The sequence below is a fragment of the Burkholderia aenigmatica genome, assembly GCF_902499175.1.
Classification (GTDB): Bacteria; Pseudomonadota; Gammaproteobacteria; order Burkholderiales; family Burkholderiaceae; genus Burkholderia; species Burkholderia aenigmatica.
Genome location: NZ_CABVQC010000005.1, coordinates 1 through 199600, shown reverse-complemented (window position 1 = coordinate 199600; position 199600 = coordinate 1). Strand labels below are relative to the sequence as shown.

Genomic DNA, 199600 nt, shown 5'->3' with positions numbered 1-199600 from the left:
AGCCTGCCGTCGGCGCCGCGCTTCGGGCCGGCCCGGCGCGGGGCGGCACGCTCCGCCGCGTCTTGAGCGGGCGGCGCGGCATCCTCCGCGTCGAACGGATCGGCGGAATCGGCAACTGCAGCGGGGGAACGGCGTGGTGACACAGGCATCGGATCGTCTGGGTGCTTCGCAAGGCAAGTACAATAGCGGCTTTCACGTCGTCCGAACGAACGACGCCGGCCAGGCCGCGCATCCCGTCATCATAGCGGCTCGCGCGCCCCATTTACGCGTTTCCGCCCTGCCGGCGACGCCCGCCGGCCGCTTCGAACCAGCCCGCATGTTCACGCTTTCCGATTTCGATTTCAATCTGCCGCCCGAGCTGATTGCACAAACCGCGCTGCCCGATCGCACCGCGAGCCGCCTGCTCGAGGTGGACGGCACCGTCGCGCCCGCGCGCCTCGTCGACCGCCATTTCACCGAGCTGCCGTCGTGCATCGCTGCCGGCGACCTGCTCGTCTTCAACGATACCAAGGTGTTGAAGGCGCGTTTCTTCGGCCAGAAGGCCAGCGGCGGCAAGATCGAAGTGCTGATCGAGCGCGTGACGGGCACGCATACGGCGCTGGCGCAGATCCGCGCGAGCAAGTCGCCGGGCGCCGGCACGACGCTGCGGCTCGCCGATGCGTTCGACGTGACGGTCGGCGAGCGCGTCGAGCCGTTCTTCACGCTGAACTTCCCCGCGCCGTGCCTCGACCTGATCGAGCAGTTCGGCCGCCTGCCGCTGCCGCCCTATATCGAGCACGATCCGGACGCGACCGACGAGACGCGCTACCAGACCGTCTACGCGAGCAATCCGGGCGCGGTCGCCGCGCCGACGGCCGGGCTGCACTTCGACCAGCCGATGCTCGACCGGCTCGACGCGATGGGCGTCGAACGCGCGACGTTGACGCTGCACGTCGGCGCCGGCACGTTTCAGCCGGTGCGCGTCGACAACATCGCCGAGCACAAGATGCACAGCGAGTGGTACGACCTGCCGCAGTCGCTCGTCGACCGGATCGCCGCGACCCGCGCACGCGGCGGCAATGTGATCGCGGTCGGCACGACGTCGATGCGCGCGCTCGAAGCCGCGGCGCGCGCGGCCGACGAAGCGGGCCGCCCGCTCGCGCCCACGCAGGCCGAGACCGACATCTTCATCACGCCCGGCTATCGTTTCCGCGTGGTCGACCGGCTGGTCACGAACTTCCACCTGCCGAAATCGACGCTGCTGATGCTGGTGTCCGCGTTCGCGGGCGTCGAGACGATCCGCGCCGCGTACCGGCACGCGATCGACGAGCGCTACCGCTTCTTCAGCTACGGCGACGCGATGCTGCTCACGCGCCGCGACACGCCGGAGGCGCCGCGCGCGTAAGCGCGGCATGCGCGACGGCCCGCGCACCGCGCGGCCGCCGTGCCCCGTTTTCCCGCTGCGCGCGCTACGATGGCGCGCACCCGATTTTTCACCGCCGCCGGTATTCCGGCGGCGCTTCCAACATGCGCCGGACTTGCGATCCAGAGTTAGCGCTTTAGCGGTTACTCTGGTCCCATGCAAAGCATTTCCGGTAGCAAGGAGAATGACGCGATGACCGAAGGTTCATCCCACGATACGCACGCTGCCGTGCAGGACCGCCCGGCGAACGGGCTTGAATTCGAACTGCTGACGACCGACGGCCACGCGCGCCGCGGCCGCGTGAAGCTCAACCACGGCGTGGTCGAGACGCCGATCTTCATGCCGGTCGGCACCTACGGCACCGTGAAGGCGATCCAGCCGCGCGAGCTGCACGAGATCAAGGCCCAGATCATCCTCGGCAACACGTTCCACCTGTGGCTGCGCCCGGGCCTCGACACGATTGACGCGCACGGCGGCCTGCACGGCTTCATGGGCTGGAACAAGCCGATCCTGACCGACTCGGGCGGCTTCCAGGTGTTCTCGCTCGGCGACCTGCGCAAGATCACCGAGGACGGCGTCACGTTCGCGTCGCCGATCAACGGCGACAAGCTGTTCCTGTCGCCGGAAGTATCGATGCAGATCCAGAAGGTGCTGAACTCGGACGTCGTGATGCAGTTCGACGAATGCACGCCGTATGCGACCAACGGCGTGCCGACCACGCACAAGGAAGCGGCCGACTCGATGCGGATGTCGCTGCGCTGGGCGAAGCGCTCGCTCGACGAGTTCGACCGGCTTGGCAACCCGAACGCCCTCTTCGGGATCGTCCAGGGCGGGATGTTCGAGGACCTGCGCGACGAATCGCTCGCGGGGCTCGCCGAGCTCGGCTTCCACGGCCTCGCGATCGGCGGGCTGTCGGTCGGCGAGCCGAAGGAAGACATGATGCGCGTGCTGCGGCACGTGGGCCCGAAGCTGCCGGCCAACAAGCCGCACTACCTGATGGGCGTCGGCACGCCGGAGGACCTGGTCGAAGGCGTCTCGAACGGCATCGACATGTTCGACTGCGTGATGCCGACCCGCAACGCGCGCAACGGCTGGCTCTTCACGCGCTTCGGCGACGTGAAGATCCGCAACGCGACGCACAAGAACTCGCTGAAGCCGCTCGACGCGAGCTGCACGTGCTACACGTGCCAGAACTTCTCGCGCGGCTACCTGCATCACCTGCATCGTGTGGGCGAGATCCTCGGCGCGCAGCTCAACACGATCCACAACCTGCACTACTACCTGCAACTGATGAGCGAGATCCGCGACGCGATCGAAACCCATACGTTCGACGCGTTCCGCCAGCGCTTCGCGGAGGATCGCGCGAGAGGGGTCGACTGACGGGCCGGCGGCCCGCACCGCGGCTCGTCACATGGGACGCGTACTAAATAACGCGTCCCGACTGTCGAACCCGACCGCCAAATATTACAATTACCTTTCCAAACAAGTCGCAACGGTATCGGTTCGCGCTTTAACAGCTTGATCCGAAAGCGCATTTGCCGATCCGTTTGCGCATGGGGCCGGTGGTAGAATAACCGGCTTATTTTTCGATCTTCCCTTACGGAGAGACCAACGTGCCGTTCATTTCCAACGCGTTCGCACAAGGTGCCGGTGGCGCCGAATCGAGCCTGATGAGCTTCCTGCCGCTCATCCTGATGTTTGCCGTGCTCTACTTCATCATGATCCGTCCGCAGATGAAGCGTCAGAAGGAGCATCGCAACATGCTCGCGGCCATGGCCAAGGGCGACGAAGTCGTCACGAGCGGCGGCCTCGTGGGCAAGGTGACGAAGGTCACCGAAGGCTACATCGGCGTCGAAATCGCCGAAGGCACCGAAATCACCGTGCAGAAGGCTGCCGTCACGACCATTCTGCCGAAGGGCACGATCAAGTCGCTGTAAGGCTTTCACCGAGCGTCCGGCTCCCCGCGCCGTGCCCGCCTGAGAGAGCGGGCCGCCGCGGCGCCGGACGCGACGCTTTCACGCCAACCACCCGTTCGGCTCCCTCATGAATCGTTATCCACTCTGGAAATATGTCGTGATGGTCGTGGCGCTCGCCATCGGCCTTCTGTACACATTGCCCAACTTCTTCGGCGAAGCGCCGGCGGTGCAGGTGTCGAGCGGCAAGGCCACGGTCAAGCTCGACTCGACCACGCTGACCCAGGTCGAATCGGCGCTCGCCTCCGCGCAGATCACGCCGGACGACGTCACCTTCGAGAACACGGCGACCAACGCGAACATCCGCGTGCGCCTGAAGGACACCGATACGCAGCTGCGCGTCAAGGACCTGCTGCAGAAGTCGCTGAACGCCGACCCGAACGATCCGCAGTACGTCGTCGCCCTGAACCTGCAGAGCGCGTCGCCGCGCTGGCTGACCGCCCTGCACGCGCTGCCGATGTATCTCGGCCTCGACCTGCGCGGCGGCGTCCACTTCCTGCTCCAGGTCGACATGACGGGCGCGCTGACGAAGAAGCTCGATTCCGACGCATCCGACGCGCGCACGCTGCTGCGCGACAAGAACATCCGCGACGGCGGCGTCAGCCGCGTCGACCAGTCGGTGGTCGTCAATTTCAGCGATGCGCAGACGGCGGAAGACGCCCGCAAGGTGCTCGCGCTGTCGATCACCGAACTGCAATGGGCGACCCAGCCCGGCGGTGGCGGCACGCAAGTCGTCGGCACGTTTACGCCGGCCGTGCAGAAGTCCGTCGAGGACGCCGCGCTCAAGCAGAACCTGACGACGCTCCACAACCGCGTGAACGAACTCGGCGTGTCCGAGCCGATCCTGCAGCAGCAAGGCAGTGACCGCATCGTCGTCGAACTGCCGGGCGTGCAGGACACCGCGAAGGCGAAGGACATCATCGGCCGTACCGCGACGCTCGAAGCACGCCTCGCCGACCCGATCAACACGCACCCGAACCCGAACGATCCGGTGCCGCCGGGCGAAGAACTGTTCACGCAGGGCATCCAGGCGCCCGTGCTGCTGAAGAAGGACGTGATCTTCACCGGCGACCGCATCATCGATGCATCGGCCGGCTTCGACGAACACCAGCGTCCGTCCGTCAACATCCGCCTCGACTCGGCCGGTGGCCGCGCGGTGCGCACGGTGTCGCGCGACAACATCGGCAAGCCGATGGCAATGGTGCTGTTCGAGAAGGGCAAGGGCGAAGTGCTGACGGTCGCGACGATCCAGTCCGAACTCGGCGACCGCTTCCAGATCACGGGCCAGCCGACGCCGCAGGCCGCGGCCGACCTCGCGCTGCTGCTGCGCGCCGGTTCGCTCGCAGCGCCGATGGACATCATCGAGGAACGCACGATCGGCCCGAGCCTCGGCGCCGACAACATCAAGATGGGCGTCCACTCGGTGATCTGGGGCTTCTGCGCGATCGCCGTGTTCATGATCGCGTACTACATGCTGTTCGGCGTGGTGTCGGTGATCGGCCTGTCGGTGAACCTGCTGCTGCTCGTCGCCGTGCTGTCGCTGATGCAGGCGACGCTGACGCTGCCCGGTATCGCCGCTATCGCGCTCGCGCTCGGTATGGCGATCGACTCGAACGTGCTGATCAACGAGCGCGTGCGTGAAGAACTGCGCGCCGGCCAGCCGCCGCAGCTCGCGATCCAGGCCGGCTACGCGCACGCATGGGCGACGATTCTCGACTCGAACGTCACGACGCTGATCGCCGGCCTCGCGCTGCTCGCATTCGGCTCGGGCCCGGTTCGCGCGTTCGCGATCGTGCACTGCCTCGGTATCCTGACGTCGATGTTCTCCGCGGTGTTCTTCTCGCGCGGGATCGTCAACCTCTGGTACGGCGGCCGCAAGAAGCTGAAGTCGCTCGCGATCGGCCAGGTGTGGAAGCCGGAAGGCGCCGCTGCCGGCGCGTCGTTCACCGACGCCGACGAATCGACCGACACCGCACGCGCCGCGAAGCTCGCCGCCCCCGCGAAGAGCAACGCGCCGCGCGCCGGCAAGCCGCAGCTGCGCAATCGCGCGCAGCAAGGCGTGTCGCCGAAGAAACCGGGCTCGACCCAATAAGGCCCCGGAGAAGACCATGGAATTTTTCCGCATCCGTAAAGACATTCCGTTCATGCGGCACGCGCTGGTGTTCAACGTGATCTCGCTGGTCACGTTCCTCGCCGCCGTGTTCTTCCTGTTCCACCGCGGGCTGCACCTGTCCGTCGAATTCACCGGCGGGACGGTGATCGAGGTGCAGTACCAGCAGGCCGCGGAACTCGAACCCGTGCGCGCGACGCTCGGCAAGCTCGGCTACGCCGACGCGCAGGTGCAGAATTTCGGCACGTCGCGCAACGTGCTGATCCGCCTGCAGCTGAAGGAAGGCCTCACGTCCGCGCAGCAGAGCGACCAGGTGATGGGCGCGCTGAAGGCGCAGAGCCCGGACGTCACGCTGCAACGCGTCGAGTTCGTCGGCCCGCAGGTCGGCCGGGAGCTCGCGACCGACGGCCTGCTCGCGCTCGCGTGCGTCGTGATCGGCATCGTGATCTACCTGTCGTTCCGCTTCGAGTGGAAGTACGCAGTGGCCGGCATCATCGCCAACCTGCACGACGTCGTGATCATTCTCGGCTTCTTCGCGTTCTTCCAGTGGGAGTTCTCGCTGGCGGTGCTCGCGGCGATCCTCGCGGTGCTCGGCTACTCGGTCAACGAGTCGGTCGTCATCTTCGACCGGATCCGCGAAACGTTCCGCCGCGAACGCAAGATGAGCGTGCAGGAAGTGATCAACCACGCGATCACGACCACGATGTCGCGCACGATCATCACGCACACGTCGACCGAAATGATGGTGCTGTCGATGTTCTTCTTCGGCGGCCCGACGCTGCACTACTTCGCACTCGCGCTGACGGTCGGCATCATGTTCGGCATCTACTCGTCGGTGTTCGTCGCGGGTTCGCTCGCGATGTGGCTCGGCATCAAGCGCGAGGACCTGGTCAAGGAAAAGAAGACCGCGCACGATCCGGACGATCCGAACGCAGGCGCGCAGGTTTAAGCGCCACGCTGCTTAGGCACAGACGACAAGCCGGCCCGATTGGGCCGGCTTTTTTCATGGTTGCGCCACTGCCGTGCATCGCGCCGCACGCTCGCCCTGCCCCGTCTCGCGCGTCGGCTACAATCGTGACCATCCCGCCGCGCCGCCCACCGGCCGCGCGTCGGCGGGACAGCACCTTCGCCCTCCGTTCAAACGTGCGGTCCCGATGATGCCTCCCACGCGTGTCGTTGTTCGCCTTGCCGTTTGCGCAGCCGTCACGGCCGCGCTCCTGCCCTGCGTGTCGTCCGTCGGTGCGCAACAGGCGGCGGCCGCGCCGCCCGCATCCGCACCCGCACCCGGCGCCGTCTCGCCCGCCGCCGCCCAGCCGCCTTCGCCCTGCCCGCCCGACTGGGAGCCGCAGATCTGCGAGCTCAAGGCGGCCGTGGAAGTGCTGAAGCGGCAGCACCTGACCGACGTCGACATCGGCGCGCTGCTGGACGCAACGACCCACGCAGGAATCAAGACGCTGCCGTACGCACGGTTCTTCGACGCGAAGGAGGAGCAGGAGCGCCGCGACGACGAACGACGCGCGCGCGACGGCACGCCCGGCATCGGCATCGTGTTCGAGACGCGGCCCGACGGGCTGCACATCGTCGACGTGATTCCCGACGCGCCCGCAGAACAGGCCGGCGTGCGCCCCGACGATCTCGTCGTCGCGATGAACGATACGAGCGTCGTCGGCATCGACCCCGCCGACCTGGCCAAGCTCTCGAGGGGCGACGCGGGCGTGCCGCTGAAGCTCACGGTTCAGCGCGGCCCGTCGCACGCGACGCTGAGCTTCACGCCCGTGCGAAAGATCCTCAAACCCCATCCGGCGACCGCGAAGCGGCTCGACGGCGACATCCTGTACACGCGGCTGTCGAGCTTCCCGGAACCGGCGGTCGGTGACTACATCGACACGGTGCAGGCCGCGCGCCGCGCTGGCGCGCCGGTGAAAGGCCTGATTCTCGACCTGCGCATCAACGGCGGCGGCGCAATCAATGCGGCGATCGGCATCATCGCTCTGTTCGCGGGCCGCGACCGCACCGCGATGGTGACGGTCGAGCGCGGCGACGCCAACCGCCGCCGCTACACGACCAACTGGCCCGACTACGAACTACCGGTCATGCGCGGGCAGGATCCGCTCGCGCCGCTGCAGGCCGACGACTGGTGGCGCACCGTGCCGCTCGTCGTGCTCGTCGACGGACAGAGCGCATCGGCCGCCGAAGCGACCGCAGCGGCGTTGAAGGATCTCGGCCGCGCGAAGCTGCTCGGCATGCCGACCTACGGCAAGGGCCTCGCGCAGACGGGCGTCGACCTGATCGACGGCACGCGCCTGAATTTCACGTATGCGCGCAACCTGCGGCCGAACGGCTGCCCGATGGACGGCTACGGCGTCGTGCCGGACTGGCTCGTGCCGCCGCGCCGCGACTCGGACGTCGACGGCGTGCTGCTGTGGTACCGGGAAGCCGACCTCCCCCGTGCGCCGTATGCGGACCGGCTGGCGCCCGATCCGTTCGCGAAGGGGCGCAAGGAACGGCAGAAGCTGCGCGAGCAGCGTGCGCTCGCGAAGATCGACACGGCGAAGAGCGCGGCGCTGCCGCAGCGCGTGTTCGGCACGGCAACCGACTGGCAACTCAGGCAGGCGCTCGCCGCACTCGCCGGGCGCCCTGTGCAGACCGTCGAAACCAAGCCGCAACTGATGCCGGCGCAGCCCGTGTGCGAGCGCGTCGGCAACTGACGCGCGCCGCCCGACCGGTTACCGGAATCCGAACCGCCGGCGCAGCACGACGAGCGCCACGAGGCTCAACACGGCCGCGAACATCAGGTAGAAGCTCGGCGCGGTCTTCATCCCGGTCGCCTTGATCAGCCACGCGATGATGAACGGCCCGAAGCCGCCGAAGATCGTCACCGCGACGTTATACGCAAGCGACATCCCGGTCGTGCGCGTCTGCACCGGAAACACTTCGGACAACAAACCCGGCAGCGCCGCGAAGTAACCCGTCATCAGGAAGGCCAGCAGCACCTGCAGCGCGATCAGCGTGCCGAAGCCCGGATGCGCGACCAGGTACGCGAACGCCGGATAGATCAGCACGAGGATGCCGATGGCCGGCGTGATCATCACGCGCACGCGGCCGTAAGTGTCCGACCAGTGGCCGACGAGCGGCGCGAACGCCATCTGGATCACGCCGACGACGAGGATCGCCGCGAACGCGGCCGACGGCGCGAGGCCGAGCTGCTTCACGCCGTAGGTCGGCATGAACAGCACGAGATAGGTTGCGACGGTGCCGAGCACGACCACGCCCATCGCGGCGACGAGGCGCGCCTTGTGCGACGCGAACGTGTCGCGCAGCGGGTTCGCGGTGCCTTCCGCCGCGAGGAACTCGGGCGTCTCGTCGACCTTCGTGCGGATGTAGTACGCGACCGGCCCGAGCAGCAGGCCGAAGAAGAACGGCACGCGCCAGCCCCACGACGCCATCTGCGCAGCCGACAGCTGCGCGTTCAGCACGGTGCCGAAGCCGGCGGCAAGCAGCGTCGTGAGCCCCTGGCTCGCGACCTGCCAGCTCGCGAAGAAGCCGCGCCGGCCCGGCACGTGCTCGGCGAGGAATGCGGTCGCGCTGCCGAACTCGCCGCCGGCCGAGAAACCCTGCATCAGCCGCGCGGCGACGAGGATCACCGGCGCCGCGACGCCGATCGTCTCATAGGTAGGCAGCACCGCGATGATCAGCGTGCCGCCCATCATCAGCAGGATCGACAGCGTGAGCGCGGCCTTGCGGCCCTCGCGATCGGCATACGCGCCGAGCACGATCGCGCCGAGCGGGCGCATGAAGAACGACACGCCGAACGTGCCGAGCGTGAGCAGCAGCGACACGGTGTCGTTGCCGGCCGGGAAGAACAGCTTCGAGATCGTCACCGCGAAGAAGCCGTAGACGACGAGATCGAACCACTCGAGCGCGTTGCCGATCGACGCGGCGACCACCGCGCGCCACACGCGCGGCGACGAGGCAATGGAACGGGACTGCGTGACGGCATGCATCGGCGATCTCCTTGTCGTTGTACGTTCTGTTCGATGCACTCGCGCGCGCCGTCGGCCTGCCCGGCGCCGCGCACGGCGCTCGGGCGATTATAGGCGCGCAAAAAAATACCGCCGCGCCCCCTGACGGGAACGCGGCGGTGTACTCGCGGCGGGCCAGCGCGGCGGCCGGCCCGGCCGGAAGCGTTACTGCTGCTTGACGGCTTCGGCCGTGATCAGCAGCTTCGTCTTCATCTTGAAGCCGTACTGCTTGCCGTAGTCGAGGCCGAAATCGTCGCGGCTGAATTCGCCGACGGCGTCGACACCGCACACTTCACGCTTGAGCATCGGGTGCGGCATGCACTTGAACGAATCGATCTTCAGCGTCACCGGCTTCGTAACGCCATGCATCGTCAGGTTGCCGACCACCGACACCGGCTTGTCGCCGTCGAACTTGATCGTGCCCTTGTAGTTCGCCTGCGGGAACTTGGTGACGTCGAAGAACTCGGCCGTCTGCAGGTGCTCGTCGAGCTTCGCGCTGCCGGTGTGGATCGACGCGATGTCGGTCGTCACGTCGACCGTACCCGTCTTCGCCGCGCGGTCGAGCGTCACGGTGCCGCTCGACTTGTCGAACTTGCCGCGCCAGACCGACAGGCCGCCGAAGTGGTCGGCCTCGAAGCTCGGGTACGTGTGGCTCGGATCGAACTGGTACGTTGCGCTATCGGCAAACGCCGAGAACGACAGCGACGCGGCCAGCGCGCCCGCGGCGATGATCAGTTGCTTTTTCAAACTCTTTCTCCTTGGAACGGCGCCGCGCCCTCGCGCGGCATTCAGGTGGGGCGACAGCCCGCCGCTTACTTGGTGGCGACGAGATGGAACTTGATCTGCACTTCGTCCGCGACGACCGACGTGTCCTTCCACTCGCCGGTACCGACGTTGAACGCCGAACGCTTGATCGGCAGCACGCCGTCGAACGTCTGCGTCGCGCCGCTTTGCGTGACCGTGACGGGCACCGTGACGTTCTCGGACTTGCCCTTGATCGTCAGCTTGCCGGTCACGTTGTACTTGTTGCCGCCCGCCGGCGCGATCGCCGACGACACGAACGTCGCCTGCGGATACCCCTTCGCGTCGAACCAGTCCTTGCCGGCGACCTGGTCGTTGTACATCTTGTCGCCGAGGTCATAGCTCGCGACGTCGATCGTCATCTGGGCGCTGCCCTGCGCGGCTTTCGCCGGATCGAACTTCACCTGCGCGGAAAATTTCTTGAACGCGCCTTCGGTCGGCACGTTCATCTGCTTCGACACGGCAGACACCTTGCTCTTCGCGAGGTCGACATCGGCGAGCGCCGCGCCCGACGCGAGAAGTGACACCGCGGCGAAGGCGGTCAGCATGGAGCGGGAGAAAGACACTTTCATGGGATCCTTCATTTGGCAAAGGGGAGCATCCGCGACAGCAGGCCGTCGCGGTCCAACAACTGGTGCTTGAGCGCCGCGAGCACGTGCAGCGAGACGAGCGCAAGCAGAATGTAATTCAAGGACACGTGCAGCGTCTTGAAGGTTTCCTTGAGCACCGGATCGGGGTCGATCAGCCGCGGCAGCGGCACGATGCCGAGGTAGACGACCGGGATGTTCGACGCCGAGCTGTACAGGTAGCCCGTCACCGGAATCACGATCATCAGCACGTACAGCAGGATGTGCACGCCGTGCGACGCCGCACGCTGCCACGCCGGCGTATCGCCCGGCAGCGCCGGCGGCACGTGAGTCGCACGCCACAGCACGCGCGCGACGGCCAGCGCGAATACCGTCACGCCGATCCACTTGTGCCACGAGAAGTACTTCAGCTTGGTCGGCGTGAAGCCGGGGATGTCGGTCATCACCCAGCCCAGCGCGAACGCGCAGACGATCAGCAGCGCGATCAGCCAGTGCAGTGCGATCGCAGTCTGCGTATAGCGTACCGGCGTGGCCGGCAGCGATTTCGATGCCATCTTGGATTCCTCAGTTCAGCGAACAGCCGCGCCGGCAATTTGTCCGACGCTTGTCAAGGGCGCCATGCTACCGCAACCTTTTGACGCGCGCGGACTCTGAAGACAGGCGCGCCAGCCGGCTGACGGTTTCCTGTCATGTTACCGATCAGTCACCGAACACATGATCGTTGACACACCGAAAAAGGCCTTTTGGTAAGATTGGCGCGGGTTCCGGCCCCGTCGACGCGTCTCCCCAGCCGTCGCACAACTGCCTTTTCCATGCAACGAAACGACCTGATTGCCTGTCACGAGTGCGACGCACTGTTGCACAAACCGCGCCTGAGCGGACGTGAATCCGCGCGCTGTCCGCGCTGCGATGCACTGCTCTATCGCAACAGCGCCGCGCAGATCGAGCGGATCTGCGCGCTCGCGCTCGCGGCGCTGATCACGTTCACGATCGCGCAGGCGTTCCCGATCCTCGAAATGGACGTGAACGGCAACCGTGTGCAGACCACGCTGATCGGCGCGATCGATTCGCTGTGGCGCCAGGACATGGCGATCGTCGGCGTGATGGTGTTCTGCTCGACCGTGCTGTTCCCGCTCGTCGAGATGGCCGCGCTGCTGTACCTGCTGCTGCCGATCCGCCGCGGCGTCGTGCCGCCCGGTTTCAACCTGGTGCTGCGCGCGATCGAGCTCGTGCGGCCGTGGGGGATGATCGAGGTGTTCATGCTCGGGATCCTCGTCACGATCGTGAAGATGGTGAGTCTCGCAAGAGTCGTTCCCGAAGCCGCGCTGTTCGCGTTCGCCGCGCTCACGCTGATGATCGCCGTCGTGCTGATGTTCGATCCGCGCACGCTGTGGGACATCGCCGACGACCTGCGCGCCGGGCGCTCGCCCGTGCAGCCCGACGATGCCGCCCCGCTGCCGGAAGCCGCCCGCCGATGACGATCCCGACCGCCGCCCGCGAGGGCTACGCCAGCTGCCACGTGTGCGGCCTCGTGCAGACGCTCGACCATCCGCACGCACACTGCGCACGCTGCGGCAGCGCGCTCCATTTCCGCACGCCGAACAGCCTGATGCGCACGTGGGCGCTGCTGCTCGCGGCCGCGATCCTGTACATTCCCGCGAACCTGCTGCCGATCATGCGCACGGCGTCGATCGTCGGCTCGCAGGAAGACACGATCATGAGCGGCGTCATCTATTTCTGGATCTCGGGCGACTGGCCGCTCGCCGTCGTCGTGTTCGTCGCGAGCATCCTCGTGCCGATGCTCAAGCTCGGCGTGCTGCTGATCCTCGTGATCAGCGCGCAGCGCCGCACCGCCTGGCGGCCGCTGCAGCGCACGCGCCTGTTCCGGATCGTCGAGCGCATCGGCCGCTGGTCGATGCTCGACATCTTCGTCGTGACGCTGACCGTCGCGCTCGTCCATTTTCGTTCGCTCGCCATCATCACGGCCGGCCCCGGCGCGCTCGCGTTCGGTTCCGTCGTGATCCTGACGATGCTCGCGTCGATGCAGTTCGATCCCCGCCTGATCTGGGATCCAGTCGAAACCTCAGGGAATCACCATGAATAGTCCACAAGGCCCGCAGCACGACGCGCCCCGGCCGCCCGATCCGACGATCTCGACGAAAAGCGGCTGGCTGCCGTCGCTCGTCTGGCTCGTGCCGCTGATCGCCGCGCTGATCGGCATCGGCCTCGTGATCAAGTCCGTGCGCGAGCGCGGCCCGGAAATCACGATCAGCTTCCACAGCGCCGAAGGGCTCGAGCCCGGCAAGACCCAGGTCAAGTACAAGGACGTCGAGATCGGCATGGTCAAGACGATCAAGCTGTCGAAAGACCTGTCGCGCGTGCTCGTCCAGGTGCAACTGAAGAAGGAAGCCGAGGATTTCGCGGTCAAGGACTCGCGCTTCTGGATCGTGCGGCCGCGCATCGGCGCGACCGGCGTGTCGGGGCTCGGCACGCTGCTGTCCGGCGCGTACATCGGCGTCGACGCCGGGCGCTCGCAGGATACCCAGAGCGACTTCACGGGTCTCGAAACGCCGCCGGCCGTCACCGGCGACCAGAAGGGCACGCAATACGTGCTGCGTGGCGATTCGCTGGGCTCGGTCGACATCGGTTCGCCGGTCTACTACCGGCGCGTGCAGGTCGGCCAGGTGGTCGGCTTCTCGCTCGACAAGGACGGCACCGGCGTCACGTTCCACGTGTTCGTCAACGCGCCGTACAACCAGTACGTCGGCGTGAACTCACGCTGGTGGCAGGCAAGCGGCGTCGACCTGCGGCTCGATTCGAGCGGCCTGAAGCTGAACACGCAGTCGCTCGCCACCGTGATCCTCGGCGGCATCGCGTTCCAGACGCCGCCGAACCAGGGCTCCGGCACGACCGCGGCGAACAACTCGACCTTCCGGCTCGGCTCCGACGAAGCCGACGCGATGCGCGATCCGGACGGCCAGCCGCTGCAGGTCGTGATGAACTTCAACCAGTCGCTGCGCGGGCTCGGCGTCGGCGCGCCGGTCGACTTCCGCGGCATCGTGCTGGGCGAAGTCACCAATATCGGCATCGACTTCGATCCGAAGACGAAGAACTTCCTGATGCCGGTGACGATGAACATCTATCCGGAGCGCCTCGGCCGCCGCTTCCGCGAGACGATCGAGAGCAAGGGCGAACCGGCCCGTCGCGAGATCGTCGAGCGGCTCGTCCGGCACGGGCTGCGCGGCCAGCTGCGCACCGGCAACCTGCTGACGAGCCAGCTGTACGTCGCGCTCGATTTCTTCCCGAAGGCACCGGCCGTGCAGATCGACACGGCACGCCAGCCGCTCGAGCTGCCGACCGTGCCGAACACGCTCGACGAGCTGCAGCTGCAGGTCGCCGACATCGCGAAGAAGCTCGACAAGGTGCCGTTCGACCAGATCGGCGCGAACCTGAACAGCGCGCTGTCGAACGCCGACAAGCTGTTCAAGCAGCTCGACACGCAGGTCGCGCCGGAAGCGCGCGACACGCTGTCGGCCGCGAAGCAGACCTTCTCGACCGCCGAAGCGACGCTGCAGCAGGATTCGCCGCTGCAATCCGACGTGCGCGGCGCGCTGAAAGAACTCACGCGCACGCTGCAGTCGCTGAACGCGCTCTCCGACTATCTGGAGCGCCACCCCGAATCGCTGCTCAAGGGCAAGCCAGGAGATCAACAATGACGACACGCGTGAACGGTTTCGCGAGCGGCGCGGCGGCGGCTGTCGCCGCCCTCGCGCTCGCCGCGTGCAGCTCGCCGCCCGCGCGGTTCTACACGCTCAGCCCGGCCGACGCCGCAGCGCCGCTGCGCACCGCGCCGGCCAACCCGGCGTTCCTGATCGAAGTACCGTCCGTCGGCGTGCCCGAGCAGATCGCGAAGAACCAGCTGGTCGTGCAGAAGAACGCCGCGCAGGTCGACGTGCTCGAGCAGGAACGCTGGGCGTCGCCGCCCGCCGACGAGATCCGCCGCGCGCTGTCGGACGATCTCGCCGCGCAGCTCGGCACGATCGACGTCGCGAATTCCGCCCACCCGCCCGGCGTGCCCGTGTATCGCGTCAGCGTGAACGTGCAGCGCTTCGAATCGTGGCCCGGCAAGCGCGCGGCGGTCGACGCCGTGTGGAGCGTGCGCTCGCTCGCCACGCAGGCCGTGATGACCTGCCGCACGAGCGTCGCGGAACCGGTCGCCGACGGCTACGACGCGCTCGTCGCCGGCCACCGGCGCGCGCTCGACGTGATTGCCGCGCAAGCCGCGGCCGGCGTGCGCACGATGGCCGCGCGCCGCGGCGTGCCGGCTGCGACGGCGCCCGCGGCCGGCAGCAAGACGGCCGCCGCGCCGGTCGTGCCGTGTCCGGCCAACCCGACACCGGGCGGCGACGCCGGCGCGACAGGCAAGTCCGGCACGTAAGCGTTCGGCGCGCAGGCGAGCGTTGGAAGCAGCGTTGGTCGGCTTCGTCCGGCCCGGTACGTCCGGTAGCGCGCGCCGACCGCCGCCTGCGTCACATCACGCGGATCGCGCCGAACGGCGACTTTGCATTGTTTGTCAAAGTCGGCCGGAACCGGCGTCATACCATACGGTCGGCTTGCGTTTTCCGGCCCGATTGACGATCCTACGCACTTTCCGGCTCGCGCCGCTCGTCGTGCGCGCCAGCCAGCGGCGCCGGGCCGCGTTCGGCCCGCTCGCCGTGCCTCCCGGCGCCCGCACGCGTTCGGCGTGCACCGCAGCGGGGCAGCCGCATCGCGGGTCGCCGCGCATCGCCCGGCAACCGGCCCCGTCTCACCCGTTCTCCCCGGCGCCGCGCCGTTTCCCCGGCCGGCATCCCGAACCCGCCCGCCGAGGGCTTTCGCTATTCCGTTTATGTTTCGTTCCCTGACGACCCTGATCAAGAAGTGGCGCGCGTCGCGCAATGCCGGTCACCAGCTCGATGCGCTGCTCGCGCACGCCGACGCCGATGCGTCGTACGCCGAGCGCAGCGAATGGCTGATCGAGCTCGCGCACTGGCTGCGCCGCATCGGCACGATGCAGGACGCGCCGGCCGATCGCGCCGCCGATGCGCGCGCGTATCCGGCCCATGCGCGGCTGCGCTACCTGTTCCACGTGCTCGATCGCAATCCCGCGTGGAAAACGCACGCCGCGCGCATCCTGCGCGGCATCCTGCGCGAGTGCGACGGCATCTCGCTCCTGTGCGACGCCGGCATGCCCGTGCACTCGGGCTTCTTCGGCGCGCTGTTCGAGCGGATCGACTCGTCGCTGATCCCGCCCGCGCCGAACCGCCGCGAGCTGTCGGCGCTGTTCACGCTGATGTTCCCGACGCCGGAAGACGCGCAATGGATCGACGCGCTGCCCGACGATCTGCTCGCCCGCCTCGCCGAACTGATCTCGTTCGACATCACCGACGAGGAGCGCCACGAGCCGGGTTCGTTCTCGCGCGACCTGCTGGCCGCGCTGCACAACCTCACCTGTCAGATCAGTTCGACAGGCCTGTCGCAGACGGTGCGCAGCCGGCTCTCCGACGACGATGCGCGCAAGCCGCTCGAAACGCAGCCGTTCTACCGCCTCACGCGCGCGATGCTCGCGGTCGAGACCGCGCACGCGGCCGTCGAGGACGGCGGCGACCCGAGCAAGCTGCTGCACGAGGTGAACTACCTGCGCGTGCTGCTCGACGAATGCCGGATCGCCGTCGACGAGGTGTTCTCGCACCTGTACCGCAACGGCGTGTCGGTCGACATCGTGTTCCAGGTCGAGCGGATGCGCATGCGCATCCTGCGCGCCGAGATGCTGCTCAACGCGTGGATGGCGCGCGACGACCTGCACGGGATGGCGCACCTGACGGCCGAGCTCATCGACGCGAACCACAACAGCCAGAGCGTGTCGCACCTCGTGCGCAGCAACTTCTCGCTGTTCGCGCGCAAGCTCGTCGAGACCAACGCGGACACCGGCGAGCACTACATCTCGCGCGGCCGCGCCGAGTACCTGAAGATGCTGCGGATGGCCGCGGGCGGCGGTCTCGTCACCGTCGTGACCGTGTGCGTGAAGTTCGCGATCACGGGCGCACACCTGCAGTCGATGCTCGAAGGGCTGCTCGCGGGCGTCAACTACGCGGCCAGCTTCATGCTGATGCACTTCCTGCACTTCACGCTCGCGACCAAGCAGCCCGCGATGACCGCGCCGACGCTCGCGCGCGAGCTCGACGACACCGGCCACGAGGAAGGCGTGAAGGCGTTCGTGGCGTCGGTGATCGCGCTGATCCGCACGCAGGCCGCCGCGATTTCCGGCAACGTGCTCGTCGTGCTGCCCGTGTGCCTGCTGGTGCAGCTGTTCGCGGGCAACCTGCTGCACGCGAACCTGATCTCGCCGGAAAAAGCCCATGCGACGCTGCGCTCGTTCTCGCTGCTCGGCCCGACGCCGCTCTACGCGGCGCTGACGGGCGTGCTGCTGTGGGCGTCGAGCCTGCTCGCGGGCTGGGCCGACAACTGGTTCGTGCTGCACCGGGTCGGCGACGCGCTCACGTACAACCGCCGGCTGCGCATCACGCTCGGCGCGGCCGGCGCGGCGAAGCTCGCGCACTTCTGCCGGTCGAACGTGGCCGGCGTGGTCGCGAACGTCGGCCTCGGCCTGATGCTCGGCCTGATTCCGGCGATCGTCACCGTATTCATGTTCCCGTTCGAGGTACGGCACGTGACGCTGTCGGCCGGTTCGATCGGGATCGCGCTCGGCGTGCTGGGCAAGGACGCGCTCGGCACGCCCGAGCTGTGGTGGGCCGGCGCCGGCGTGCTCAGCATGGCGATCCTCAACGTGCTCGTGAGCTTCGCGCTCGCGTTCACGATGGCCGTGCGCTCGCGCAGCCTGCGCCGAACCAAGGTGCGCGCGCTCGTCGCCGCGATCGTCCGCACGGTACTGTCGAACCCGCTCGCGCTGTTCTGGCCGGGCAACAGCCCGGCCGCCCGCGCCGGCCAGCCGGACTCGCACTGAGCCCGCGACGCGATGGCGGTGCCCGCCCGGGCACCGCCGCACCGGCCTCCGGGCGCGCTCGCGCGGCGCCGGGCCCGCGCCGCGTACAATAGTGGACTTTTGCACGTCCTCACCCGCCTTATGTCCTCGCCCACCCTGTACGAATTCTTCGCCCCCTGCCCGCGCGGCCTCGAAGCGGCGCTCGCCGCCGAGCTGGCCGAAATCGCCGGCCGCCATCTGAACGGCGCGCCGTTCACCGCGGGCGCGCAGGTGCCGGGCGGCGTCCACTTCAGCGGCGGCTGGGCCGCCGGCATGGCCGCGAACCTCCATTCGCGGATCGCGAGCCGGGTTCTGCTGAAGATTGCGCACCGCGCATACCGCAACGAGCAGGACGTCTACGCGCTCGCGCTCGAGCAGCCGTGGGAGCGCTGGTTCGCGGCGACGCAGACGCTGCGCGTCGACATCACGGCGATCAAGTCGCCGCTGAAGAGCCTCGAATTCGCGACGTTGCGCGTGAAGGACGCGATCTGCGACCGGATGCGCGACAAGACCGGCGCGCGCCCGAGCATCGACACGGGTGCGCCGGACGTGCGCGTGTTTGCCTTCCTGACGGCGGGCGAGTGCACGCTGTACCTCGACACGTCGGGCGAACCGCTGTTCAAGCGCGGCTGGCGTCTCGACAAAGGTGCGGCGCCGCTGCGCGAGAACCTCGCGGCCGGCATCCTGCGCCTGACGGGCTGGACGCCCGGCACGGCGCTGTACGACCCGATGTGCGGCAGCGGCACGTTCCTCGCGGAAGCCGCGCAGATCGCACTCGGCGTGGCGCCCGGCGTCGAGCGCCGGTTCGGCTTCGAGAAACTCAAGCAGTACGACATCACCGCGTGGCAGGGGCTGAAGGTCCCGGCACTGGACGCGAAGCGCGCGGCGCGCGGCAAACGCAGCGAAGCGCTTGGCGTGTACGGCAGCGACATCTCCGGCGACATGCTCGAGAAGGCGCGCGCGAACCTCGAGCGCGCGGGCGTGCCGTCGGTATGGCTCAAGCAGGTCGACGCGCGCGGGATGACGCCGCCGTGCGACGGCCCGGGCATCATCCTCGCGAACCCGCCGTACGGCGAGCGGATCGAGGTGCGTGGCCGCAGCGCGCGCGGCGAGGTACGCGAGACGGGCCGCAATCGCGGCAACGACGACGCATTCCGCCGCACCCACACCGATGCGCCGGACAGCGAGTTCTTCAACGCGCTCGGTGATGCGCTGAAGCAACGCTTCACGGGCTGGCAGGCGTTCCTGCTGACGTCCGACCGTTCGCTGCCGGGCCAGCTGCGGCTGCGCGAATCGGCGAAGACGCCGCTGTTCAACGGCGCGCTCGAATGCCGGCTGTTCCGCTTCGACCTGATCGCCGGCAGCGTGAAGGCGCGCCCGGCCACGCCGGAAGGCGACGCGTAACCTGTCTGCATCATGATCGCAGCGGGGCCGCCGGTGCGGCCCCGCTGCGACACCCGGAACGCCGCCGTTACCGCACCCGCGGCAACGGCGGCGTTTCGTTTCAGTGCTTCGAATGCTCCCAGCGCCCCGTCGTGAACGGCAGCGCCTGCCCCGTCTCGAGCAGCGTCTTGAGGCTCGACAGCACGACCGGCCATCCGCCGCGAATCCCGCGATCCATCTCCGAGCCTGGCACCAGCCCGTCGTGCGTGACGGTCAGCTTCACGACGCCCTCGTGCGGCTCGACGACGTAGGTCACGCGCGATTCCCCGCTCTCCCCCGACGGCGCGCGCCACGTGACGACCAGCCGGCGCGGCGGATCGTTCTCGACCACTTCGCCGACGATGTCGACCCGCGACGGATCGTCGTAGTCCTGATGTTCCCAGCGCGAACCCGGCCGCCAGTCGGGCGATGCGTTGCGGTGCCGCACCCAGTAGTCCTTCGTCAGCTCGGCGTTGGTCAGCGCATCGAACACGCGCTCGGGCGTCGACGCAATGAACGTCACGTACACAAAGGCGGGATTACTCATCGTTGCCTCCAGAATCGCCGGCCGCTTCCAGCCCGCGCTTGAGATCCGCCAGCGCCTGCAGGCGCTGACGCTCGAACTTGCCGATCCAGCGTTCCGCGATGTCGTGGATCGGCACCGGATTCAGGTAATGCAGCTTCTCCCTGCCGCGCCACGTGGTCGCGACGAGATTCGCGGCCTCGAGCAGCGCGAGATGCTTGCTCACGGCCTGCCGGCTCATCGCGAGCCCGTCGCATAGCTCGGACAGGGTCTGTCCGTTTTTCGCATGCAGCAGGTCGAGCAACTGGCGGCGCGTGGCATCGGCCAGCGCCTTGAAAACGAGATCCATGCCGCTCCCGGGTCAATGCGCTTATTATGCAACCAAACAGTTGCATGTCAAGGGTGACAACTCTACTGACAAGACGGTGTCAGCAGGGCGCGATCACACTGCAATCCCGGCGCAATGCATCGCCGGTTTCCACACCGAACCCGAACAACCACGCAACAAGGAGCACGTCATGACGTCCGCAACTGCCACCGCCACCCTGGAGCGCGCGATCGCATGGTTCGACATTCCGTCCCTCGATTTCGACCGGGCGATCCGCTTTTACGAAACCGTGCTGCAAACGACGCTGCAGCGCGAAGTCATCGGCGGCGTGCCGATGGCCACGTTCGATCACGAGGCATCGAGCACGGGCGGCAGCATCGTGTTCGATCCGCAGCAGATGAAGCCGAGCGCGAACGGCGTACTCGTCTACCTGAACGCCGGCGAATCGGTCGTCGCGGCGCTCGAACGCGCGAAGCGCGCGGGCGGCGTCGTGCAGGGCTCGGTCGTCGAGCTGCCGAACAACTACGGCTACGTCGGCTACCTTATCGACACGGAAGGCAACCGCGTCGGCCTGCACGCGCCGAAATGCCACTGAGCGCACCGGCCGTCGGGCTCGCGCGGCGCTATCATCGCGAAGTCCCCACCGCCGTTGGAGTCGAGGTGCCGTCATGACGCGCCGTGCCGACCGCCTGTTCCAGATCGCCGAGCTGCTGCGCGGGCGTCGTCTCACGACCGCGCAGCAGCTGGCCGACTGGCTGTCGGTGTCGCCGCGCACGGTCTATCGCGACGTGCGCGACCTGCAACTGTCAGGGGTGCCGATCGAAGGCGAAGCCGGCATCGGCTACCGGCTGAACCGCAACGCGAGCCTGCCGCCGCTCACGTTCACGGCCGAGGAACTCGCGGCGCTCGCCACCGCCGCACGCATGCTCGAAACCTGGGGCGGTGCGCGCTTCGCGAGCGGCGCGCGCTCGGCGCTCGCGAAGATCGCGTCGGCGATGCCGGCCGACAAGCGCACGACGCTCGACCGCCTGCCCGTGTTCGCGCCGTCGTTCCACATCGACGAGACGTTTTGCGCGAAGGTCGACGCGATCCACCAGGCCATCGACACGCGCCATGTCGTCAGCTTCGGCTACCGCGACCGGCTCGGCGCGCATTCGCAACGCCGCGTGTGGCCGCTCGGGCTCGTCTACTGGGGCGGGCGCTGGACGATCGGCGCGTGGTGCGAGCTGCGCGACGATTTCCGCACCTTCGACATCGCGCGGATGGGCGACATCACCGTGCACGAGCAGTTTCCGGACATGGAAGGGCGGCGGATCGCCGACTACATGCGGATCGCGGAAGCGCCAATGCGCTGACGCGGCACGACGGCGGGCGCCGCCGCCGTTCATGTTCCGCGCCGCCACGCGTTGCCCGGCCAACCTCCGTTCCCTACCCGCCGAATACCACCGTCCGCTTCGGCCGCTCGTCGACGTGCAGCGAGAACACGTCGGGCCGCGCGTAATGCCCGACCACGTCGAAGTCGTAGCGCGCCCGCACGAGTTCGTCGGTATCGATGCGCGCGGTCAGGAGCCCGGCTTCGCCGATCAGCGGCTCCGTCAGCAAGTCGCCGAGCGGCCCGACGATCACGCTGCCGCCGCGGATCAGCGGCCGCTCCGGATCCCAGCCCGGCACGTCGATCCCGAGCGCGCGCGGCGACGGCTGCACCTGGCAAGCGCTGACGACGAAGCAGCGCCCTTCGTGCGCGATATGCCGCATCGAGCTCTGCCAGACATCGCGCTCGTCGACGGTCGGTGCGCACCAGATCTGCACACCCTTCGCGTACATCGCGCAGCGCAGGAGCGGCATGTGGTTCTCCCAGCAGATCGCGGCGCCCGCGCGGCCCGCGGCCGTCTCGACGACGGGCAAGGTCGAGCCGTCGCCCTGCCCCCAGATCAGCCGTTCGGTGCCGGTCGGCATCAGCTTGCGGTGCTTCGCGACGAGCCCGTCGCGCGGGTCGAAGAACAGCGCCGTGCAGTACAGCGTGCTGCCGCCGCGCTCGATCACGCCGACCACGAGGCTCGCACCGGTGCGCTGCGACAGCGCGGCCAGCTCGTCGGTTTCAGGCCCCGGCACGTCGATCGCCTGCGCGGCATAGCGCGCATACGCGTCGCGGCCTTCGGGCAGCCGGTAACCGAGCCGCGTGCCGAAGATCTCGCCTTTCGGATAGCCGCCGAGTACGGCCTCGGGCAGTACGACGAGCGACGCGCCACTGTCGCGGATCGCAGTTTCGTAGCCGAGGATCGTATCGAGCGTGGCGCGCATGCCGGCGGGCGATGCGCCGATCTGCAGCGCGGCGATGACTGACGTGGACATGAAGGCGTCTCCGGTGAATGGGGTAACGCCATCTTTATCGATATGATGTCATCGATCAAATCGATAGAACGATAAGTGTCATGAATGCGGATGATATCGCCAGCCTCGACCTGAACCTGCTGAAAGTGTTCGAGGCGCTGTACGAGGAAGGCGGCGCGAGCCGCGCGGCGCTGCGGCTCGGCCTCACGCAGTCGGCGGTGAGCGCGGCGCTGGCGCGGCTGCGCGTGATCTATGCCGATCCGCTGTTCGCGCGCACCGGCCGCGGCCTCGCGCCGACGCCGCGCGCGGACGAACTGAAGCCGATCCTGTCCGACGCGCTCGACCGCTGCCGCGAAAGCCTCGCGATCGCGGCCGACGGCGGCGACCGCGTCGGCCGCACGATCTCGATCGGGCTGTCGGACGACTTCGAGATCGCGCTCGGCCGCGCACTGATCGACGCCGTCGCGCGGGAAGCTGCCGGCATCCGGCTGATCTTCCGGCAGACGCACAGCGGCATCGCCGGCGACGCGCTGCTGCGTCACGGCGTCGACCTCGCGATCGCGTCGGGCGGCTTCTCTGCGAACGGGCTCAGCCGACGCGCGGTCGCGACGGGCGGCTATGCGTGCCTGATCGACCCGGCCGCCCGCGAGCGGCCGCCGCGCACGCTGACGCTCGCCGATTTCCTGCGGCGCGATCACCTGCTCGTGTCGTCGGGCGGCGTGATCGGGATCGTCGACGAGGCGCTGGCCACGCTCGGCCACAAGCGGCGCGTCGCGGCGTCGACCACGCATTTCGCCGCGCTGCCGTACCTGCTCGCCGGCTCCGACGCAGTCGCGACGATTCCCGCGCACGCGGCGCGCGCGATCGCGCAATCGACACCGCTGCGCGCGCTCGCATGCCCGGTCGACTTGCCGCACTACCCGGTGGAAATCGGCTGGCGCACGAGCACGCAGCGCGACCCGGCGATCGTGCGCGTGCGCGACACGATCGCCGCGTGCGTCGCGAACCTCGTCGCGCCATGAACAAGGCACGGCCGGCTTGCACCGGTCGGGCCTGTCCAATGTCCGGTCACGCTGCCCGTGAATCGAAGCAGGCAGCCGCGTTGCCGGCGCGTGCGCTAGTCGACCGCCTTCACCATGTCCTCGATGACCTTCTTCGCATCGCCGAACACCATCATCGTCTTGTCCATGTAGAACAGGTCGTTGTCGAGGCCCGCGTAGCCGGCCGCCATCGAGCGCTTGTTGACGATCACCGTGCGCGCCTTGTACGCCTCGATGATCGGCATCCCCGCGATCGGCGATTGCGGATCGTTCTTCGCGGCCGGGTTCACCACGTCGTTCGCGCCGAGCACGAGCACGACGTCGACCTGGCCGAATTCGCCGTTGATGTCGTCCATCTCGTGCACGATCTCGTACGGCACCTCCGCTTCCGCGAGCAGCACGTTCATGTGCCCCGGCATCCGCCCCGCGACCGGATGGATCGCGTACTTCACGTCGATGCCCTTCTCGACCAGCTTGTCGGTCAGCTCCTTCAGCGCGTGCTGCGCACGGGCCACGGCCAGCCCGTAGCCCGGCACGATCACGACCGTTTCCGCGTTGCCGAGCATGAACGATGCGTCTTCGGCCGAGCCCGACTTCACCGGCCGCTGTTCTTTCGCACCCGCGGCACCACCGGCCGCTGCCTCGCCGCCGAAACCGCCCAGGATCACGTTGAAGAACGAGCGGTTCATCGCTTGGCACATGATGTACGACAGGATCGCGCCCGACGAGCCCACGAGCGACCCGGCGATGATCAGCATCGCGTTGTTCAGCGAGAAGCCGATGCCGGCCGCCGCCCATCCGGAGTAGGAGTTCAGCATCGACACGACCACCGGCATGTCCGCGCCGCCGATCGGGATGATGATCAGCACGCCAAGCGCGAACGCGATCGCCGTCATGATGATGAACGGCAGCCACGACTGCGTGATGAAGAACAGGATGCCGAAGCCGAGCATCGCGAGCGCGAGCATCAGGTTGAGCAGGTGCTGGCCCGCATACACGACCGGCGCCCCCTGGAACAGCCGGAACGTGTACTTGCCCGACAGCTTGCCGAACGCGATCACCGAACCGGAGAACGTGATCGCGCCGACGAACGTGCCGATGAACAGCTCGACGCGATTGCCGTACGGGATGAAGTTCGACGACACCGCATCCTGCGGCACGAGCCCGAACGCTTCCGGCTCCGACACCACCGCGTACGCAATGCACACGGCCGCAAGCCCGATCAGCGAGTGCATCGCCGCGACGAGTTCCGGCATCTTCGTCATCTCGACGCGCGCGGCGACGAACGCCCCCACGCCGCCGCCGACGATCAGCGCGCCGAGCACCAGCGCGATGCCGAGCGGCAGGTTCGCGCCGAGCCACGCGGCCTGCTTGACGATCAGCGCGATCGTCGTGAGGATCGCGATGGCCATCCCGGCCATCCCGAACAGGTTGCCGCGCCGCGCGCTCTTCGGGTTCGACAGGCCCTTCAGCGCCTGGATGAAGCACACCGACGCGACGAGGTACAGCAGCGTGACGACGTTCATGCTCATCGCGCGCCCTCCTTGCCGCCCTCGGCCTGCTTCGGCGCCTTCTTGCGGAACATCTCGAGCATGCGCCGCGTCACGAGGAAGCCGCCGAACACGTTGACGGCCGCGAGCGCGACCGCGAGCGTGCCGAACACCTTGCCGGTCGTGCCGACGGTGAGCGCCGCCGCCAGCATCGCGCCGACGATCACGATCGCCGAGATCGCATTGGTCACGGCCATCAGCGGCGTATGCAGCGCCGGCGTGACGTTCCACACCACGTGGTAGCCGACGTACACCGCCAGCACGAAGATGATCACGTTGATCACCGTGTGATTGATGACTTCCATGGTCGCCTCCTCCCCGGTTACTTGCGCGCGACTTCGCCATCGCGGCACAACAGCGTCGCGGCGACGATGTCGTCGGTCAGGTCGATGTTGAGCGTGCCTTCCTTCGTGACGATCAGCTTCATGAAGTCGAGCAGGTTGCGCGCATACAGCGCCGACGCGTCCGCTGCGAGCATCGACGCGAGATTCGTGTAGCCGGCGATCGTCACGCCGTCGTGCACGATCACCTGGTCGGCGACCGTCAGCGGGCAATTGCCGCTCTTGCGCCCGTCGAATTCCGGGCCACGGCCGGCCGCGAGATCGACGAGCACCGAGCCCGGCTTCATCGACTGCACGGTTTCGACCGAGATCAACGTCGGTGCCGGGCGCCCGGGAATCAACGCGGTAGTGATCACGATGTCGGCCTGCTTCGCGCGCTCGTGCACGAGCGCGGCCTGGCGGCCGAGCCACGACGGCGGCATCGGACGCGCGTAGCCGCCCACGCCCTGCGCCGCGTCGCGCTCTTCGTCGGTTTCGTACGGGACGTCGAGGAATTTCGCGCCGAGCGACTCGATCTGCTCCTTCACGGCCGGCCGCACGTCGGACGCCTCGATCACCGCGCCGAGGCGCTTCGCGGTCGCAATCGCCTGCAGGCCCGCGACGCCCGCGCCGAGGATCAGCACACGCGCGGCCTTCACGGTGCCCGCAGCCGTCATCAGCATCGGAAAGAAGCGCGGATACAACGCCGCGGCCACCAGCACGGCCTTGTAGCCCGCGATGTTCGCCTGCGACGACAGCACGTCGAGACTCTGCGCACGCGTCGTGCGCGGCGCGGCTTCGAGCGCGAAGCCCGTCACGCCGGCCGCGGCGAGCTTCGCCGCCTGCTCGCCGTTGAACGGCTCGAGCATGCCGACCAGCACGGCGCCGCGCTTGAGCAGCGGCAGTTCGGCGTCGGTGGGCGCCTGGACCTTCAGCACGATGTCGACATCGAAAGCAGCCGACTGGCCGGTCAGTTCGGCACCGGCGGCCGCATAGGCTGCGTCGGGATAACTCGCGGCAATGCCGGCCCCTTTCGCGAGACTGACCCGATGCCCGGCCGCCGCGTATTTCTTCACGGTTTCCGGTGTCGCAGCCACACGCGCCTCGTTCGCCCGCGTTTCGGCAGGCACGCCAATATGCATCGCCGGTCCCTCCAGTCATTGTCAGTATTTCGTTTGTTGCGATTTTTACTGCACAACGAGCCGGGCAGGCTGACGACCGGCTCACGAGCGACGACACTCACTCTTCACTTTAGGCGAAAGCGATGGCCGTACCAGCAGGCTCCACGATCGTGCGAGGGGCCGCGCCAGCCCGGGCCGGCGTCGCCGCGTATCGGCTGGACAGACGAATTGCCAGGGTCGGATTCGTTTAGCGCAGCGACCGGCAGCGTTCGGGCGCAACCGGTAAAATGCCGAACCATGAAACCCGAAATCTGGACCCCGCATGTGACGGTCGCGGCGCTCGTCGAGCACGCCGGCCGTTTTCTCATGATCGAGGAAGAAACCTCGTCGGGCCTGCGCATCAACCAGCCGGCAGGCCATCTCGAAGCCGGCGAAACGCTGGCCGACGCCGTGATCCGAGAGACGCTCGAGGAAACCGCGCACCCGTTCACGCCCGACGCGCTCGTCGGCGTCTATCTCGCGCACTACGACCGTCCCGGCACCGCCGGCGCAACCTATCTGCGCTTCACGTTCTGCGGCGCGGCCGGCGAGCCGATCGCGGGCCATTCGCTCGACGACGGCATCGTCCGCACGCTGTGGATGACCGCCGACGAACTGCGCGCGTGCAGCGAGCGCCATCGCTCGCCCGCGGTGATGCGCTGCATCGACGATTACCTCGCCGGGCGGCGCATTCCGCTCGATTTCGTGCACACGCATTCGGTCGCGCCGCGCCCCGAAGCATTCGAACGTCAGGCGGTCAACAAATGAGCAAGCGCCGTGTAGTAGTGGGCATGTCGGGCGGCGTCGATTCGTCGGTGACCGCGTGGCTGCTGAAGGAACAGGGTTACGACGTAGTCGGCCTGTTCATGAAGAACTGGGAAGACGACGACGACGGCGAATACTGCTCGACGCGCCAGGACTGGATCGACGTCGTGTCGGTGGCCGACCTGATCGGCATCGACGTGGAAGCGGTCAACTTCGCGGCCGAATACAAGGACCGCGTGTTCGCCGAGTTCCTGCGCGAATACTCGGCCGGCCGCACGCCGAACCCCGACGTGCTGTGCAATGCCGAGATCAAGTTCAAGGCGTTCCTCGATCACGCGATGTCGCTCGACGCGGAAATGATCGCGACCGGCCACTATGCGCGCGTGCGCGAGCGCGACGGGCGGTTCGAACTGCTGAAGGCTTTCGATCATACGAAAGACCAGTCGTACTTCCTGCACCGGCTGAACCAGGCGCAACTGTCGAAGACGATGTTCCCGCTCGGCGAGATCCCGAAGACGAAGGTGCGCGAGATCGCCGCTCAGATCGGGCTGCCGAACGCGAAGAAGAAGGATTCGACCGGCATCTGCTTCATCGGCGAACGGCCGTTCCGCGATTTCCTGAACCGCTATCTGCCGACGAAACCCGGCCCGATGAAGACGCCGGACGGCAAGGTCGTCGGCGAGCACATCGGCCTCGCGTTCTACACGTTCGGCCAGCGCAAGGGCATCGGCCTCGGCGGCAGCAAGACCGGCAACGGCGACCCGTGGTTCGTCGCCGCGAAGGACATCGCGTCGAACACGCTGTACGTCGTGCAGGGGCACGATCATCCGTGGCTGCTGGCGCACCAGCTCGTCGCCGGCAACGTGAGCTGGGTCGCCGGCGAGCCGCCGGCCGACGGCTTCGCGTGCGGCGCGAAGACGCGCTACCGGCAGGCCGACGCGGCGTGCGCATTCGGCGCCGCCACGCCCGGCCCGGCAGGCGAAGCGCGCTTCTCACTCGCGTTCGACGACGCGCAGTGGGCCGTCACGCCCGGCCAGTCGGCCGTGCTGTACGACGGTGAAATCTGCCTCGGCGGCGGGATCATCGAATCCGCGCTGTCCGGCAACACGCAGGCAAACGACGCGCCCGCCCTCGCGCTCGCCCGTTGACGCGCCGCCGCTGGCGCCGCGCAAGCGGCCGCCGGCCGGAAGCGGCCGCGCCGCTCACCGCATGTTCCGCACCGACGCGTCGTAGCGCTCACGCGCCGCGTCCAGCTCGGGAAAATGGCGCTCGGCCCAGCGGTCGAGCGCCACGAGCGTCTCCACGAGCGACCCCGCCACCGCCGTCAACCGGTATTCGACGTGTGCGCGCCGCGCAGCCACCACGATGCGTTCGATCAGCCCGTTGCGCTCCAGCTCGCGCAGCGTCTGCGTCAGCACCTTCTGGGAAATCCCGCCGATACGCCGCAGCAGCTCGCCGTTGCGCAGCGGCCGCTCGGCCAGCGCGGGCAGGATCAGCAGCGACCACTTGCCGGCGATCAGCGCCAGCGCGTCGCGCGCCGAGCAGTCCGCCGCATAGACGTCGCCGGGAAATGCCATGGTTACCTCCGGGTGCGTGATTGCGCGGCCCCGTCGCCGCCGGCCATCATCGTCGCACACTCCCGGAGCCCGCCATGCATGTGCTGATCGTCGTCGCCCATCCCGAACCGCAGTCGTTCAACGCCACCCTCGCCGGCGCGGCGGCCGACGCGTGGCGCGCGGGCGGCCATACCGCGACGATCGTGGACCTGTACGCCGACGCGTTCGACCCGTGCGAAGCGCCGCGCCATTATGCGGACCGGCTCGAAACCGCCCGCTTCGACACGCAGCGCGAGCAGCGCCATCACTGGGAACGCGGCACGCTCGCGCCCGAGATCGCGCATCAGGTCGGCCTGCTGAGGCAGGCCGACGCGCTGATCCTGCAGTTCCCGCTGTGGTGGTTCGGCGCGCCCGCGATCCTGAAGGGCTGGATGGATCGCGTGTTCGTCTACGGCGGCCTCTACAGCAGCCGGCAGCGCCACGATCGCGGCGTGCTGCATGGGCGGCGCGCACTGCTGAGCGTCACGACCGGCTCATCGGCCGCCGCCTGCGCGCCCGACGGCCGCGAAGGCGACACCCGTCTGCTGCTGTGGCCGATCATGTACGCGCTGCGCTACGTCGGCTTCGACGTGCTCGAACCGCACCTGATCCACGACGTCCGCGGCGGCCTCGCGGGCGACGCCGCTCAGCGGCAGGACGCGCACCTCGCGCACAGTTTCGCCGGCTACCGTGCGCGGCTGCGCGACTGGCATGCGTGGCCGCGGGTGCCGTTCAATCGCGACGAAGACTTCGACGACGACGCCAGGCTGAAGCCCGGCAGCCCGGCGTACAGCCCGTTCATCCGCCCGACCGGCGCGGGCAGCTAGGCCCCGTCTTGGCAACGCGGGCTTCACGACACCCGTAGTAGACTCTCGACCATCGTGGGCGCCGGCGGCGGCGGGTACGGCACGGGCAGCATGCCCGCCGGGCCCGCGCGATGCCTCGGGCGCCGACCTGCCGGCCGTCGCGCGATCCTGGCGACGTGACGGCGATCCAGACAATTACGATGGAGTCCCCATGTTTTCCCGACGCTATATCGCGATGTGGTGCGCGGTCCTGCTGTTCGTGGCCGTCGCGGCGCTCGCCGCCCGGCACACGATCGCGTGGCTGTGGCTCGTGATCCCGGCCGCCCTCGTCGCGCTCGGCCTGTACGACCTGAAGCAGGACCGCCACGCCATCCTGCGCAACTACCCGCTCTGGGGCCACTTCCGCTTCCTGTTCGAATTCATCCGACCTGAAATCCGCCAGTACTTCGTCGAGGACGACACCGACGAGAAGCCGTTCTCGCGTGCACAGCGCAGCCTCGTCTACCAGCGCGCGAAGAACGTCGCCGACAATCGCCCGTACGGCACCGAACTGAACGTCAGGGCCGTCGCGCACGAATGGATCAGCCATTCGCTCGCGCCGACCAAGCTGCCGAACCATGATTTCCGCGTCCGCGTCGGCGCGAATCGCGCGCAACCGTACGACATTTCGATCTTCAACATCTCGGCGATGAGCTTCGGCTCGCTGTCCGCGAACGCGATCCGCTCGCTGAACCTCGGCGCTAAAAAAGGCGGTTTCGCGCACGATACGGGCGAAGGCTCGCTGTCGAAGTACCACCGCGAAAACGGCGGCGACATCATCTGGGAAATCGCGTCCGGCTACTTCGGCTGCCGCAACGACGACGGCACCTTCAACCCCGACAAGTTCGCGAAGCAGGCCGCCGATCCGCAGGTCAAGATGATCGAAGTGAAGTTGTCGCAGGGCGCGAAGCCGGGCCACGGCGGCGTGCTGCCGGCCGCGAAGATCACGCCCGAGATCGCCGAGACGCGCGGCGTGCCGATGGGCAAGGACTGCATCTCGCCGGCGACGCACTCGGAGTTCTCGACGCCGCGCGGGCTGCTCGAATTCGTCGAACGGCTGCGCACGCTGTCGGGCGGCAAGCCGACCGGCTTCAAGCTGTGCGTCGGCCACCCGTGGGAATTCTTCGGGATCGCGAAGGCGATGCTCGAAACCGGCATCGTGCCGGACTTCATCGTCGTCGACGGCGCGGAAGGCGGCACCGGCGCGGCACCGCTCGAATTCACCGACCACGTCGGCGTGCCGCTGCAGGAAGGGCTGCTGCTGGTCCACAACACGCTCGTCGGGATCGGCGTGCGCGACCGCGTGAAGCTCGGCGCGAGCGGCAAGATCATCACCGCGTTCGACGTCGCGCGCACGCTCGCGATCGGTGCGGACTGGGTGAACTCGGCACGCGGCTTCATGTTCGCGGTCGGCTGCATCCAGGCGCAGACCTGCCACACGGGCCGCTGCCCGACCGGCGTCGCGACGCAGGACCCGGTGCGCCAGCGCGCGCTCGTCGTGCCGGACAAGGCCGACCGCGTATACAACTTCCACCGCAATACGCTGCACGCGCTGCAGGAACTCGTGCAGGCGGCCGGCCTCGCGCATCCGTCGGAGCTGCGCGCGCATCACATCGTGCAGCGCATCGCGCCGCACGAGGTCCGGCTGATGTCGCAGTTGCTGAAGTACCTGAAGCCCGGCGCGCTGCTCGACGGCAACACCTGCGGCTTTACGCTGTACGACAAGTGGTGGCCGATTGCGCGCAGCGATTCGTTCACGCTCGGCGAGGCCGTGTACGCGTCGATCGAATGACGCGGGCGACCGCCCCCGCCGCGGGGCGGCCCGGCAAAAAGAAAAGCGCCCCGCGGGGCGCTTTTCTTTTGTCTGCCGAATGCGTGTATGCGGCTTAGTTCTGCGGCAGCGTGTCGGCGAACGACGGCCGTTGCAGCAGCTTCACGAAGTGCTTGTCGAGGTTCGGGTGGCGATCGCGCCAGTTGAGCTCCGGCATCCGGAAGTCGAGATAGCCGAGCGCGCAGCCGAGTGCGATATCGGCGAGCGTGTAATGATTACCGACGCACCACGTCTTGCCGCCGAGCCCCTGCGACATCGCGACGAGACCGTCGTCGATCTTGCGTTGCTGGCGCGCGATCCAGCTCGCGCTGCGCTGCGCCTCGTCGCGCATCGTATGTTCGATACGAATCGCGACCGACGCGTCGATCACGCCGTCGCCCAGCGCTTCCCAGCAGCGCACCTCGACGCGCTCGCGGCCCGACGGCGGAATCAGCTTGCCGACCGGCGACAGCGTATCGACGTATTCGCAGATCACGCGGGAATCGAACACCGCGGCACCATCCTCCATCACGAGGCACGGGACCTTGCCGAGCGGATTCGATACATGAATATCCGTCTCCGGCGCCCACACGTTCTCGAGCTCCAGCTTGTAGTCGATCTTCTTTTCAGCCAGCACGATCCGCGCCTTGCGGACGTACGGGCTGCTGAGCGAACCGATTAATTTCATCATCTGCCTTTTTTTGGGAACCGCCGGGAGTATACGTTGTCGCCGATCATAACCGGCGAGCGTTGCGCGATAGAAAATCGCCCGGCCGGCCTGTGGATGGTTTGCAACAACCGCCACGCGGGCTTTCCAGCGGGCTTCCCGCCCCTCTTTCACGCGCGGCGTCCCGCGGCGCTACAATCGCACGAATGAACGCGCCCCTCGATACCGCCATCGCCGTCGACGTCTACCGCCAGCGCCGTGAACGCGTGCTTGCCGCACTGCGTGCCGCCGGCGGCGGCGTCGCCATCGTCCCCACCGCGCCCGAAGTGCCGCGCAACCGCGATACGGACTATCCGTACCGGTTCGACAGCTACTTCCATTACCTGACGGGCTTCAGCGAGCCGGATGCCGTGCTCGTGCTGAACGCGGCCGCGCCGCACGGCACGCCGGAGTCGATCCTGTTCTGCCGCGGCAAGAATGCCGATCGCGAGATCTGGGAAGGCTTCCATTACGGGCCCGAAGCCGCGCGCGACGCGTTCGGCTTCGACGCGGCATTCGCGGTCGACGTGATCGACACCGAGATGCCGCGCCTGCTCGCCGACTCGGGCACCGTGCACTACCGGTTCGGCGCATCCGCCGACTTCGACCGCCAGCTCACAGGCTGGGTCGACGCGGTGCGCGCGCGGGCGCGCACGGGCGTCGCCGCGCCGGACGCGATGCTCGACCTCACGCCGCTGCTCGACGACATGCGGCTCGTGAAGGACGAGCACGAGCTCGCGATCATGATGCGCGCCGCGCACATCTCCGCGCTCGCACATCGCCGCGCGATGCAGGCGTGCCGGCCCGGCATCCGCGAATACGAACTCGAAGCCGAGCTGCTGTACGTGTTCCGCAAGCACGGTGCGCAGTCGCCCGCGTACGGCTCGATCGTCGCGGCCGGCGCGAACGCGTGCGTGCTGCACTACCCGGCCGGCAACGCAGCCGCGAAAGATGGCGACCTGATCCTGATCGACGCCGCGTGCGAACTCGACGGCTACGCGTCGGACATCACGCGCACGTTCCCGGCCAACGGGCGCTTCTCGCCCGCGCAGCGCACGCTGTACGACATCGTGCTCGCCGCGCAGCAGGCGGCGATCGATGCGACGCGCGCCGGCGTGCCCTTCGAGGCGCCGCACGACGCGGCCGTGCGCGTGCTCGCGCAGGGGCTGCTCGATACCGGCATCATCCCGAAAGCGCGCTTCTCGAACGTCGACGACGTGATCGCCGAGCGTGCGTACACGCGCTTCTACATGCACCGCACCGGCCACTGGATCGGCATGGACGTGCACGATTGCGGCGACTACCGTGAGCGGCTCGCCGAGCGCGACGGCAACGGCGCGCTGCCGTGGCGCACGCTGAAGGCCGGCATGACGCTGACGGTCGAACCCGGCCTGTACGTGCGCGCCGCCGACGACGTGCCGCCCGAGTACTGGAACATTGGCATCCGCATCGAGGACGACGCCATCGTGCGCGAGCACGGCTGCGAGCTGATCACGCGCGGCGTGCCCGTCGCGGCGGACGAAATCGAAGCGCTGATGCGCGCGGGCGCATGACCGGCTGCCGCCGACCGTTACTTCCGTTTCACGAATCAAGATGACGACCGCTTCCTCCCCGGCCACGCCGGACTACGACCTCGCCATCGTCGGCGCGGGCCCCGTCGGGCTCGCGCTCGCCGGCTGGCTCGCGCGCCGCAGCGCCACGCAGCACGCTTCGATCGTGCTGATCGATGCGCGCGAACCGGCCGCGAGCGCGAGCGATCCGCGCGCGATCGCCGTGTCGCACGGCAGCCGCGTGCTGCTCGACACGCTCGCATGGCCCGCCGACGCGACGCCGATCGAACATATCCACGTGTCGCAGCGCGGCCATTTCGGCCGCACGCTGATCGACCGCGACGAGCACGACGTCGCCGCGCTCGGCTATGTCGTGCGCTACGGCTCGCTCATGCAGGCACTCGCGGGCGCCGTACGCGGCACGCGCGTCGACTGGCTCACGTCGACCACCGCGCGCGCACCGCAGCAGGATGCCGACGGCGTCACGCTGACGCTCGACGGCCCGCAAGGCGAGCGCACGCTGCGCGCGCGCGTCGTCATCAATGCCGAAGGCGGGCTGTTCCACGAACAGCAGGCCGATACGACCAAGCATCGCCGCGACTACGGGCAGACCGCGCTCGTCGGCACGGTCACGGTCTCGGCACCGCGCCCGAACGTCGCATGGGAACGCTTCACGCACGAAGGCCCGCTCGCGCTGCTGCCACTCGGCGGGCCGCGCCAGGCCGAGTACGCGCTCGTCTGGTGCTGCACGCCCGACGAAGCGGCGCGCCGCGCCGCGCTGCCCGACGACGCGTTCCTGCGCGAACTCGGCGGCGCGTTCGGCGAACGCATGGGCGAGTTCGTCGCGATCGCGGGCCGCGCATCGTTCCCGCTCGGCCTGAACGCTGCGCAAACGCTTGTCAGCGGCCGCGTCGCGATCGTCGGCAATGCCGCGCAAACCCTGCACCCCGTCGCGGGCCAGGGGCTCAACCTCGGGCTGCGCGATGCGCATACGCTCGTCGACACGCTGTCCGCGCAAGGCTTCGAAGCGACCGCGCTCGCCACCTTCAATGCGCGCCGCGCACTCGACCGGCGTTTCACGATCGGCGCGACCGACACGCTGGCGCGCCTGTTCACGATCGACTCGGGCCCGCTCCCGCTGCTGCGCGGCGCCGCACTCACCGCGCTCGAGTTCGTGCCGCCGCTCAAGAAGCTGATCGCGCGCCAGATGATGTTCGGCCAGCGCAACTGACGCGCGGCGCGCACAGTCGCGCCACTCAAACCGGGTCAAATCGGCGGGACATGGGAATACGGTAAAATGCGCGTTTCCGTCTGCCCTTTCCCTGCCCGCGCCCGCCGCGGGCGGTGCCATTGCGATGCCTGTTATCGGCCCTCACGTATTGCGTAACAACCTGTTCGTCGCCCCGATGGCCGGCGTGACGGATCGTCCGTTCCGCCAGCTCTGCAAGCGGCTGGGGGCCGGTTACGCCGTGTCCGAGATGGTCGCGTCCAACGCGCAGCTGTGGAAAAGCGCGAAGACGATGCGGCGCGCGAACCACGAAGGCGAAGTCGAGCCGATCGCGGTCCAGATCGCCGGCGCCGATCCGGCAATGATGGCCGAAGCGGCCCGCTACAACGTCGACAACGGCGCGCAGATCATCGACATCAACATGGGCTGCCCGGCGAAGAAGGTCTGCAACGTCGCGGCCGGCTCCGCGCTGCTGCAGAACGAGCCGCTCGTGCAGCGCATCGTCGAGGCGGTCGTCGCGGCGGTCGGCACCGGGCCCGATGCGGTGCCCGTCACGCTGAAGATCCGCACGGGCTGGGATCGCGATCACAAGAACGCGATCACGGTCGCGCGCCTGGCCGAAGCCGCCGGCATTTCGATGCTGACCGTGCACGGCCGCACGCGCGCCGACCTGTACCGCGGCGACGCCGAATACGAAACCATCGCGGCCGTGAAGGCGGCGGTGCGGATTCCGGTGGTCGCGAACGGCGACATCACGTCGCCCGCGAAGGCGAAGGCCGTACTCGACGCAACCGGTGCCGATGCCCTGATGATCGGTCGTGCCGCGCAAGGTCGGCCGTGGCTGTTCCGCGAAATCGATCATTTCCTGCAAACCGGCGAGCTGCTGCCCCCGCCGCGGATCGACGAGATCCAGCACGTGATGAACGAACACCTGGAAGACCACTACGCTTTCTATGGTGAATTCACGGGCGTCCGTACTGCGCGCAAGCACATCGGCTGGTACACTCGCGGCCTTTCCGGTGCCAACGGGTTCCGGCACAGGATGAACACGCTCGATTCCACCCGCGAGCAGCTCGCCGCCGTCAATGCATTCTTCGAGGCGCAAAAGGCGCTGTCGGACCACCTCGTCTACGTCGATGACGAAGAGGAAAACGGCCAGGGCGAGTCGGACGACCATAACCAGTTAGCAGCATGAGCAAGCACAACATCGAACAATGTGTCCGCGAGAGCCTGGACGTGTATTTCCGGGATCTAGACGGCTCCAATCCGCACGACGTCTATGAAATGGTGATGTCCTGCGTCGAAAAGCCGATGCTCGAGGTCGTGCTCGTACAGGCCGGCGGCAACCAGTCGCTCGCCGCGGAGTACCTCGGCATCAATCGCAATACGCTGCGCAAGAAGCTGCAGCAGCACGGCCTGCTGTAGGCGGCCGTCCCGTCCCCGTTTCCCTGGCTATTGGTGGTTCCATCATGATCAAGCAAGCGCTCATTTCCGTTTCCGACAAGACCGGCATCGTCGACTTCGCGAAGTCGCTGTCCGACCTCGGCGTCAAGCTGCTGTCGACCGGCGGCACCGCGAAACTGCTCGCCGACGCGGGCCTGCCCGTTACCGAAGTGGCCGATTACACGGGCTTCCCGGAAATGCTCGATGGGCGCGTGAAGACGCTCCACCCGAAGGTGCACGGCGGCATCCTGGCCCGCCGCGACCTGCCCGAGCACATGCAGGCGCTGGAGCAGCACGGCATCCCGACGATCGACCTGCTGGTCGTGAACCTGTATCCGTTCGTCGCGACGATCGCGAAGGACGACTGCACGCTCGCCGACGCGATCGAGAACATCGACATCGGCGGCCCGACGATGCTGCGCTCGGCCGCGAAGAACCACCGCGACGTGACGGTCGTCGTCGATCCGGCCGATTACTCGGTCGTGCTCGATGAAATGAAGGCGAACGGCAACACGGTCGGCTACCCGACCAACTTCCGCCTCGCGACGAAGGTGTTCGCGCACACCGCGCAATACGACGGCGCGATCACGAACTACCTGACGAGCCTGACCGACGAGCTGAAGCACGCATCGCGCAGCGCGTACCCGGCGACGCTGAACATGGCGTTCGACAAGGTGCAGGACCTGCGCTACGGCGAGAACCCGCACCAGAGCGCGGCGTTCTACCGCGACCTCACGACGCCGGCCGGCGCGCTCGCGAACTACCGCCAGCTGCAGGGCAAGGAACTGTCGTACAACAACATCGCGGATTCGGACGCGGCGTGGGAATGCGTGAAGACGTTCGACGCACCGGCCTGCGTGATCATCAAGCATGCGAACCCGTGCGGCGTCGCGGTCGGCAACGATTCGGCCGACGCGTACGCAAAGGCGTTCCAGACCGACCCGACCTCGGCGTTCGGCGGCATCATCGCGTTCAACCGCGAAGTCGACGAAACGGCGGCCCAGGCTGTCGCGAAGCAGTTCGTCGAAGTGCTGATCGCCCCGTCGTTCTCCGACGTCGCGAAGCAAGTGTTCGCCGCGAAGCAGAACGTGCGCCTGCTCGAAATCGCACTGGGTGACGGCCACAACGCATTCGACCTGAAGCGCGTGGGTGGCGGCCTGCTCGTGCAGTCGCTCGACTCGAAGAACGTGCAGCCGCACGAACTGCGTGTCGTCACGAAGCGCCACCCGACGCCGAAGGAAATGGACGACCTGCTGTTCGCATGGCGTGTCGCGAAGTACGTGAAGTCGAACGCGATCGTGTTCTGCGGCAACGGCATGACGCTTGGCGTCGGTGCAGGCCAGATGAGCCGCGTCGATTCCGCGCGCATCGCGAGCATCAAGGCGCAGAACGCTGGCCTGACGCTGGCCGGCTCGGCCGTGGCATCGGATGCGTTCTTCCCGTTCCGCGACGGCCTCGACGTCGTCGTGGCAGCCGGCGCGACCTGCGTGATCCAGCCGGGCGGCTCGATGCGCGATGACGAAGTGATCGCCGCAGCCGACGAGCACAACATCGCGATGATCCTGACGGGCGTGCGCCACTTCCGTCACTGATCGCCTGCGGCCCGCGCGGCCGCTGCTCGACAACCCGGCGGCATCGCACCCGCCGGGTTTTTTATTGCGCGGCGCCCTCGTACGCAACCGTGCGGCCAGCGCACCGCACCATTCGTTGTAGTATCGCTGCATCAGGCTTCTCTCCTTACCCATGCGAATTCTCGGCATCGACCCCGGCCTGCGCGTCACCGGCTTCGGCGTCATCGACGTCAGCGGCCACCGGCTCGCCTATGTCGCGAGCGGCGTGATCCGCACGCCGACCGCCGACCTGGCCACCCGGCTCGGCACGATCTTCCAGGGCGTCTCGACCATCGTGCGCGAGCACGCCCCCGACCAGTCCGCGATCGAAAAAGTGTTCGTCAACGTGAACCCGCAGTCGACGCTGCTGCTCGGCCAGGCGCGCGGCGCCGCGATCTGCGGCCTCGTCGCGGGCGGCCTGCCGGTGGCCGAATACACCGCGCTGCAGTTGAAGCAGGCCGTGGTCGGCTACGGCCGCGCGACCAAGACGCAGATGCAGGAAATGGTCACGCGGCTGCTCAACCTCTCCGGACAACCGGGCTCCGACGCGGCCGACGCGCTCGGCATGGCGATCTGCCACGCCCACGGCGGCAACACGCTCAGCACGCTCGGCGGCCTCGCGCCGGCGCTCGCGAAGAAAGGGCTGCGCGTGCGACGCGGGCGGCTGGTCGGCTAACGCTGGCGCACGCCATCGCCCGGCGTACCGGGCGACCGCTTTCGACCGCGCCGGCCATTCCAGCCTCGCACAACGCATACGCGGCACGTATCGCTTCGGCCAGACGGCCGATCCCGTCGGCATAGCGCCGCACGTGCGCTACACTCGCGCTTTCTTCCTCGCACCAAGCCATCCATGATCGGTCGCATCGCCGGCATCCTGCTCGAAAAGAACCCGCCTCACCTGCTCGTCGACTGCAACGGCGTCGGCTATGAAATCGACGTGCCGATGAGCACCTTCTACAACCTGCCGCAAACGGGCGAGCGCATCGTGCTGCTCACGCAGCAGATCATCCGCGAGGACGCGCACCTGCTGTACGGCTTCCTGACGCCGCAGGAGCGCACGACCTTCCGCGAGCTGCTGAAGATCACCGGCATCGGCGCGCGCATGGCGCTCGCCGTGCTGTCCGGCATGAGCGTGCAGGAACTCGCGCAGGCCGTGACGATGCAGGACGCCGCACGCCTCACGCGCCTGCCCGGCATCGGCAAGAAGACGGCCGAGCGCCTGCTGCTCGAACTGAAGGGCAAGCTCGGCGCCGATCTCGGTGCGCTCGCCGGCGCCGCGTCGCCGTCCGACCATGCGACCGACATCCTCAACGCGCTGCTCGCGCTCGGCTATTCCGAAAAGGAAGGCCTCGCCGCGATCAAGAACGTGCCGGCCGGCACCGGTGTATCGGAAGGCATCAAGCTCGCACTGAAGGCGCTGTCGAAGGTGTAACGCCCGCATGACGCGCCGCCAATCGGTGCGTCGAAGCCAGTGTCGCGCGGCTGCGCGACGCTCGCCAGTCGGCCGTTCGGCCAGGTGGGCGGGACAGCGGCGCGCGGTACAATGGCCGCATGATTGAAACCGACAAACTCGCCACCGAGCAGCGGATCATCGCCGCCACGCCCGCCTCGTCGCACGAGGAGGTGTTCGAACGTGCGCTGCGGCCGCGCCAGCTCGACGACTACGTCGGCCAGGAAAAGGTGCGCGGCCAGCTCGAGATCTTCATTGAAGCCGCCAAGCGCCGCTCCGAGCCGCTCGACCACGTGCTGCTGTTCGGGCCGCCGGGCCTCGGCAAGACGACGCTCGCGCACATCATCGCGCGGGAGATGGGCGTGAACCTGCGCCAGACGTCGGGCCCCGTGCTTGAGCGCGCGGGCGATCTCGCCGCGCTGCTGACCAACCTCGAAGCGAACGACGTGCTGTTCATCGACGAGATCCACCGGCTGTCGCCGGTCGTCGAGGAAATCCTGTATCCGGCACTTGAGGATTACCAGATCGACATCATGATCGGCGAAGGCCCGGCCGCGCGCAGTGTGAAGCTCGACCTGCAGCCGTTCACGCTGGTCGGCGCGACCACCCGCGCCGGGATGCTGACCAACCCGCTGCGCGATCGCTTCGGTATCGTCGCGCGCCTCGAGTTCTACGACGCCGAGCAACTGTCGCGCATCGTGCGGCGCTCGGCGTCGCTGCTGAACGCGCAGATCGATCCGAACGGCGCACTCGAAATCGCGAAGCGCTCGCGCGGCACGCCGCGGATTGCAAACCGGCTGCTGCGCCGCGTGCGCGACTTCGCGGAAGTGAAGGCCGACGGCCAGATCACCGCGGCCGTCGCCGATGCCGCGCTCGCGATGCTCGACGTCGATCCGGTCGGCTTCGACCTGATGGACCGCAAGCTGCTCGAGGCGATCCTGTACAAGTTCGACGGCGGCCCGGTCGGCATCGACAACCTCGCCGCAGCGATCGGCGAAGAGCGCGACACGATCGAGGACGTACTCGAGCCGTACCTGATCCAGCAGGGCTTCCTGCAGCGCACGCCGCGCGGGCGCGTCGCGACGCTGCTCACCTATCGCCACTTCGGGCTTTCCGTGCCGGACACCGGCCGCACCGAACGCGGCGAGTGGGATACCCCCGACGGGAAGTAACCCGTCGCCCGAGCCGCACCCACCATGACGACGCCGCCCACCCGCCACCCCGCCGCACCCGCACCTGGCCCGCGCTGGGCCGAGCCGATCCGCAAGCGGCTCGTGGCCGGCGTCACGCACCTGACGGCGGGCGGCGGCGGCCCGTCGCTCGACCTCTCTTCGCCGCCGGGAGACCCGGGGCTGTTCGGCCCCGACGCCGTCTGCTGGCGCGTGCATGCCGACTTCACGTCGATGATGACAGGCGGCATCGCCGCGCTACTGCTGCAGGCGCTCCATCCGCTCGCGCTCGCGGGTGTCTGGGATCACTCGTCGTTTCGCACCGACATCCTGGGCCGCTTGCGGCGCACCGCCACATTCATCACCGGTACGACGTTCGGCAGCCGCGCGGACGCACTCGCGCTGATCGAGCGCGTGAAATCGATCCACGCGCACATCTCGGGCACCGCGCCGGACGGCCGGCCGTACCGCGCCGACGATCCGGCGTTGCTGACCTGGGTGCATGTCGCGGAAGTGTCGAGTTTCCTCGCTGCGCATCTGCGCTACGTCAATCCGGCGCTGCCGGGCGAGTTGCAGGATCGCTACTACGCCGAAACGGCATTGATCGCCGAACTGCTCGGCGCGCACGAGGTGCCCCGTTCGCGCGCCGATGTGGCCGCCTATCTCGCGCGCATGCAGCCCGAGCTCGAGGCCGGGCCGCGCACCTTCGACGTGATGTCCATCCTGCTGAACGTGCCGGTTGCGAGGCCCGCGCTGCGGCCGGCGGCGTCGCTGGTGATGCATGCCGGGATCGACCTGCTGCCGCCGTGGGCGCAGCGCATGCTCGGCGTGGCCGCGTTCGCGCCGCTGCGCCGCGCAGTGGTCCGGCCCGGCATACGGGTCGTCGCACCCGTGCTGCGCTGGGCGCTCGTGAACGGCGCGTCAAAGCGCGCGCGCCGGCGCGCCACAGCGACACCGCCCGACGGCAAGCCGCCTGCCTGACGATTCGCTTCCTCTTATCATTTCAATTTACTGTCAAATACCTGTGACAAGCTGACGGGCTTGCACCCGCGCACGGTCGCACGTGCCGTACGTCCCGCCTGTCCGTGACCCGCGCGGTGTCCCGCCAACCCGACCGACACCCGATGCCCGCGATGCCACGCCTGCCGATCCGTTTCGCCCTTGCCGCCAGCCTGTCCACCGTCTTCGCCCTCACCGCCTGCGGAGGCGACGATGTCACTGCCGTCGCGCGCTCGGACGCGCAAACGCCGTCCGGCGGCACCCCGACCGCGCCCGCTCCCACGCCGCCCGCCACCGTCACGCCGCAACCGGGCAAGTGGAAGGCCGCTCGCGCGGGCGACCTGATCGACGTGACGCTTGGCGACCTCCATCCGACGCAGGGCGCGATCGGCTACGACCAGATCTACTACAAGCTCGGCCGCTACGAATTACAGCCCGACAAGAAGTTCGACGACTTCTGCGCAGACGAAGGCCTCGGCGGCGTCGCTTCGAGCGGCTACACGGCCAGGTCGGCGCTGCGCGAACCCGCGAGCTACACGTGCACGACGACCGACGGGAACGCCCGCGACCGCTCGGTACTGAACCCGGTCGTGATCGGCCCGAACGGCGATGCGCTGTACCTGACCGACGGCCACCACGGCCTGTCGACCTACTACGAGACGCCCGACGGCGGCCCGGCGCTGCACGTGCACGTCGTCGTCAAGGACAACCTCAGCGACTACTCGGGCGACGCGTTCTGGCAGCAGATGCAGAGTCGCGGCTATCTGCGCCTCAAGAACGGCGAAGGCAAGCCGATCACGGCCGCGCAACTGCCGACCGGGCTCGGCCTGAAACTCGGGATGACGAACGACCGCTACCGCTCGCTCGTCTATTTCACGCGCGACATCGGCTACAGCAAGCCCGCGCAAGCCACCGACTACCTCGAGTTCTACTGGGCCGACTGGCTGCGCGCGCAACCGGGCACGTTCTCACTCGCCGGCTATGATCTGACGCGCGCCGGCGCAACCGATCCCGATCCGGCGAAGGCCGACACGGGCTACCTGAACGCGGTCTGGAATGCGTCGACGCGGATGGTCGCGGCCACCGATCCGGTGATCGACGGCAAGACGGGCGCCGACCTCGGGCGCGCGGACGCGATCAACGGCGGGAAGAAGTACAACAAGGGGGAATTCGACAAGCTGCGCCAGCCGATCGCGGCGGACAAGCCCGGCAAGATCGCGTACGCGCTCGACTACAAAACGCGCCACGCGCTGCCGCAGTAAACCGTAAGCGGCAGCACCACACAGGAAAGGAGCCCCGGCCGGCGATGCCGGACGGGGCCTGCTGGCTCAGAGCACTTTGCGGTACCCGTCGTCGTCGCTTGCCGCGTCCAGGTGCGACACGTCGGCCCACTGCACGACTTGCGCACGGCCATCCACGTAATCGACGACGTTGATGCTCGTGTTGAGCAGCTGATAATTGCGCGGCGCCGACAGTTCGATGCCGTTCGCAAACCGGTACACGCAATCGAGCACGCCGCCGTGCGCAACGCACGCGATCCGGCCGCCCGGATGCTCGGCGACGATCGGTTCGAGCGCATGCAGCACGCGGTGATAGAACTCGCGCTGCGACTCGCCGCCCTCCGGCGCGAAACCGGGGTCGCGCGTCTGCCAGGCCGCGTAGGCGTCGGGGAACAGCGTCTCGATCTCGGCGCTGTCATGCCCCTGGAACTGGCCGTACGAGCGTTCGCGCAGCCCTTCCCGCAGCCGCGGCGACAGCCCGAGCGCATCGGCGAACGGCTGCGCGGTCTGCTGCGCGCGCATCAGGTCGCTCGAATAGATCGCATCGAGCCGTGCGCCGTCGCGCGCCTCGCGCGCGATCCGCACGGCGAGCCGCTGCGCCTGCTCGAGGCCCGTTTCGGCCAGCGGAATGTCGATATGACCCTGGATGCGCTTGATGCGATTCCAGGCCGTCTCGCCATGGCGGATGAAAAGAATCTGCGTGGTGGCCATCGCGGCGCGTCTCCGGGGAAGAATCAGGGCCGCACTTGCAGCCAGAACGTCACGGGGCCGTCGTTGACGAGCGACACCTGCATGTCGGCGCCGAACTCGCCCGTCTCGACGACCGGATGGCGCGCACGCGCGGCCGCGACGAAATAGTCGAACAGCCGCGCGCCCTCGTCGGGCGGCGCGGCCGGCGTGAAGCTCGGCCGCAGCCCGCTGTTGGTATCGGCCGCCAGCGTGAACTGCGACACGAGCAGCAGGCCGCCTGCGCGGCCCTCGCCGTCGATATTCGACACCGGCAGGTTCATCTTGCCGGCCGCGTCGCTGAACACGCGGTAGCCGAGCATCTTCGCCAGCAGCTTGTCGGCTGCCGCGTCGGTGTCGCCGCGCTCCGCGCAGACCAGCGCGAGCAGGCCCGCGCCGATCTCGCCCGTCGTGCGATCGCCGACGCGCACGTCGGCGCGCTTCACGCGCTGGATCAGCGCGATCATGCGGTCAGCGTGACACGTGCGAAACGGCGCTTGCCGACCTGCACGACGAACTCGCCGGCTTCGACCTTCAGGCCCTTGTCCGACACGGTCGCGCCGTCGATCTTCACGCCGCCCTGCTCGATGTTGCGCAGCGCCTCGCTCGTCGACGGCACGAGGCCGGCCTGCTTCAGCAGTTGACCGATCGAGAGCGGCGCGCCCGCGAGCGTGACCGACGGGATATCGTCCGGCACGCCGCCCTTCGCACGGTGGTTGAAATCCTCGAGCGCACGCTCGGCGTCGGCCTGCGAGTGGAAGCGCGCGACGATTTCCTGCGCGAGCAGCACCTTGAAGTCGCGCGGGTTGCGGCCACCTTCGATCTCGCGCTTGAAGCCGCCGATTTCGTCCATCGGGCGGAACGACAGCAGTTCGAAGTAACGCCACATCAGCGTGTCCGAGATGCTCATCAGCTTGCCGAACATGTCGTTCGGATGCTCGCTGATGCCGACGTAGTTGCCCTTCGACTTCGACATTTTCTCGACGCCGTCGAGGCCTTCGAGCAGCGGCATCGTGAGAATGCACTGCTGTTCCTGGCCGTATTGCTTCTGCAACTCGCGGCCGACCAGCAGGTTGAACTTCTGGTCGGTACCGCCGAGCTCGAGGTCGGCGTTCAGCGCGACCGAGTCGTAGCCCTGCATCAGCGGGTACAGGAATTCGTGGATCGAGATCGGCACGCCGCCCTGGAAGCGCTTCGTGAAATCCTCGCGCTCGAGGATCCGCGCAACCGTGTAGCGCGACGCGAGTTTGATCATCCCGTCCGCGCCGAGCGGCATCGACCATTCGCTGTTGTAGCGGATCTCGGTCTTGTCGCGATCGAGCACGAGCGCGGCCTGCTCGAAGTAGGTCTTCGCGTTCGATTCGATCTGCTCGCGCGTGAGCGGCGGGCGCGTCGCGTTGCGGCCCGACGGGTCGCCGATCAGCGACGTGAAATCGCCGATCAGGAAGATCACCGTGTGGCCGAGGTCCTGCAGCTGACGCATCTTGTTCAGCACGACCGTATGGCCGATGTGGATGTCAGGCGCAGTCGGGTCGAGGCCGAGCTTGATGCGAAGCGGCGTGCCCGTGGCCGCGCTGCGCGCGAGCTTCTGCGCGAACTCTTCCTCGACCAGCAGCTCGTCGACGCCGCGCTTCGTGACGGCGAGCGCATGCCGGACTTCGTCGGTGATCGGGAAAACAGGCTTGGAACTGGGTTCGGTGCTCATCGGTGCCAGGAAGAATGTCGCAAAAGCAGGGATTTTCCCATAACTTGCGCGCGCATCGCTTAACGGCGCGTCATGTTGCGCGGATAATCGGGCGCAAGGCGCGCGGCACCGGCCCGCGCCGCACGATCCAGGAGAACCCAACGTGCCGCAACGACAGCCGCCAAACGCCCATCCGGCCGACGGCATCTACTTCGGGCTGATGTCGGGAACCAGCATGGACGGCGTCGATGGCGTCGCCGCGCGTTTCGAGGCCGGCAAGCCGCCGGTCGTGCTCGCGGAAGCGTTCGTCGGCTTCGCACAATCGCTGCGCGACGCGCTGTTCGCGCTGCAGCAGCCGGGCGACGATGAAATCGACCGCGAAGCGCTCGCGGCGAACGCGCTGGTCACGCGCTACGCGGTGTGCTGCCACGAATTGCAGCGCACCGCCGGGCTGTCGCGCGACGAGATCCGTGCGATCGGCGTGCACGGCCAGACCGTGCGCCATCGCCCCGAGCGTGGCTATACGCGGCAGATCAACAACCCCGCCCTGCTCGCCGAACTGACCCAGGTCGACGTGATCGCCGATTTCCGCAGCCGCGACGTCGCAGCAGGCGGCCACGGCGCGCCGCTCGCGCCGGCCTTCCATGCGACGGTATTCGGCGCGCCGGGCGAGACGCGCGTCGTCTGCAATCTCGGCGGGATCAGCAACATCACGATCCTGCCCGGCGAAGGCGGCGACGTGCGCGGCTTCGACTGCGGCCCCGCGAATGCTTTGCTCGACGAATGGGCGACCCGCCATCTCGGCAAGCCGTACGACGACGGCGGCAAGTTCGCCGCGCGCGGCACCGTCCACGCGCCGCTGCTCGACGCGCTGCTCGACGAGCCGTATTTCACTGCGCCGCCGCCGAAAAGCACCGGACGCGACCTGTTCAATCCGGCGTGGCTCGACGCGAAGCTCGCCGCGTTCGCACAACTCGCGCCGCAGGACGTCCAGACGACCCTCACCGCGCTGACGGCCGTGTCGGTCGCACGCGAGATCGCGCAGCACGCAGCGGGCTGCAAGGCCGTGTTCGTCTGCGGCGGCGGCGCACGCAATCCGGTGCTGCTCGACGCGCTCCGGCACGCGCTGCACGAGGCCGGCGTGCCGGCCACGGTCGATACGACGGCCGCGCTCGGCGTGCCGCCTCAACAGGTCGAGGCGCTCGCGTTCGCGTGGCTCTCGTACCGCTTCACCGCGCGCCAGCCCGGCAATCTCGCGACAGTCACGGGTGCAGCCGGCAACCGCGTGCTGGGCGCGCTCTATCCGCGTTGACGCGACACCCGCCACAACGCGGGCGTTGCATCGCCATTGCACACGGACGTAAAAAAAACGGGGCATGAAGCCCCGTTTTTCATTCCGGCGAACCGGACACGATCGATCGTGCGCTCAGACCGAGAACGACGAGCCGCACCCGCAGGTGGTGCTCGCGTTCGGGTTCTTGATCACGAACTGGGCGCCGTTGAGGTCGTCCTTGTAGTCGATCTCGGCGCCGACCAGGTACTGGTAGCTCATCGAGTCGATCAGGAGCTGGACGCCGTTCTTGTTCATCACGGTGTCGTCCTCGTTGACTTCCTCGTCGAACGTGAAGCCATACTGGAAGCCGGAGCAGCCGCCGCCCTGCACGAACACGCGCAGCTTCAGGTCGGGATTGCCCTCTTCGTCGATCAGTTGCTTGACCTTGTCGGCTGCGGCGTCGGTGAAGACGAACGGAACCGGCATTTCGGCCGTCGTTGCTGCGGATTCGGTAACAGCGTTCATTGCGAACTCTCCAAAAAGCTTTAGCCGCTATTGTAGCGGCCGATCAGAAGATCGTGCTGAAGTCCATGAAATCAATAGGTTCTTGTCGATTTCATCAAACACGCCCGCGCGGGCCGCGGCAGCACGCGCCTGGAAGCGGACATAAAAAAACCGCCAGCGCGAAAGCTGGCGGTTTTTCGGGCAGACGCCGCCCGAGAGCGGCGAAGCCATGAAGCGGAATTAACGCTTCGAGAACTGCTTGGCGCGGCGTGCCTTGCGCAGACCGACCTTCTTACGCTCGACTTCACGTGCATCGCGCGTGACGAAGCCTGCGCTCGACAGCGACGGCTTCAGCGTCGCATCGTAGTCGATCAGTGCACGGGTGATGCCGTGGCGCACTGCACCTGCCTGACCCGTTTCGCCGCCGCCGTTGACGTTGACCTTGATGTCGAACGTTTGGCCGTGGTTCGTGAGTTCCAGCGGTTGACGCACGATCATCAGCGACGTTTCGCGCGAGAAGTAGTCAGCGATGGGCTTGCCATTGACGATGATGTCGCCCTTGCCAGCCTTGATGAAGACACGTGCGACTGCGCTCTTGCGGCGGCCCGTACCGTAGTTCCAGTTACCGATCATGTGGGCTCCCCTTAGATCTCGAGCGCCTTCGGCTGTTGAGCCGAATGCGGATGCGTAGCTTCAGCGTAGACCTTCAGCTTCTTGATCATCGCGTAGCCGAGCGGGCCCTTCGGCAGCATGCCCTTGACCGCCTTCTCGAGCGCGCGGCCCGGGAAGCGTTCTTGCATCTTGCCGAACGTCGTTTCATAGATGCCGCCCGGGTAACCCGAGTGACGGTAGTACTTCTTGTCCAGAGTCTTGTTGCCCGTGACTTTCAACTTGCTTGCGTTGATGATGATGATGAAATCACCAGTGTCGACGTGCGGGGTGAACTCAGGCTTGTGCTTGCCGCGCAGACGGCGTGCCACTTCGCTGGCAACACGGCCGAGAACCTTATCCGTCGCGTCAATCACGTACCATTCGCGCGTCACCTCATGGGCTTTTGCGGAAAACGTCTTCATGATCGATCCAAAAAAAATGCTTTGCCCGATGTGTTCTTCCTGCTTGTCTGTGTGCGCTTCAAGGCGCGGTGCAGGCTCTCCCTGTTCTTTTTCCGTGGGCATGAATGCGGAAAAGCCCTGAATTATAAAGGAAATACGGCAACGCGGTCAAAGGGAATCCACGTCCCGTGTCCACGGCGGCCGAAATGGGCCAAAATCCGGTCGTGCCCCGACACGCCAGGCGAACCGAGCGCCCGGGGAGGCACCCATCGACGCGCGGCACATGACCTTGCCGCGCCAGACCGGCCGAATCTGGAAAACAACAAACAAGCATGATGAATCAACGACTTACGCCATTCCTTGCGGCCGCGCTGCTGGCCGCCTCGGCGCCTGCCGTCGCCGCCCGCGCCGACTGCGAAGCCAAGCTCGACGCGCTCGATACGCGCATTACCGAAGCCCGCGCGGCCCATGCCGAGGATCGCGTCGTCCGCCTGCGCGCGGTGCGCGAACGCGTCCGCCACTTCTGCGCACGCGGCCACGGCCATGCGTCGGCCGTCCACGCGCCTGCCCCTGACGCACGCTCGCGCGGCGTGCCGTCCGGCGGCGCGACGTCGCAGTCGGCCGCAAAGCAGCCGGTGTGACGATGCCAGCGCGCGCAAGCCGCGCGCCGATGTTTGCATGGGACGAAAAAAAGCCCGAACGGCTGGTTCGGGCTTAATCCACCATAGGAGGAGGGTGGAGGAGACATTCGGAGGTTGCCGCAGCGCGACAACCAATGAGGCTCATTATACGAACGCGTTGCCGACTTCACAAGAAAATTTGCATTACGAAATCAAACACCATAATGTGAAATTTAAGGCGGCGTGTTTGAAAAATTGGTTTTCTCTTTGAAATCAATCACCTGATCCTGGCCGGCAGGATCAGGATCTCCCCTCATCTAGAGCAAAACCCCTAAAAACGGAGGGGCGTTGGCCGCCTGGCGCGCCGCGCGCACGGCGCCGGCGTTGCGCGTCGTGCAGCGCATCAGCCGACCGTTGCGCAGCGGGCTACAATGCCGGATCGAATCCGAATCAGGCAACGCTGGAGTGCAAGCATGGAATGCAAAGTAAGCTGGATGGGTCAGGACGGCATGGCGTTCTCCGCCGAGACCGGCAGCGGCCATCTCGTCGCGATGGATGGCGCGCCCGAAGGCGGCGGCCACAATCTCGCCCCGCGCCCGATGGAAATGGTGCTGCTCGGCACCGGCGGCTGCACGGCCTATGACGTCGTGCTGATCCTGAAGAAGAGCCGCCAGGAGGTCAGCGGCTGCTCGGTCACGCTGAAGGCCGAGCGTGCGAGCGAAGACCCGAAAGTGTTCACGAAGGTGCACTTCCACTTCACCGTCACCGGCCGCAACCTGAACCCGGCCACGGTCGAACGCGCGATCAACCTGTCGCACGACAAGTATTGCTCCGCGTCGATCATGATCGCGAAGACGGCCGAACTCACGCACTCGTTCGACATCGTCGCCGCCTGAACGCACGGCGAGCGCGCATGAAAAAAGGGCCGGCGCTCCGTGGGGAGCACCGGCCCTTTCGCATTCGAACGGCAAAGCAGGCCGATAAGCCGGATTCTGTGCACGCTGCGTGCCGAAGCACGCAACGCGTGGCAGCCATTCCTCTAGGCGCGCCATTGCTGACGCGCTCAAGCTTCCTACCCGCAGACGAGACGGGGGCCCCGTCCTGCATCCGAAAATGCGCGCCTGCCTACTTGGAATTGCTCCGGGTGGAGGTTACCGTGCCGGCGAACGTCGCCGTCGCCGCGGTGCGCTCTTACCGCACCGTTTCACCCTTACCTGATCCCGGCTTGCGCCGGGCCATCGGCGGTTTGCTTTCTGTTGCCCTGTTCCGCGTGTTGCCACGGATGGCCGTTAGCCATCACCCTGCCCTGTGGAGTCCGGACTTTCCTCGCCCCCGCGCGCCCGAAGGCGGCGAGGCCGCGACTGCCTGGCCTGCTTTGCGACGCGCATTCTAGCACTGCGCGCCGCCTTCGGCATTGCGCGAACGGCGACCGCTGCGAAACACGGCCGGATCGTCGTAGAACGCGGCCTCGGCATTCGCATCGCACCAGTCCGGCACACCGAGCACCGGGAACGGCGCGAAATCGCGGCTCGTCAGCGCGCGCGCCGCGAGTTCGGCGGCGACACGCGCATCGACATGCGCGATGCGTTGCGCGTCGGGCCAAGAGAAATAGTCGGCGCTCACTTCGACGATCCACGTGTGCGCGGTGCAGGACTTGTACGGCGCGACGAGCTGCTCGAGCAGCGCATGGCCGACGAGCCGCGCCTCGCAGCGCGTGCCCCACGCATCGCGCGAGGCGACCAGCAGCCGCGGCCAGTCGAACCCGCGCAACGCGTCGGCGAGCGCGCGGTCGGCCGTCACGAACAGCGCGGCATTCTCGTCGAACAACGTGAGCGCATCGCGCAGCGTGCCGCGCACGGGGCCGACACCGCCCGCGGCGTCGATCGCCGCGGCCTGGCGTGCATTCAGCGCGGCCTTGATGCGCGGATACGCGAACCAGACGAGCGCGTTGAAGAAGTCGTGCAGATTGAGGCGAGTCGGGACGCCGCCCGTCTCCGCGATATGGGTCTCGTACGCCACGCCGGGCGGCAACGCGGCCTGCGGCACGAACCGCAGCAGCCGGCCGCGGCCGGTGACGCGCGGGCCATCGGGCCCGGTGTCGCGCAACGCGCCGTTCAGCGCGTCGAGCAGCGCGGCCTCGCCCGCCCGTACAGCTGCCTGTGCAACCCGGCCGCGCCCGGCATAGGGCGCGAGCCATGGCACGGACCAGTCGATCCGCGCAAAATCCGCCGCCCCGCTGCCGGCCGTGTGGCCGGGTTCGCGCGGCAGCGCGACCGTCACGCCAGTTTCCAGCCGATCGTCTCGCCGCCGCGCAGCGGCACGACGGGCGTATCGCCCGCGAAGATCTCGCGCGGCAGCTCCCACGCCTCGCGACGCAGCGTGACCGTCTCGGCGCTGCGCGGCAGCCCGTAGAAATCGGCGCCGAAGAAGCTCGCGAAGCCTTCCAGCTTGTCGAGCGCGCCAGCGTGGTCGAACGCTTCCGCATACAGTTCGAGCGCGTGCAGCGCCGTGTAGCAGCCCGCGCAGCCGCACGCGGTTTCCTTCGCGTCGCGCGCATGCGGCGCGCTGTCGGTACCGAGGAAGAAGCGCGGGTTGCCCGACGTCGCGGCCTCGACCAGCGCGACGCGATGCGTCTCGCGCTTCAGCACCGGCAGGCAGTAGTAATGCGGGCGAATCCCGCCGACGAACAGCGCGTTGCGGTTGTACAGCAGGTGATGCGCGGTGATCGTCGCGCCGAGCAGGCCGGGCGCCGCGTCGGCGTCGCGCACGTAGTCGGCTGCGTCCTTGGTCGTGATGTGTTCGAACACGACCTTCAGGCCCGGGAAATCGCGGCGCAGCGGCGTCATCACGCGGTCGATGAAGACCTTCTCACGATCGAACAGGTCGATCGACGCATCGGTCACCTCGCCGTGCACGAGCAGCGGCATGCCAGTTTCCTGCATCGCCTCGAGCGTCTTCGCGCACTTCGCGAGATCGGTGACGCCGTGGTCGGAATTCGTCGTCGCGCCGGCCGGATACAGCTTCACGCCGTGCACGAAGCCGCTTTCGCGCGCGCGACGGATCTCGTCAGGCGGCGTGTTGTCGGTCAGGTACAGCGTCATCAGCGGTTCGAACGTCATCCCGGCCGGCAGCGCGGCGAGAATGCGCTCGCGATACGCCTGCGCCTGCGCGGTGGTCGTCACCGGCGGCTTCAGGTTCGGCATGACGATTGCGCGGCCGAACTGGCGCGCGGTGTGCGGCAGCACGGCGGCCAGCATGTCGCCGTCTCGCAGGTGCAGGTGCCAGTCGTCGGGACGGGCGAGCGAGAGCGTCGCCGGGGAGGAAGCGTTCGAGGCAGTCATAGGAGGCGTCGTGAGGAACGTGCTTGCCGTCGGCGGGGCCGGAACACGCATGCCGCGGGCCGACTGACGGCAAACCGCAACACGGGACCTTTGGCCAGCGGAATCCGCTTTTTACCGCTCAGGGCTCGGTGATATGCTAGAAGCCGCATTGTACCGGGGTTCGCCCGGTTCGTTACCCCCCGCCTCAGCCTGCTGCCCCAAGTAAAATGTGCCAACTCTTAGGAATGAACTGCGCCGCGCCGACGGACGTCACATTCTCCTTCACAGGTTTCGCGGCCCGGGGCGGGCTCACCGATCACCATGCCGACGGTTGGGGCATCGCGTTCTTCGAAGATAAAGCCTGCCGCCTGTTCATCGATCACCAGGCATCGGCCACGTCGCCGATCGCCGAAATGGTGAAGCGCTACCCGATCAAGTCCAAGAACACGATCGCGCACATCCGCAAGGCTACGCAAGGCCACATCCTGCTCGAGAACAGCCATCCGTTCATGCGCGAGCTGTGGGGCCGGCACTGGATCTTCGCGCATAACGGCGACCTGCAGGACTACGCACCGGACATGGAAGGCAGCGTCTACCACCCGGTCGGCACGACCGACAGCGAGCAGGCGTTCTGCGTGCTGATGCAGGGGCTGCGCGAAGCGTTCCCCGGTGCGCAGCCGCCGTTGCCCGAGCTGTTCGAGCGCGTCGGCGAGCTGACGCGCGGCATCACCGATCACGGCGTGTTCAACTTCCTGATGTCGAACGGCCAGGCGTTGTTCGCACACTGCTCGACGCGGCTGCATTACCTCGTGCGGCGCTGGCCGTTCTCGACCGCGCACCTCGTCGACGAAGACCTGTCGATCGACTTCGCGAAATACACGACGCCCGAGGATCGCGTCGCCGTGATCGCGACGCAGCCGCTCACCGACAACGAAGTCTGGACCGCGTTCGAGCCGGGCGAGCTGATCATGTTCCAGTGCGGCGACGTCGCCGCGCGGATGCGGATCCCGGTGCCCGAGCGCGTGCTCGAGAAGCTGCGCAATCCGGCGCTCGACGCATCGGCGTCGGCGCCGCGCGACACACGCGAGGCGCTCGCCACCGCCGCGGACGTCGATTCCGACGACGCAATCGACTTCTGAGCCCGGCGCACCCGCGCCCGCTCCTCTCCCCTGCCAGCCGCCGCTCCGCAAGACGGTCGCCCGCCATGCGCGATTGCGGCGGGCTGTTTTGCACACACGGTCCGTGACGCTTCGGGCCCCATCGCTCGCCCGTGCCAACTCCGTTCATCCGGCCCACATTCCGGTATATCGAAGCAACGTCACGCAATATTCTCTTGATTTAATTCATCTCCAATAAAAAATCATCAACAAGAGAAAAGAATAAATCACCTCACCAGAGAGCACATAATCTGCAAACCGCATTTTAACGGACTAACCTGATGCAAACCGTGCGCCGCCCCACCGACACGGCGATCGCGACGTCACACACTAAAAATCGACCAAATCCTTATCCACAAGGGCCCTCAGTTCGATTCATCACACAAACAAAAAATACCCAGCAAAAACCGCATTAATGCCGCATTTGTAAGCTTCCCGACAATCGACCCTCCTCCCGGTCAATAGACTCCGCTCATCCTCGGTGTAACGAATCGCGATTGGCACGGACACGGCCACAGCCGCCGCACACCCATTCACGCCATTCCCCACCGCGGATTGCGATTTCACTGCACCGCGGTGAAAACCACATCAAAACAAGAGAGAGGGGCTTGTCGTGAATCATTCATTTCGATCGATATGGAGCGAGACCACCGGCTGCTGGGTCGCGGCTGCGGAAACGGCACGGGCGCGCGGCAAGCGTTCGGGCCGCCCGTCGGGCACGAGCCGCCGCGCCGCGCACGCGGCACCGCACCGGACATCGCTTCGCGTCGCGGCAGTCGGCGCCGCGCTGGCCGCGCTATCGGCCGGCTCCGCGTACGCGTCGACGTGCGGCAGCGGCGCGGCCGTCGCGAGCAACGGCACCTGCGCGCTCGACAGCTTCAGCCCGACCGTCAACGACAACCTCGTCGGCGCCACGACCGTGTCGGGCGGCGACCGGGTCAGCCTGACGGGCGCGTGGACCGGTGCAACCGGCGACATGGGCTACACGCAGATGCCGCTCGGCAGCACGTCCGTCGTGTCGGGCAACCCGAATCAAGCGCTGCTGTCGATCGGCGGCAAGACACAAAGCGTCAGCACGCCCGACTCGATCACCGGTGGCCAGACCTCGATCGCGACCTACGATTCGGGCACGTTTTCCGCATCGAGTGCGGGCTCGACCGACGTGTCGGTCTATCACGACGTGAACGGCAACCAGTACGTGAACACGCGAATCGGCACCGTCGAACGCTCCGGCGGAACGCTCGACGTGTCGATCGGCAATCCGGCAGGCTCGCCCACGGCAGCCGGTAACGCGATCACGATGGCGCCGAAGCAGACGGACCTGTTCGTCGCGGACGGCACCGGCTCGGCGCAAAGCGTCATCAACTGGAATTCGCGCAACCAGATCTGGCTGGGTACCGGCGACTATCTCGCGAACGGCGGCCCCGTCGGTCATGTCCTGCTCGAGGTGCCGACGTATGCGGGCAGCTTCACCGCGTTCGACGGCAGCGCATGGACCGTCACCGACGCGGCGTCGCTCGCCGCGTACAACAACTTCCTCGTGCACTCGGTGAGTAGCGGCGCGCTCGGCTCGCAGGCCGCCTACGACAGCGCGTTCAACCAGGCCGTCACGTTCACCACGCAATCGTTCGGGTACGCGAACAACGTGTCGCCGGGCGACGAGAATGCGCTGCCGATGAACTACCTGACGGCGCTGCACGGCACCGGCGCGAACGCGACGCTGCATATCGGCAAGGATGGGCAGATCGACTTCCGCGGCACCAACACGATCGACTCGAGCTCGGCGGTCCTCGCGGAAAATGGCGCGCACTTCGTCAACGACGGCGGCCTGTCCGGCGACTTCACGCTCGTGCGCCTGCTGACCGGTGCGAGCGGCGTCAACAACGGCGTGATCTCGTCCGGCTACGCCGCCGGCGACAACTTCAACACAGGCAGCGCCGCACCGCCCGCCAACTTCGGCTTCAATGCGTACACCGAGGGCAACGGCGTCTACGCGAACGGCGCCGGCACGACCTTCGTCAACCACGGCGTGATGAACGTCGGCGCGTGGACCTACAACACCACGCGACCGAACCTGCAGAACTATGCGGTGGCCGCGACCGACGGTGCGACCGCATCGAACGCGGGCACGATCAACGTCGGCGTCAACGCGACGACGCTCGACAGCCAGGTGATCGGCGGCCTCGTTGCCGGCGGCAGCTTCACGAACGAAGCCGGCGGCACGATCTACCTCGGCCGGGCGGCCCAGTACGATGCCGGCGCGCCGGAAGCCGCGAACGACGTCGCGCTGTCCGCGCACGCGTACGGCATCCTGCTCGGCGCATCGGGTACCGCGAGCAACCTCGGCACGATCGTGATCGGCTCGCAGACACAGAACGGCGCCGCACTGGCGAGCATCGGCTCGTCGTCCGGCACGCTGAACAACGCGGGCGCGATCGTCGTCAACGGCGCGGCGTCCGGCACGCCGCTCGCCAACGTCGGCATGCTCGCGGCCAACACGGCCGCGACCGTGACCAATACCGGCACCATCACGCTGAATGGCGTCAACGGCATCGGCATCATGGTCGTCGGGACCGGCACGACCGCGACGGCTGCAACCTCGACCGGCACGATCAACGTGGCCGGCGGCCTCGATCCTGCCTCGGGCACACGCAACTACGGCGTGTGGGCCGAAGGGCCGCGCGCGAAGGCCACGCTCGACGGCGCGCTCAACCTGACGGGCACCGGCGCGATCGGCGTGCATGCGCGTTCGGGCGCGACGATCGACGTCGGCGCCAATGCGGTGCCCGCCTTCATGTCGGGCACGAACCAGATCGGCTTCTACGCCTATGGCGCGGGCTCGCAGATCAACGTCGCCGCGCAGCACCTCCGCGTCGACACCGACGATTCGACGCTGTTCCGGGTCGCGGGCGGTGCGGCCTACACGGGCGCGTCGACGGCCGGCGCGCTGACGACCGACGTCAACGGCCAGCGCGCACGCGGCGTGCTCGCAACCGACGCCGGCACCGTGCTGTCGACCGGCAACGCGATCTACAACGTCAACGGCGCGAACGGCATCGCGATTGCAGTCGAAGGCGGCGCGCAAGGCACGATCGACGCGGGCGCGACGATCAACCTGAACGCGGCCGGCGCGATCGCCGGCGTCGTCGACGGCCAGGCGCACGACCTCACCGGCGCCAATGCCGGCGCACCGGTCGCGACGACGCTCACCAACAGCGCCGCCGTCACGTCATCGACTGCCGGCGTGACGGGCTTCGTCGCGCAACGCCTCGGCACGCTCGAGAACCGCAACACGGTACTGCTGACTGGCGCCGGCTCGACGGGCGTCGTGATCGGCACGCTCGGCACGGTGAACAACGCGTCGACGATCCGCGTCTCCGACGGCACCGGCGCGCTCGTCCAGGGTGCGTCGGCGACGCTCGCCAACGCGGGTTCGATCGAAGCCGACGACGGCATCGCGGGCGTGCACCTGACGGGCGCCGGCGCATCGGTCGCGCTGTCGGGCGCCGGCACCGTGATCGCGAACGGCAGCGCCGACGGCGTGCTGATCGACTCGAGCGTGACGGGCGGCGGGCTCGCGGCCGGCGCGACGTCGATCGCGGTCGGCGGCTCGGGCAAGGGGATCGACAACCAGGGGACGAACGCGACGGTCGCGTTGTCCGGCACGCAGATCGGCACGACCGGCGGCGGTGCCGACGGCCTGTCGTCGACCGGCGCCGGCGCACGCATCGCGACCGATGCGGCGACCGTCGTCCGGACCACTGGCGACAACGCGCGCGGCTTCTTCGTGTCGGGCGCCGATTCGACGCTGACGGCCAACGGTACGACCGTCGCGACGACCGGCGCGGGTTCGGCCGCGATCGTGACGAGCGACGGCGCGACCGCACTGCTGTCGGGCGCGAAGATCACCGCAGCCGGCACGGCGGCCGACGGCCTCGTCGCGCAGAACGGCGGCCGTATCGGCGATACCGGCTCGTCGATCGCCAGCGCCGCCGGCAACGGCGCAACCGCCGACAGCGGCGGCGTGCTCGCGTTGACCGGCACGACACTCAAGGGCGCGACGGCCGGTGTGCTGGCGTCGGATACGCTCGCCAACGGCGCGACGAGCTCGGTGCTCGTCGACGGCGGCAGCGTCACGTCCGCCACCGGGCCGGCCTTCGCCGTGCGCGGCGGCACGGCCGACATCGCCGTGCGCAACGGCACGGTCGTGACGGCCGGCAACGGCACGCTGCTCGACCTGTCGAACGGCAGCCACGCCAGCTTCACCGCGTCGGCCGTGAACCTGACCGGCAACGTCGTCTCCGACGCATCGAGCATCGGCAACGTGTTCCTCGCGAACGGCACGACGCTGACCGGCACGATCGATCCGGTCGCATTGACCGTCGACAGCAGCAGCACCTGGCGCATGACGGGCAGCTCCGTGCTGAGCAGCCTGAACAACGCGGGCCTGGTCGCGTTCGCCGCACCGACCGGTTCGCCGACGCTCGCGGGCAGCTACAAGACGCTGACGACCGGCAGCTACGTCGGCAACGGCGGCACGATCGCGCTCAACACGTTCCTCGGTGCCGACGCATCGCCGACCGACCGGGTGATCGTGAACGGCGGCGCCGCGAGCGGCACGACGGGCCTGAAGATCGCCAACACGGCCGGCACCGGCGCGCAGACGATGGGCGACGGGATTCCGGTGGTCGTCACGGCCAACGGCGGCACGACCACCGCATCGGCGTTCCAGCTTGCGGGGCCCGTGCAGGCGGGCGCGTACGAATACCGGCTGTATCGCGGCGGGCAAGGCGACGCGAACGGCTGGTACCTGCGGTCGCAGCTCGATCCGTCGGACCCCGGCGACCCGATCCACCCGTCCGGTGGCGGCGACGGTAACAGCAACGGGAATGGCAACGGCGGCACGCTCGCGTATCGCCCCGGCGTCGCCGGCTACGCGCTCACGCCGCTGTTGAACGCCGACTACGGCTTCTCGACACTCGGCAAGCTGCACGAGCGTGTCGGCGACATCTACAACCTCGGCAAGCAGCAGCCTGGCAATCGCGACGGCGTGTGGGGGCGCATCGGCGGCCAGAGCCTAGACGCGAACGCAGGCCGCTTCGCGGCCGACGCGCGCACGTTCTTCGCGCAGTTCGGCAAGGACTGGACGCTCGACCAGGCGCCGAACGGCGGCGGCAGCACGCACGCGGGCGTGACGGCCAGCATCGGCGTGTCGAACGCGAGCTTCAGCGACATGGCGCGCGCCGACACGGCCAACCTGTCGACGTCGACGGGCTCGGTCGAGATGCACGCGCAGAGCGTCGGCGGCTACTGGACGAAGTACCTGTCCGACGGCACGTACTTCGACAGCGTCGGGCAGGTCACGCACTACGGCAACCGCTATCGCGACAGCTACGGCAACGAGGCGTCGCAGAACGGCTTCGGTGTTGCACTGTCGCAGGAAGTCGGCAAGCCGTTCGCGATCGGCGCGCTGCCGGTCGCGGTCGAACCGCAGGCGCAGCTGATGGTCCAGTACCTGAAGCTGAACGGGTTCAACGACAACGTCTCGGCGGTTTCGGGCACGACGACGAACGCGCTGCGCGGCCGCGTCGGCGTGCGCATCTTCCGGCCGAACCTCCAGTCGGATTCGGGCGGCGGTGCCGCGACGCCGTACTTCACGGCCGACGTGCTGCACGACTTCCTGTCGCCGGGCCAGACCGTCGTCGGCGGCACGCCGTTCGCGACGCATCTCGGCCGCACGTGGTACGAGCTCGGCGTCGGCGTGACCGCCGGCTTCGGCAAGTCGGGCGAGCTGTATGCGAACGCGAAGATCGCGCGCAACATCGGCGGCGACTACCGGCGCGGCATCGTCGGGCAGGTCGGCTACCGCTACAGCTGGTAACGCCCGCTGGCGGCGGACGAAAAAAAACCGCCCGGCGCGAGGCCGGGCGGTTTTCGCAGCGACGCACATGCAGCGTCGACGAGCGCGAACGCTCAGTGCAGGATCTTCGCGAGGAAGTCCTTCGCGCGTTCCGATTTCGGATTCGAGAAGAAATCGTCCTTGCGGTCGTCCTCGACGATCGCACCCTTGTCCATGAAGATCACACGATGGGCCACCTTCTTCGCGAAGCCCATCTCGTGCGTGACGACCATCATCGTCATCCCTTCCTGCGCGAGTTCGACCATCACGTCGAGCACTTCGTTGATCATCTCGGGGTCGAGTGCGGACGTCGGCTCGTCGAACAGCATCGCGATCGGATCCATCGACAGCGCGCGCGCGATCGCGACCCGCTGCTGCTGGCCGCCCGACAGCTGGCCCGGGAACTTGTGCGCATGCGCCTTCAGGCCGACGCGATCGAGCAGCTTCATGCCCTTCTCGTTCGCCTCGTCCTTGCCGCGGCCGAGCACCTTGACCTGCGCGAGCGTCAGGTTCTCGGTGATCGACAGGTGCGGGAACAGCTCGAAATGCTGGAACACCATCCCGACCTTCGAGCGCAGCTTCGACAGGTTCGTCTTCTTGTCGCCAACCGACTGGCCGTTCACGAGGATCTCGCCCTGCTGGAACGGCTCGAGGCCGTTCACGGTCTTGATCAGCGTGGATTTACCCGAACCGGACGGGCCGCACACGACGACCACTTCGCCTTTCTTGACCTCGGTCGTGCAGTCGGTGAGGACCTGAAACTGGCCGTACCACTTCGAAACGTTCTTGATGGAAATCATCTTGTGACCTTTTTCTGGAGACCCTTGACGAGAGCAGACGCCAACGAGCAAATCACGAAATAGCATGCGCCGGCGAACAGGACCATCTCGACGGTCGTGCCGTCGCGATCGCCGATGTTGGCCGCCGTGCGGAAGAAGTCCGCGAGGCTGATCACGTACACGAGCGACGTATCCTGGAACAGGACGATCGCCTGCGTGAGCAGCAGCGGCACCATCGCGCGGAACGCCTGCGGCAGGATCACGAGGCGCATCGCCTGCGCGTAGTTCATGCCGAGCGCGAATGCGGCGTTCGCCTGGCCGCGCGGCACCGCCTGGATGCCGGCGCGGATGATCTCGGAATAATACGCGGCTTCGAACAGCGAGAACGCGACCATCGCCGATGCGAGACGGATGTCGATCGTCGGCGACAACCCGAGCACGCCCTGCAGCAGCTGCGGCACGATCAGGAAGAACCACAGCAGCACCATCACGAGCGGAATCGAGCGGAACACCGTCACGTAGCCCTGCGCGAACCACGCGAGCGGCTTGACGCCCGACAGCCGCATCAGCGCCAGCAGCGTGCCCCAGACGATCCCGACCACGATCGCGATCAGCGTGATCTGCAACGTGACGATCGCCCCCGTCCACAGCGTCGGCAGCGCGCCGGGAATACTACTCCAGTCGAACTGATGCATCACTTGCCTCCGATATAGCCGGGCAGCCGCGTGCGGCCTTCGATCCAGCGCATGAACGCCATCACGACGAGGTTGATGATCACGTACGCGAGCGTGACCGCGATGAACGATTCATACGTCTGCGCGGTGTAGTCGACGAGCTGGCGCGCCTGCGCGGACAGGTCGAGCAGGCCGATGGTCGACGCGACGGCGGAGTTCTTGAAGATGTTCAGGAATTCCGACGTGAGCGGCGGCACGATGATCCGGTACGCAACGGGCAGCAGCACGTAGCGGTACGTCTGCCATTGCGTGAAGCCCATCGCGAGGCCGGCGGCGCGCTGGCCCTTCGGCAGCGCGTTGATCCCGGCGCGCACCTGTTCGCACACGCGCGCGCCCGTGAACAGGCCGAGACAGATGATCGACGCGGTAAAGAACTGCGTGGTGGGCGGCAACTGCTTGATCCAGGTGCCGATCGACGCGGGCAGCAGCTCGGGTATCACGAGATACCAGACGAAGAACTGCACGATCAGCGGAATGTTCCGGAAGATCGACACGTACAGGGTGCCGATCGCGGACAGCCACTTGTTCGGCACGGTACGCAGCACGCCGAACAGCGAACCGACGATCAGCGCGATGACCCAGGCGACGAGCGACACTTCGATCGTCACCCAGAAGCCGGACATCAGCCATCCGAAATAAGTCGTCGGCTCGCCGGTCGACACGGGGCTCAGGAAGATGCCCCAGTTCCAGTGGTAAGACATGGGCAAGACTCCAGCAAAAAGAGACGGAAGAAGCGGGGCCTCTTCCGTCTCATTAGCGTCATTTCTGCATCAACGGCCGTGCGGTCAGTCGAGCGCCTTGTCGTTCGGGTTCGCGTACAGCTTCTTCATCGAATCGGACAGCGGGAAGTTCAGGTTCAGCCCCTTCGGCGGGATCGGGTTCTCGAACCACTTCGCGTAGATCTTCGCGGCTTCGCCCGACTTCTCGACTTGCGAGATCGCGTCGTCGACGACCTTCTTGAAGTCCGCATCGCCCTTGCGCATCATGCAGCCGTACGCTTCTTCCGATTGCGGCGTGCCGACGATCACCCAGTCGCCCGGCTTCTTCGCCTTCGCACGCTCGCCCGCGAGCAGCGCGTCATCCATCATGAACGCGACCGCGCGGCCCGATTCCAGCGTATTGAACGAATCGCCGTGATCCTTCGCGCTGATGATGTTCATGCCCATCTGCTTTTCGTTGTTCATCTTGCGCAGCAGGCGCTCGGACGTCGTGCCGGCGGTGGTCACGACCGTCTTGCCCTTCAGGTCGGCGAAATCCTTGATGCCCGAATCGTTCTTCGTCATCAGGCGCGTGCCGATCACGAAGATCGTGTCGGAGAACGCGGCCTGCTGCTGGCGTTCGGCGTTGTTGGTCGTCGAGCCGCACTCGATGTCGACCGTGCCGTTCTGCACCAGCGGAATGCGGTTCTGCGACGTGACCGGGATGTTCTTCACCTGCAGGTTCGGCAGGTTCAGCTTCTTCTTCACCGCGTCGACCACCTTCATCTGGAATTCGCGCGAATAGCCGACCACCTGCTGCTTTTCGTCATAGTAGGAGAACGGGATCGACGACTCGCGGTGCCCCAGCGCGATCACGCCCGTGTCCTTGATCTTCTTCAGCGTGCCCGTCTCCTGAGCATGCGCGCCACCTGCGAACGCGCAAAGCGCCGCGAACATCAGGACTGCCTTTTGGTATTTCATTTTGGTCATCTCCTTGGCTAAAACCCGCGCCAGTGTATCAAAGTAATATTTTTGAAAGTACTGGTTGTTTACCGCACTACGAATCGTGCTGCGCGAAGCCTTCCTCCCGGCTTCGGCCCTCTTCCGGCGGCCGAATGCGCGCGCGGGCGGTACCGGATTCGGCACCGCCCGCGAGGGTTCATGCACGCAACCGGATGGATTGCGTCATGGATTGATCGTAGTCAACCGATCTGAAATCGGCAACCGCCGATCAGGGGTACAGGCCACGCATTTCGCGTGCCATCAGGATGCGCTTGCACGCAACGATGAACGCCGCCGTACGCACCGACACCTTGTGCTCTTCCGCGACTGCCCACACGCCGGAGAACGCTTCGCGCATCACGCGCTCGAGACGGTGGTTGATCTCGTCTTCCGTCCAGAAGAAGCTCGAGAAATCCTGCACCCATTCGAAGTACGACACGGTCACGCCGCCCGCGTTCGCGATCACGTCCGGGATCACGAGCACACCGTTCGCGGTCAGGATGTCGTCCGCCGCCGTCGTCGTCGGGCCGTTCGCGCCTTCGACGATGATCTTCGTGCGGATCTTCGCTGCATTCTTCTCGGTGATCTGGTTTTCCAGTGCCGCCGGGATCAGGATGTCGGTTTCGACCGTCCAGAACTCGTCGTTCGGCATCGGCTCCGAACCTTCGAAGCCCGCGACGCCGCCCGTGCGTGCGACGTGGTCGAGCAGCTTGTTCGAATCGAGGCCGGCCGGCTGGTAGATCGTGCCGGTGTGATCCTGCACCGCGATCACCTTCGAACCCGCTTCCTGGAACAGCTTCGCCGCGATGCCGCCGACGTTGCCGAAGCCCTGCACCGCGATGCGCGCGCCTTCGATTTCCAGGCCCTTCTTCTTCGCCGCTTCGGAGCCGACGACGAACACGCCGCGGCCCGTTGCTTCCTTGCGGCCGAGCGAACCGCCGAGCGCGATCGGCTTGCCGGTCACGACGCCGGTCGACGTCTGGCCCTGGTTCATCGAGTACGTGTCCATCATCCACGCCATCACCTGTTCGTTGGTGTTGACGTCCGGTGCCGGAATGTCGGTGTTCGGTCCGATGATGATGCCGATTTCGCTGGTGTAGCGGCGCGTCACGCGCTCGAGCTCACCACGCGACAGCTTGCGCGGGTCGACGCGGATACCGCCCTTCGCGCCGCCGTACGGCACGTTCACGGCCGCGTTCTTCACCGACATCCATGCGGACAGCGCCATCACTTCCGACAGCGTCACGTCCTGGTGGTAACGCACACCGCCCTTGCCCGGGCCGCGCGACACGTTGTGCTGCACGCGATAGCCTTCGAAGTGCGCGACGGTACCGTTGTCGAGCTCGATGGGGCAGTCGACGATCAGGATGCGCTTCGGACGCTTCAGCGTTTCGAGCCAGCGCGACAGCGAACCGAGGTACGGCGCGACGCGATCGACCTGCTGAAGGTAGTTGCCCCACGGGCCGAGATCGTCGGCGTGCAGGTAGGACGGGATGGACTGCTGTTGCGAAGACATGGATGCTCCAACGTTCAACGAAGTGCGCACATTGTCGAAAAACCCGTTTTTTTTATCCAATGCCGTTTGCTTATTCGATTATGCGTTTCTTGCATGATCGCGATTTTTCGCAAATCTGCGGTCGATTTGCGCAAGAACGCACGCGATCGCTCGTGCATCGCGTGCGTGAAAAATCGTGTTTCCTGGATGCGTGATGGCCGCCGGACAGCCGTCCGACAGGCGCCGCAAGCTCGACGACAGCCGGCCGACGGTTAACCGCCCACGGTTAACCCGCGGTTTCGCGCAGTTCGTCGCGCACGACGTCCCACAGCGCACGCACGAGCTTCTGCCGCGGATCGTCGCCCTGCAGCGCGAGCTTGTCGCAGTACAGGCGGATCTCCATCGTCAGCGTGAACGGGTACGCGCCGCCACGCACCGACCGGTCGAGCCGGATCAGGCGGCCACCGGCGACCGCATCCTCGACCGCGCTGTGCGGCAGGAACGCGATGCCGTGGCCCGCGAGCGCCATCGCCTTCAGCCCTTCGGCCATGTCGGTTTCATAGACGCGATCGAGGAACAGCGGCGTCGACGCATTCGCGACGATCACCTCCGTCATCCGGCCGAGATACGCGTTCGGCGTATATGACAGGTACGGCACGCGCGCGTCTGCCGTGCCGGGTAGCGTATAGCGCGGCCGCCCCGCGCGGCCCGGCGCCGAGAACGGGCTGATCGGCTCGCTGCCGAGGATCAGCATGTCGTAGCGCGCCGGGTCGAGCGCGACCGGATGGCTCGGGTGGTGGTAGCCCATCACGAGATCGCAGCCGCCCTCGACGAGCGACAGCACCGCGTCGTGCACGTTCAGCGCGCGCAGCCGCGTGTGGACCTGACCCATCTTCGCCTCGATCCGCTGCAGCCAGCGCGGGAAATACGTGAGCGACAGCGTGTGCGGCACCGCGAACTCGATCGTCGGCACCGGCGCGCCGACGTGGCCGCGCAGCAGCGTGCGCGCCTCGTGCGCCTGCGACAGCATCGTCAGCGCCTGTTCGTAGAAGATCTGCCCGGCCTGCGTGAGCCGCGTCGGATAGACCGAACGATCGATCAGTTCGGTCGCGAGCCATGCCTCGAGCGCCTGGATGCGCCGCGAAAACGCCGGCTGCGACACGTGCCGCAGTTCGGCGGACCGGCTAAAGCTGCGCGTCTCCGCGAGCGAGACGAAGTCTTCGAGCCATTTCAGTTCCATGCAGGCGGGCGCGGCGGGCGGCGGTCGGGAAGAAGCCTGCATTCTACCGGCGGGCGGCCCCGGCCGGCGGTGCAGCGAACGGCGCGGCGCCCCGCCGCCAACGGGCGCCGGCACTGTGTCCGCATGCGGCGGCGCCCGCGGGCCACGCTCAGCCGGGATCGTCCCGCGCCGATGGTAAAATGCCGGATTCTCCTTCCCCTCGCTCGACCCGGCCCCAAGGCCCGCCCGATCATGTCCGACACTCGTCCCGATACGCTTTTCGCCCTCACCGCGCTTTCGCCCATCGACGGCCGCTACGCCAGCAAGACCGAAGCGCTGCGCGACTGGCTCTCCGAAGCCGCCTTCATGCGCCACCGCGTCACCGTCGAGGTGCACTGGCTGATCGCGCTGTCGCGCGCCGGCTTCGCGGAAGTCCCGCGCTTCTCCGATGCGTCCGAACAGTTCCTGCTGCAGCTCGCCGAGCGCTTCACCGCGCACGACGCCGCCCGCATCAAGGACATCGAGCGCGTGACGAACCACGACGTGAAGGCCGTCGAATACTGGCTGAAGGAATCGGTGAAGGGCCAGGAAGAACTCGAAAAGGCCAGCGAATTCATCCACTTCGCGTGCACGTCGGAAGACATCAACAACACGTCGCACGGCATGATGCTCGCCGGCGCGCGTGAGCACGTGATCCTGCCGGCGCTGCGCACGGTCTACCAGCGCCTCGTCGCACTCGCGCACGCGCACGCCGAACAGCCGATGCTGTCGCGCACGCACGGCCAGCCGGCCAGCCCGACGACGCTCGGCAAGGAACTCGCGAACGTCGCGGCCCGCCTCGCCCGCGCGATCACGCGCATCGAGAAGGTCGAGATCCTCGGCAAGATGAACGGCGCGGTCGGCAACTTCAACGCGCATCTCTCCGCATATCCGGAATTCGACTGGGAAGCGTTCTCGCGCGACGTGATCGAGAACCGCCTGAAGCTCACGTTCAATCCGTACACGATCCAGATCGAGCCGCACGACTACATGGCCGAGCTGTTCGACGCGGTCGCGCGCGCGAACACGATCCTGCTCGACCTCGACCGCGACGTGTGGGGCTACATCTCGGTCGGCTACTTCAAGCAGAAGACGAAGGCCGGTGAAATCGGCTCGTCGACGATGCCGCACAAGGTCAACCCGATCGACTTCGAGAACTCGGAAGGCAACCTCGGCCTCGCGAACGCGACGCTGCGCCACCTCGCCGACAAGCTGCCGGTGTCGCGCTGGCAGCGCGACCTGACCGACTCGACGGTGCTGCGCAACATGGGCGTCGCGCTCGGCTACTCGCTGCTCGCGTACGACTCGCTGATCCGCGGCCTCGACAAGCTCGAAGTGAACCCGCAGCGCCTGAACGAAGACCTCGACAACTGCTGGGAAGTGCTCGCCGAGCCGGTGCAGACGGTGATGCGCCGCTACGGCATCGAGAACCCGTACGAGCAGTTGAAGGAACTGACGCGCGGCAAGGGCATCACGCGCGAAGCGCTGCAGGAATTCGTCGGCACGCTCGCGATCCCGCAGGACGCGAAGGATCTTCTGCTCGCGATGACGCCTGCGTCGTACATCGGCAAGGCCGTCGAACTGGCGAAGCGGATCGCGTAAGCACTGCCGTCTCCGCAGATAAAAAAGCCCGATGCGAGCAATCGCATCGGGCTTTTTGCTGTTCGGCCGATCAGAATGAGATCATCTTGCCCGGATTGAGCGCGCTCATCACGCTCATCGCCGCCTTCGCGGCCGGAATCGCGATCGGCGACAGCTGGCGGCCGAGCGGGATCGCGCGATGGTCGATGCCGGTCAGCATCGAGAAGTCGTCGTTGCGGCCGACGAAATCGTCGCAGATCGCCTTGCCGATCCGCACCGTCTGCGCGACGCCGTGGCCGCTCCAGCCCTGCACCATGTACATCGGCACGCGGCCGTCGGTCTTGCGGCTGTCGGTCGCGCCGTTCAGCGTGAAGTCGCTGACGCCGCTCCAGCAGTAGTCGAGCGCAAACTGGCCGTCGTGCTGCGGGAACACCGTGTTCAGCCGCGTCAGCAGATACGCGTTCACGTCCGGCTGCGCCCAGCAGGTGCCGGTGCCCTGCCCGCCGAACAACAGGCGGTTGCCGCGTACCGGCCGGTAGTAGTCGATCTGGAACTGCGTGTCGTACACGGGCATGCCGGCCGGCATCAAGGTCGCGACGTCGACGTCGAGCGGCGCCGTCACGCTCACGTAGGTAAAGAACGGCACGGTCGTCGCGGCGCCGTCGTCGAGCAGCCGGAACGTCGTGTTGTGCAGCGCGAGCACGACGCCCTTGCGTGCGGTGATCGTGCCGCCCGGCGTCGTCGCGACGACACCCTCCGGCGTTTCGACGAGTTCGAGCACCTCGGTGCCCTCGAACAGCGCGCCGCCGTTCAGCCGGAAGCCGTGCACGAGGCCGCGCACCAGCGCGAGCGGATGGATCTGTCCGCCGATCGCGTCGATCGCCGCGCCGTGGTAGAGCCCCGAGCGCACGTATTCGTCATGCAGCTGATGGCGGCCGACCAGCGTCACGCCCGCGTCGCCGAGATGGCGGCGCGCATCCGCGCCGTCGAGCAGCGCGCTCATGTGGCCCGGGTGGACCGCGGCCGTCACGTGGCCACGCTTGCGGTCGAGCTCGAGCGCGTAGCGTGCGCCGATCGCATCGATCAGGTCCATCGATTCGGTCGATGCGAAGCGCCACAGCCGCTTTGCGTCGTCGTGCGACAGGTGATCGATCATGTCGGCGGCTTCCCAGCGCGCGAGGCCGGGCGTGAGCTGCCCGCCGTTGCGGCCCGATGCGGCCGAGCCGACGTGGTGCTTGTCGACGAGGATGGTATCGACACCCGCTTCCGCGAGATGCAGCGCAGCCGATGCGCCGAGCAGGCCTGCGCCGATCACGAGCACGTCGCAGACCACGTCGTGCGCGAGCGGCGCGCTGTTCGCGTGGCGCGACAGCGACGCTTCGTACCAGTTCGCCGGGCGCTCGCCGTCGTAGCGGGCCGGGTCGCACCAGTTCCAGTTGTCTTTTTCGATGTTCAGTTGCGTTTGTTCGAAACGCGATTCGCCTTGGATCAGGGGTTGATTGTTGAAAGTCATGATTGCACTTGCATGGTCTTGGGCCGCCTGTCGAAGAGCCTTCTGGCTTCGCGGGTGGGGCAGCCGGTTCCACATGGGTGTCAACGAGATAAAGGGGCGCGATGGCCCGTGTTGACGGCGGACACGCTCGTGCCGCCTGGATCCCGGACTGTGCGAAAGCACGTATTGAAAGGTGCCGGGACACCCAATTTCTACACCGCAGAAATAATTCTACAGTGTAGAATAAGCTTTCGTCAAGTTTACAGCCGGTGCCACGTCGGCCCGTCAGCCCGCATCGATGAAAGACAAACCCGCCCAGGGCCCGCGCGGCCTCGACAAGGACGCGATCGTCGCGGCCGCGCTCGCACTGCTCGAAGACGTCGGCGAAGCCGCATTCAGCGTGCGCAAGCTCGCGCAGTCGGTCGGCTGCGATCCGATGAGCGTGCTGTATCACTTCAAGTCGAAGGAAGGCCTGAGCCGTGCGATCGCGAACGCGCTGTCGCGCTCGCTCGTGCCGGTCGATACCGCCCTGCCGTGGCGCGAACGGCTGCGCGACCTCGCACGCCAGTACCGCGCGCTCGCGCTGCGCTACCCGGCCGCGTTCGCGCTGCTGCAGCGGCACATGAGTACCGGGCCGGCCGATCTCGCGCACATCGAGGCCGTGCATCGCGCGCTGGCCGACGCCGGCATCCCGCGCGCAGCGCTGCCGTCGGTGTGCGTCGGCTGGTATGCGAGCGTGATCGGGCTGGCCGCCGCCGAAGCCGGCGGCCTCACGCGCGCCGCGAACGACGTCGAGCTCGCGGAGATGGAAGCGCTGTCCGACGCCGCGCATCCGCTCGTCAAGGCGGCCGCCCCGCTCTATGCGCAGCTCGATCCGGCAGCCGTGCACGACACGATGCTGGACGTGCTGCTCGACGGCATCGCGAAGCAGGCACGCGCGGCCTGACCCGCCTACGGCCCGCGGGCCGCCCACGAAAAAGGCGCCCCGAAGGGCGCCTTTTTCATGACGATTGCCGCGAACCGCGCTCAGTGCTGCTGCGCGATGCCGATCTTCAGCATGACCTGATCGATGATCTGTTCGGGCGTCAGCTCGATGCTGACCTCGATCGCTTCGTCCGGGCCCGGCTCCTCGAGCGTATCGAGCTGGCTCTTCAGCAGCGCCGGATCGAAGAAATGGCCGGTGCGGCTCTTCAGGCGCTCGTGCAACACCTCGAACGAACCCTTCAGATACACGAACCGCACGTCGGTGTCGGTGCCGCGCAGCACGTCGCGGTACGACCGCTTCAGCGACGAACACGTGAACACGGCCGTCTCACCGGCGCGCTGCTTTTCCTCGATGGCCTCGCGGATCGTGCGCAGCCACGGCCAGCGGTCGTCGTCGGTCAGCGGAATGCCGTGGTGCATCTTTTCCTTGTTCGCCGCGCTGTGAAACGCGTCGCCATCGGTATAGCTGCACGACAGGCGTTCCGCCAGCATTTCGCCGATTCGCGACTTGCCCGCGCCCGACACGCCCATTGCGATCAGAATCATTGACTACCCCTTGTTACAGAACCATGCTCAGCAGCAGTGTAAAGCCGAGGCCCAGCACCGAGATGATCGTTTCGAGCAACGACCAGGTCTTGAACGTCTGACCGACCGTCATCCCGAAGTATTCCTTGATCAGCCAGAAACCGCCGTCGTTCACGTGCGAGAAGATCAGCGAGCCCGAGCCCGTGGCCAGCACCAGCAATTCCGGGCTGACCGTCGTGCCGGCCGCCGCCGCGATCGGCGCGACGATGCCGCAGGCCGTCGTCATCGCAACCGTCGCCGAACCCGTCGCGAGACGCATCAGCGCCGCGACGAACCAGCCGAGCAGCAGCGGCGACAGGTGCGCGTGCTTCGCGGTCTCGACGATCTGCTGCGAGATCCCGCTGTCGCGCAGGACGCCGCCGAAGCCACCGCCCGCGCCGACGATCAGCGTGATGCCGGCGATCGGTGCCAGGCACTCGCCGCAGAACTTCTGGATCTGGTCGCGGTTGAAGCCCTGCAGCTTGCCGAACGTGAAGAAGCTCACGAGCACGGCGATCAGCAGCGCGACGTCCGAGTTGCCGGCAAAGCGCAGCAGGTTGTTCGGCAGCGACTTCGGCGTGAACAGCAGGTCGGCCCAGCTGCCGACGAGCATCAGCACGACGGGCAGCAGGATCGTGAACAGCGTGATGCCGAAGCTCGGCAGTTCGCGCTTGCGGCCGTCCGTGTGCGTATCGACGAACTGCGCGGCGAGCGGATTGTTCTCCGGCAGCTTCACGAACTTCGAGATCGTCAGCGCGAACAGCGGGCCCGCGATGATCGCGGTCGGCACGCCGACGATCAGGCCGAACGCGATCGTCTTGCCGATGTCGGCGCCGTATTGCTGGACGGCGAGCAGCGCGGCCGGGTGCGGCGGGATCAGGCCGTGCACGACGGACAGGCCGGCCACCATCGGCAAGCCGACGACGAGCAGCGACTTGCCGGTGCGCTTCGCGACGTTGAACGCGATCGGGATCAGCAGCACGAAGCCGACTTCGAAGAACACCGGCAGGCCGACGATGATCGCGACGAACATCATCGCCCAGTGGATGTTCTTTTCACCGAACCAGTCGATCAGCGTGGTCGCGATCCGTTCGGCGCCGCCCGATTCGGCCATCATCTTGCCGAGCATCGTGCCGAGGCCGACGACGATCGCAATGTGGCCGAGCGTGCCACCGGTGCCCGCCTCGAACGACTTGACGATCTTGTCCATCGGCATGCCGACGACGAGACCGAGGCCGAGCGAAACGATGATCAGCACCAGGAACGGGTAGATCTTGAAGCGCGCGATCATCAGGATCAGCGCGGCGATCGCGATCAGCGTGAATACGAGCAGCATGCTGCCTTGGACAGCCCCCATGTGGCACTCCTCCTAGAATTGTTCGAACCGGGCGAGTTGTTGCGAGTATGCCCGGCTATGCAGGTCTCCGAAACACGGGGGGTACCCACCCCGTCAGGACGCTGAATTTTACTGATCTTTGCGGCTCGCGGATAGAACCGGTTCCATCAGCAAAAACCCTCGGTAAAACAAGCACTAAGCGCTCGTCGTCCGAGGGTTAAACCGTCATTTCGTACAATTCTTAACGGGGGAGCTGGCTCGCGGCTTGCGCGAGGCGCGTGACTTCGGCCCAGTCCTGCGCGGCGAGCGCGGCTTTCGGCGTGAGCCACGAACCGCCAACGCACACGACGTTCGGCAGTTTCAGGAAATTCGGCGCGGTGTCGACCGTGATGCCGCCGGTCGGGCAGAACTTCAGCGCCGGGAACGGACCGTGGAACGCCTGCAGCATCGGCACGCCGCCGGCTTGCTGCGCGGGGAAGAACTTCACGATCTCGTAGCCGAATTCGAGCGCCTGGATGATGTCGCTCGGCGTCATCACGCCCGGCAGCAGCGGCAGGCCCGCGTCGAGCGATGCGAGGTGCAGTTCCTTGGTCAGCCCCGGCGACACGCCGAACTTCGCACCCGCGCGCTTCGCCTGCGCGCAATGCTCGGGCTTCGTGATCGTGCCGACGCCGACGACGATGTCGTCCGCGAGCTGGCTCGCGCGCTGGATCGCCTCCAGGCCGGCCGGCGTGCGCAGCGTGATCTCGAGCACCTTCACGCCGCCCGCGTGCAACGCGCGCGACACGTGTTCGCCCTGCTCGACCGAGTCGAATGCGAGCACCGGGATGACCGGGCCCAGCTTCACGATTTCAGCAATCGTCTTCATTGATGTGGCTCCTTGAAATTCATGCGGCGACGTGGGTGGCCGTTTCGCCGACCAGCGTACCGAAAACCGATGCGCCCTGCTCTGCCGGCGCGGCAGCCGCGCGGAACACGCCGAACAGTTCACGCCCGAATCCGACCTCGTTCTCGGCCTGGTGCAGCGGCTGCGCAACCGGGCGCGCCTGCCACTCGGCCGCATCGATCTCGATGTCGAGCACGCCGGCTTCCGCGTCGATCACGAGCGTGTCGCCCGTCTTCACCTTGCCCAGCGGGCCAGCCAGCAGCGCTTCCGGCGACACGTGGATCACGGCCGGCACCTTGCCCGACGCGCCCGACATGCGGCCGTCGGTGACGAGCGCGACGTGGAAGCCCTGATCCTGCAGCACGCCGAGCAGCGGCGTCAAACGGTGCAGCTCGGGCATCCCGTTCGCACGCGCGCCCTGGAAGCGCACCACCGCGACGAAATCGCGCTTCAGCTCGCCGCGATCGAACGCTTCCTGCACGGCTTCCTGCGAATCGAACACGATCGCGGGCGCGGTCACCTTGCGGTGCTCGGGCGCGACCGCCGAAATCTTGATCACGCCGCGGCCGAGCCGGCCCTGCATCAGGCGCAGGCCACCGTCCGGCTGGAACGGCTCGCGAATGCCGCGCAGCACCTTCGTGTCGTGGCTCTCGGCCGCGCCGTCGACCCACGTGAGCTTGCCGTCGATCAGCTTCGGCTCCTTCGTGTAGTGCGACAGGCCACGGCCGGCGACCGTCGTCACGTCCTCGTGCAGCAGCCCGCCTTCGAGCATGTTGCGCACCAGGAACGCGATGCCGCCCGCCGCGTGGAAATGGTTCACGTCGGCCTTGCCGTTCGGGTAGATCTTCGCGAGCAGCGGCACGACGGCCGACAGTTCGTCGAAATCGTTCCAGTCGATCAGGATGCCGGCCGCGCGCGCGATCGCGACGAGGTGAAGCGTGTGGTTGGTCGAGCCGCCGGTCGCGAGCAGTGCGACGATCCCGTTGACGATCGCCTTCTCGTCGATCACATGGCCGATCGGCGTGTACTGGCCGCGCTCGACGGTCAGGTCGAGCACGCGGCGCGCGGCCTCGGCCGTGAGCGCGGTGCGCAGCGGCGTGTGCGGGTGGACGAATGCCGAGCCCGGCAGGTGCAGCCCCATCAGCTCCATCAGCATCTGGTTGCTGTTCGCGGTGCCGTAGAACGTGCAGGTACCGTGGCCGTGATAGGCGGCCGATTCGGCTTCGAGCAGCGCGTCGCGGCCGACCTGGCCGGTCGCGAACTGCTGGCGGATCTTCGCCTTGTCGTCGTTCGACAGGCCGCTCGTCATCGGGCCGGCCGGTACGAAGATCGTCGGCAGGTGGCCGAACTGCAGCGCGCCGATCAGCAGGCCCGGCACGATCTTGTCGCAGATGCCGAGGCACAGCGCCGCGTCGAACATGTTGTGCGTGAGCGCGATGGCCGTGCCCATCGCGATCGCCTCGCGCGAGAACAGCGACAGCTCCATCCCCGGATTGCCCTGCGTGACGCCGTCGCACATCGCCGGCACGCCGCCCGCGAACTGCGCGACACCGCCGTTCTCGCGGGCGGCCGCCTTGATGATGTCGGGGAAATCCTTGTACGGCGCGTGCGCGGACAGCATCTCGTTGTACGAGGAAACGATGCCGATGTTCGGTTCGCGGATCGCCTTGATCGCGAACTTGTCGTTACCCTCGAGGCCTGCGAAGCCGTGCGCGAGGTTCGCGCACGACAGCGCGCCACGCGCCGGGAACTTGCCCTGCGCGCCGTCGATGCGCTGCAGATAGGCGGAACGGGTCGATTGGCTGCGGGCGATCACGCGTTCGGTGACCTTCGCCAGGGTGGGGTGCAGCGACGTCATGCTGGGCGCTCCTGTATGCCGGCCGACACCGGCGTTGGAATCGTGGGGACGGTCGAACACGTCGACAGAACGAAATCAGTCTAGTAGAAAAACTACATGCACGCAATGCAGATTAGTCGCCCCGCAACCCTTATTCCCGCTACCAGCAAGGCGACACCTAGTGAAAACCCTAACCCGCCTCAACAAAATCACCCGGCCGGTGCTAGTATTTTCTTGTAGATTTTCTACAATTCGATTGCGATACACTCGCTCATCCGAACCCGATTTCTGCCTGCCGTCCCATGCTGCCCCGCATTGAAGCGATCCGCGCCGAGTTGCGCCCGTCCGAGCGCAAGCTCGCCGACTACATCCTCGCCGCGCCGCGCGAGGTGCTCGACCTCGCGATGACCGAGCTGTCGACGCGCGCGGGCGTCAGCCAGCCGACGATCGCGCGCTTCTGCCAGGCGCTCGGCTGCAGCGGCTTTCGCGAATTCAAGATCCGGCTCGCGCAGAGCGTCGCGCCGGGCGTGTCGTCGGTCTATCGCGACGTCGAGCCCGACGAACCGGCGCCCGGCATCATCGGCAAGGTGTTCGACCGCACGATCGGCGCACTGATCGAGGTGCGCAACAGCCTGTCCGCGGGCAGCGTCGCCGATGCGATCGCGCTGCTGTCGAACGCATCCCGGATCGAGTTCTACGGCGCCGGCGGCTCGGGCATCGCCGCGCAGGACATCCAGCACAAGTTCTTCCGGCTCGGCGTGCCGAGCGTCGCGTACTCGGATCCGCACACGTTCTCGATGTCGTCGGCGCTGCTCGGGCCGCACGACGTCGTCGTCGCGATCTCGAACACCGGCCGCACGCGCGACATCGTCGACGCCGCGCGCTCCGCGCTCGCGTGCGGCGCGAAAGTCGTCGCGATCACGCAGAGCCATTCGCCGCTCGCGAAGCTCGCGACGGTGAGTCTCGCGTCGAACGTGGCGGAGGAAACGGACGTGTTCTCGCCGATGACGTCGCGGATGTCGCATCTCGCGATCGGCGATATCCTCGCGGTCGGCGTCGCGCTGTCGCGCGGCCCCGCGCTGATGGAACGGGTCGGCCGTGCGAAGGAGGCGATCACGCGCCGCCGGATCGACGACGGCGCGAAGGATTGAGCGCGCGCCACGCATACCGCGCGTAAACGACCAACGGCGCCCCGTGGGGCGCCGTTGCGCATCGGGCGGCGCCGGCAACCTCGCCGGCCATGCCGCTCAGAACGGCTTGATCACGACCAGCGCGACCGCCGCGAGCATGCCGAGCACCGGCAGCTCGTTGAACACGCGATACCACTTGTCGGTGCGGCGGTTCTCGCCGCGCTCGAACACCTTCAGCAGATGCCCGCAATACGCGTGGTAGACGATCAGCAGCAGCACGACCGTCACCTTCGCGTGGATCCAGCCCTGCCCCTGCCCGATGCCGATCGACAGCCAGAGCCACAACCCGCAGGCCAGCGCCGGCACCGCGATCATCGTCATGAAGCGGAACAGCTTGCGTGCCATCAGCAGCAGGCGCCGCACCGCGGCCGGATCGGTTTCCATGGCCAGGTTCACGTAGATGCGCGGCAGGTAGAACAGCCCCGCGAACCACGCGGCGATCAGAACGATATGGAACGTCTTGACCCAGAGCATTGCCATCGGTTGCGCGCCTCGCTGGTTACTGCCGGCCTTCGCCGTGCCCGAGCACGACGTACTTCAGCGACGTCAGCCCTTCCAGGCCGACGGGGCCGCGTGCGTGCAGCTTGTCGTTCGAGATGCCGATTTCCGCGCCGAGGCCGAATTCGAAGCCGTCCGCGAAACGGGTCGACGCGTTGACCATCACGCTCGCCGAATCGACCTCGCGCAGGAACCGCATCGCGCGGTCGTGATCCTCGGTGACGATCGCATCCGTGTGGTGCGAGCCGTAATGGTTGATGTGCTCGATCGCGGCATCGAGGCCGTCGACGACCTTGATCGCGAGCACCGGCGCGAGATACTCGGTATGCCAGTCTTCCTCGGTCGCATCGACGAGCGGGCCGACGCCCGCATCGGCGAGCACCGTGCGCGCGGCCGCATCGACGCGCAGTTCGACCTGCTTGTCGCGATACAGCTTGCCGAGCGGCGGCAGCAGCTTCGCCGCCACGCCGCTCGACACGAGCAGCGTCTCCATCGTGTTGCAGGTGCCGTAGCGGTGCGTCTTCGCGTTGTCGCAGACGGTCAGCGCCTTGGCGAGATCGGCGCGATCGTCGACGTACACGTGGCAGATGCCGTCGAGATGCTTGATCATCGGCACCCGGGCCTCGTTGATCAGGCGCTCGATCAGGCTCTTGCCGCCGCGCGGCACGATCACGTCGACGTATTCGGTCATCGTGATCAGCTTGCCGACTGCCGCGCGATCGGCCGTCGCGACGACCTGCACTGCGTCCTGCGGCAAGCCGGCTGCTTCGAGCCCTTCGCCGATCAGCTTCGCGAGCGCCGCGTTCGATTCGAGCGCTTCGGAGCCGCCGCGCAGGATCGTCGCGTTGCCCGACTTCAGGCACAGGGCAGCCGCGTCGATCGTCACGTTCGGGCGCGATTCGTAGATGATGCCGATCACGCCGAGCGGCACACGCATCTGGCCGACCTGGATGCCGCTCGGGCGATACTTGAGGTTGCTGATCTCGCCGATCGGATCGGCCAGCGACGCCACCTGGCGCAAGCCTTCGACCATCGTCTTCAGCGCCTTGTCCGACAGCGTCAGGCGATCGACGAACGCCGCATCGAGCCCCTTTTCACGGGCACGTTCGACATCGCGCGCATTCGCATCCTTCAGCGCCTGCGCGTCGCGTTCGATCGCGCGCGCCACGGCGTCGAGCGCCGCGTTCTTCGCGGCTGTGCTGGCGCGCGCCATCGCGCGGGAAGCGTGCCGGGCGCGACGGCCCAGGTCGGTCATGTACTGATCGATATCCATCGTGTGACTCGAGAAGCGCGCCGCGCTGGGCGGCATGAATTCGTGGGGAAGCGTGAGCGGACGCGGCTGGAGAGCCGCGCCAGCGATCAAAACATTGTAAGCGGGTTGCGCAGCGCGCGCTGAAGGCCCGAACGGGACTTAGCGTCGCACGTGGCCCGCGGTCGGCGGCCGCTCGCCGCGGGCACCGGCCACCGTCATCGCGAGCTGGAACAGCCCGTCCCACGGATCGGGCGGCGGTTCGTCCTGCGTGCGGCGACCCGGCGCGACGGCCGTGAGCCCCTTGACCTGCCGGTCGAGCTTCGCGGCAAACGCGAGCGCCTTCTCGAGCACGGCTTCCGACACGCGGTTCAGCGCGGGGCCGATCAGCCGCTCACGCGGCCCCCACACGCGGTTCTCGCGCAGCAGTGTCGCGAGCGGCTTGCCGGCCGTCGTGCCGCGCTTGATCCGCAGCAGCGTGCGCAACTCCTCGACGACGGCCCACATCACGAGCACGATCGCCTCGCCCTCGCCCTTCAGCCCGTCGATCATTCGCGCGAGCCGCGCGGCGTCGCCGGCGAGCATTGCTTCGTTCAGCTTGAAGACGTCGTAACGCGCGACGTTCAGCACCGCGTCGTGCACCTGCTCGAACGACAGCGCGCCCTGCGGATACAGCAGCCCGAGCTTCTGGATTTCCTGGTGCGCGGCAAGCAGGTTGCCTTCGACGCGCTCGGCGATGAACTGCAGCGCGCGCCGCCCGTCCTCGCCGGGCGCGGCGCGCTGGCCCTGCATGGCAAGACGCTGGCCGATCCAGTTCGGCAGCTGCGCACGGTCGACCGGATCGATCTTCAACGCGACGCCGCCGTTCTGCAGCGCAGTAAACCACGCGGATTTCTGCGTGGCCGCGTCGAGGCGCGGCAACGTGACGAGCATCAGCGCGTCGGGGTTCGGCGTGGCCGCGAGCGTCTTCAGCGCATCGGCGCCTTCCTTGCCGGGCTTGCCCGACGGAATGCGCAGCTCGATCAGTTGGCGCTCGCCGAACAGCGACATCGCCTGGGTAGCGCCGAGCAGCACGCTCCAGTCGAAACCGCGCTCGACCGTATGCACCGAACGCTCGGTGAAGCCGGCCGCGCGCGCGGCCGCACGAATGCGGTCGCACGCTTCCTGCGCGAGCAGCGGCTCGTCGCCGTAGACGGTATAGAGCCCGGCCAACCCCTTCGCGAGGTGCGGCTCCAGCGCATCAAGTCGCAGTTGCATCGGTACGTACGCCGTCGATCAGAGCGGCGGCGGCGGCAGCGGCGCCCGCGGCGCGACGCCCGGCACCACATCTTCCGGCGCCGGCGTCAGCGAGTGGACGATCGCGAGACGTCGCATCAGCTGGTCGACCGCGTCGTTCTGCATGTCGCCGTACAGGAGTTCCGATTCCTGCGCCTTCGCGTTCGTGTACTGATCGCTGTACGTCATCGCGCGGTTCAGCGCGATCGCACTCATCGGAATCAGCACCGTGCCGTCCTTGCTCGTCAGTTGGTAGCGCAACGTATAAAAGAGCGCGTATTCCTGTGCCGAACCGTACTTGTTGAGCGTCAGCGTATTCAGGCTACGCGATTCCCACATGGTCAGCACGGCATCGGCGTCGCCCGCCGACTGGACGATCTTCGTGTCGCTGCCGGCCTCGACGAGACGCACGAGGCGCGCCTCGACGGGCGGCGGCGCGCCGGCGATCAGCAGGCGCTTGAACGCGTAGTCCTGCTGGCCGCGCAACTGGAAGCCGCATGCCGACAGCGCAACCGCGCTGCCGACAGCGAGCATCAAAAACGATCTGCGGATCACCTTCGCTCCTTCTGGGTACGTCCGACGGCCAGCGGCCGTCAGACGACGATGTTCACGAGGCGGCCCGGCACGACGACGATCTTCTTCGCCGGCTTGCCGTCGCTGAACTTCGCGAACGCGTCGTCGGCCACCGCCGCGGCTTCGATCGCCTCGCGGCTCGCGTCCTTCGCCACCTTCAGCGCGCCGCGCACCTTGCCGTTCACCTGCAGCACGAGTTCGATCTCGGCCTGCTCGAGCGCGGCCTCGTCGACCTTCGGCCACGGTGCGTCGAGCAGCGGGCCGAATTCGTCCGCATAGCCCAGCGCCTTCCACAGCTCGAACGTGACGTGCGGCACGACCGGGTACAGCACGCGCAGCAGCACGCCGTACGTTTCACGCAGCACGCCGGGCGTCGCGCCCTTCGCGCCGTCGATCGCGTTCAGCATCTTCATCGCGGCCGACACGACCGTGTTGTACTGCAGACGCTGGTAGTCGAAATCGGCCTGCTTCAGCACGCTGTAGATCTCCCGGCGCAGCACCTTGTCGGCTTCGCCGAGTGCGACCGCATCGAAGCCCGCGCGCGCGGCGAGCGCTTCGCGGTTCGTTGCGCCGAAGCTCCACACGCGACGCAGGAAGCGGCTCGCGCCCTCGACACCCGCACCCGACCACTCGAGCTGCTGCTCGGGCGGCGCGGCGAACATCGTGAACAGGCGCGCGGTATCGGCGCCATACTGGTCGATCAACAGTTGCGGATCGACGCCATTGTTCTTCGACTTCGACATCTTCTCGATGCCGCCGAGCACGACCGGCTGGCCGTCCGCGTTCAGCGTCGCGCCGACCGGGCGCCCCTTGTCGTCGTGCGTGACCGTCACGTCGAGCGGGTTGTACCAGGTCTTCTTGCCCGATGCGTCCTCGCGGTAGTACGTCTCGTTCAGCACCATCCCCTGCGTGAGCAGGTTCTTCGCCGGCTCGCCGAACTTCACGAGGCCGAGGTCGCGCATCACCTTGGTCCAGAAGCGCGAATACAGCAGGTGCAGGATCGCGTGCTCGATACCGCCGATGTACTGATCCATCGGCATCCAGTAGTCGGTGCGCGCGTCGACCATCGTCTCGGCGTCCGGCGCCGTGTAGCGCGAGAAGTACCACGACGAATCGACGAACGTGTCCATCGTGTCGGTTTCGCGCTTCGCGGCCGCGCCGCACTTCGGGCACGCGCAGTTCAGGAACGCTTCCGACTTCGCGAGCGGGTTGCCCGAGCCGTCCGGCACGAGGTCTTCCGGCAGCACGACGGGCAGATCCTGCTCCGGCACCGGCACGTCGCCGCACGACGGGCAGTGGATGATCGGGATCGGGGTGCCCCAGTAGCGCTGGCGCGACACGCCCCAGTCGCGCAGGCGCCACGTGACCTGCTTGTCGCCGAAGCCGCCGGCGTTCAGGTCGGCCGCGACCGCGTCGACGGCTTCCGCGTAGTGCAGGCCGTCGTACTTGCCGCTGTTCACGCAGACCGCGGTTTCCTTGTCGCCGTACCACTCCTGCCATGCGTCGAGCGAGTACTGCTGGCCTTCGGCCGAGATCACCTGCTTGATCGGCAGGTCGTATTTCTTCGCGAACGCGAAATCGCGTTCGTCGTGGCCCGGCACGCCCATCACCGCGCCTTCGCCATAGCTCATCAGCACGTAGTTGCCGATCCACACCTCGACCGGCTCGCCGGTCAGCGGATGCATGACCGAGAAGCCCGTCGCGACGCCCTTCTTCTCCATCGTCGCGACGTCGGCCTCGGCGACACCGCCGCGCTTGCATTCGTCGATGAACGCGAGCAGCTCGGGCTTGTCCTGGGCGAGGCGCGTGGCGAGCGGATGCTCGGCCGCGATCGCGCAGAACGTGACGCCCATGATCGTGTCGGCGCGCGTCGTGAACACGCGCAGCAGCGTCTTCTCGCCGTCGAGTTCGTACGGGAAGCCGAAGTTCACGCCGAAGCTCTTGCCGATCCAGTTCTGCTGCATGATCTTCACGCGCTCCGGCCAGCCGAGGCCGTCGAGGTCGTTCAGCAGCTCATCCGCGTACTGCGTGATGCGCAGGTAGTACATCGGGATCTCGCGCTTCTCGACGAGCGCGCCCGAGCGCCAGCCGCGGCCGTCGATCACCTGCTCGTTCGCGAGCACGGTCTGGTCGACCGGGTCCCAGTTCACGGTGCCCGTCTTCTTGTACGCGATGCCCTTCTCGAGCATCTTCAGGAACAGCCACTGGTTCCACTTGTAGTAGTCGGGCTTGCACGTCGCGATTTCGCGCGACCAGTCGATCGCGAGACCCATCGACTGCATCTGGCCCTTCATGTAGTCGATGTTGTCGTAAGTCCACTTCGCGGGCGGCACGCCGTTCGCCATCGCGGCGTTCTCGGCCGGCATCCCGAACGCGTCCCAGCCCATCGGCATCAGCGTGTTGTAGCCGTTCATCCGCAGATAGCGGTACATCACGTCGTTGATCGTGTAGTTCCGCACGTGACCCATGTGCAGCTTGCCGGACGGGTACGGCAGCATCGACACGCAGTAGAACTTCGGCTTCTGCGAATCTTCCTGCGTCTTGTAGGCATCGGCTGCGCGCCAGTCGCCCTGGGCGGCGGCTTCGACGTCGGCGGGTACGTATCTCTCGTGCATGGTGTGGTTCGGACTAGGCTTTAAGCGGCGCGACGGCTCGCGCGCGGATGTGGATCGAAAGTCGTGCTGGCCCGGCGGACTGGCAGGTTCGCTGTTGCCGGACCTGTTCACGGTTTCCGGGAATTTTCCGGGTAACCCGCGGCATGCCCGGGTAGCCTGGAAAATTCCGGGTTACCTGAAAAAAGCCTGCCAACCGGGAAAAACGTTGATTATACCGCCCGCGCCGGCCCATTCGACCGGTCTTGCGGCGTGCGGCCCGATCCCGCGGCAGGGATGGGCCCGCCGGATCCGCTCAGCGGTTGGCCGGCACGGCAGGCGCTGCCGCCGAACCGCCCGCCTGCGGCGGCACGTCGGTCACGAAGCCGATCCGCGTGAGGCCGGCGGCCTGCGCGGCGCCCATCACCTGCGCGATCGTGTCGTAGCGGGTCGCGCGCGACGCGCGCAGCCGCAACTCGGGCGGCGCGCCACCCGCGGCGGCGGCGCGAAAGCGCGCGGGCAGCGCGTCGAGCGCCACGGGCGTGTCGTCCCAGTACAGCTTGCCCGCATCGTCGATCGACAAGGTGACGGATTGCGGCGTATCGCGCGCGACGCTGGCCGCCACCTTCGGCAGGTCGAGCCGGATCGCGTGCGTCATCAGCGGCGCCGTGATGATGAAGATGACGAGCAGCACCAGCATCACGTCGATCAGCGGAGTCATGTTGATCTCCGCCATCGGCGCGGACGTCTTGTGGTGCTCGAGTCCGCCGAATGCCATGGTCGCTCCTCCCCCGGAATGGGCGCGTCAGGCTTCCTGCGCGCACACGAACACGTGCAGGTCGCGCGCGAAGCCGTCGAGCTCCTCGGCGAGCTGCCGCACGAGCCGCCCGAGGATGTTGTAGGCCAGCACCGCGGGAATCGCGACGACGAGCCCGAACGCGGTCATGATCAGCGCCTCGCCGACCGGCCCCGCGACGTTCTCGATCTGCGCCTGCCCGCTGGCGGCGATGCTGCCGAGCGCGTGGTAGATGCCCCACACAGTGCCGAGCAGCCCGACGAACGGTGCGGTGCTGCCGATCGACGCGAGCAGCACCTGGCCGAATTCGAGACGCCGCTGCGAGCGCAGCATCGCGTGCCGCAACGCACGCAGCACGCGCTCGCTGCGCTCGACGCGCGCGGCCAGTGCGGCCGGATCGTGGTCGTCGGCCGCATCGCGCGCGGCTTCGGCCAGCGGCACGAACACGCGCTCGCGATCGGCGCCGGCGAGCGCGGCAATGCCCGCGTCGAGCGACGACGCGCGCCAGAACGCGGCGAGCGCGCGCGGCCCCTGCCGCTTCGCACGGACCAGCAGCCAGGCTTTCGTGAGGAGGAAGCACCAGCTGGCGACGGACATCGCCAGCAGCACATAGGCGACGGCGTGCGTGATCGCATCGCCGCTTTCGAGGTAGTGGACAACGCCGGTGGGTATCGCCATCGGAGTTTCCCCGTGGGGTCAGCGCAGGCCGAGCACGTCCTGCATGTCGAACAGGCCGGCGCCGCGCGCCGACAGGAAGTGGACCGCGCGCAGCGCGCCTTGCGCGTACGACACGCGGCTCGACGACTTGTGCGTGATCTCGATGCGCTCGCCGATCCCGGCGAACAGCACGGTGTGGTCGCCGACGATGTCGCCGCCGCGCACCGCGGCGAAGCCGATCGACGACGGGTCGCGTTCGCCCGTCACGCCGTGACGGCCGTACACCGCGCAATCGTCGAGCGAGCGGCCGAGCGCGCCGGCGACGGCTTCGCCCATCATCAGCGCGGTGCCGGACGGCGCATCGACCTTGTGCCGGTGATGCGCCTCGATGATCTCGATGTCGTAGCCGTGCGAGAAATGCTTCGCCGCGAATTCGAGCAGCTTCAGCGTGACGTTCACGCCGACGCTCATGTTCGCCGCGAACACGATGCCGATCTTACCCGCCGCGGCCTGCAACTCGGCCTTCTGCTCGGCGGTGAAGCCGGTCGTGCCGATCACGAGCTTCACGTCGTGGCGCAGCGCGGCCTCGATATGGGCCATCGTGCCTTCCGGACGCGTGAAGTCGATCAGGTAGTCGGCCTGCGCGAACACGGCGTCGAGATCGGCGGTCAGCTTGACCCCGGTGTCCTTGCCAAGGAACGCGCCGGCGTCCTGGCCGAGGAACAGCGAGTCGGCACGGTCGAGCGCGCCGACCAGCTGCGCGTCGGAATCGTTGAGAACGGCTTCGATCAGCATCCGGCCCATTCGGCCCGATGCGCCGGCAATCGCAATCTTCATGGCTTTCTACACGACAGGTCTAAAGACGGGCGGCGCATGCCGCCCTGTTTTCACACGCGGACTTACTGCGCCGGCGCGGTGAGCGGCTGGTTCTGCAGCGTGTCGGAGCCTTGCGGGCCGACCGGCGGCGACGCCTCGTTCGACACGTTCGGCTGCGGCGGACGATGGAACTGGAACTGCGGCTGGATCGCCGGAACCGCGCCCGGCGGCTGGCCGCCCGGCACCGGCGCACCGCCGGCAGCCTGCGTGGACGGCGTGAACCGCCGCGCGGCCGTACCCTGACCCGACACCTGGTTGGTCGCACGGTTCGCCGCGCGGGCGGCCTGCGCGTTCGCATCCTGGTCGACCACCGCGCCCGACGCCGGCACGGCGGCCGGGCTGGCGACAGCCTCCGGCGCCGCCGCGCTCGCCGCTTGCGCGGCGCTCGCGGCGGCGGCGGCCTCGGCGGCCTTCTTCGCCGCTGCGGCCGCTTTCGCCTTCTTGCCGCCACGGTCGCCGTCGATATCGGCCAGCAGGTCGAGTTCCGAAGGCAGGTTGTCCGCCCCCGTCCAGCCCGCCAGGCGATCGCCCGAGAACGTCACGACCAGATCGCGCTGCTGGACGACTGCCGTCGAGCCGCGCTTGAAGTAGAAGAGGTAATCCCAGCGGTCGGCGTGGAACATGTCGGCCAGCAGCGGGGTGCCGAGCAGCGCGCGCACCTGCTCGCGCGACATGCCGACCTGCAGCTGCGCGGCCTTCTCCTGCGACACGAAGTTGCCTTGCACGACGGTGATCCGGTAGGGGGTGATGCTCTGCGCGATGCGCTGCGTCACGCTGTCGTACGACGAACAACCAGCCAGCGCGGCAACGGCGGCGGCAGCGATGATGACACTCCGCATGCGGCTCCTCTGAAAGTGCGAAAGAGATTCTGGAATCATTTCCCTCACCGTGCAGGCCCGCATCGCAGGCCGCGCGTGTTTCTGGAACGGCGAAAAGCCGGTAACATTGAAGCCCTGCATTGTACTCTAGGGATGCCTAGCCATGACCAATCCGACGGATCTCAAGAATATCGGGCTAAAGGCCACCCTACCGCGCCTCAAGATTCTCGAGATCTTCCAGCAGAGCCCCGTGCGCCATCTGACGGCAGAAGACGTCTACCGGAACCTGCTCAACGAGCAGCTCGACATCGGGCTCGCCACCGTCTACCGCGTGCTGACGCAGTTCGAGCAGGCCGGCCTGCTGACGCGCAGCAACTTCGAATCCGGCAAGGCCGTGTTCGAACTGAACGAAGGCTCGCACCACGATCACCTCGTGTGCCTCGATTGCGGCCGTGTCGAGGAGTTCTTCGACGCCGAGATCGAAGGCCGCCAGCAGGCCATCGCCAAGGAGCGCGGTTTCAAGCTCCAGGAGCACTCGCTCGCGATGTACGGTTCCTGCACCACCGAGAACTGCCCGCATCGCAAGCACTGAGTCGCGCGACCCTCGCACGCAGCACGGCCCGGCCGGCATCTCGCCGCCCGGGCCGTGTTCTTTTCGGGATAGCACCCGGATCGGGATGGCGTCGGCGTACCGCCGTGCGAGCCGTGCGGCCCAGGCTTTCGAAATCCCTTCGACGTGCCCGCGCCTGACGCTGTGCTTGCGTCAGGCCGCGCAGGCCGGCTCGAACTCGAGCGCCCACGCGCGCTCGAGCGGGATCTCGTCGCAGTTCGGCTGCGGGCCGCCGCGATCGACGATCACGAAATCGCTGACCGCGTCGAGCGCAAGCAGCGGATGGTGCCAGACACCCTTCGCATAGTTCACGCCCTGCCAGCCTTCCGCGAGGAACGCGCGCATCGCGTCGGGCCGGAAATCGCCGGCCGGCGCGACGACGATCGCGTAGCGCGACACGGCCGCGAGCGGGATGAATGCCTGGCTGCCGTGCGGATGGCGCTCCATCAGCGTGATGGCGACCGGCAGCGTCCGCGGCTGCGCGCGGAACACGCTGACGAGCGGGCGGCCGCCGTCCGCGCACACGTCGATCGTCGCGAGATCGTGGAAGCGCTCGGTCGTGCCGCCGTTGATCGGGAAATGCCGTGCGCCTTCGAGCGCGATCACGTCGCCGAACGGCGCGAACGCTTCGCGGGTCAGGCGCTCGACGCGCAGCAGGTGGGATCCGCTCATGCCGTTGCCCTCCTTCAAACCGGCTCGCCCCACAGACGCAGGCGCGACACGCCGCCGTCCGGGAAGATGTTGAAACGCACATGCGTGACGGGGCCGAGCGCCGCGAGCGGGTCGAACGTGTGGACGTGATCCATCCGCAGCTTCTGCTCGCCGAGCAGTTCGGCCCAGAACATCGCCTGCGTGACGAGCGAGTCGTCGGTGCCGCCCGTGACATGCGCGGCCTGCAGCGAGCAGCGGTCGGGGAAGTTGCCCTTGAAGAACGCGGTATCGACCTCGACGCGCCGGATGATGCCCGGCCGCGCAAGCGCGACGATCGCCCAGTCGTTGCCCGGCTCGCGGCGGCGCCGCGTTTCCCAGCCGTCGCCCATGTTCACGCCGCGCCCCGGCATCAGCATCTGCGAGGCCGGGCCGAAGTGCTGGTTGTTCGCGGCCACCAGGTAGCCGCCGTTCTCGATCGCCGCGAGATCGACGAGCTCGCCGGCCGGCACCTGGCGCCAGTCGCGCTGCGGCTGGCCGTAGACGCGCAGCCGCGCGAGCCCGCCGTCCGGATACAGGTTCACGCGCAGGTGCGTATAGGGCCGCGCATCGTCGACGCTCACGTAGTGATGCGAATTGCCCTGCAGCGTCGTCGCCGGGACGATCGGGCGCCATTCGGCGTCATCGGGCGGCGTGTCGCCTTCGGCCACGCACGCGTCGATCGACGCGGCCGGCGGGAAGTTGCCGGTGAAGTGGCTCGTATCGAGGTCGACGCCGTGGATCACGCCCGGCCGCGCGAGCCGCACCACGCAGAAGTCGTGGCCGGTCGTGCGCTTGCGGCGCGTCTCCCAGCCGTCCATCCACTTGCCGTGGTCGTCATACTTGCCGGGAATGAACACGGCCGGCTCGGGATTCAGCATGCGCTCCTTCGGCGCGAAGAATTCGTCGCTGGCAAAGAGCGCCTGCGCCCCGAGGCGCGGGTCGGCGAGGTTCATGTAACGCCGCGTAAAGGCCGGCGCGTTCGGATCGAGGATGGGGGCTGCCATGTCGTCTCCTGGGGTGCGATGAAGTGCCGGCGCATCGAGGCGCCGGCCACCTGAATTCCGGTTGCGCGGGACGACCTGGGGAAGCCGCCGCGCGCGGGGTTGCGCTCAGAGCGCGTGAGCCTGATCGCCGGCGACCGGCGCCGCGCGATCTTCCTCTTCGGCCGGCACGTAGCGCAGCTCGCGGTTCAGCACGCGCTTCGCGCGGGCCCGATCGATGTCGTTCTCCCACACCGCGACGACCACCGTCGCGACGCAGTTGCCGATCAGGTTGGTCACCGCGCGGGCGATGCCGACGAACCAGTCGACCGGCAGGATCAGCACGAGGCCGAGCACCGGAATCGCGGGGATCGCCGACAGCGTTGCCGCGAGGATCACGATCGCCGAGCCCGGGATCCCGTGCGCGCCCTTCGACGTGACGAGCGACACGAGCAGCACGACGATCAGGTCATGCGTCGACAGCGGCGTGTTGGTGGCCTGCGCGATGAACAGCACGGCGAGCGTCAGGTAGATCGAGAAGCCGTCGAGGTTGAACGAGTAGCCGGTGGGAATCACGAGGCCGACCGTCGAATCCTTCACGCCCATGTATTCGAGCTTGCGCATCACCTGCGGCAGCACCGCGTCCGACGACGCCGTGCCGAGCACGATAGACAGCTCTTCGCGCAGGTAGCGGATCAGCTTGAACACCGAGAAGCCCGCGAGCCGCATCACCGTGCCGAGCACGACCGTGACGAACACGAAGCAGCTCAGGTAGAACACCGCGACGAGATAGCCGAGCTGCTTGAGCGACGCGACGCCGTACTTGCCGGTCGTGAACGCGATCGCGCCAAGCACGCCGAGCGGCGCGAGCTTGATGATGAAGCCGATGATGCGGAAGAACACGTGCGACAGTTCCTCGATCAGCGAGTTGACGCGCTGCGCCTTGTCGCCGAGCAGCGACAGCGCGGAGCCGAACAGCACCGCGAACACCAGGATCTGCAGGATGTCGCCCTTCGCGAACGCGTCGATCGCGGTCTCGGGGATGATCTTCATCAGGTAGCCGGCCGTGTCCTTCAGGCTTTCGGCGTTCTTCGCGTACGACGCGAGCGACGACGCGTCGAGCGAGCGCAGGTCGATGTTCATCCCGACGCCCGGACGCGTGAGCCACGCGAGGATGAGGCCGATGCCGAGCGCGAGCGTCGTCATGATCTCGAAGTAGACGACGGCCTTCAGGCCGACCCGGCCGACCTTTTTCAGGTCGCCCGCGTTGGCCATCCCGCTGACCACGACGCAGAACACGATCGGCCCGATCACCATCTTGATGAGCTTCAGGAAGCCGTCGCCGAGCGGTCGCAACGACTCGGCGAAATGCGGGAAGAACGCGCCGAGCGCGATCCCTAGAACAAGTGCGACGACTACCCGGCCAAACAGCGAATTGAGGAATTTCGACACGGCGCTCTCCCGATCCAACGGTTGCAGTTTCGTCTGTTCATACTGGTAAGACCAGTGATGTTATGGTGGATAGTAGGAAGCCGATATAGTGGCGTCAAGGACGGACAAAATAGGGATTTCCCGCCCCCTCCCGCCCGGTTTCGATGCACCTGACAGGGGCAGATCGTGGCTTTCCCGTAGGCCGGCCATGCACCGCCTGCGTGCGGATTACAATGCCGGTCAGACCGGCCAAAGTTCACATCATGAAAAACGTTCCGCACACCGTGACCGACGCCGCCATCGCGACGATCCGCGACCGGATCGAGGCAGGCGTGTATCCGGTCGGCAGCCTGCTGCCGGCCCAGCGCCAGCTCTCCGAAGAGCTGGAGATCAGCCGCGCGTCGCTGCGCGAGGCGCTGTCGACGCTCGAGGCGCTCGGGATGCTGCGCATCCGCGCCGGCAAGGGCGTGTACGTCGAAAGCGCGCAGGCCACGGCCGCGCACGCATGGCGGTTCGCGGAGCAGTCGTCGCCACCCGACACGTACCAGATGCGCTATGCGCTCGAAGGGTTCGCCGCGCGGATGGCCGCGCACGTCGTCAGCGATGGCGACATCGCGTGGTTCGAGGACAACCTCGCCGACCTGCACGTCGCGCTCACCGAAAACGCGCTCGACGAAGCGTCGCAGCTCGACTTCGACTTCCACATGCGGATCATCCACCTGGCCGGCAACGCGGCGATCGAATCGGTGCTGCGCAGCAGCGCGGACATCATGAAGGAAAGCCAGCGCATGCCGTTCTACCGGCGCGAACTGCTGCTGTCGACGTGGCACGAGCACCGTGCGATCGTCGACGCGCTGATCGCGCGCGACGCGGCTGCCGCCGGCACCGCGATCGAAACGCACATCGCGAACGCCGCGCAGCGCGCGGGCATCTTCTTCCCGACACCGCGTACATGACGGCCCGGGCGGGCGCCCGTCGCGCGCGCCGCCCGGCCGTACCGGTCACCCTCCCGACGGATCGCGATACGCGAGCGCACGCTCGATGAACGCGCGCGCCGCGACGCTGCGGTACGCGCCCTTGCGCGTGAGCAGCGCAGCCGTGCGCGCGGGCAGCGGCGGATCGATCTCGAGCGCGCACAGGTCGGCGCTCTCGCGCGCGACTGCGTCGGGCAGCACCGTCGCGAGCCGGCCGCACCGCACGAGCTCCAGCACCGCGCTGACCGTATTCGTCTCGATCGCGATCTTCGGCCGCGCGCCATGCTCGATGAAATACCGGTCGATGCTTTCGCGCGTCGCGAACGCGCGGCTCAGCAGCACCAGCGGCTCGCCGCCGAGCTCGGCCGGCGTCAGTGCGCGACGGCGCCGCGCGAGACGATGCGTGCGGCCCGTCACGAGCGCGAGCGGCTCGTCCCACAGCGGCAGCGCATCGATGTCCGGCGCACGTGGCGGCATGAACGCGAAGCCCGCGTCGAGCCGGTCGTCGGCGAGCAGCGCCTCGATGCGCTCCTGCGGCATCGCGTCGATCGTCAGTGCGACGTTCGGATAGTCGGCATGGAACGCGTCGATCAGCGAGCCGCTCAGGTAGGCCGCGAAGGTCGGCATCATCGCGAGCCGCAACGACCCGCTGCCGAGATCGGCGACGTCGTGCAGCGCGCGCTGCCCCGTCTCGAGCTCGTGCAGCGCGGCGCGCGCGTGGCGCGCATAGACCTCGCCGAACTCGGTGAGCTGCACCGTGCGGCCCGAGCGGTCGAACAACTGCACGCCGAGCGTTTCCTCGAGCTGGCGGATCTGCTGCGACAGCGTCGGTTGCGAGACGTGCAGCGCGTCGGCCGCGCGCGTGAAACTGCGCTGCTCGGCGACGGCCAGGAAATAGCGGATGTGGCGGAGGAGCATGGCGGCCGACGTATTGGTTTTACCAATGAAGCGCATAACGATCCAGTCTTGGACGCTATGGTTCGATTCCCGCATCATACGCACATCCGTTCCCGTGCATCGCGTCTGGCGCCGCACCGGATCGGCCCGCCCGGGCCCGCCCTGCCTCCGCCCGCCGCACGACGATCCGCCGCCCGCCCGATCCGGGCCCGGCCGCGATCCGCCCGGCGCGCATCGGTTCACCGCCGATCCGTTGACGCCGGCCCCGATTTCCGTCACCCCGCGCAGCCGACGGCCCCGTGCCGCCGGACGGCGCCGCTGTTTTTCGCGACCATGGAACCGCATCACGACACCCATCCTCCTCTCACCCGCGGCATGACGCTGCTGTTCGCCTGCGCGTGCGGCATCGTCATCGGCAACATCTACTACGCGCAGCCGCTGCTCGCCGCGATCGCACGCAGCTTCGGGCGTGCGCCGACCGAGCTCGGCTATCTCGTCACGCTGACGCAGCTCGGCTATGCGGCGAGCCTGCTGCTGATCGTCCCGCTCGGCGACGCGGTCAACCGTCATACGCTGATCGTGCGGCTGCTGATGCTCAACGTCGTCGCGCTGGTCGCGGTCACGTTCAGCACCAACTTCACGATGTTCGTCGTCGCGAACGTCGCAGTCGGCTTCGTCACCTGTTCGACACAGCTGCTCGTGCCGTTCGCCGCATCGCTCGCCGACGCGCGCTCGCGCGGCCGCGCGGTCGGCACCGTGATGAGCGGGCTGCTGCTCGGCATCCTGCTCGCACGCGTCGCGGCCGGCGCGATCGCCGACGGGTTCGGCTGGCGCGCGGTGTACGGCATCGCCGCGGTGATGGTGGCGGTGCTAGCCGCCGTGCTCGCCGTGAAGCTGCCGAAGGATCGCCGCGACGCGCGCCTCGACTATGCGGCGCTGATGAAGTCGCTCGTCGCGCTGGTGCGCGCGCAACCGCTGATCGCGCTGCGCTCCACCTACGGCGCGCTCGTGTTCGCGTGCTTCAGCCTGCTGTGGACGGGCCTCACGTTCCTGCTGAGCCAGCCGCCGTACAGCTATTCCGAAGGGCAGATCGGCCTGTTCGGGATCGTCGGCGCGGTGGGCGCGCTCGCGGCGACGTCGGCCGGCCGGCTGGTCGATCGCGGCCACGGCAATGCGGCGACGGGGCTGTTCGCGGCGGCCGTGCTCGCGTCGTTCGCGCTGATCGCCACCGGCGCGCACTCGCTCGCGGCGCTGATCGCGGGCATCCTGCTGCTCGACGTCGGCGTGCAAGGCATCCACATCTCGAATCAGAGCGTGATCTATGCGCTGGCCGGCAACGCGCGCAGCCGCGTGACGACGATCTACCTGACGAGCTACTTCATCGGCGGTGCGTTCGGGTCGTTCGCGGCGAGCGTCGCGTACGGCATCGACGGCTGGCGCGGCGTGTGCGTCGCGGGAGCGGCGCTCGCGGGCGTGCTGATCGCCTTGTGGCTCGCGTCGCAGCGCGTCGGCGTGCGGCAGGTCACGCAGTGATGCGGTAGCGCGTTTGCGCAGCACGACGAAAAAAGGCACGCCGCGCGAAGCGCGGACGTGCCTTCTTTACGAGGGTGGTCGATACCGTCCGACGCGCGCCAGCGCGTGACCGCTAAGCGGCCTCGTCCGCGAAATCGATCAGCACCTTCATCGCGCGCTGCCGGTCGCCGGCCAGTTCGAATGCGAGGTTCGCGTCGCGCATCGGGAACACGCGCGTGACGGCCGGCCGCAAGTCGACGCGCCCCGCGTTGATCAACTGCACCGCGAGCGCGAATTCCGCGTGGAAGCGGAACGATCCGCAGATCGACAACTCCTTCGCGACCACGACGTTCTGCGGCAGGCTGACATCGCCGCCGAGCCCGAGCTGCACGACGACCCCGCGCGGACGCATCACGTCCAGCCCGTCGCGCAGCGCGCGCGCATTGCCCGAACACTCGATCATCACGTCGAACGTGCCCTTGTCGGCGCCGTAACGCTCGACCCATCCGGTATCGACCGCCGCATTGATCGTGCGGTCGGCGCCGAGCGCGCTCGCCACTTCGAGCGGCGCCTCGACGACGTCGGTCGCGACGATCTCCGCCGCGCCATGCACGCGCGCCGCCGCGACCGCCAGCACGCCGATCGGCCCGCAGCCCGACACGAGCACGCGCTTGCCGATTAGCGGGCCCGCGCGCGACACCGCATGCAGCCCGACCGCGAACGGTTCGGCAAGCGCCGCGAGCGACAGCGGCACGTGATCGGCGACCTTCACGCACTGCACGGCATCGCACACGAGCGCGTTGCGGAACGCGCCCTGCACGTGCGGCATCCGCATCGCGCTGCCGTAGAAGCGCATGTCGAGACACTGGTTCGGCAGCCCCTCGAGGCAGTAGCGGCACGCGCCGCACGGCCGGCTCGGATTGACCGCGACGCGATCGCCGACCTTCACCGACGTGACGTCCGGCGCGACTTCCGCGACCGTGCCGGCCACCTCGTGGCCGAGCACCATCGGCTGCTGCAGCCGGATTGCACCGAAGCCGCCGTGCCGGAAGTAATGAAGATCGGAGCCGCAGATGCCGCCCATCGCGACATCGACGCGCACCTGGCCCGGGCCGATCTCGCCCGGATCCTGCTCTTCCACCCGCAGGTCGTTCGGCCCGTGGATCACGACGCACATGCAACGCATACGCATGACAGCCTCCTCAGGCGACCGGCGTGACCAGCGGCGCGCCGGCGAAGTGCGCGGCGAGGTTGTCGCGCACGAGCCAGCCCATCGACTGGCGCGTCTCGATCGTACCGCTCGCATGGTGCGGCTGCAGCAGCACGTTCGGCAACGCGAGGAAACGCGGGTCGATGTGCGGCTCGTTCCAGAACACGTCGAGCGCGGCACCGGCGATCGCGCCGCGCTCGAGCGCGTCGAGCAGCGCCGGTTCGTCGACGGTCGTGCCGCGCGACACGTTCACCAGATAGCCTTGCGGCCCGAGTGCGTCGAGCACGGCGGCGTCGACAAGGTGGCGCGTCGTCGGCCCGCCCGCGAGCGTGACGATCAGCAGGTCGCACCAGCCGGCCAGCTCCGCAAGGTCGCCGAAGAAACGGTGCGGGCTGTCCTCGCGCGGCGCGACGTCGAAGTAGCCGAGTTCGACATCGAAGCCCGACAGCCGGCGCGCGAGCGTCGAGCCGATCCGGCCGAAGCCGACCACGCCGACGCGCTTGCCGTAAAGCCGCGTGACGAGCGGCATGTCGCCGTCGCGCCATGCGCCGGAACGCACGTACGCGTCGCCGGCGCCGATGCGGCGCATCATCGCGAGCGCGAGCCCGACGCCGAGGTCGGCCACGTCGCCGGTCAGCACGTCGGGCGTGTTCGTCACGCGGATGCCACGTGCGCGCGCGGCGGCGAGATCGATCGCATCGGTGCCGACGCCATAGCAGGAGATGATCTCGAGCTTCGGCAGCGCCGCGATCAGCTCGGCATTCGCGCCGAGATCGCCGCGCGTCGCGATCGCGCGCACGCCGGCGCCGTGTTCGGCGAGGAACGCCGCGCGGTCGGTGGCTTCCCACAGCCGGTGAACGTTATAGCCGGCCAACCATGCGTCGTCCCACGGCTGGTAAGGGCCCGTCATCAGCAGTTCGGGCCGCTGGGTCGATTCGTGCGCCATCTGCGCTTGCTCCTGTCGAGGTAAGTTGAATGCGAAAGCGTGCCGGGCCGCGTCAGCCGCCCGGCGCGTTCATGCGTGCCGCGCGAGCGCATCGGCGTCCGGTGCCGGCGCCGTCTGTGCCGCGTCGAGCGGATCGTCGAGATCGCGGTTCAGCGTTTCCGGCATCCGCGATGTCGTGAACAGCGTGATCAGCGTCAGCAGCACCAGATAGGCGGCGATCGGCACCCAGGCACGCACGCCGGCCGTGTGGTCGCCGCCGTGCAGCGCGATCACGGTCGCGATGATCGTCGCGCCGACGAGCGGCGCGATCCCGCCTGCGAGCACGGCCGACACTTCACGCGAGAACGACACGCCCATGTAGCGATGGCGCGCGCCGAACAGTTCGGGCAGCAGCGCGGCCTGCGCGCCGAGCATCCCCCAGTTCGCGAAGCCCTGCGCGACCGAGATCGCGATCACGCTCGCGACCACGTTCCCCTGGCTGAAGATCCACCACACCGGGAACGCGAGCGCGAGTTGCAGCCACGCGAACGTGCGATACACGCGCACACGGCCGAAGCGGTCGCTGAGCCGGCCGGCCAGCGGCACCGTGCACGCGCCGACGGTCGCCGCGCACACCAGCGCCAGCGCGCCGATCGGCCCCTTCATCCCGATCACGCCGGCGAGATAGCTGACGGCGAGTGCCTGGTAAATCGACGAGCCGCCGTTCTCGGCCATCCGCAGACCGATACCGATCAGCAGCGAGCGCTTCGAATGCTGCACGGCGCTCTTCAGCGGATTCGCCAGGACCTGCGCGCGCTTCTCGAGCCGCACGAAGGTCGGCGACTCGTGCAGCCGCACACGCATGTAGATCCCGACCGCGACGATCACCGCGCTGAACAGGAACGGCACGCGCCAGCCCCAGCCGTCGGTGACGCGATCGATGTTCGCGAGCAGCAGGAAATAGACCGCCGCCGCGAGCACCGTGCCGAGCTGGATGCCGAGGAACGGCAGCGACGCATAGAAGCCGCGCTTGCCCGGCGGCGCATATTCGGTCATCAGGACGGCAGCGCCGGCCTGTTCCGCACCGGCACCGAGGCCCTGCAGGATGCGCAGCAGGATCAGCAGCGCGGGCGCCCAGTAGCCGGCCGTCGCGAAGGTCGGCAGCACGCCGATCAGCGTGCTCGCGATGCCCATCAGCAGCACCGTCGCGGTCAGTACGAACTTGCGGCCGATCCGGTCGCCGAGCACGCCGAACACGACGCCGCCGAGCGGGCGCACCGCGAAGCCGACGAAGTAGGTGCCGAAGCTCGCGATCAGCCGCATCTCGGCGGTCTGCGCGGGAAAGAACAGCGGCCCGAACACCAGTGCCGACGCGAGCGTGTACAACGCGAAATCGTAGTATTCGAGCGCGCTGCCGAGCGAGCAGGTCCATGCCGCGCGGTTGAGCTGCTTCGTGTCGACGCCGCGGCGCTCGACGGTGTCGCCCGGCGTGCCGGACCCTGCATCGTGCCGCGCGGGCGGCGGGGAAATGCGATCCATCGTTGTCTCCTGTCTCCTGCCTTCCGTTCCGGAACCCGGCGCCATCGCGCCGGGACATCGGCCCGCTCGTATGGCGGGCTCTTCTGGGAATTCGGATGCCGGCGCGAGCCGGCGCAACGGTACTGCGCACACGGCGCAAGCACCGTCGCTCAAACGGCGCTGGTCAGCCCGCCGTCGACGAACAGCGTCTGGCCGTTCACGAAATCGGATGCCGCCGACGCGAGGAAGATCGCCGCGCCGCACAGCTCGTCGACGCGCCCCCAGCGGCCGGCCGGCGTGCGCTTGCACAGCCAGTCCGAGAACGCCGCGTCGTCGACCAGCGCGCGATTCAGTTCGGTTTCGAAATAGCCGGGTGCAAGGCCGTTCGCCTGAATGCCGTGGCGCGCCCAGTCGGCGCACATCCCCTTCGTCAGCATCCGCACCGCGCCCTTGGTCGCCGCATACGGCGCGATCGTCGGCCGCGCGAGCTCGCTCTGCACCGAGCAGATGTTGATGATCTTCCCGCGGCCGCGCGCGATCATGTGCCGCGCGACGGCCTGCGCAACGTTGAACACGCCGTCGAGGTTCACGCGCATCAGCGCATGCCAGTCGTCGGGTTCGAATGCGTCGAGCGGCGCGCGGCGCTGGATGCCCGCGTTGTTCACGAGGATGTCGATCGCGCCGATGCGCGCCTCGAAATCGTCGATCGCCGCGCGTACCTGCGCGTGCTCGGCGACGTCGAACACCGCGTAGTCGGCCGTGAAGCCTTCTTCGCGCAGGTGCCGGACGAGCGTCGCGGCCTTCTCCTCATTGCGATCGTTGATGACGATCGCCGCCCCTGCTTCGGCCAGCCCACGGGCGAGCGTCAGCCCGATCCCGCGACCGGAACCCGTGATCAGTGCGCGGCGGCCGTCGAGGCGGAACCGGTCAAGCGCGTTGGTCATGCGTGTCTCCTCGTGCCAGTCGAGCCGGCGGCCCATCGCGGCCGGTCTCGCGTTGACGGTATCTTCGGCCGCCGGCCGGGCGCCGCGCCAATGGTCTTTTTTGATCCGGTTATCATGAAACTTGATTACCGCCCTCTCCTACCCGCCGCCCATGGAACTCAAGCAATTGCGCGCCTTCGTCACGCTCGCGGAAGAGCTGCATTTCGGGCGCGCCGCGCAGCGCCTGTTCATCGTGCAGCCCGCGCTGAGCATGCAGATCAAGGCGCTCGAGGAAGAACTCGGCGCGCGCCTGTTCGAGCGCGACCGGCACAAGGTCGAACTGAGCGATACGGGGCGCGTGTTCCTGCCCGAGGCGCGCGCCACGCTGCAGCAGGCCGCGCGTGCGGAACAGATGGCGCGGCTGTCGAGCCGCGGCGAGATCGGCACGCTGCGGATCGCGTTCGTGTCGTCGGTGCTGCCCGTACTGCTGCCGGCCGTGCTGCGCACGATGCGCGAGCGCTATCCGCTGATCGCGCTCGAACTGAAGGACCTGCCGACACCCGACCAGATCGCCGCGCTGCGCGACCGGCGGATCGATTTCGGGATGATCCGGCTGCCGGCCGCGTATGCGGGCATCGACACGCGTGTGGTGCTCGAGGAAGGCTTCGTCGTCGCGCTCCCGCTCGACCATCCGCTCGCCGCGCACGATGCAATCTCGCCGGCCGCGCTGCGCGGCCAGCCCGCGTTCGTGCTCGCGCGCCGCTACGCGCCGGGCTTTCACGACGACATGCTGCTCGCGCTGAGCCGCGCGGGCACGACGCTCGAGATCGCGCAGGAGTTCGGGGAATTCACGACGATGCTCGCGCTCGTCGCGGCGGGGATGGGAATCGGGCTGATTCCGGCGGAAGCCGCCAGCGCGCTGCCGCCGAACGTGCTCTCGCGGCCGCTTGACCTGGCCGGGCACCGCACCGGCATCGGCCTCGCATGGACCGATCTCGACAGCCCGCTGAAGCGCGCGTTCGTCGCCGCGCTCGAGCAGGTGACGGCCGCTTCAAGCAATAACGGCGGGCAATAACGACAGGCAATAAAAAAGCCCGGCCGGAAAACCGGGCCGGGCTCGTTCGCTACGCAGGCCGCCTTGCGGCGGCCGCGCAACGTGCGGGATTACTTCGCGTTCGCGAATGCGACAGCCGTATCCAGCATGCGGTTCGAGAAACCCCACTCGTTGTCGTACCAGCTCGACACCTTGACGAGGCGGCCCGACACCTTGGTCAGCGTTGCGTCGAACGTCGACGAAGCCGGGTTGTGGTTGAAGTCGATCGACACCAGCGGTGCGTCGTTGTAGCCGAGGATGCCCTTCAGCGCGCCTTCCGATGCTTCCTTCATGATCGCGTTGACTTCCTCGACCGTCGTGTCGCGCTTCGCGATGAACGACAGGTCGACGACCGACACGTTGATCGTCGGGACGCGGATCGCGTAACCGTCGAGCTTGCCGTTCAGTTCCGGCAGCACGAGGCCGACGGCCGAAGCAGCGCCCGTCTTCGTCGGGATCTGGCTATGCGTGGCCGAACGCGCGCGGCGCAGGTCTTCGTGGTAGACGTCCGTCAGCACCTGGTCGTTCGTGTACGCGTGGATCGTCGTCATCAGGCCGGTTTCGAGGCCGATCTTGTCGTTCAGCGGCTTGACGAGCGGCGCGAGGCAGTTCGTCGTGCACGATGCGTTCGAGATGACGGTGTGCTCGGCCTTCAGCACGTTGTGGTTCACGCCGTAGACGATCGTGGCGTCGACGTCCTTGCCGCCCGGCGCCGAGATGATCACCTTCTTCGCGCCGCCCTTCAGGTGCGCGCTCGCCTTTTCCTTCGTCGTGAAGAAGCCCGTGCATTCCATCACGACGTCGACGCCCAGCTCGCCCCACGGCAGTTCGGCCGGGTTGCGGTTCGCCAGCACGCGGATCTTGTCGCCGTTCACGACGAGGTAATCGCCGTCGACCGACACTTCACCGGGGAACTTGCCGTGCGCGGTGTCGTACTGGGTCAGGTGCGCGTTGGTCTTCGCATCGCCCAGATCATTGATCGCGACGATCTCGATGTCGTGCTTCTTGCCGTTCTCGTAGAACGCGCGCAGCGTGTTGCGGCCGATACGGCCGTAGCCGTTGATTGCGACGCGAATCGTCATGGTCTATCTCCTGATGGCTGAAAAAATTCGTTTCGTGCAGCTTCACGGTGCGACGCGCGCGAGGGGTGGCGCGCGTCGCGTATGTCTTTAGGCCAGCACGGCCTTGGCCGTCTCGACGACGTGCTCGACGGTGAAGCCGAAGTGCTTGAACAGCACGCCGGCCGGCGCCGATTCACCGAACGTGTCGATCCCGACGACGCCGCCTTCCAGGCCGACGTACTTGTGCCAGAAGGCGGTCACGCCGGCTTCGATCGCGACGCGGCGCACGCCGTGCGGCAGCACGCGTTCGCGGTATTCGGCGTCCTGGCGGTCGAACACGTTGGTCGACGGAATCGACACGACGCGGGCCGCGATGCCCTGCTGCGCGAGCGGTGCGACGGCCTTCATCGCGAGTTCGACTTCCGAGCCCGTCGCGATCAGGATGATCTTGCGCGCGACGATCTCTTCGTCCCAGTCCTTCAGCACGTAGCCGCCCTTCTCGATGTTCGCGATCTGCGCATCGGTACGCGGGTTGAAGGCGAGATTCTGGCGGCTGAAGATCAGGCTCGACGGACGGTCGGCTGCGATCGCGTGGGTCCACGCGACGGCCGTCTCGACCGTGTCGGCCGGACGCCACACGTCGTGGTTCGGGATCAGGCGCAGGCTCGACACGTGCTCGATCGACTGGTGCGTCGGGCCGTCTTCGCCGAGGCCGATCGAATCGTGCGTGAACACGAAGATCGACGGCACCTTCATCAGCGCAGCCACGCGCAGCGCGTTGCGGCTGTAGTCGGAGAACGTCAGGAACGTGCCGCCGAACGGCTTGTGGCCGCCGTGCAGCGCGAGGCCGTTGATCGCGGCGCTCATGCCGAATTCGCGCACGCCGTAGTTGATGTGGTTGCCCAGCTGGACGCCCGGGCCTTCCGGATTCGCACGGACGGCCTTCGACGCCTTCCAGTTGGTCAGGTTCGAGCCGGTCAGGTCGGCCGAGCCGCCGAGGAGCTCGGGCAGCGCGGCAGCCAGGCCTTCGATCGCCTGCTGCGACGCCTTGCGGGTCGCCACCGTCTCGCCGCGCTCGTTCGCGCCGGCGATGATCGCCGCAGCCTTCTGCGCCCAGTCGGCCGGCAGCTGGTTGGCCATCCGGCGCTCGAATTCAGCGGCTTCTGCCGGGAACTTGGCGCGATAGGCAGCGAACGTCGCATCCCATTCGGTTTCCGCGCGCTTGCCGGCTTCCTTCGCATCCCATGCCGCATAGACTTCCTGCGGAATCACGAACGGTGCCCACGTCCAGCCGAGTGCTTCGCGCGTCTTCGCGATTTCTTCCGCGCCGAGCGCCGCGCCATGCACGTCGTGGCCGCCGGCCTTGGTCGCCGCGCCCTGGCCGATCACCGTCTTGCAGCAGATCAGCGTCGGCTTGTCCGACAGCTTCGCCTTCGCGATGGCCGCGTCGACCGCGTCGACGTCATGGCCGTTCACGTTCGGGATCACGTTCCAGCCGTAGGCTTCGAAACGCTTCGGGGTATCGTCGTGGAACCAGTTCACGACGTCGCCGTCGATCGAAATGCCGTTGTCGTCGTACAGCGCGATCAGCTTGTTCAGCTTCAGCGTGCCGGCGAGCGAGCAGGCTTCGTGCGAGATGCCTTCCATCAGGCAGCCGTCGCCGAGGAACACGTACGTGTGGTGATCGACGATCTTCGCGCCGTCACGGTTGAACTCGTCGGCCATCAGCGCTTCGCCGAGCGCCATGCCGACCGCGTTCGCGAGACCCTGGCCGAGCGGGCCGGTGGTCGTCTCGACGCCCGGCGTGATGCCGTATTCCGGGTGGCCCGGCGTCTTCGAGTGCAGCTGGCGGAAGTTCTTCAGCTCTTCCATCGGCAGGTCGTAGCCGGTCAGGTGCAGCAGCGAGTACAGCAGCATCGAGCCATGGCCGTTCGACAGCACGAAGCGGTCGCGGTCCGCCCAGTGCGGGTTCGTCGGGTTGTGCTTCAGATGGCGCGACCAGAGCGCGACGCCGATTTCGGCCATGCCCATCGGCATGCCGGGGTGGCCGGAGTTCGCTTGCTGGACGGCGTCCATCGCGAGCGCACGGATCGCGTTGGCCATCAGGGTGGTGGAGGCGGGAGACGAAGTCGTCATGTCGAGTCCGGAGAACGAGTCGAGGAAACGGGGGCACGGCGGCATCCGGAAGCTCGAGCGTCAATCGTTCCCGGCGCGCGGTGCGGCGCCTGACGGACGCGAAGCGGACGGAGCCTACGGACGGGGCTGCAAAGCTCGTCATTTTAACAGATGGGCTGACATTTCCCTTGTCTATGCACAGTGTTCCGGCACGGTTTTCCGTCAAACTGCCCGCCTCCTATAATTCAGACGTCGGAACTGCCAGCCCTGAGCCGCCCGCCCGTGAGCACGACACTTCTCTTCCACCCTACGCCCGACGCCGCCTACGGCTTCCCGAACGCCCGGCGGCTCGCGCGCGTCGCGTCCCCGCACCAGCAGATCGAAGTCTGGGAAACCCCGCAGCTCGGCCGCCTGTTTACGCTGGACGGCCGGCCGATGACGTCGGTCGGCGACGAGTACGTCTATCACGAGTGCATGACGCACCCGGCCGCGCTCGCGCACCCGTCGCCGCGCCGGGCGCTCGTGCTCGGCGGCGGCGACGGCGGCGCGGCGCGCCAGTTGCTCAAGCATGCGTGCATCGAGCGGATCGTGATCGCGGAACTCGACGACGAGGTGGTCGGGATGGCGCGCCGCTATCTCGACGACGTGCACCAGGGCGCGCTCGACGATCCGCGCGTCGAGGTCGTGATCGGCGACGCCGCGCATTTCGTCGAGTCGACCGTCGAGCATTTCGATCTCGTCGTGTTCGACCTCACCCCGCCCGATTCGCCGGCGGCCGGCCTCTATACGCGCGCATTCTACGCACGGCTGAAGCGGATCCTGACGCCGTGCGGCGCGATCTCGATGCACCTCGGCTCGCCGGTGTTCCACGCGGCGCGCATCGCCGCGCTGCTCGACGACCTGCGCGCGTGCTTCGCGGTCGTCGATCCGTTGTCCGCGCACGTGCCGCTGTACGGCTCGCAGTGGCTGATGGCGATCGCGAGCGACACGCTCGACGCGGCCGCGCTGTTCGCCCACGACATCGACGAACGGCTCGCCGCCCGTCGCGTCCAGGGCTTGCGCTACTACGACGCGCGGCTGCATGCGTCCCTGTTTGCCCTGCCGTGCGCGCTGCGCGATACACTGGGCGTTCGCCGCTGAACGTCCGGGCGACCGCCTCGCTGCCGTTTTCCATCGCACCTTCGCAGGATTCGTGATGCATCGCACCAGGGCGGAACGCCCCGGACGCCGCGCCGCCCCCTGAACGAACGTCGACGCATGGAATCAGAGCACGTGCCGAAGCGCCCCCACAGGAGATTTTCATGACCGATCCACGTCCGGCCAACGTGCCTTGGTTGACGCCCTACCTGGCCGTACGCAACGCGCGCGCGGCCATCGATTTCTTCCAGGCCGCATTCGGCTTCGAGTTGCGCGACGTGCACGACGAGGACGGCGCGATCATGCACGTCGAGATGGCCTACCGCGGCCAGCTGATCGTGATGTTCGCGCCCGAGGGCGCGTTCGGCTCGACCGCGCTCACGCCGAAGAGCGCGAACGCCATCGCGCCGCAATCGTTCTATCTGTATGTCGACGACGTCGACGCCACCTGGCAGCGCGCGCTCGACGCGGGCGCGAAATCGCTGAGTGCGCCGCAGGATCAGTTCTGGGGCGACCGGTTCGCGCAGATCGAGGATCTCGACGGCTACCGATGGGCGCTCGGGCGCCGTCTCGACGCATGACCCACACTGCTACACGCATGAACGAAGCCACCACCACCGCGGCCGTGCCGCGCTTTTTCGTCGACGCGGCACTGCGCGCCGACGCCACGCTCGCGTTGCCGGCCGATGTCGCGCGCCACGCGCAGGTGCTGCGCCTGCAGCCCGGCGACATGCTCGCGCTGTTCGACGGCACCGGCGGCCAGTACCGCGCGCGGCTCGTCGAGATCGACAAGCGCAGCGCGCTCGCGCAGATCGACACGTTCGACCCGGCCGAAGCCGAGCCGCCCTATCGCGTGACGCTCGCGCAAGGCATCGCCGGCGGCGACAAGATGGACTGGGTGATCGAGAAGGCCGTCGAGCTCGGCGTAACGGCGGTCGTGCCGCTGTCGACCGCGCGCGGCGTCGTGAAGCTCACCGGCGAGCGCGCGGACAAGCGCGTCGCGCACTGGCGCGGCGTCGTGCGCGCGTCGTGCGAGCAATGCGGGCGCAACCGCGTGCCCGACGTCGCTCAGGTCGTCGGCTTCCACGCGTGGCTCGATACGCTGCCGGCCGCACCGGCCGACGGCGAGCTGCGGCTGCTGCTGTCGCCGCGCGCGAGCCTCCCGTTCGCGTCTTTGCCCGACGCGCCGCCGGCCGCAACCGTCACGCTGCTGATCGGGCCGGAAGGCGGGCTGTCGCCCGACGAGGAAAACGCAGCGCGCGCACGCGGGTTCACCGCGCTGTCGCTTGGGCCGCGCGTGCTGCGCACCGAGACGGCCGGCGCGGCCGTGCTCGCCGCGCTCGCCGCGCGCTGGGGCGGGTGGTGATGGCAAGGCGCGGCCGGGCACGCGCCGCGGCATGCCGTCGACGCACCGCGCCGACCCTCACCGCGCCGCGCTCAACGGCTCGATGTCGATGACGGGAGAAGCCTGGAGCGCCGACGCCAGCGCGTCGAGGTTGTCCGCGTCGAGCGCGAGCGCCGGCGCGAAGAACCGCAGCCTCGGGGCCGGCGGCGTCGCCCGGATCGCCTTGATCAGCGGGCCGCGATAGCGCAGGTTCATCATCATCTGGGCCGTCTGCACGATGGTGATCGGCCGGCCGTCATGCTGAAACGTGGCGGCATCCACCGTGTCGTTCCAGCCCTGGATGAAGCCGCCGGCGTCGATCCGCGTGTTCAGGTCGATCCAGCGCTGCTTCTTCGCATCCGCGCCGTCGTCCGATGCCTTCAGCGCCTCGGATGCACGGCTCACGTCGGCATCGTGCTTCGCCCGCCATGCCATGTAGCCGAGCGCGAACACCATGTTGTCCGGCAGGATGTCGTCGTCCTGCACCACGTCGAACAGGCGCCGCGGCGCCTGGTTCGCGACGAACGCCGGCGTCAGGATCCACACGCTCCCGTTGCGCAACGCGCCGGTCGTCCTGCCGAGCGCGGCGTCGCCGCTGTCGACCGCGATGCGCGTCAACAGACCGGCCTCGACCAGTTCGTCCAGTTGCGTCGCCAGTGCCGGCGACGCGTGAATCGCGCCGGCCACCGCTGCATACTGGCCGGGCGTCGAGCGCGTGCGCAGATCGGCAAGCAGCCGCTCGACGGCGACATGCGCCGCCGGCGAAGCCGTCATCGGAGCCGGTTCGGCCGCGCCGGCGTCCGCAACGACCGCGCCGCCGATCAAAACAACGGCTGCGGCAACCCGCAGCCCTCGCGTGAAGATCCTCATCAATCGCTCCCGTTTGCAGGCCCGGTGCGCCGGCGACCCGCGCCGACCGCCGGGATGCCATCGCTCACTGATCGGCTTCGCCGCCCGATTTGCTGATCGGATCGAGCAACGCGTCGACCAGCGGCGACAGCACGTCACCCGGGGAACCCGTGAGCCAGCCCGTTTCGTTCGTGCCGTAGAGGTCGAGCTGCCCTGTCACCGTGCGGCTCATCGGCGCATCGTCATAGACTTTCGCGATGCCCGTGAAATACGCCGTGATGAAGGTCGTCAGGGCCTTGTTGGTTTTCAGGCGCGGATTGCCGAGCTTCTCTTTCAGCGCGTTCACGCCGGGCTCGACGTCCACGACGCGGCACGAAAAATCGACCGTCGCGATCGACTGACCCTCGACGTATTCGTTGGGCTTCTGCGTCGAACCGGTGGCCTTGCATTCGGAACGGGCCAGCCCCTGCTGATACGACGTGATCGACGCGCTGACCGGCCCGCGCAATGCGGAACGGGACTTGGGCGGCATTCTCGCCAGCAAGCCGGTGACCAGGCGCTCGTGCATCGTGTCGCCGAGCTTCGAGACGGCCGCCACGTCGAGCGCGTCCTTGCCGTCGAAGCGCGTGCGCATCGCATCGTTGAACTGCGCCGCCTTCGCGACGTCGCCATTGACGAAGGCACCGAGATACAGGTCGGTGGTCTGCTCGGGCGTCAGCACCGCCGCGTGCGCGGCACCGGCCACGACGAGCATGGACAGCACGGCCGCGCGGGTGGCACGGAACAACGGAAGACGCGCGCCGCGGCGCGCATGAAGGGAAAGGTTCATCGGTCGGGTCATGAAGGGTTCGTATCGCTCGTGCCGGCGTGGCGGCCTCATTGCTGGCTGGCAGCGACCGCCGCGACAACGGGGCCGGACAGCGCGTCGACGACGGGCTTCAGCAGGCTCTCGGGGCTGTCGGTCGTCCAGCCCTTGCGGTCCGAACCGACCATCTCCACCTGCCCCGTGATGCGCCGGGTGACCCGTGCGTCGTTGAACGCGCGCGCCACGCCGATGAACCCCGTCCTGGCCGCCGCGAAGCGCTGCTGATCGGTCTTCGCGTCCTTGCCGGCCGTCATGACCGCGTCGCTCGGTGGCGTGACGTCGGCCACCTTGCATTCGAAACTGACCGTGGCGAGTTCCTGCCCCTTCCCGCCTGCACGCGGCGTGCGCTTCGCACCGGTGGCCTTGCACTGCGAGCGCCGCAACGCGCCCGTGTACGCGACCAGCATCGAGTCGAGCGACGGCGCCAGCGCCTCGCGCCCGGCATCCGACATCGACGCCATCACCTGCCCAAGCATCTGTTCGCGCATCTCGCTGTACATGTCGGCCGGCAGCAGCATGTTCTTGGCATCCTTCGGATCGGCGGTCGCGCTTACCGTGGCGTTGAATTGCTCGACCTTGGCCGCGTCGTTGTTGACGATCGCGCCCAGATAAATGTCGAGGGTCTGTTCGGGGGTGAGCGACGCGGCCTGCGCGGCCAGCGGGATGCCGAGCGACAGGGCGCACGCGGCCAGCGCGTGCACAAGCGGGCGGCGCACACGCGCGCGCGCCGCGAATCGGGTAGCGATCATGGGAAAACGGCCCTCTCTCGAATGATTGGTGTTGTGCGCCCGGCGCGGTGGCCGCGGCCGGGCTGACCGATTGTCGCGGAAAAAGGTGTGCGATGAAAGGTTTTTGTCGGGCCAGATGCTGTGCGCGCGACACGCGCGGACGCAAAAAAGCCCGCTCGAAGCGGGCTTTTTTTGACAGGGTTTCGCCGGATCGGCCGCTGGCCGACGCGCGCTTACGCGAACGAGTAGAACACGCGGAACGCGACCTTGCGCTCGGCCCAGAATTCGGCCGCCTCGCGGAACACGTCGAGCAGCGTCTCGCGCCCTTCCTTGTCGAACTTCTGTGCGATCGGCAGCCCCTCGAGGACGATCACGAAACCGGGCTGCGTGCCGGCCTTCGCGACGAGGTCGGTCAGGGAGTCGTACAGCGCGTCGTAGTTCTTCCCGAAATGCTTCGGGAACAGGAACGACGTCGCGATCGTTTCCATCACTTCCTGCTTCGACTGCGCGGCGCCGCAATACGCATACAGGAAATGCTGGCCGAGCCGGCCGGCTTCGTCGGCGAGATCCTGCACGCGGAACGCGCGGATCGACTGCACGAGATTGGGTCGCACGGTCGTGAAAAGGCTCATAGGCTCCTCGTTCGATGAAAGCCCGGGCTCGGCTTCCTGTTGCTCCGGCGTGCCGCCAGCCTGCGCCGCCGCGTGCAGTTGGATCACGCGCTGAAACAGATTGCCGTCGCCGGCTGCGAACAGTTCCGCCGCCGCCGTTTCGTGCGCGTAGATGGAGTCGCTCATGCCATTCGTCCCGAAGTCATTCAACAATACGTTTAAAACTGTTGTAGTGGTCGCCCGTGTAATAACAGTTGTCGATCCGGCGCAATGGCCCGCCACAGACGATCCGGCGCGCGCCGCGATTGCGGGCACGCGGCGTCGGTACCGTGTACTCATGGTAGTAGCCGCGCTTCGCTTTTGGCAGGATCCGCTCGCGGTTGCCAAACACGACGCCGTCTTTCTCGTACGGATAGGGGCCGCCGGCTCCGATCAGGCCCAGCGTGGTCACGGCCTCGCGCGGAAGACTGGCGGTCGGAATCGTATCGAGCCCGCTCGCCACCACATCGGCCGGTACGGCCTGCCGTGCGTAAGCGGCGGAAACCAGACTGCCCGTCGGCGTGCCGACGATACCCATCGCGAACATCGCGAAGACGGACGCGAGCGCGCCGTTGCGGAGCCACTTGCGTGCCATGAACCAGGGTTCCCGCTGTTAAATCAAGTAGTTGACGACCAACAAAGGCGTTAGCGTAGCGTTATTGGCCGCGCGAATCAATGTCCGTTTGGGAATCGAAAGCGTCGTGATATCCAGAATTGCGCATTTTTTACCGAAATTACACTACATTTACCTTACTTGAGATAAAATGCGACCGGCATCTCTGGCGTGGCGAGACTCTGCCTCCTTGCCGTGCCTGCTACGTTGAGTGGAGAGAGGTGCTGATGTTGCTTGAGGGAAGCGCGTTTGCGCCCTACCCGCGGCGTGCCCATTGCGGGCACGCCTCTTTTTTGCTTTTGTTTACAATTTCGCCCGACGCGCCACGCCGGTTCGACCGGCCTGGCGCGCTCGTTTTGGCTCAGCGCGTGGCGTTCACGTCGGCGACCAGCAGCGCCGCCATGTTGACGATGCGGCGAACGGTCGCCGATTCGGTCAGCACGTGCACCGGCTGCGCAGCGCCCAGCAGGATCGGCCCGATCGCGATGTTGTTGCCCGCGGCCGTCTTCAGCAGGTTGTACGCGATGTTCGCGGCGTCGATGTTCGGCAGGATCAGCAGGTTCGCTTCGCCTTCCAGCGTCGACTCCGGCAGGATTTCCTTGCGCAGCGCCGCGTCGAGCGCGACGTCGCCGTGCATCTCGCCGTCGACCTTCAGCTCCGGTGCACGTTCCTGCAGGATCGCGAGCGTATCGCGCATCTTCTTCGCCGAAGGTGCGTTGCTCGTGCCGAAATTCGAGTGCGACAGCAGCGCGACCTTCGGCTCGATGCCGAAGCGGCGCACTTCTTCCGCAGCCATGATCGTGATCTCGGCCAGCTCTTCCGGGGTCGGATCGACGTTCACGTGCGTGTCGACCAGGAAAATCTGGCGGCCCGGCAGCACGAGGCCGTTCATCGCCGCGTACACGCTGCAGCCCGGGCGCTTGCCGATCACCTGGTCGATGAAGTGCAGGTGACGGTGCGTGGTGCTGATCGTGCCGCAGATCATCCCGTCCGCTTCGCCCTTCTTCACCAGCATCGAGCCGATCAGCGTCGTGCGGCGGCGCATCTCGACGCGCGCGAGCTGCTCGCTGATGCCCTTGCGCGCCATCATCTTGTAGTACGTCTGCCAGAAGTCGCGGTAGCGCTCGTCGTGCTCGGTGTTGACGACCGTGAAATCCGTGCCCGGCGTCAGGCGCAGGCCGTAGCGCTGGATACGGTGCTCGATCACCGACGGGCGGCCGATCAGGATCGGCTTCGCGAGTTTTTCGTCGACGATGATCTGAACGGCGCGCAACACGCGCTCTTCTTCGCCTTCCGCGAACACAACGCGCTTCTTCTCTTCCGGCGCGGCGCGCGCGATCTGGAAGATCGGCTTCATCGTCGTGCCGCTGTGATACACGAACTGCTGCAGATGGACGCGATACGCCTCCATGTCCTCGATCGCGCGCGTCGCGACGCCGCCGTCCATCGCGGCCTGCGCGACGGCCGGTGCGATCTTCACGATCAGGCGCGGATCGAACGGCTTCGGAATCAGGTATTCGGGCCCAAACGACAGGTCCTGGATACCGTACGCGGTCGCGACGATGTCGCTCTGCTCGTGCTGCGCGAGCTCGGCGATCGCGTTGACGGCCGCGATCTCCATTTCACGCGTGATCGTCGTCGCGCCGACGTCGAGCGCGCCGCGGAAGATGAACGGGAAGCACAGGACATTGTTGACCTGGTTCGGGTAATCGGTGCGGCCCGTGGCCAGCACCGCGTCCGGACGCACTTCGAGCGCGAGTTCCGGCAGGATTTCCGGCGTCGGGTTCGCGAGCGCGAGGATCAGCGGGCGCTCCGCCATACCCTTCACCATCTCCTGCTTCAGCACGCCGGCGGCCGACAGGCCGAGGAAGATGTCCGCGCCGTCGATCACTTCGGCCAGCGTCCGCGCTTCGGTTTCACGGGCGAAACGCTCCTTGTCCGGATCCATCAGCTCGGTGCGGCCCTTGTAGACCACGCCGGCCAGGTCGGTCACCGTGATGTTCTCGAGCGGCAGGCCGATGTCGACCAGCAGGTCGAGACACGCGAGCGCGGCCGCCCCTGCGCCGGACGCGACGAGCTTGACCTTCTTGATGTCCTTGTTGACGACCTTCAGCCCGTTCGTGACGGCCGCGGCCACGACGATCGCGGTGCCGTGCTGGTCGTCGTGGAACACCGGGATCTTCATCCGCTTGCGCGCTTCGCGCTCGACGATGAAGCAGTCAGGCGCCTTGATGTCTTCCAGGTTGATCCCGCCGAAGGTCGGCTCCAGCGCGGCGATCACGTCGACGAGCTTGTGCGGGTCCGACTCGTTCAGCTCGATGTCGAACACGTCGATGCCCGCGAACTTCTTGAACAGCACGGCCTTGCCTTCCATCACCGGCTTCGACGCGAGCGGCCCGATGTTGCCGAGACCGAGCACCGCCGTGCCGTTCGTGACGACGCCGACCAGGTTGCTGCGCGCGGTGAAGCGTGCCGCGTTCAGCGGATTCTCGACGATCTCCTCGCACGCGTACGCCACACCCGGCGAGTACGCGAGCGCGAGGTCGCGCTGGTTGATCATTTGCTTGGTCGGGGCGATCGCGATTTTCCCGGGGGTCGGGAATTCGTGATAGTCGAGCGCGGCTTCGCGGAGCTTGGCTTTGGAGGAGGCTTGGGTAGACATGTGTCTCTTGGCGGGCGGATTAGAATGACTCTTCGACGGCATTGTAGCGCCAATCATCGGCCGCCAAACCGGCGATTCAGGTGCAACAGCCGCGACAAAAATGGTCTGAACGGTGCAGGAACGCCGCCGTTCGCCTCGTACAATGCCGTTCCTTCAATCGTTTCGGATCCGCCCGCCGTGCCAGCCGCCCTCTCCGAGTTTTCGCTGATCGAACGCTTCTTCACGCGCCGCGCCGCGCAGGGCGCACGTGCGTCGACGCTCGGCATCGGCGACGATTGCGCATTGATCACGCCCCGATCCGGGAAATTGCTGGCCATTTCGACGGACATGCTGGTGGAGGGCCGCCACTTCTTCCCCGACGTCGCGCCCGACGCGCTCGGCCACAAGACGCTCGCGGTCAACCTGTCCGACCTCGCCGCCATGGGCGCCGAACCGCGTGCCTTCACGCTCGCGTGCGCGCTGCCGCGTGCCGACGCGGCGTGGCTGGAAGCGTTCAGCAACGGGCTGTTCGCGCTCGCCGAACGGTACGGCTGCGAGCTGATCGGCGGCGACACGACGAGCGGCCCGCTGAACCTGTGCGTGACCGTATTCGGCGAAGTCGCGCCCGACGCGGCGCTGCGTCGCGACGCCGCGCGCGACGGCGACGACGTCTGGGTGTCCGGCGCGCTCGGCGATGCGCGCGCGGGGCTCGGCGTCGCCCGCGGCGAATGGACGGCCGGCGCGAACGAAGCGGCCACATTCCGGCAGGCGCTCGAGCGCCCGGAACCGCGCATCGCGCTCGGCCTCGCGCTCGCGGGCGTCGCGCACGCGGCGCTCGACATCTCGGACGGCCTCGCCGGCGACCTGCAGCACATCCTGACGCGCTCGAACGTGCTTGCCGAGATCGACGCCGACGCGGTGCCGCGCTCGGCCGCGCTCGCGACGCTGCCGCCCGACGTACAGCGACGCTGCACGCTCGCCGGCGGCGACGACTACGAGCTGTGCTTTACCGCGCCCGCCGCGGCCCGCGCAGCGGTCGAGGCGGCCGGCGCGAAGGCCGGCGTGGCGGTCACGCGAATCGGTACAATACGCGGCTTGTCCGCGCCGTCGGAGCGGCCCGCGATCGCGTGGCGCGACGCCGCCGGCGCGCCCCTGGCTCTCACGTTGCACGGTTTCGACCACTTCCATGCAGACTGACCCGACGCCCGCACCGCAGGCGACCGAGCCCGGCGCCGCGCCGCGCCCGACCGCGCGCTTCATGCTGTCGCATCCGGCGCATATCGTGTCGCTCGGCTTCGGCAGCGGGCTTGCGCCGCTCATGCCCGGCACGTTCGGCTCGCTGTTCGGCTGGCTCACGTTCGTCGTGCTCAACCGCTACCTGACGGTGCCCGAATGGTGGGCGCTGATCGCGGTCGGCTTCGTGGCCGGCACGTGGCTCACCGGTTTCACCGCGAAGAAGATGGGGTCGTCCGATCCGGGCGCCGTCGTCTGGGACGAGATCGTCGCGATCTGGCTCGTGATGCTGTTCGTCACGCCCGCGACCTTCGTCGGCCAGCTGTGGGCGTTCGTCGCGTTCCGCTTCTTCGACATGCTCAAGCCGCCGCCGATCCGCTATTTCGACCGCCGCCTGAAAGGCGGGATCGGCATCATGGTCGACGACCTGGTTGCCGCGTTCATGACGCTGCTCGTGATCGCCCTGTGGCGCTCCGTCGTCGGCTGACCGATTTCCCGACTCCCGTTTCCCGACGCGCATGCCAACCGATTCCGTCGTCCACCAGCTTGCGATCCGCGCAGGCAACAAGCTGCGTGACGAGCACCTGACGCTCGCCACCGCCGAATCCTGCACCGGCGGCATGATCGCCGCGGCGATCACCGACATCTCCGGCAGCAGCCAGTGGTTCGAGCGCGGCTTCGTCACGTACTCGAACCAGGCCAAGATCGAGATGATCGGCGTGCCGCCCGACCTGATCGACAAGCACGGCGCCGTCAGCGAGCCCGTCGCGCGCGCGATGGCCGAAGGCGCGCTGCGCAACAGCCGCGCGCAGGTCGCGCTGTCCGTCACCGGCATCGCGGGCCCGGCCGGCGGCAGCGAGAAGAAGCCGGTCGGCACCGTGTCGTTCGGCTGGAGCAACCGGCTGCATACCGACGTCGAGACGCTCGTGTTCAAGGGCGACCGCGAACAGATCCGCACGCAGGCGGCCGCGCATGCGCTGCGCGGGCTGCTGAAGCTGCTCGACGAGCGCGAGGGCTGATCGATCGACGGGCGCCCGCGGCGCCCTCGTCGTCGCTTGCTGCTTACTGGATCGCGTCGGGCTTCACGACGATCCAGTTCTTGTCCGCCGTCACCGGCAGGCCGAGCGACTTCTGCTGCGCGGCCGATTCATCCGACCACGCGCGGATCTGCGCCATCTGCTTGTCCTTCTTGTTCACCCACACGCGCACGCCGCCGCGCGCGATGTCGGTCGCGTTCAGCAGCATGTAGCCGTCGGACGTCGGCGTGTCGCCCGCGACGAGCACCGGCTTCTTCCACTGGTCGATCCAGCCGACGATCGAGCCGAGCTTGCCTTCGTACCAGGTCATCGGGTTCATCAGGAACGGCGTGATCACCAGGCTGCGGTTCGCGGCCTCGTCGTACTTGCCGGCCTTGATCTGCAGCCGCGATGTGGTCAGCGCGCCGGTCGCCGGGTTGCGCAGCAGCGTCGTCACGCCGATCACGTTCTGCGGCTTCACGTTGTAGCCGTACTTCGGGTCGGACAGCACGAGCCGCGCGAGCTCCTCGTGCGCGGCCGTCATCACGTAGACCTCGATGCCGTTCTCGCGCAGCGCGTTGTACAGCTCCTGCATCCCGCGGAAGAAGCGCGGCGGGTTCACCGTGCCGTCGACTACCTTGTCGCCCTGCCAGTAGCGGATCGGGATCGGCTTGCCGTCGGCGAGCATCGCGTCGACGTGGCGCTTCAGGTCGGCCAGCGACTGCCCGGCGAACGCCTGCGCGATCCACGGGTAGCAGACCAGGTCGTCGATCTCGCACAGCCGGTAGTAATAGCTCGTCAGCGATTCCTGGTAGTCGGCGGAATCCTTGAACGGGATCAGCTTCAGCGACGGGTCGAGCGTGTCGCGCGTCAGCACGCCGCGGTGCTCGAGGTACGGCAGCAGCGACTCCTCGAGGTCGTAGCGGTAGGTCGTGTTGTCGGCGTCGAACACCGCGTAGTCGCCGCGGTGCGCATGCGCGGCGATCATCTCGTTCAGCGCCTTCGCGCTGTCGGCCGGCCAGTGCGAGAGATCCGCCGCATGGGCGAAGCTCATGCACAGCGATGCGGCAAGCGCGCTCAGAAGACGTCGGGACAGCTTGGGCATGGCGTCGCTCCTTTCTTGACATTTTGGTTACGGATCGATGACAAGCGGGAGCATCGCGCGACTAAATTGCGGGCATGCGGTACGGAAGCGACGGGAAGTTGTCCGCGTGCGCCAGTGCGGGGCGGGCGGAAAGGCGGGAACAGCGAGGGAAACGGCCCGGGCCCGCGCGCGCGGGCCGGCCGGAACCGGCCGCCCGGGAAGGCGGCCGGTGCGACATCAACGATGCGCGTTGATCGTGTCGCGGGTCTTCTGCGCGGCGAGCGCCGCCGCTTCGGCGAAATCCTCGCCGTTGCTCGCGTACAGGATCGCGCGCGACGAGTTGATCATCATGCCGGTGCCGTCGGCCGTGCGGCCCGCGTTGACGGTCGCCTGCACGTCGCCGCCCTGCGCGCCGATGCCGGGAATCAGGAGCGGCATGTCGCCGACGATCCCGCGCACGATCTCGATTTCCTTCGGGAACGTCGCGCCGACCACGAGGCCGAGCTGGCCGTTCTTCGCGTTCCACTTGTTCGCCGCGAGATCGGCGACGACCTGGTACAGCGGCCGGCCGTTCGTGTCGAGGAACTGCAGGTCAGAACCGCCCGGGTTCGACGTGCGGCACAGCACGATCACGCCCTTGCCTTCGTGCTCGAAGTACGGCTCGACCGAGTCGTAACCCATGTACGGGTTCACCGTGACGGCGTCCGCGCGATAGCGCTCGAACGCTTCGCGCGCGTACTGCTCGGCCGTGCTGCCGATGTCGCCGCGCTTCGCGTCGAGGATCACGGGCAGGCCCGGGTGCTGGAGGTGAATGTGCGCGATCAGGCGCTCGAGCTGGTCTTCCGCGCGATGCGCGGCGAAGTAGGCGATCTGCGGCTTGAACGCGCTCGCGTATTGCGCGGTCGCGTCGACGATCTGCCGGCAGAATTCGAAGATCGCGTCGGGCTGGCCGTCGAACTGCACGGGAAAGCGCGACGGCTCGGGATCGAGGCCGACGCACAGCAGCGAATGGGTGCGCTGCCACGCGGCGCGCAGCGATTCGATGAAAGTAAGCGGGGAAGACATGGCGGATACTCGCGGCAAACCGTTGGTAGACCGCGTATTTTACCCGCGTCGCCGGCGCCCTTCGCGCGAAGCGGCGTCGCTACGCGCATCGGCACGCTCGACGGTGAACGAAAAACGCCGCGTGAGCCGCTCGCCCGGCGCGAGCAGCGTCATCCCGTGCGCGGCCGCGCCGCCCGGCAGGTTCACCGCATTGATCGGATGATCGACCGGCTCGAAGCAGAAGAAATCCTCGCCGGGCGGCGTATAGAGCACGTACGCGTCGGCGTCGGCCGCCACTGTCAGCGACAGTCCGCGGCGCGGCCAGCTCACCGTCGCGTGGCCGCCCCAGCCGGTGAACGCATGATTGACGAGCGCGGCCGGCAGCGGATACGCGACGCCGAACTGCCAGGCCGGCGGCACGCTCACGTGCCGCACCGGCAGGAAATCGGCGCCCGACAGCCACAGCCCGCCGGCCGCCGCGGCCAGCTCGGTCACGGCATCGCGTACCAGGAACGGATGCACGCCGAGCCCGAACGGCAGCCGCGCGCGCCCCGCATTCTCGATCGTCAGCGCGATCGACAGCGTCGCATCGTCGAGCTCGAACGACTGGATCGCGCGGAACGCATAGGGCGCGCCGGCGGTGCGATCGAGCGACAGCTGCAGCAACGTGCCGGTCGCATCGTCCACCTGCCACGGCGCGAGCCAGCCGTCGCCGTGGATCGGCAGCGGCTCGTCGCGTCGGTTGCGCGGCACCGCGACGCTGCGTCCGTCGCATTCGAACCGCGCGCCGCCGATCCGGTTCGAGTACGGCAGCAGCGGATAGCACGCGAGCTCGTTCGGATCGGTCGCCGCCTCCGGCTGCTCGCAGCGGCGAAACACCGGCATCAGCGCGCCGTTGTCGCCGCGCCAGTCGAAGCGCGCGATGCCGCCGCCCAGATGCGGCAGCACGTCGAGCCGCAGCGACGCGTTCGACAGCGTGACGGCCGCCGCATGCGCGGCGCCGACGCCCTGCGCGAAGGCAGCCGTCTGCGGGCCGGGGCTGACCGGCTGCGCGGCGGCGGCGAGGCGCGCACGGCGCGACTGGCTGGTGGACGACGATGCGCGCGAGGACGTGGCGGTCATGATGAACTCCTTTCCTTCGTCGAAGAATCGATGCGGGTCGTGCGAACGGTCAGGCCCAGCCGCCGTCGACGATCACGTCCTGCGCGGTGATCATCCGGCTGTCGTCGGCCGCGAGGAACAGCGCCATCCGCGCGAGATCGGCGGGCAACAGCTCGGCATCGAGGCACTGGCCGGCCTTGATCGCCGCGCGGCCTGCGTCGTCGAGCCACAACCGGCGCTGCTTGTCGGTCATCACCCAGCCGGGCACCAGCGAGTTCACGCGGATGCCGAACGGGCCGAGGTCGCGCGCGAGCCCGCGCGTGAGCCCCTGCACGGCGGCCTTCGCCATCGTGTACACGGGATAGCCGCCGTTCTTCAGCATCCAGCTGATCGAGCCGAGATTGACGATCGCGCCGCCCCCCTGCTGCTTCATGTCGTCGATCACCGCCTGCGCGGCGAAGAACTGGTGACGCAGGTTCACCGCGATGCCCGCGTCGAACGACTCGGGCGTCACGTCGCCGATCGCATGGCGCGCGTCGTTCGCCGCGTTGTTCACGAGCACCGCGATCGCGCCGATGCGCGCGCGGATCGCGTCGATCGCATGGCGCAGCGCGTCGATGTCGGTCAGGTCGCACTGGATGAACAGCGGCGCGTGACGCACGTTCGGCACGTGCGCGAGGCGTTCCGCCAACGCGGCACCGGCCGCCGCGTCGAGATCGACGAACGCGACGCGCGCGCCCTGCTCGGCGAAGTGTTCGACGAACGACGCACCGATGCCGGTCGCGCCGCCCGTGATCAGCACCGCGCGATCCTCGAGGCTCGGATAGCGCGCATGGCGCGCGTGGTTCGGGTTCTGCGCGGAAGTGTCGAGTGTCATGCGAATCGTCTCCGTGAAAGCGGTCAGTCGCGGACGCCGCGGTTCTTCAGCTGGTCGAGCAGCACGGCCGCGAGCAGGATCGCGCCGCGCACGAGGTACTGGTAGAACGCGTCGATGTTCAGCAGGTTCATCACGTTCTCGACGGTGCCCATGATCAGCACGCCGATCACGACGCCCGAGATCGTCGCGCGGCCGCCCATCAGCGACACGCCGCCGAGCACGCACGCGGAAATCACGTTCAGCTCGAAGCCCTGCGCGGCATTCGGCTGGCCCGACGTGATGCGCGACGCGAGGATCACGCCGGCGAGCGCCGTCACCGCGCCCTGGATCAGGAAGATGTACACGCGCGTGCGTTCGACGTTGATCCCCGCGAGCCGCGATGCTTCCGGGTTGCCGCCGATCGCGAGCGTGTTGCGGCCGTACACCGTCTGGTTCAGCAGCACGCCGAACGCGATGAAGCACAGCAGCGTGACCCAGATCGGCAGCGACACGCCGAACAGCGACAGCCCGCCGAGCGCGATGAAGGTATCCGACGACACGCCGACCGCCTGCCCCTTCGACACGATGAAGCCGAGCCCGCGCACGATCTCCATTGTCGCGAGCGTCGTGATCAGCGCATTGATGCGCAGGTACGCGATCACCGCGCCATTCACGAAGCCGATCGCGGCGCCGGCCGCGACCGCCGCAATGATCGCGACGAACGTGTTGTCGGTCGCGTTCAGCACCATCGCGCACAGCACGCCCGAGAACGCAACGGTCGAGCCGATCGACAGGTCGAAGTCGCGCGATGCGAGACAGAACATCATCGTGCACGCGACCATGCCGATCTGCGAGATCGACAGCGCGAGGCCGAGCATGTTGTCGATCGAGAAGAAGTGATCGACGGTCAGCGACATCGTGATGAACATCACCGCGAAGATCGCGATCAGGCTGTATTCGGTCAGATGCTGCCACCACTTCCGGCGGTCGCTCTGCTGCGGCACCAGCGCGTCGGCCGACGGCTTCACGGCGGCGCTGCCAAGGTTTTCGTTGACTTGCATGATGGTGTCTCCTGCTCCTGCATCGCACGGCCCGCGCCGCGCGTGTCCGATTCGATTGTCGTGTTCCGTGTCAGGCCGCCTCGACGGCGCTCGTCTGCGGCAGCGCCAGGCTCAGCACCGCGTGCTCGTTCGCCTGGTCGCGCGGCAGCTCGCCCGCGATCCGGCCTTCGCGCATCACGACGATGCGGTCGGACACGCCGAGCACTTCCGGCAACTCCGACGACACCATCACGATCGCGCAGCCTCGTTCCGCGAGCCGGTAGATCACGTCGTAGATCTCGTGCTTCGCGCCGACGTCGATGCCGCGTGTCGGTTCGTCGAGAATCACGACCTTCAGGTCGGGCTCCGCGAGCCAGCGCGACAGGATCGCCTTCTGCTGGTTGCCGCCCGACAGGAAGCGGATCTTCTGCCGCCGGTTCGGCGTCTTGATCTTCAGCCGTTGAATGAAGCGGTCGGCCGTTTCGCTTTCGGCCTTGCGGTTGATGAAGAGCCCCGCACGCAGCGAATGGCGGCGGCAGCTGATGTTGATGTTCTCCGCGACCGACGCGATCGCGATGATCCCCTCTTCCTTGCGGTCCTCGGGGCACAACACGATGCCGTGGCGAATCGCGTCGCCGGTGCGCTTCACGTCGATGCGCGCACCGTCGAGCGTCAGCACGCCCGCGCGCCGGTGATCCGCGCCGTACACGAGCCGCATCAGCTCGCTGCGGCCCGCTCCGACGAGCCCGAAGAAGCCGACGATCTCGCCTGCGCGCACCGAGAAGCTGGCGGGTTCGCGCAGTGCATGGCCGTCGACACCTTCGGCGGAGAACCGCACGTCACCGAGCGTGCGCGGCGCGTAATGATAGATATCCGAAATCTCGCGCCCGACCATCTCGGCGACGAGCCGTTCGCGCGGCACGTCGGCCAGCGATTCGTGCGACGCGATCTTGCGCCCGTCGCGGAAGATCGTGCACGCATCGCACAGCCGGTAGATCTCGTCCATCCGGTGCGAGATGTAGATCAGCGCGCGGCCCTGCGCGCGCAGGTCGTCGACGAGCTTGAACAGCACCTCGGTCTCGCGATGCGACAGCGAACTCGTCGGCTCGTCGAGCGCAATCACGCGCGCATTGCGCATCAGCGCCTTGCAGATCTCGACCATCTGCCGCTGCGCGATCGACAGCCGCCCGAGTTTCGCGTCGGGATCGAGGTCGACGCCCATCGCGGCGAGCCGCTCGCGCACGTAGCGCTTCGCCTCGCGCTTGCGCACCCAGCCGAACGCATTCGGCAGACGGCCGAGCAGCAGGTTTTCCGCGACCGTCAGGTCGGGCACGTACTGCAGCTCCTGGTGGATCACCGCGATGCCGGCCGCGATCGACGCGGCCGCATTCGCGAACTGCACGGGCTGGCCGTCGACCAGCACGCTGCCCGCATCGGGCTGGTATTCGCCGCCGAGAATCTTCAGCAGCGTCGACTTGCCCGCGCCGTTCTCGCCCATCAGGCCATGCACCTCGCCCGCATGCACGTCGAACGAGATGCCGTCGAGTGCGCGCACGCCGGGAAAGACCTTGCCGATATTGTCAAAACGCAGTGCCGCTGACACGTCGTCTCCCCACTTCCGGATCGATCGACCGCCGGCCGCCGCATCGCCGCGGCAGCCGGCGGGCCGCTTACTTCGACGCGAGCCCCATCTCCTCGCGCACCTTCGACACGTTGTCGCGCGTCGCGAGCATGCCCGTCGTCAGCGTCAGCGCAGGTGGCGCCTTGCCCTGCGTGATCCACGTGTACATCAGGTCCGAGGTTTCCTCGCCGTGGCGCTTCGGGCTGATGATCACGGTGCCGTAAAAGCCCGTCGGCTGCGGCTTCTTGAACTCGTTCAGCGCCGAATCGGAACCGCCGATGCCGATACCGATCATGTTGTCCGCCTTGAAGCCGCGCCCTTCGGCCGCGCGCACCGCGCCGAGCACGGCCTCGTCGTTCAGGCCGTACGCAACCCAGTGCTTGAACTGCGGGTTCTTCGTGAGTGCGATGTTTGCCGCGTTGAACGCGTTTTCCGTGTCGGTCTTCGCCTGCGGCGCCGCGATCACGTTCGCCTTCGGGAAGCCGGCGGCCACCAGCGCGTCGGTCGCGCCGCTCGTGCGGTCGTGCGCGGTCGGCAACTGCTCGTAGGTGATGTCGATCGCGCCGACGTCCTTCATGTCCCAGCCGCGTTTCTTGATCTCGGCCGCGATGCCGTCGCCGACCTGCTTGCCGATGTTGTACGCGGAGATCCCCATGTGCGGGACCGACTCGATCGGCTTGCCCGCGCCGTCGACGAGGCGGTCGTCGACCGTCATCATCTTCAGGTTGTGCGACTTCGCCTTCGCGACGATGCCCGGCCCGAGCTTCACGTCCGGCGTGCAGATGATGAAGCCCTGCGCCTTCTGCGCGGACAGGTTGTCGATCGCGCTCATCACCTTTTCGCCGGACGGCGCACCGATCTTCACGAGCGTGAAGCCCTTGTCCTTCGCCGCCATTTCGGCGAACTTCCACTCGTCCTGGAACCACGGCTCTTCCGGCTGCTTCACGAGGAAACCGATCTTGACCGGATCGGCCGCGTGCACGACGGGGCTCCCGATCACCACGGCGGCCGCGGCAGCCAGCGTTACGAACGTTCTGCGTTTCATCTCCAGTGTCTCCTTGTCTTCATCGAACAGGATGCAGCCGCTTGTTGGTTTCGACGCAGCGTGCGCGCGGCCGTCGCACGTGCGGTCTTTCGAATCGTTGCGTCAGTCGTGATACAGCGCCGCGCGCCCGCCATCGACGGTGATGCACGCGGCATTGATGAACGGCGCCTCGTCGGACGCCAGGAACACGGCCGTCATCGCGACCTCCTCCGGCCGGCCGATCCGCTTCATCGGCTGCAGCGCGAGCGTTTCTGCGCGCGCAGCGGCCGGATCGGGCTGCGCGCCCCACCAGTCGCGCGTGAGCTGCGTCTCGATGTAGCCCGGTGCGATCGCATTCACGCGCACGTTGCGCGCCGCGTATTCGATGCCGAGCGCACGCGTGAGGCCCAGCACGCCGTGCTTCGCGACCGGGTACGGAAAGCAGCCCGGGATGATCCTGAACGCGTGCGTCGACGCGATGTTCACGATGCTGCCGCGACCGCGTTCGACCATCCCCTCCAGCGCCGCGCGGCAGCCGTGCCACACGCCGTCGAGGTCGACCGCGAAGCAGCGGCGCCAGTCGTCGTCGGTCATCGTCAGCGGATCGGCGAACACGTTGATGCCCGCGTTGTTCACCAGCACGTCGAGCGGGCCGAACGCCGCCTCGGTCTGCGCCAGCGCATCGCGTACCGCATCCTGCCGCGCGACGTCCGCCAGCAGCGGCAGCACGCGCGCGCCGGCAATGTCGTGCGCAATCCCGGCCGCCGTGCGCTGCGCCTGCGGGAAGTCGAGATCGACGAGCGCGACGGCCGCGCCCTCGCGAACGAACGCGCGGGCGATCGCGGCGCCGATGCCCCGGCCCGCGCCCGTCACCATCGCGACCTTGCCCGCGAGGCGGTTCATCATGCGGCTCCGCCGCGCGCGACGCGCAACCCGGCCTGGAACGCGCGCGCGTTTGCCGCGGTCGCGTCGGCCGACTGGCCGGGGCGGTACAAGGCCGAGCCGAGCCCGAAACCGTTCGCGCCGGCACTGAGGAACGGCTCCATGTTGTCGGGCGAGATGCCGCCGACCGGAATCAGCGGCACCGCGCGGTCGATCACCGCGCGCCATGCCTTCACGACCGGCACGCCGAGTTGCTCGGCCGGGAACATCTTCAGCACGTCGGCGCCATTCGTAAGCGCCGCGAACGCTTCGGTCGGCGTCGCGACGCCCGGGGCGCTCGCCAGGCCGCGCTCGCGTGCGCGGCGGATCACGGCCGCGTCGCTGTGCGGCATCACGATCAGCGCGCCGCCCGCGTCCTGCACGCGGTCGACATACTCGGCGCGCAGCACGGTACCCGCGCCGACGATCGCGTCGTCGGGCAACGCACGGCGCAGCGCCGCGATGCTGTCGAACGGATCCGGCGAGTTGAGCGGCACCTCGACGATCCGGAAGCCGGCTTCGTAGAGCGCATGGCCGTGGTCGGCCGCTTCGGCGGGCGTGATCCCGCGCATGATCGCGATCAGCGGGCACGCGTCGAACGCGCGCATCAGCGCGGTGTGGGGCGCGTACGGCGCGGGCAAGGTCAGGTCGGACGGCATCGAAGGTTCCTCTGCAAACGGTTCATTGGTCAGCGCAGACGGGCTCGCCATCCGCGCGCACGAGCCCGGCGCGCGATGCGATCCGCCACAGGCCACGCTCGGTCGCATGCGCGACGACGCGTGCGTGCGGGTGGCCGAATTCCTGGAGCGCATCGACGTAGCGCGCACACAGACCGTCGTCGCCGATCAGCAGCAGCGGCTGGTCCGCGAGCGCGATGCCGCGCTCCGCGAGCATTGCGTCGAGCGCGTTGAGCTCATGGCCGATCAGCAGGCCGGACAGGTAGTCGCCTTGCGCATCGGGCGCGAGCCGGTCGGTCAGGCCGAGCGTGCGCGTACTGAAGATCGTCGCGAGCAGCCCGGTGTGCCGCGCACCGCGCGCGACCGAGACGCCGCGCACGAATGCGGCGCGATCGGGCGACGCACCGGCGCGCATCGTGCGGCCGAGGATCGTGTGGTCGCGCAGCACCGCGAACAGCTCGCCCGTCATGAAAGTCTGGAAGCGCTCGATCAGCCCGTCCCTCACCCACGCCCATTTCGCATGCGTTCCCGGCAAGCCGATCAGTACCCCTGAACGATCGGTGCCAAGCATGGGATCGCCCGCGAGTGCACCGAATATCTGCGTTTCTTCGCCGCGCATCACGTCGGGCAAGTCGCCCGTGGCGATGACGCCCGGCACGATCGAGATCGTCGTGCCGCGCGCCGCCGTCACCGTGATGAGGCCCGCGACGAGCGCGTCGGCGCCGGCCGGCACGGCGACGTACGGCGCCTCGCGCCAGCCCTGTGCGCTGCCGACCATCCCGGCGGCGAGCACCGGCAGGCCGGGGGTGCGATCGAGCCAGTCGCCGCACGCTTCCTCGAACACCGCGTCGAACGCGCGCGCGCCGCCGCCGGGCACATGCATCACGCCCGCCGCACGGCTGCGCGTGTCGATGAGCGCGCCGTGCGCGTCGTACAGGTAAGCGCGCAGCGACGTCGTACCCCAGTCGAGCGCGATCAGCGACGGGGTGGCGGAGCTGGCATCCGGAACGGGCCGGGTCGAAGTCGTCATCGTTTGATCCTGCGGGTACCCTGCGGCGGGCTCCAGCCCAGTTCCGCGGAAATGGCTCGCGCTTCGCGCTGCACGAGCGGAATCAGTTCGTCCATCCGGTCGTGCGGCATGTACGGAATCGTGCTCGCCACCGACACGGCCGCGACGATCGCGCCCGATGCATCGCGGATCGGCGCGGCCACGCAGCGGATCGACGCCTCGTTCTCCTCGAGATCGAACGTGTAGCCGCCGGCTGCGTAATGCGCCATGCGCTGCAGGAACGCGCTCGTCTCGGGCCGGTTGTCCGGCTTGAAATTGACGCCCGCGAGTGCACGCCGGGCGGCTTCGAACAGCGAGCGCCACGTGTCGGGATCGGTGTCGAGCATCATCGCCTTGCCGATGCCGGTCGACGCGAGCGGCATCCGGTGGCCGACGCGCGAGCGCATCTCGAGGCCGCGCGTGCCGGGAATCTTGTCGATGTACAGCACGTCGTCGCCGTCGCGCACGCCGAGATGGATCGTGTCGAGCGTCGCTTCCGCGAGCGCTTCGAGGTGCGGGCGCGCGACCGCGGTGAGCGGCATCTGCTCGAGCGCGATCGTGCCGAGCTCGATCAGCTTCGGGCCGAGCAGGTAGCCGCCCTGCACCTGGCGCAGGTAGCGCGCCTGCACGAGGCTGCTGACGAGGCGGTGCGTAGTGCTGCGCGTCGTGCCGAGCGCGGCGCCGATCGCGCGCATGTCGCGCGCGCCGTTCGCAATCGCCTCGAGAATCGCAAGACCGCGCAGCAGCGTCTGCGTACCGGCCTGCTGGGCAGCAAGATCGAGCGGCGTGCTGGTCGCGCCGATGCTGTCGGTCAGCGACGCATCGTCCGGCGGCGCGCGCCGGGCGTCGAGGGCAAGTGAGTCGGGCATCTTGGTCATGGGGAGCGGGCTTCTTCAACGGAACCGGTGAAGCCGTTCGTACGATGCCGGAACGGCGTCCGGCATCGCGGCGAGGCGGCGGTCGATGCACCGAGTAAAGCGCCCGGCGAACTTCATGGAAGGTGTCTCCGTGTGCGACGGGCGCCGCGCGATGCGTGGGTCCGAAGCTGTCGATGTGCTTCGGATTGTAGGAGCGCACGCACTCGTCTCCAATATTTGAATGCGTTGCCCAGATAATGAGAATTCGGCGCGAATCCGCCATGTACACGACGTAACGGAGGCGCCATGTGCACGGGGGCGGAACCCGCCGTGCCGCAGGTTCCGCCCCCGTTTGCTCACCGCGCGCCGCGCTTACTGCTGGCTCGTGCTGCGTGCCTGCATGTAGCGCTGGACGTCCGCGAACGACACGCGGCCGTTGCCGCCCGAGTCGATCTGGCGGAAGTGGTTCGCGACATAGCCGAGGCCGGCCGCGCGTGCCTGCGACTCGGTGATCGAACCCGTGTTCTGCGTGTCGGCCGCGCTGAACTGCCGCGCGAGCTTGCGCACCACCTGCGCATGCAGCGCGGCGCCCGTCGTCTGCGTGCCGGCGGTCGGCCTGCGCGCGGCCGGCGGCACGTACGGATCGCCGAGCTGCGCCTGGCGCGCACGCACCGGTGCGGCGGCGTCGCTCGCCTGCGCGAACGCGGATATGGATGCTGCGGCGCCGACACAGGCGAGCGCCACGGCAACGACGATGAAACGATTCTTCATATCAGGCTCCAGTCTGGAATGAGGTCGTCGACGGCAGGCGCGGCGCCGCTGCGGACGCACGTCGCCTGCCCTGCGCATCGCATCAGTGCGCGGCCGCGTTGTAGAAGGTCACGAGGTCGGCTTTCTCCTGCGGACGCGACGTGTCGTCGAGATAGACCATGTGTCCGCCCTGATAGTCCTTGATCGTCAGGTTCGGTTGCGTCCCGAGCCGCGCGAGGTCGAGCTCGGTCTGGTAGAACGGCGTCGCGATGTCGTGGTACCCGTTCAGCGACAGCACCTTCAGCTGCGGATTCAGCGACAGCGCCGCGGCGAGATCGGGGATCGTGTCAGGCATCGCGAGGCCGTCGTGCGTCCAGTCCCACGTGTTGATCGCGTTGCTGCTCAACGAATACGCCGACTGCGCGGTGTACTTCAGCTCGTTCGGCAGGTACTTGCCGATCGTGTCGGTGAACGGCTGCGTGATGTACGTGCTCGACGGGTCGCCGCCGGACGCGAGCGGGCTCGACACCGGCACGTTCACGCGCGCGTCGTAGCGGCCGATCAGCGTGCCCGGGATCAGCGACAGCTGGAAGCTGTTGTCGAAGAAGGTCGGGATCACGTTGAAGTCCGCATTCCACTGCGACTGCTTCACGCCGGTCGAATTCACCATCGTCGTGACGAGGGTCGGCGGCGGCGGCGTATGGCTCGCCAGGTACGCGTTCACGGCAGGCGCATAGCTGCCGGCCGTCAGCAGGCGCATCTGGTCCGCATACGACGGCAGGCTCGACGGGTTCGGGTTGTCGAGCTGGTAGTACGCGCCGACGGTGCCATACGACGGCACGAAGCCCGCGCAACTCACCGGGCTCGACCCGTTGTTCGAGTTGCCGATGTAGTCGCTCGCCATGTCGCAGTTCACGTTGTAGTTCAGGATCGACGACTGCAGCACGATGCCGTCGAGCTTCACGCCGGCCGTCTCGAGCAGGTTCGCGAGCACGTCGGTTCGCGGCGTGCCGTACGACTCGCCGAACAGGTATTTCGGCGAATCGTTGCGCTGGTTCACGGCGATGTAGCGCGTCACGAAATCGCGGAACGCGCCGCCGTCCTGGTCGACGCCCCAGAACGTCTGGTTCGTGTTCGGCGCGACCGCTTCGGAGAAGCCGGTGCCGATCGCATCGACGAACACGAGGTCGGTCGTGTCGAGCAGGCTTTCCTGGTTGTCGACGAACGGGAACGTCGACGTGTTCGCGTTCGGGTCGCCCGTCTGGATCCGGCGCGGGCCGAACGAGCCGAGATGCAGCCACACCGATGCCGAGCCGGGGCCGCCGTTGTACAGGAACGTGACGGGCCGCTTCGCCGCGGGCTGGTTGTCGGCCGTATAGGCGACGTAGAAGAACGATGCTTCGGGCGCGCCGGTCTGCGGATTGCGCGCGACGAGGTGGCCGGCCGTAGCCGTGTAGCGAATCGTCTTGCCGTTGAGTGTGATCTGGTGATGCGTGACGGCGGCCTTTTCAACCGCGGCGGAGGCGTCGAGCGACGCGTTCGCGCTCGACGAATAACTGTTCGGATCGTTGTACGCCCTGTCCACCTGACTGGCGGGATCGGCTGAATTGTCGGCGCTGGCAGCAGCGGACGAGGTCACGTCGTCGTTGCAGGCCGTCAGAATCAGCGAAGAAAACACCACTCCCAACAACAGCTTCGCTTTGCTCGCTGGCATCGTTGCGTTCCTTCTCTCGGATGTTTTTTGTGTCGAGCAGCCGGATAAGCCGCCCCCCGCCTCGAATGCGGCCGATAAGCCGAGGCGCTGGCCAATATACGCGAGCCCGTCAGCTTTGAAAAATTTTGAAATATTTGGCGGACGACCGGTGCGGCGCACACCTTTCAGGATTACTTCGGTTAGCGAAACGTTGCATTTCACACACCTTTCACGGGCTTTCGCGTTTAGCCTGGAAGACTAAAAATTCCTGAATTTCGTGCCATATCGACCAACAAAATCGCATGGCGTCCGAGATTGCTCAGCAAAACGAAATAGACGAATTCGTCTAAAGGATGTGACCCGAAATGCGCGCGACACGATTGCGCTGCGGCGCACCAACGACCCACGCGCGGCGCACGGACGGCGAAACGGTCAATGCGATGGCGCGAGCGCGCCGTTCACTCCGATTGCGGCAGCGCGGCCGCGCCCATCCGGCGGGCAATGACTGCCGCACGCTGCGCCTGATACGCCGAGCCGCGGTGTGCGTCGAACCAGCGCGGCTTCGGCAGCATCACCGCGAGGCGCGCCGACTGCCACGCGCCGAGCCGGCTCGCGGGAATTCGGTAGTAATAGCGTGCGGCCGCCTCGGCGCCGTACACGCCGCGGCCCCACTCGACGGAATTCAGGTAGATCTCGAAGATCCGCTCCTTGTCGAGCACCGTTTCGAGCATCCACGTGATGATGAGCTCCTGCCCCTTGCGGATGTAGCTCTTCTCGCGCGACAGGAACAGGTTGCGCGCGAGCTGCTGCGTGATCGTCGAGCCGCCCGCGACGATCCGGCCGCGCGCCTTGTTCTTCTCCCACGCCTGCAGGATCGCGTCGACGTCGTAGCCGTTGTTGGTCGCGAAGGTCGAGTCTTCCGACGCGATCAGTGCACGCTTCAGGTTGCGCGAGATCTGGTCGTACGGCACCCACTGGTGCTGGATCTGCGCCGGTGGCTTGTCGCGCGACAGCCACCACGCGTCGGTACGCATGAACGCGGTCGAGCCCGGGTTCACGAACGACCACAACGCGATCTGCGCGAGATAGAACAGTTGCGTCGCAAGCCATGCACCCGCAAACACCGATCCCGCATAGACGATCCAGCGGGCCGGGCTCACCGTCCGCGTGTGCTGCGTGTCGCTCACCGCTACCACGTGCCGCGCTCCGTTCAGCTCGCCGCGAGCGCCTGGCGCAGCGCGGCCAGCACCGGTGCGCCGTCCGGCCGCACACCGCGCCAGATGAAGAACGATTCGGCCGCCTGCTCGACGAGCATCCCGAGCCCGTCGGCCGTGCGTGCGCCGAGCGATGCAGCATGCTGCATGAACACCGTCGGCTGCGCGCCGTACATCATGTCGTACGCGAGCGTGCCCGCGCCGAATGCGGCCGCGTCGCACGCCGGCAGGGCGGCATCGAGGCTGCCGGCCGTCGCGTTGATCACCACGTCGTACGGCTCCGCACGCACCACGTCGGGGCCGCCGCCCGCGAGCGTGCAGCCCGCATCGTGCGCGGCCTGCATGAACTGGCCGACGAGCGCCTCGGCCTTGCTCGCGGTACGGTTCACGATCGTGATCGACAGCGGCGCACGGTCGAGCAGCGGCAGCACGACACCGCGTGCCGCGCCGCCCGCGCCGAGCAGCAGGATGCGTGCGCCTGCCAGCGACACGCCGAGATTCGCTTCGATGTCGCGCACGAGGCCGACGCCGTCGGTGTTGTCACCGTGGATGCGGCCGTCGGCGTCGATGCGCAGCGTATTCACCGCGCCCGCCGCTGCCGCACGCGGCGACAGCGTGTCGGCGAGTGCATGCGCTTCGAGCTTGAACGGCACCGTCACGTTCGCGCCGCGCCCGCCTTCGGCGACGAATGCCCGCACAGCCGCCTCGAAACCGTCGACGGGCGCAAGCCGGTGCGCGTATTCGACCGGCTCACCCGTCTGCGCGGCGAACTGCGTGTGGATGAACGGCGACTTGCTGTGCGCCACCGGGTTGCCGAATACGACATAGCGGTCGGCGCCGCTCGTCGACACAGCTGCCGTCATGATGCGCGCCCCTCTTCGCCGGCGTTGCCGCCCGCGGCTTCGCCGCCTTCACCGGCCGCCGCGCCGTCCGCTTCCGCCAGCGCTTCCGCCTCGGTTTCGGCCGTCGCGTCTTCGGCGTCGATCAGCGTGTCGTCGCCGCCTTCGGCGTCATCCTCTTCCTCGGCCGCGTCGCCACTCGTCACGGTCGGCGCGTCAAGCACGTTCAGCAGCCGCACCGATGCCTCGATCGTCAGCTCGTCGAGCGACATCACGTCGAGCAGCACGCGCGTGCCGCGCGCATGCACGCCGAGCCCCGGCACGTGCAGCAGCAGCGGAATTTCCTCGAGGCGCACGAGATCGCCCTTCACGACGCTCGCGACGACGTGCTTCTTCTGCTCCTGCGCGAGCCAGCGCAGGCACCAGAAATACTCCATCCGCCGCTGGTAGTCGGCGTAGGCCGTATAGGTGTCGTCGAAGCCCTGCACGACTGCGTACAGGTCGGCGTCCTTCGGCTTGAACGGCGCGGCGAGCTTCGCGGTGACGCCATGCTGAACGCACGCGAGCAGTTGCCACTGGTTCACGAGGTCGACGTAGCGGCGCAGCGGCGACGTGCTCCACGCGTACTGCGCCACCCCGAGGCCTTCGTGCGGCGCGGCCGTCGTCTGCATCCGCGTGCGCTTCGGGCCCGGCGCGCCGAAGCCGCGCTGCGAGCGGTAGATCCCCGGCACCGTGTGGTCGTGCAGGAACGCGCCCCAGGTCGAGTTCGCGAGAATCGCGAGCTCCGACACGATCAGGTCGAGCGGCGACCCGCGACGGCGCGGCGTGATCGACACATGCTCGCCTTCGACGTAGAAGTTGTAGTCGGTGTTGCGCTGCACTTCGCGCTTCAGACCGTAGCCCGCGCGCGCGACCTGGCGCTTCTCGAACAGCGCCTGCGCGAGCGGCCACAGCACGGCGATGTCGTCCTTGTGCGGATAGTCGCCGGTGCCTGCCGCGAGCGTCTCTTCGTTGACGAGCTCGTCGAGGTGGTTGTGCCGCAGGTTGCTCTTCACGAACACGAGCTCGGCGCGCGTCTCGTTCGCGACGATCTCCTGGGTTTCGCGGTTGACGATGATGTACAGCGACAGCGCCGGGCGGTAATCGCCCTCTTTCAGCGTGAACACGTCGACGACGTCGTCCGGCAGCATCGTGATCTTGTCGCCCGGCATATAGACGGTCGACAGGCGCGTGCGCGCGATCGCATCGACCGCGTCGCCGCGCACGATGCCGAGCGCCGGCGCCGCGATGTGCACGCCGATCCGCACACGACCGTCGGACAGGTGCTCGACCGAGAACGCGTCGTCGATTTCGGTCGTCGTGATGTCGTCGATCGAGAACGCCTGCACGTCCGCGCGCGGCAGGTCGTCCGGCAGCGCGCCGACCGTGACGGCCGGGAAGCCCGTGCCGTGCGGGAAGAACTCCGCGAGGAAGCGCGCCTCGTGCAGCGCACGCGGCGACGCGATGCCGCCGCAGTCGAGCATCAGCCGCGCCGGCGACACGCCGCGCGCACCGGCTGCCGCTTCCATCGCCTTGTATTCGATCGCGTTCTTGTCCGGCCGCGTCAGCAGCCCGAGCACCTTGCCCACGAACGCGTCCGGCAGCTTGCCGGCTTTCAGTTCCTCTTCATACTGCACCTGGACGAGCGCCTGCTGGCGCTTGCGCTCGAGCGACGCGAGCGCCATCTTGAGCTGCTCTTCCGGCGCGCGCTGGTACTGGCCGCGCCCCTTGCGGCGGAAGTAGACGGGCGAGCCGTGCAGTCGCAGCACCAGCGCCGCACGCTCCACCGGGCCGTACGTCGCGCCGAAGTATTCGGCGGCCAGCGCCGTATACGCGAACTCGTCGGCCGGCGCGCATTCCCACAGGAAATCCAGGTCGATCTGCTGCGCGGCCGTGTCGGCCTCCTGCATCAGTTCGCTTGCGGCCGGCTTGTCGAATTCGATCAGCACGTCTTTCGCGCGCACCTTCGCCCGCCGCCCGCCGGGCAACTCGACCTGAAACGCGTCGCCCTGGCGCGACAGCACGCTGCCCGCCTTGAAACTGCCCGATTCCTCGAAGAAAACGTTCACTCAGTACTCTCGTTCAGACTGCCGGGCGCCGCGTCGGCGGCGCCGCATGATGATGGGAATTCGATCGGCACATGGCCGGTTTAAGACGTCTTTCCGTCGCAAAAAGCGAGAACGTCGTCGACATAGTCGGCAAATTCGCTGATCCCGTGATCGCTGCCTTCGATCACGCGCGTATTCGCGCCCGGGTAATGCGCGAGCATCTCGCGGTAATCGAGCACTTCGTCACCGGTCGCCGCGAACAGATAGTAGCGTTCGGCACGCGTGATCGCCGGCACACGCAACGCATCGAGTTCATGCAGATGACGACGCTCGACGACGATCGTGCCGCCGCCGTGGTACAGCGGCTGTTCGCCCAGATGCTGCTCGAGATCGCGCTGCGGCACGATGGCCGGATTCAGCAGCACGGCCTTCCAGCCGTGCTTTTCGGCCAGCCAGGTGGCGTAATAGCCGCCGAGCGAGCTGCCAACGACGGTCACGTCGCGCGCGCCGGCCACCTCGGCTTCCGCGACCGCGATCGCTTCGAGCGGCGACACCGACAGCGACGGGCACCGCCACTCGTCGGTGCGGCCGAGCTCGGCCATGCGCGCGGCGAGCTGGCGCGACTTCTGCGATTCCGGCGACGACCGGAAGCCATGCAGATACAGGATCACGTGCGGCTCCCGAGCGCATCGAGCAGCTTCTGGTGCACGCCGCCGAAGCCGCCGTTGCTCATCACGAGCACGTGGTCGCCCGGGCGGGCGGCTGCGACGACGGACTTCACCAGCAGGTGCAGATCGTCGAACGCGTGCGCCTTGTCGCCGAGCGGCGCCAGCGCCTCGGCCAGGTTCCAGCCGAGCGCGTCGCGCCCGGTCGGCGCGCCGTAGCCGAACACGAGATCGGCGTCTGCCAGACTCGCCGGCAGTTGCGACTTCATCACGCCGAGCTTCATCGTGTTCGAGCGCGGCTCGAGCACGGCGAGGATGCGGGCATTCTGGCGGCCGATGCGCGCACGAAGGCCGGCGATCGTGGTATCGATCGCGGTCGGATGGTGCGCGAAGTCGTCGTAGACGGTCACGCCGTCGACGCTGCCGCGCACTTCCATGCGGCGCTTCACGTTGCGGAACGATGCGAGGGAGGCGGCGGCCTGCGCGGGCGGCACGCCGACATGGCGCGCCGCAGCGATCGCCGCGAGCGCGTTCATCCGGTTGTGATCGCCCTGCACCTGCCACGCGACTTCGCCGACGCGTTCCGCGTGCGAATACACCGCGAAGCGCTCGTCGACCGGCACGCCGTCCTCGGCCGGCAGCGCCTGCCAGCCGCCGTCGACGCCAAAGCGCTCGACCTCGCTCCAGCAGCCGCGCGCCAGCACGCGCTCGAGCGCGTCCGAGCGGCCATTCGTGACGATCCGGCCGACACCGGGCACGGTACGCACGAGATGATGGAATTGCGTCTCGATCGCGGCGAGATCCGGGAAGATGTCGGCGTGATCGAATTCAAGGTTGTTCAGCACCGCGGTGCGCGGCCGGTAATGGACGAACTTCGAGCGCTTGTCGAAGAACGCCGTATCGTATTCGTCGGCCTCGATCACGAAGAAGCTCGAATCGGTGAGCCGCGCCGACACGCCGAAGTTCAGCGGCACGCCGCCGATCAGGAAACCCGGATTCAGGCCCGAGTCTTCCAGCAGCCACGCGAGCATCGACGACGTGGTCGTTTTGCCGTGCGTGCCCGCGACCGCGAGCACCCACTTGCCGGCAAGCACGTGCTCGCCGAGCCACTGCGGGCCCGACACGTACGGCAGGCCGCGATCGAGGATCGCCTCCATCAGCGGATTGCCGCGCGTGACGACGTTGCCGATCACGAACAGGTCCGGTTTCAGGTCGATCTGCTCGGCGCCGTAGCCCTCGATCAGCGTGATGCCCTGCGCCTCGAGCTGCGTGCTCATCGGCGGATAGACGCCCGCGTCGCAACCCGTCACCGTGTGGCCCGCCTCGCGCGCGAGTACGGCGAGACCGCCCATGAAGGTGCCGCAGATGCCAAGAATGTGGATGTGCATAGATGAATGCTTTCGCGCCGCCGGGCGCCGTCGATTCGGAAAGGATGTGTGTGCGGCGCACCGGACGGGCCGTGCGGCCGGCGCCCGGCCAACGGCCTTTGCCGCGACACAAAGAACACTATTGTAACTGACGGCCTGCCGTGCCCGGCGGCCCGAACGCTGCGCGCGAACGGCGCCGGCACGCCGGGCGGCAGGCCGCCGCACCCGCGCTCGGGCCCTGCGGCGATCGAGTATGATTGCCGGATCATGTCTCGCAAAACCCTTCTCGACCCGCGGCGCGTCCGCGAGGAAATCGCCCAATCCGCCGCCCGCCTGATCGCGGAGGACGGCCTGGACTATGCCGGCGCGAAACGCAAGGCCGCGCGCCAGTTGCTGGGCGACACGCGCGTTGCCGGCGAATGGCTGCCGGATAACGACCAGATCGAGGAAGAACTGCGCGAGTACCTCGCCCTGTTCCAGAGCGACACGCAGCCGGACGAACTGCGCCGCCTGCGCGAAGTCGCGCTCGACTGGATGCGCCGGCTCGCCGAGTTCCATCCTTATGTGACGGGTGCCGTGCTGAACGGCACCGCGAACGCGCATTCGGATATTCATTTGCAGGCATTCACCGACAACCCGAAGGACGTCGCGATCTACCTGCTGAACCAGAACGTCCAGTACGACGTATCCGAGACGCGGCACTTCGCGGGCCGCGCCGATGTCGAGACGCTCAGTTTCCTGTGGCGCCCGCGACGCGACGTCGATGCAATCGGCGTCCACCTCGCGCTCTATGCGAGCGACGACCTGCGCGGCGCGGTCAAGGCCGACGCGCGCGGCCGGGTCGCCCGGGCGGATGCCGCCGCGCTGCGCGCGCTCGTCGAAGCAGGCAAGGCCCCTTCCGAACCGGAATGATTCAACGATGATGATGAAACGCATGTTGGCGCTCGCGGTCGTCGCGGCCGCCGCCGTTGCCGGCGGGCTCACCGCCGGCCATTGGTTCCGCGGCACCGCCGATGACGGCGTCGCCGTCGCCGCGCCCGCCGCGCACGGCAGCCCGGTCGAACAGTTGTGGGCGGCGTCACTGACGGGCACCGACGGCAAGCCGGCCACGCTGTCCGCCTTCAAGGGGCAGAAGGTCGTCATCAATTTCTGGGCGTCGTGGTGCGGCCCGTGCGTCGAGGAGATGCCGGAGCTCGTCGCGCTGTCGCATCAGTACAAACAGAAGGGCATCCGTTTCATCGGGATCGGCGTCGATTCCGAACAGAACGTGAAGAACTTTCTGCAGAAGGTGAAGGTCGACTATCCGGTCTTCGTCAGCGGATATGCGGGCGCCGATCTGGCCCGTAATTTCGGAAATACCGCCGGCGCGTTGCCGTTTACGATCGTCATCGACGAAACCGGCAAAATTCGCGAGACAAAATTGGGACAAATCCAACCGGCCGAGTTGAAAAAGACGCTCGACGCGCTGTAACCTGCCCGAACGGCGGCCCGCACGTTGGCGGCGATTTGCCCGTGGATCGCCGCAATTTCGCGTGAATTCGCCGATACTTTGCATGCGTGCCGGTAATTCTTGCAGGTCCGGCGCGCTCGGCCGTTCGGCAAAACTAGACAAATTTCTCTAAATAGCGCTAAAGTTCGCGCAATTCCGCAGAAATAGAAGCGACCATGACACGATTGCTGGTGCTGCACGGCCCCAACCTGAACCTTCTCGGCACCCGGGAACCGGAGGTGTACGGCCGCGTCACGCTCGCACAGATCGATCAGGCGCTTGCCGCGCGCGCCCGGGAAGCCGGCGCCGAGCTGTCGTCGTTCCAGAGCAACCATGAAGGTGCGCTGGTCGACCGCATCCAGGCCGCGCGGGAGGAACAGACCGATTTCATCCTGATCAATCCGGCCGCGTATACGCACACGAGCGTCGCGATCCGGGACGCGATCGCCGGCGTTGGCATCCCGTTCGTCGAGATTCACCTGTCGAACGTGCACCGCCGCGAAGCGTTCAGGCACCACTCCTACTTTTCCGACCAGGCCGAAGGCGTGATCTGCGGGCTCGGCTGGAAAGGTTATCTGTACGCGCTCGAGTACGCGCTGGACAAGCTGCAAGGCACGTCGCGCGGCTGATTTCGCGATCTAGATTCAGCGCCGGCTCCTAACCGGCGCTTTCACGTATTGAAAGGGGAATTCCCGATGGATCTTCGTAAGCTGAAAACTCTGATCGACCTCGTTTCCGAATCCGGCATCTCCGAGCTGGAAGTCACGGAAGGCGAAGGCAAGGTGCGCATCGTCAAGAACGCGCCGCCGGTCTACGTGCAGCCGACGGCTGGGTATGCCCCGCAAGTCAGCGCGCCCGCTCCGGTCGCGCTGCCGACCGAAGGCGCTGCCGCGCCGGTCGCAGGCGGCGCTGCCGCACCGGCGGTCCCGCAGGGCCACGTCGTGACGTCGCCGATGGTCGGCACGTTCTATCGCGCGCCGTCGCCGGGCTCGGACCCGTTCGTCCAGGTGGGCGACACGGTCAAGGAAGGCCAGACGATCTGCATCATCGAAGCGATGAAGCTGCTCAACGAGATCGAGTCGGACAAGGCCGGCGTGATCAAGGAAATCCTCGTCGAGAACGGCCAGGCCGTCGAATACGGCCAGCCGCTTTTCGTGATCGGCTAAGTCCGCCGCGCGGCCTGCGGGCCGCGCGCCGCCGATGCTCGCCAGGCGCCGTTCGCGCGCCCCTCGAAGAGACGAATACTCGCTATGTTTGAAAAAATCCTCATTGCCAACCGCGGTGAAATCGCGCTGCGCATCCAGCGTGCGTGCCGCGAGCTCGGCGTCAAGACGGTGGTCGTCTACTCGGAAGCCGACAAGGAAGCCAAGTACGTGCGCCTCGCGGACGAAGCCGTCTGTATCGGCCCGGCCCCGTCGAACCTGAGCTACCTGAACATGCCGGCGCTGATCAGCGCCGCGGAAGTCACCGACGCCGAGGCGATCCACCCCGGCTACGGCTTCCTGTCGGAGAACGCCGATTTCGCGGAACGCGTCGAGCAATCGGGCTTCACGTTCATCGGCCCGCGCCCGGAAACGATCCGCATGATGGGTGACAAGGTCACCGCGAAGCAGACGATGATCAAGACCGGCGTGCCGTGCGTGCCGGGCTCGGAAGGCGCGTTGCCGGACGATCCGAAGGAGATCGTCAAGATTGCGCGCGCGATCGGTTATCCCGTCATCATCAAGGCGGCAGGCGGCGGTGGCGGGCGCGGGATGCGCGTCGTGCACACCGAAGCCGCGCTCGTCAACGCGGTCAACATGACCCGCGAGGAAGCCGGCCGTGCGTTCGGCAACCCGCAGGTGTACATGGAGAAGTTCCTCGAGAACCCGCGCCACATCGAAATCCAGGTGCTGTCGGACGCGTACAAGAACGCGATCTGGCTCGGCGAGCGCGATTGCTCGATGCAGCGCCGCCACCAGAAGGTGATCGAGGAAGCGCCGGCACCCGGCATTCCGCGCCGCCTGATCGACCGCATCGGCGACCGCTGCGCGGACGCGTGCAAGAAGATGGGCTATCTCGGCGCGGGTACGTTCGAATTCCTGTACGAAAACGGCGAGTTCTACTTCATCGAGATGAACACGCGCGTGCAGGTCGAGCACCCGGTATCGGAGCTGATCACGGGCGTCGACATCGTGCAGGAACAGATCCGCATCGCGGCCGGCGAGAAGCTCACGCTGCGCCAGCGCGACATCCAGTTCCGCGGACATGCGATCGAATGCCGGATCAACGCAGAAGATCCGTTCAAGTTCACGCCGTCGCCGGGCCGGATCACGTCGTGGCATACGCCGGGTGGTCCTGGCGTGCGCGTCGATTCGCACGCCTACAATGGCTATTTCGTGCCGCCGAACTATGATTCGATGATCGGCAAGCTGATCACCTACGGCGCGACGCGCGAGCAGGCGATCAGCCGGATGCGCATCGCGCTGTCCGAAATGGTGGTCGAAGGCATCCAGACCAACATCCCGCTGCACCGCGAGCTGATGATCGATTCGAAGTTCGTCGAAGGCGGCACCAGCATCCACTACCTCGAAAACCGGCTCGCCCAGAAGCAGCAGGTCGCACCGGAAGAAGCGTAAGCATGAGCTACCGCGAACTCGTCGTCGAACTGGCCCGTGAGCATGCGGAGGCGCTGTCCGACGCGCTGCTCGAACTCGGCGCGCTGTCGGTGTCCGTCGAAGACGCCGACGCCGACACGCCCGACGAACAGCCGCTCTTCGGCGAGCCGGGCCTCGTACCCGATCGCACCGCGTGGCAGCACTCGCGCGTGGTCGCGCTGCTGTCGGCCGACCATGAGCCGGCCGTGCTGCTCGCGGCGGCCGCAAACGAGATCGGCGTCGCCGAGACGCCGACGTTCATCGTCCGCGAAGTCGAGGAACAGGACTGGGTGCGGCTCACGCAATCGCAGTTCGAGCCGATCCCGATCGGCGAGCGGATCTGGGTCGTGCCGTCGTGGCACGATGCCCCCGATCCCGATGCGCTCGTCCTCGAGCTCGACCCCGGCCTCGCGTTCGGCACCGGCAGCCACCCGACCACGCGCCTGTGCATGGAGTGGCTCGAACAGTCGGTGAAGCCCGGCCAGTCGGTGCTCGACTACGGCTGCGGCTCGGGCATTCTCGCGATCCTCGCGAAGAAATGCGGGGCGAACCCCGTGATCGGCATCGACATCGATCCGCAGGCGGTCGAATCGGCGCGGCAGAACAGCGAACGCAACCGTGCGGACGTCACGTACGGGCTGCCCGATGCATGCCCGGACGGCGAATTCGACATCGTCGTCGCGAACATCCTGTCGAATCCGTTGAAGCTGATGGCGTCGATGCTCGCATCGAAGGTCAAGCCGGGCGGGCGCATCGCGCTGTCGGGCGTGCTCGCGCGCCAGGCGGACGAAGTCGCGGCCGTCTATGCACGCTACGCCGACATCTCGGTCTGGCGTGAACACGAAGGTTGGGTATGCCTCGCCGGAACCCGGCGCGAAAGCCATTAGAATAGCGCTGTCCTTCACTCTGGCCAGCAGGCCGCCCGGCTCGACATGCTTCTTGCGACGCGCTGCCCTCATTGCGAAACCGTCTTCCGGCTGCAGCAGGAACAGCTCTCGCTGCATCAAGGGCTCGTGCGCTGCGGGCATTGCCACGAAGTCTTCAACGCATCCGAGTCGCTCGTTCCCGAGCATGCGCAGCAGACCGGGCCGGTCCTGACTGAACCGGCTGCCGCGCCGGATGACGGCGACGCGCACCATCCGGCCCCGCCTGCCCGGCTGTTCGCGGCCGATGCGCCGGCCGGGTCGCCTTCCGACACCGATTACAAGCCGGAAGGCTGGGACATGTGGGCGCCGTGGCTCGATGCCGGCGTCGACCCGTCGCTGCAGCACAGCGTGCAGACCGTGCGCACCGAGCCGCTGATCCCGCTCGCACTTCCGTCCATCGAAGCCGGCGTCGTTCACCTGTCGGGTACGCCCGCACCGTTCGCGCCCTCCCCGGCTGAACTGGACACCTCCACTGCCGTCGCGCAAGCGGCCGAATCGCTGCCGGCGCAGACGCAAACGCAAACGCAAACGCCGCAGGATACCGAACCATCCGCCGCGCCCGTCGAACGCGACCCGCGTGAGCCCCGCTTCGTCGCCCACCGTCCGGCGGACGCAGATACCGCTCGCGATACAGCAGAGCCCGTCGGTACCGCGCACTTCGCCGTGCCGGACGACGAACACGCGCCGCGCGAACCGCGTTTTGCGTTCACACCGGCGCCGGCCGTCGCCACAACTGGATCCGAGCCCGACACCAGCACCACACGGCACGACGAGACACCCGCCACGGCCGCCAACGCACCAGCCGCACCGTTCCCCGCTGCGCTGACCGACGACGATCGTCCGCACTTCGCCGTCACGCGCGAGACGCGCGCACCGCAGCGGCGCAGCATGCTCGGCGGTTTTTTCGGCGGCCTCGTCGCCGCTGCGCTGACCGTGCTGCTCGTTGCGCAACTCGCGTGGTGGCAGCGCGAAACGCTGATGATCTACTGGCCCGTCACGCAGGGCTGGTTCCGGCAGGCCTGCGCGCCGCTCGGCTGCACGGTCGCACCGCCGCGCGCGATCGACGGCCTGCGGCTCGACGCCACCGACCTGCGCCAGCTCGACGGCCCGCGTGAGCTCGAGCTGAAAGTGCCGCTGACGAACCGCTACCGCGTCGCACTCGCGTACCCGTCGCTCGAGCTGACGCTGCTCGACGATACCAACCACGTCACCGTGCGCCGCGTGCTCGCGCCGCGCGACTACGTGCGCCCGGGTACGCCGATCGACGCCGGGTTGCCGCCCGGCACGACGCAGACGATGGTCGTCCGCCTCGAAACGAACGGCACGCCCGCCTCGAATTTCCGCGTCCAGATCTTCTATCCGTGACGCGCCGCGGCGCGCACATGCGCGCCCGTCTCAACCCGCGCGCCCGAGCGGCGCGCTATTTCGGAGCACGAACATGAGCAAAGTTACGCTGGGTGGCAACCCGATCGATCTCGCCGGCACGTTCCCGGCCGTCGGCGCACAAGGCGCCGATTTCAAGCTGGTCGGCAAGGATCTCGCCGACGTGTCGCTCGCCAGCTTCGCCGGCAAGCGCAAGGTGCTGAACATCGTCCCGAGCCTCGACACGCCGACCTGCGCGACGTCGACCCGCAAGTTCAACGAAGCCGCATCGTCGCTCGACAACACGGTGGTCGTCGTCGTGTCCGCCGACCTGCCGTTCGCCGCCACGCGCTTCTGCACGACCGAAGGCCTCGAGAACGTCGTGACGGCTTCGACGTTCCGCACCGGCCGCGCGTTCGCGAACGCGTACGGCGTCGACGTGACGAGCGGCCCGCTGAACGGCCTGACCGCACGTGCAGTCGTCGTGCTCGACGCGCAGGACAAGGTGATCCACGCGGAACTCGTCGGCGAAATCAAGGACGAGCCGAACTACGATGCTGCGCTCGCCGCACTGAAGTAAGCTTTCTTTCGCTTTTCCCTGCCGCGCCGCGCCTTTCGCGCGGCGCTGTCGCGCAGGGTCCCTCATTTCTACAGGAACGCACACCTTGGCTACGTTGATTTGCGGCTCGATCGCCTACGATTCCATCATGACTTTCGAAGGGCGGTTCCGCGAGCACATCCTGCCCGACCAGGTGCACCTCATCAACCTGAGCTTCCTCGTGCCGACGATGCGCCGCGAATTCGGTGGCTGCGCGGGCAACATCGCGTACGCGCTGCACCTGCTCGGCGGCGATGCGCGCATCATGGGGACGATAGGCGCGCTCGACGCTCAGCCGTATCTCGACCGGCTCGACCAGCTCGGCCTGCGCCGCGACCACGTTCGCGTGCTGCCCGACACGTATACGGCGCAGGCGATGATCACGACCGATCTCGACAACAACCAGATCACGGCGTTCCACCCGGGCGCGATGATGCAGTCGCACCTGAACCACGCAGGCGATGCGCCGGGCATCAAGCTCGCGATCGTCGGCCCGGACGGCTTCGACGGGATGGTGCAGCACGTGGAAGAGCTCGCCAAGGCCGGTGTGCCGTTCGTGTTCGATCCGGGCCAGGGCCTGCCGCTGTTCGACGGTGCGACGCTGCGCCGCAACATTGAACTTGCGACCTATGTAGCGGTCAACGACTACGAGGCCAAGCTGGTGAGCGACAAGACGGGATGGTCCGAAGATGAAATCGCCAGCCGGGTCGACGCCCTCGTCATTACGCGTGGCGAGCACGGCGCGACCATCCGCCACAAGCAGGGCACGGAGCAGATTCCTGTTGTGCCGGCCGAGCGGATCGCCGATCCGACCGGCTGTGGCGATGCCTTCCGGGGTGGCTTGCTGTACGGCATCGAACATGGCCTCGACTGGGCAACCACGGGCCGCCTCGCGAGCCTGATGGGCTCGATCAAGATCGCCCACCAGGGGCCCCAGACTTACGTACTGACGCGCGCCGAGATCGACGCGCGCTTCGAGGCTGCATTCGGTTACAGTCTCAAATGAATATTGTGGGAGAGCAAAGATGTTGACGAAAAAGACCCTCACGCTCGCGGCCATGCTGACGGCCTCGCTGACGCTCACCGGCTGCTTCACCGCACCGGGCTCGGCGGATGTCTATAGCGTCGGCCAGGCGCAGCGCGAACAGACGGTCCGCATGGGCACGGTGGAAAGCGTCCGTGCGGTGCGCATCCAGTCCGACGGCGGCGGCAGCGCAATCGGCACGCTCGGCGGCGGCGCGCTCGGTGCAGTCGCAGGCAGCGCGATCGGCGGCGGCAAGGGATCGATCCTGACCGCGATCGCCGGCGGCCTCGTCGGCGCGGTCGCAGGCAACGCGGTCGGCGAAAACCTCAGCACGGCGAACGGTGTCGAAATCACCGTGCGCCTCGACAACGGCGATCTGCGCTCGATCACGCAAGCGGCAAGCGGCGAAGCGTTCCGCGCCGGCGAGCGCGTGCGACTGCTGTCGAGCGGCGGCGTCACGCGCGTCACGCACTAACCGGGTACCTCAGCACGCGGCGCAAGCCGCGGTCGAACGCATGTGCGAAGCTGCACATGCGTTTTTTTTCGTCCGTACTCGCCGTGGGCCGGCATACGGGCACCCGGCATACGGGCCCCCGGCGTACGGCCCTCGGCACATCGGCAAAGACGGACGAAAAAAATCCCGCCACCTGAGCCAGATGGCGGGACTGATTGAGTAGCGCTACTCAACCCACGGACACCACGTGAGTGTCCGGGTCAGCCTCGATTACGGACGGCTGCCGGTCGGGAACGGCCATGCCGCTGCCGGGTTGAGCGCGGTCTTCACGCCCGATGCCGGCGCAACCGATGCGGTCGACGCGGTCGTTGCCGGTGCAGCCTTCTTCACGACGGCCTTCTTCGGCGCAGCAGCCTTCTTCGGAGCAGCAGCCTTCTTGGCCGGAGCCGGAGCAGCAGCAGCCGTCTTCGCCGGAGCAGCAGCCTTCTTCGCCGGAGCAGCGGCCTTCTTCGCAGGGGCAGCCTTCTTCGCAGCAGGCGCAGCCTTCTTCGCGGCAGCCTTCTTCGCAGCAGGCGCAGCCTTCTTGGCAGCAGCCTTCTTCGCCGGCGCGGCCTTCTTCGCAGCAGCCTTCTTCGCCGGTGCGGCCTTCTTCGCAGCGACCTTCTTCACTGCGACTTTCTTCGCAGCAACCTTCTTCACTGCGGCCTTCTTCGCCGGTGCTGCCTTCTTCGCAGCAACCTTCTTCACTGCGACTTTCTTCGCAGCAACCTTCTTCACTGCGGCCTTCTTCGCCGGCGCTGCCTTCTTCGCAGCAACCTTCTTCACTGCGGCCTTCTTGGCCGGTGCTGCCTTCTTCGCGGCAACCTTCTTCACCGCGACCTTCTTCGCAGCAACCTTCTTCACTGCAGCGGCCTTCTTCGCCGGAGCAGCAGCCTTCTTCGCAACGGTCTTCTTGGCAGCAACCTTCTTAGCAGCCGGTTTCTTCTTGGCGGTAGCCATGTTGTTCTCCTTCAGGTTCAGATGAGAGTCAGTTCAAACTACACCCTTCGTCAAAACCCGCTTCCCGCGGACGCTGTTCAGGACGTGCGCTTCGAAGCGGGCTATTCATCGGCGTACGCGGATACCACGCGCTTACGCTAATGAATACGGTATGGCGCGCGTGACCACCCGGCCTCGCGCGCCAAATCAAGTCGGTAGCCGGCGCGCCTCGCGCCGCTACCCCTAATCGCTTGATCAAGCGGACCGCCACACGGCTGTCCGCTTTTTCCGGAGGGAAGTTTGCCCATCCCACTGAAGGGTTCGCAAAGTGCCTGTCGTATCGTTGGGCCGTTAAGGCACCGGGCATGCTTTGCATCAGGCGTTCTTGCTCCTAAACCTTGGGCCGGGGCCGAGAGGCCGCCGGCTGCTCACATCATGTGACGGGTTCGCTGCTGCGGGTTATTCCCAGGACAGCGCGCCGCCCGTCTGATACTCGATCACACGCGTCTCGAAGAAGTTGCGTTCCTTCTTCAGGTCGATCATCTCGCTCATCCACGGGAACGGGTTTTCCTCGTTCGGGTACAGCGGGTCGAGGCCGATCTGCTGGCAACGGCGGTTGCTGATGAAGCGCAGATAGCTCTTGAACATCGACGCGTTCAAACCCAGCACGCCGCGCGGCATCGTGTCCTCGGCGTAGCGGTATTCGAGTTCGACAGCCTGTTTGAACAGCTCGCGGATCTCGGCGCGGAATTCGGCGGTCCAGAGATGCGGATTCTCGAGCTTGATCTGGTTGATCAGGTCGATACCGAAGTTGCAGTGCATCGACTCGTCGCGCAGGATGTACTGATATTGCTCTGCAGCACCCGTCATCTTGTTCTGGCGGCCGAGTGCGAGGATCTGCGTGAACCCGACATAGAAGAACAGGCCTTCCATGATGCAGGCGAACACGATCAGCGACTTCAGCAGCTTCTGATCCGCTTCGAGCGTGCCGGTCTTGAAGGCCGGATCCGTCAGCGTGTGGATGAACGGGATCAGGAATTCGTCCTTCGCGCGGATCGACGTGACCTCGTGGTACGCGTTGAAGATCTCGCCTTCATCGAGACCGAGCGATTCGACAATGTATTGGTACGCGTGCGTGTGGATCGCCTCTTCGAACGCCTGGCGCAGCAGGAACTGCCGGCACTCGGGCGCCGTGATGTGGCGGTACGTGCCGAGCACGATGTTGTTCGCCGCGAGCGAATCGGCCGTCACGAAGAAGCCGAGGTTGCGCTTCACGATGCGGCGCTCGTCCTCGGTCAGACCGTTCGGGTCCTTCCACAGAGCGATGTCGCGGGACATGTTGATTTCCTGCGGCATCCAGTGGTTCGCGCAACCGGCCAGATACTTTTCCCACGCCCACTTGTACTTGAACGGCACCAGCTGATTGACGTCAGTCTGGCCGTTGATGATGCGCTTGTCGGCGACATTGACCCGCGCTTCCGAACCGCCGGCGGGAACAGCCGATGCTTGCGGCGGCACCGCAAGATCGCCTTCGAAAATGTCGCGGACCTGATGGGCGGCAGGCGTTGCAGCCTGCAGTCCGACAGCCGTTCCTGCGGAGGGGCGCATCGCGTTTTGCTGCGCTCCGCTCGCGGGAGTTACGGCAGTCTTCTCTTCATCCCAGTTGAGCATAAATTCTCACCATCAATTTAGAACGGTTTGTACCATCTTTTCCTGAGCGATAAAAGGGTTCGCTCACGAAAAATCCTTTTTTCGATTCGCGCTGCGACCTCGATACAACACTTTGAGCAACGCATCGTCGTTCATGCAGCGCGCGACGTGAGTCAAGCATGGTTCGCGAGGTGCGCTCGACGCATCGAACGCTGATCGAAACGCGACGTCGTCGGGGATGTTTCGATCGCTTGTCACTGCCTGCAACGCAGGTGCCGCGTTACAGATTCCTTATCATTTTTTTAGTTGAGAGCGGCGCACACTTCAACCTCGATCGGTTGCCGTGTGCGCCGCGCTGACCGTCTTCTCAGGTCAGGCGCACTGCGTTACTGGCACGCTTCGCATTCGTCGAAGCCGGGATCGCCCGGACGCATCGTGCACACCGGACCATCTGCCTCGACCGGCGCGAGTGCCGGTGCCGCGTCGACTGCGCCCGACGACGATGCTGCGCCGCCTGCCGCACCGAAGCCGCCGGCCGCGCCTTGCGCGCCGCCGCTGCTCGAACCGCCGCTCGTCGGCACTGCGTTCAGCGCGCCGTGTGCGACCGTCGACTTCTCGACGTGCGTCGCCGCCATCGTGCGGAGGTAGTAGGTCGTCTTCAGGCCGCGCAGCCATGCGAGCTTGTAGACCTCGTCGAGCTTCTTGCCCGACGCGCCGCCCATGTAGATGTTCAGCGACTGCGCCTGGTCGATCCACTTCTGGCGACGCGACGCCGCTTCGACCAGCCACGTCGGGTCGACTTCGAACGCGGTCGCGTAGATCGCGCGCAGGTCGGCCGGGATGCGGTCGATGCGCGACAGCATGCCGTCGAAGTACTTCAGGTCGGCGACCATCACTTCGTCCCACAGGCCGCGTTCCTTCAGGTCGCGCACCAGGTACTCGTTCACCACCGTGAATTCGCCCGACAGGTTCGACTTCACGTACAGGTTCTGGAAGGTCGGCTCGATACACGCCGACACGCCGATGATGTTCGAGATCGTCGCCGTCGGCGCGATCGCGACGCAGTTCGAGTTGCGCATGCCGTGCGAGGCGATCCGCGAACGCAGCGACGTCCAGTCGAGCGATTCGGACGTGTCGACTTCGACGTAGCCGCCACGTGCTTCCGTCAGCAGCTTCAGCGTGTCCTGCGGGAGGATGCCGCGATCCCACAGCGAGCCGCGGTAGCTCGAGTAGCGGCCGCGCTCTTCGGCCAGCTCGGTCGACGCGTAGTACGCGTAGTAGCAGACCGCTTCCATCGAACGATCGGCGAACTCGACGGCCGCTTCCGACGCGTACGGCGTGCGCAGCAGGTGCAGGCAGTCCTGGAAGCCCATGATGCCCATGCCGACCGGACGGTGCTTCAGGTTCGAGTTACGCGCCTTCGGCACCGCGTAGTAGTTGATGTCGATCACGTTGTCGAGCATGCGCATCGCGACGCTGATCGTGCGCTTCAGCTTCTCGTGGTCGAGCGCGTAGCTGCCGTCGGCCTGCTTCACCAGGTGGGCGACCAGGTTCACCGAGCCGAGGTTGCACACCGCGATTTCGGTGTCGCTCGTGTTCAGCGTGATTTCCGTGCACAGGTTCGACGAGTGGACGACGCCGACGTGCTGCTGCGGCGAGCGCACGTTGCACGGATCCTTGAACGTGATCCACGGGTGGCCCGTCTCGAACAGCATGCCGAGCATCTTGCGCCAGAGTTGCTGCGCCGGGATCTTCTTGAACAGCTTGATCTCGCCGCGCGCGACCTTGTCTTCGTAAGCCGTGTAAGCCGCCTCGAATTCCGCGCCGAACTTGTCGTGCAGGTCCGGGCAGGTCGACGGCGAGAACAGCGTCCAGTCGGTGCCTTCCATCACGCGCTTCATGAACAGGTCGGGAATCCAGTTCGCCGTGTTCATGTCGTGCGTACGGCGGCGGTCGTCGCCCGTGTTCTTGCGCAGCTCGAGGAACTCCTCGATGTCGAGGTGCCACGATTCGAGGTACGCGCAGACCGCGCCCTTGCGCTTGCCGCCCTGGTTGACCGCGACGGCCGTGTCGTTGACGACCTTCAGGAACGGGACCACGCCTTGCGACTTGCCGTTCGTGCCCTTGATATGCGAGCCGAGTGCACGCACGCGCGTCCAGTCGTTGCCCAGGCCGCCGGCGAACTTCGACAGCAGCGCGTTTTCCTTCAGCGCTTCATAGATGCCGTCGAGATCGTCCGCGACCGTCGTCAGGTAGCACGACGACAGCTGCGAGCGGTGCGTGCCCGAGTTGAACAGCGTCGGCGTCGAGCTCATGAAGTCGAAGCTGGACAGCACGTTGTAGAACTCGATCGCGCGCGTTTCGCGGTCGATCTCGTTCAGCGACAGGCCCATCGCGACGCGCATGAAGAATGCCTGCGGCATTTCGATGCGGCTGCCGTCGACGTGCAGGAAGTAGCGGTCGTACAGCGTCTGCAGGCCGAGGTAGCCGAACTGCAGGTCGCGGTTCGCGTCGAGCGCTGCGCCGAGGCGCGTCAGGTCGAACTGCAGCAGCTTGTCGTCGAGCAGGCCGGCGTCGACGCCGCGCTTCAGGAACTGCGGGAAGTATTCCGCGTAACGGGTCGACATCTCGGCCTGGACCACTTCCTCGCCGAGGATCTCGCGACGGATCGTGTGCAGCAGGATGCGGGACGTGACCTGGCTGTATGCCGGATCCTTTTCGATCATCGTGCGCGCAGCCAGGATCGCCGAGTCGTAGACCTGGCTCATCGGCACGCCGTCGTACAGGTTCTTCACCGTTTCGGCGACGATCGGGTCAGGGTTAACCGCGGTGCCAAGGCCGTCGCAGGCCGACACGATCAGTGCGCGCAGCGCGTTCAGGTCGAGCGGACGCGTGACGCCGTTGTCGACGACGTTGATGCCGGTGCTCGCCTCGCCGACTGCTGCCGCTGCTTCCTCGCCCGCGTTCTGGCGCTCAAGGTGACGCTTCTCGCGATACAGCACGTACGCACGCGCGACGTTGTGCTCGCCGCCGCGCATCAGCGCGAGTTCGACCTGGTCCTGGATGTCTTCGATATGGAACGTACCGCCGTTCGGGCGGCTGCGCACGAGCGCGCGCACGACGTTGTGCGTCAGTTGCTCGACCTGCTCGCGCACGCGCGCCGATGCCGCACCCTGCCCGCCATTGACGGCCAGGAAAGCCTTGGTCACCGCGATCGCGATCTTCGAAGGTTCGAACGACACGACGCTGCCGTTGCGGCGGATCACCTTGTAGTCGGCGAACGTGGCCTGCGGCGCGAGCGCCTTCGCGCCCTGTTCGGTCCCGCCGAGCGGACGGCTCGAGGCGCTCTCGTACTGGGACGTCGCGTTGTCGGTGGTTTGCATGTGCAAAGCTCCTGGTGTTGGATGGTGCGGAGAGAACCGCGGATTAAAACGAACGCTGCGCAACGCGGTGCGCGAGCGGTAAGAGGCGAGCGATGCGTCGGGGAAGCCGGTTCGGTCGATGCGCGACAACCGATCCGGTCGTGTGCTTCGTCATGTGTACCCTGCCCCGTCGAAGTTCGCTGCGCTGATCGCGACGCCCGGACCGCCCGGCCTGACGCGCCGCCCTGAGAACCCTGTCCGCCGGCGTTGCCCGCCGGCCGGTGCCGCTCGGGTTTCCCCTGCGACACACACTAGATCTAGTGCAGAACTGCTCAACTGGCACCAAGTATAGTGGACATTCGGAGGACGTCCAAACGGATAATTTGCGATGGAGGTCTTGACATCGCTCACGCGCAGACACGACAAGGCATTGGTCGGAGAAAAAACTTTCTCCGCTCAAAAAACCCCGCGATCAGTGCTGACGGAAAGGAAAGTATTCGGCGGAAAAACCGGCATCGCTCGCGAAGCGTTGCCAATCGAAATGCGGGCCCGGGTCGGTCTTGCGGCCCGGCGCGACGTCCGAGTGTCCCGCGAATGCATCGACCGGATAGCGTGCGGCGAGCGCGCGGGAGAGCGCGGCGAGCATCGCGTACTGCGCGTCGTCGAACGGCACGTCGTCCGCGCCTTCGAGCTCGATGCCGATCGAGAAGTCGTTGCAGCGCGGCCGGCCGAAGAACTCGGACGAGCCCGCGTGCCACGCGCGCTCGTCGCACGACACGAACTGCACGAGCTCGCCGCTGCGGCGGATCAGGAAGTGTGCAGACACGCGCACGTCGAGCAGGTGGCGCTGGTAATAGGGGTGCGCATCGCAGTCGAGGCGATTGAGGAACAGCGCCTCGATCGCATCGCCGCCGAATTCGCCGGGCGGCAGGCTGATGTTGTGGACGACCACGAGCGTCGGCACCGCGCCCGCGGGCCGCACCTCGAAGTTCGGCGACGGTGCATGGCGCGCTTCGCGCACCCAGCCGTTCGCGTCGACCGACAGCAGCGGCGCGTCGCTCATCGTGCGTCGTGACCGCTCGTACGCGCAGCGTGGCGCTGCGCGTGCTCGGCGCTGCAGAAGTATTCGCCGCCCGCGGTGACGGCGTCGCCCTTCGGCGCATGCACGCCACATTCGGCGCAGCGCACCATCGGCTCGGGCAGCGACCGCGCGTCGCCGTTCGGGCGCGCCGAACCCGCGCCGCCGGCGCCGGGCGTACCGTCGTAGCCGGCGCCACGGCCGGTGCGTGCCTGCGCTTGTTCCTGGGCCTGGCGCAGCTTGCGCGTGATCCACGAACCCGCGAAGAAGAGAAGAATCAGGAGAAGAATCTGTCGCATCGGAAACCTGCGGTCAAACCACGGAACGGTGCAGCAGCACCTCGAAAACGAACCGGCTGCCGACATACGCGAGCAGCAGCGCGGCGAACGACACGAGCACCCAGCGCGCGGCGCCACGGCCACGCCAGCCCGACGTCTTGCGGGCGACCAGCAGGCCGCCGAACATCAGCCACGACAGGATCGCGAACACGGTCTTGTGGTCGAGCCGCAGCGCGCGCGCGTCGACCTGCTCGCTGAACAGGATGCCCGACGCAAGCGTCAGCGTGAGCAGCACGAAGCCGGCGCCGATCAGGCGGAACAGCAGCTTCTCGAGCGTCAGCAGCGGCGGCAGCGTCTCGAGCCAGCTCGCGATCCAGCCCGTCGAGCCGTCGCGCCCGCCGCTCCTCAGCGACTGCAGGCGCCGCTCGACCATCAGCATCAGGATCGCGTGCAGCGCCGCGATCGCGAACAGGCCGTATGCGATGTTCGCGATCAGGAAATGCAGCTTGAACAGCGGCGCTGCGGCATAAGGAAGCACCCGCACGCCACCGAACACGAGCGGCAGCAACGACGCGACGCACGCGAGCGGCAGCACCAGCAGGCGCAGGCTGTCGAGCGGGAAGAAGAAGCTCTCGATCCAGTAGATGCCGGCGCCGAGCCAGAACATCGCGGACAGCGCGAACGCGAAGCCGAACACCATCGAGTCGTTCGGAAAGATCGTCATGTGGAGCAGTACGCCATGCGCGACCAGCGCGGCGAACAGCAGCGCGCGGCCGGCCCCGCTCATCCCGGACGCGGCGGACGCGGGAACCGGCACGGCCGGCACGCTCGCGACGAGCGGCGTCGCGCCTTGGCGGTGCGTGCGCCAGCCTGCGACGGCAAGGCCGCCGTACAGGAATGCAGTGAGGGCATACAGTACAATATCCATGTTCGAAGTTTACACTAGGCCCCCTTCCCGCGACGGCTCCCTTTGTTCGGTTCCGCCGCGCCTTCGGGCCCCACTGTCCATCGCTCCCCATGCTCGACAATCTCACTCAACGGATGGCGCGCGTCGTCAAGACGCTGCGCGGCGAGGCCCGGCTTACCGAGGCGAACACGCAGGAGATGCTCCGCGAGGTGCGTCTCGCATTGCTGGAGGCCGACGTCTCGCTGCCGGTCGTCCGCGAATTCATCGCCAAGGTCAAGGAAAAGGCGCTCGGCGAAGAAGTGATCAGCAGCCTGTCGCCGGGTCAGGCGCTGGTCGGCGTGGTCCAGAAGGAACTGACCGCCGTGATCGGCGGCGACTACGAAGGCAAGGCCGCCGAGCTGAACCTCGCGGTCACGCCGCCCGCGGTGATCCTGATGGCCGGCCTGCAGGGCGCGGGCAAGACCACGACCGCCGGCAAGCTCGCGAAGCTGCTGCGCGAGAAGTACAAGAAGAAGGTGCTGACCGTATCGTGCGACGTGTATCGCCCGGCCGCAATCATGCAGCTGAAAACGGTGAGCGAACAGGTCGGTGCCGACTTCTTCCCGTCCACGCCGGACCAGAAACCCGTCGACATCGCAGTCGCGGCCGTCGACTGGGCGAAGCGCCACTACCATGACGTGCTGATCGTCGATACGGCCGGCCGCCTCGGCATCGACGAGGCGATGATGCAGGAAATCGCCGCGCTGCACGGCACGCTGAAGCCGGCCGAAACGCTGTTCGTCGTCGACGCGATGCTCGGCCAGGACGCGGTCAACACCGCGAAGGCGTTCAACGACACGCTGCCGCTCACCGGCGTCGTGCTGACCAAGCTCGACGGCGATTCGCGCGGCGGCGCCGCGCTGTCGGTGCGTCACGTCACGGGCAAGCCGATCAAGTTCGTCGGTGTCGCCGAAAAGCTCGACGGCCTCGAGGTGTTCCACCCCGACCGGATGGCGAACCGGATCCTCGGCATGGGCGACATCCTCGCGCTCGTCGAGGAGGCGCAACGCGGCGTCGACGTGCAGGCCGCACAGAAGCTCGCCGACAAGGTCAAGAAAGGCGGCGACTTCGACCTGAACGATTTCCGCGCGCAGATCTCGCAGATGAAGAACATGGGCGGCCTGTCGTCGCTGATGGACAAGCTGCCTGCGCAGTTCCAGCAGGCGGCGGCCGGCGCCGACATGGGCCAGGCCGAGAAGTCGATCCGCCGGATGGAAGGCATCATCAGCTCGATGACGCCCGCCGAGCGCGCGAAACCCGAGATCATCAAGGCGACGCGCAAGCGCCGCATTGCAGCCGGCGCGGGCGTGCCGGTGCAGGAAGTCAACCGGATGCTGAACCAGTACGACCAGATGCGTACGATGATGAAGAAGCTGAAGGGCGGCAACATGCAGAAGATGATGCGCGGCCTGAAGGGCATGATGCCCGGCATGCGCTGATTCCGCCCGGCGGCCGGCGCGCGGGTTTTTGCTGTAGCGCGCGCCAGCCGTTCTGCTTCATTCTTATTTGTATACCGACTGCCCGCCAGAACACATGAACCGCGAAGAAGCCCTCCACATTTTCAACCACTCCGAAGAGATCGTCTCGGTGGACGCCGTCAATGCGTCGATCTCCCGGATGGCCGACGCGATCCGCGCCGAGATCGGCGATGCGTTCCCGCTCGTTCTCTCGGTGATGGGTGGCGCCGCGGTGTTTACCGGGATGCTGCTGCCGCATCTCGATTTCCCGCTCGAATTCGACTACATCCACCTGACCCGCTACCGCAATACGACGCAGGGCAGCCCGGAAATGCACTGGCGCGTCGCGCCGCGCGAATCGGTGAAGGACCGGATCGTGCTCGTGCTCGACGACATCCTCGACGAAGGCGAGACGATGGCCGCGATCCGCGACCGTATCCTCGACATGGGCGCCAAGCGCTTCATGTCGGCCGTGCTGTGCGAGAAGACGCTCGCGAAGGCCAAGCCGCTGCACCCCGACTTCTGCGGTTTCGCGGTGCCGGACCGTTACGTGTTCGGCTGCGGGATGGATGCAAAGGGCTACTGGCGCAACCTGCCGACGATCCGTGCGCTGACCACGAACGTCTGAGCGCCCCGCTCCGCACGCTATCAATAGAAAGCGGCGCTCCGGCTTCCCGGAGCGCCGCTTTTTTTGGGGCGTCTTGGGTACGCGCCGCCCCGCCCTACAACTGGTGCACGAACGCGCGGATACCGCCCAGCATCATCTCGACCGAAATCGCGACGAGCACGAGCCCCATCAGCCGCTCGAACGCCGCGACGGTGCGCTCGCCGATCCATTGCTGGATCCGCTCGGCCAGCACCAGCGTCACCGCGCAGACGATCATCGTGACCGTCAGCGCGCCGACCCACTCGAGCATCTTGCCGGGCCCCTGCGACGTCAGCAGCATCACCGTCGCGAGCGCGGACGGCCCGGCGAGCGCCGGAATCGCGAGCGGGACGATGAACGGCTCGCCGCCCGCGCGCGGATCGCTGCCGAGCGCACCGTCCGGATGCGGGAAGATCATCCGCAGCGCGATCAGGAACAGCACGATCCCGCCGCCGAGCCGCAGCGACAGGTCGGTGAGACTCATCATCCGCAGGAAGCGATCGCCGACCAGCATGAAGAACAGCAGGATCACGAACGCGATCCCCACTTCACGCAGGATCAGCTTCACGCGCCGCTCGCGCGGCACATCCCGCATCGCCGAAATGAACAGCGGGATGTTACCGAGCGGATCGGTGATCAGCACCAGGAGCACGGTGGCCGACATGAAGGTGTATTCCACCGCGTTCCCCGGTCGGTGCGCTTAGCGCGCGAGCGCGGCGCGGATCTTCTCCACGACCGTGGCCGCGGCCGATTCCGCCGGCAGCAGCGTCGCTTCGGCGTCGCGGCGGCCCTGATACTCGATCTTGCCTTCCTTCAGCCCGCGCTCGCCGATTACGAGGCGATGCGGCACGCCGATCAGCTCCCAGTCGGCGAACATCACGCCCGGGCGCTCGCCGCGGTCGTCGAGGATCACGTCGATGCCGGCTGCGACGAGTTCCGCGTACAGCTTGTCGGCGGTCTCGCGCACCATGTCGCTGCGGTCATAGCCCATCGGGCACAGCACGACTTCGAACGGCGCGATCGATTCCGGCCAGATGATGCCCTTGTCGTCGAAGTTCTGCTCGATCGCCGCGCCGAGAATACGCGTGACGCCGACGCCGTAGCAGCCCATCAGCATCGGCTGCGGCTTGCCCGATTCGTCGAGGAACGTCGCACCCATCGCTTCCGAATACTTGGTGCCGAGCTGGAACACGTGGCCGACCTCGATGCCGCGGCAGATGTCGATCACGCCCTTGCCGTCCGGCGACGGATCGCCCTTCTTCACGTTGCGCACGTCGGCAACGTCCGGCTCCGGCAGGTCGCGGCCCCAGTTCACACCCGCGATGTGATAGTCGACCTCGTTCGCGCCGACGACGAAGTCGCTCATGTTCGCGACCGTGCGATCGGCAATCACCTTCACCGGCTTCTTCGTGCCGACCGGGCCGAGATAACCCGGCGGCGTGCCGAACCACTCGACGATTTCCTGTTCGGTCGCGAAGCGGTGGTTCTTCAGGCCCGGCAGCTTCGACACCTTGATCTCGTTCAGATCGTGATCGCCGCGCAGCATCACAAGCCAGATGGTCGGCTCGGCGCCTTCGTTGTCGGTCGCGAGCACGATCGACTTGATCGTGCGCTCGAGCGGGATGGCCAGCAGTTCGGCGACGGCTTCGCACTTCGCCTTGCCGGGCGTCGCGACCTTCTCCATCGCTTCGGCCGGCGCCGCGCGCTCGGCGATCAGCGGCAGTGCTTCGGCCGCCTCGATGTTCGCCGCGAATTCGGACGTCGGGCAGTAGGCGATCGCGTCTTCACCGGTGTCGGCGATCACGTGGAATTCGTGCGAGAAGTTGCCGCCGATCGAGCCGCTGTCGGCCGCGACCGCGCGGAATTCCAGGCCGAGGCGCGTGAAAATGCGCACGTACGCGTCGTACATCTTGCGATACGACTCGTTCAGGCCGGCCGCATCCTTGTCGAACGAGTACGCGTCCTTCATGATGAATTCGCGGCCGCGCATCACGCCGAAGCGCGGGCGGATCTCGTCGCGGAACTTCGTCTGGATCTGGTAGAAGTTCACCGGCATCTGCCGGTAGCTCTTGATCTGGTTGCGCGCGATGTCGGTGATGACTTCCTCGTGCGTCGGCCCGATCACGAAGTCATTGTCCTTGCGGTCCTTGAAGCGCAGCAGCTCGGGGCCGTACTGTTCCCAGCGGCCCGATTCCTGCCACAGTTCGGCTGGTTGCACGGCCGGCATCAGCAGCTCGATGGCGCCCGCCCGGTTCATTTCCTCGCGCACGATCGCCTCGACCTTGCGAATCGAACGCAGGCCGACCGGCAGGTAGTTATAGATGCCGCCGGCGACACGACGGATCATGCCGGCGCGCACCATCAGCTTGTGGCTGACGATCTCTGCGTCGGCGGGTGCTTCTTTCAGGGTGCCGATAAAGAAACGGGAAGCTTTCATGCGGACGGTTCCAAAAACGGCGCCCCCAGGCGGGGCGCCCGAAAAAGTTTCAAGGTGAAAAAGCTGCGCGCGGCGAACAACGATGAACGACGATGGCGCAGACGACGTAGCAGACTAATCAGGGACAATTCAATCGGCACGCCCCGCGCGGATTCGCTCCGTCACGGTGCGCAGCGCCCGTTATCTGTTTATAATCAAAGCAATTTTAAAGGATTCGAAGGTGGTTGTATGCTGGATCGTGAAGGCTTTCGCCCGAACGTCGGCATCATCCTCTTGAACGCGCGCAACGAGGTGTTTTGGGGCAAGCGGCTCCGCGAGCATTCCTGGCAGTTTCCTCAAGGTGGGATCAAGTACGGCGAGACCCCCATGCAGGCGATGTACCGGGAACTGCACGAGGAAACGGGCCTGCATCCGGAACACGTCAAGATAATCGGCCGCACCCGCGACTGGTTGCGTTATGAGGTGCCTGACAAGTTCATTAAACGCGAAGTACGCGGTCATTACCGCGGCCAGAAGCAGATCTGGTTCCTGCTGCGGATGGTTGGACGCGATTGCGACATTTGCTTGCGCGCGACCGACCACCCGGAGTTCGATGCGTGGCGCTGGAACGAGTACTGGGTGCCGCTCGATGCGGTGATCGAGTTCAAGCGGGATGTCTATCAGTTGGCGCTGACGGAACTGTCGCGCTTCCTGCGCCGCCCGGCGCAGCGAGCCGAGAAGCCGCGCGGGCCGCGTCTGTCGCGCTATCCGCGCGTCATTGGCGTGCAGGCCCAGCAGACGCTGACGATTGTCGACACATCGGTAGTCTGTTCGGAGATCGAAGTGGAAGCGAGCACGCTCGACGAGATGCCGCCCCACGTGATCGTCGGTAAATGACGAATCGAACTGCATGACCGGGCGCGACCTTGGTGTCGCGCCCTTTTTTTACGAGGAATGCATATTGAAAGCGATTGCTCTCGCGCTCGCATCGATTGCCGCGGTGGCCACGCTGGCAGGTTGCGCGAATTCGAAGACGCCGACCAACAAGGACGACAGCGAGTTCGTGTATCTGCTGGACCGCCAGGGAACCTGGAAGGAAAACGCGGTCGATTCGCTGCCGCCGCTGCCGCAGGCGGGTGACCTGCTGCCGTTCAACGTATCGCAGAACACGCCGCTCAAGTTCTTCGTCGATGCGAAGTCGCTCGCGGTCGGCACCGATGGCGTCGTGCGCTTCGCAGTCGTCATCACGAGCCCGGCCGGTGCGCGCAACGTGAACTACGAAGGTATCCGCTGCGACACTTACGAGTGGCGCCAGTATGCCGGCCTGAATTCGGAACACGACGGCTGGGATCGCACGGTCGAGAACGACTGGCGGCGCATCGAGAACGGCGAGCTGAATGCCTATCACTCGGCGCTCTATCAGGACTACTTCTGCTCGAACAAGATGCCGCAGGGCACGACCCAGCAGATCCTGGAGAACATCCGGTTTCACCGCACCGCGATGAGCCAGTTGCGCTGACGGCGCGCGGCGCCCGCCGTGCCGCCTGTACGCCGCATGAAAAAAGCCCGCATCACGCGGGCTTTTACATTTGAAGGCCGGAACCGAAGACGCGAATGGTCACACCAGCACCAGGTTGTCGCGATGGATCAACTCGGGCTCCAGCATGTAGCCGAGCACGGATTCGATCTCGCCGCTCGGCTTGCGGTGAATCAGCTTCGTCTCCGCACTGCTGTAGTTCGTAAGCCCACGCGCCACTTCGCGCCCGGCAGGATCGACACACGCGATGACTTCACCGCGCGCGAACGCGCCCTGCACGCCGACCACGCCAATCGGCAGCAGGCTCTTGCCGCCGGCCGTCAGCTTCTCGACCGCGCCTGCGTCGATCACGACGTGGCCGCGCACCTGAAGATGGTCGGCCATCCACTGCTTGCGCGCCGCCATCCGCGCGGTACGTGCGATCAGTTGCGTGCCGATCGCCTCGCCGGCCGCCAGACGCACGAGCACGTCAGTCTCCCGGCCGCTCGCGATCACGGTATTCGCGCCGCTGTGCGCCGCACGTTTCGCCGCGAGGATCTTCGTCAGCATCCCGCCGCGGCCAAGGCTCGAGCCTGCACCGCCCGCCATCGCCTCGAGTTCCGGCGCGCCTGCGCTGGCTTCCGCAACGAGCGTCGCGCTCGGATCCTTGCGCGGATCGGCCGTGAACAGCCCCGTCTGGTCGGTCAGGATGATCAGTGCATCGCCTTCGATCAGGTTTGCAACGAGCGCGCCGAGCGTGTCGTTGTCGCCGAACTTGATTTCGTCGGTGACGACCGTGTCGTTCTCGTTGATGATCGGCACGACGCCAAGCCGCAACAGTGTCAGCAGCGTCGAACGCGCATTCAGGTAACGCTCGCGGTCTGCCAGGTCGGCATGCGTGAGCAGGATCTGCGCGGTGCGGATGTCGTGCTCGGTGAAGCGGCTCTCATAGACCTGCGCGAGCCCCATCTGGCCGACTGCGGCGGCGGCCTGCAACTCGTCGATTTCCCGCGGCCGCTTGCTCCAGCCGAGCCGCTGCATCCCTTCGGCAATCGCGCCCGAACTGACGAGCACGACTTCCTTGCCTTGCGCACGCAGCGCGGCGATCTGCGCCGCCCAGCGGCCGATTGCTGCATGATCGAGCCCCTTGCCGTCGTTGGTCACTAGGCTGGAACCCACCTTCACCACCAATCGCTTCGAATCCGCGATGATCGAACGCATCCTGCACTGTCTCCTGTATCTGATGCCTGCCCGGCCGGACGCGATTGAACGCCGACGCCGGGCGGCACGCCCGGCGCGTTCCGGAACAACTCAGGCGTCGTCGCCCGGCGTCACATCGCCTTTGGCAGGCGGCGCGTCGCGGAAGCGCACGTCCGCCGCGAGATCTTCCGCCTCCGCCGCGCGATGCGCGTCCGAATGTTCGGAGAGGTAGTCGAAGATCGCGTAGCACAGCGCTTCACAGCCCTGGCCCGTCAGTGCCGAGATCTCGAACACGGGGCCGTCCCACTCGAAGCGCTCGAGGAAATCCGCGACGCGCGCCTTGCGCTCGTCTTCCGGCACCATGTCGAGCTTGTTCAGCACGAGCCAGCGCGGCTTCTCGTAGAGCGCTTCGTCGTACTTGCGCAGCTCGCCGACGATCGCCGTCGCTTCCGCAACCGGATCGACGCTTTCGTCGAACGGCGCGAGATCGACGAGATGCAGCAGCACGCCGGTGCGCTGCAGGTGGCGCAGGAACTGATGGCCGAGGCCCGCGCCTTCGGCGGCACCCTCGATCAGCCCCGGGATGTCGGCGATCACGAAGCTCTTGCTCGGGCCGACACGCACCACGCCAAGATTCGGCGCAAGCGTCGTGAACGGGTAGTCGGCAATCTTCGGCCTTGCGTTCGACACCGACGAGATGAACGTCGACTTGCCCGCGTTCGGCATGCCGAGCAGACCGACATCGGCGAGCACCTTGAGCTCGAGCTTCAGCATGCGACGCTCGCCGGGCTTGCCGTCCGTCTTCTGGCGCGGCGCGCGGTTCGTGCTCGACTTGAAATGCAGGTTGCCGAGCCCGCCGGACCCGCCCTGCGCCAGCATCACCTGCTGGTCGTGCTCGGTCAGGTCGGCGATCAGCTCGCCGGTATCCATGTCGCTGATCATCGTGCCGACCGGCATGCGCAGCGTGACGTCGTCGCCACCCTTGCCGTAGCAATCCGAGCCGCGCCCGTTTTCGCCGTTGCGCGCCAGATGCTTCTTCGCGTAACGGTAGTCGATCAGCGTGTTGATGTTGCGGTCGGCGATCGCGTACACGCTACCGCCCCGGCCGCCGTCGCCGCCGTCCGGCCCGCCGAACGGGACGAATTTCTCGCGGCGCATCGACGCGCTGCCATCGCCTCCGTCTCCGGCGATGACTTCGATTCGTGCTTCGTCAATGAACTTCATTCGTCACTCCGCCCAGTATTTCCGCTATTGTGCCGCGCACCGGCACGCTTGAACAATCTGCCGTTCGGCCGATCGTACGCCGGTTGCGCGATGGCCGCCCGAACGCACACGCGCCCGGCGGCCAAATAAAAAAAGGCCCCGCGAAGACTGCGGGGCCTTTCGGCTACGAAGCCCTTGGGTGCCTGAACTTAGGCAGCCGCCGGGACAACGATGACCAGATGCTTCTTATCCGCGCCCTTCGTCGCGAACTTGACGTGACCGTCGACCAGCGCGAACAGGGTGTGATCCTTGCCCATGCCGACGTTCTCGCCTGCGTGCATGCGCGTACCGCGCTGACGCACGATGATGCCGCCGGCATTGATTGCCTGGCCGCCGTACACTTTCACGCCGAGACGTTTCGACTCGGAGTCGCGGCCGTTCCGGGAAGAGCCGCCTGCCTTTTTGTGTGCCATCTGATTGCTCCTTTACCGAGGCGCTTACGCGTTGATCGCGTCGATGCGCAGCTCAGTGTAGTTCTGGCGGTGGCCGCCGTGCTTTTGGTAGTGCTTCCGGCGACGCATCTTGAAGATGGTGACCTTGGCATGACGACCGTGCGACACAACGGTGGCCTTGACGGAAGCCCCACTGACCAGCGGCGTACCGAACTTAATCGATTCGCCTTCGCCCACTGCGAGAACCTGGTCGAGCGTGATTTCAGCGTCAATGTCAGCCGGTATCTGTTCTACTTTGAGTTTTTCGCCAACGGCAACCTTGTACTGCTTGCCGCCGGTTTTTATGACCGCGTACATTGAGAACCTCACTCTGGATCCAAATTTTCCGCACACCACGCGCGGAAAACACGTGATTATACATGGGCTTAGCGCCGAAGTCAAAACCCATCGACGATTGCCGTGTGCCGGCCTCGGCCGAATGGCCAAATTCGCGGCTGCGGCACGTGTCACAGACCGGGATATCTCGGATTCGCCTTATAATCCGCCGCATCACCCAATTCCATCATCATGTCGTCGTCCACCGCCTCCCCCACCCTCAGCGCCGCCCACCTGCTCGCTCCGATCACCAGTGACATGGAGCAGGTGAATCGCGTTATCCGGCAAAGCCTCGCGTCCGACGTGTTGCTGATCAACCAGATCGCCGAGTACATCATCGGCGCGGGCGGCAAGCGGCTGCGTCCGGCGTTGCTGCTGCTCGTCGCCGGTGCGCTCGGCGAGACGTCGCACCAGCGGCACGTGCTGGCCGCCGTCGTCGAATTCATCCACACGGCCACGCTGCTGCATGACGACGTCGTCGACGAATCCGAGCTGCGCCGCGGCCGCCAGACCGCCAATGCGCTGTTCGGCAACGCCGCGAGCGTGCTGGTAGGCGACTACCTCTATTCACGCTCGTTCGAGATGATGGTCGGCGTCGGCAAGATGCGCGTGATGGAGATCCTGTCCGAAGCCACGACGATCATCTCGGAAGGCGAGGTGCTGCAGCTCCTCAATATGCACGACGCGGACGTCGACGAAACGCGCTACATGCAGGTGATCCGCTACAAGACGGCCAAGCTGTTCGAGGCGTCGGCCCGCCTGGGCGCGGTGCTCGCGGGCGCCGATGCGCCGACCGAGGCCGCCGCCGCCGAATACGGCCGCCGGATCGGTACCGCATTCCAGATCATGGACGACTGGCTCGACTACGCGGGCACCGTCGAGGCAATGGGCAAGAATGCCGGCGACGACCTCCGCGAAGGCAAGCCGACGCTGCCGCTCATCTATCTGATCGAACGCGGCACGCCTGAGCAGTCGGCGCTGGCACGCGAGGCGATCGAACAGGGCGGCACCGATCGCTTCGACACGATCTTCGAAGCGATCACGCGCTCGGGCGCACTGGATCACACGCTCGAATGCGCACGCCAGGAAGCGCAGGCGGCAGCGGCGGCGATCGCCGCGTTCCCCGATTCGATCTACAAGGAAAGCCTGCTCACGTTGTGCTCGTACTCGACGTCGCGGCAGTCGTAAGTGCATGTCGTACGTCGCTGCCCCGGCTGCGACGTACGTTCGACACGGGAAAATCACCTGTCTCGAAAAATTTCTTCTCCAGGGGCTTCCCTTTTTGAAGAAACGTCGTTATAGTTATGTTCTTGCTTGACGACGCAGCGGTTTTAAAGAAAACCGTGAAATCGGAAGAGTAAATCGGGGTGTAGCTTAGCCTGGTAGAGCGCTACGTTCGGGACGTAGAGGCCGGAGGTTCGAATCCTCTCACCCCGACCAGATTTTCAAGGATCATCGAAACACCGATCCTTTTCAGCTTGATGTTGTAGTCAACGCTGTACAAAGAATGCCCTGTCGAATGACGGGGCATTTTTTTTTGCCCGCTTTTCCATACATCGCCAAACGCCGGATGGCGCCGGTGCTTGGCACGAAACAGACTATCCCCAAAACCGCCGGCGCGGGCGGATTGACGCCAAAGCGAAAACATCCAGCCTCGCGAAATACGGAATCCTGCGCTCACGCAATCTCTCAGTTCAAGCTCCGGACTTCGTAAGGCCGGATTGATCGGGCCTCGTTGGACTTTCCGCTCCACCTCCGGAGCCGAAACCTGTTACTCGGACCCGCCAGACCATTCCCGGCACGCATCAAAGGCTTCGCGCACCTGTCCTTGCCGATCTTCGCGGAGAGTGAAAGACGCGATCGCCAGCCGGATAATCCGGAATTTCAGAGTTGCGGCAAGGCAACTCCCCAATCGATGCTGCAATCCTTTGCCAGCATGCGCATCCGGGATAGCGTCACACGATACGAGCGATCATATAGATGATCGTTCGGCCGCAACGCAAGCGCATGCAGTCCTGCCGATTCCTTGAGGAACGCCGATGCCAAAAGCTTCGGCAACCGGTCGCAATTCAGATGGAATGGCGAGCTGCCGCTCTGCTCGTCCATCTGCGCCATGTAAAAACACTGAATCGCACAGAAGACACCCACCGGGTCATTGCATGCGGCTTGCAAAGCGTTCTCGAGTTCACGCTGGACGAAATCGACACCTTCCGTTCGGCTGAGCGGATACAACGTGCGTTCCAGCAATTCCGCATGATCGGTCGGACGCATGTCGTCGTTGATCTCGGGCGGTGTGCGGAACACACACGCCTCGCCACGCAATACACTCGCGAGCCACCCACCTCGGATGGCGGTCAAAACGTCGAATTCCGTCGGATTCATTGCAGTATCTTGATGTTCGGCATCGCACTTGTACCGCGGATGACCTGCCTGCTCCGGCAAACCGCCTCGCGAATATCGATGTGTATCGATTGGCGATTGCCTGCCGTGGGCCGCGAGATTCATCACCGCGTTGTATTGATAATGCTCGGCCGGCTGATGCAGGCCGACAGCCGATGTCACCTGACCGCGCTCGTCCCGTCGATAAGCCAGGGTATCGAAGTCCGACTCGCCCCGCTCCAGACGACCTGCTCCGTCATAGGCATACGCGCGTCTCGTCAATTGTCAGCAGGCGCCGCACGACTGTACGCCCGCTTCATGAAACGCAAAGCTTGCGCCCACCGCTTGATAGATGTGAAAGGTTATCGAAGATTTTTACAAATTGCCGAGAATTGACTAGAGTTGCCGAGCGCGCGGCCCCGTCAGACACATCACGGTCGCCGGCCTCTGCTATATTCCCTCCATTCCTGTCCTTCACTGCCCTTCCAACGCGTGGACCAAATTCCCTTATGGGCGCAAATCGGCGCCGTCTTCCTGCTTCTCCTCTGTTCCAGCTTCTTTTCGATTTCCGAGACCGCGATGATGGCGCTCAACCGCCATCGGCTGAAGCATCTCGCCACCCAGGGCGCGCTCGGCGCGAAGACCACGCAGGGGCTGCTCACGCGCACTGACCTGCTGCTCAGCGTGATCCTGATCGGCAACAACCTGTTCAACACGATCATCCCGGTCCTGACGACGTCGCTCGCGCTGCATACGTTCGGCCGCAACAACCTCGCACTGTCGATCGCGACCGGCATCGTCGCGTTCCTGATCATCGTGTTTGCGGAAATCGCGCCGAAGATCGTCGGCGCGACGTTCCCCGAACGCATCGCACTGCCCGCGAGCCTCGTGATCGCGCCGCTGATGCGCGTGTTCAAGCCGGTCGTCTGGTTCGTCAACGCGCTCGCGAACGGCGTGCTGTGGGTGCTGCGCATCAACACGAAGAAGGGGCGCGACCAGCGCATGTCGGCCGACGAGCTGCGCGCGATCGTGCTCGAGTCGAGCAGTTTCATGCCGACCAAGCACCGCAGCATCCTGCTCAACCTGTTCGACCTCGAGAACATCACGGTCGACGACGTGATGGTGCCGCGCCGCCAGATCGAGTCGCTCAACTTCTACGCACCGCTCGACGACGTCCTGCACCAGCTCGAAACCTGCTACCACAACCGGCTCGTCGTCTACGAAGGCGACATCGACAGGGTGCTCGGCGTGCTGCACGTCCGCAAGACGCTGACTGCGCTGCACAACCAGGAGTTCGACCGCGAGACGCTGCGCACGCTGCTCGCCGAGCCGTACTACGTGCCGTCGGGCACGCCGGTGGTTCAGCAGCTCCAGTTTTTCCAGGAAACGCGGCAGCGGACCGCGCTCGTCGTCAACGAGTATGGCGAGCTCGAAGGGCTCGTCACGCCCGAAGACATCATCGAGGAGCTGATCGGCGAATTCACGACGTCGATGCCGCGCAGCGAACGCAAGGGCGGCTGGGACGAGAACGGCGAATGCATCGTCTCGGCGAGCATGCCGCTGCGCGAACTGAACCGCTGGCTGCACCTGAAGCTGCCGACCGACGGGCCGAAGACGCTGAACGGACTCGTTCTCGAAATCCTCGAAGAAATTCCGGAAGACGACGTGTGCCTGAAAATTGGAGACGTGATGCTCGAGGTGATGCGCAGCGATGACCAGGCCGTGCGCACGGTCAAGCTCTTCAAACCGCGCAGCTCGCGCACCGCACGTACTAACGCGCGCTAGCCGAACGGCCGACTGCCGGCGCCGCCCGAGACGCGCGACCATCTGCTGGTCACAGTTAACAGGCGGCCAGCGCGCCGGCTCACATGCATTTCCCTCCTCCCGGGGCGCCGCTGCGCAAGCCGCCGCCCACCCACTCCGATGCGTCGCCCGCCACCGCACTGCGCGCACTCGACGCGGCCCAGCTCGACGATGCGCCGGCCGTGCGGCTGCTGACGGATACGCTTCACGCGGCACGCGTGCGCGACGCATCCGACATCCACGTCGAGCCGTTCGAAGCCGGCTGGCGCATCCGCCTGCGCATCGACGGCGTGCTGCACGAACATGCGCGGCCGCCGCTTCATCTGCGTGACGCGCTCGTCACGCGGATCAAGGTGCTCGCGCGCATGGACATCGCCGAGCGGCGGCTCCCGCAGGACGGCAGGCTGCGCATCGCGATCGACGGCGGTACGCGCGGCGACTTCCGGGTCAGTTCGCTGCCCACGTTGTTCGGTGAAAAGCTTGTGCTGCGGCGCCTCGAAACGCTGCCGCCCGACCTCACGCTCGCCCGCCTCGGCTTCGACGCGCAGCAGGCGGCCGCGATGGAGGCCGCGATACGTGAGCCGCATGGCCTCGTGCTCGTCACGGGCCCGACCGGCAGCGGCAAGACGCTGTCGCTCTACTGCGCGCTGCAGTTGCTCGACCGCGACGCGCACAACGTCTGCACGGTCGAGGATCCCGCCGAGATCCAGCTCGACGGCATCAGCCAGGTCGGTGTCGCCGAAAAGGCGGGGCTCACGTTCGCGACTGCACTGCGCGCGCTGCTGCGGCAGGATCCGGACATCATCATGGTCGGCGAGATTCGCGATGCGGAGACGGCCGACGTCGCGATCAAGGCCGCGCAGACCGGCCATCTGGTGCTGTCGACGCTGCACACGAACGACGCGCCGGCCGCCGTCGCGCGGCTGCTCGACATCGGCGTCGCACCATACAACCTCGCGGCCGCGCTGCACCTCGTCACCGCGCAGCGCCTCGTCCGGCGGCTGTGCGCCGCCTGCCGCGTGCACTCGGACGCACCGGTACCCGTCCTGCGGGAGGCCGGCTGCGACCCCGCCGCCCTCGCAGCCGGATGGCGGCCGTTCGTCGCGCGAGGCTGTTCGACCTGTCATGGAATCGGCTATCGCGGCCGTGTCGGCCTGCATCAGACGATGCCGGTGTCGCCCAGGCTGGCGGAGCGCATCGTCGCACGGGCGAGCGTCGGCGAACTCGCGCAATGCGCGGCAGCCGAAGGCGTGCGCAGTCTGCGCGATGCGGCGCTCGCGCGCGTCCACGACGGCACGACGAGCATCGCCGAAGCCCTCGCCGCGACACCTGCGGCATGAGCATGCGCACACCGCCGCGCGAAACCCGCTTCGCGTGGCGCGGCCGCCGTCGCGATGGCTCGCCACGCAGCGGGATCGTCATCGCGTTCGACATCGACGCGGCGCGCGCCGCACTCGCACGCGACGGCATCGCCGTGCTGTCGCTCGACGTCCGCGGGCCGGCCCGGCCGCCAACGGCCGGCGCGCGGGACGTCACACGCTTCACGCGCCAGCTCGCGAGCTTGCTACAGGCCGGATTGCCGCTCGCGCCGTCGCTCGAGATGCTCGCGCGTACGCGGCCGCGCGACGGACTGCCGCGCATCGCCGCGGGTCTCGCCCGCGAGATCCTCGCCGGCCGGCGCTTCGCCGATGCGCTCGCACGCTATCCATCGCAGTTCGGCATGCTGTATCGCCAGTTGATCGAGGTCGGCGAAGCGTCCGGCTCGCTCGGCGTCGTGCTGACACGGGTCGCCGAACACCGCGAGCGCGCCGACGCGCAGTGGCGCAAGCTGCGGGCCGCGCTCGCCTATCCGATGGCCGTCATCCTGTTCGCAGTCGCGATCTCGGCCGCGTTGATGGTATGGGTCGTGCCGACGTTCCGGCAGCTCTTCGACGGTTTTGGCGCCGCACTCCCGGCGCCGACCCGTGCGCTGCTCGCGCTGTCCTCCGCGCTGTCTGCGTGGGGCGGTGTGCTCGTTGCCGGTACGGCAGCAGCCGGGCTGGCCGCGCATTACGCGCTGCGGCGGTCGGCACCGCTGCGCCACGCGGTCGCGCGGCACCTGCTGCACGCGCCGCTCGCGGGTAGTGCGCTCAGCCGGTACGCAGCCGCACGCTGGTGCCGCTCGCTTGCGACGCTGCTCGGCGCCGGCGTACCGCTCGCCGACGCCTTTGCCACGCTCGAGCGCGCGGCCGGCCATCCGGTGTTCGAGCGCGCCACCGCGCATATCGCGGCTCGCGTGCTGCGCGGCGCGCGTCTCGCGGATGCAATGCAGTCGGCCGGCTGCTTTCCGGATGACGTCGTGCAGCCGATCGCCGTCGCCGAGGAAACCGGCGCGCTCGACACGATGCTCGCCGACATCGCCGCGCTATGCGAACGCCAGCTCGACGCGCGTCTCGATGCACTTGCCGCGCTCGGCGAACCGCTGATCGTGATCGTGCTGGGCGCACTCGTCGGCGGCCTCGTGATCGCGATGTACCTGCCCATCCTCCAGCTCGGCAACGTGGTGTAGCATCGCAACCGATTCTGTCGCCCTTTTGTCCGAACCTTGAGCCTCATGACGCCAGCGCCCCTGTACGCCGTTACCGATTCGCCCGAGAGTACGCTGCTCGCGCTGGCGATGCTGCCGCCTGCGTTGCAGTATGCGTTCGCGGCCGTCATCGGCCTCTGCATCGGCAGCTTCCTGAACGTGGTCGTGCACCGGCTGCCCGTGATGATGCAGCGCGCATGGCAAGCCGAGATCGATGAAGCGACCGGCAACGCGAGCGCCCCGCCCGACGACGGCTACCCGCCGCACTACAATCTGTGGCGCCCGCGCAGCGCGTGCCCGCATTGCGGCCATGTACTGCGCGCATGGGAAAACATCCCGCTCGTCAGCTACCTGATGCTGCGCGGGCGCTGCCGTCGCTGCGGCCACGCGATCGGCATCCGTTATCCGCTCGTCGAGCTCGCGTGCGCACTGCTCGCCGCCGGCTCCCTCGCCGCATTCGGCCCGACCGTCGCCGCGCTTGCCGCGTTCGCGCTGTGTGCCGCGCTGCTCGCCATGAGCGCAATCGATATCCGGACCGGCTACCTGCCCGACTCGATGACGCTGCCGCTCCTCTGGGCCGGGCTCGTGCTGAACCTCGGCGGCACGTTCACGTCGCTGCGCTCGGCCGTGATCGGAGCCATGGCCGGCTACCTGTTCCTGTGGTCGATCTACTGGCTGTTCAAATGGCTGCGCGGCATCGAGGGAATCGGGTTCGGCGACCTGAAGCTGCTCGCTGCGCTCGGCGCATGGATGGGCTGGGCCGCGCTGCCGCAGGTCGTGCTGTTCGCCGCGGTGACGGGCGCGATCGTCGGGCTCGTTGCGACCTGGCGCGGCCGCATGCGCTTCGAGGAGCCGATTCCGTTCGGCCCGTTCCTCGCGGCAGGCGGCGTCGCGACGCTGTTTTTCGGCACCCCTTTCTATTCGGCGCTCGGAGGCTGACATGTTCGCAATTGGACTCACCGGCGGCATCGGCAGCGGCAAGACGACCGTCGCCGATTTGTTCGGCGCCCGCGGCGCGTCGCTGGTCGATACCGATCTGATCGCCCATCGCATCACCGCGCCGGGCGGCCTCGCGATGCCCGCGATCGAACAGGCTTTCGGCCACGGCTTCGTTGCCGCCGACGGCGCACTCGACCGCGCGAAAATGCGCGCACTGATCTTCGGCGACGACGCCGCGCGCCGGCGCCTCGAAGCGATCACTCACCCGCTGATCCGCGCGGAGACCGATCGCGAAGCGCGCGACGCGCAGGGCCCGTACGTGATGTTCGTCGTGCCGCTGCTCGTCGAGTCAGGCAACTGGAAGACGCGCAGCGATCGCGTACTCGTCGTCGATTGCCCGGTCGAAACGCAGATCGCACGCGTGATGCAGCGCAACGGCTTCACGCGCGAGCAGGTCGAAGCGATCATTGCGAAACAGGCAACGCGTGAGGCTCGTCTCGCGGCGGCCGACGACGTGATCGTCAACGATGCGACGACGCCCGACGCGCTCGCCGCGCAGGTCGATGCACTGCACCAACGTTATCTCGGGTTGGCAGCCGCCGCGCGCTGAGCATCGTGCGCAATCGTGATGGTGTACGAAATTGGCGCGTTGCTAGGGTAGAGAGTGAGCATTAGAATGTCCTGCATTGTTTCAATTCCTACCCTAGAGGCGAGCGCGCTTGATTCTTTACGAGTATCCGTTCAACGAGCGAATTCGCACGCTGTTGCGCCTCGAAGATCTCTTCGAGCGCTTCGCGTTCTTTTTGGCTCAGGAGGACCCGCGTGAACACCACGTCGCGCTGACGACGCTGTTCGAAATCGCCGAGGTAACGGGCCGCGCGGATCTGAAATCGGATCTGATGAAGGAGCTCGAACGTCAGCGCCAGACGCTCGCCCCCTTTCGCGGCAATCCGGGCATCGAGCAGAACGCGCTCGAAGCCGTGCTCGGCGAAATCGAGCAGACGCTCGCGAATCTCGCGCAGATGCAAGGCAAGACTGGGCAGCATCTCGTCGACAACGAGTGGCTCGCCAGCATCCGCAGCCGCGCAGTGATTCCCGGCGGCACGTGCAAGTTCGACCTGCCGTCGTACTATGCGTGGCAGCAATGGCCCGCCGAGCAGCGGCGCCAGGACATCGCGAAGTGGATCCTGCCGATGCTGCCGCTGCGCGACGCCGTGACGATCGTGCTGCGGCTCGCGCGCGAATCGGGCCAGGCGTCGAAGGTCATGGCGATGCAGGGCAGCTACCAGCAGATGCTGTCCGGCCGCACCTACCAGTTGATGCAGGTGCGTGTAGCGCCGGAGCTACGCGTCATTCCCGAAGCGAGCGCCAACAAATACATGCTGTGGGTACGGTTCACCATGCAGGACGGCGATGTGCGGCCGCGCGCGGTGGACATCGACGTGCCGTTCCATCTGACACTATGCAATCTGTAACGGCCGCGTGCCGGATCGCTTTCGTATGACTACTGTTGTGAAATGCCCGTCGTGCGGCGCCGAAGTGCGCTGGACACCCGAAAATCAGTTCCGCCCGTTCTGCTCGGCCCGCTGCAAGCAGCTCGACCTCGGCGCATGGGCCGCGGAAAAGTACCGGATCGGTGGCTCCTCCGACGAGGGCCCCTCGTCGGAAGAAGACGGCACGGACGGCCGCCGCGACAGCTGAGCGGTGCGCGGCACCGCCCGCTAGTGATATGGCCCGCCTTTCCGGCAGGCCATCATGGCGTCAGTTCGACGCCGCTTCCTTCTCGAGCAGTTCGAGCACCGGCAGCGCAGCCGGCAGCAACGGCGCGACCTCGACCGGCAGTTGCTGCCATACGAACGCCTGCCCTTCCTTGCTGTGCGGCTCGCCCGTCCAGCCCGTCACCTTGCAGAAATAAAGCCGCACGTAGGCATGCGGATAATCGTGCTCGAGCGTGTGCCAGCGATGGCTGGCCGTGACTTCGATGCCAAGCTCCTCGTGCAGTTCGCGCGCAAGCGCGTCCTCGACGCTTTCGCCGGCCTCCAGCTTGCCGCCCGGAAACTCCCAGTAACCTTCATACGGCTTGCCTTGCAGCCGCTGCGCGAGCAGGTAGCTGCCGTCCGGCTGCACCATCACGCCGACCGCGACTTCCGTCACATTGCGGCCATCGGGTGCGCGCACCGCGCCTTGTGCGAGATCCGCGCTCATGCTTGCTCCTTGCGGCCCGACCAGTCACGCGCAAACTGCCACGCGACGCGCCCCGATCGCGAGCCGCGCTCGAGCGCCCACACGAGCGCGTCGCCGCGTGCGGACTCGATCTCCGTATCCGGGCAGCCGAAATGGCGCAGCCAGTGCCCGACGATGTCGAGATAGTCGTCCTGCTTGAACGGATAGAAGCTGACCCACAGGCCGAAGCGCTCCGACAGCGAGATCTTCTCCTCGACGACTTCGCCGGGGTGAATCTCGCCATCCGGGAGATGCTTGTACGTCTCGTTGTCGCTCATGTACTCGGGCAGCAGATGCCGGCGGTTCGACGTCGCGTAGATCAGCACGTTGTCCGACTGCGCGGTGATCGAGCCGTCTAGCGCGACCTTCAGCGCCTTGTAACCCGACTCGCCTTCCTCGAACGACAGGTCGTCGCAGAACACGATGAAGCGCTCGGGACGCTGCGAGATCAAGTCGACGATGTCGCCGAGATCATGCAGGTCGTCCTTGTCGACTTCGATCAGGCGCAGGTCGTCCTTCGCATACGCGTTCAGGCACGCCTTGATCAGCGACGACTTGCCGGTACCGCGCGCGCCGGTCAGCAGCACGTTGTTCGCCGGCTTCTGCTGCACGAACTGCCGCGTGTTCTGTTCGATCAGCCCTTTCTGGCGATCGATGTTGTGGAGATCGTCGAGCGTGATCGACGACACGGCCGGCACCGGCTGCAGATAGCCGCGCCCCTGGCGCTTGCGCCAGCGGAACGCGTGTGCGGCATTCCAATCGACCGCCGCCGGTGCAGGCGGCAGCATCCCCTCGAGACGACCGAGCAACGCTTCGGCGCGCGTCAGAAACTGTTCAAGTTTGTCCATGTCGTTCGACCGCTCCCGATCAGGAACGGTAATCCGCGTTGATGCTCACGTAGTCGTGCGACAGGTCGCACGTCCAGATGGTGGCCTGCGCGTCGCCGCGGCCGAGCAGCACGCGGATCGTGATTTCGCTTTGCTTCATCACGCGCTGGCCGTCCTCTTCCTGGTAGGCCGGGTTGCGGCCACCCGCCTTCGCGACGAGCACGTCGTCGAGATAGAGGTCGATCTTGTCGACGTCGAGATCCGCGACGCCCGCATAGCCGATCGCCGCGAGAATCCGGCCGAGGTTGGGGTCGGATGCGTAGAAGGCCGTCTTCACGAGCGGCGAATGGCCGATCGCGTAAGCGATCTGGCGGCATTCCGCGACATTCTTGCCGCCTTCGACCTGCACCGTCATGAATTTCGTCGCGCCTTCGCCATCGCGCACGATCAGTTGCGACAGCACCTGCGCGACTTCCGTCACCGCATCGCGCAGCGCCGCATAGGCCGGCGAATCGGTCGACGTGATCGCCGGCAGCGTGCTCTTGCCCGACGCGATCAGGATGAACGAGTCGTTCGTCGACGTATCGCCGTCGATCGTGATGCAGTTGAACGAGCGGTCGGCCACTTCCTTCACGAGCGTGTCGAGCACCGGCTGCGCGACGTTCGCGTCGAACGCGAGGAAGCCGAGCATCGTTGCCATGTTCGGCTTGATCATGCCCGCACCCTTGCTGATGCCCGTCAGCGTGACCGTGTGGCCGTCGATCGTCACCTGGCGCGACGTGGCCTTCGGCAGCGTGTCGGTCGTCATGATCGCGTGCGCGGCGTCGAACCAGTTCGCTTCCTTGCGGTTCGCGAGCGCGGCCGGCAGCCCAGCCTTCAGGCGGTCGATCGGCAGCGGCTCGAGGATCACGCCGGTCGAGAACGGCAGCACCTGCGCCGGCTCGATGCCCGCGAGGCGCGCGAGTTCCATGCAGGTTTCGCGCGCGTTCACGAGGCCCGGCTCGCCGGTGCCCGCGTTCGCATTCCCCGTATTCACGACGAGCGCGCGAATGCCCGCGCCGCCCGCGCGCACCTTTGCCAGGTGCTCGCGGCAGACGATGACCGGCGCGGCGCAGAAACGGTTTTCGGTGAACACGCCCGCGACCGTCGCACCTTCGTCGACGGAGATGACCAGCACGTCCTTGCGATTCGGCTTGCGGATGTTCGCTTCCGCCCAGCCGAGCGTGACGCCGGCGACGGGATGCAGTTGGGCGGGATCGATCGACGGAAAATTGACAGCCATGGGGCACACCTGCCGGATGGAAAATGCCGGCATGCGCCGGCATCGATTGGAAGAACCGGCGGCCGCACGCGCGGGCCGCCGCAACTCACATCACTCACTCGAAGCTGCGAACGAAGCGGCACGCGTGATGCGCGCCGCCGTCGATCATGACAGCTTCCCGTGACATTGCTTGTACTTCTTGCCGCTGCCGCACGGGCACGGATCGTTGCGGCCGACCTTCGGCATTTCGCCGCCGGGGCCGCTGTGCGTCATCGCGCTGCCGACCATCTCGGCCGTCGCCGTGGCCGCCGCGGCAGCGGTGACGTTCGCCACCGGCGCACCGGCTTCCGCGTAATCGGCGTGCTGGTACTCGACGTTCTCGAGATGACCGCTGCGCTCCTCGATCTGCTCGGCGGCTTGCTCGAGTTGCTCCGGCGACTGGATCTGCACGTTCATCACGACGCGCGTGACTTCCTGCTTGATCGCTTCGAGCATCGCGGCGAACAGCTCGAACGCTTCACGCTTGTATTCCTGCTTCGGATTCTTCTGCGCGTAGCCGCGCAGGTGGATACCCTGGCGCAGGTGGTCGAGCGCCGCGAGGTGCTCGCGCCACAGGCGGTCGACCGTCTGCAGCATCACCGAGCGCTCGAACGCGCTGAACGATTCGCGGCCGACCATCGCGACCTTCGCCTCGTACTGCTCGTCGGCGGCCGTCATCACGGCGTCGAGGATCTCCTCGGCGGTGATCGACGACGACTCGTTCACCATTTCCTGGATCGCGAGGTCGAGCTGCCAGTCGTTGCGCAGCGCTTCCTCGAGCTCGGGCACGTCCCACTGCTCTTCGATGCTGCCTTCCGGCACGAACTGGCGGACGACTTCGGTCACCACGCCATGACGCATCGCGGTGATCGTCTCGGTGATGTCGTGCGCTTCGAGCAGCTCGTTACGCTGCTGGTAGATCACCTTGCGCTGGTCGTTCGACACGTCGTCGTATTCGAGCAGCTGCTTGCGGATGTCGAAGTTGCGCGCTTCGACCTTGCGCTGCGCGGACTCGATCGAGCGCGTGACGATGCCGGCCTCGATCGCCTCGCCTTCCGGCATCTTCAGGCGGTCCATGATCGAACGCACGCGGTCGCCCGCGAAGATGCGCAGCAGCGGATCGTCGAGCGACAGGTAGAAGCGCGACGATCCCGGATCGCCCTGACGGCCCGCACGGCCGCGCAGCTGGTTGTCGATCCGGCGCGATTCGTGACGCTCGGTGCCAATGATGTGCAGGCCGCCCGCGGCCTTCACCTGCTCGTGCAGCGTTTCCCACTCGTCGTGCAGCTGCTGGATGCGGCGCGCCTTCTCGTCGGCCGGGATGGCTTCGTCGGCCTCGATGAACGCAGCCTGCTTCTCGGCATTGCCGCCGAGCACGATGTCGGTACCGCGACCGGCCATGTTGGTTGCGATCGTGACGCGCTTCGGACGGCCGGCTTCCGCGACGATCGCGGCTTCGCGCTCGTGCTGCTTCGCGTTCAGCACCTCGTGCGGCAGCCCGGCCTGCTTCAGCAGGTGCGACAGCAGCTCGGAGTTCTCGATCGACGTCGTGCCGACCAGCACCGGCTGACCGCGCTCATAGCATTCGCGGATGTCGCGGATCACCGCGTCATAGCGCTCCTTGGCCGTCTTGTAGATCTGGTCCTGCTTGTCGATCCGCTTCGGCGGGCGGTTGGTCGGGATCACGACCGTCTCGAGACCATAGATCTCGTTGAATTCGTACGCTTCGGTGTCGGCGGTACCGGTCATGCCGGCCAGCTTCGCGTACATCCGGAAGTAGTTCTGGAACGTGATCGATGCGAGCGTCTGGTTCTCGCTCTGGATCTTCACGTGTTCCTTCGCCTCGACGGCCTGGTGCAGGCCGTCGGACCAGCGGCGGCCGGCCATCAGGCGGCCGGTGAATTCGTCGACGATGACCACTTCACCGTTCTGCACGACGTAGTGCTGATCCTTGTGGAACAGCGTGTGTGCGCGCAGCGCCGCGTACACGTGGTGCATCAGCGTGATGTTCTGCGGCGCGTACAGGCTCTCGCCCTCGCCGATCAGGCCCCATTCGGCGAGCAGGCGCTCGGCCTTCTCGTGGCCCGATTCCGTCAGGAACACCTGGCGGGCCTTCTCGTCGAGCGTGTAGTCGCCCGGCTTCTCGACGCCGGTGCCGTCGGCCTTCTCTTCACCGATCTGGCGCTCGAGCAGCGGCGGCAGTGCGTTCATCCGCACGTACAGTTCGGTGTGATCCTCGGCCTGACCCGAAATGATCAGCGGCGTGCGCGCCTCGTCGATCAGGATCGAGTCCACTTCGTCGACGACCGCGAAGTTCAGTGCTCGCTGCACGCGCGCGTCGGTCTCGTAGACCATGTTGTCGCGCAGGTAGTCGAAGCCGAACTCGTTGTTCGTGCCGTACGTGATGTCCGCCGCGTAGGCCTGCTGCTTCTGGTCGTGCTCCATGCCGGACAGGTTGATGCCGACCGACAGACCGAGGAAGTTGTAGAGGCGCGCCATCCATTCAGCGTCGCGCTGCGCGAGGTAATCGTTGACGGTCACGACGTGCACGCCGCGGCCAGCCAGTGCGTTCAGGTACACGGGCAGCGTCGCGACGAGCGTCTTGCCCTCGCCGGTGCGCATTTCCGCGATCTTGCCGTAGTGGAGCACCATGCCGCCGATCATCTGCACGTCGAAGTGCCGCATCTTCAGCACTCGGCGGCTGGCCTCGCGACAAACCGCGAACGCCTCGGGCAGCAGCTTGTCGAGCGACTCGCCGGCCGCGACTCGCTGGCGGAATTCGTCCGTCTTGCCGCGCAACTGGTCGTCCGTCAGCTTCTCGATCTGCGTTTCGAGCGCATTGATCGTCGTGACGGTCTTTTGGTATTGCTTGACGAGCCGCTGGTTGCGGCTGCCAAAAATTTTCTGGAGAAAACCGGTTGTCATCGGATCGGATCCTGCGTCGCAGCACCGGCGCCCGGCGCGTATTGCGCGCCCCGACGCCCGAGCCTCGGCGGCTTAGCGAATTAGTGGACTCAAACGAGGAATTTTAGCACGCGGGGAAGCGTGCGCCCGTGTCTCGGGCGGACGGGCACTGCGCGCCGACGGCCGGGCCAACGGGGCGAAAGCCGCCCGTGCACGGGCCCGCGCGGGTACAATCGGCGTCAACGTCCGCGCGCGTGCGCGCCCGAAGAATGTCTCGATGAACCGATTTTCCAAGCGTTTCGGCCCGCTCGCCCCGTATCGCCCGCAACCCGTGTCGGAAGTGCTCGGCCGCACCGACGCGTTCGCGGCGCTGCGCGCCGGCGTCGAGCAGATCGCGTCGCTGCAGCGCGATCTCGCCGCACTCCTGCCCGACTACCTGGCAAACCACATCGAGCCCGGCTTCGTGAAGGACGGGACCCTGACCCTCTTTGCGGCGCACAACGCGCTGGCCGCGCGGCTGCGGCAGGTCGAGCCGCGGCTGCTCGGCGATCTGCAAAAGCGCGGCTGGCCGGTCTCGACGCTGCGCGTGCGCATACGCCCGAAGGATGCGCCGGAGCCGCCGCACGTGAAGCAGGCGCGGATGACGTCGGTCGGCGCGGCCGCGTTGCGCGACCTGGCAGATCATCTCGAACCGTCACCGCTGCAGGACGCGCTCGCGCGGATGGCGGCCCGGCATGGCGCAAAGCCGCGCTGACGGCGTTACGCTGGCGCCGCCGGCAGCGCCAGCGCCCGGCCAATAAAAAAAGCAGCCCGAAGGCTGCTTTTTTATTGCTTGCGCCGAACGCAGGTCAGGCGAAGGCCGTCTGCATGTCGAACGCGAAGCCCTTCGGCGCGGCTTGCGGATCGTCGAACGTGACGATCTCGTACGCATCTTCGTTCGCGAGCAGTTCGCGCAGCAGCGCGTTGTTCAGCCCGTGGCCCGACTTGTACGCCGTGTACGACGCCAGCAGCGGATGGCCGATCACGTACAGGTCGCCGATCGCGTCGAGCATCTTGTGCTTCACGAACTCGTCGTCGTAGCGCAGCCCGTCGTTGTTCAGGATGCGGTACTCGTCGAGCACGATCGCGTTTTCCATGCTGCCGCCACGGGCGAGACCCATCTCGCGCAGCATCTCGGCCTCATGCGCGAAGCCGAACGTGCGTGCACGCGCGATCTCGCGCACGTACGACGTATTCGCGAAATCGACCTCGAGTTCCTGGCCGGTCTTGTCGACGGCCGGGTGACGGAAGTCGATCGAGAATTTCAGCTTGAAACCGAAGTACGGATCGAGACGCGCGAACTTGTCGCCGTCGCGGATTTCGACCGTCTTCTTCACTTTGATGAAGCGCTTCGGCGCGTTCTGCTCCTCGATCCCGGCGGACTGGATCAGGAACACGAAGGTCGCCGCGCTGCCGTCCATGATCGGGATTTCCTCGGCCGTCACGTCGACATAGAGGTTGTCGATGCCGAGACCGGCACACGCCGACATCAGGTGCTCGACCGTCGACACGCGCACGCCATCCTTCTGCAGCACCGACGCGAGCCGCGTATCGCCGATCGACGTCGCCGCGGCGGGAATGTCGACGGGCGTGGGAAGGTCGACGCGGGAGAACACGATGCCCGTGCCCGGCGCGGCGGGACGGAGCGTCAGCTCGATCTTGCGGCCCGAGTGGACACCGATACCCACGGTCTTCACGATGGATTTGATGGTGCGCTGCTTCAGCATGATGTTCTTCGTCGTGATTGAAGATATCAATCAGGAGTTATATTCGATAGGGGAGATTATAGCGTAATTCCCTATTCAGCGTAGTTTGAAACTGCGTATCAATCTGTTTCGGCTGTTTACCCGCGCCGATACGGGACGGGCCGATGCCCGGAACGGAGGCGTTTCCGGTCATCAGCCCGTGTTACAACTGCCCTGAGGCCGGTGAGCAGCGTTGCCGGCAGGCAACGGCGCACCGCACGATCAGGACGTCAACGTCGCGAGAACACTCGCCGCATCGCTCACTTCGAATTTGCCCGGCGCCTCGACGGCCAGCGTCTTGACCACACCGCCGTCAATCACCATCGCGTAGCGCAGGGAACGAATTCCCATGCCACGCGCGGACAAATCCTGCGTCAGCCCCAGCGCATGAGTGAAAGCCGCGCTGCCGTCCGCCATCATGCGCACCTTGCCCGCGGTGTGCAGATCACGTCCCCATGCGCCCATCACGAATGCGTCGTTGACGGACACGCACCAGATCTCGTCGATACCCGCCGCGCGCAGTTGCTCGGCGTGTTCGACGTAGCCCGGCACATGCTGCGCCGAGCAGGTCGGCGTGAAAGCGCCCGGCAATCCGAAGATCACCACCCGCTTTCCCGCAACCTGGTCGCGCACGCTGTAGGCGTTCGGCCCCAGCGTGCACCCTTCGCGCGCGTCGTCGATGTACTCGAACAATTGCGCGTCGGGCAGCGCGTCGCCCACTTGAATCATGGCTGGTCCCTCATAGCGATACGGTTTTTCAGCGTGTTGCGGACAGCACGGCCCATCCCGCCCCGCTTGCGCGGAGAGGGCACCTTTCCCGGCCCGGCGTCGCAATCGACGCGGCCTGTCGTGGTCCGTAGCATCCGTCACGCCGGCGATACCGCGGCAGTTTCGCCGCGGCTTCGCCTGTGTTTGCGTCAGTCAGCCTGCTTGCGCAGGAAAGCCGGGATGTCGTACGTGTCGACACCCTTCTCCTGCAGCGCCTGCACGTGCGATGCCGCGGTTTCGCGCGAATTGCGCCACACCGCCGGCGTATCGAGCGCGCCGTAGTCGGCCGTGCTGACGTGATGCGTCGGAGCGTAGCCGTGCGAAACCGCGCTGACCGGCTGGTTGTCCGTACCCGTGCGCAGCAGCGTCATCGGTGCCGATTGCTGCTTCTTCGCCGCACGGCCCAGACCCGTTGCCACGACCGTCACGCGCAGTGCATCGCCCATCGCGTCGTCGTACACCGCACCGAAGATCACCGTCGCATCTTCCGCCGCGTAGCTCTTGATCGTGTTCATCACTTCGCGCGTTTCCGACAGGCGCAGCGAACGGCTCGACGTGATGTTGACCAGCACGCCGCGCGCGCCCGACAGATCGACGCCTTCGAGCAGCGGGCTCGCCACGGCCTGTTCCGCCGCGAGGCGTGCGCGATCGACGCCGGCGACCGTCGCCGTGCCCATCATCGCCTTGCCCTGCTCGCCCATCACCGTCTTCACGTCTTCGAAGTCGACGTTCACGAGGCCATCGACATTGATGATTTCAGCAATGCCTGCAACCGCGTTGTTCAACACGTCGTCCGCGCACTGGAAGCACTTGTCCATCTCGGCATCGTCGCCCATCACGTCGAACAGCTTGTCGTTCAGAACGACGATCAGCGAGTCGACGTGATCCTCCAGTTGCTGCGAACCGGCTTCAGCGACGCGCATGCGCTTGCCGCCTTCGAACTCGAACGGCTTGCTGACGACACCCACCGTCAGGATGCCCATCTCCTTCGCGATCTGCGCAACCACCGGTGCCGCGCCCGTGCCCGTGCCACCACCCATGCCGGCCGTGATGAACACCATGTGCGCGCCGCGCAGTGCGTCGGCGATGCGCTCACGCGCTTCTTCCGCTGCCGCACGGCCCATTTCCGGCTTCGCGCCAGCGCCCAGACCCGTGTTGCCGAGCTGGATCACCGACGATGCACGCGAACGCGACAGCGCCTGCGCATCCGTGTTCATCACGATGAAGTCGACGCCCTGCACGCCGCGGTTGATCATGTGCTGGACGGCATTGCCGCCAGCGCCGCCAACGCCGACCACCTTGATGATGGTGCCGTTGGTTTCGGTTTCCAGCATTTCGAATTCCATTGTTGCCTCCGTCAAGAGAAATACTGCTACTCGGCCGTTATTCGGCAGGAGATCGGGCAACCCCCTGTCGCGCGCCAGCCGCCGGCACCGGCGCGAATTTCGATTCGGTTCGTCAGAAGTTGCTCAGGAACCATTCCTTCATCCGCGAGAACACCTGCCCCGCGTTGCCGGACTGCACGGCGACCTTGCGGCCGCGCATGCGCTGAGCACTGCCTTCGACGAGCAGCCCCATCGCCGTCGAGTAGCGCGGATTGCGCACGACGTCGGAGAGGCCGCCTGCATATTCCGGCGCGCCGATGCGCACCGGTTTCAGGAAAATGTCTTCGCCGAGCTCGACCATGCCGGGCATCATCGACGCCCCGCCCGTAATGACCACGCCGGAGCTCAGCAGTTCTTCGTAACCCGATTCGCGCACGACCTGCTGCACGAGCGAGAACAGTTCCTCGACACGCGGCTCGATCACGGCTGCGAGCGCCTGGCGCGACAGCGTGCGCGGGCCGCGTTCGCCGAGGCCCGGCACTTCCACCATTTCGTCCGGATCGGCGAGCGCCTGCTTGGCAATGCCGTAGCCGACCTTGATGTCTTCCGCATCCGGCGTCGGCGTGCGCAGCGCCATCGCGATGTCGCTCGTGATCTGGTCGCCGGCGATCGGAATCACCGCGGTGTGACGGATCGCGCCTTCGGCGAAGATCGCGATGTCCGTCGTGCCGCCGCCGATGTCGACCAGCACTACGCCGAGATCCTTCTCGTCTTCCGTCAGCACGGCCAGCGACGACGCGAGCGGCTGCAGGATCAGGTCGTTCACTTCGAGCCCGCAACGGCGCACGCACTTGACGATGTTCTGCGCGGCACTCACCGCGCCCGTCACGATGTGCACCTTCACTTCCAGCCGGATGCCGCTCATGCCGATCGGCTCGCGCACGTCTTCCTGGCCGTCGATGATGAATTCCTGCGTGAGGATGTGCAGCACCTGCTGGTCGGTCGGGATGTTGATCGCCTTCGCGGTCTCGATCACGCGCGCAACGTCGGTCTGCGTGACCTCCTTGTCCTTGATCGCGACCATCCCGCTCGAGTTGAAGCTGCGGATGTGGCTGCCCGCGATCCCCGTGAACACGTTGGTGATCTTGCAGTCGGCCATCAGCTCGGCTTCCTCGAGCGCGCGCTGGATCGACTGCACGGTGGCCTCGATGTTGACCACCACACCTTTCTTCAGACCCTTCGACTCGCTCTGGCCGAGACCGATCACCTCGTAGTGGCCTTCGCCCTTCAGCTCGGCGACGATGGCCACCACCTTCGACGTGCCGATGTCGAGGGAAACCAGCAGATCCTTGTAGTCTTTGCTCATAAAGTGCTCTTGCGTGTGATCTCTCGTTACTTCTTGCGCTTGTCGGTATCGGTCAGGAACCGCATGCCTGCCGCACGAATCGCGAATCCGTTCGGATAACGCAGGTCCGCGTACTCGATGTCGTTGCCCCAGCGCTCCGTGACAGCCGGCCATGCGGCAACCAGGCGCTGGCTCCGGTCATGCAGCGACTCGCTGTTGCGTTCCTTGCCCAGCTCGACCTGCATGCCGTTCGACAGCTTCACCGTCCACGCGTACCGCGCCGACAGCGTCACTTCTTCCGGCGCCGCCTTCAGCGGCGCAAACCATTTCCCGAAGTCGCGATACCGCGTGACGACTTCCTTCGCACTGCCCTCCGGGCCGTCGAATGCCGGCAGTTCCTGCTCCAGCTCGCCCTGGTTCGCGGTGAACAGTTCGCCGTCGACACTCACGAGCTGGTCGCTGCCCCAGGTCCCGAGCGGTTTGTACTCCTCGAGCGTGACAGCCAGCGCATTCGGCCACACCCGGCGCACGCTCGCGTGGCGCACCCAGGGCATCTGCTCGAACGCGCCGCGTGCCGCATCGAGATCGACCGTGAAGAAATTGCCCTTCAGCCGGCCGACCACGCCCGCGCGCACCGTCGGTGAATTGATGTGCTCGGTGTCGCCGTCGATCCGGATTTCCCGCAGCGCGAACGTCGGGCGCTGGATCAGCCAGTAGCAACCGGCCGCCGCCAACACGAGCAGCAACAGCGCGTACAGCGCGCTGGCGGCAAGGTTGAGTTGGCGAACGTTGTTCCACATACGTCGTTCCGTTCCTGCGTCAGTCGTTGAGCGTGAGCGACAGCACCTTCACGACCAGCTCCGAATAGCTGATGCCGACCGCGCGCGCGGCCTTCGGCGGCAGCGAGTGGTCAGTCATGCCCGGCGCGGTGTTCACTTCCAGGAAGTACGCGTTGCCGTCGGCGTCGAGCATGAAATCCGCGCGGCCCCAGTCGGTGCAGCCGAGCACGTCGAACGCACGGCGCGCGATGCGCTTGAGCTCCGCTTCCTTGTCGGCGGGCAGCCCGCACGGAATCAGGTATTGCGTGTCGTCGGCGACGTACTTCGCGTGATAGTCGTAGAACTCGCCGGCCGGCACGATCTTGATCACCGGCAGGTCGAGATCGCCAGCGATGCAGGCGGTGTATTCGCCGCCGCCCTCGATGCTCTTCTCGACGATCACGATCGGGTCATGCTTCGCGGCTTCCGCGAGCGCAGCCGGCAGCGCGTCGGCCGTCTTCACTTTCAGCACCGCCACGCTCGAGCCCTCGCTCGCCGGCTTCACGAACAGCGGCAGGCCGAGCTTCGCGACGATGTCCGTCGCGCGCGCCGCGAGGTCGTCGCCGCGCAGCACCGTCTCGAACGGCGGCGTCGGCACGCCCGTCTGCTGCCACACGAGCTTCGTGCGGAACTTGTCGAGGCCGAGCGCCGACCCGAGCACGCCGCTGCCCGTGTAACGAATGCCGTAGAAATCGAGCGCGCCCTGGATCTGGCCGTTCTCGCCGTAGCCGCCATGCAGCGCGTTGAACGCGCGCACGAACCCTTCATCCTTCAGCGCCGCCAGCGGGCGCTCGGCCGGGTCGAACGGGTGCGCGTCGATGCCCGCGTCGCGCAGGCCCTGCAGCACGAGCTTGCCCGACGTGAGCGACACCTCGCGCTCCGAGGACTCGCCGCCGAACAACACCGCCACCTTGCCGAAACGTTTCGGATCAATCCCGCTCATGTCATGCCTTCTGTTGAGTGTGCTGCGCGACCTTCGCCGGCACGCCGCCGATCGAACCCGCACCCATCGTGATCACCACGTCGCCGTTCTGCGCGACCTTCGCCAATGCGTCCGGCACGTCGTCAACCGTCGCGACGAATACCGGGTCAACCTTTCCTACCGCGCGCAACGCACGCGACAGCGCTTCGCCGTTGGCGGTCGAGATCGCCGCCTCGCCGGCCGCGTAGACTTCCGTCAGCACCAGCGCGTCGACCGTCGACAGCACGTTGACGAAATCGTCGAAGCAATCGCGCGTACGCGTGTAGCGGTGCGGCTGGAACGCCAGCACGAGGCGGCGGCCCGGGAACGCGCCACGCGCGGCCGCGATCGTCGCGGCCATCTCGACCGGGTGATGGCCGTAGTCGTCGATCAGCGTGTATTGGCCGCCGTCCGCCGTCGGCACCTCGCCGTAGCGCTGGAAGCGCCGGCCGACGCCGTTGAATTCCGCGAGCGCCTGCTGGATCGCATCGTCCGTCACGCCGAGATCGGTCGCGATCGCGATCGCCGCGAGCGCGTTCTGCACGTTGTGCAGGCCCGGCAGGTTCAGCACGATCGCGAGCGGCGCGCGCCCTTCGCGAATCACCGTGAAATGCATGCGGCCGTCGCGCGCGTCGATGTCTTCCGCGCGCACCTGCGCGTCCGGCGACAGGCCGTAGCGCACGACCGGCTTCGAGATGAACGGGATGATCTGCCGCACGTTCGGATCGTCGACGCACACGACCGCGCTGCCGTAGAACGGCAGGCGCTGCGTGAATTCGATGAACGCCTGCTTGAGCCGCGCGAAATCGTGGCCGTAGGTGTCCATGTGGTCGGCGTCGATGTTCGTGATGACTTCGATCACCGGATACAGGTTCAGAAACGACGCGTCCGACTCGTCGGCCTCGGCGACGATGAAATCGCCCGTGCCGAGCCGCGCGTTCGCGCCGGCGCTGATCAGCCGGCCGCCGATCACGAAGGTCGGATCGAGCCCGCCCGCCGCGAGCACGCTCGCGACGAGGCTCGTCGTCGTGGTCTTGCCGTGCGTGCCGGCGATCGCGATGCCCTGCTTCAGGCGCATCAGCTCGGCCAGCATCACCGCGCGCTGAACGATCGGCACGCGCTTCGCGCGCGCGGCCAGCACTTCCGGGTTGTCCGAACGCACGGCCGTCGACACGACGACCGCGTTCGCGCCCTCGATGTTCACCGCGTCATGGCCGATCGCGATCCGTGCGCCGAGCGCCTGGAGACGATCGGTCACCGCGTTGCGCGACAGGTCCGAGCCGCTGACCTCGTAGCCGAGGTTAACGAGCACTTCGGCGATGCCGCTCATGCCCGCGCCGCCGATGCCGACGAAATGAATGTGTTTGACGATGTGTTTCATTGCAGTTGTTCCAGGTTCGCGCCAGCCGCCTTCGCGCACACGCGCGCGACTTCGTCGGTGGCCTCGGGCTTCGCCAGCGAGCGCGAACGTTCCGCCATGTCCGCGAGCGATGCCCGCGACTGGCCGCGCAGCCAGTCGGCGAGCAGTTCCGCCGACAGGTCGCGTTGTTGCACCAATACCGCCCCGCCCGCATCGGCGAGGAACGCTGCGTTGGTCGTCTGGTGATCGTCGACCGCGTACGGGAACGGCACGAACAGCGCCGCCACGCCCACCGCCGCGATCTCCGACACCGTCATCGCTCCCGACCGGCAGATCACGAGATCCGCCGCCGCATACGCGGCCGCCATGTCGTCGATGAACGGCACGAGCCGCACGTCTTCGCCGGCCGCGAAACCGGCCGCTTCGTAATTCGTCTTCAATGCTTCGATGTGCTTCGCGCCAGCCTGATGCACGATGCGCGGGCGTTCGCCCGGCGTCAGCATCGCCAGCGCGCGCGGCACGACTTCGTTCAACGCGGCCGCACCGAGGCTGCCGCCGACGACCAGCACGTTCAGCGGGCCGCTGCGCGCCGCATAGCGTGCTTTGGGCGCTTCCGTGCGCGCAAGTTCCGCGCGAATCGGGTTGCCCGTCCATTCCGCGTGCGGCAACGCACCGGGGAACGCGACGAGTACGCGTTTCGCGATTTTCGCGAGCACCTTGTTCGTCAGACCCGCGATCGAGTTCTGTTCATGCAGCACGAGCGGGCGCCCCGACAGCGCAGTCATCACGCCCGCCGGGAACGTGATGTAGCCGCCCATCCCGAGTACGACGTCGGGCCGCACGCGGCGCAGCGCGGCAAGGCTCTGACCGCATGCGCGCAGCAGGTTGAACGGCAGCGTCAGCTTGGTCTTCAGGCCCTTGCCGCGCAGCCCGCCGAAGCGCACGTATTCCATCGGAATGCCGTGCTTCGGCACGAGCGTCGCTTCCATCCCGGCCGGATTGCCGAGCCACACGACGCGCCAGCCCGCCGCTTCCATCCGGTGCGCGACCGCGAGCCCCGGGAACACGTGGCCCCCGGTGCCGCCTGCCATCACCATCAGCGTGCGTTGCGACGCGGTCATACCTTCCCTCCGCGCATCAGCACCCGGTTTTCGTAGTCGACCCGCAGCAGCACCGCGAGCGCGACGCAGTTCAGCAAGATGCCCGAGCCGCCGTAGCTCACGAGCGGCAGCGTCAGGCCCTTGGTCGGCAGCAGCCCGAGGTTCACGCCCATGTTGATGAAGGTCTGCGCGCCGAACCAGATGCCGATGCCCTTCGCGGTCAGGCCCGCGAACGTGCGATCGAGCGCGAGCGCCTGGCGGCCGATCTCGAACGAGCGGCGCACGATCCAGTAGAACAGCAGGATCACGACCAGCACGCCGACGAAACCGAGCTCCTCGCCGATCACCGCAAGGATGAAGTCGGTATGTGCTTCCGGCAGGTAGTTCAGCTTCTCGACGCTGCCGCCAAGACCGACGCCGAACCACTCGCCGCGGCCGAACGCGATCAGCGAGTGCGTGAGCTGGTACGCCTTGCCCTGCGCGTAGCGCTCGTCCCACGGATCGAGGTACGCGAAGATCCGCTCGCGACGCCACGGCGACAGCCACACCAGCATCGTGAAGGTGCCGACCGCCGTCGCGACGAGGCCGCCGAACAGCTTGCCGTTCACGCCGCCGAGGAACAGCACGCCCATCGCGATCGCCGCGACCACCATGAACGCGCCCATGTCCGGCTCGAGCAGCAGCAGCGCACCGACCAGGCCGACCGCGAACGCCATCGGCAGGAAGCCCTTGGCGAAGCTCTGCATGTATTCCTGCTTGCGCACCGTGTAGTTCGCCGCGTAGATCGTCACCGCGAGCTTCATGATTTCCGACGGCTGCATGTTCGTGATGCCGAGCGGAATCCAGCGGCGCGCACCGTTCACGCCCTTGCCGATGTGCGGAATCAGCACGATCACGAGGCCGACGAGCGCGATCAGGAAGAGATGCGGCGCGTATTTATCCCACGTCGACACCGGCACGCGGAATGCGATCACCGCCGCGATGAACGCGACGACGAGCGAGATGCAGTGACGCATCAGGAACGCGTAATCGTGATACGACGCGTATTTCGGCGAATCGGGCATCGCGATCGACGCCGAGTACACCATCACGACGCCGAGCCCGAGCAGCGCGATCGCGACCCACAGCAGCGAATAGTCGAAGTCGAGCATCCGCGAACGGCTCGGGCGCACGCCGTTGACGACGCTCGCGAGGCCGCCCGTCGCGGCACGCGTGGCCGACGCGACGCGGCCGCCCGCGGCATTGCCGCCGGTGTCGCGGCGATCGTTGAAACGGGAGACGAGGCGATCGGACCAGCTCATGGCGTCGCTCCTTTGTCGATGGCGATTTCGTCGACCGCCGCGCGGAATACATCCGCGCGATGGGCGTAGTTCCTGAACATGTCGAGGCTCGCGCAGGCGGGCGACAGCAGCACTGCATCGCCCGGTTCGGCGAGGTCGGCCGCCGCATGCACCGCGCCTTCGAGCGTCGCGTGGTCGGCGAGCGGCACGCCCGTTTCGGCGAGCGTGTCGCGAATCGCCGGTGCGTCACGGCCGATCAGCATCACCGCACGGCACCAGCGCGCGACCGGCGCGACCAGCGGCGCGAAGTCCTGACCCTTGCCGTCGCCGCCCGCGATCAGCACGATCTTCTGCGCGAGCCCGTCGAGCGCAGCAACCGTCGCGCCGACGTTGGTGCCCTTGCTGTCGTCGACGTAGTCCACGTCGTCGATCGTCGCGATCACTTCGACGCGATGCGCCTCGCCGCGGTATTCGCGCAGCGCGTGCAGCAGCGGCGCGGCCGGCAGGTCGATCGCGCGTGCGAGCGCGAACGCGGCCAGCGCGTTCGCCGCATTGTGCAGCCCACGGATGCGCAGCGCGTCGGCCGGCATCAGGCGCTTCTGCGCGATGTCGGGTGTATGTGCGTCGCGCTTGCGCCGGCGGCTCGTCGTCGCGACTTCATCCGGCGCGTCGCGATCGACGGCTTCGACCAGCCACGCGATGCCGTTGTCGCGCGACAGCCCGTAGTCGCCGTCCTGCACCGGTTCGTTCAGGCCGAACGTGACCGTGCGCGGGGCATCCGCCGCACCGGCTGCCGGCGCGAACTTCATCACGGCCGCATCGTCGCGGTTCAGCACGCGCGTCGTCGTCGCGCCGAAGATCCGGCCCTTTGCCTGCGCGTATGCGTCGAAGCTGCCGTGCCAGTCGAGGTGGTCCTGCGTGATGTTGAGGATCGCGGCCGCATCGGGCGCGAACGTGCGCGCGGTCTCGAGCTGGAAGCTCGACAGTTCGAGCACCCACACGTCGGGCAGCGCGGTTTCGTCGATCGCACCGGCGAGCCGGTCGAGCATCGCGGGGCTGATGTTGCCCGCGACAGCGACCTTCTTGCCCGAGCGCTGGCACAGCAGGCCCGTGAGGCTCGTCGTCGTGGTCTTGCCATTGGTGCCCGTGATCGCGAGCACCTTCGGCTGGTAACCGCTCGTGCCGAGCGCGCGCAGCGCCTGCGCGAAGAATTCCAGCTCGCCCCACACCGCGACGCCCTGCTCGTTCGCGGCCGCGACCAGCGCCGCGAGTGCCGGTTCGAGCGGCGACAGCCCCGGGCTCAGCCCGACGAGCTCGACGCCGCCGTCGAGCAGCGCGGGCGTGAACGCCCCGCCGACGAATTCCGCATCGATGCCTTCGGCCTGCAGCGCGGCAAGGTTCGGCGGCGCCTCGCGGGTATCGGCAATACGCAGCCGGCACCCGTGCCTCGCGCACCATCGCGCGATCGCGAGACCCGATTCCCCGAGCCCCAGTACGAGCACCATCGGCCGTTGCCGATCTCCAAACATCTCGCCAGACATCCTTGTTACCTTTCCTTTACCGCAGCTTGAGGGTGGTCAGACCGAACAGGCACAGCATCAGCGTGATGATCCAGAAACGCACGACCACCTGCGTTTCCTTCCAGCCGGACAATTCGAAATGGTGATGCAGCGGCGCCATCTTCAGCAGACGCCGTCCTTCGCCGTAGCGCTTTTTCGTGTACTTGAACCACGACACCTGCAGCATCACCGACAACGTTTCCGCAACGAAGATGCCGCCCATGATGAACAGCACGATTTCCTGGCGCACGATCACCGCGACCGTGCCGAGCGCGCCGCCGAGCGCCAGCGCACCGACATCGCCCATGAACACCTGCGCGGGGTGCGTGTTGTACCAGAGGAACGCGAGCCCTGCCCCACCCATCGCGGAACAGAAGATCAGCAATTCGCCCGCGCCCGGAATGTGCGGGAACAGCAGGTATTTTGAATAGACCGCGCTGCCCATCACGTACGCGAACACACCCAGCGACGCGCCGACCAGCACGACCGGCATGATCACGAGACCGTCGAGGCCGTCGGTCAGGTTCACCGCGTTACTCGCGCCGACGATCACGAAATAGGTCAGTACGATGAAGCCCCAGACGCCGAGCGGATAGCTGATCGACTTCAGGAACGGCAGCATCAGGTCGGCACGCGCCGGCAGCCCCATCGACAGGCCGCTCCGCACCCATGCCATGAACAGGTCGAACACGCGCACGTTGTTCGCCTCGGACACGCTGAACGCGAGGTAGACGGCCGCGAACAGCCCGATCACCGACTGCCAGAAATACTTCTCGCGCGACGACATCCCGCGCGGGTCCTTGTGGACGACCTTGCGGTAATCGTCGACCCAGCCGATCACGCCGAAACCGAACGTGACGAGCATCACGATCCAGATGAAACGGTTCGTCAGGTCGCCCCACAGCAGCGTCGCGACCGCGATGCCGATCAGGATCAGCACGCCGCCCATCGTCGGCGTGCCGGACTTGACGAGGTGCGTCTGCGGGCCGTCCTTGCGCACGGCCTGGCCGACCTTCATTTGCGTCAGCTTGCGGATCACCCACGGTCCGCACACGAGCCCGATCCCGAGCGCGGTGATGGTGGCCATCACCGCACGGAACGTGAGGTACGTGAACAAGCGCAAAAAGCTTGCGTCTCCTTGCAGCCATTGCGCCAGCGCCAGCAGCATGCTTCCTTCCTTCTACTCAGTGTGCAGCGGGCGACGTGCCCGCTGCGGGTTGGTTCGTCAGCGCGTCGACCACGCGCTCCATCTTCATGTACCGCGAGCCCTTCACGAGCAGCGTCGCCTGCGCGCCGTAGCCCGCCGCGAGCAGTGCGCCGACCAGCGCGCCGACGTCGCCGAAATGGCGGGCCGTGTCGCCGTACGCCGTGCAGGCATCGCGCGACGCATCGCCGAGCGCGAACAGCGCACCGATCCCGCGCTCGCGCGCGTAGGCACCGACCTCGCGATGGAAGGCCGGCCCTTCGTCGCCGACCTCGCCCATGTCACCGATCACCAGCACGCGCGGCGCCGGTTGCGCGGCGAGCACATCGATCGCGGCACGCATCGAATCGGGATTCGCGTTGTACGTATCGTCAACGACCGTTGCACCCGCGAGGCTGCCTGCGATCGCCTGTTTCACCTGCAGCCGGCCCTTGACCGGCTCGAACGATTCGAGACCCTGCTTGATCGCCGACAGCGCAACGCCGGCGCCCAGCGCCGCGGCCGTGGCAGCCAGCGCGTTGCGCGCGTTGTGCTCGCCGAGCGCGCGCAGCCGCACCGTGACGGCGCCCGCGGGCGTGTCGATCGCGAGTTCGCCGCCGTGCAGACGGCCCGTGACCTGTGCGTCGTTCTGCCGCTCGGCATCGTGCAGCGCGAAATCGAGGATCCGGTTGCCGGTCGCCGCCACGCGCCAGATGCCCGCATACGCGTCGTCGGCCGGGAACACCGCAACGCCGTCCGGCGGCAGCGCGTGAATCACGGCCGCGTGCTCGAGCGCAACGGCTTCGACCGTCGCCATGAACTCCTGGTGCTCGCGCTGCGCGTTGTTGACGAGCGCGACCGTCGGCGCCGTGAGGCGCGCCAGGACTTCGGTCTCGCCCGGGTGGTTCATTCCAATCTCGATCACCGCGAGACGATGCGCGGCCGACAGGCGCAGCAGCGTCAGCGGCAAGCCGACGTCGTTGTTCAGGTTGCCGGCCGTCGCGAGCCGCGCGTCGGCGCCGACCGCCGCCGCGAAGATCGACGCGATCATTTCCTTGACGGTCGTCTTGCCGTTGCTGCCCGTCACCGCAACGAGCGGCAGCGCGAATCGTTTGCGCCAGCCGTGTGCGAGTGCGCCGAGCGCGGCACGCGTTTCGCCGCCCTCGATCGCCGGCATCGTGACGCCCGCCGGCACGTGCGCGACGAGCGCCGCTGCCGCACCGCGCGCAGCGACATCGCCGAGGAAGTCGTGCGCGTCGAAGCGCTCGCCTTTCAGCGCGACGAACAGGTCGCCGGGGCCGGCCGTGCGGCTGTCCGTCGACACGCGATCGAACGTGACACTCGCGTCGCCGTGGACGGTTGCACCGGGAATCAGGCGAACGGCTTCGCCGAGACTGAGCATCGTCATTCGGCGCCTCCCTTGCCGTGCGTCGCGCGCGCTGCCAGCGCAAGCCGCGCGTGATCCTGGTCGGAGAACGTGCGTTTCTTGCCCATGATTTCCTGCGTGGCCTCGTGGCCCTTGCCGGCCAGCACGACGACATCCTCGCGTGCCGCGCCGCGCACGGCCTGCAGGATCGCGCTCGCGCGATCCTCGATACGGCGGGCGTGATCGGGGGCGGTCATGCCCGCGACGACCTGGTCAATGATGCGCTGCGGATCCTCGCTGCGCGGGTTGTCGCTCGTGACGACGGCCTCATCGGCGAGCCGCTCCGCGATCGCGCCCATCAGCGGGCGCTTCGTCGCATCGCGATCGCCGCCGCAACCGAACATGCAGACGAGCCGGCCGCCGCGCGCCGTAGCAATCGGGCGCAGCGCGTCGAGCGTCTTTTCGAGCGCGTCGGGCGTATGGGCGTAGTCGATCACGACGAGCGGTTCGTCGTTCTGCAGCCGGCCGCCGAGCCGCTGCATCCGGCCGTTGACGGACTCGAGCCGCGCGATCTCGGCGAGCGCCGCGTCGAACGGCACGTCGGCCGCGAGCAACGAACCGAGCACGGCGAGCAGGTTGCTGACGTTGAACGTGCCGAGCGTGCCGACCTCGACGTCGGCATCGCCCCACGACGAATGCAGGCGGAACGCCGTGCCGGTCGCGGTGGCGCGCACGTCGATCGCGACCAGTTCGCGATCGGCGTCGGGCGCCGGTGCATCGCCGCTCCCGTACGCGATCGTGCGTACGCGGCCGGCCAGTTTCTCGAGCAGGCGCTGGCCGGCTGCGTCGTCGCGGTTGACGACCGCCGCGCGCAGGCCGCGCCATGCGAACAGCTTCGCCTTCGCGGCCTCGTACGCATCGAACGTGCCGTGATAGTCGAGGTGATCCTGCGTGAGGTTCGTAAACACCGCGATGTCGAAGGCTGTACCGTTCACGCGCCCCTGGTGCAGCGCGTGCGACGACACTTCCATCGCCACGGCCTTCGCGCCCGCGTCGCGCAACTGCGCGAGGCTGCGCTGCAGTTGCGGCGCGTCGGGGGTCGTGAAACCCGTCGGCACGAGCTGGCCGGGCATCCCGGTGCCGAGCGTGCCGATCACCGCGCACGGCTGGTGCAGCGCCGTCAGCGCGGTGGCGATCCATTGCGTGCACGAGGTCTTGCCGTTCGTGCCGGTCACACCCACCGCGAGCAGGCTGTCGCTCGGATCGCCGTACCAACCGCTGGCGATCTCGCCGGCGAGCTGGTCGAGCGCCGGCACGGCCAGTGCGACGGGCACCGCCGGCGCCGCGTCCAGCCCTTCCGGCTGATACAGCACGGCAGCCGCACCGCGCGCGACGGCTTCGACGATGAAGGCACGATTGTCGGCCCCGTCGACTGCATACGCGACAAACACGTCGCCAGCCTTGAGGCTGCGCGTGTCGGCATGCAGTTGCGCGGCGGGGGCCACATGCTGACGCAGCCACGCAAGCGCGGCTGCGATCTGCTGATGCGCCGGATGGGAACTGCGAGCGGCGCTCATCGAACAACTCCTGGTGAATTACGCGTCGTGCTGGACACGATCATATGCTTCGCACCGCTCCCCGCGGCCAGCTTTTGCGGCCCCGTTGCGGAAGGTGCTGCCGGCGAATCGTCAGACACGACGAGCTGCTTGATCGGCATGTTCGGCGGCACATTCAGCGCACGCATCGTGTCGCCGGCGATCGCCGAGAATACGGGGCCGGACACTTGGCCGCCGAAGTGGCTGCCGGCGGTCGGCTCGTCGACCGATACCGCGACGACGATGCGCGGATTCGGCATCGGCGCCATCCCGACGAACGACGCGCGGTACTTGCGCGTGTAGCCGTGACCTTCGTGCTTGTACGCGGTACCGCTCTTGCCGCCGACGCGATAGCCCGGCACGGCCGCATCCGGCGACGTGCCGCCCGGCGCCACCACCGTCTCGAGCATCGCACGCACTTCGCGCGCGGTGGTCGGGTTGAACACCTGCGTACCCACGACCGGCTGGTTGGGGTCGGTCTTGAAAATGGTCACGGGCATCAGCTCGCCGTCATGCGCGATCGCCGTGTAGGCGCGCGCGAGCTGGAACAGCGACACCGACAGGCCGTAGCCGTACGACATCGTCGCCTGTTCGATGCGACGCCAGCTCTTCCACGGACGCAGGCGGCCGGCCACCGCACCCGGGAACCCGACCTTCGGCGCTTGGCCGAGGCCGATGCTCGTATACATATTCCACATTTCCTCGGGCCGCATCGTCATCGCGATCTTCGTCGCGCCGATGTTGCTCGACTTCTGGATCACACCGCCGACCGTCAGCGTGCCGAAACCCGCGTCGTCGGTGATCGGCGCGCCGTCGAGCACGAAGTGCCCGTTGCCCGTCTCGACGAGCGTGTTCGGCGTCACGCGGTGCAGGTCGAGCGCGAGCGACACCGTAAACGGCTTCATGATCGAGCCCGGCTCGAACACGTCGGTCATGATCCGGTTGCGCAACTGCTCGCCCGTCATGCGCGAGCGGTCGTTCGGGTTGTACGTCGGGTAGTTGACGAGCGCGAGCACCTCGCCGGTGCGCACGTCGACGACCATCGCCGCGCCGGCCTTCGCCTTGAACTTCTCGACGGCGGCCTTCAGGTTCGCGTACGCGATGTACTGGATCTTGCTGTCGATCGACAGGTCGACGTCGGTGCCGTTGTGCGGCGGGATCTGCTCAGCGACGTCCTCGACGATGTGCCCCATCCGGTCCTTGATCACGCGACGCACGCCCGACGTGCCGGACAGCATCTTCTGGTCGCCCAGCTCGACGCCCTCTTGCCCTTCGTCCTCGACGTTCGTGAAGCCGATCAGGTGAGCGGTGATCTCGCCTTCCGGATAGAAGCGCTTGTATTCGTTGCGCTGATAGATACCGGGGATATCGAGCGCGGCGACCTTGTCGGCGACGTCGATCGGCACCTGACGCTTGACGTAGACGAAACCCTTGTCTTCCGACAGCTTCACGCGCAGTTCCTTCGACGTCATGCCGAGGAGCTTGCCGAGCTGGTTGACCTTGTCGGCGTCGAGATCGTCCGGCACCGCGTCGGGAATCGCCCAGATCGCGCGCACGGGCAGGCTCGTCGCGAGTACGAGCCCGTTACGGTCGAGGATCTTGCCGCGCGTCGCCGGCAGATCGATCGTGCGCTGGTAGCGGCTTTCGCCCTGCTTCCGATAGAACGCGTTGCCGGGGCCCTGGATCCAGAACGCGCGCGCGGCCAGCGCGACGAACGCCATGAACAGCAGGAACACGACGAACTTCGAGCGCCACATCGGGAGATGCACGCCCAGCACGGGGCTCGACGAGAACTTCACGTTCTGGCGCTTCTGGGACGGCTTCATCGCGCGCCTCCCTTGCCCTTGCCGGCCGTGTCCCCGGAAGCCGGGATCGGCGCATCGATCGCCTTCGCAGCGCCCGGCGGCAGCGTCAGGTATTGCGTGCGGCCGGTCGTGATCGGCTGCATCTTCAGCGAGTCGTTCGCAAGCTGCTCGATGCGTGAGGTCTTCGACAGCGCGCTCTGCTGATACTGAAGCTGCGCGTAGTCCTGCTGGAGCTGACGCTCCTGCGACTGCGCACGCTGCAGCTGGATGAAGATCTGGCGCTGCTGGTTCGTCGAATTGACGACCGACAGCGCGCACCCCATCACGATGATCAGCAGGAAGATATTGAAGCGGCTCATGGCGTGACGCGCTCCGCGATGCGCATCACGGCCGAACGGGCGCGCGGATTCGCAGCGACTTCCGCTTCACTCGGAAACTGGCGGCTGATGATCTTGAGCGGCGGGCTCGGGAGATCGACGGCGCGGATCGGCAGGCGACGATCGACCGCAGGCGCACTCGCGTGCGCCTGCATGAATCGCTTGACGATCCGGTCCTCGAGTGAATGAAAGCTGATGACCACCAGCCGCCCCCCTTGCTCCAGCAACGACAGTGCCGCGTCTAGTACGACTTGCAGGTCCGCAAGCTCTTGATTGACGTGAATCCGTATAGCCTGAAAGGTGCGGGTTGCCGGATCCTTGCCCTTCTCACGGGTTTTGACGACGTGACCCACGATTTGGGCAAGCTCGCCCGTGGTGTCGAGAGGCCCAAGACGGTCGGACTCTGCCCGGCGAGCAACAAGCGCCTTTGCAATCTGAAAAGCAAACCGTTCTTCCCCATAATCCCGTATCACCTCCGTCAATTCCTGCACCGAAGCCCGTGCGAGCCATTCCGCCGCCGACTCGCCGCGCGTCGGATCCATCCGCATGTCCAGCGGACCATCGGCGCGGAAGCTGAAGCCACGCGCCGGATCGTCCACCTGCGGCGAGGACACGCCCAGGTCAAGCAACACACCCGACACCTTCTCGACGCCGCGCGCCGCAAGCGCGTCGCGCATCGATGCAAAGCTGTCATGCACGATCGAGAAGCGCGCATCCTCGATGCCCTGCGCCGTCTCGATCGCCCTCGGATCCTTGTCGAACGCGATCAGCCGCCCGGCCGCCGCCAGCCGCGCGAGCACCGCGCGGCTATGGCCGCCGCGTCCGAACGTACCGTCGACATAGATGCCGTCCGGTCGCGTCACGAGCGATTCGACCGCTTCGTCCAACAACACTGTCCGATGCTGCAATTCGTTTCCCATCGCGGGCGTCTCCGTCACCGCAATCAGAACGTGAAATTCTTCAGCGCGTCGGGCATGCCCTGCGCCATCGCTGCCTGCTCCTTCGCGTTGTAGGTCTGCGAATCCCACAGCTCGAAGTGACTACCCATTCCCAACAACATGACTTCCTTTTCCAGTCCGGCTGCCATGCGCAGCTCGGGCGATACGAGAATCCGGCCGGCGCTGTCGAGATCGACATCCATCGCATTGCCGAGAAAAATGCGCCGCCACCAGTGCGCGTCCATCGGCAGCGCGGCGATCTTGGCGCGGAATACTTCCCATTCGGGGCGCGGAAACAGCAACAGGCAGCCGTCCGGGTGCTTGGTCACAGTCACCCGTCCTTCTGCCTGTCCTTGCAGCGCTTCGCGATAGCGAGCCGGCACCGACATCCGCCCTTTCGCATCGAGCGTCAGCGCCGACGCCCCTTGGAACACTTTCCGCTCTCCCGTTCAGGGCACCGAAGCACCCGCTCCATGCTGAGAATTTAGCCGGAATAGCCCGCTAAATCACACAAAAATACACTTTCTCACACTGTCTCCCACTTTAGAGGAAGGGTGTGGCACGGTCAAGGGAGCGGCCCGCTTTTTTGACGAATTTTGTTAGTTAGAACAAGGACTTACGCGCACATGCTCATGCGACCCCTCATACCAAAAACCGTTATAAATGAACGAGCTAGTGCAACTTGTGAAGGTGATACGTGAGAAAGACGGGCCAGAGGGGTGTGCGGACGGGGCTTTCGGGGGCGGGAAAACGAGGAATAAACGGGCGGTATCAGGGGCGGGAAACCGGGGCGGCGTCCCACGTCGCCCCGGTGCGAATCTCACAGATAGTACGCAGTGCTCGTCATGACTTTCGACGCCGCGCGCATCAGCATCCGCGCGGGCAGCGGCAACTCGATTCCGCCGGCGTCGGCCGCCGCCTTGCCGTGTTTCACTTCGTCGATACGCATCTGGTCGACGATCGCGCGCGACGCAGTATCGGCCGCCGGCAGCTCGGACATATGACCTTCGAGATGGCTCTCGACCTGGCGCTCGGTCTCGGCCATGAAGCCGAGGCTGACCTTGTCGCCAAGCGCGCCGGCCGCCACGCCGATCGCGAGCGAACCCGCATACCAGAGCGGGTTCAGCAGGCTCGGACGCGAGTCGAGCTCTTTCAGGCGGTGCGCGGTCCATGCGAGGTGATCCTCCTCCTCCCGCGCGGCCTCTTCGAACATCGCCTTCGCCGACGCCGTGCGCGCGGTGAGTTTCTGCGCCTGGTAGAGCGCCTGCGCGCAGACCTCGCCGACGTGGTTCACGCGCATCAGCCCGGCGGCATGCGTGCGCTCCGCAGGCGTCAGTTCGACGGCCGGCGCCTCGGCCGGTGCGGGCACCGGGCGGCTCATCCGGCTAATGCCGGTCAGCGATCGCAGGCCGCGATCGAATTCGCTGATCAGTTCATCAAACACCATCCTGTTCTCCTGGCTGCAGGTGCTGCCGCGAGCGGCAAGGGCACGAGTCCGCTGCGTAACCGACTTGATTATTCAGCGGAAATTGCGGTTAACCCGTGATTTTAACCATTGTTGCATAAAGGAAACATGGCGGCCTTGAGCTGCGGCATTTCGCTTTGTGGCAAAAAACGGTTTTGCTACATTACGTCCGACTTCTTGCGAAGTTGATGGGGCCCGTCAACAGAACATAACTATCTGCCCCGCCAGAATAATTCAGTGAATTTTGGAGATCCGTTAATGAAAAAGTCGCTTCTCGCGCTCGTCGCGCTGGGCGCGTTCGCTGGCGCTGCCCATGCGCAAAGCAGCGTGACGCTTTACGGCATCATCGATGAAGGCCTGCTCTTCAACAACAACGCAGGCGGCAAGCACCTGTACAGCATGGCAAGCGGCGTGATGCAAGGCAGCCGCTTCGGCATGCGCGGCACCGAAGACCTCGGTGGCGGCCTGAAGGCGATCTTCACCCTCGAAAACGGTTTCGACGTGAACAGCGGCAAGCTCGGTCAGGGCGGCCTGATGTTCGGTCGTCAGGCTTATGTCGGCCTGTCGAGCCAGTACGGTACGGTCACGCTGGGTCGTCAATACGACTCCGTCGTCGACTTCGTCGGCCCGCTCGAGGCAGGCGACCAGTGGGGCGGCTACATCGCTGCTCACCCGGGCGACCTGGACAACTTCAACAACGCGTACCGTGTGAACAACGCGGTCAAGTTCACGAGCGCGACCTACGGCGGCTTCTCGTTCGGCGGCATGTACAGCTTCGGCGGTCAAGCCGGCCAGTTCGCGAAGAACCAGGTCTGGTCGCTCGGCGCAGGCTACAACAACGGCCCGCTGGTGTTGGGCGTCGGTTACTTGAACGCACGTACGCCGAACCAGTTCGGCGGCATGTTCAACAACGGTTCCGCGTCTTCGTCGGTATCGTCGCCGATCTACGGCGCATACGCGAACAACGCGAACACGTACCAGGTCATCGGTGCGGGCGGCGCCTACACGTTCGGCGCAGCGACGATCGGCGCGACGTACTCGAACACGAAGTTCAAGGGCTTCTCGGCAGGCCCGTTCGTGAACCAGACCGCGACGTTCAACAACGGCGAAATCAACTTCAAGTATCAGCTGACCCCGGCGCTGATTCTCGGCGCAGCGTACGACTACACGCAAGGCAGCAAGATCGACGGCAACTCGGCAGCCAAGTACCACCAGGGTTCGCTGGGCGTCGACTACTTCCTGTCGAAGCGTACCGATGTCTACGTGATCGGCGTGTATCAGCACGCATCGGGCAGCGTACTCGACGCGAACGGCAACGTCCTGAAGGCAACGGCAGCGATCAACGGTCTCGCAGGCTCGAGCAGCAGCAACCAGGTCGCAGCGCGCGTCGGTATCCGTCACAAGTTCTAATCAGCTTGCCCAGCAAGCCGCAGCATATTGAAGGCGCCTTCGGGCGCCTTTTTCTTTTCCGGTGCAGCCGCGCAGCGAAAGCGCGGCTGCACCGGCCACCACGCGCTCGTGACGCGGGCGCTGCGCCGTCTGCCGCGCGACATGCCGGCTGCCACCACCGGCCCATTCCGGAAGCCGCCTCGTTCCGAAACAGCGTCTTCGGGGCCGCGCCGCAAACAAAAAAGCCCGGCAGAAGCCGGGCTTTTCCATTCGATCGACTGCGCCGTTACGCGCGTCCGTCGCGCAGTTCGCGTCGCAGGATCTTGCCGACGTTCGTTTTCGGCAGTTCCGTCCGGAACTCGACCAGCTTCGGCCGCTTGTAGCCGGTGAGCCGCTCCTTGCAGTAGGCGAGGATGTCCTTGTCGGTGAGCGCCGGGTCCTTCTTCACGATGAACAGCTTCACGGCTTCGCCGGAATGCTCGTCGGGCACACCGACAGCCGCCACCTCGAACACGCCCGGATGCGACGCCACCACGTCCTCGACTTCGTTCGGATACACGTTGAAGCCCGATACCAGAATCATGTCCTTCTTCCGGTCGACGATCTTCACGTAACCTCGCGCATCCATCACGCCGACGTCGCCCGTCTTGAAGAAGCCGTCCGCGAACATGACCTTCGCGGTCTCGTCCGGCCGGTTCCAGTAGCCGGCCATCACCTGCGGCCCGCGGATGCAGATCTCGCCGGGTTCGCCGAGCGCGACGTCGTTGCCGGCGTCGTCGCGAATCGCCACTTCGGTCGACGGCAGCGGCAGGCCGATCGTCCCGCTGTATTCGGTCGCCGTCACGGGGTTGCAGGTCGCCACCGGCGACGTTTCGGACAGCCCGTAGCCTTCGATGATCGCCGTATGGGTCTTTTCATACCAGCGCTTCGCGACGCCTTCCTGGATCGCCATGCCGCCGCCGTTGGCGATCACGAGCTTCGACAGGTCGAGCTGATTGAATTCCGGGTGGTTCAGCAGCGCGTTGTACAGCGTGTTGACCGCCGGGATCGTCGAGATCTGGTAGCCCTTCAGCTCCTTGATCATGCCGGCGATGTCGCGCGGGTTCGGGATCAGGATACCCATGCCGCCGGTACGCATCGTCAGGAAGCCGCAGACGGTCAGCGCGAACACGTGATACAGCGGCAGCGCGACAACCGTCACGAACTGTTTCACCTCCGGGTACTTCTCATGAGCCGGATGGTGCCAGGCGCCCGCCTGCAGCACGTTCGACACGATGTTCCGGTGCAGCAGCGTCGCACCCTTCGCCACGCCGGTCGTACCGCCCGTGTATTGCAGGAACGCAACGTCGTCGGGGCCGATCTTCTGCGCCTTGAATGCCTGCCGCGCGCCTTCCGACAGCGCGGCCTTGAAGCGCGTGAACGACGGCAGCTGCCAGGCAGGCACCATCTTCTTCACGTTGCGCACGACGTAGTTGACGAGCCAGCCCTTGATGCCCAGCAGATCACCCATCGATGCGACGACAACGTGCTTGACGCCCGTTTTCGCGATGACGGCCTGTAGCGTCGACGCGAAATTCTCGAGGATGACGATCGCCTCCGCACCGCTGTCCTTCAGCTGATGTTCGAGCTCGCGCGGCGTATAGAGCGGATTGACGTTGACGACGGTGTAGCCCGCGCGCAGGACCGCGGCGATCGCCACGGGATACTGCAGCACGTTGGGCATCATGATCGCGACGCGCGCACCGCGCGCGAGCCCGCGCGATTGCAGCCACGCGCCGAACTGGCGCGACAGCTTGTCGAGTTCGCCGTACGTGATGCCCTTGCCCATGCAGACGAACGCTGTGCGGTCGCGATACTGCCGGAAGCTTTCGTCGAGCAGGTCTGGGACAGAGGGATAAGGAGACGCGTCAATTTCGGCTGGAACGCCGGGTGGGTACGATTTCAGCCAAATTTTGTCCATACCGCGCGTCTCCTCACAGATTTTCGAATGGTCGTGCTAAAACGCATCGTAACGGCTCGCTCGTCCCGAGACAACAGGGTTAGATGTCCACTTCGAACTTCTGTGGAAAATCGTCTGATCATACGGGGATATTCGATCAAATGCGCTCAACTTCCACAAGGCAATCGTAAAACGTCGCCGAATTACCAAGATCGGTCAACGCCTGGCTCGTCACCTCGTTTGCGTTCCTGCCGTCCGGTGACAGCTTCTTCCACCAGATCGACAGCCCGACGACGAGCCCGGCACGTGCGCGATCGGTAATTCTCGCGAGCGCCTGCATCGATCCACGGTCGTTGAAGATCCGTACGACGTCGCCTTCGGTGATGCCGCGCACTTCGGCATCCGACGGGTGGATGTCGAGATGCGGCTCGCCTTCGGTGTGACGCAGGCTGTCGACGTTCACGAACGTGCTGTTCAGGAAGTGGCGGGCCGGCGGCGAAATCATCGCGAGCGGATAGCGCGCGGCAAGCTCGGGCGCAGCCTCGGCCGATTCGAAAGGCGGCAGGTAGTCGGGCACGGGATCCACACCCATCTGCTCGAGCCGCGGGCTGTGGAACTCGCACTTGCCGGATGGCGTACGGAAACCGCCCTCCGCGAACGGCGCCTCCGGCAGCTTGAGCTTCAGCCAGCCATCACGCTTCAGCGTGTCCCAGTCGCTGTCGAGCACCGGATCGTCCCAGCGGAGCGCCGCGCGCGCGACCTCGTCGTCACTGTGATAAAGCGCGGGCTCGTCGAGCCCCATGCTGCGCGCGATGCCGCGGAAGATCTCCGTATTCGGCCGCGCGTCTCCCACCGGGGGAATCGACGGCAGGTTCGCCATCACGTAGGTGTGGCCGTACGATTTGTGGATGTCCAGATGCTCGAGCTGCGTGGTCGCCGGCAACACAATGTCGGCGAAATCGACGGTATCTGTCTTGAAATGCTCGAGAACGACCGTGAACAGATCGTCGCGCGCGAACCCTGCGGCAACCTTCGAAGAGTCCGGCGCGACCGCCACCGGATTCGAGTTGTACACGATCACCGCTTCAACTTTCGGCCCGAAGCTTGCATCGCCCGGATGCAACAGCGCATCGCCAATCGCGTTCATGTTGACGATACGCGGCAGCGTGTGCGGCCAGCCCGGCATCAAGTCCGGGCGCAGTAGCGCTGCCTGGTTGACCGGTGCAGATTCCGACGACGAGAGCAACAGCCCGCCGGCCCGATCCCGCCAGGCCCCCGTCAGCGCCGGCAGACTGGCGATCGCGCGTACGGCGTTACCACCGCCGCGGACGCGCTGCATGCCATAGTTGAGGCGGATCGATGCCTTGCGGGTAGCGCCGTAGCGACGCGCAAGGTCGACCAGCTCGGACGCATCGATACCGCAGATCTGCGCAACGCGTTCCGGCGGATAGGACATCGCCCGCTCCTTGAGCGCATCGAAGCCGAGTGTATGGCTGGCAATGTAGTCGCGATCGAGCAGATCTTCGGTAATCAGCACGTGCATCATGCCGAGCGCGAACGCGCCATCGGTGCCTGGTTTCAACGCGATATGCTGATGGCACTTTTCCGCCGTCAGCGAACGATACGGATCGATGGCGACCAGACGAGCGCCTCGGCGCTTCGCTTCCTGCGCACGCGTCCAGAAGTGCAGGCTCGACGCGATCGGGTTCGCGCCCCAAATCAGAATCAGCTCGCTTTCCTCGAAGTGCTCAAGGTGCATACCGAGACTGCCACCATAGGTGTAACGCAACCCCGCTGCGCCAGCCGCCGCGCAGATCGTGCGCTCGAGCCGCGATGCGCCGAGCTTGTGAAAGAACCGCTGGGCGATGCCCTCCCCCTGCACGAGCCCCATCGTCCCCGCATAGCTGTACGGCAGGATCGCTTCCGGTGCGCGCGTCGCGATTTCACCGAGACGACGGCCGATCTCGTCGAATGCCTCGTCCCAGCTGATCGGCACGAAACGCCCTTCCCCTTTCGCGCCGATTCGCTTGAGCGGGACGGTGAGGCGGTCGGGGTGATGAACGCGATCGGCGTATCGGCTGACTTTCGTGCACAACACGCCTTGCGTCGGCGGATGGTCGGGATCGCCCGTGACCTTGATCGCCTTGCCGTTTTCGACAGTCACACGCATTGCGCACGTGTCCGGACAATCATGCGGGCATACGGCCCGGACTACCTGAATGGCGGCGTTCATCGTTTTGAATGCAGAGATGGGGATTTGCAAATTTTACGTGGACACGCCGAATAAAGCGTTCATTTCGTGCGGATTCTGAGTTATCCGGCCGAAATGGGATTGGTGGATGCGAGGAGAGTTTCGGTGGTTCCGTGTGTCTTCCGTGGGGGAGACTTGCGTGGCCAATCCGGCGTTCGCTATCGACGCTGCACGACGGCGCCAACCGATACACGGGGATGAAGGAATTGCAGCTTTGAGCGGAGATAGGATCGATTGACCCAAGAATCGCGAAGGATATCGGCTTTTTGGAAATCGGACGCTGCGATTGGCTGCGATTGGCTGCGCTTGGGCGCGGTGATGTGCAATGCCCTTCCCCGCACGCATGCATTTCCGTCGCGCCAATGCAAAAACCCCCGCCTTTCGGGCGGGGGTTTCTGGCTTAGGGAGCCTGACGATTACCTACTTTCACACGGGAATCCGCACTATCATCGGCGTAGAGTCGTTTCACGGTCCTGTTCGGGATGGGAAGGGGTGGGACCGACTCGCTATGGTCATCAGGCAAAGAGGGTTGTTGTGCTGGCTTCGCAGCACAACCAATCTTGGAAGAAGCAGTAATTTTGAGTTGTGTGTATCACACACGAGAATCCAACCAGTCCG

Annotated in this window: 184 protein-coding genes, 1 tRNA gene, 1 rRNA gene and 1 other RNA gene; 72 read left to right on the top strand and 115 right to left on the bottom strand. The window is 66.9% G+C overall.

Annotated elements, in window-relative coordinates:
* Window positions 1–316: 316 nt before the first annotated feature.
* The 6 genes from queA (at window position 317) to BDO18943_RS05995 (ending at window position 8193) form a co-directional block, all read left to right on the top strand.
* On the top strand, window positions 317–1384 hold the full coding sequence (queA, locus tag BDO18943_RS06020) for a tRNA preQ1(34) S-adenosylmethionine ribosyltransferase-isomerase QueA (protein WP_175021631.1): 1068 nt from the start codon (window positions 317–319) through the stop codon (window positions 1382–1384).
* Between the two features lie 210 nt (window positions 1385–1594).
* Window positions 1595–2782: a tRNA guanosine(34) transglycosylase Tgt gene (gene tgt, locus BDO18943_RS06015; protein WP_175021630.1), complete on the top strand. Its 1188-nt coding sequence runs from the start codon at window positions 1595–1597 to the stop codon at window positions 2780–2782.
* Between the two features lie 233 nt (window positions 2783–3015).
* Window positions 3016–3339 (top strand): preprotein translocase subunit YajC, encoded by a 324-nt coding sequence (gene yajC, locus BDO18943_RS06010; RefSeq protein WP_006476868.1) that lies wholly within the window; start codon window positions 3016–3018, stop codon window positions 3337–3339.
* Window positions 3340–3445: 106 nt separating this feature from the next.
* Entirely contained in the window at window positions 3446–5467 is a 2022-nt protein-coding gene (gene secD / locus BDO18943_RS06005) for a protein translocase subunit SecD (protein ID WP_043191129.1), read from the top strand.
* 16 nt (window positions 5468–5483) lie between these two features.
* Window positions 5484–6434 (top strand): protein translocase subunit SecF, encoded by a 951-nt coding sequence (gene secF, locus BDO18943_RS06000; protein ID WP_006476870.1) that lies wholly within the window; start codon window positions 5484–5486, stop codon window positions 6432–6434.
* A gap of 205 nt (window positions 6435–6639) precedes the next feature.
* Entirely contained in the window at window positions 6640–8193 is a 1554-nt protein-coding gene (locus tag BDO18943_RS05995; RefSeq protein ID WP_175021629.1) for a S41 family peptidase, read from the top strand.
* 18 nt (window positions 8194–8211) lie between these two features.
* Here the strand turns inward: BDO18943_RS05995 and BDO18943_RS05990 are convergent, their stop codons facing one another.
* From BDO18943_RS05990 to BDO18943_RS05975, 4 genes are all read right to left on the bottom strand, one after another.
* Window positions 8212–9489: an MFS transporter gene (locus tag BDO18943_RS05990; RefSeq protein WP_175021628.1), complete on the bottom strand. Its 1278-nt coding sequence runs from the start codon at window positions 9487–9489 to the stop codon at window positions 8212–8214.
* A 183-nt stretch (window positions 9490–9672) separates the two neighbouring features.
* Window positions 9673–10254: a YceI family protein gene (locus tag BDO18943_RS05985; RefSeq protein WP_043191135.1), complete on the bottom strand. Its 582-nt coding sequence runs from the start codon at window positions 10252–10254 to the stop codon at window positions 9673–9675.
* Window positions 10255–10319: 65 nt separating this feature from the next.
* On the bottom strand, window positions 10320–10880 hold the full coding sequence (locus BDO18943_RS05980; RefSeq protein WP_043191137.1) for a YceI family protein: 561 nt from the start codon (window positions 10878–10880) through the stop codon (window positions 10320–10322).
* An 8-nt stretch (window positions 10881–10888) separates the two neighbouring features.
* Window positions 10889–11449, bottom strand: coding sequence for a cytochrome b (locus tag BDO18943_RS05975; protein WP_043191140.1), 561 nt, complete (start codon window positions 11447–11449; stop codon window positions 10889–10891).
* A 258-nt stretch (window positions 11450–11707) separates the two neighbouring features.
* On the opposite strand from BDO18943_RS05975, the gene BDO18943_RS05970 reads away from it, so the two are divergent.
* From BDO18943_RS05970 to BDO18943_RS05945, 6 genes are all read left to right on the top strand, one after another.
* The gene (locus BDO18943_RS05970; protein WP_175021627.1) at window positions 11708–12373 is read left to right on the top strand and encodes a paraquat-inducible protein A; all 666 of its coding nucleotides are present in this window, start codon (window positions 11708–11710) and stop codon (window positions 12371–12373) included.
* Window positions 12370–12999 (top strand): paraquat-inducible protein A, encoded by a 630-nt coding sequence (locus BDO18943_RS05965; protein WP_043191145.1) that lies wholly within the window; start codon window positions 12370–12372, stop codon window positions 12997–12999. Before BDO18943_RS05970 ends, BDO18943_RS05965 begins: the two co-directional genes overlap by 4 nt.
* A complete protein-coding gene (locus BDO18943_RS05960) occupies window positions 12992–14611 on the top strand; it encodes a PqiB family protein (RefSeq protein ID WP_175021626.1) in 1620 nt (539 codons plus the stop codon). Before BDO18943_RS05965 ends, BDO18943_RS05960 begins: the two co-directional genes overlap by 8 nt.
* Window positions 14608–15333: a PqiC family protein gene (locus BDO18943_RS05955; RefSeq protein ID WP_175021625.1), complete on the top strand. Its 726-nt coding sequence runs from the start codon at window positions 14608–14610 to the stop codon at window positions 15331–15333. Before BDO18943_RS05960 ends, BDO18943_RS05955 begins: the two co-directional genes overlap by 4 nt.
* A 450-nt stretch (window positions 15334–15783) precedes the next feature.
* Entirely contained in the window at window positions 15784–17898 is a 2115-nt protein-coding gene (locus tag BDO18943_RS05950; protein WP_175021624.1) for a site-specific recombinase, read from the top strand.
* 120 nt (window positions 17899–18018) lie between these two features.
* The gene (locus BDO18943_RS05945; protein ID WP_089449922.1) at window positions 18019–19320 is read left to right on the top strand and encodes a THUMP domain-containing class I SAM-dependent RNA methyltransferase; all 1302 of its coding nucleotides are present in this window, start codon (window positions 18019–18021) and stop codon (window positions 19318–19320) included.
* Window positions 19321–19420: 100 nt separating this feature from the next.
* On the opposite strand, the gene BDO18943_RS05940 is transcribed toward BDO18943_RS05945, so the two are convergent.
* Both BDO18943_RS05940 and BDO18943_RS05935 read right to left on the bottom strand, forming a co-directional pair.
* Window positions 19421–19885, bottom strand: a complete 465-nt coding sequence (locus BDO18943_RS05940) for an SRPBCC family protein (RefSeq protein WP_175021623.1) — start codon at window positions 19883–19885, stop codon at window positions 19421–19423.
* Window positions 19878–20210 carry an ArsR/SmtB family transcription factor gene (locus BDO18943_RS05935; RefSeq protein WP_043191161.1) on the bottom strand — a complete coding sequence of 111 codons (333 nt, stop codon included), beginning with the start codon at window positions 20208–20210 and terminating at the stop codon, window positions 19878–19880. The genes BDO18943_RS05940 and BDO18943_RS05935 overlap by 8 nt, the downstream gene beginning before the upstream one ends.
* 169 nt (window positions 20211–20379) lie before the next feature.
* Here BDO18943_RS05935 and BDO18943_RS05930 point away from each other — a divergent pair, with 169 nt between their 5' ends.
* Both BDO18943_RS05930 and BDO18943_RS05925 read left to right on the top strand, forming a co-directional pair.
* Complete coding sequence (locus tag BDO18943_RS05930) at window positions 20380–20784, top strand: VOC family protein (protein WP_043191164.1); 405 nt, start codon at window positions 20380–20382, stop codon at window positions 20782–20784.
* Between the two features lie 73 nt (window positions 20785–20857).
* A complete protein-coding gene (locus tag BDO18943_RS05925; protein WP_175021622.1) occupies window positions 20858–21544 on the top strand; it encodes a helix-turn-helix transcriptional regulator in 687 nt (228 codons plus the stop codon).
* 73 nt (window positions 21545–21617) lie between these two features.
* Here the strand turns inward: BDO18943_RS05925 and BDO18943_RS05920 are convergent, their stop codons facing one another.
* The gene (locus BDO18943_RS05920) at window positions 21618–22541 is read right to left on the bottom strand and encodes a carbon-nitrogen hydrolase family protein (protein ID WP_175021621.1); all 924 of its coding nucleotides are present in this window, start codon (window positions 22539–22541) and stop codon (window positions 21618–21620) included.
* A gap of 80 nt (window positions 22542–22621) precedes the next feature.
* On the opposite strand from BDO18943_RS05920, the gene BDO18943_RS05915 reads away from it, so the two are divergent.
* Window positions 22622–23542: a LysR family transcriptional regulator gene (locus tag BDO18943_RS05915; protein ID WP_175021620.1), complete on the top strand. Its 921-nt coding sequence runs from the start codon at window positions 22622–22624 to the stop codon at window positions 23540–23542.
* A 95-nt stretch (window positions 23543–23637) separates the two neighbouring features.
* Here BDO18943_RS05915 and BDO18943_RS05910 read toward each other — a convergent pair whose 3' ends face one another.
* The 3 genes from BDO18943_RS05910 to BDO18943_RS05900 are packed head-to-tail and all read right to left on the bottom strand — an operon-like array spanning window position 23638 to window position 26572.
* Window positions 23638–25092 (bottom strand): NAD(P)(+) transhydrogenase (Re/Si-specific) subunit beta, encoded by a 1455-nt coding sequence (locus tag BDO18943_RS05910; RefSeq protein ID WP_175021619.1) that lies wholly within the window; start codon window positions 25090–25092, stop codon window positions 23638–23640.
* Window positions 25089–25415, bottom strand: a complete 327-nt coding sequence (locus tag BDO18943_RS05905) for an NAD(P) transhydrogenase subunit alpha (RefSeq protein ID WP_175021618.1) — start codon at window positions 25413–25415, stop codon at window positions 25089–25091. The genes BDO18943_RS05910 and BDO18943_RS05905 overlap by 4 nt, the downstream gene beginning before the upstream one ends.
* Before the next feature lie 17 nt (window positions 25416–25432).
* The gene (locus tag BDO18943_RS05900; protein ID WP_175021617.1) at window positions 25433–26572 is read right to left on the bottom strand and encodes a Re/Si-specific NAD(P)(+) transhydrogenase subunit alpha; all 1140 of its coding nucleotides are present in this window, start codon (window positions 26570–26572) and stop codon (window positions 25433–25435) included.
* A gap of 276 nt (window positions 26573–26848) precedes the next feature.
* Here BDO18943_RS05900 and BDO18943_RS05895 point away from each other — a divergent pair, with 276 nt between their 5' ends.
* Both BDO18943_RS05895 and mnmA read left to right on the top strand, forming a co-directional pair.
* Entirely contained in the window at window positions 26849–27358 is a 510-nt protein-coding gene (locus BDO18943_RS05895) for an NUDIX hydrolase (protein WP_175021616.1), read from the top strand.
* A complete protein-coding gene (mnmA, locus tag BDO18943_RS05890; protein WP_175021615.1) occupies window positions 27355–28503 on the top strand; it encodes a tRNA 2-thiouridine(34) synthase MnmA in 1149 nt (382 codons plus the stop codon). Before BDO18943_RS05895 ends, mnmA begins: the two co-directional genes overlap by 4 nt.
* Window positions 28504–28557: 54 nt before the next feature.
* Here the strand turns inward: mnmA and BDO18943_RS05885 are convergent, their stop codons facing one another.
* The gene (locus BDO18943_RS05885) at window positions 28558–28932 is read right to left on the bottom strand and encodes a winged helix-turn-helix transcriptional regulator (RefSeq protein WP_175021614.1); all 375 of its coding nucleotides are present in this window, start codon (window positions 28930–28932) and stop codon (window positions 28558–28560) included.
* 74 nt (window positions 28933–29006) lie between these two features.
* Here BDO18943_RS05885 and BDO18943_RS05880 point away from each other — a divergent pair, with 74 nt between their 5' ends.
* Entirely contained in the window at window positions 29007–29777 is a 771-nt protein-coding gene (locus tag BDO18943_RS05880) for an NAD(P)H-dependent oxidoreductase (protein ID WP_175021612.1), read from the top strand.
* Window positions 29778–29967: 190 nt separating this feature from the next.
* Complete coding sequence (locus tag BDO18943_RS05875; protein ID WP_175021611.1) at window positions 29968–31587, top strand: FMN-binding glutamate synthase family protein; 1620 nt, start codon at window positions 29968–29970, stop codon at window positions 31585–31587.
* 94 nt (window positions 31588–31681) lie between these two features.
* On the opposite strand, the gene BDO18943_RS05870 is transcribed toward BDO18943_RS05875, so the two are convergent.
* Window positions 31682–32293, bottom strand: a complete 612-nt coding sequence (locus BDO18943_RS05870) for a glutathione S-transferase family protein (RefSeq protein WP_175021634.1) — start codon at window positions 32291–32293, stop codon at window positions 31682–31684.
* 185 nt (window positions 32294–32478) lie between these two features.
* Between BDO18943_RS05870 and BDO18943_RS05865 the strand changes: the two genes are divergently transcribed.
* The 10 genes from BDO18943_RS05865 (at window position 32479) to BDO18943_RS05820 (ending at window position 43022) form a co-directional block, all read left to right on the top strand.
* On the top strand, window positions 32479–33864 hold the full coding sequence (locus BDO18943_RS05865) for an aminopeptidase P N-terminal domain-containing protein (protein ID WP_175021610.1): 1386 nt from the start codon (window positions 32479–32481) through the stop codon (window positions 33862–33864).
* A 40-nt stretch (window positions 33865–33904) separates the two neighbouring features.
* Window positions 33905–35092, top strand: coding sequence for a UbiH/UbiF/VisC/COQ6 family ubiquinone biosynthesis hydroxylase (locus tag BDO18943_RS05860; RefSeq protein ID WP_175021608.1), 1188 nt, complete (start codon window positions 33905–33907; stop codon window positions 35090–35092).
* Window positions 35093–35216: 124 nt separating this feature from the next.
* Window positions 35217–36284 (top strand): tRNA dihydrouridine synthase DusB, encoded by a 1068-nt coding sequence (gene dusB, locus BDO18943_RS05855; protein ID WP_043191197.1) that lies wholly within the window; start codon window positions 35217–35219, stop codon window positions 36282–36284.
* Window positions 36281–36514, top strand: a complete 234-nt coding sequence (locus BDO18943_RS05850) for a Fis family transcriptional regulator (RefSeq protein WP_006476892.1) — start codon at window positions 36281–36283, stop codon at window positions 36512–36514. Before dusB ends, BDO18943_RS05850 begins: the two co-directional genes overlap by 4 nt.
* Window positions 36515–36558: 44 nt before the next feature.
* Window positions 36559–38124 carry a bifunctional phosphoribosylaminoimidazolecarboxamide formyltransferase/IMP cyclohydrolase gene (gene purH / locus BDO18943_RS05845; protein ID WP_175021607.1) on the top strand — a complete coding sequence of 522 codons (1566 nt, stop codon included), beginning with the start codon at window positions 36559–36561 and terminating at the stop codon, window positions 38122–38124.
* A 151-nt stretch (window positions 38125–38275) separates the two neighbouring features.
* Window positions 38276–38818, top strand: coding sequence for a crossover junction endodeoxyribonuclease RuvC (ruvC, locus tag BDO18943_RS05840; protein WP_043191203.1), 543 nt, complete (start codon window positions 38276–38278; stop codon window positions 38816–38818).
* Window positions 38819–38992: 174 nt separating this feature from the next.
* A complete protein-coding gene (ruvA, locus tag BDO18943_RS05835) occupies window positions 38993–39574 on the top strand; it encodes a Holliday junction branch migration protein RuvA (protein WP_043191206.1) in 582 nt (193 codons plus the stop codon).
* A 119-nt stretch (window positions 39575–39693) separates the two neighbouring features.
* On the top strand, window positions 39694–40764 hold the full coding sequence (ruvB, locus tag BDO18943_RS05830; RefSeq protein ID WP_011350963.1) for a Holliday junction branch migration DNA helicase RuvB: 1071 nt from the start codon (window positions 39694–39696) through the stop codon (window positions 40762–40764).
* Window positions 40765–40788: 24 nt separating this feature from the next.
* Window positions 40789–41742 carry an oxygenase MpaB family protein gene (locus tag BDO18943_RS05825; protein WP_175021605.1) on the top strand — a complete coding sequence of 318 codons (954 nt, stop codon included), beginning with the start codon at window positions 40789–40791 and terminating at the stop codon, window positions 41740–41742.
* 152 nt (window positions 41743–41894) lie between these two features.
* Window positions 41895–43022, top strand: a complete 1128-nt coding sequence (locus BDO18943_RS05820) for a ParB/Srx family N-terminal domain-containing protein (RefSeq protein ID WP_175021633.1) — start codon at window positions 41895–41897, stop codon at window positions 43020–43022.
* A 66-nt stretch (window positions 43023–43088) separates the two neighbouring features.
* Here BDO18943_RS05820 and BDO18943_RS05815 read toward each other — a convergent pair whose 3' ends face one another.
* The 3 genes from BDO18943_RS05815 to tyrS are packed head-to-tail and all read right to left on the bottom strand — an operon-like array spanning window position 43089 to window position 45471.
* The gene (locus tag BDO18943_RS05815) at window positions 43089–43751 is read right to left on the bottom strand and encodes a histidine phosphatase family protein (protein ID WP_089449910.1); all 663 of its coding nucleotides are present in this window, start codon (window positions 43749–43751) and stop codon (window positions 43089–43091) included.
* Between the two features lie 23 nt (window positions 43752–43774).
* Window positions 43775–44233 carry a D-aminoacyl-tRNA deacylase gene (dtd, locus tag BDO18943_RS05810; RefSeq protein ID WP_011350959.1) on the bottom strand — a complete coding sequence of 153 codons (459 nt, stop codon included), beginning with the start codon at window positions 44231–44233 and terminating at the stop codon, window positions 43775–43777.
* Window positions 44230–45471, bottom strand: coding sequence for a tyrosine--tRNA ligase (gene tyrS, locus BDO18943_RS05805; RefSeq protein ID WP_175021603.1), 1242 nt, complete (start codon window positions 45469–45471; stop codon window positions 44230–44232). The genes dtd and tyrS overlap by 4 nt, the downstream gene beginning before the upstream one ends.
* Before the next feature lie 142 nt (window positions 45472–45613).
* Here tyrS and BDO18943_RS05800 point away from each other — a divergent pair, with 142 nt between their 5' ends.
* The gene (locus BDO18943_RS05800; protein WP_175021601.1) at window positions 45614–46762 is read left to right on the top strand and encodes an anhydro-N-acetylmuramic acid kinase; all 1149 of its coding nucleotides are present in this window, start codon (window positions 45614–45616) and stop codon (window positions 46760–46762) included.
* A 114-nt stretch (window positions 46763–46876) separates the two neighbouring features.
* Here the strand turns inward: BDO18943_RS05800 and erpA are convergent, their stop codons facing one another.
* Genes erpA through rplM form a run of 4 tightly spaced genes read right to left on the bottom strand, consistent with a single transcriptional unit; the run spans window position 46877 to window position 48300 of the window.
* The gene (erpA, locus tag BDO18943_RS05795; RefSeq protein WP_011350956.1) at window positions 46877–47248 is read right to left on the bottom strand and encodes an iron-sulfur cluster insertion protein ErpA; all 372 of its coding nucleotides are present in this window, start codon (window positions 47246–47248) and stop codon (window positions 46877–46879) included.
* Window positions 47249–47275: 27 nt separating this feature from the next.
* Entirely contained in the window at window positions 47276–47458 is a 183-nt protein-coding gene (locus tag BDO18943_RS05790; RefSeq protein WP_175021523.1) for a hypothetical protein, read from the bottom strand.
* 9 nt (window positions 47459–47467) lie between these two features.
* Complete coding sequence (rpsI, locus tag BDO18943_RS05785) at window positions 47468–47860, bottom strand: 30S ribosomal protein S9 (RefSeq protein WP_006476904.1); 393 nt, start codon at window positions 47858–47860, stop codon at window positions 47468–47470.
* Between the two features lie 11 nt (window positions 47861–47871).
* On the bottom strand, window positions 47872–48300 hold the full coding sequence (rplM, locus tag BDO18943_RS05780) for a 50S ribosomal protein L13 (RefSeq protein ID WP_009687896.1): 429 nt from the start codon (window positions 48298–48300) through the stop codon (window positions 47872–47874).
* 311 nt (window positions 48301–48611) lie between these two features.
* Here rplM and BDO18943_RS05775 point away from each other — a divergent pair, with 311 nt between their 5' ends.
* Window positions 48612–48920 (top strand): DUF1090 family protein, encoded by a 309-nt coding sequence (locus BDO18943_RS05775; RefSeq protein ID WP_043191220.1) that lies wholly within the window; start codon window positions 48612–48614, stop codon window positions 48918–48920.
* Window positions 48921–49330: 410 nt separating this feature from the next.
* Window positions 49331–49795: an OsmC family protein gene (locus tag BDO18943_RS05770; protein ID WP_175021600.1), complete on the top strand. Its 465-nt coding sequence runs from the start codon at window positions 49331–49333 to the stop codon at window positions 49793–49795.
* Window positions 49796–49864: 69 nt separating this feature from the next.
* On the opposite strand, the gene rnpB is transcribed toward BDO18943_RS05770, so the two are convergent.
* From rnpB to pyrC, 3 genes are all read right to left on the bottom strand, one after another.
* Window positions 49865–50276: RNase P RNA component class A (rnpB, locus tag BDO18943_RS05765), an RNA gene on the bottom strand.
* 12 nt (window positions 50277–50288) lie between these two features.
* Entirely contained in the window at window positions 50289–51179 is an 891-nt protein-coding gene (locus BDO18943_RS05760) for a DUF3025 domain-containing protein (RefSeq protein ID WP_175021599.1), read from the bottom strand.
* On the bottom strand, window positions 51176–52240 hold the full coding sequence (pyrC, locus tag BDO18943_RS05755; RefSeq protein ID WP_027788369.1) for a dihydroorotase: 1065 nt from the start codon (window positions 52238–52240) through the stop codon (window positions 51176–51178). Before pyrC ends, BDO18943_RS05760 begins: the two co-directional genes overlap by 4 nt.
* A gap of 206 nt (window positions 52241–52446) precedes the next feature.
* Between pyrC and BDO18943_RS05750 the strand changes: the two genes are divergently transcribed.
* Window positions 52447–53358, top strand: coding sequence for a class II glutamine amidotransferase (locus BDO18943_RS05750; RefSeq protein ID WP_080741830.1), 912 nt, complete (start codon window positions 52447–52449; stop codon window positions 53356–53358).
* 631 nt (window positions 53359–53989) lie between these two features.
* On the top strand, window positions 53990–59257 hold the full coding sequence (locus BDO18943_RS05745; RefSeq protein ID WP_175021598.1) for an autotransporter outer membrane beta-barrel domain-containing protein: 5268 nt from the start codon (window positions 53990–53992) through the stop codon (window positions 59255–59257).
* A gap of 92 nt (window positions 59258–59349) precedes the next feature.
* Here BDO18943_RS05745 and BDO18943_RS05740 read toward each other — a convergent pair whose 3' ends face one another.
* From BDO18943_RS05740 to BDO18943_RS05715, 6 genes are all read right to left on the bottom strand, one after another.
* On the bottom strand, window positions 59350–60075 hold the full coding sequence (locus tag BDO18943_RS05740) for an amino acid ABC transporter ATP-binding protein (RefSeq protein ID WP_011350949.1): 726 nt from the start codon (window positions 60073–60075) through the stop codon (window positions 59350–59352).
* Entirely contained in the window at window positions 60072–60749 is a 678-nt protein-coding gene (gene gltK, locus BDO18943_RS05735; protein ID WP_043191232.1) for a glutamate/aspartate ABC transporter permease GltK, read from the bottom strand. The genes BDO18943_RS05740 and gltK overlap by 4 nt, the downstream gene beginning before the upstream one ends.
* A complete protein-coding gene (locus BDO18943_RS05730; RefSeq protein WP_175021596.1) occupies window positions 60749–61489 on the bottom strand; it encodes an amino acid ABC transporter permease in 741 nt (246 codons plus the stop codon). Before BDO18943_RS05730 ends, gltK begins: the two co-directional genes overlap by 1 nt.
* A gap of 84 nt (window positions 61490–61573) precedes the next feature.
* Window positions 61574–62467, bottom strand: coding sequence for a glutamate/aspartate ABC transporter substrate-binding protein (locus BDO18943_RS05725; protein ID WP_175021594.1), 894 nt, complete (start codon window positions 62465–62467; stop codon window positions 61574–61576).
* Between the two features lie 250 nt (window positions 62468–62717).
* The gene (locus BDO18943_RS05720; protein WP_175021593.1) at window positions 62718–64004 is read right to left on the bottom strand and encodes a Glu/Leu/Phe/Val family dehydrogenase; all 1287 of its coding nucleotides are present in this window, start codon (window positions 64002–64004) and stop codon (window positions 62718–62720) included.
* Between the two features lie 265 nt (window positions 64005–64269).
* Window positions 64270–65223 carry a LysR substrate-binding domain-containing protein gene (locus BDO18943_RS05715; RefSeq protein ID WP_039361477.1) on the bottom strand — a complete coding sequence of 318 codons (954 nt, stop codon included), beginning with the start codon at window positions 65221–65223 and terminating at the stop codon, window positions 64270–64272.
* Between the two features lie 231 nt (window positions 65224–65454).
* Between BDO18943_RS05715 and purB the strand changes: the two genes are divergently transcribed.
* Window positions 65455–66843: an adenylosuccinate lyase gene (gene purB, locus BDO18943_RS05710; protein WP_043191242.1), complete on the top strand. Its 1389-nt coding sequence runs from the start codon at window positions 65455–65457 to the stop codon at window positions 66841–66843.
* Between the two features lie 70 nt (window positions 66844–66913).
* Here the strand turns inward: purB and BDO18943_RS05705 are convergent, their stop codons facing one another.
* Window positions 66914–68335, bottom strand: a complete 1422-nt coding sequence (locus BDO18943_RS05705; RefSeq protein WP_175021591.1) for an NAD(P)/FAD-dependent oxidoreductase — start codon at window positions 68333–68335, stop codon at window positions 66914–66916.
* A 277-nt stretch (window positions 68336–68612) separates the two neighbouring features.
* Here BDO18943_RS05705 and BDO18943_RS05700 point away from each other — a divergent pair, with 277 nt between their 5' ends.
* Window positions 68613–69260, top strand: coding sequence for a TetR/AcrR family transcriptional regulator (locus BDO18943_RS05700; RefSeq protein WP_175021590.1), 648 nt, complete (start codon window positions 68613–68615; stop codon window positions 69258–69260).
* Window positions 69261–69340: 80 nt separating this feature from the next.
* Here the strand turns inward: BDO18943_RS05700 and BDO18943_RS05695 are convergent, their stop codons facing one another.
* The 4 genes from BDO18943_RS05695 to edd all read right to left on the bottom strand — a co-directional run bounded on the left by BDO18943_RS05695 (window position 69341) and on the right by edd (window position 73942).
* The gene (locus tag BDO18943_RS05695; protein ID WP_175021588.1) at window positions 69341–69844 is read right to left on the bottom strand and encodes a gluconokinase; all 504 of its coding nucleotides are present in this window, start codon (window positions 69842–69844) and stop codon (window positions 69341–69343) included.
* 13 nt (window positions 69845–69857) lie between these two features.
* Window positions 69858–71219, bottom strand: coding sequence for a GntP family permease (locus BDO18943_RS05690; RefSeq protein WP_043191253.1), 1362 nt, complete (start codon window positions 71217–71219; stop codon window positions 69858–69860).
* 220 nt (window positions 71220–71439) lie between these two features.
* A complete protein-coding gene (eda, locus tag BDO18943_RS05685; protein ID WP_043191255.1) occupies window positions 71440–72066 on the bottom strand; it encodes a bifunctional 4-hydroxy-2-oxoglutarate aldolase/2-dehydro-3-deoxy-phosphogluconate aldolase in 627 nt (208 codons plus the stop codon).
* Between the two features lie 19 nt (window positions 72067–72085).
* Window positions 72086–73942: a phosphogluconate dehydratase gene (gene edd, locus BDO18943_RS05680; protein ID WP_175021587.1), complete on the bottom strand. Its 1857-nt coding sequence runs from the start codon at window positions 73940–73942 to the stop codon at window positions 72086–72088.
* A gap of 281 nt (window positions 73943–74223) precedes the next feature.
* Between edd and BDO18943_RS05675 the strand changes: the two genes are divergently transcribed.
* On the top strand, window positions 74224–75072 hold the full coding sequence (locus BDO18943_RS05675; protein WP_011350936.1) for a MurR/RpiR family transcriptional regulator: 849 nt from the start codon (window positions 74224–74226) through the stop codon (window positions 75070–75072).
* A gap of 96 nt (window positions 75073–75168) precedes the next feature.
* Here BDO18943_RS05675 and BDO18943_RS05670 read toward each other — a convergent pair whose 3' ends face one another.
* From BDO18943_RS05670 to BDO18943_RS05630, 9 genes are all read right to left on the bottom strand, one after another.
* Window positions 75169–75591 carry a CopD family protein gene (locus BDO18943_RS05670; protein WP_089449897.1) on the bottom strand — a complete coding sequence of 141 codons (423 nt, stop codon included), beginning with the start codon at window positions 75589–75591 and terminating at the stop codon, window positions 75169–75171.
* Between the two features lie 19 nt (window positions 75592–75610).
* Window positions 75611–76882 (bottom strand): glutamate-5-semialdehyde dehydrogenase, encoded by a 1272-nt coding sequence (locus BDO18943_RS05665; protein WP_175021586.1) that lies wholly within the window; start codon window positions 76880–76882, stop codon window positions 75611–75613.
* Between the two features lie 138 nt (window positions 76883–77020).
* Window positions 77021–78115: a DNA polymerase III subunit delta gene (holA, locus tag BDO18943_RS05660; protein ID WP_043191265.1), complete on the bottom strand. Its 1095-nt coding sequence runs from the start codon at window positions 78113–78115 to the stop codon at window positions 77021–77023.
* 18 nt (window positions 78116–78133) lie between these two features.
* Window positions 78134–78688, bottom strand: a complete 555-nt coding sequence (locus BDO18943_RS05655; RefSeq protein WP_089449893.1) for an LPS-assembly lipoprotein LptE — start codon at window positions 78686–78688, stop codon at window positions 78134–78136.
* Window positions 78689–78726: 38 nt separating this feature from the next.
* On the bottom strand, window positions 78727–81321 hold the full coding sequence (gene leuS, locus BDO18943_RS05650) for a leucine--tRNA ligase (RefSeq protein WP_175021585.1): 2595 nt from the start codon (window positions 81319–81321) through the stop codon (window positions 78727–78729).
* A 292-nt stretch (window positions 81322–81613) separates the two neighbouring features.
* Entirely contained in the window at window positions 81614–82075 is a 462-nt protein-coding gene (locus BDO18943_RS05645) for an ExbD/TolR family protein (protein WP_122944464.1), read from the bottom strand.
* 27 nt (window positions 82076–82102) lie between these two features.
* Window positions 82103–82771 (bottom strand): MotA/TolQ/ExbB proton channel family protein, encoded by a 669-nt coding sequence (locus BDO18943_RS05640; RefSeq protein ID WP_043191272.1) that lies wholly within the window; start codon window positions 82769–82771, stop codon window positions 82103–82105.
* An 18-nt stretch (window positions 82772–82789) separates the two neighbouring features.
* Window positions 82790–83587 carry a 4-hydroxy-tetrahydrodipicolinate reductase gene (dapB, locus tag BDO18943_RS05635; RefSeq protein ID WP_175021584.1) on the bottom strand — a complete coding sequence of 266 codons (798 nt, stop codon included), beginning with the start codon at window positions 83585–83587 and terminating at the stop codon, window positions 82790–82792.
* Between the two features lie 62 nt (window positions 83588–83649).
* A complete protein-coding gene (locus BDO18943_RS05630) occupies window positions 83650–84465 on the bottom strand; it encodes an outer membrane protein assembly factor BamE (protein WP_175021583.1) in 816 nt (271 codons plus the stop codon).
* Window positions 84466–84607: 142 nt separating this feature from the next.
* Between BDO18943_RS05630 and fur the strand changes: the two genes are divergently transcribed.
* Complete coding sequence (gene fur, locus BDO18943_RS05625) at window positions 84608–85036, top strand: ferric iron uptake transcriptional regulator (protein WP_043191276.1); 429 nt, start codon at window positions 84608–84610, stop codon at window positions 85034–85036.
* 171 nt (window positions 85037–85207) lie between these two features.
* On the opposite strand, the gene BDO18943_RS05620 is transcribed toward fur, so the two are convergent.
* The 3 genes from BDO18943_RS05620 to BDO18943_RS05610 form a co-directional block, all read right to left on the bottom strand.
* Window positions 85208–85726 (bottom strand): ureidoglycolate lyase, encoded by a 519-nt coding sequence (locus BDO18943_RS05620; protein ID WP_175021582.1) that lies wholly within the window; start codon window positions 85724–85726, stop codon window positions 85208–85210.
* A gap of 14 nt (window positions 85727–85740) precedes the next feature.
* On the bottom strand, window positions 85741–86748 hold the full coding sequence (gene alc, locus BDO18943_RS05615; RefSeq protein ID WP_175021581.1) for an allantoicase: 1008 nt from the start codon (window positions 86746–86748) through the stop codon (window positions 85741–85743).
* Between the two features lie 105 nt (window positions 86749–86853).
* Window positions 86854–88176 carry a C4-dicarboxylate transporter DctA gene (locus BDO18943_RS05610; RefSeq protein WP_175021580.1) on the bottom strand — a complete coding sequence of 441 codons (1323 nt, stop codon included), beginning with the start codon at window positions 88174–88176 and terminating at the stop codon, window positions 86854–86856.
* 212 nt (window positions 88177–88388) lie between these two features.
* Between BDO18943_RS05610 and BDO18943_RS05605 the strand changes: the two genes are divergently transcribed.
* Entirely contained in the window at window positions 88389–89111 is a 723-nt protein-coding gene (locus BDO18943_RS05605) for a FadR/GntR family transcriptional regulator (RefSeq protein ID WP_080741831.1), read from the top strand.
* 45 nt (window positions 89112–89156) lie between these two features.
* Here the strand turns inward: BDO18943_RS05605 and cynR are convergent, their stop codons facing one another.
* Window positions 89157–90047, bottom strand: coding sequence for a transcriptional regulator CynR (gene cynR, locus BDO18943_RS05600; protein WP_175021579.1), 891 nt, complete (start codon window positions 90045–90047; stop codon window positions 89157–89159).
* A 312-nt stretch (window positions 90048–90359) separates the two neighbouring features.
* Between cynR and BDO18943_RS05595 the strand changes: the two genes are divergently transcribed.
* Window positions 90360–91559, top strand: coding sequence for an MFS transporter (locus BDO18943_RS05595; RefSeq protein ID WP_175021578.1), 1200 nt, complete (start codon window positions 90360–90362; stop codon window positions 91557–91559).
* 112 nt (window positions 91560–91671) lie between these two features.
* On the opposite strand, the gene BDO18943_RS05590 is transcribed toward BDO18943_RS05595, so the two are convergent.
* The 4 genes from BDO18943_RS05590 to BDO18943_RS05575 all read right to left on the bottom strand — a co-directional run bounded on the left by BDO18943_RS05590 (window position 91672) and on the right by BDO18943_RS05575 (window position 96135).
* Window positions 91672–92730, bottom strand: coding sequence for an L-idonate 5-dehydrogenase (locus BDO18943_RS05590; RefSeq protein ID WP_175021577.1), 1059 nt, complete (start codon window positions 92728–92730; stop codon window positions 91672–91674).
* Between the two features lie 10 nt (window positions 92731–92740).
* The gene (locus tag BDO18943_RS05585; protein WP_043191286.1) at window positions 92741–93694 is read right to left on the bottom strand and encodes a 2-hydroxyacid dehydrogenase; all 954 of its coding nucleotides are present in this window, start codon (window positions 93692–93694) and stop codon (window positions 92741–92743) included.
* Window positions 93695–93763: 69 nt separating this feature from the next.
* On the bottom strand, window positions 93764–95212 hold the full coding sequence (locus BDO18943_RS05580; protein ID WP_175021576.1) for an MFS transporter: 1449 nt from the start codon (window positions 95210–95212) through the stop codon (window positions 93764–93766).
* Window positions 95213–95361: 149 nt separating this feature from the next.
* A complete protein-coding gene (locus BDO18943_RS05575) occupies window positions 95362–96135 on the bottom strand; it encodes an SDR family NAD(P)-dependent oxidoreductase (RefSeq protein WP_043191894.1) in 774 nt (257 codons plus the stop codon).
* A gap of 151 nt (window positions 96136–96286) precedes the next feature.
* Between BDO18943_RS05575 and BDO18943_RS05570 the strand changes: the two genes are divergently transcribed.
* Window positions 96287–97189, top strand: a complete 903-nt coding sequence (locus tag BDO18943_RS05570; protein WP_175021575.1) for a LysR substrate-binding domain-containing protein — start codon at window positions 96287–96289, stop codon at window positions 97187–97189.
* An 89-nt stretch (window positions 97190–97278) separates the two neighbouring features.
* Here BDO18943_RS05570 and gap read toward each other — a convergent pair whose 3' ends face one another.
* Both gap and tkt read right to left on the bottom strand, forming a co-directional pair.
* Window positions 97279–98289, bottom strand: a complete 1011-nt coding sequence (gene gap, locus BDO18943_RS05565) for a type I glyceraldehyde-3-phosphate dehydrogenase (protein WP_122944451.1) — start codon at window positions 98287–98289, stop codon at window positions 97279–97281.
* 87 nt (window positions 98290–98376) lie between these two features.
* On the bottom strand, window positions 98377–100449 hold the full coding sequence (gene tkt, locus BDO18943_RS05560) for a transketolase (RefSeq protein ID WP_175021574.1): 2073 nt from the start codon (window positions 100447–100449) through the stop codon (window positions 98377–98379).
* Between the two features lie 216 nt (window positions 100450–100665).
* Between tkt and speE the strand changes: the two genes are divergently transcribed.
* From speE to BDO18943_RS05545, 3 genes are all read left to right on the top strand, one after another.
* Window positions 100666–101523: a polyamine aminopropyltransferase gene (gene speE, locus BDO18943_RS05555; protein WP_043191302.1), complete on the top strand. Its 858-nt coding sequence runs from the start codon at window positions 100666–100668 to the stop codon at window positions 101521–101523.
* Between the two features lie 161 nt (window positions 101524–101684).
* Window positions 101685–102101: a VOC family protein gene (locus tag BDO18943_RS05550; RefSeq protein WP_043191303.1), complete on the top strand. Its 417-nt coding sequence runs from the start codon at window positions 101685–101687 to the stop codon at window positions 102099–102101.
* 17 nt (window positions 102102–102118) lie between these two features.
* Window positions 102119–102886, top strand: a complete 768-nt coding sequence (locus BDO18943_RS05545; RefSeq protein WP_175021573.1) for a 16S rRNA (uracil(1498)-N(3))-methyltransferase — start codon at window positions 102119–102121, stop codon at window positions 102884–102886.
* Window positions 102887–102943: 57 nt separating this feature from the next.
* Here the strand turns inward: BDO18943_RS05545 and BDO18943_RS05540 are convergent, their stop codons facing one another.
* From BDO18943_RS05540 to BDO18943_RS05515, 6 genes are all read right to left on the bottom strand, one after another.
* A complete protein-coding gene (locus BDO18943_RS05540; protein ID WP_235995843.1) occupies window positions 102944–103678 on the bottom strand; it encodes a hypothetical protein in 735 nt (244 codons plus the stop codon).
* Window positions 103679–103838: 160 nt separating this feature from the next.
* The gene (locus BDO18943_RS05535) at window positions 103839–104594 is read right to left on the bottom strand and encodes a hypothetical protein (RefSeq protein WP_235995842.1); all 756 of its coding nucleotides are present in this window, start codon (window positions 104592–104594) and stop codon (window positions 103839–103841) included.
* A 35-nt stretch (window positions 104595–104629) separates the two neighbouring features.
* Complete coding sequence (locus BDO18943_RS05530) at window positions 104630–105367, bottom strand: hypothetical protein (protein WP_175021570.1); 738 nt, start codon at window positions 105365–105367, stop codon at window positions 104630–104632.
* A gap of 212 nt (window positions 105368–105579) precedes the next feature.
* Entirely contained in the window at window positions 105580–106143 is a 564-nt protein-coding gene (locus tag BDO18943_RS05525) for a barstar family protein (RefSeq protein ID WP_043191315.1), read from the bottom strand.
* Between the two features lie 16 nt (window positions 106144–106159).
* Window positions 106160–106591: a ribonuclease domain-containing protein gene (locus tag BDO18943_RS05520; RefSeq protein ID WP_043191316.1), complete on the bottom strand. Its 432-nt coding sequence runs from the start codon at window positions 106589–106591 to the stop codon at window positions 106160–106162.
* 379 nt (window positions 106592–106970) lie between these two features.
* Window positions 106971–109313 carry an NADP-dependent malic enzyme gene (locus BDO18943_RS05515; RefSeq protein ID WP_043191318.1) on the bottom strand — a complete coding sequence of 781 codons (2343 nt, stop codon included), beginning with the start codon at window positions 109311–109313 and terminating at the stop codon, window positions 106971–106973.
* Window positions 109314–109448: 135 nt separating this feature from the next.
* On the opposite strand from BDO18943_RS05515, the gene thiL reads away from it, so the two are divergent.
* From thiL to BDO18943_RS05500, 3 genes are read left to right on the top strand one after another with little or no spacing between them, the layout of a single operon-like run.
* Window positions 109449–110447, top strand: coding sequence for a thiamine-phosphate kinase (gene thiL / locus BDO18943_RS05510; RefSeq protein ID WP_175021569.1), 999 nt, complete (start codon window positions 109449–109451; stop codon window positions 110445–110447).
* Window positions 110437–110970 carry a phosphatidylglycerophosphatase A family protein gene (locus BDO18943_RS05505; protein WP_175021568.1) on the top strand — a complete coding sequence of 178 codons (534 nt, stop codon included), beginning with the start codon at window positions 110437–110439 and terminating at the stop codon, window positions 110968–110970. Before thiL ends, BDO18943_RS05505 begins: the two co-directional genes overlap by 11 nt.
* A gap of 31 nt (window positions 110971–111001) precedes the next feature.
* Entirely contained in the window at window positions 111002–111502 is a 501-nt protein-coding gene (locus BDO18943_RS05500) for a CinA family protein (protein WP_034186407.1), read from the top strand.
* A gap of 43 nt (window positions 111503–111545) precedes the next feature.
* Here BDO18943_RS05500 and BDO18943_RS05495 read toward each other — a convergent pair whose 3' ends face one another.
* From BDO18943_RS05495 to mpl, 18 genes are all read right to left on the bottom strand, one after another.
* The gene (locus BDO18943_RS05495) at window positions 111546–112604 is read right to left on the bottom strand and encodes a haloacid dehalogenase-like hydrolase (RefSeq protein ID WP_175021567.1); all 1059 of its coding nucleotides are present in this window, start codon (window positions 112602–112604) and stop codon (window positions 111546–111548) included.
* A 216-nt stretch (window positions 112605–112820) separates the two neighbouring features.
* Window positions 112821–113648 carry an orotidine-5'-phosphate decarboxylase gene (pyrF, locus tag BDO18943_RS05490; protein WP_043191335.1) on the bottom strand — a complete coding sequence of 276 codons (828 nt, stop codon included), beginning with the start codon at window positions 113646–113648 and terminating at the stop codon, window positions 112821–112823.
* A gap of 39 nt (window positions 113649–113687) precedes the next feature.
* A complete protein-coding gene (locus BDO18943_RS05485; protein WP_175021566.1) occupies window positions 113688–114749 on the bottom strand; it encodes an aldose 1-epimerase in 1062 nt (353 codons plus the stop codon).
* A gap of 49 nt (window positions 114750–114798) precedes the next feature.
* A complete protein-coding gene (locus BDO18943_RS05480) occupies window positions 114799–115605 on the bottom strand; it encodes an SDR family NAD(P)-dependent oxidoreductase (RefSeq protein ID WP_175021565.1) in 807 nt (268 codons plus the stop codon).
* Between the two features lie 23 nt (window positions 115606–115628).
* The gene (gene araH, locus BDO18943_RS05475) at window positions 115629–116645 is read right to left on the bottom strand and encodes an L-arabinose ABC transporter permease AraH (RefSeq protein ID WP_175021564.1); all 1017 of its coding nucleotides are present in this window, start codon (window positions 116643–116645) and stop codon (window positions 115629–115631) included.
* A gap of 70 nt (window positions 116646–116715) precedes the next feature.
* A complete protein-coding gene (gene araG, locus BDO18943_RS05470; protein ID WP_089449879.1) occupies window positions 116716–118227 on the bottom strand; it encodes an L-arabinose ABC transporter ATP-binding protein AraG in 1512 nt (503 codons plus the stop codon).
* Window positions 118228–118294: 67 nt separating this feature from the next.
* The gene (locus BDO18943_RS05465; protein ID WP_043191343.1) at window positions 118295–119290 is read right to left on the bottom strand and encodes an arabinose ABC transporter substrate-binding protein; all 996 of its coding nucleotides are present in this window, start codon (window positions 119288–119290) and stop codon (window positions 118295–118297) included.
* A 102-nt stretch (window positions 119291–119392) separates the two neighbouring features.
* The gene (locus tag BDO18943_RS05460; protein WP_175021563.1) at window positions 119393–120172 is read right to left on the bottom strand and encodes an SDR family oxidoreductase; all 780 of its coding nucleotides are present in this window, start codon (window positions 120170–120172) and stop codon (window positions 119393–119395) included.
* Entirely contained in the window at window positions 120172–120849 is a 678-nt protein-coding gene (locus BDO18943_RS05455; RefSeq protein WP_043191348.1) for a 2-dehydro-3-deoxy-6-phosphogalactonate aldolase, read from the bottom strand. The genes BDO18943_RS05460 and BDO18943_RS05455 overlap by 1 nt, the downstream gene beginning before the upstream one ends.
* 22 nt (window positions 120850–120871) lie before the next feature.
* Window positions 120872–121897: a 2-dehydro-3-deoxygalactonokinase gene (locus BDO18943_RS05450; RefSeq protein WP_175021562.1), complete on the bottom strand. Its 1026-nt coding sequence runs from the start codon at window positions 121895–121897 to the stop codon at window positions 120872–120874.
* Complete coding sequence (locus BDO18943_RS05445) at window positions 121894–122793, bottom strand: IclR family transcriptional regulator (protein WP_175021561.1); 900 nt, start codon at window positions 122791–122793, stop codon at window positions 121894–121896. Before BDO18943_RS05445 ends, BDO18943_RS05450 begins: the two co-directional genes overlap by 4 nt.
* Before the next feature lie 351 nt (window positions 122794–123144).
* Entirely contained in the window at window positions 123145–123543 is a 399-nt protein-coding gene (locus tag BDO18943_RS05440) for an EF-hand domain-containing protein (protein WP_175021560.1), read from the bottom strand.
* An 82-nt stretch (window positions 123544–123625) separates the two neighbouring features.
* Window positions 123626–125236, bottom strand: coding sequence for a S10 family peptidase (locus BDO18943_RS05435; RefSeq protein WP_175021559.1), 1611 nt, complete (start codon window positions 125234–125236; stop codon window positions 123626–123628).
* Window positions 125237–125673: 437 nt separating this feature from the next.
* The gene (gene mtgA / locus BDO18943_RS05430) at window positions 125674–126411 is read right to left on the bottom strand and encodes a monofunctional biosynthetic peptidoglycan transglycosylase (RefSeq protein WP_175021558.1); all 738 of its coding nucleotides are present in this window, start codon (window positions 126409–126411) and stop codon (window positions 125674–125676) included.
* Between the two features lie 14 nt (window positions 126412–126425).
* Window positions 126426–127292 (bottom strand): shikimate dehydrogenase, encoded by an 867-nt coding sequence (aroE, locus tag BDO18943_RS05425; protein ID WP_175021557.1) that lies wholly within the window; start codon window positions 127290–127292, stop codon window positions 126426–126428.
* Complete coding sequence (locus tag BDO18943_RS05420; RefSeq protein ID WP_175021556.1) at window positions 127289–129376, bottom strand: ribonuclease catalytic domain-containing protein; 2088 nt, start codon at window positions 129374–129376, stop codon at window positions 127289–127291. The genes aroE and BDO18943_RS05420 overlap by 4 nt, the downstream gene beginning before the upstream one ends.
* A gap of 80 nt (window positions 129377–129456) precedes the next feature.
* A complete protein-coding gene (locus BDO18943_RS05415) occupies window positions 129457–130026 on the bottom strand; it encodes a YqiA/YcfP family alpha/beta fold hydrolase (RefSeq protein ID WP_175021555.1) in 570 nt (189 codons plus the stop codon).
* A complete protein-coding gene (mpl, locus tag BDO18943_RS05410) occupies window positions 130023–131408 on the bottom strand; it encodes a UDP-N-acetylmuramate:L-alanyl-gamma-D-glutamyl-meso-diaminopimelate ligase (protein WP_175021554.1) in 1386 nt (461 codons plus the stop codon). Before mpl ends, BDO18943_RS05415 begins: the two co-directional genes overlap by 4 nt.
* A gap of 246 nt (window positions 131409–131654) precedes the next feature.
* On the opposite strand from mpl, the gene BDO18943_RS05405 reads away from it, so the two are divergent.
* The 10 genes from BDO18943_RS05405 to BDO18943_RS05360 all read left to right on the top strand — a co-directional run bounded on the left by BDO18943_RS05405 (window position 131655) and on the right by BDO18943_RS05360 (window position 139897).
* Entirely contained in the window at window positions 131655–132299 is a 645-nt protein-coding gene (locus tag BDO18943_RS05405) for a UDP-N-acetylmuramate--alanine ligase (protein ID WP_175021553.1), read from the top strand.
* Window positions 132300–132306: 7 nt separating this feature from the next.
* Complete coding sequence (locus BDO18943_RS05400) at window positions 132307–132858, top strand: TlpA family protein disulfide reductase (RefSeq protein WP_175021632.1); 552 nt, start codon at window positions 132307–132309, stop codon at window positions 132856–132858.
* A 194-nt stretch (window positions 132859–133052) separates the two neighbouring features.
* Window positions 133053–133505 carry a type II 3-dehydroquinate dehydratase gene (gene aroQ, locus BDO18943_RS05395; protein WP_060372817.1) on the top strand — a complete coding sequence of 151 codons (453 nt, stop codon included), beginning with the start codon at window positions 133053–133055 and terminating at the stop codon, window positions 133503–133505.
* 66 nt (window positions 133506–133571) lie between these two features.
* Window positions 133572–134042 (top strand): acetyl-CoA carboxylase biotin carboxyl carrier protein, encoded by a 471-nt coding sequence (gene accB, locus BDO18943_RS05390; RefSeq protein ID WP_175021552.1) that lies wholly within the window; start codon window positions 133572–133574, stop codon window positions 134040–134042.
* An 84-nt stretch (window positions 134043–134126) separates the two neighbouring features.
* The gene (accC, locus tag BDO18943_RS05385) at window positions 134127–135494 is read left to right on the top strand and encodes an acetyl-CoA carboxylase biotin carboxylase subunit (protein WP_021161890.1); all 1368 of its coding nucleotides are present in this window, start codon (window positions 134127–134129) and stop codon (window positions 135492–135494) included.
* 2 nt (window positions 135495–135496) lie between these two features.
* Window positions 135497–136399, top strand: coding sequence for a 50S ribosomal protein L11 methyltransferase (prmA, locus tag BDO18943_RS05380; protein WP_175021551.1), 903 nt, complete (start codon window positions 135497–135499; stop codon window positions 136397–136399).
* Between the two features lie 45 nt (window positions 136400–136444).
* Window positions 136445–137803: a zinc-ribbon and DUF3426 domain-containing protein gene (locus BDO18943_RS05375; protein WP_175021550.1), complete on the top strand. Its 1359-nt coding sequence runs from the start codon at window positions 136445–136447 to the stop codon at window positions 137801–137803.
* 73 nt (window positions 137804–137876) lie between these two features.
* Entirely contained in the window at window positions 137877–138380 is a 504-nt protein-coding gene (gene tpx / locus BDO18943_RS05370) for a thiol peroxidase (RefSeq protein WP_043191388.1), read from the top strand.
* An 85-nt stretch (window positions 138381–138465) separates the two neighbouring features.
* A complete protein-coding gene (locus BDO18943_RS05365; protein WP_175021549.1) occupies window positions 138466–139404 on the top strand; it encodes a carbohydrate kinase family protein in 939 nt (312 codons plus the stop codon).
* 19 nt (window positions 139405–139423) lie between these two features.
* Window positions 139424–139897 carry an outer membrane lipoprotein gene (locus BDO18943_RS05360; protein WP_021161893.1) on the top strand — a complete coding sequence of 158 codons (474 nt, stop codon included), beginning with the start codon at window positions 139424–139426 and terminating at the stop codon, window positions 139895–139897.
* Window positions 139898–140146: 249 nt separating this feature from the next.
* On the opposite strand, the gene BDO18943_RS05355 is transcribed toward BDO18943_RS05360, so the two are convergent.
* The 7 genes from BDO18943_RS05355 to BDO18943_RS05325 all read right to left on the bottom strand — a co-directional run bounded on the left by BDO18943_RS05355 (window position 140147) and on the right by BDO18943_RS05325 (window position 148150).
* Window positions 140147–140875 carry a histone H1-like DNA-binding protein gene (locus BDO18943_RS05355; RefSeq protein WP_089449870.1) on the bottom strand — a complete coding sequence of 243 codons (729 nt, stop codon included), beginning with the start codon at window positions 140873–140875 and terminating at the stop codon, window positions 140147–140149.
* Between the two features lie 28 nt (window positions 140876–140903).
* On the bottom strand, window positions 140904–141230 hold the full coding sequence (locus BDO18943_RS05350; protein ID WP_175021548.1) for a hypothetical protein: 327 nt from the start codon (window positions 141228–141230) through the stop codon (window positions 140904–140906).
* An 83-nt stretch (window positions 141231–141313) separates the two neighbouring features.
* Complete coding sequence (locus BDO18943_RS05345) at window positions 141314–142525, bottom strand: ribonucleotide-diphosphate reductase subunit beta (protein ID WP_043191395.1); 1212 nt, start codon at window positions 142523–142525, stop codon at window positions 141314–141316.
* 365 nt (window positions 142526–142890) lie between these two features.
* Window positions 142891–145887, bottom strand: a complete 2997-nt coding sequence (locus BDO18943_RS05340) for a ribonucleoside-diphosphate reductase subunit alpha (protein ID WP_175021547.1) — start codon at window positions 145885–145887, stop codon at window positions 142891–142893.
* 451 nt (window positions 145888–146338) lie between these two features.
* Complete coding sequence (gene ampD, locus BDO18943_RS05335) at window positions 146339–146929, bottom strand: 1,6-anhydro-N-acetylmuramyl-L-alanine amidase AmpD (protein ID WP_175021546.1); 591 nt, start codon at window positions 146927–146929, stop codon at window positions 146339–146341.
* Entirely contained in the window at window positions 146926–147243 is a 318-nt protein-coding gene (locus tag BDO18943_RS05330) for a PP0621 family protein (protein ID WP_175021545.1), read from the bottom strand. Before BDO18943_RS05330 ends, ampD begins: the two co-directional genes overlap by 4 nt.
* 13 nt (window positions 147244–147256) lie before the next feature.
* Window positions 147257–148150 (bottom strand): cytochrome C assembly family protein, encoded by an 894-nt coding sequence (locus BDO18943_RS05325; protein ID WP_043191410.1) that lies wholly within the window; start codon window positions 148148–148150, stop codon window positions 147257–147259.
* An 89-nt stretch (window positions 148151–148239) separates the two neighbouring features.
* Here BDO18943_RS05325 and ffh point away from each other — a divergent pair, with 89 nt between their 5' ends.
* Complete coding sequence (gene ffh, locus BDO18943_RS05320; RefSeq protein ID WP_021159890.1) at window positions 148240–149607, top strand: signal recognition particle protein; 1368 nt, start codon at window positions 148240–148242, stop codon at window positions 149605–149607.
* Window positions 149608–149701: 94 nt separating this feature from the next.
* On the top strand, window positions 149702–150253 hold the full coding sequence (locus BDO18943_RS05315; RefSeq protein WP_043191413.1) for a hypoxanthine-guanine phosphoribosyltransferase: 552 nt from the start codon (window positions 149702–149704) through the stop codon (window positions 150251–150253).
* A gap of 94 nt (window positions 150254–150347) precedes the next feature.
* Here BDO18943_RS05315 and BDO18943_RS05310 read toward each other — a convergent pair whose 3' ends face one another.
* On the bottom strand, window positions 150348–150950 hold the full coding sequence (locus BDO18943_RS05310; RefSeq protein WP_043191416.1) for a MarC family protein: 603 nt from the start codon (window positions 150948–150950) through the stop codon (window positions 150348–150350).
* Window positions 150951–150971: 21 nt separating this feature from the next.
* Entirely contained in the window at window positions 150972–152708 is a 1737-nt protein-coding gene (locus tag BDO18943_RS05305; protein WP_175021544.1) for a proline--tRNA ligase, read from the bottom strand.
* Between the two features lie 228 nt (window positions 152709–152936).
* On the opposite strand from BDO18943_RS05305, the gene BDO18943_RS05300 reads away from it, so the two are divergent.
* Window positions 152937–153584, top strand: coding sequence for an RNA pyrophosphohydrolase (locus BDO18943_RS05300; protein ID WP_011350862.1), 648 nt, complete (start codon window positions 152937–152939; stop codon window positions 153582–153584).
* A gap of 13 nt (window positions 153585–153597) precedes the next feature.
* A complete protein-coding gene (locus tag BDO18943_RS05295; RefSeq protein WP_043191420.1) occupies window positions 153598–154206 on the top strand; it encodes a CNP1-like family protein in 609 nt (202 codons plus the stop codon).
* A gap of 99 nt (window positions 154207–154305) precedes the next feature.
* On the opposite strand, the gene proB is transcribed toward BDO18943_RS05295, so the two are convergent.
* The 4 genes from proB to rplU all read right to left on the bottom strand — a co-directional run bounded on the left by proB (window position 154306) and on the right by rplU (window position 157415).
* Window positions 154306–155424: a glutamate 5-kinase gene (gene proB / locus BDO18943_RS05290; protein WP_175021543.1), complete on the bottom strand. Its 1119-nt coding sequence runs from the start codon at window positions 155422–155424 to the stop codon at window positions 154306–154308.
* Window positions 155425–155514: 90 nt separating this feature from the next.
* Entirely contained in the window at window positions 155515–156627 is a 1113-nt protein-coding gene (gene obgE, locus BDO18943_RS05285; protein ID WP_175021542.1) for a GTPase ObgE, read from the bottom strand.
* Window positions 156628–156815: 188 nt separating this feature from the next.
* A complete protein-coding gene (gene rpmA, locus BDO18943_RS05280) occupies window positions 156816–157079 on the bottom strand; it encodes a 50S ribosomal protein L27 (protein ID WP_006476999.1) in 264 nt (87 codons plus the stop codon).
* A 24-nt stretch (window positions 157080–157103) separates the two neighbouring features.
* A complete protein-coding gene (gene rplU, locus BDO18943_RS05275; protein WP_006025184.1) occupies window positions 157104–157415 on the bottom strand; it encodes a 50S ribosomal protein L21 in 312 nt (103 codons plus the stop codon).
* 210 nt (window positions 157416–157625) lie between these two features.
* Here rplU and BDO18943_RS05270 point away from each other — a divergent pair, with 210 nt between their 5' ends.
* Both BDO18943_RS05270 and BDO18943_RS05265 read left to right on the top strand, forming a co-directional pair.
* Entirely contained in the window at window positions 157626–158621 is a 996-nt protein-coding gene (locus BDO18943_RS05270; RefSeq protein ID WP_175021541.1) for a polyprenyl synthetase family protein, read from the top strand.
* Window positions 158622–158796: 175 nt separating this feature from the next.
* Window positions 158797–158873 (top strand) — tRNA-Pro (locus tag BDO18943_RS05265).
* A 444-nt stretch (window positions 158874–159317) separates the two neighbouring features.
* On the opposite strand, the gene BDO18943_RS43055 is transcribed toward BDO18943_RS05265, so the two are convergent.
* Window positions 159318–159995, bottom strand: a complete 678-nt coding sequence (locus tag BDO18943_RS43055) for a hypothetical protein (protein WP_175021540.1) — start codon at window positions 159993–159995, stop codon at window positions 159318–159320.
* Between the two features lie 309 nt (window positions 159996–160304).
* Here BDO18943_RS43055 and BDO18943_RS05255 point away from each other — a divergent pair, with 309 nt between their 5' ends.
* From BDO18943_RS05255 to BDO18943_RS05225, 7 genes are all read left to right on the top strand, one after another.
* Window positions 160305–161597 (top strand): HlyC/CorC family transporter, encoded by a 1293-nt coding sequence (locus tag BDO18943_RS05255; protein WP_051890409.1) that lies wholly within the window; start codon window positions 160305–160307, stop codon window positions 161595–161597.
* An 83-nt stretch (window positions 161598–161680) separates the two neighbouring features.
* On the top strand, window positions 161681–162955 hold the full coding sequence (locus BDO18943_RS05250) for a GspE/PulE family protein (protein WP_175021539.1): 1275 nt from the start codon (window positions 161681–161683) through the stop codon (window positions 162953–162955).
* On the top strand, window positions 162952–164163 hold the full coding sequence (locus BDO18943_RS05245) for a type II secretion system F family protein (RefSeq protein ID WP_175021538.1): 1212 nt from the start codon (window positions 162952–162954) through the stop codon (window positions 164161–164163). The genes BDO18943_RS05250 and BDO18943_RS05245 overlap by 4 nt, the downstream gene beginning before the upstream one ends.
* Before the next feature lie 45 nt (window positions 164164–164208).
* On the top strand, window positions 164209–165120 hold the full coding sequence (locus BDO18943_RS05240) for a prepilin peptidase (RefSeq protein ID WP_043191443.1): 912 nt from the start codon (window positions 164209–164211) through the stop codon (window positions 165118–165120).
* A gap of 1 nt (window position 165121) precedes the next feature.
* Window positions 165122–165730, top strand: a complete 609-nt coding sequence (gene coaE, locus BDO18943_RS05235) for a dephospho-CoA kinase (protein WP_175021537.1) — start codon at window positions 165122–165124, stop codon at window positions 165728–165730.
* A gap of 109 nt (window positions 165731–165839) precedes the next feature.
* The gene (zapD, locus tag BDO18943_RS05230) at window positions 165840–166595 is read left to right on the top strand and encodes a cell division protein ZapD (protein ID WP_043191449.1); all 756 of its coding nucleotides are present in this window, start codon (window positions 165840–165842) and stop codon (window positions 166593–166595) included.
* Window positions 166596–166620: 25 nt separating this feature from the next.
* Window positions 166621–166821 (top strand): DNA gyrase inhibitor YacG, encoded by a 201-nt coding sequence (locus BDO18943_RS05225; protein ID WP_027788444.1) that lies wholly within the window; start codon window positions 166621–166623, stop codon window positions 166819–166821.
* Between the two features lie 60 nt (window positions 166822–166881).
* Here the strand turns inward: BDO18943_RS05225 and BDO18943_RS05220 are convergent, their stop codons facing one another.
* The 4 genes from BDO18943_RS05220 to secA all read right to left on the bottom strand — a co-directional run bounded on the left by BDO18943_RS05220 (window position 166882) and on the right by secA (window position 172395).
* Window positions 166882–167325: an NUDIX domain-containing protein gene (locus tag BDO18943_RS05220; protein WP_175021536.1), complete on the bottom strand. Its 444-nt coding sequence runs from the start codon at window positions 167323–167325 to the stop codon at window positions 166882–166884.
* On the bottom strand, window positions 167322–168191 hold the full coding sequence (locus BDO18943_RS05215) for an ATP-binding protein (protein ID WP_175021535.1): 870 nt from the start codon (window positions 168189–168191) through the stop codon (window positions 167322–167324). The genes BDO18943_RS05220 and BDO18943_RS05215 overlap by 4 nt, the downstream gene beginning before the upstream one ends.
* Before the next feature lie 19 nt (window positions 168192–168210).
* The gene (argJ, locus tag BDO18943_RS05210) at window positions 168211–169452 is read right to left on the bottom strand and encodes a bifunctional glutamate N-acetyltransferase/amino-acid acetyltransferase ArgJ (RefSeq protein WP_175021534.1); all 1242 of its coding nucleotides are present in this window, start codon (window positions 169450–169452) and stop codon (window positions 168211–168213) included.
* Between the two features lie 144 nt (window positions 169453–169596).
* Window positions 169597–172395 (bottom strand): preprotein translocase subunit SecA, encoded by a 2799-nt coding sequence (gene secA, locus BDO18943_RS05205; RefSeq protein ID WP_043191460.1) that lies wholly within the window; start codon window positions 172393–172395, stop codon window positions 169597–169599.
* Between the two features lie 256 nt (window positions 172396–172651).
* On the opposite strand from secA, the gene BDO18943_RS05200 reads away from it, so the two are divergent.
* A complete protein-coding gene (locus BDO18943_RS05200) occupies window positions 172652–173128 on the top strand; it encodes a DUF721 domain-containing protein (RefSeq protein ID WP_175021533.1) in 477 nt (158 codons plus the stop codon).
* Between the two features lie 94 nt (window positions 173129–173222).
* Here the strand turns inward: BDO18943_RS05200 and lpxC are convergent, their stop codons facing one another.
* From lpxC to coq7, 18 genes are all read right to left on the bottom strand, one after another.
* Window positions 173223–174140: a UDP-3-O-acyl-N-acetylglucosamine deacetylase gene (gene lpxC, locus BDO18943_RS05195; protein WP_175021532.1), complete on the bottom strand. Its 918-nt coding sequence runs from the start codon at window positions 174138–174140 to the stop codon at window positions 173223–173225.
* A 240-nt stretch (window positions 174141–174380) separates the two neighbouring features.
* Window positions 174381–174887, bottom strand: a complete 507-nt coding sequence (locus BDO18943_RS05190) for a peroxiredoxin (RefSeq protein ID WP_011350844.1) — start codon at window positions 174885–174887, stop codon at window positions 174381–174383.
* A gap of 188 nt (window positions 174888–175075) precedes the next feature.
* The gene (ftsZ, locus tag BDO18943_RS05185; protein ID WP_011350843.1) at window positions 175076–176272 is read right to left on the bottom strand and encodes a cell division protein FtsZ; all 1197 of its coding nucleotides are present in this window, start codon (window positions 176270–176272) and stop codon (window positions 175076–175078) included.
* Window positions 176273–176384: 112 nt separating this feature from the next.
* Entirely contained in the window at window positions 176385–177617 is a 1233-nt protein-coding gene (gene ftsA / locus BDO18943_RS05180) for a cell division protein FtsA (protein ID WP_006487138.1), read from the bottom strand.
* A gap of 26 nt (window positions 177618–177643) precedes the next feature.
* On the bottom strand, window positions 177644–178396 hold the full coding sequence (locus tag BDO18943_RS05175; RefSeq protein WP_043191473.1) for a cell division protein FtsQ/DivIB: 753 nt from the start codon (window positions 178394–178396) through the stop codon (window positions 177644–177646).
* A 19-nt stretch (window positions 178397–178415) separates the two neighbouring features.
* A complete protein-coding gene (locus BDO18943_RS05170; RefSeq protein WP_175021531.1) occupies window positions 178416–179357 on the bottom strand; it encodes a D-alanine--D-alanine ligase in 942 nt (313 codons plus the stop codon).
* Window position 179358: 1 nt separating this feature from the next.
* Window positions 179359–180756 carry a UDP-N-acetylmuramate--L-alanine ligase gene (gene murC, locus BDO18943_RS05165; RefSeq protein WP_175021530.1) on the bottom strand — a complete coding sequence of 466 codons (1398 nt, stop codon included), beginning with the start codon at window positions 180754–180756 and terminating at the stop codon, window positions 179359–179361.
* Window positions 180753–181856: an undecaprenyldiphospho-muramoylpentapeptide beta-N-acetylglucosaminyltransferase gene (murG, locus tag BDO18943_RS05160; protein WP_089449853.1), complete on the bottom strand. Its 1104-nt coding sequence runs from the start codon at window positions 181854–181856 to the stop codon at window positions 180753–180755. Before murG ends, murC begins: the two co-directional genes overlap by 4 nt.
* Entirely contained in the window at window positions 181853–183136 is a 1284-nt protein-coding gene (ftsW, locus tag BDO18943_RS05155; protein WP_043191485.1) for a putative lipid II flippase FtsW, read from the bottom strand. The genes murG and ftsW overlap by 4 nt, the downstream gene beginning before the upstream one ends.
* Complete coding sequence (murD, locus tag BDO18943_RS05150; RefSeq protein ID WP_175021529.1) at window positions 183133–184644, bottom strand: UDP-N-acetylmuramoyl-L-alanine--D-glutamate ligase; 1512 nt, start codon at window positions 184642–184644, stop codon at window positions 183133–183135. Before murD ends, ftsW begins: the two co-directional genes overlap by 4 nt.
* Window positions 184645–184672: 28 nt before the next feature.
* Window positions 184673–185842 carry a phospho-N-acetylmuramoyl-pentapeptide-transferase gene (gene mraY, locus BDO18943_RS05145; RefSeq protein ID WP_006477019.1) on the bottom strand — a complete coding sequence of 390 codons (1170 nt, stop codon included), beginning with the start codon at window positions 185840–185842 and terminating at the stop codon, window positions 184673–184675.
* A 16-nt stretch (window positions 185843–185858) separates the two neighbouring features.
* A complete protein-coding gene (locus BDO18943_RS05140) occupies window positions 185859–187265 on the bottom strand; it encodes a UDP-N-acetylmuramoyl-tripeptide--D-alanyl-D-alanine ligase (RefSeq protein ID WP_175021528.1) in 1407 nt (468 codons plus the stop codon).
* Window positions 187262–188800: a UDP-N-acetylmuramoyl-L-alanyl-D-glutamate--2,6-diaminopimelate ligase gene (locus BDO18943_RS05135; protein WP_175021527.1), complete on the bottom strand. Its 1539-nt coding sequence runs from the start codon at window positions 188798–188800 to the stop codon at window positions 187262–187264. The genes BDO18943_RS05140 and BDO18943_RS05135 overlap by 4 nt, the downstream gene beginning before the upstream one ends.
* Window positions 188797–190644 (bottom strand): peptidoglycan D,D-transpeptidase FtsI family protein, encoded by a 1848-nt coding sequence (locus tag BDO18943_RS05130; protein WP_043191496.1) that lies wholly within the window; start codon window positions 190642–190644, stop codon window positions 188797–188799. Before BDO18943_RS05130 ends, BDO18943_RS05135 begins: the two co-directional genes overlap by 4 nt.
* Window positions 190641–190982, bottom strand: a complete 342-nt coding sequence (ftsL, locus tag BDO18943_RS05125; protein WP_175021526.1) for a cell division protein FtsL — start codon at window positions 190980–190982, stop codon at window positions 190641–190643. Before ftsL ends, BDO18943_RS05130 begins: the two co-directional genes overlap by 4 nt.
* Complete coding sequence (gene rsmH / locus BDO18943_RS05120; protein ID WP_043191501.1) at window positions 190979–191920, bottom strand: 16S rRNA (cytosine(1402)-N(4))-methyltransferase RsmH; 942 nt, start codon at window positions 191918–191920, stop codon at window positions 190979–190981. The genes ftsL and rsmH overlap by 4 nt, the downstream gene beginning before the upstream one ends.
* Before the next feature lie 23 nt (window positions 191921–191943).
* Window positions 191944–192372 carry a division/cell wall cluster transcriptional repressor MraZ gene (gene mraZ / locus BDO18943_RS05115; protein ID WP_006487094.1) on the bottom strand — a complete coding sequence of 143 codons (429 nt, stop codon included), beginning with the start codon at window positions 192370–192372 and terminating at the stop codon, window positions 191944–191946.
* 386 nt (window positions 192373–192758) lie between these two features.
* Complete coding sequence (coq7, locus tag BDO18943_RS05110) at window positions 192759–193385, bottom strand: 2-polyprenyl-3-methyl-6-methoxy-1,4-benzoquinone monooxygenase (RefSeq protein ID WP_027788457.1); 627 nt, start codon at window positions 193383–193385, stop codon at window positions 192759–192761.
* A 276-nt stretch (window positions 193386–193661) separates the two neighbouring features.
* Here coq7 and BDO18943_RS05105 point away from each other — a divergent pair, with 276 nt between their 5' ends.
* The gene (locus BDO18943_RS05105; protein WP_175021525.1) at window positions 193662–194813 is read left to right on the top strand and encodes a porin; all 1152 of its coding nucleotides are present in this window, start codon (window positions 193662–193664) and stop codon (window positions 194811–194813) included.
* Window positions 194814–195078: 265 nt separating this feature from the next.
* Here BDO18943_RS05105 and BDO18943_RS05100 read toward each other — a convergent pair whose 3' ends face one another.
* From BDO18943_RS05100 to rrf, 3 genes are all read right to left on the bottom strand, one after another.
* The gene (locus BDO18943_RS05100) at window positions 195079–196752 is read right to left on the bottom strand and encodes a long-chain fatty acid--CoA ligase (protein WP_043191508.1); all 1674 of its coding nucleotides are present in this window, start codon (window positions 196750–196752) and stop codon (window positions 195079–195081) included.
* A gap of 136 nt (window positions 196753–196888) precedes the next feature.
* On the bottom strand, window positions 196889–198964 hold the full coding sequence (locus BDO18943_RS05095) for a molybdopterin-containing oxidoreductase family protein (RefSeq protein ID WP_175021524.1): 2076 nt from the start codon (window positions 198962–198964) through the stop codon (window positions 196889–196891).
* 425 nt (window positions 198965–199389) lie between these two features.
* Window positions 199390–199502: ribosomal RNA gene (gene rrf, locus BDO18943_RS05090) — 5S ribosomal RNA — on the bottom strand.
* Window positions 199503–199600: the final 98 nt, after the last annotated feature.

What these genes read in the sequence shown, in the direction of transcription:
- queA (WP_175021631.1), top strand. Translation starts at nt 317, where the DNA reads ATGTTCACGCTTTCCGATTTCGATTTCAATCTGCCGCCCGAGCTGATT.
- tgt (WP_175021630.1), top strand. Translation starts at nt 1,595, where the DNA reads ATGACCGAAGGTTCATCCCACGATACGCACGCTGCCGTGCAGGACCGC.
- secD (WP_043191129.1), top strand. Translation starts at nt 3,446, where the DNA reads ATGAATCGTTATCCACTCTGGAAATATGTCGTGATGGTCGTGGCGCTC.
- secF (WP_006476870.1), top strand. Translation starts at nt 5,484, where the DNA reads ATGGAATTTTTCCGCATCCGTAAAGACATTCCGTTCATGCGGCACGCG.
- BDO18943_RS05995 (WP_175021629.1), top strand. Translation starts at nt 6,640, where the DNA reads ATGATGCCTCCCACGCGTGTCGTTGTTCGCCTTGCCGTTTGCGCAGCC.
- BDO18943_RS05990 (WP_175021628.1), bottom strand. Translation starts at nt 9,489, where the DNA reads ATGCATGCCGTCACGCAGTCCCGTTCCATTGCCTCGTCGCCGCGCGTG.
- BDO18943_RS05980 (WP_043191137.1), bottom strand. Translation starts at nt 10,880, where the DNA reads ATGAAAGTGTCTTTCTCCCGCTCCATGCTGACCGCCTTCGCCGCGGTG.
- BDO18943_RS05975 (WP_043191140.1), bottom strand. Translation starts at nt 11,449, where the DNA reads ATGGCATCGAAATCGCTGCCGGCCACGCCGGTACGCTATACGCAGACT.
- BDO18943_RS05970 (WP_175021627.1), top strand. Translation starts at nt 11,708, where the DNA reads ATGCAACGAAACGACCTGATTGCCTGTCACGAGTGCGACGCACTGTTG.
- BDO18943_RS05965 (WP_043191145.1), top strand. Translation starts at nt 12,370, where the DNA reads ATGACGATCCCGACCGCCGCCCGCGAGGGCTACGCCAGCTGCCACGTG.
- BDO18943_RS05960 (WP_175021626.1), top strand. Translation starts at nt 12,992, where the DNA reads ATGAATAGTCCACAAGGCCCGCAGCACGACGCGCCCCGGCCGCCCGAT.
- BDO18943_RS05955 (WP_175021625.1), top strand. Translation starts at nt 14,608, where the DNA reads ATGACGACACGCGTGAACGGTTTCGCGAGCGGCGCGGCGGCGGCTGTC.
- BDO18943_RS05950 (WP_175021624.1), top strand. Translation starts at nt 15,784, where the DNA reads ATGTTTCGTTCCCTGACGACCCTGATCAAGAAGTGGCGCGCGTCGCGC.
- BDO18943_RS05945 (WP_089449922.1), top strand. Translation starts at nt 18,019, where the DNA reads ATGTCCTCGCCCACCCTGTACGAATTCTTCGCCCCCTGCCCGCGCGGC.
- BDO18943_RS05940 (WP_175021623.1), bottom strand. Translation starts at nt 19,885, where the DNA reads ATGAGTAATCCCGCCTTTGTGTACGTGACGTTCATTGCGTCGACGCCC.
- BDO18943_RS05935 (WP_043191161.1), bottom strand. Translation starts at nt 20,210, where the DNA reads ATGGATCTCGTTTTCAAGGCGCTGGCCGATGCCACGCGCCGCCAGTTG.
- BDO18943_RS05930 (WP_043191164.1), top strand. Translation starts at nt 20,380, where the DNA reads ATGACGTCCGCAACTGCCACCGCCACCCTGGAGCGCGCGATCGCATGG.
- BDO18943_RS05925 (WP_175021622.1), top strand. Translation starts at nt 20,858, where the DNA reads ATGACGCGCCGTGCCGACCGCCTGTTCCAGATCGCCGAGCTGCTGCGC.
- BDO18943_RS05920 (WP_175021621.1), bottom strand. Translation starts at nt 22,541, where the DNA reads ATGTCCACGTCAGTCATCGCCGCGCTGCAGATCGGCGCATCGCCCGCC.
- BDO18943_RS05915 (WP_175021620.1), top strand. Translation starts at nt 22,622, where the DNA reads ATGAATGCGGATGATATCGCCAGCCTCGACCTGAACCTGCTGAAAGTG.
- BDO18943_RS05910 (WP_175021619.1), bottom strand. Translation starts at nt 25,092, where the DNA reads ATGAGCATGAACGTCGTCACGCTGCTGTACCTCGTCGCGTCGGTGTGC.
- BDO18943_RS05905 (WP_175021618.1), bottom strand. Translation starts at nt 25,415, where the DNA reads ATGGAAGTCATCAATCACACGGTGATCAACGTGATCATCTTCGTGCTG.
- BDO18943_RS05900 (WP_175021617.1), bottom strand. Translation starts at nt 26,572, where the DNA reads ATGCATATTGGCGTGCCTGCCGAAACGCGGGCGAACGAGGCGCGTGTG.
- BDO18943_RS05895 (WP_175021616.1), top strand. Translation starts at nt 26,849, where the DNA reads ATGAAACCCGAAATCTGGACCCCGCATGTGACGGTCGCGGCGCTCGTC.
- mnmA (WP_175021615.1), top strand. Translation starts at nt 27,355, where the DNA reads ATGAGCAAGCGCCGTGTAGTAGTGGGCATGTCGGGCGGCGTCGATTCG.
- BDO18943_RS05885 (WP_175021614.1), bottom strand. Translation starts at nt 28,932, where the DNA reads ATGGCATTTCCCGGCGACGTCTATGCGGCGGACTGCTCGGCGCGCGAC.
- BDO18943_RS05880 (WP_175021612.1), top strand. Translation starts at nt 29,007, where the DNA reads ATGCATGTGCTGATCGTCGTCGCCCATCCCGAACCGCAGTCGTTCAAC.
- BDO18943_RS05875 (WP_175021611.1), top strand. Translation starts at nt 29,968, where the DNA reads ATGTTTTCCCGACGCTATATCGCGATGTGGTGCGCGGTCCTGCTGTTC.
- BDO18943_RS05870 (WP_175021634.1), bottom strand. Translation starts at nt 32,293, where the DNA reads ATGAAATTAATCGGTTCGCTCAGCAGCCCGTACGTCCGCAAGGCGCGG.
- BDO18943_RS05865 (WP_175021610.1), top strand. Translation starts at nt 32,479, where the DNA reads ATGAACGCGCCCCTCGATACCGCCATCGCCGTCGACGTCTACCGCCAG.
- BDO18943_RS05860 (WP_175021608.1), top strand. Translation starts at nt 33,905, where the DNA reads ATGACGACCGCTTCCTCCCCGGCCACGCCGGACTACGACCTCGCCATC.
- dusB (WP_043191197.1), top strand. Translation starts at nt 35,217, where the DNA reads ATGCCTGTTATCGGCCCTCACGTATTGCGTAACAACCTGTTCGTCGCC.
- BDO18943_RS05850 (WP_006476892.1), top strand. Translation starts at nt 36,281, where the DNA reads ATGAGCAAGCACAACATCGAACAATGTGTCCGCGAGAGCCTGGACGTG.
- purH (WP_175021607.1), top strand. Translation starts at nt 36,559, where the DNA reads ATGATCAAGCAAGCGCTCATTTCCGTTTCCGACAAGACCGGCATCGTC.
- ruvC (WP_043191203.1), top strand. Translation starts at nt 38,276, where the DNA reads ATGCGAATTCTCGGCATCGACCCCGGCCTGCGCGTCACCGGCTTCGGC.
- ruvA (WP_043191206.1), top strand. Translation starts at nt 38,993, where the DNA reads ATGATCGGTCGCATCGCCGGCATCCTGCTCGAAAAGAACCCGCCTCAC.
- ruvB (WP_011350963.1), top strand. Translation starts at nt 39,694, where the DNA reads ATGATTGAAACCGACAAACTCGCCACCGAGCAGCGGATCATCGCCGCC.
- BDO18943_RS05825 (WP_175021605.1), top strand. Translation starts at nt 40,789, where the DNA reads ATGACGACGCCGCCCACCCGCCACCCCGCCGCACCCGCACCTGGCCCG.
- BDO18943_RS05820 (WP_175021633.1), top strand. Translation starts at nt 41,895, where the DNA reads ATGCCACGCCTGCCGATCCGTTTCGCCCTTGCCGCCAGCCTGTCCACC.
- BDO18943_RS05815 (WP_089449910.1), bottom strand. Translation starts at nt 43,751, where the DNA reads ATGGCCACCACGCAGATTCTTTTCATCCGCCATGGCGAGACGGCCTGG.
- dtd (WP_011350959.1), bottom strand. Translation starts at nt 44,233, where the DNA reads ATGATCGCGCTGATCCAGCGCGTGAAGCGCGCCGACGTGCGCGTCGGC.
- tyrS (WP_175021603.1), bottom strand. Translation starts at nt 45,471, where the DNA reads ATGAGCACCGAACCCAGTTCCAAGCCTGTTTTCCCGATCACCGACGAA.
- erpA (WP_011350956.1), bottom strand. Translation starts at nt 47,248, where the DNA reads ATGAACGCTGTTACCGAATCCGCAGCAACGACGGCCGAAATGCCGGTT.
- BDO18943_RS05790 (WP_175021523.1), bottom strand. Translation starts at nt 47,458, where the DNA reads ATGGCTTCGCCGCTCTCGGGCGGCGTCTGCCCGAAAAACCGCCAGCTT.
- rpsI (WP_006476904.1), bottom strand. Translation starts at nt 47,860, where the DNA reads ATGATCGGTAACTGGAACTACGGTACGGGCCGCCGCAAGAGCGCAGTC.
- rplM (WP_009687896.1), bottom strand. Translation starts at nt 48,300, where the DNA reads ATGAAGACGTTTTCCGCAAAAGCCCATGAGGTGACGCGCGAATGGTAC.
- BDO18943_RS05775 (WP_043191220.1), top strand. Translation starts at nt 48,612, where the DNA reads ATGATGAATCAACGACTTACGCCATTCCTTGCGGCCGCGCTGCTGGCC.
- BDO18943_RS05770 (WP_175021600.1), top strand. Translation starts at nt 49,331, where the DNA reads ATGCCGGATCGAATCCGAATCAGGCAACGCTGGAGTGCAAGCATGGAA.
- pyrC (WP_027788369.1), bottom strand. Translation starts at nt 52,240, where the DNA reads ATGACTGCCTCGAACGCTTCCTCCCCGGCGACGCTCTCGCTCGCCCGT.
- BDO18943_RS05750 (WP_080741830.1), top strand. Translation starts at nt 52,447, where the DNA reads ATGTGCCAACTCTTAGGAATGAACTGCGCCGCGCCGACGGACGTCACA.
- BDO18943_RS05740 (WP_011350949.1), bottom strand. Translation starts at nt 60,075, where the DNA reads ATGATTTCCATCAAGAACGTTTCGAAGTGGTACGGCCAGTTTCAGGTC.
- gltK (WP_043191232.1), bottom strand. Translation starts at nt 60,749, where the DNA reads ATGCATCAGTTCGACTGGAGTAGTATTCCCGGCGCGCTGCCGACGCTG.
- BDO18943_RS05730 (WP_175021596.1), bottom strand. Translation starts at nt 61,489, where the DNA reads ATGTCTTACCACTGGAACTGGGGCATCTTCCTGAGCCCCGTGTCGACC.
- BDO18943_RS05725 (WP_175021594.1), bottom strand. Translation starts at nt 62,467, where the DNA reads ATGAAATACCAAAAGGCAGTCCTGATGTTCGCGGCGCTTTGCGCGTTC.
- BDO18943_RS05720 (WP_175021593.1), bottom strand. Translation starts at nt 64,004, where the DNA reads ATGTCTTCGCAACAGCAGTCCATCCCGTCCTACCTGCACGCCGACGAT.
- BDO18943_RS05715 (WP_039361477.1), bottom strand. Translation starts at nt 65,223, where the DNA reads ATGGAACTGAAATGGCTCGAAGACTTCGTCTCGCTCGCGGAGACGCGC.
- purB (WP_043191242.1), top strand. Translation starts at nt 65,455, where the DNA reads ATGTCCGACACTCGTCCCGATACGCTTTTCGCCCTCACCGCGCTTTCG.
- BDO18943_RS05705 (WP_175021591.1), bottom strand. Translation starts at nt 68,335, where the DNA reads ATGACTTTCAACAATCAACCCCTGATCCAAGGCGAATCGCGTTTCGAA.
- BDO18943_RS05700 (WP_175021590.1), top strand. Translation starts at nt 68,613, where the DNA reads ATGAAAGACAAACCCGCCCAGGGCCCGCGCGGCCTCGACAAGGACGCG.
- BDO18943_RS05695 (WP_175021588.1), bottom strand. Translation starts at nt 69,844, where the DNA reads ATGATTCTGATCGCAATGGGCGTGTCGGGCGCGGGCAAGTCGCGAATC.
- BDO18943_RS05690 (WP_043191253.1), bottom strand. Translation starts at nt 71,219, where the DNA reads ATGGGGGCTGTCCAAGGCAGCATGCTGCTCGTATTCACGCTGATCGCG.
- eda (WP_043191255.1), bottom strand. Translation starts at nt 72,066, where the DNA reads ATGAAGACGATTGCTGAAATCGTGAAGCTGGGCCCGGTCATCCCGGTG.
- edd (WP_175021587.1), bottom strand. Translation starts at nt 73,942, where the DNA reads ATGACGTCGCTGCACCCCACCCTGGCGAAGGTCACCGAACGCGTGATC.
- BDO18943_RS05675 (WP_011350936.1), top strand. Translation starts at nt 74,224, where the DNA reads ATGCTGCCCCGCATTGAAGCGATCCGCGCCGAGTTGCGCCCGTCCGAG.
- BDO18943_RS05670 (WP_089449897.1), bottom strand. Translation starts at nt 75,591, where the DNA reads ATGGCAATGCTCTGGGTCAAGACGTTCCATATCGTTCTGATCGCCGCG.
- BDO18943_RS05665 (WP_175021586.1), bottom strand. Translation starts at nt 76,882, where the DNA reads ATGGATATCGATCAGTACATGACCGACCTGGGCCGTCGCGCCCGGCAC.
- holA (WP_043191265.1), bottom strand. Translation starts at nt 78,115, where the DNA reads ATGCAACTGCGACTTGATGCGCTGGAGCCGCACCTCGCGAAGGGGTTG.
- leuS (WP_175021585.1), bottom strand. Translation starts at nt 81,321, where the DNA reads ATGCACGAGAGATACGTACCCGCCGACGTCGAAGCCGCCGCCCAGGGC.
- BDO18943_RS05645 (WP_122944464.1), bottom strand. Translation starts at nt 82,075, where the DNA reads ATGGCATTCGGCGGACTCGAGCACCACAAGACGTCCGCGCCGATGGCG.
- BDO18943_RS05640 (WP_043191272.1), bottom strand. Translation starts at nt 82,771, where the DNA reads ATGGCGATACCCACCGGCGTTGTCCACTACCTCGAAAGCGGCGATGCG.
- dapB (WP_175021584.1), bottom strand. Translation starts at nt 83,587, where the DNA reads ATGAAGATTGCGATTGCCGGCGCATCGGGCCGAATGGGCCGGATGCTG.
- BDO18943_RS05630 (WP_175021583.1), bottom strand. Translation starts at nt 84,465, where the DNA reads ATGCGGAGTGTCATCATCGCTGCCGCCGCCGTTGCCGCGCTGGCTGGT.
- fur (WP_043191276.1), top strand. Translation starts at nt 84,608, where the DNA reads ATGACCAATCCGACGGATCTCAAGAATATCGGGCTAAAGGCCACCCTA.
- BDO18943_RS05620 (WP_175021582.1), bottom strand. Translation starts at nt 85,726, where the DNA reads ATGAGCGGATCCCACCTGCTGCGCGTCGAGCGCCTGACCCGCGAAGCG.
- alc (WP_175021581.1), bottom strand. Translation starts at nt 86,748, where the DNA reads ATGGCAGCCCCCATCCTCGATCCGAACGCGCCGGCCTTTACGCGGCGT.
- BDO18943_RS05605 (WP_080741831.1), top strand. Translation starts at nt 88,389, where the DNA reads ATGCCGGTCAGACCGGCCAAAGTTCACATCATGAAAAACGTTCCGCAC.
- cynR (WP_175021579.1), bottom strand. Translation starts at nt 90,047, where the DNA reads ATGCTCCTCCGCCACATCCGCTATTTCCTGGCCGTCGCCGAGCAGCGC.
- BDO18943_RS05595 (WP_175021578.1), top strand. Translation starts at nt 90,360, where the DNA reads ATGGAACCGCATCACGACACCCATCCTCCTCTCACCCGCGGCATGACG.
- BDO18943_RS05590 (WP_175021577.1), bottom strand. Translation starts at nt 92,730, where the DNA reads ATGCGTATGCGTTGCATGTGCGTCGTGATCCACGGGCCGAACGACCTG.
- BDO18943_RS05585 (WP_043191286.1), bottom strand. Translation starts at nt 93,694, where the DNA reads ATGGCGCACGAATCGACCCAGCGGCCCGAACTGCTGATGACGGGCCCT.
- BDO18943_RS05580 (WP_175021576.1), bottom strand. Translation starts at nt 95,212, where the DNA reads ATGGATCGCATTTCCCCGCCGCCCGCGCGGCACGATGCAGGGTCCGGC.
- BDO18943_RS05575 (WP_043191894.1), bottom strand. Translation starts at nt 96,135, where the DNA reads ATGACCAACGCGCTTGACCGGTTCCGCCTCGACGGCCGCCGCGCACTG.
- BDO18943_RS05570 (WP_175021575.1), top strand. Translation starts at nt 96,287, where the DNA reads ATGGAACTCAAGCAATTGCGCGCCTTCGTCACGCTCGCGGAAGAGCTG.
- gap (WP_122944451.1), bottom strand. Translation starts at nt 98,289, where the DNA reads ATGACGATTCGCGTCGCAATCAACGGCTACGGCCGTATCGGCCGCAAC.
- tkt (WP_175021574.1), bottom strand. Translation starts at nt 100,449, where the DNA reads ATGCCGCCGTGCCCCCGTTTCCTCGACTCGTTCTCCGGACTCGACATG.
- BDO18943_RS05550 (WP_043191303.1), top strand. Translation starts at nt 101,685, where the DNA reads ATGACCGATCCACGTCCGGCCAACGTGCCTTGGTTGACGCCCTACCTG.
- BDO18943_RS05545 (WP_175021573.1), top strand. Translation starts at nt 102,119, where the DNA reads ATGAACGAAGCCACCACCACCGCGGCCGTGCCGCGCTTTTTCGTCGAC.
- BDO18943_RS05540 (WP_235995843.1), bottom strand. Translation starts at nt 103,678, where the DNA reads ATGACGGCTTCGCCGGCGGCGCATGTCGCCGTCGAGCGGCTGCTTGCC.
- BDO18943_RS05535 (WP_235995842.1), bottom strand. Translation starts at nt 104,594, where the DNA reads ATGACCCGACCGATGAACCTTTCCCTTCATGCGCGCCGCGGCGCGCGT.
- BDO18943_RS05530 (WP_175021570.1), bottom strand. Translation starts at nt 105,367, where the DNA reads ATGATCGCTACCCGATTCGCGGCGCGCGCGCGTGTGCGCCGCCCGCTT.
- BDO18943_RS05525 (WP_043191315.1), bottom strand. Translation starts at nt 106,143, where the DNA reads ATGAGCGACTCCATCTACGCGCACGAAACGGCGGCGGCGGAACTGTTC.
- BDO18943_RS05520 (WP_043191316.1), bottom strand. Translation starts at nt 106,591, where the DNA reads ATGGCACGCAAGTGGCTCCGCAACGGCGCGCTCGCGTCCGTCTTCGCG.
- BDO18943_RS05515 (WP_043191318.1), bottom strand. Translation starts at nt 109,313, where the DNA reads ATGCCGTCGAAGAGTCATTCTAATCCGCCCGCCAAGAGACACATGTCT.
- BDO18943_RS05505 (WP_175021568.1), top strand. Translation starts at nt 110,437, where the DNA reads ATGCAGACTGACCCGACGCCCGCACCGCAGGCGACCGAGCCCGGCGCC.
- BDO18943_RS05500 (WP_034186407.1), top strand. Translation starts at nt 111,002, where the DNA reads ATGCCAACCGATTCCGTCGTCCACCAGCTTGCGATCCGCGCAGGCAAC.
- BDO18943_RS05495 (WP_175021567.1), bottom strand. Translation starts at nt 112,604, where the DNA reads ATGCCCAAGCTGTCCCGACGTCTTCTGAGCGCGCTTGCCGCATCGCTG.
- pyrF (WP_043191335.1), bottom strand. Translation starts at nt 113,648, where the DNA reads ATGTCTTCCCCGCTTACTTTCATCGAATCGCTGCGCGCCGCGTGGCAG.
- BDO18943_RS05485 (WP_175021566.1), bottom strand. Translation starts at nt 114,749, where the DNA reads ATGACCGCCACGTCCTCGCGCGCATCGTCGTCCACCAGCCAGTCGCGC.
- BDO18943_RS05480 (WP_175021565.1), bottom strand. Translation starts at nt 115,605, where the DNA reads ATGACACTCGACACTTCCGCGCAGAACCCGAACCACGCGCGCCATGCG.
- araH (WP_175021564.1), bottom strand. Translation starts at nt 116,645, where the DNA reads ATGCAAGTCAACGAAAACCTTGGCAGCGCCGCCGTGAAGCCGTCGGCC.
- BDO18943_RS05465 (WP_043191343.1), bottom strand. Translation starts at nt 119,290, where the DNA reads ATGAAACGCAGAACGTTCGTAACGCTGGCTGCCGCGGCCGCCGTGGTG.
- BDO18943_RS05460 (WP_175021563.1), bottom strand. Translation starts at nt 120,172, where the DNA reads ATGAACCGCCTCGCGGGCAAGGTCGCGATGGTGACGGGCGCGGGCCGG.
- BDO18943_RS05455 (WP_043191348.1), bottom strand. Translation starts at nt 120,849, where the DNA reads ATGCCGTCCGACCTGACCTTGCCCGCGCCGTACGCGCCCCACACCGCG.
- BDO18943_RS05450 (WP_175021562.1), bottom strand. Translation starts at nt 121,897, where the DNA reads ATGACGACTTCGACCCGGCCCGTTCCGGATGCCAGCTCCGCCACCCCG.
- BDO18943_RS05445 (WP_175021561.1), bottom strand. Translation starts at nt 122,793, where the DNA reads ATGACCAAGATGCCCGACTCACTTGCCCTCGACGCCCGGCGCGCGCCG.
- BDO18943_RS05440 (WP_175021560.1), bottom strand. Translation starts at nt 123,543, where the DNA reads ATGAAGAATCGTTTCATCGTCGTTGCCGTGGCGCTCGCCTGTGTCGGC.
- BDO18943_RS05435 (WP_175021559.1), bottom strand. Translation starts at nt 125,236, where the DNA reads ATGCCAGCGAGCAAAGCGAAGCTGTTGTTGGGAGTGGTGTTTTCTTCG.
- aroE (WP_175021557.1), bottom strand. Translation starts at nt 127,292, where the DNA reads ATGACGGCAGCTGTGTCGACGAGCGGCGCCGACCGCTATGTCGTATTC.
- mpl (WP_175021554.1), bottom strand. Translation starts at nt 131,408, where the DNA reads ATGCACATCCACATTCTTGGCATCTGCGGCACCTTCATGGGCGGTCTC.
- BDO18943_RS05405 (WP_175021553.1), top strand. Translation starts at nt 131,655, where the DNA reads ATGTCTCGCAAAACCCTTCTCGACCCGCGGCGCGTCCGCGAGGAAATC.
- BDO18943_RS05400 (WP_175021632.1), top strand. Translation starts at nt 132,307, where the DNA reads ATGATGATGAAACGCATGTTGGCGCTCGCGGTCGTCGCGGCCGCCGCC.
- aroQ (WP_060372817.1), top strand. Translation starts at nt 133,053, where the DNA reads ATGACACGATTGCTGGTGCTGCACGGCCCCAACCTGAACCTTCTCGGC.
- accB (WP_175021552.1), top strand. Translation starts at nt 133,572, where the DNA reads ATGGATCTTCGTAAGCTGAAAACTCTGATCGACCTCGTTTCCGAATCC.
- accC (WP_021161890.1), top strand. Translation starts at nt 134,127, where the DNA reads ATGTTTGAAAAAATCCTCATTGCCAACCGCGGTGAAATCGCGCTGCGC.
- prmA (WP_175021551.1), top strand. Translation starts at nt 135,497, where the DNA reads ATGAGCTACCGCGAACTCGTCGTCGAACTGGCCCGTGAGCATGCGGAG.
- BDO18943_RS05375 (WP_175021550.1), top strand. Translation starts at nt 136,445, where the DNA reads ATGCTTCTTGCGACGCGCTGCCCTCATTGCGAAACCGTCTTCCGGCTG.
- tpx (WP_043191388.1), top strand. Translation starts at nt 137,877, where the DNA reads ATGAGCAAAGTTACGCTGGGTGGCAACCCGATCGATCTCGCCGGCACG.
- BDO18943_RS05360 (WP_021161893.1), top strand. Translation starts at nt 139,424, where the DNA reads ATGTTGACGAAAAAGACCCTCACGCTCGCGGCCATGCTGACGGCCTCG.
- BDO18943_RS05355 (WP_089449870.1), bottom strand. Translation starts at nt 140,875, where the DNA reads ATGGCTACCGCCAAGAAGAAACCGGCTGCTAAGAAGGTTGCTGCCAAG.
- BDO18943_RS05350 (WP_175021548.1), bottom strand. Translation starts at nt 141,230, where the DNA reads ATGCAAAGCATGCCCGGTGCCTTAACGGCCCAACGATACGACAGGCAC.
- BDO18943_RS05345 (WP_043191395.1), bottom strand. Translation starts at nt 142,525, where the DNA reads ATGCTCAACTGGGATGAAGAGAAGACTGCCGTAACTCCCGCGAGCGGA.
- BDO18943_RS05340 (WP_175021547.1), bottom strand. Translation starts at nt 145,887, where the DNA reads ATGCAAACCACCGACAACGCGACGTCCCAGTACGAGAGCGCCTCGAGC.
- ampD (WP_175021546.1), bottom strand. Translation starts at nt 146,929, where the DNA reads ATGAGCGACGCGCCGCTGCTGTCGGTCGACGCGAACGGCTGGGTGCGC.
- BDO18943_RS05330 (WP_175021545.1), bottom strand. Translation starts at nt 147,243, where the DNA reads ATGCGACAGATTCTTCTCCTGATTCTTCTCTTCTTCGCGGGTTCGTGG.
- BDO18943_RS05325 (WP_043191410.1), bottom strand. Translation starts at nt 148,150, where the DNA reads ATGGATATTGTACTGTATGCCCTCACTGCATTCCTGTACGGCGGCCTT.
- ffh (WP_021159890.1), top strand. Translation starts at nt 148,240, where the DNA reads ATGCTCGACAATCTCACTCAACGGATGGCGCGCGTCGTCAAGACGCTG.
- BDO18943_RS05315 (WP_043191413.1), top strand. Translation starts at nt 149,702, where the DNA reads ATGAACCGCGAAGAAGCCCTCCACATTTTCAACCACTCCGAAGAGATC.
- BDO18943_RS05305 (WP_175021544.1), bottom strand. Translation starts at nt 152,708, where the DNA reads ATGAAAGCTTCCCGTTTCTTTATCGGCACCCTGAAAGAAGCACCCGCC.
- BDO18943_RS05300 (WP_011350862.1), top strand. Translation starts at nt 152,937, where the DNA reads ATGCTGGATCGTGAAGGCTTTCGCCCGAACGTCGGCATCATCCTCTTG.
- BDO18943_RS05295 (WP_043191420.1), top strand. Translation starts at nt 153,598, where the DNA reads ATGACCGGGCGCGACCTTGGTGTCGCGCCCTTTTTTTACGAGGAATGC.
- proB (WP_175021543.1), bottom strand. Translation starts at nt 155,424, where the DNA reads ATGCGTTCGATCATCGCGGATTCGAAGCGATTGGTGGTGAAGGTGGGT.
- obgE (WP_175021542.1), bottom strand. Translation starts at nt 156,627, where the DNA reads ATGAAGTTCATTGACGAAGCACGAATCGAAGTCATCGCCGGAGACGGA.
- rpmA (WP_006476999.1), bottom strand. Translation starts at nt 157,079, where the DNA reads ATGGCACACAAAAAGGCAGGCGGCTCTTCCCGGAACGGCCGCGACTCC.
- rplU (WP_006025184.1), bottom strand. Translation starts at nt 157,415, where the DNA reads ATGTACGCGGTCATAAAAACCGGCGGCAAGCAGTACAAGGTTGCCGTT.
- BDO18943_RS05270 (WP_175021541.1), top strand. Translation starts at nt 157,626, where the DNA reads ATGTCGTCGTCCACCGCCTCCCCCACCCTCAGCGCCGCCCACCTGCTC.
- BDO18943_RS05250 (WP_175021539.1), top strand. Translation starts at nt 161,681, where the DNA reads ATGCATTTCCCTCCTCCCGGGGCGCCGCTGCGCAAGCCGCCGCCCACC.
- BDO18943_RS05245 (WP_175021538.1), top strand. Translation starts at nt 162,952, where the DNA reads ATGAGCATGCGCACACCGCCGCGCGAAACCCGCTTCGCGTGGCGCGGC.
- BDO18943_RS05240 (WP_043191443.1), top strand. Translation starts at nt 164,209, where the DNA reads ATGACGCCAGCGCCCCTGTACGCCGTTACCGATTCGCCCGAGAGTACG.
- coaE (WP_175021537.1), top strand. Translation starts at nt 165,122, where the DNA reads ATGTTCGCAATTGGACTCACCGGCGGCATCGGCAGCGGCAAGACGACC.
- BDO18943_RS05225 (WP_027788444.1), top strand. Translation starts at nt 166,621, where the DNA reads ATGACTACTGTTGTGAAATGCCCGTCGTGCGGCGCCGAAGTGCGCTGG.
- BDO18943_RS05220 (WP_175021536.1), bottom strand. Translation starts at nt 167,325, where the DNA reads ATGAGCGCGGATCTCGCACAAGGCGCGGTGCGCGCACCCGATGGCCGC.
- BDO18943_RS05215 (WP_175021535.1), bottom strand. Translation starts at nt 168,191, where the DNA reads ATGGACAAACTTGAACAGTTTCTGACGCGCGCCGAAGCGTTGCTCGGT.
- argJ (WP_175021534.1), bottom strand. Translation starts at nt 169,452, where the DNA reads ATGGCTGTCAATTTTCCGTCGATCGATCCCGCCCAACTGCATCCCGTC.
- secA (WP_043191460.1), bottom strand. Translation starts at nt 172,395, where the DNA reads ATGACAACCGGTTTTCTCCAGAAAATTTTTGGCAGCCGCAACCAGCGG.
- BDO18943_RS05200 (WP_175021533.1), top strand. Translation starts at nt 172,652, where the DNA reads ATGAACCGATTTTCCAAGCGTTTCGGCCCGCTCGCCCCGTATCGCCCG.
- lpxC (WP_175021532.1), bottom strand. Translation starts at nt 174,140, where the DNA reads ATGCTGAAGCAGCGCACCATCAAATCCATCGTGAAGACCGTGGGTATC.
- BDO18943_RS05190 (WP_011350844.1), bottom strand. Translation starts at nt 174,887, where the DNA reads ATGATTCAAGTGGGCGACGCGCTGCCCGACGCGCAATTGTTCGAGTAC.
- ftsZ (WP_011350843.1), bottom strand. Translation starts at nt 176,272, where the DNA reads ATGGAATTCGAAATGCTGGAAACCGAAACCAACGGCACCATCATCAAG.
- ftsA (WP_006487138.1), bottom strand. Translation starts at nt 177,617, where the DNA reads ATGAGCAAAGACTACAAGGATCTGCTGGTTTCCCTCGACATCGGCACG.
- BDO18943_RS05175 (WP_043191473.1), bottom strand. Translation starts at nt 178,396, where the DNA reads ATGTGGAACAACGTTCGCCAACTCAACCTTGCCGCCAGCGCGCTGTAC.
- BDO18943_RS05170 (WP_175021531.1), bottom strand. Translation starts at nt 179,357, where the DNA reads ATGAGCGGGATTGATCCGAAACGTTTCGGCAAGGTGGCGGTGTTGTTC.
- murC (WP_175021530.1), bottom strand. Translation starts at nt 180,756, where the DNA reads ATGAAACACATCGTCAAACACATTCATTTCGTCGGCATCGGCGGCGCG.
- murG (WP_089449853.1), bottom strand. Translation starts at nt 181,856, where the DNA reads ATGACCGCGTCGCAACGCACGCTGATGGTGATGGCAGGCGGCACCGGG.
- ftsW (WP_043191485.1), bottom strand. Translation starts at nt 183,136, where the DNA reads ATGAGCTGGTCCGATCGCCTCGTCTCCCGTTTCAACGATCGCCGCGAC.
- murD (WP_175021529.1), bottom strand. Translation starts at nt 184,644, where the DNA reads ATGTTTGGAGATCGGCAACGGCCGATGGTGCTCGTACTGGGGCTCGGG.
- mraY (WP_006477019.1), bottom strand. Translation starts at nt 185,842, where the DNA reads ATGCTGCTGGCGCTGGCGCAATGGCTGCAAGGAGACGCAAGCTTTTTG.
- BDO18943_RS05140 (WP_175021528.1), bottom strand. Translation starts at nt 187,265, where the DNA reads ATGACGATGCTCAGTCTCGGCGAAGCCGTTCGCCTGATTCCCGGTGCA.
- BDO18943_RS05135 (WP_175021527.1), bottom strand. Translation starts at nt 188,800, where the DNA reads ATGAGCGCCGCTCGCAGTTCCCATCCGGCGCATCAGCAGATCGCAGCC.
- BDO18943_RS05130 (WP_043191496.1), bottom strand. Translation starts at nt 190,644, where the DNA reads ATGAAGCCGTCCCAGAAGCGCCAGAACGTGAAGTTCTCGTCGAGCCCC.
- ftsL (WP_175021526.1), bottom strand. Translation starts at nt 190,982, where the DNA reads ATGAGCCGCTTCAATATCTTCCTGCTGATCATCGTGATGGGGTGCGCG.
- rsmH (WP_043191501.1), bottom strand. Translation starts at nt 191,920, where the DNA reads ATGGGAAACGAATTGCAGCATCGGACAGTGTTGTTGGACGAAGCGGTC.
- coq7 (WP_027788457.1), bottom strand. Translation starts at nt 193,385, where the DNA reads ATGGTGTTTGATGAACTGATCAGCGAATTCGATCGCGGCCTGCGATCG.
- BDO18943_RS05105 (WP_175021525.1), top strand. Translation starts at nt 193,662, where the DNA reads ATGAAAAAGTCGCTTCTCGCGCTCGTCGCGCTGGGCGCGTTCGCTGGC.
- BDO18943_RS05100 (WP_043191508.1), bottom strand. Translation starts at nt 196,752, where the DNA reads ATGGACAAAATTTGGCTGAAATCGTACCCACCCGGCGTTCCAGCCGAA.
- BDO18943_RS05095 (WP_175021524.1), bottom strand. Translation starts at nt 198,964, where the DNA reads ATGAACGCCGCCATTCAGGTAGTCCGGGCCGTATGCCCGCATGATTGT.